Genomic DNA, 229,195 nt, shown 5'->3' on the forward strand with positions numbered 1-229,195 from the left:
ATGACCCACCCGGCAGCGTACCCCAGCACCGTGGAGAGCACCAGGCCGTAGATGACCTTCACCCACTCCGCCCCATTGACGCCGCCCAAGCCCCCGTGCACGGCGAGCGCCGCGCCGGTGAGGCCCGCGATGAGGGCATGGCTCTCCGACGTGGGGATGCCAAAGATCCAGGCGCCCACGCCCCACCCAACGATGCCCACGGTGGCGGCGGCCAATGCAATGAGCGCGGCGTGCGTGTCCCCGCCAAAGTCGACCATGCCGCTCATGGTGTCCGCCACGGCCGTGGAGACGAGCGTCATGCCCACCAGGCCAACGAAGTTGCAGATGACGCTCATGACGATGGCCTGGTTAACGCCAATGGAGCGCGTGCCCACGGGCTCGGCGATGGCATTGGCGGCATCCGTGGAGCCATTCACGAAGATGGATCCCAGAATGAGCGTCATGACGACGAGCAGAAAGGGGTTGGAGACGAGGATCTCCATGAACTGACCGATGGTGACCATGGTGGCCCTTCTCGAGGATGTCCCATGCATGCTAGGGCACGTGCAGTGGGCCCTATTCTACATGAGCGAAGGGCAGGGGAAACCGGGCGCCCGTAAGGCTAGAGCAGGCAGACGAGGTTTCCCACCAGCAGCGTGGAGGCGGCGGAAAGCGCCACGAGCGCGCGACCCGTCCTGCGTCCCCAGGGCGCAGGCGGCACATGATCACGAACGCCAGCGTTCGGAATCGCTGACGGCACCCCTGCCGTGGCTGGCACCTAGAATGGGTATTCGTATGACATGTGCCAGGACATGGTCCGGGCGTCGGATGTGACAAGGAGGAGTCGTGCAGATCCAGCAGTTGCGTTACCTGGTGGCCGCAGCGGAGCATGGCTCCTTCAGGGCGGCGGCCCAGCACCTCTTCGTCTCGCAGTCGAGCCTGTCCGTGGCCATCGGCGACCTCGAGCGCGAGTGCGGGACCACGGCGTTCAGCCGCACGACCAGGGGCATCACGCTCACGAGCGAGGGCGTGGAGCTTGTGAGCTATGCCCGGCAGGTGCTGGAGCAGGTCGACCTCATGGAGCGCCGCTACGCGCGCGACCGCGTACGGGAGACGCGCCTCTGCGTGTCATCGCAGCATTACTACTTTGTGGTGGAGGCATTCGGCGACTTCGTCGATGCGCACGGCGGCGAGGGCGCCTGTGACTTCTCGCTGCGCGAGACCTACACCAACCAGGTCATCAAGGACGTGCAGGACTCCCGCAGCGACCTGGGCGTCATCTACCTGAGCAACTACAACGACCGCGTCATCAGGCGCGTGCTGGAGGCCGGGGACCTGCGCTTCATGTCGCTCTTCGTGGCGCAGCCGCACGTGTTCGTGAGCGCGCACAACCCGCTGGCCGAGCGCGACTCCATCGCGCCGGAGGAGCTCACGGGGCTCTTCCGCTACGTGCAGGAGCAGGGCATCCAGAGCTCGTCGTACTTCGCCGAGGAGCCGCTGGCCACCATACCCAACGCACGACGTATCACCGTGGGCGACAACGGGACGCTGGCGCGGCTGCTCGCGCGCGGGGAAGGCTATACCATCGCCACGGGCGTCTTTCCCGAGAACGAGGGGCTTGTCTCCGTCCCGCTCGAAACCGACGAGGTCATGAACGTGGGCTACATCGCGCATGCCGACAGGGGGCCGAACCCCCTGCAGGACGAGTTCCTGGGGTTCCTGATGCGTCGCATCATGGACTACAGCGGCACCGTGGAGCCGTCCTCCCTCGTCTTTGACCGCCTGCGACAGGCGGATCCGCCGGCGGGCGACGGGCGCTAGTACAGCACGCAGGTGAAGCTCACGACGCCACCCTTCCAGGAGGCCTTGATGGAGCCGTTGCTCTCCTCGCAGATGTGCTGTGCGATGGACAGGCCAATGCCGTAACCCGACTGGTTGCCATGTGAGGTATCGCCCCGATAGAAACGATCGAAGAGGCGGTTGAAGTCGATCGAGGTGCCGTCCGCATAGGTGTTGGACACCACGATGCGCGCGCCCCGGCGCCAGAACCCCAGCACGCGCGAGCGTTTGAGCGGGGAGACCTTCACGAGGATGCTGCCGTTCTCATCGCAGTACTTGCAGGCGTTGTCCACGAGCAGGCGCAGCAGCTGGCTGACCGTCTCCCGCGACGACGCCACGGTGACGCCGGAGCTGGGCGTGCTCGCGAGCGTCAGGCCACGTTGCTGCGTGACGGCCTGATAGGTCTCGACGACCTCGGCGGCAACCTGGGCGACGTCCACCTCTGCCAGCTCCTGGTCAGCCGGCACCTCTTCCGCGCGAGCGAACTCCACGAGGTTCTTCACGAGGCCATCGAGGTAGTCAACCTGTCGGAGCGTCGATTGGCTCCACTCGGACTCCCCCTGCAGGGCCTCTTCGACCTCGGTGTTCGCGCGTATCACCGCCAAGGGCGTCTTGAGCTCGTGGCTGGCGTTGGTGATGAACTCCTGCTGTCGCTTGGCCGCCTCGATCTCGGGCTCGATGGCGCGGCGCGAGAGGAACCACACGAGCACGAACGCCACGGCAAGGCCCGCGCCAAGGAAGACGAGGGTCATGGAGCGAACCCTGCGGCCCTCCCCCAGCTCCACGGTGCCGTTCACGAAGGCGATGGCCTTGCCGCCGTCGGGTGCGTCCACCACCTTGTAGTAGTAGTCGCCGATGGAGCCCGAGCCAAAGAGGGAGCCCCTCACCTGCTGGGCGAGGTCTACGGCCATCGCGCGATCCATATCGGCGTCGGCATCCAAGCCGACGTCCAGCACGTTGCCACGGCTGTCCAGGACAACCATGAAGTACTGGACGTCGTGCCTGGCGGTGATGCTCAGGCTGTCGCGGGCGTTCTCGGGCAGGACGCCGTCATTGGTGATGATCGAATCCAGGATGCCATCCATCCGTGACTGGGCTGCATTGACATAGGCGCCGTTCACGGCCACGGCGATGAGGACCATGATGGCCAAGAACGCCATGAGCATGATGGCGATGATCTTCGTGCGCAGGTGGCGGATGGCCTTCTCTCCCATGCGAACCCCCTCGAATATGGCGGGCTAGCCGTGGCGCGACACGTCCAGCGTCACGCCGCTGTCAGCCCCCTCCGCGATGACAAGCGCCGATCCCACGGCAGCGAGCTTGTCCCTGAGGTACGAGAGGTACAGCACGAGGCCCTCGTCCGTAGCGGTGGAATCGTCCCCCCACACATGCCCCAGGATGAAGGCGCGCGAAAGCGGACGGCCCACATTGCGCATGAGCAGCTGCAGGAGCTCGGCCTCGCGCGACGAGAGGCACACGGAGTTCTCGGCCGAGAGCTCGGACGTACCCATCCTGAGGGTGGTGCCGCCAACCGAGAGTGGGGCATCGTCGGTGGTGGTCTGCCGACACATGGCGCGCACGCGCGCGAGCAGCTCGCGCATGGCAAAGGGCTTGGGCAGGTAGTCGTTGGCACCAGCGTCCAGGCCGGCCACGCGGTCGTCGACCTCCGCCTTGGCCGTCAACAGCAGCACGGGCGTCTTGACGCCACGGTCGCGCATCTTTCGCAGGGCCTCGATGCCGTCCATCCGCGGCATCATGATGTCCAGGATGATGCCGTCAAATGTCTCGGCCATCACGTGGTCGAGCGCCTCCTGGCCATCATACGTGCAGGTGACCTCGTAGCCGCTCTTCTCCAGAATCGCCTGGAGCGCCCGATTGAGGTCGAGGGTGTCCTCTGCGATCAGCAGCCTCATGAGGCCTCGCCACCCCCCATCATGGTCGTGGTGTCGCTTGCGTCACTGGCGCGGATCATGTTCCGGATCGTCTGCATCGAGAGGTCCGTGGAGGCCAGCTCGTCGGCACAGCGCTTGAGCTCCGACGTTATGAGGGCGAGGTTGCCGCCCACGTCGTGCTTGTACTTGATCTGATGCTCGAGGGCCGCCCAGGTGTCCTGTGATATGGTGCGAATCTGGAACTCGGCACAGAGATCCCCCTCCACGCGCACCACCATATGGTAGCTGCGATACCCATTGGGCTTCACGTGGCGGATGTAGTCCTTCTCCTGCACCACCTCGATGCCGGGGAGCGCAGCCACGCGGTCACGCATGAGGTAGACGTCATCGAGGAACGTGCAGACCAGGCGGATGCCCACGATGTCGTAGACGTTCCGGAGCACGACCTCTCCCGTAGGGGGCATGCCCTTGCGCGCGCACTTCTCCCGGATGCTCTGGACGCTCTTGATCCTGCCCAGGCAATGCTCGATGGGATCCTCGCCCTGCTCGCGCTCGAGGTTGGCACGCAGCTGCTCGACGCCTGCCAGGAGACGGTCCCTCAGGGCCATGAGGTCGGCGAGCCTGCCCCCATAGATGGGATCCTCGTTCGCGCCAGCAGTGGCTTCCGTCATGTCGTCGTCTCCTCCAGATGCGCCGGTATCCCTCTAGTCTTGCCCAAAGTGGCGGCACTCTACACCATCCATGCGTGGGAAGACAACAATCGGCATACCCCGACACACAGGAGCTTGCGCCTCATGCCAGGGCGTCAAGGGCAAGCTGGCGCATTCCCACGCCACCCATGGCGTCGTGCGCAAGGATGTTGACGTGCGTGAAGCCGGACGCGATGGCCGCACCGACGGCCACATCAAAGCCCCCGTCCAAAAGCTCGCGCTGGTGCGCGTCCGAGTTGATGAGGATCTCGCCGCCAAAGCCGTGCAGCGCGCGCAGGAGCTCGCGGCGCGGATAGAGCTCCTCCTTGCGGCCGCGGTTGTAGGCACCGCAGTTGATCTCAAACGGAACTCCCTGCCTCACCAGGTGCTCCATGGCCTCCAGGGCCGGCGTCAGGTAGCGTGGGTCCGTCTCGTCAAAGGCGCGCATCTGGTCGTTGAAGCGGGTCACGAGGTCAAAGTGACCCACGAAGCTGCAGTTCGTACGGTCGTGCACCTGTGCCTCGAAGTCGTAGTACGACCGCACGAGCGCATACCAGTCCCCGTCATAGAACTCGCGGCAGAGCGTCTCGAGCATACCGGGCGTGTTGTCCACGCTCATGGGGACCTCGGTCTCGACGGGCAGGAAGTGCGTGGAGCCAATGACGTACTCCGCACCGGGACAGCAGGCGGGGTCGTAGGCATTGTCCAGCTCAACGCCCATGAGGATGTCCAGGCGGTCACCGTAGCGCGCCTTCATGCGGTCCATCTCCGCAACATAGGACGGCCAGTCCATATGGATGTCCGGGTCCATGTGCCCCGAGAAGCCCAGGTGCTCAAAGCCCAGGTCAAGGGCCTGCCGAACCATCTCCTCGGCGGTGTCGGTACCATCACAGAGCACGGTGTGCGTATGGTAGTTGGCTTTGAGCATGGCCTCTCCCGTCACATAGGGGTCGATACCCAGATGGTACCGTCCAAAGCGTACGTACGGTGCGCCTCGCGTGACGTCTGCCCAGTTGGCATTTGCAAAAACGCATCCAACGCACACGTCGAGCGGCGCCCACACCGCACGTGGCGGCGCTCACGACCAACGAGCCTACTGCTTCGGCAGCCTCCCCGACTCCTGGGCGCGCCTGATGGCCATCTCCATGTTGGCAAACATCGGGGCCGTGGAGGCATCGGGCAGCCCCTCGCCCTCGTAGCTGCCGCCAAAGAGGACGCCCAGCATGTCTGGCAGCGGGCTCCTGTAGCCGGAGTCCTCGGGCACATACCCAATGACGTCATAGCCCGATGCCATCAGGGCCATCGAGACCACGGAGAACTCGACGCCGAGCCCCTCCGCAATCTCGGGCAGCGCCCTGTCGGCAGGGAGGTCCTCAAAGCCGAGCTCATCAAGAATGCCCTTCAGGCCGGGGTTCTCCCCCACGAGCTCTCCCACCGGCCGGCTCACGTCCAGCGTCCGTACCTCGTTTGGCATGCCCTCTCCCCTCGTTGCCTACTACTGCCGATAGTACCCCAGAAACTCCTCGAGCTTGTCCATGGCCTCGTGCAGGGTGTGCTTGCGTGGCAGATAGACGATACGGAAGTAGCCCTGGGTCATCCAATTGAACCCCTTGCCGCCCACGACGAGCACGTGCTGGTCCTTGAGCAGGTCAAGGGCAAACTGGTCGTCATCGCTGATATTGAACTTCTTGGGATCGAGTCGGGGGAAGATGTAGAATGCCGCCTTGGGCCTCATCACCGAGACCCCGTCGATGGCCGACAGTCGTTCGTAGACGTAGTTGCGCTGCTCAAAGACGCGCCCGCCCGGCACGAGGAGCCGCTGGGAGGCCTGCGTGCCGCCCAGGCAGGTCTGCACCACGGACTGCGCGGGCACGTTGGAGCACAGGCGCATGTTGGACAGCATGTTGATGCCCTCGATGTAGTCCATGGCCAGGCGCTTGTTGCCCGAGAGGCTCATCCAACCGATGCGGTAGCCCGCGATCATGTGGCTTTTGGAGAGCCCGTTGAACGTCACGCAGAACAGGTCGGGCGCCAGGCTGGCGATGGAGGTGTGCCGCAGGCCATCCATCACCAGGCGGTCGTAGATCTCGTCCGCGAAGATGACCAACTGGTGCTCGCGTGCGATCTGGACGATGCCCTCCAGCAGCTCACGCGGATAGAGCGCGCCCGTGGGGTTGTTGGGGTTGATGACGACGATGCCCTTGGTGCGCGGCGTGACCTTGGCACGGATGTCATCGAGGTCGGGGCACCAATCCTGCTGCTCGTCGCACAGGTAGTGCACCACATGGCCACCGGCGAGCGTGGCGCAGGCCGTCCACAGCGGGTAGTCGGGGCTGGGGATGAGGATCTCGTCGCCATCGTCCAGGAAGGCCGACATGGCGAGGTTGATGAGCTCGGAGGCGCCATTGCCGGTGTAGATGTCCTCGACGTCCACGTTGGGGATGTCCTTGAGCTGGTCGTACTGCATGATGGCCTTGCGTGCGGAGAAGAGGCCGCGGCTGTCAGAGTAGCCCTCGCACTCGGTGAGCTGATCCTGCATGTCCTTCACGACCTCGTCGGGCGTACGGAAGCCAAAGGGGGCGGGGTTGCCGATGTTGAGCTTGAGGACGTGCGTGCCCTGGTCCTCCATGCGCATGGCCTCGTCGAGCACCGGACCACGCACGTCGTAGAGCACATCGTTAAGCTTGGTGGACTTCTTGAACCTTCTGACGGTCATGGGCAGTTCCTCCTGGGGTGACAACGCTGAAATTGAACTTTTTTGAGTGGGCTGTGTGCCATCGAGCTGGCTCACGGGAACGTCGAGAAGCGTGGCTAGCATGGCAAGCATGCCCGCACGGGGCACGGTCTTGCCGCTCAGATACTGGGAGAGCTGACTTTTTCCCAGCTTGCGGCCCTGCTCATGGGCCAGGCGGACAAGGTCGGACTGCTTGAGACCCCGTTCTCTCAGCGCCGAGGCAAGACGTTCCGCGAAGGTGTCCGCTGCCATATGCCCTCCTTCGGAAGTTAAGTTCAAAACCAGAGTTCAATCAATTGGACATGATGATACTAGTTCACTTCCTACAGGCTACAGTGAGTTCAATATTTGGTTCAATTTATGGATAAGCCGTGGTGACACAGCTGTCAGCATCGAGACGACCCCGCAAGGATCTGCGTGCCGTCGATGGTACGGGGCCCCTCCCGGCGTGTGGGTGCCATATGCTCCGTGTGGGTGCCTTCCTCCCGGATGACACAGTCACGACCTGCAGGTTCGTTGGCCTCTCTCGGGAGATTGGCACCCACATGGCGCGAAAGGCACCCACACGAGGCGCATCGGGGGCAACGCCGGGGCACGATGCGACCCAGGGGCGGGCCTAGCCGTGGGTCGCATCTCCCATTACCACATCAACGAGGGCATCAATGTGCAGCTGCAGGACATCGATGGCGGGAATGGGCAGCTCGCAGCGATGCGCCAGCATGGGCAGCTCCGTGCAGCCAAGGATGACGGCCTGTGCACCCTCGCCAGCCCCCTGCTCCACGATGGAGCGGAAGCGTGCCACGCTCTCGTCGCGCACGACGCCATGCTCGAGCTCGTTGGAGATGATGTCCCACAGCCAGGTCCTCTCCTCGGCGTTGGGAGAGACCACGGGCACGTGCGAGAGGATGATGGGCTGCTTGAGGAAGGGCTGCTCCATGGTCGCCCTGGTGCCCAGCAGGAGCACCGCACGATAGCCCCGACGAACGATCTCGTCGCGTATCACGTCCACGATGCTCACGAGCGGAATGGGCGAGCGATCCACAAGTTGCTCGAACACGATGTGTCCCGTTACGCAGCAAAGCGCAGCCACGTCACAGCCCGCCGATGCCAGATGTTCGATGCCGCCCATGAAGTAGTCCGTCAGCTCGTCCAGGCGCCTCTCGGCCGCCAGGGGCATGACATCGTAACAACTCATGCTTTCGATGGTCAGAGGAGGAAAGTAGTCTCTGCCCACACGCCTGCGGACACCCTGGGTGATACCCAGGTAGTAGTCAATCGTGGATTCGGGACCCACGCCTCCGATGAGACCAAGCTTGTGCATATGCCCCTCCTGTCGCCAGCCGTGGGAACGAGGCCCGTTCCCGTTCGGCCTATCATAGTGGAATGCAACCGGTGACACTTTGAGAGGGGCACCCATGGACGCAGGCTCGCGGACCGCGCTGGGGCTCTTGGCCGAGATGAACGTGCGGTACCTGGTGCCGGCGTACCAGCGGCCCTACTCGTGGGACGAGGCCCGTGCCTGCGCTCGCTCGTGGACAACCTGGAACGCCCCGATACGCCGATCCAGGAGACGTCCGCGCGCATCATGGGCAGCCTGGCGCTCTTCGAGCGCCGTGTCTCCACGCTCCAGGACCTTGGGGCGCTCTGACGGGTCCCCCGGCGCCTGGAGGTGATCTCCATCGAGCTCACGTAGGACCGCGACCAGCCACAGCTCATCTTCGAGTCCATGAACTCCACGGGCAAGGGCCTGAGCTGCGCCGACCTCGTGCGCAACTTCGTGCTCATGGACTTCCCCATCACCGAGCAGCGGGAGGTCCACCACAGCTACTGGCGCCAGCTCGAGGTCGTCCTCGCGCGCGTCAAGCAGTATGGCACCGTCAGGGACGACGTGTTCGCAGACTTCACGCACTGCTACCTCACCGAGGTGGAGGCACGGCAGGGCTTTGCTGCCATCGACGCCTGCCAGGCACTCAAGGCCCATGCCTGGCAGACGGGCTACAAGGGGCAGGGGCGCATGCGCTTCTTCTGTCTCGACCTGCGTGACCATGCCAACACCTATGCGTCCGCCCTCCCAGGCGAGCATCACGACGCCGCAACGCACAGCGTGAAGCGCATCTCCCCGGCCACGGGGACTGGGCAACCTGGAGACGCTCGGAGCCTCGGGCAAGGGCGCGGACGACTGGATGCGCTGGCGCCGCGGCGCCGGTGGCCCGCTCCTGGACGCCCTGCGCGAGGAGCTGCTGTAGCGGTGACGCTACCCCTCCCCCAACAGGAGCCCGGCCTCCATGAGCTTGACTGCCTCGACAGAGCTCACCGCACGCACGGGTGACGCCTTGAGCAGACGGGTGTCATTGGTCACCAGATAGCTGGCGCCCGCACGAACGGCAGCACACACGACCAGGGAATCCTCAAAGTCACCAATCACATCCTGATACTTCGCTGCGAGCCAGAGGTCGGACTCATCACAGCCTACCGCCGTTGCCACCGAACGCATTCTGTCCACACAGGACCATGCCAAACGGTAGACGTGGCTCGCCTCGTCTTCGGTGAGCCCCCCATGCTCCCTGAGGCGTTGTTTGGTACTTCGCTCGCACAGGTAGAAGACGTCCTTTACGGCATGGACGGGGTAGAGTAGCTTGCAGTCGTGCTGTCGGGCACGTCGGATAAGCGTTCTTGCGCCCTCTGTTTGCATGCGCCAAGGTAGCAGTGCGTCCAGCCATACATTTGTGTCCACGAGCAACGAGGGTGTGCCCACAGAGCCCTCGAACGCAGGGATGCTCATGCCAGCCCCTGTGCCGCATAGCGCTCGAAGAGGTCATCTGCAACGGCGGCATCGTCATCGACAGGGGTGACGTCTGTGCCGAGCTCGATATGTGGCCTCAACTGCTCAAGACCGTCAGAAATTATCGAGAACATACTGTCGAGCTCGGCATCCACGGACTCTGAGCTCTCCCCGCGCACAGGATCACATAGGATGTGCTGCAACGCAGCCAGGCTCTCTCCCCTCTCTGCAGCGCGACCCCACAGCAAGCGCACGGCCACAGAGGGGCTCAGCCCAATCTGCGAGAGGGCAGCATCCCCACGCTCCTTGAGACTTCGGTCAAGACGCACGTTTATCTGTGCTGTCGCAGTCATGATCGTCTCCTTTGCTTTACTGTAAAGCAATTATAGCGCACAGCATGAGCTGAAGGCTCCCTGCCGTCGACCTGTCGGGAAACGGTTACGGAAGTACGTCGATGTCCCTAGTTGGCATATGGCCAGCCATTGCGCTTTTATGAGCGGTAGCCTACCGGGCCTCTCCATCGAGGAAGCCACCGGTCTGGCGATCCCACAGGCCAGCATACTCGCCACCCGCCTCCACCAGCTCGTGGTGGGTGCCATCCTCAACCACCTGTCCATGGCTCAGCACCACGATGCGGTCGAGCGACGCCACCGTGGAGAGGCGGTGCGCCACCACGATGGACGTGCGCCCGCGCATGAGGTTCTCGAGCGCGCCCTGCACGAGCGCCTCGGACTCGGAGTCGAGCGCGCTGGTGGCCTCGTCCAGCACGAGGATGGGGGCGTCCACGAGGATGGCACGGGCGATGGCCACGCGCTGGCGCTGGCCGCCGGAGAGCCTGACGCCCCGCTCGCCCACCATGGTGTCGAAGCCCCCAGGCAGACGCTCGATGAACTCGAGCGCGTTGGCTTCGGCGGCCGCCGTGCGGATCTCCCCCTCCGTGGCGTCCGGCTTGCCATAGGCTATGTTCTCGCGGATGGTGCGGTGGAAGAGCAGGGCCTCCTGGGGCACGTAGGCCACCTGCTGGCGCAGGGACTGCTGGGTGCAGTGACTCACGTCCTGTCCGTCCACGAGCACCTGGCCCTGCTGGACATCATCCAGACGCAGCAGCAGCTTGGTGAGGGTGGTCTTGCCCGAGCCGGAGCGGCCCACCAGACCCATGCGCTGCCCGGCGGGAATGTGCAGGTTGAGGTCCTGGAAGACGTAGTCGTCCTCCGGCGCGTCCGGATAGCGAAAGCCGATGTGCGAGAAGTCGATGGCACCCTCCGTCACCTTGAGGGGCTTGGCTCCCTCGTCGTCCGCCACGAGCGTGGGCTCGTCGAGTACACGCGTCATCTCGGCGGCGTCACCCAGAGCACGGTTGATGCGCGCCATCATGGAGTTGAAGTAGTTGAAGCGCATCGTGAGGTTATAGGTATAGGTGAACATCATCACGAGCGTACCGGCGCTGATACCGAACCAGGCGTTGCCGCCCGACACGAAGATGGACACGATGAGCATGATCACCGTGATGAGGAACGACGTGATGAAGCCGCGACGCATGGCGGCGCGCATGTTGACGTTGGCCGCACGCATGGCATCCTGGTCGGCCTGGGTGAACGTGTCGCGCTCGAAGTCCTCGCGCCCGTAGGTCTTCACGGCAAGGATGTTGGTGACGGCGTCGGACAGCACGCCCGAGAGGCGGTTCTGCGCGTTGGAGGCGTCTGAGGCCAGCACCAGGATGCGCTTATACATGCGATAGGCCAACAGCACGTAGAGCATCAGCATGAGCATGAGGACGAGCACGAAGCTCGGGGCGGAGGGAGCCAGGGTCGTGATGGTGAGCACCACGGAGGCGAGGGTGGGCCACAGGCTGTAGGTGAGCACGTCCACCAGGCCGGAGTAGCCGCTCACGAAGCGCGAGGTCTGGCTCACGAGGCTGCCGCCAAGGCGACTGTCATGGAAGGTCATGGACTGGTTGGAGAGCGTGTCGAAGCACAGGCGCGAGAGCTGGTAGTCCCCGTTGATCTCGAGCTTGTAGACCGAGTAGTCCTGCAACTTGGAGAGCACCTGTCCCACGGCGTTGACCAGCAGGAGGGCCAGGATGTAGGGGCCGAAGACCTGAAACACCTGATCAGCCGCCACGGGAGATGCCTGCACGCGGTCCACGATGAGGCCCATCACATACGTGTTCGCAAAGGTGAGCAGCGCGATGTAGCCAACCGAGCTGATGATGGAGAGGGCGAAGACCCCAGGCTTCTGCCTGGTGACACCCCAGAAGTAATGGAGCGTGCGCCCGATGGTGGCGCGGTCGTTCGCGTCGGTCGTCTTGCGAAGTGCCATGTGATCCCCCAAGTAGGTGCCGTGTGCAGAAGGTGCAGGCGATATACCCGAGGTTGATACCCATTTGTCGGCCGCTGTTTCGGCCTGGGTCTGACTCCGGTCACACAAGGAGGGGGCCTCCCGAAGGAGGCCCCCTGATCATGCGTGGTGTCGGAGGCGGGACTTGAACCCGCACGACCTTTTAGTCAGTCACTAGCACCTCAAGCTAGCGCGTCTGCCAATTCCGCCACTCCGACATTCATGTGGTGCAGGAAGAACGATAACACAGCCCTTGACTCATGGCAATGGAAAAAGATGGACCCTGCGACCCATGCGACATCCCGGTCACGCAGCAGAAAGCAAGCTGACAGCCTACAGCCTGACAGAGGCCCCCTTGATGGGATGGGGCTCCGCAAAGTGGCATGCGCAGAAGTGTCCCTGCCTGATCTCGCGCAAGGCAGGGACCTCCTCGGAGCAACGCTCCCGTGCGATGGGACAGCGCGTATGAAACGGACAGCCTGAGGGCGGGTCAATGGGCGAAGGCACGTCACCGGCAAGGATGATGCGCTTACGCTTGTGCTGGACGTCAGGATCGGGGACGGGCACCGCAGAGAGCAGCGATTGCGTGTAGGGGTGGCAGGGTTCCACATAGAGGGACTTCCAACCGGAGCACTCCATGAGGTGTCCCAGGTACATGACGGCCACACGATCGGAGCTATGCTGCACCACCGAAAGGTCATGCGCAATGAAGAGGTATGCCGTCTCGTACTCCCTCTGCAGGTCGGAAAGCAGGTTCAGGACCTGGGCTTGGATGGAGACATCGAGCGCCGAGACCGGCTCGTCGCAGATGATGAGCTTCGGATGCACGGCAAAGGCGCGAGCGATGCCCACACGCTGGCGCTGACCACCGGAGAACTCATGGGGATAGCGGTTGATGTGCTCGGGATTCAGGCCAACGATATCCAGAAGATCTCGCACATACTTCGTGCGCTTCGCCCGATCGGGCAGGATCCCATGAATCAGCAGTGGTTCGGAGATGATCTCCCCGATGGTCATGCGTGGGTTCAACGATGCGTAAGGGTCCTGGAAGATATACTGGATGTCACGATGCATCGCTTTGAACTCGGACCTGCTCATCTTGGCAATGTCCTTGCCATCGAAGAGGACCCTCCCGGACGTAGGGGTCGTCAGGCGCATGATGGACCGCCCGGTCGTGGACTTGCCACAGCCGGATTCGCCAACAAGACCGAAGGTCTCACCTGGATAGATGTCAAAGCTCACGTCCTCGACGGCGTGGACCCTCTTCGCATCCCTACGCTTGGAGGCGATCACGCCGGACTCGATGGGAAACTCCTTGGTGAGGTGCTCGACCCGTAGCAGAGGCCTCCGCTCGGTGCGAGCCTCCCTGTGCTCGGTACGTGACATCCTATGCCTCGCCTCCTTCCCCGTTTGAGGCGCCCACAGACGCGGCGCCGTCACCGTCCCTCGACCGCGAGGTGTGCGGCGCATTCCTCGCAACGAACGCGGCATCATGCGAGTAGTGGCAGCGGGAATAGTGGCCTGTCTCGCCTACATAGAGCTCGGGCTCCTTCGCCCTACAGAGATCGGTCGCATAGGGGCAGCGTGGCGCAAACACACAGCCTGCAGGTACGCTCACCAATGAGGGCGGATTGCCCTTGATGGGCGTGAGCGCATGCTTGGCATCCATGATGGGATCAGGGATGGAGCGTGTGAGACCCCAGGTATAGGGGTGCATCGATGCATAGAAGATCTCGTCTGCCGTGCCGAATTCGACGGGCTGCCCCGCGTACATGACCATGATCTTGTCCGCCACGTCAGCGACGACACCGAGGTCGTGCGTGATCATGATGATGGCGTTGCCGTTCTGACTCTGCATCTGTTGCATGAGCTCGATGATCTGCGCCTGGATCGTGACGTCAAGGGCGGTGGTGGGCTCGTCGGCAATGAGGATGTCGGGATCGCAGGCAAGCGCCATGGCAATCATGACGCGCTGACGCATGCCACCAGAAAACTCATGGGGGTAGTCCCTCACGCGCTGCTCGGGATTGGGGATACCCACCATGTCAAGAAGCTCGATGGAACGCTGGAGCGCCTGCCTCTTGCTGTACCCACGATGGAGGATCATGCCCTCGCTGAGCTGGCGCCCTATGGTATAGACCGGATTGAGGGAGGTCATCGGATCCTGGAAGATCATCGCGATGTCGTTGCCACGGATATGCTCCATCTGCTCCTCGCCCATCTTGAGCAGGGACTCACCGTGATAGCGGACATCTCCGCCCTCGATGCGCCCCGGTGGCATGTCAACTAGGCCCATGATGGTAAGGGATGTGACGGACTTGCCCGAGCCAGACTCCCCGACAACTCCCAGCGTCTCCCCCCTGTCAAGCGTATACGAGACACCATTGACGGCCTTTACGACACCATCCTGCGTGTGAAAGTACATCCTGAGATCGTCAACCTCAAGCAGATGCCGTCCGTCAGGAACCGGCTGCTCCTTGAGATCCCTATAGGTGACGTCCTTCTTCCTTCTGAATAGCATCATGCATCCTTCATCTTGACGTCGAGGGCATCGCGCAGACCGTCACCAAGGAGCGTGAACGCAAGGACGGTCAGCAAGATCGCAAGGCCCGGCATGATCATGAGCCATGGTTGTGTCGCAAGGAACTTCTGTCCATCCTCAATGAGGATTCCCCAGGAGGGGTCGGGTGGGACGACGCCCATGCCCAGAAACGAGAGCGCCGCCTCGGTGAGAATGGCGCCACCGATGTTCATCGTGGCATAGACCACAATGGATGCGACGGAGTTGGGGAAGATGTGTCGCACGATGATGCGCGCATCCGATGCGCCCATGGAACGTGCGGCATCCACGTAATCGTTCTCCTTGACCGAGAGAATCGCCGAGCGGAACACGCGAGCGATGGAGGGCCATCCCAGAACGCCGATGGCAATGAACACGTTTTGGATGCCGGATCCCAACACCGCCAGCATCACGATCACGAAGAGCGTATAGGGGAATGCCAGGAAGATGTCGGCAAGGCGCATGATTATGGTGTCCCATATACCACCATGGTAGGCCGCAAGCGCACCCATCACCAGGCCGATGGCCGTGGAAATCGCCGTTGCCAGGATGCCGACGGCCAGGGAGATGCGCGCACCATAGATGACGCGCGAGAGCACGTCACGTCCAACCTGGTCGGTGCCAAAGGGATGCTGGGCGCTCATAGGCAGGCGAGCGTCATAGAGCTGGGCCGTGGGACTACCAAGTGCCTGGGGAACCCAGAGGTCGGCGGTGAGGGCCACGATGACGATGAACACGACCCACACGACAGCGGCAATGGCAAGCCGATTCCTGCGGAGACGTGCGAAGGCGTCACCCCAGAGCGTGCGGGAGGGTGCCGCCGAGACCGCTTGGGTACCCTCGGGAGGTGCGGCACTGCGCTGATCTTCCGGCGTCTCAATGCCCACGGGCTCGCCCTTCCTGATGGTCTGAAAGGTCTTCCTCATGCGTCCCACCTACCCCTGGTCCTTGGACTTGCCATATCTGATACGTGGATCAAGGAAGGCATAGCTGATGTCGACGACGAGGTTGATGACCATAACCACCAGGACAATGACCGTCACGGACCCAAGCACGATGGGCCAGTCGCGCTGCGTGATGGCACGATAGGTCTCGTATCCCACTCCGGGCCAGTTGAAGACCGTCTCGGTAAGGATGGCGCCGGCAAGCATGGTGCCGAAGTCAATGCCGATGTAGGTCACGACGGGAATGAGGGCGTTCTTCAGGGCATGATGAAGAATGACCGCATGACGAGAGAGGCCCTTGGCGCGAGCCGTGCGAATGTAATCCTGGTTCATGATCTCCAGCAACTGGGAACGCATGATACGCGCCGTATACGCCGTCGAGACCGATGCGAGCGTAATGGCTGGAAGGATGTAGTACATGCCACTGCTGAACTCGGCATATGGTCCACCCGCCCCAGAGATGGGCAGATAGGCCGATCCTCCCGTGGCATTCTTGAGCACAATGCCGAAAAGGAGCTGCAGGAGCATGCCCAACCAGAATGCCGGCATGGCCACGAGGATGGACGTCGAGAGAGTCACCAGGACGTCCCAGAACGAGTATCTCTTGATGGCCGAGACCATCCCGGCAAGGATGCCTATCACCGCCTCTATCAGAATGGCCACGATGGCCAAACGGATGGTATAGGGATACTTCTCGGCAAGGATGTCGGCAACGGGTCTGCCCGACTGCTGATAGGAGACGCCCAGATCGCCGTGGAGCAGACCACCGACATACAGCACATAACGCTTCCAGAGAGGGGTCTCGATGGTATGCCCTGTCTCGTCATAGACGATGTTGCCATCTCCGTCGGTCTCGATGAGGTGATAGGTGGCACGCAGGTTGTTCTCGGTCACCTGGTCAAGCTGCTTTTCGCCCGCGATGAGCTTGATGGGGTCGCCGGGAACGACGTTCTGCATCAGGAACAGGATGAGCGTCACACCCAAAAAGACGGGAATGAACTGCAGGATGCGCTTTGCGATGTATCTACCCATGAAGGGGACTCTCCTTGGTTGGGTCTGCCCCATGACAGGGACGAAGGCACATCTTGCCTGGGACGAACCCATATGAACGGGGGCGGGCACCTAACCTGATACCCGCTCCCGACCTCTGCTGTCTTGGGATGGCCTGCGCCGTGAGGCTACGCCTTGAGCGTCGTCGTGGCGAAGTCCACCTTGTTCTGAGGGTCGAGATAGAGGCTCTCGACTCGCTCGCTACCCACCCAGTTGTGAGCGTAGAACATCAGGGGGACGATGGGCATGTCCTCACCGATGAGCTGATTGACCTCGCGGAGCTTGGCCTTGCGCTCCTCCTCGTCAGCAATCTGTCGGGCATCATCGATGCCCTGGTCCACCTCGTCATCCTTATACTTGGAGTAGTTGTTGTCAGCGGTGCTGTAGAAGTTGGGGTAGAGCATGTTGTCGATCGTGGGATAGTCGGCAATCCAGCCGAGACGTCCCATCGTAAAGTCGCCGCCCTTGAGCTTTTGCAGATAGGAGGCCCACTCCTGGGACTCTTGCTGAACCTTCAGCCCCACGGCCTCAAGATCGCTCTGCACCATGGACATGATGTCCTCATGGCCACCACCCGAGTTATAGGAGAGGGTCACCTCGGTACCGGCAAGGCCGTTGTCGTCAATGAGCTTCTGGGCCGCATCCTTGTCGTACCTGCAGTCCGCCCAGGCGTTGCTGCCGTCGGGATCGAGCACCGTGGGGATGACGCTGTCGGCTGGGATGCGTGTGCCCTCGAAGAGCGTGTCGCAGATGCTCTGCCTATCGATGGCCAGCGAGACGGCATGACGCAGGTTCTTGTCAGGCATCTTCTCGATGTTGATGGCGAGGTAGTAGACGGACAGCTCGGCGCCCGTCAGGGTCTGGTGACCCGGCGTCACGGTGTAGCCGTCATCCGACTTGCCGTACTTCTCGATGGTCTCGTTGAAGCGACCGGTGGGGATCTGCGCCATGTCGATATTGCCACCCTCGAACTCGCGGAAGGCCGTGTCGGGATCCTTCTGGATGGAGAAGTTGATACCGTCGAGCTTGGCCTTCTCGCCATAATAGTCATCGAAGCGCACGACGTTGATGTATTGGTCGGCCACCCACTGGCCATCCATCTTGAAGGGGCCATTGCCAATGGGGGCCACCAGGAAGGACTCGGGGTCGTCGAGGGCAGCCTGGGGCACGGGCGCCAATGCGGAATGCGTGCACACCGTAAGGAAGTCGGCCATGGACGAGCTTAGGGTCACCTCGAACGTGGTGTCATCCACGGCCTTGAGGCCCTCCATCTCGGTTGCCGTGCCCTTGAGAAACTCGTCGTATCCCTTGACGGGAGCAAGATGGTAGTTGATCTCAGATGGGGTAGCCATCTTTGGGTTGACGATGCGCTCCCAACCGCGCTTGAAGGAGGCCGCATCGACGGCATCACCGTTGTGGAACGTGGCCCCCTTGACGAGATGGAAGGTGAAGACGGTGTCATCGTCATTGACCTCCCAGGACTCGGCGGCCTTGCCCACGACCTCGTGCTTGCTCCAGTCGTAGCCGACCAGCGCGTCGAAGAGGATGTGCTCGACCTGTGTGCCCTGATCCTCCTGCGTGTTGTAGGGGTCGATGGCAACGGGATTGTTGATGTAGTACTTGAGCGTGCCGCCCTTCTTGCCTTGGCCCGTGCTGCCGTCCCTCTTGCCGCAGGCGGCCAGGGTGGCAAGGGCACTAGCGGCAAGCCCTCCCCCAATGAAGCCGCGACGACTCACCACATGATCGTTTTTCATGCTCTCCTCCTCTGTTGACGGGAACCGCTCCAACCTGACACCGCCACGACACCACATGAATCATACTGGTTATTTTAAGGAACAATGGGCATGGTATTGCCTTGCGGTGCTCGCTTGTTGCGTGGTTGTAACGCATGAGTATACTAGGTTCATCCACAGGCCCATCCGGACACTCGGGTCTTGCTCCCAAACCTACCCGCATGCGCCCCGCCGAGGCCGAGCTGGGATGCTGGAGTCGCTCTACACCATCGAGCCGCCTACGAATCGGGGTACGTCCACCCGCTCGATCGCCTGCAGTTGGCGAGAGCCCAAGGCCGCAGTGGACAAACTGGAGGGGCACAGGGAGGCCGTGCTCGCGGAGGACGCATCCACCCCCTCTCCGCCTTCGGATGCGGGCCGATTGCCACCAACAGCTCGGTGTGACTGACCGCATGGCGAAAGGCGTCCGAAACGGGACAGGACCCCCAAGGCCGCGAGGCGATTGGAAGGGGGCCTCCCGCAGGAGGCCCCCGACGATGCATGGCGCCAGTGGCGGGACTCGCATCCGCTTGACCCTCCAGTCAGCCACTAGCAACTCAGCTAGTGTGTCTGCCGATTCACTCACTCTGACCTTCATGTGCCACAGGTGGAGCGATAACACAACCATCACGCCATCGCGGCGACTCTGTTGACTTACTGTTCCTTCTCCCATCCGACATTCTCGGCAACGATGTCCAACAGCAGGGCCGGGCCCCAGTTGGCAAGCCCCTTCTTGCAGACGATGGTGTCCGCGCCACTATACAGGGGGATGAACGCATAGGATGCAAGAGCCTCCCTCTCTGCCTCGTTGAAGGCCTTCATCTGCTCCCCATGATCCTCGATGCCCGTCACCGCGAGGAACTTGGCATCGAGCTCCGCACTGCCAGCATGGGTGTAGTTCGACTCTGAGGTAGAGCCGAAGAGCTGCCCACCATTGTTATAGGTCGCGCTGCCGGAACTCCAGCCAAAGAGGACAGTGTCCCACTCGCCACCCGTAAGCGTCTTTGAGAACTCAGAGCTGGGCTTGTTCACAATGGTGACGTTCATTCCCGCATCCTTAGCCATCTTCTGGATGGCGGCGGCACGGTTCTTGACGACGTTGGAGTCACCAATGGCCGTAAAGCTAAAGGCGACCTGCTTGCCCTCCTTGACATAATAGCCATCCGAATCCAGTTCGTAGCCGGCATCCTCAAGAGTCTTCTTGGCCGCAGCAGTCTGAGCCTCAGCGGTGGTATTGGCCGATACGTCTTCGGGTAGATTGTCCTCGTAGCCATCCATCCACGGAAGGATGCAAAGGGAACCTAGACGATCCTCCTTCCAGTTCACTCCCTGATATACGATGCCCAAGATGGTCTCGGTGTTGATGCACTGCATGAAGGCTCTCCGCACCTCGATATCTGAGAGGGAGTCGCGCTCGGTGTTGACCTCCAGGCACGCAATGGACTTGCTGTCGGAACGACGGATCTCGACATCGTCCATGCCCTGGAAGTTGGAGAGCATCTCGCCTGTGCCACTCTGTCCAAGTTCGGTTGCGTCGAGTTCACCGTTCTTGAAGGCATTGAACTCTGCCTGGGTCTCCATCTGTTTGAAGGTGACCGACTCAAGCTTGGCAGCGTCGCCCCACCATTCGGAGTTACGCACGAAGGTGATTTGGGTCTCATCCACGGAATCTACGATGAAGGGACCACAACCCCACTCGTTATGGGGGTTCATCTTCCAACCATCGTTAAAGACCTCGGGACTGGCAGCACTGGGATGCAGGAAGCCCACAAGGGCCTCGTACGGATAGTAGGGCTGGGAGAAGGTGATGATGGCCTGCTTGTCATTCTCACCTCTTTTTACGCTCTCGACCTGATTCCAACCATCGGTCGAAGAGGGAGTGTAGTCGGAGTTCGTACCATTCATCACCGTCCAGAGGGCCTCGACGGCACGCCAGTCGATGGGCGTTCCGTCATTAAATGTTGCCTTTTCGGCAATATCAATGGTCACAACCTCCTTGTCACTATCCTCCGTGACGGAAGAGGACTCGATGAAGTTGGGATCGGGTTTGAACTCGCTTGCCGTGGCATTGCAGAGGAAGGGAATTGCTGCCGGATTATAGAAGCGCCAGAACCATTTCATATAGATAGAGTTGCCGTTGACGCTGAAGTAGTTGAAGTCGGGACCCACCTCAGCTACAGGGAACGTCACAGTGCCGCCGTCCTTGAGCTTGTCACGATCCTGGGGGTTGTTGTAGACCTTGCCCTTTTCGGGAAGCGGAAGCTTGTCGAGATCGGTCGTAGCCGGAGATCCCGACTGGGGCTCCGCATCCGACGAGCCGCCGTTACCGTCACTGCCACCACAGCCAGCCAGCCCCAGGCCGGCAACCGTGGCGGTGGCCACACCAGCGGTACCGAGGAACGTCCTACGCGTGAATGAATGTGCCATGGTTATCCTCCCTTTGGATTTCTTGATGCAGAGTTAAGTATACGAATTATCTGATGCACGTACGCACACACAGTGCCTAATCGGTCAATGCAAGAAGCCGTTCGAGCCGCTCGACCGTCTGGGCAAAGGAGGCAAGCGCCTCACTGACGGCAACACCCGAGGCCATGTCCACGCCAGCCCTGGCAAGGAGGTCGATGGGAGGCCTGGAGTTGCCGCTCGAAAGGAATTCGAGGTAACGCTTGCGTGCAGGCTCCCCCTCCCTGAGGATGCGTTCCGAGAGCGCAACCGCCGCGGCAAAGCTCGTCGCATATACGTAGACGTAGTAGTTGTAGTAGAAGTGCGGGATGCGCGACCATTCGAGCGCTATCTCCCCGTCCGAGACATTCGCTGGACCGTAATAGAGGTCGTTGAGCGCACGATAGCGCTCGGAGAGGGCATCGGCACCCGTGCCCTCGCCCTTCGCGGAGGCCCCATTGGCATCGCGCTCGAACTCGGCGAACATCGTCTGGCGATACAGCGTGCTCTTGAACTGGTTGCACAGGTGGTCAAGCAGGAAGGCGCGCATGGCATCGTCCGTGGCGTGATCGAGCAGGTGGTGCATGAGGAGCATCTCGTTGGTCGTGGAGGCCACCTCCGCCACGAACATCTCATATGCGGCATAGCGCGTGGGCTGCGCCCTGTTGGTAAGGAAGGTGTGCATGGAGTGGCCCGTCTCGTGCACCAGGGTGAAGACGTCCTCAAGCGCACCCTGGAAGTTGAGGAGGATGAGGGGCCTCACGCCACGACCGCCCGAGGAGTAGGCGCCACTGGCCTTGCCAGGAGTCTCGTAGACGTCATACCAACGCTCGTCGATGGCCTTACGTACCTGGGCGACATAGTCCTCCCCCAAGGGCGCCAACGCATCGAGCATGAGGTCACACGCCTCCTCAAAGCTGTAGCAACGCTCCGGCGTGTCCACGATGGGCACATAGACGTCCCAATAGCGCGCGGGTGAGAGGCCCAGCGCCCTGGCCCGCAGACTCATGTAGCGATGCATGGTGGGGGCGTTCTGGTGAACGGCATCGATGAGGCCATCGTAGACCGACAGGGGAATCTCGGTAGGGGCAAGGGATGCCTCAAGCGAGGAGCCGTAGTGGCGAGCATCGGCAAAGAACGCCAGCTGCTTCATCTGCGACCCCAAGACGGCAGCGCTCGTGTTCTTGATCTTGTCATAGGTTCCGTACACGCTGTGATAGGCGCTCTCGCGCAGGGTACGATCCTTGTCCTGCAGCAGCACGCCATAGCTGCCATGCGTCACATGGTGCGCCTTGCCCTGGGAGTCGATGGCATCGGGGAAGGTGAGGTCGGCATCGTTGAGCATGGAGAACACCTGGCCGGGACCGGCGGCCATCTCCTGAGCCTTGGCCAGCAGGGCCTCCTCGGCAGGCGGCAGCACGTGGTCACGCAGGGCACGGACCTTGTCGAGGGCGCGACGGTACTGTGCAAGTGCGGGAAGCTCCTGATACCAGCCCTCAAGCGTCGCGTCATCAAGCGCCATCAGGGCGGGCTCGAACCATGCGGCAGCCGCAGAGGTACGCGCGGACAGGGCCACCACCTGGCTCTTGAGATCCTGGAACCTACTTATGGTATGGTCCTCGTCGGCACGACGAAACACATACTCGCCTATGCGATCCAAGGTAAGCTCGGCCTCGTCGTCAAAGCGCAGATACCCCAGGAGTTCCTGGGCGCTATGGAGCGCCTTGGATTCCCAGGCGGCGTAGGCCTCGGGCAAGCCCTGGGCGTCCGTGATGGCCTTGACACAGTCCTCCACGCTAGCAAAGACGGAGGCAATGTCCCACGTGTACCTCTCGGGGATGTCCTCCCGATGCTGATAGGTGGGAAAATCGCTCTTTTTCATGAGCCTTCCTTTCTGATGGTCGACAGAGGCGGATGAAGTGCACGAACAACAACCAGATGGTACCGTTCGAGACAAAAGTGGAGCCCACCTGATGCGGACTCCACAGAGTGACAGCACCTGGACGTTCCATCACTTGCCCGTAGGCAACAGCGACGTTGCCGGCACAAGCTTGCCGTCCTGGTAGACGAGACGCTCGCGCGTGCGCTCGATCTTGGGATCGGGGATGGGAATGGCAGAGAGCAGCGCCTTGGTATAGGGATCCTGCGGGTTGGAGAAGACCTCCTCCGTGTCACCCTGCTCCACAATCTTGCCCAGATGCATGACGGCGACAGAGTCGGAGATGTGGCGGATGACCGCCAGGTCGTGCGCCACGAAGAGATACGACACCTTGAGCTGCACCTGCAGATCCTCGAGAAGGTTGATGATGCCCGCCTGGATGGAGACGTCAAGCGAGGCGATAGGCTCGTCGAGCAGCAGCACCTTGGGGCGCGTCGCCAGGGCACGACCGATGGCGATGCGCTGGCGCTGGCCACCGGAGAACTGCGTGGGGAAGCGATCCACGTAGTCGGGATTGATGCCCACGAGATGCATGAGCTCGCCGATGCGGGAGTTGATGTCCCTCTCGGACCAGCGCTGGGCACGCAGGGGCTCTGCCAGCACGTCGTAGATCGGCATGCGCGGATCAAGCGAACTCATGGGATCTTGGAAGATGATCTGCAGATCGCGGCGAATCGCGTTGCGGTCATGCTTGCCCTTGAGCGCGGAGATGTCCCTGCCCATGACGGAGATGGTACCGCTCTCGGGCCTCATGAGCTCCATGATCTGCATGAGCGTCGTGGACTTGCCAGAGCCAGACTCGCCCACGAGTGCCAGCGTCTCTCCCTCATGAATCTCGAATGACACATGATCCACGGCCATCATGGTGCCCTTGTTGCGCTTGATGAGGCCCTTGGTCTGGATGGGAAACGTCTTCACCAGATCCCTGACCTCAAGCACCACGGGTCGCCGCTCGCGCGGGACCTCTGCCCACTTGGCAGGTAATGGCTCGAGCCCGGGATACACCTCCTGGAACGTGAGGTGCCTCTCCTTGATCTCCGCAAGGCGATGGCAGCTGGAGAGATGTCCCTCGGAGGCATCCGCAGGCCCAAGGGACGGCTCGACCTGGAAGCACCTCTCCTGTGCCATGGGGCAACGCGGCGAGAAGGGGCAGCCGGAAGGGATCGCGGCCATCGAGGGAGGGTTCCCCTTGATGGGGACGAGACGATGGTCAGCGGCCATGTGCGGCTTGGGCACGGCACCGAGCAGGCCCATCGTGTAGGGATGGGAGGGTCTGTCATAGAGCGTGTCGATGCTTGCGCGCTCCACGGCACGACCGGCATACATGACCATGACATCATCGGCCGTGCCGGCGATGACGCCAAGGTCATGCGTGATGAGCACGACGGCGGCACCCGTCTCCCTCTGGGCGACGGCCAGCACGTCGAGGATCTGCGCCTGGGTGGTGACGTCAAGGGCCGTCGTGGGCTCGTCAGCGATGATGACATCGGGATCGTTGGCAATGGCGATGGCGATGACCACCCGCTGGCGCATGCCACCCGAGAACTCGTGCGGATAGGCTTCAAGACGCTCCTCGGGCGTGGTGATGCCCACGGTACGCAGCAATGCGATGCAGCGGTTGCGCACATCCTCGCGACTCATGTCAGGGTTATGGATAAGCAACGCCTCGGCCAGCTGCTCGCCGATCGTGAACATGGGCGTCAGGGCGGACAGGGGATCCTGGAAGACCATGGAGATGGACTTGCCCCGGAAGGCGGCCATCTCCTCGTCGCTCTTACCGATGAGCTCCTCGCCATCGAACCTGACGGAACCCGTGACGTGGGCGTTGTCGTCCAGGAGTCCAATGAGCGAGAGCGCCGTGACGGACTTGCCTGAGCCGGACTCGCCCACGATGCCCAGCGTGCGGCCGCGCCAGAGGTCAAAGTTGACACCGCGGACAGCGTCGACCCTACCCGCCTCGGTATTGAACGAGACCCTGAGGTCGCGCACGCTCATGATGGGCTCGCCCTGGGGCGCGCCCTTGGGTCCATTGCCCTCAAGCAGCTCGTTCTCGAGCGTCTCGTCATGAGGGGGCCACGATGCCCTATCGTCCGTCATGACCTCACCTGTTGCCTTCTCGGCCATAGTCACTCCGTTACTGTGGTAGCCGTACCCGTTCCGTGCAGCCTGGTGCATGTGCCGCGAACATCCCCCGCTGAGAGTCGCCCTATGCCTTGGCCGTTGCCTGTACGTCCACAACAGTCTCGACCGACTTGGTGTCGTCATCGCTCACGCTACCCGTCGCACGCGAATAGGGATCGAGGGCGTCGCGCAGGCCGTCACCGATCATCTGCATGCTCACGCAGAGGACGATCAGCACGACCGACGGAATCAGGATGACCCACGGAGCCGACAGCATGGCCGAGGAGCCCTGGCTCAGCAGATAGCCGAGCGAGGTGTCCGGCGCCTTGATGCCCAGGCCAAGGAAGCTATAGGCCGTCTCGGAGTTGATGCCACCAATGACGCAGAGAACCATGTCGATGATCAGGATGGATCCCAGGTTGGGGATGAGGTGGCGGATGATGGTCGTGATGGGTGAGACGCCCATATACTTGGCGGCACGCACATAGTCGCGCTCACGCAGCGAGAGCGCCACGGTGCGCAGCGTACGGGCGTAGCCAATCCAGCCAAAGGCCGAGAGACCCACGATGAGTATCAGCCAGCCCGTGGTGCCGCTGGAGGCACGCACGATCATGGCGACCAGCAGGAAGCTGGGGATGACGAGCAGCATGTCGAGAAACCACATGCCAATCTTCTCCGGCACGCCTCGGGCGTACGCGATGGCCGTGCCGATGATGGCAGAGAGCACCGTAGTGATGAGGGCATAGGAGATGCCAATGACGAGCGAGCGTCCCAAGCCATGCGTGACGCAGGCAAAGAGGTCAAAGCCACCGCCATCGGTGCCAAACCAGTGCGTTGCATTGGGTGGCACGTTGAGTGCCGAAAAGTCGGGATCCGTGTAGTCGAAGCGGCAGATCAGGGGGCCAAAGACGGCCATCAGGATGAGGACGACCAGGATGGCCAAGCCAATCATGGCGCTGCGCTGACGCACGAAGCGCCTGACGATGAGCTGGAAGTAGCCGATGCGCTTGACCTCGACACCCGAGCCTCCCTGGGCATCTGCCAGCAGTTCGAGCTCGGCATTGGTCATCTGGGTGGAGTCGGCCACAGTGGTGACACCCCTACCCCGCCCATTCCCCTCTGCGTCCCGGGGCATATGATCCCTGTCTGCCATCATCTCTCCTTAGCTCATCTTGATGCGCGGATCGAGCGCGGCCGCAAAGAGATCCGCGAGGAGGGCACCGACGAGCGTGCATGCGCCAGAGAAGGCGGCAACGGCGACGGCGCCATGGATGTTGTTGCCATTGATGCAGTTGATGAAGTACTCGCCCATGCCGTGGATGGCAAAGATCTTCTCGGTCATGACAGCGCCCGTGAAGATGCCGGCGATGGAGAAGGCCACGTCGACAGCCGTGGGGATGAGCGAGGCGCGCAGGGCATGCTTGCGAATGGCCTGGCGGCGCGTAAGCCCCTTGGCACGGGCCGTGCGCACGTAGTCCGTATGCATCTCGTCAAGCAGGTACGTGCGCTGTCTCAGGTGATAGCCAACCGACGTGATGATGGTGAGCACAACGGTGGGCAATAGGATGTGCTGGAGAAAGTCGACGAAGGAGAGGAGAACGTTGTTGCCGGTGTAGCTCGAAAGGCCTGTGACATAGAAGATCCTGGTCCCCGATGCCGTGTTGATTTCGATGGCGAAAAAGACGATCAGGATTGCCAGCACGACCGTGGGGATGACCATGAAGACGGAGGCGATGCCGCTCCAGGCCCGGTCGGCCGTCTGATATTGTCGCTGTGCCGTGTAGACGCCCAAGCCCACGCCAATGACGATGGAGATGATGGTGGAGAGCGTCATCAGCTCGACCGAGGCCATGATGCGTGCGGAGATGTCGCGATTGACGGCATCACCATTGGGCGCCTCCCCCCAGTCGAACCTGGTGACCACACTCGTGAGCCACTTCTGGTAGCGCTCCATAATTGGTGTCTTATCATTGAGGTTTGCCTGGTCGAGCGATCGCTCGATGGACTCCTGGGGAGGGCGCGGCGTTTTGGACTCGTAGTTGGAGCGCGGGCTCATGAACGCGTTGGCCAGGAAGTAGGTGAACGACGTGGCCACGAAGACCATGATGATGTACAGGAAGACCCTCTTGGCGATGTAGGCAAGGAACCGCGCCATAGACACTCCTCACAAACTTGTGCGCCAGGCACACAGACCGCGTAGTGCTTTGGCTGACAGACACAACGGACCCGCCCCGAACAAAGCGGGATGGGTCGGAGCTACGCGGCCGCGATGGTTCCGTTGGGGAAGGTGATCGCCAGGGTGAGCACGCACACCACGAAGACGACCGTGGTGATGATGGTCAGGCGGTTGAGGTTGTGCTCGAGGATGCCCGAGCCCGCGCTCGCGTTGTACAGCGAGGCGGCGATCATGTCGGACACGCCCGTGCCCTTGCCCGAATGCATGAGGATGAGGATGACGGACAGGAATGCCGACACGAACATGACGACAACCAGCATCGTGTTGAGAACGCTCACCGTAGCTCCTTCTTGCCAGCACGTTGGGAATCATCCCAAAGGACGAGAACATAATGGTGTATGAGAGTATCACACCCCGCAGGGCGTCCTCTTGCCGAGCGGGCATATCTCCGTAAGACCATGATTCCCCGTCCCACCCGGGTGCCTAGGACATGGCGCCCATGAGCACCGCATGATGACCCGCACTGCGCATGAGAGAGGCGCAGCGACCGGAGCCGCTGCGCCCCCAGGGAGGCGGGGAGCCCCGCTACATGGCAGCCTTCACCATGGCGGCAAAGCTGTCAGCCTTGAGCGACGCACCGCCCACGAGGGCGCCGTCGACGTCCTCCCTCTCGAGGAAGCCGGCCACGTTGTCGGGCTTGGCGGAGCCACCGTACAGGATGCGGATGCCGTCGGCCGTCTCCTGACCGAACACCTCGGCCAGGGTCCTGCGGATGGCGCCACAGACCTCCTGGGCATCGTCGGCCGTGGCGGTCTTGCCGGTGCCGATGGCCCAGATGGGCTCGTAGGCCACGACGTACTTGGCGGAGTCGTCGATCGTGAGGCCCGCGGTGTCCTTCTTGATCTGGTCGACCACGAACTCGACCTGCCTACCGGCCTCACGCACCTCGAGGGACTCGCCGCAGCAGCTGATGGGGACGATGCCGTGGGCCATCAGGGCCTTGGCCTTCCTGTTGACGTCCTCGTCCGTCTCGCCGAAGTAGCCACGGCGCTCGGAGTGGCCGATGATGCAGTAGGTGGCGCCAACGCTCGTGAGCATGGAGGGAGCGGTCTCGCCGGTGTAGGCGCCCTTCTCCTCCCAGTACACGTTCTGGGCGCCCAGCGCGAAGGGGGCACCCTTCTGATCGATGACCTCGGAGACGCCCTTGAGGTCGACGGCGGGCGGGCACACGACCACGTCCACGCTGCCCGTACCGCCCTCGAGCTCCTTGGCCAGCCCCTCGGCAAGGACGACGCCCTCGGAGAAGGTCTCGTTCATCTTCCAGTTGCCGGCAATCATACGGTTACGCATCGAGAAGCGCCTCCACTCCGGGAAGGGCCTTGCCCTCGACGAGCTCCATGGACGCACCGCCACCGGTGGAGATCCAGCTCATCTTGTTGGCCAGGCCAAACTTGTTGATGGCGGCAACGGAGTCGCCGCCGCCGATGATGGACGTGCAGTCGGAGTCCGCTATCGCGCGGGCGACGGCCTCGGTGCCCTTGGCGAACTGATCCATCTCGAAGACGCCCATGGGACCGTTCCAGAAGACGGTCTTGGCGCCCTTGACGGCCTCACAGTACAGCTCGACGGTCTTGGGGCCGATGTCCATGCCCATGCGGTCATCGGGAATCTGATCGGAGTCCACGACCTCGCCCGTGGCGTCCTCGCCGAAGTGGTCGGCGACCACGTTGTCGATGGGCAGCAGGATCTTGCAGCCCTTGGCCTCCGCCTTCCTGATCATCTCGCCTGCGCGCTCTACCCAGTCCTCCTCCTTGAGGGAGCTGCCCACGCTGTAGCCCTTGGCCAGGAAGAACGTGTAGGCCATGCCGCCACCGATGATCAGCGTGTCCGCGGAGTCGATGAGGTGGTCGAGCACGCCGATCTTGCTGGAGACCTTGGAGCCGCCCACGATGGCGACGAAGGGACGTGCGGGATCGGCGAAGATCGACGTGAGGGTGTCGACCTCCTTCTCGAGCAGGAAGCCGGCGTAGGCGGGCAGGTAGGCGGCGGGGCCAACGACGGAACCCTGGGCGCGGTGCGCGGTGCCGAAGGCATCGAGCACGAAGATGTCACCGTAGGAGGCGAGACGCTGCGCGATCTCGGGGTCGTTCTTCTTCTCGCGCTTGTCGAAGCGGACGTTCTCGAGCACGAGGATGCCACCGGGCTGCAAGGCGGCGACAGCCGCGGCGGCCTTCTCGCCATAGGTGTCATCGACGAACGTGACGTCAAAGCCGGTGAGCTCGGCGAGCTTGTCGGCAGCGGGCCTGAGCGAGAGCTCGGGCTCGGGGCCATCGCCCTTGGGACGGCCGAGATGGCTCATGAGGATGGTCCGGGCGTTGTGCTCCTTGAGGTACGTGATGGTGGGGATGGCCGCACGGATGCGCGTGTCATCGGCGACGGCACCATCCCTCAGCGGCACATTGAAGTCGACGCGGACGAGGACGCGCCTGCCGTCCACGTCGGCATCGCGAACGGTCTTCTTGGTGAATGCCATGATCGCTCCTTCTCTTGTGGCAAGAACAGGGAAAGGGGCGCGGCCGCGGCCAAAGGACCTGCGACCGCACCCCTTCGTTACGCAAAGGAACTGCGCTGCCTAGGCAACGAACCTCTCGAAGTACTTGATGGTACGAACCATCTGGGAGGTGTAGGAGTTCTCATTGTCGTACCACGAGGTGACCTGCACGAGGCTCTGGCCGTCCCCAAGGTCCTGGACCAGGGTCTGGGTGGCGTCGAAGATGGAGCCATGGGTCTCGCCGACGATGTCGCGGGAGACGATCTGATCCTCGTTGTAGCCAAAGGTCTCGGGGATGGTCTGAGCGTATGCCTTCATGGCCGCGTTGACCTCGTCGACGGTGACGGTCTTGGCGACGACGGCATAGAGGTTGGTGAGGGAGCCGGTGGGCGTGGGAACGCGCTGGGCGGCACCGATCAGCTTGCCGTTGAGCTCGGGAAGGACGAGGCCGATGGCCTTGGCGGCACCGGTGGTGTTGGGAACGATGTTCTCGGAGGCGGCACGGGAGCGACGGAAGTTGCCCTTGCGCTGGGGACCATCGAGCACCATCTGGTCGCCGGTGAAGGCGTGGATGGTGGTCATGATGCCGGAGACGATGGGAGCGAAGTCGTTGAGGCCCTTGGCCATGGGAGCGAGGCAGTTGGTGGTGCAGGAGGCCGCGCAGATAATGTTGTCATCGGCGGTCAGCGTCTCGTGGTTGACGTTGTAGACGATGGTGGGAAGATCCTTGCCCGCGGGGGCCGAGATGACGACCTTCTTGGCGCCGGCGTCGATGTGTGCCTGGGACTTGGCCTTGGAGGTGTAGAAGCCGGTGCACTCGAGGACGACGTCCACGCCGAGCTTGCCCCAGGGCAGCTTGCTGGCGTCCGCCTCCTTATAGATGGTGATCCTCTTGCCGTCGACGACGATGTTATCCTCGCCGAACTCGACCTTGTGGTCGCGCGCATAGTTGCCCTGAGTGGAGTCGTACTTCAGAAGGTACGCGAGCATCTCGGGGGAGGTGAGGTCGTTGATGGCAACGATGTCAGTGCCCTCATGCGAGAACATCTGACGGAACGCCAGGCGACCGATGCGGCCGAAGCCATTGATAGCAACCTTGACTGCCATGCTTTCTCCTTTCGCAAAGTCCTCCGGGGCCGATCCTCGGATGAACCACTGTCACAAAACCCACATCCATCATAACGCGTTTCGACCACCCGTGCGGTGCAGACTTTGGCATGTGCCCGAGGCGAGCGCCCATCAGTACCGCCATCCTCTCGCACCGGCAGCGGGGACGGGCGCGTAGGGTCCCGGATGGTGCCAGGCGATGGCGAGGCCCTCATGGGCGCGGAGCGCGCGCCTCGTCCACGAGCGCCTGCAGGCGGAGCACCCGATGATAGAGGGCCTGCTTTGAGACGGGTGGTGAGAAAAGCTCACCCAGGGCGGCAAGGGATATGCCCGGATGCGCCCGCCGCATGCTGCAGAGCTCGCGAAGCGCCGGCGGCAGCGCGCGCATGCCGATCAGTCGCTCCGCCTCGTCGATGAGGGCGAGCTGGTCGGCAGCGGCACCCGTCGAGCGCGCCTGGTTGGCGATCTCGGCATTCACCCGCCGGTTGATGTCGTTCTTGAGCGACTTCATGCGGCGCACGCCCTCCACGGCGGTGGCGGAGCGTTCCGCCCCCATCACACGCAGGAGGCGGACGATCTCGTCGAAGCTCTTGAGATAGAGCACAAGCGAGCCGCGCCGACGGTTGAGGCGGGCGACCATTCCCTGCTCGCCGATGAGCCGCGCGACCCCATGCGCCAGCCCCTCGCCCGAGAGGACGACCTCCAGATGAAAGTCCCCCCGGGGGTCGGCGATGAAGCCACCGGCCATGAAGGCACCGCGCAGGAACGCCGCGCGACAGCAGGGCCTCTCCAGCAGTATGGTGGGGATGCCCGGCGCAAGCCCGCATCCCGGCTCGATGATGCCCAGCCGCACGAGCGCCTCCTCGAGCCGGGCCTGCTCGGGGATCTCGATGAGGTAGTTGCGCGACTTGTGCAGGTTGGACCGACGCACCGTCAGCGGCGTCTCGAGATCGAAGAGCTCGTGGGCGAACTTGATCATGGAACGCGCAACGGCACCCGTCTCGGTGGAGACGCGGATGGAGTAGCGACCGTTACCATGGAACGAGAGCGTGCCGCACACGCGCATGATGGCCGACAGCTCGGCATAGGCACACTGGTCGCATGCGCCGTCGATGCGCGAGAGCTCGTCCTTCACCTGCGCCGTGAACGACACGTTACGCCCGCACCGCAAGGTCGAGGTCACGATGCGTGACCGTCACGTGATAGCCCTGTCCCTTGAGGTAGGCACCCGTCGCATTCGCGATGGCAACGGAGCGATGCTGGCCCCCCGTACATCCCACGGCAATGGAGAGCCGCGACTTCCCCTCGGCGATGTAACCGGGCATCACCACGTCGAGCAGACCCTCCCACTGCTTGAGGAAGGCCTTGGTGACATCGTTGCCCAACACGAAGTCACGCACCTTGGCATCATTGCCGGTGAGCGTGCGCATCTCGGGGTCGTAGAACGGGTTGGGCAGAAAGCGCACGTCAACCATGAGATCGGCCTCCACAGGCATGCCATGCTTGAAGCCAAACGAGAACACGTGCACATCCAGCAGCTGCTGATCGGTGAGCTCGGAATAGGCGCGACGAATGCGGCTGCGCAGTGCGGCCGTGCGCAGGCGGCTGGTGTCGATGACGAGATCCGCATGCCTGCGGACACCATCCAGCTGCCTGCGCTCGCGCTGGATGGCCGAGAGGGTGGTCTCCCCCTCCATGGCGAGGGGGTGGCGCCGACGCGTCTCGTCATAGCGCCGCATGAGCACGTCGTCGGAGGCGTCCAGGAAGACCACCTGATAGGTGAGCTCGTGATCGGAGAGGGCGCGCAGGGCATCCCCCATCTCGTCAAAGAGCCCCTGGCTCCTGAGGTCACACGTGACGGCGAGGTGACGGCCGACCCCCGAGTTGATGCCCACGACCTTGGCAAGGTCCACGATGAGCCGCGGGGGGAGGTTGTCGATGCAGTAGTAGCCCATGTCCTCGAAGACGTGGAGCGCCTGAGTGCGGCCGCTGCCGCTCATGCCCGTGATGATGACCACATCGGGCACACGACCCGATGCGGCAGCCTGTCTCATGCGTACGGTTGACGTGCCCATACGTGCCGTTCAGCTCCCCTCTCATGACGTGTCCGCATCCACGTGAGTGACATTCTACCCAACACGAGGGCCTAGGACGAGAGGCCGAGACGCTCGCTGAGGGCGAGCCAGAGCTTCTGGGATCCCGAACTGGTGGGGTGCACGCCATCCGCATTGAAGTCGCCCGTCCCCGGACTGAGGGCATCAAGCAGCGATATGTGCGCGTATCCCGCCCGTGCGCTCACGCGGTCGAGCACGCGGTCGACCTCCCCCATGCTCATACCCCCATCGAGGACGTTGTCGGGAGGAGAGACCACCACGAGGAGCTTGCAGCGCGTTGCCGTTGCCGAGAGGGCCGCGGTCGCATCGCGCTCGAAGCCATCCGGCGTCTCGTTCGGCAGGGAGGCGTCGTTGGTACCCAGCATCACCACGATGGCGTCCGCACCGTTGCCCAGCCAGGCATCCGGGTCACGCGCAAGGTCCGCCATCGTGAAGCCATTGACGCCCGCATTCACAAAGCTCGTCGCCCCATGGCCAAGGGCCCAGGCGCGAAAGTCATTCGTCCATACGCGCACGTCGGCCCCCGTTTCGGTATAGGTCCCCAGCGAGCCGGAGTACACGACCGTACCCGTGGAGGGCGCTGTGTCATACCCCTCGCAGAGGTAGCCTGCCGTGATGGAATCGCCCACCACCAGTACCGACTTGATCTGCCCCGCATCAAACAGGCGCGCAAGGGAACTCTTGGGGGAGGCGGCATCGGGAGGATCGCCCTGAGTCGGTGCCGAGGCGGGGGCGTCCTCGCCCTCCCCTGGGGTGGGCGGCGCGGACGGCAGGATCTCCTGCGGGGCGAGCCATTGCGACACCACGATCACGACCACGGCAAGGGCGACCAGTGGGAGCACGAAGACCCACGAGCCCCGCCGCGGCCTCTGGCTTGCATGGGTATGGGTATCCTGCCGCATGCCATCACTCCCTCATGTCCGACGCGGACAAGGATACGGCAGTTTGGGCCAAAGGTCAGCTCGGCATGTGGGATGGGCGCTGCGCGGGAAGACCACCTACTGCCCGTGATGCATACGATCCTCAAGCAGCTGCTCGCCTGCCGAGGTCGTCTCGCTGGAGACGGAGACGTTCGCCCCGTCGGGCAGCTTGGGCGAGACGCCATACGCCTGCGAGAACGAGACCGCTCCCAGGTTCTGGTAGGCATCGCCAGAGATCTGGTATCCCAACGTCGCGCCAAGCAGCCCCGCCGTGGTGTGCTCCCCCGCCGTGGTGCGGGCCGAGACGGTCTCGGACATGCGCACGGTGCCGTCACCATCCTCCACGATCCAGGTAACCTGGGGGATGTCGAGGCCCGTCCCCTTGGCCCAGACGGCAAGCGCCTCGGTGCGACGAGCCGTAACGTCCAGCATGGTGGGGGCGGAGTCGAGCGAGACCTGCTCGATCCAGATGCCGTTCTCGTCAAGGTACACGCCCGCGTCATCCATGACAAGCGAAAGGTCCTCTCCCCCGTAGGAGAGGCCTGCCAGCGCCTGGATGACGTCCTCCTTCAAGAGGGAGGCGAACCGCTGGCGCTGGTTGGCACCCGCCGCGACCGCCTCGGCATCGGCCGATCCCGAGGGGCCAGACGGCCCTCCCCCGAACAGCGCCGAGAGGGGGTCTTGACCCTCGAGATAGGCAGGCAGAAACCACATGCTCACACCAATGATCAGGATGCCTGCCACGGTGAGCGCCACGGAGAGGGGCGTCATGCGCCCCGCGCCCCTGGCGAGGGCGGGCTTGCCGGAGGACAGCGCACGTGCCATCGCCGTTACTTCCTTGCCCTCGGCTTCGCGCCCCTGCGAGCGAGAGAGGCAATCGCCCCCGTTATGCAGGCAAGACCCATGGCGACGCCCGCAAAGGGAACCAGCGGTGCCGCAGGGGCGCCCGGTGACAATACTCCCACACCCCTCTGCGAGGCAGACGCAGCCGTCACGACGGTGCTTCGAAGGGCGCCCAAAAGTCCCTGGTCGTGCACCACGGGATCGCTTGCGGGGGAAGCGACATTGGTGGCGGACGTGGCATCGGGCGATGGAGCGGACAGGGAGGGGAACGCAGACGAGGGTACGCTTGGGGCACTCGTGCCAGAAGCGTGCGCCACGGCGCGGGCCCCGGCAGGAGTCGCAGCACCCCACGTGGCAGCCGCTGGCGTGGACGCCGCCTTGGTCGTCGTGATGCCTGTGGAGGCACTGGGAGTCGCGGCGGAGGATGCGGGGGTGGCGTCATCCGATGTGGGCGATGTCGGCGTCACCGTAGGCACGATTGGTTCGGGCACCACCGCGGACACGAGCATGGGTGCCATTGGCCTGCCGGGCCGAGGCGCCCTGGAAGGCAGGCGGTGGGGGGCCGCGGTGGGATGCAGCGGGTCATCGACCACGGCAATCTGGGCGTCTGCGCCCATCCTGAGCATAAAGCTCCTCATGGGATAGAAGTAGAAGTCATAGTCTGCGACCCTGCTGGGAACCATCGCCGCCTCCAACAGGGCAGAGGTGGCATGGCCCTGGCCATGGGCAACCAACATCTGAGTGCCGTCATCGGCATCCGTCGTGAGGGCGAAGGAGGAGTCAGGACTCACGAGCCTCCACGTGAACGAGGCGTCGTCGGGTACGGTCGTTGGCGGGACAAGCGGCACCCCATCATCAGCTCGAAAGCTGTTGGGCAGCGCGATGTCCCCCTGCATCTCATGGGAGGCACGCCTGCCGTCGGCATCCGTGCTCCAATAGCCAACCTGCACGGTATGCATGCTCGTCGTGGCCTGTGCCCCCTCCAGGGAGAACGTGAAGCTGCACTCAGAGCTACCTGCGGTCTCGTACGGCGTGACCTCGGACGTCGCGTCTCTGCCAAGGGTGCCGTTGGCGGCAATGACCGACGCATCGGATGAGGACGCCACCGAGACCGTGAGCCCCTTGGGGGCATCACCAGCAAGGCGCTGCTTGATGGCACCGACCACGCTGGCCCCAGCGTTGTACTGGGGGGCAAAGGACAACAGATTGATGTCATCATAGGAGGTGTCAAACTCCTGTGCCATGCGATCGACCACAGCCTGATTCTGGCCGCCCACGCCAGGGCGAGGTGCGCCGGTGGAGGTATGGGGCGCACTGGCTTGTTCGCTCTTTGGCATCGTGATGGCAATGGGCGACCCATTGACGACGAAGGTCTGCTCGACGTGCGCATAGGTCGGGGCGTCCGCCACAACGGTGACGGTCTCGCCCGGGGTGAGGTCATACGTTCCCGCTGCGTTGGAAGGCCTGTGTTCCACGCCGGCATTGACCGAGACGGCTGCACCTTCGACACTCTTGCCCTGCTCGTTCACGGTACGGACGCCAACGCTCACCGACTGGGCCTGAGAATCCTGCCGTACCGCGCCGGGGGCGGCGGCTTCCGCAGGAGTGGGGACTGCATGCTGATTAGTCTGCGTCGAAACGGGTTGCTTGGCCTGGGCCTGGCCGTCCCGATTGGCCGCAGCGGTCGCGTCGCCACTCGTGGTCTTGGTCTGCGGTACCTGGTTGCCCTTCTCGGTCTCCTCGTTCTTACTGATCTGAGCGGCCCCATTCGTCGCAGGGGGCTGCTGTGGCTGCGGGGAGGGCGTGCCCTTCTGCCCAGACGTAGGGGAGGCCTTCTTCTCCGTGGGGGCGGAAGCCTTCTTCTCTGTTGGGGCGGTGGCCCTGCCCCGCGCGTCCGGGGCACTCGCGGCGTCGGCGGTGCCGGACTGCCGGGAGGAAGGTGCCTCGCTCTGCGCGCTCGGGGCGTCCGTGGGTGTAGCGGCCAAGGCGGGTGTGGGCATGCCCTCGAGCGTGACAACAAGGGAAAGGGCCGTAACAAGACCTGCGCTCATGGCATCATGATGTGTCTGCCTCATCCTTATCATGGACGTCTCCCCTCCTCTCAGGAACGACGCGGCCGCTTGCCATACGGCATAGGGATGCACATATGCATGGTCAATCTTGCTATCAGCCTAGAGTATAGCACCTGAATCGTCACTGTATATACTCACCACATACGTAGGCGCCTATGCCACCGTGCCCTCCTGGGGCCGACGCTGTTTGCGTGAGGCAGCCAAGATGCCCATGCCCACCAGCACAAGCGGCATGGACAGGCACTGCCCCATCGTGAGCCAGTTGGTTCCCAGCAGGTACCCAAGCTGCGCGTCCGGCAGGCGCACGAACTCGATGAGGAACCTGAAGCAGCCATACAGCACGAGGAAGGCACCCATGAACGTACCCTGGGGACGTGGCGGGTACCTGCGCGAGAGCGCATAGAGCACCGCAAAGAGCACCAGGCCCTCGAGGATGGCCTCATAGAGCTGCGACGGATGCCGATACACCGCGCCGCCGCCACTGTCAGAGAACATGACGCCCCACGGCAGGTCCGTCGGCTTTCCCCACAGCTCGCCGTTGATGAAGTTTGCGCAGCGTCCGAAGAAGAGGCCCCACGGCGCGCCAATGACGGCGAGATCGCACATGGTGGGGATGGAGATGCGCAGGGCCCTGCATGCGATGGATCCCCCGACAAGCCCTCCTGCCAGGCCACCGTGGAAGCTCATGCCACCCTCGTTGAAGGCAAGCGCCTTGAGGGGATTGGCAAGGTAGTATCCCGCCCCGTAAAAGAGCACGTAACCGAGGCGTGCGCCGACGATGATGCCGATGGCCACGCCGATGACGGCGCTCATGACGTCATCGGAGGAGAGGTCGAGCTTCCAGCGGCGGGCCGTGCGCCAGATGATGATGCCAGCGACGACGAAGCCCGCCACGTAGGCGATCCCGTACCAGCGGACAGCGAGGGGCCCCAGCTGAAAGGCAACGGGATTGAGCGTGTGATAGAGCTTGTCAAGCCACATGCGGTGCCCTCTCGCCTTGAGCGTACGGATGGCCCAGGACGCCATCCTGGGCCCTTCATGCTACCAGGTATGCCGCACCTATCACAAAGAGTGGACCTACCAGGCCATGGCCGGCTCGACACGCGTGACGCCCGGGACGTGCTCCTGCAGAATACGCTCGATGCCCTCGCTCATGTCGTAGGCAGACATGGGGCAACCGGCACATGCCCCCTGCATCTCGAGCGTGACCACACCCGTGTCCTCGTCAAGCGCCACCAGCTCGACGTCCCCACCGTCCGCCTGGAGGCTCTGGCGAATCACGCCAATGGTCGCCTCCAGCAGCTCGCGGTTGACCTTGGGATGCTCGGCCTGCCGGGCATCCGCGCCCGTCTCGTTCTCTGCCATGGTGACCCTCTCCGCGCGAGGTGGGACGTCGGTTCACTACCCCACCATGTTGGTTGCAATTGCCGTCAGTCTACCCATCCCATACGATTGGATACGTTGGGTTTGCGACAGGATCATGGCGCCTCCAGCGTTGCCCTCATTCGATGGGCTCATGGAGGTGCCCTGACGTGGCACGCGCCAACCGACGTGCAGGCTTCCTGCCAGCCGCCGCAGCGCGCACCGCACGCCCCACGCGCTCCACCTCAAGGGCCGCCTCCCGCTCCGAGAGCAGCGTGCAATCCACCATCAGGCGAGAGACGCCCGCCGCGATGAGCTCTCCGATCTCGGGCGTGGCGTCCAGTGGACGAGCCGCGTAGATGTGGCTCCTGCCCGCGAGGTCCGTGCGCACGGGCAGGAGCGCGCCAGCACGGTCGCGCAGGGAGAGGCGCCTGGAGCGCAGCGCGCAGCTGGCGCAGTCGTGGATGCAGCGACCCGTCGTCTGCAGCACGCAATGCTCGCTGGTCATGGCGCGCAGGCGGCCGCTCACGATGAGGCCACACGGCACGGATGACGCCTTGCCCAGCGCACAGGCCTCCTCCAGCGTCAGCTCGGGAGAGAGCCAGAGGCCCTTGGCCCCCGCCTGCTCCAGAGCGACGAGGGTGCTCTCGTTGTGTGCGGGAATGCACTCGCGCACCTCGGGCAGGGAGCCACGCTCGAGCGCGAGCACAAGTTCGCTCATGTTGCCCACGGCGCAGGGCGCACCTTGCTCCACCAGCGGATCGAGCCGCTGGTGGTCGGGCTCGCGGCACACCTCGTCGAGCCAGGGCACAACCGTGATGCCCTCCGGCCACGCAGCGTCTTGCCGTCGGGCTTCCTCGCACGCATCCGGCGTCGCATAGAGGCGCGTCGCCCCTGCGGTCACGGCCGCTTGAGCCAGGACGGGCGTGGGCACCAGCGCGCACACCTCTGCCGCACGCGAAACACTGGGAGCGGCAAGGCCGGCCTCCCTGCGCACGAAGCGCAGGTGAGTGGCAAGGTCCTCCCCGTCAGGCACGCGGGCGAGGCCCTCCTCGCGCACCGCGGCCGAGCTGGGCGACAGGATCGTCTCCTCGAGCAGGCGGCAGGCCTTGGCACGCACCCCATGCACGGCCGAGAAGCCCATGCCGCAGCCCTCGTCCACCTCGACCTCGAAGGCAACCGGCACAAAGGGGCTCTGGCCCATGCGGCCCACATGCTCCACGAGGTCCTCGCGCGTGACGGCCCTGGTGCGCGCCGCCTCCACCACAAAGCCCTCCGCACGGGCCGTGGCCCCGCCATCCACGCAGGCAAGCTCCACCACGAACGGTTGGCCCAGGCGGGCCTCCACGCGTACGCGCACGGGCCTCTTGTACCGGTCATCCCCTGTGGCAACGCGCGCCGCCTCGTCCATGGCCGCCTGTGAGCGGATGACGCGCACGGGGCAACCTGCGGCCATGGGGCGCACGGTCTTGCAGCAGATGGTCTCACCCACACGGGCGTCCGCCGGGACATGGGTCGTCAGGAACTGCGTGGGGTCGTCCATCGGGCGCACCTCGAGCAGGTCACCCTCCCCCACCGACCTGTCCAGCCTGATGTCCACCTCGGCAAAGGTCTTGAACCTCAACCGCTCGCGTCCGCCGTTGGCACCGCCGCGACGTACGCGGCCACCACCGAGGTCACGCGTGGCCACGACGATCCCCACCAGCTCGCCACGATTGTTGGAGCGCTCGTAGCTCATCATGTCGTCGTCGGACGTCCCGTCCAGGTAGGCGTGCGTGAAGTCGCGGTTGAAGGCGCGACGCAGCCGCTGGTGGCGCTCAGCCTCTTCCACATCGGTGGGAAGGCGGCCTGCCGCCAGGTCATCCAGCTGCGCACGATAGGCGGAGACGACGGAGCACACGTAGTCCGGGGCCTTCATGCGACCCTCCACCTTGAGCGAGCCCAGGCCCGCCTGGGCAAGGCGCGGCAGGTCCTCGATGGTGCAGTAGTCCTTGGGACACAGGGGCAGGCGACGTCCCGGCGCCGAGATGCTCGCGCCGTCCTCGTCCACCAGCTGGTAGGGCAGGCGACAGGGCTGCGCGCACATGCCACGGTTGGCGGAGCGCCCTTTGGCAAGCGAGCTCATCATGCAGATGCCGGAATAGCAGAAGCAGAGTGCGCCATGCCCAAAGCTCTCGAGCTCGACGCCCTCCTGGGCGATGCGCGCCATCTCGGGCACGGAGAGCTCGCGCGAGAGGGTCACGCGCTCCACCCCAAGCTCCCGACACCATGCCGTGGCACGGGCGTCGTGAATGTTGGCCTGCGTGGAGATGTGGCATTCCATTTGGGGAAAGCGGTGGCGTATCTCAAAGAGCAGGCCCCAGTCCTGGATGATGAAGGCGTCCGCACCCAGCAGCCACGCCTTGCGCACCAGGGCGAGCACACGGGGCATCTCGCACGTACGGATGACCACGTTGACCGTCACGTACACGCGCACGTCCGCAAGATGGGCCGCGCGGCAGGCGGCCTCGAAGGTCTCACAGGTGAAGTTGTGCGCGCTGCGACGGGCATTGAAGTCGTTGCCCAGGGCGCAGTAGATGGCATCCGCACCGGCGGCGAGGGCGGCATTGAACGGCTCGGGGCCACCAGCGGGCGCGAGCAGCTCCGGAACGGCATGGGTATCGCGAAAGCGCACGGGGTCAGATCCCTTCGTGCAGGGGGTCAGGCGGGCAGCAGCCCATGATAGCGCAGCGGGACGTCCGGGGGAGGCAGCCGTACACGAAGGGAATGGCCCAGGAGGCTCCCTGGCCAACCCCTGGCATCCGCGCACGAAACGCCACTGCAGGTCACACCGACGATCGCCTAGTAGCCCAAGCCAAGGTAGCGATCCTCGAGCGAGACGATCCTCATGCCATAGCCAGCGTCAGCGGCCCAGCCCACGCCTGCGGGATAGTCTGGGATGCCCAGCCCCTGCACCATGGTCACACTGCCCCGGCGCACATAGCCAAAGCGTGGGTCCAGACGGGCTCTCACCAAGTCCGCCGTGCTGGCATAGGCCTTGAGATGCTGGACCTGCACCCGAAGTCCCGCCCGCACGCCATCCGAGCTGCCATCGCCATCTAGGTCCATGCGCAGGTCGTTGCCCTTGGCGCCACCGCCCACGGCACCGATGCCGGCAAAGTTGCACTGCTCGACGGAGACGTCCCCGCCAAACCTGAGCCAATTGGTCTCCAGCATCACCTGGGCAAAGACGATCTCACCGCTGACGCCCTCGGTGTCCGCCTCCTCGACGAGCACCCGGCAGAACTGGTCTATGGTGGCCGCCCCCTGGGATGCGTACACGGAGGAGGGATAGGAGGACTCCCCCACCGCCTGCCGATAGGCGCGCGCCATCTGCTGCGCCGTGACCGTCGTGGGCCCCATGATGGCCTGCGGCCGCTGGGAGGCCCCCGTCCAGGCGCCCGACGAGGCCAGCTGCCAGTAGGTGGCCCCATCCCACAGCCAGCCGGTTGCCATGGCACCGGACGCGCAAAGGTAGTACCAGGAGTCATCCACGCGCAGCCAGCCGGTGGCCATCGCCCCGGAGTCCCGCAGGTAATACCAGGAGCCACCCAGATACTGCCAGCCCGTGCGCATCGTGCCCGCCGCGTCGAAGTAGTACCAGCTGCCGTCGATGGCATGCCAGCCCGTCACCCGCGTACCGGCCTCGACGTACTGCCACGTCTGGCCCTCGTGCACCCAACCGTCACTCGGCTGGGCGAGGGCAGGCGTCTGTCCCACTGTCAGGACGCATGCGATGCCCGCTGCCACGAGTCCCACAAGTCTCAGGACGCGCCTCATGCGCTCCCCCTCCGTGAACGTGAGCGAGCGTCGGCCACCCAGGGTGAGCCGGCACCATGCCCTACCTGCTGGCACCCGTCCAGGCACCGGACGGGCCAAGCTCCCATTCCCGAGCGCCCTCGCGTTGCCATCCCGTGAGCATGGCGCCCGAGCCGCCGAGGAGGTACCAGGAACCTCCGACTTTCACCCAACCGGTGGCCATGGCGCCAGAATCGTAGAGGTAATACCATGCGCCATCCGTCCATATCCAGCCCGTATGCATGGCACCCGAGGAGGGGTCGAGGTAGTACCACGTGGAGCCAATGCGCTGCCAGCCCGTGATACGGGCACCGGAACCATCGAAGTAGTACCAGGAGCCATCCAGCCGACGCCAGCCGGTCGCCATGGCGCCTGAGGCATCAAACCAGTAGTGAACGCCACCGATGATCTGCCACCCCGTGACCATATAGCCCTGGCCATCCAAGTAGTACCAGGCATTGCCCAGGTACCTCCAGGCACTCCGAACGTACGAGCCACTCTCCCTGACCATCCAATGCTGGCCATCGGATGACCGCTCCCAGGTGGCGGCCAGGCCATAGTAACGCATGATGGCATCCGCATCGGCCCTGCCCATGGCCTCGGCATGGCGATTGAGGTTATAGGCATCGGAGGCGTTGTCGATGAAGCCGTGCTCCACGATGATGCCGGTGAAGCCATATTCGCGGGCATGGCGGATGACGGCGTAGTAGTCGGAGAGCGACCCGTCGGGATAGGTGTCCTCGACGTTCTTGCGCTGGAAGATGCCGCGGCGCGCGATGCCATAGGGCTCGCCGTTGGTGAGCGCATCGAGGATGGCGCTTGCGAGGCCCTGTCCCTGCGTGCCGCATTCGGGAAAGTACGAGATGTCCGTGCGGGGATACCACACCTCGGCACCAGAACTGCCACCGGAGTTGACGTGCAGGCTCACATACACGCTTGCGCCGGCCTTGTAGGCCTTGGTCACACGAGCCTGCAGCTCAAGGGCGGCGTTGGTGCTGAACACGCAGGTGTCGGAATCGCGAATCATACACACGGTGATGCCATGACTCTCGAGCTCCGCCTTAGCGGCCATTGCAATGCGCAGGTTGAGGGCCTTCTCCTGGAGGCCGTTGCCCACGGCGCCGGCGTCGTTGCCGCCATGACCCGCATCGAGCGCAACCACGAACTTACCCGAGCTGCCGAGGCCCGTGGAGCGCATGCGCCTCGTGGTCGTGGTCTGCGGCGGGAGGGCGTCGTTGATCCTCTGCATGTCCTCGTCAGAGATGGGTGCGGTCTCGGCATCATCGGTGGCCTCGGTGGCAGATGCGCGGCCTGGTGTAGTCAGTAGCACCGAGAACATCAGCGCAAAGGCTGTCACGAGGACGATGGGCATGGACTTCTTCTGCCTCACTGCGAGCTCCTCCCCGCCGGATACGGGCCACCAACCCTCTGTCCAGCATACTAAAGGAAGCGCCTGTCCCACCTTTCCTCATACATTCTGCGTGTGGGGAGGGCAAGGGATGGATGGCCGTGCGGTGACGGACCCATGGCGCTCATTGACAAGGATGGCCTCGCCTTTCCTGTTCTCAATACGCCTCATGCGAACCGAGCGCCTCACCACCTGAATGCGATGGTCGCTTCCCCTACGAGCAGGTAGGCATCACCTCTGTGGGGCAAGAAGTCAATTCCAGATGTATCGGCCCCTGCGCTGGGCAGCCAGAGCTGGTAGCCATAGTCAGCCGCTCTCGTAGAAACGAATGATGTAAGCAGTTGCGTCATCCGTCTGCCCAGCGATGGCATCGACGACCTCGTAGCGTGCATCTGCGGCATAGTGCTCGTCGAGGTAGGCCACGAGCTTGTCCGCAGTGGAGGTGTCATATGTCACGAGTCGGACCTTTGGATTGTCAACCAGACCTTTTAGCAGGTTGTCGATGCCATATCGCCTTCTGCGCGCCTTGAGTGCAGGGGACCCCTCAGCCCAGCCGCCCAAGGTGAAATTCCGCGACAGCATGTCGTCGTCCGGGATGATGTCGAGACCATAGGCGCCCTCAAATCCCCAGGCATATCCGGTAGCGTCCCAGGCAAACACCTCATCTGGATGATTGCGCTCATATGAGAGAATGGCGCTCTGTGGCACGTAGCTTCGCTGGTTGAGGTTATGGCCCAGCTTTTGCAACGAGGCATGCGGCAGGAGAAGCGTGCCTCCCCATAGGCATGTCACAAGAATGCAGGTCACGGATAGCGCCGCCATGCCCATCGCGGCGCGGGGAGCCCCATCGTTCCTGCTATGCCTCGCATCCTGGCGAACGTCCCTCTCGCACAGGCCCGAAAGGGTCATGCCAAGCGCGGCACAGAGGAAGAGGGGCGTCACTACCCTGTCGGGAACCCTCCCATCCGAATAGACGTATGCATATTCGGCGCAGCACAGCACCGCAAAGCAGAGCATGGAAAGTAGGATGGCCTTCGTTGCCCTTCCACGCCGTCTCTCATCAAGCACATAGGCAGCGCAGGTGACCAGCATCACCATCAGAAGCTTGCGGCAGCTTTCGATAAGATGGGCACCTGCGTTCAGGATGGTTCTCCCCACACTGGGAGTCTGCACGGCACGTTGAGCGCCTATCACCTGCAGCACATCACGGTCGAACACCTCTGGGTCGGCAAACACCCATGACTGCACCAGCCCATAGTCAGTCTCCGAGATTCCCCATGGCTCCAGCTCATGGCGCACGTCATCATACTGCCGCAGCGTGTAGTCGACAGCACTGCTACGGGCGGAACTATACAGAGACCACTCCCTGTTTTCCGGCTGCTGCCAGATGGCGAGATCAAACGCAGCAAGGGCAAGGCAGCCGATAAGCGCCATGGCAATCGGACGGAGGCGAGAGCCCATGGCATGCGTCTCATGGTCGCTGGAACTCAGCACTCCCCTCGACACGAACACAAGGGCGACGGCGCACGCCGGCACAAGAAGAAGAGCTATCTCCCAGCGTAGGGCGCACCCCATCATCACAAGGATGACTCCAAGAGGATAGGGCGCGACACTCCGAGCAGAGGCGGCATTGCTTATGAGCGTCGCACAACCGGCGATAAAGCAGAGTGCCGCAACATAGGTGAAGTTTGATCCAATCGTTACCCCTGCGAGTGTCAGGAAGATCGTCCCTGAGGCAACGATGGATGGTCCGAGGCGATGGCGCCAAAAAAGCGCCCATGCCAGGAGGCAAGCCATCGAAAGCAGCGACAGGACGAACTCGAGCGCATAGAACCCGTTGACGGACGGGAGGAGGGCATTGATCCCCAAGGAGATGTAGCTCACGACGGCATTTACGAACAGACAGGGAGTAGTTGCCCCAACACGACCGGAAAGCATCAGGGAGATGCTCCAGTCATCATCCACTCCACGTGGGTCATCATGAAAGACTGCCAGAGCAGGCGCCAGGACAAGCGCCGCGAGAGCGAATGACACCACAAGCACGTGCCGTCTGGTTTGCAACCAGCGGTCAATCCGCATGCAGGCATGCGCGACGAGCGGGATGCGCTCCTGCATCGTCATTCGTCTATGCCAGCCGCACGAACTTGCGCTTGCCAACCTGCAGCACCGTTTTGGCAGACAGCAGGGATGGCTCCACGTTGTAGCTCTTGGCAGCCAGCCTCCTGCCATCAATCTTGACAGAGCCCTGGTCAATCATGCGGCGAGCCTCGCCGGCAGACCTCACCAGGCCAGCATCTGCCAGTACCTTTGCCAGGTAGACCCTTCCGTCGTCATTGAGGGTGAGGTCGGCCTTGAACTCCGGCACGTCCTCGGGAATCTCGTGCTTCTTGAAGAGGCCATCAAAGGCCGCCTCGGCCTGGGCCCCTGCGCCAGCGCCATGGTAGAGATCCACGATGTTGGCGGCAAGCTGGCGCTTGAGATGGTAGGGGTCGGCCGTCTTGTTCGCATAGGCAGCATCGATGGCGTCCACCTCATCCACGGGGACGGTGGAGCACAGACGGAAGTACATGGGCACCAGCTCGTCCGTGATGCTCATGACCTTGCCGAACATGTCGGTCGGCTCATCGGTGAGCCCCACGTAGTTGCCGTAGCTCTTGGACATCTTCCTGATGCCATCGGTCCCCACCAAAAGCGGCATCGTAAGGGCCACCTGCGGCTCCATGCCCATGGCACGCATGAGGTCGCGTCCCGCGAGCAGGTTGAATATCTGGTCGTTGCCGCCCATCTCCACATCCGCCTTGATGACCACGGAATCGTAGGCTTGGAGCACGGGATAGATGAACTCATGCAGGGCGATGGACTGCCCATTGGCATAGCGAGTGTGGAAGTCCTCGCGCTCGAGGATGCGGGCCACATTGAACTTGCTCATGAGTTCGAGCATCTTGGCCAGGTCGAGGGGCTTGAGCCAGTCGCCATTGTGGACGATCTTGGTCCTCTGGGGGTCAAGCACCTTCATGGCCTGGGCAACATAGGTCTGCGCATTGGCCTCCACCTGCCCCTCCGTGAGAGGCGGACGGGTGGAGTCACGACCGGAGGGGTCGCCGATGAGCGCGGTGCCATTGCCGATGATGAGGGTCACGTCGTGGCCGATGTCCTGGAACTGGCGCATCTTGCGCAGGGGGACGGCATGGCCCAGGTGCAGGTCAGGCGAGGTGGGATCCACACCCAGCTTGATGTTGAGGGGCGTGCCCTTCTCGAGCTTCCTCCTGAGCTCTCCCATGGGCACGATCTGCATGGTGCCCGATGTAATGATCTTGAGCTGTTCGTCGACAGAGAGCACGGGGCTTCCTCCAAGGGTAGTGATGCCACAGACAAGTAGCATAGCGCAACGGCCCGTTGCCGGCGCCCTTCCATGCGACAGCGTCAGGGCCCGCATCGTTATGCGCGTCACCGGCCACTTCCGTCGAGGGCGTGGCGCGTGCCATTGATCGAGAACGGCGTGCTGTGCACCATGGCACCACTGGCAGAGAGCCAGCACCACGAGTCGTCCCCCCTCCTCGAACCAGCCCGTGTGGCCCCTGCCATGCTCGAGGTGGTGGTACGCGCCGCTGACCAGCTGCCATCCATCCGGGACGGTGGAGCCAGGCTGGATGAGGCCGCCTGCAGTCATGATGTCCCCAGCGTATGGCCGGCCGCCCATCGTCCCGTCCGCGAGCGTCAGGCCTCCCTGCTGGGAGGAGACGTCCTCCGCCGTGGCCAAGGGGCCGTTCTTGTAGGCATGCGCAGATGCCCGCAGGGTTGGGAAGCAGGGCCCGGTTGGGATCAGCGACGAGCCTCGTGCCTATCTGGCCACGAGCGAACGTGGTGGTCATGAGGGGGTGGCCCGAGGCGGTCATGACGTCTGCGGGATGGTAGCGGGGCTCCAGCTGGTTGAGGGTCTCATAGGTATCCTCGGGCAGGCGACAGAACCTCCCCGTCTGAGGCGCGATCTGGGGTGAAAGCGCACGCAGGTAGCCGGGCGTGTTCGATGCGGGCCATCCATGATGGCCCGGCTTGAGAGCGTCAACGTGGATTCGTCAGGAAAGGCCAGCATGCCCACGCGCCACGGCCGCGGTGCCCGCAATGCGGGCGTATCCCATGAATGTTCCCAGCCGCCCCACAGAATCGCATACACTGGTCAGGGTTTGTCAATCCGCTATGCACAGGGAGCCGCCTCGTGAGGGTGCTTGCCATCATACCCGCCTACAACGAGCAGGAATGCATCGAGGACACCGTGGATGAGCTGGTACGCACCTGCCCACAGGTGGACTACCTCGTCGTGAACGACGGCTCGGCAGACGACACGCCACAGATCCTCGACCGGCGGGGCTTCAATCACATCGACCTTCCCGTCAACTGCGGACTCTCCGCCGGCGTGCAGGCGGGCATGAAGCATGCGCTGCGCAACGGCTACGACGCTGCCGTGCAGTATGATGCGGACGGGCAGCACATGCCCATCTACCTCGCGTCGATGGCACAGGCCATCGAACACGGCGCAGACATCGTCATCGCATCGCGTGGGGCCGCCGGGAGTGGGGCCGTTGGTGTGCGCGGCGCCGGCGCCAAGCTCATCACCTGGCTCATTCGCCACACCACACATCAGACCATCCAAGACCCCACCTCGGGCATGCGCATGTACGATCGCGCCATGATGGAGGTCTTCGCCAACGGTTTCGACATCACGCCCGAGCCGGACACCGTGGCCCTGCTCATCCGCAAGGGCGCCCGCGTGGTGGAGGTGCCCGCCCAGATGCGCGAGCGTCAGGGCGGCACCAGCTATCTCCGCTTCATGAGCTCCATCCGCTACATGCTGCGCACGTGCCTGTCGCTGCTGCTCTTCCAATGGTTTAGGTAAGGGGTGCCCCATGAGCCCGGTCCTTCGCGTCCTTCTGATCCTCGTCACCATCATCGCCCTGGGCGTGGTGGTGCGACGCATCCGCAAGCGCAAGATTCGCGTCTCGGAGTCGGTCTATTGGGTGGTGGCCGCCGTCGTACTGCTCGTCCTGGCCGTCTTCCCGCAGATTGCGTTCTTCTTCTCCCGGCTTACCGGCTTCCTCTCGCCCAGCAACTTCGTGTTCGTGGTGCTCATCGCCCTCATGCTGCTCAAGCTGTTTGACCAGGCCTGCGACATCTCGGTGCTCACCCACAAGGTCGAGGTGCTCTCGCAGGAGCTTGCGCTCGACCGGCACGAGCGGGGGCACGACGCCGCCAAGCCCTCAAAACAATAGGATCGCCATGTGCCTCGCGACATGAGGCCTAGTCCGCCTGAGCCGCCTCCTCGTACCAGGAGAGCACCTTGTCAACGTTGTCCGCGGCGTAGCGGTAGTAGACGAACAGCCACTCGCCCACGTTGTCGCCCTCGGACTCCTTCTCGAGCGACCACAGGTACCAGCACCAGCCGGCGAACACCACATAGCTCCAGAAGTGACGGCGCTCTGCCGCCGTGGCGGGCCGACCGAAGTAGTACTCGAGCGCCCGCTCGGCACGCTCGTCGGAGAGCTGGCAGCACACCACGAACGTGCCGTAGTCGCTGGCCACGTCCGACATGCCCGCATACTCCCAGTCGATGAGGCTCATGGCGTCGTTCTCGTCCACCAGGAAGTTGAGCTCGAAGAAGTCGTTGTGTGAGACGCAGATGGGGTACCCATCCGCGTCCGCATGCTCCTTGAGGCGCATGACCTTGTCCTTGAGCTCCTGATAGCCAGGCACCTCGATGGGGCCGCCCTCCAGCAGGAGCCGCTCGTACTCCAGACCCTGCAGCACGAAGTCAAAGCGGCGATCGAGCCTAGCGCCGCTCTCGTGCAGCTTGCGGCCCATCTCCATGGCACGACGCAACTGGTCGTCGTTGCCGGAGTCCAGGTTCTTGGCGTTCGTCACGAAGCGCGAGAGCTTCCAGCCATGCTCCTCGTCCTCGTAGATGAAGGTGCTGTCCAGCCCCAGCTCCTTGGCAAGGCGCAGGCCGGCCGCCTCGCTCGCACGGCTCACGAGCTTCTCCGTGCCCACGCCAGGATGGCGGTAGACGTACTCCTGCTTGTCCGTGCCCTCCCCCACGGAGAAGTGGCAGGAGAGGTTGGTGAGCCCCTGCTTGAGCGGCCAGAACTCGTGAATGTCATCCTTGTCGCAGTGCAGGATGGATACGATGTTGTCAAAGATCCTGGAGTCCACGTTCTCCATGAAGCGTGGGTCGAAGCTGCGCAGCTGATCCAGGGAGTCAAACTCGTTGATCACGCCCGCCGGGTACTCACGCGCCACCATCGAGAGTTCGCGCAGGTGATCGGCATAGATGCCCTCCCAGAGCTTGTCCGCGGTCTCGGGGCGGTTGTAGTCCTGCTCCAGCGCCCTCACGAACCCCTCGGAGAACGCCCGGTCGAAGTAGGCGTGTCCCAGCATGACCAGCGCATTGGTGCCACCCACGCTGATGCCCATGATGCGCCCGGCGGCGCCCGTGGAGACGCACCACTCGTCCGTGTGGCCCTCCACGCGCTCGCAGGCATAGTAGGCGCCGTACACGTAGCGTTCGAAGGGGTTCTGCGTGAAGTAGTCGTCCGACGAGCACACGTAGGTGTTGGCCAGACGGTCGCGCACGAGCCACAGGGTACCGTTGTTGTTACGCGTGGCGTAGGTGGGGTTGACCACGATGGTGACGCCATACTTGCTGCGCAGGTAGAAGAAGTACTCCTTCTTGTAGCCCACGACCACGGTGATGTCGGTGACGCCGGCATCCATGAGCTGGCGGATCTGACGCTCGATGAGCACCTCGCCATGGGCCTTGAGCAGGCCCTTGGGCAGCTCATACGAGATGGGGGCAAAGCGCGACGAGAGGCCCGCCGCCATGATGACGGCATTGTCCACCGCATAGGGCTCGAGCGCCTCCATGCCCGCCTGCGTGATGCGCCCATCCTGCACGTACTCCGCATCCTCGCACACGCGCAGCGACGAGTTGACGGTGCCCAGCGAGAGGCCGCTCTCGGCGGCAAGCTCGCGCTGGCTCACGGGGCCCTCCTGGGCCGCGATGGTCTTGAGCAGATTGAACTCGCTCTTGGAGAGGGTCATGCTAGGCCTCCTGTGACGTGGCGCCAAGCATCGAACGAACGTCCGTCGCCGCGCAGATGGCACCCAGGATGATCACGATGGCGCAGACGACGCCCTTGACGTCGGGGATGGACCCCAGAATGATGAGTGAGATGGGTATGGCCCACGCCGAGTAGGTGATGTTGACCGCCATGGCGCGTGACGCGCCGATGAGGTCGATGGCACGGTAGTAGCAGAGGTAGGACACCGTGCCCGAGGCGCCCGCGAGCGCGACGAAGGGCATGGCATCGCTGCCAAGCACGTCCGTCGCAAAGCCCCAGCCGCCCAACACCGGCAGGATGATGGCGGCATAGGCAAGCGCCGAGGTGGTCTGCCTGATCTGCATGGCCACCTCGTTGTCCACAGCGGTGTTCCTGAGGCCCCAGTCGACGACGACCGCCTCGGTGCCCCAGCCCAACACGCAGGCGAGCGCACCGATGATACCCACGGTCCAGTTGCCGGGAATGCCCTCGGCAGGCGTGTAGCCCAGCACGGCCACCGCGGCAAGGCACGCGATGAGACCCAGCCACTGAAACCAGTGCATGCGCTCCTTGAGCGCGATGGCCGCCAGGAAGGCCCCCCATGCCGGGAAGAAGGCGGAGATGGCGGCGGCATAGGACGCCCCGATGTTATTGACCGAGATGACGTAGCCCGTCATGCCGAGGGGGCCACCGATGAGCGCTGCCCCCATGATCACGAGGCCGGCCCGCGTCTTGAGGATGGCCAGCGTGTCCTTGAGCTTGCGACGCAGCGCCATGTAGACGAACGCCGTCACGGCCGAGCCCGCGTCATGCAGGAACGTGCTCACGAACGCCGCGAGCGCGATGGCCTGCGGCGTGGAGACGAAGACGCCCTTCGCGAGCGCCACCGAGAGGATGACCGTATCGAGCGCCCAGGTGAGCGCCGCCCCAAAGCCCCAGATCATGAGTGAGCCCCTTTCGTCCCGTCCTCATACCAGGCGAGGACCATGTCGATGTAGTCGGCGCAGTAGCTGCGGTAGATGTCCAGCCACGAGCCCACGCCGGCACCCTCCGCCTCCTTCTCGAGCGCCCAGACGTACCAGCACCATCCGCCCAGGACCACACGGGCCCAGAAGTGCCTGCGCTCCTCGAAGGTCGCCGGGCGACCAAAGTAGGCGTCGATGGCGGCATCGCCTCGTGCGCGGTCGGCGTCGCTGCAGATGATGAAGGTGGCCGTGTCGTTGCCGGGGTCGCCCATGCCGGCAAACTCCCAGTCAATGACAAAGAGCTCGTCGTCCTCGCCCACGAGAAGGTTGAGTGGCAGGTAGTCGTTGTGGCTGAAGACCGCCTCGTAGCCGTCCGCCTGGGCATGCCCGTTGACGCGCACCACCTTGTCGCGCAGCTCATGGTAGCCAGGCGCGGTGATGTCGCCATGCTCCTCGAGCAAGGTCTCGTAGCCTACGCCATCGGCAAAGAAGTCGAACGTGGCGGGGATGTGCGCCCCCGACTCGTGGAGGCGTCGCGCGCACTCCATGGCACGACGCACGTCAGCGGGATCCGTGGGGTCGATGGTGCGGGCGTTGCGCACGAAGTGGGAGATCTTCCACCCGCTCGTGGGGTCCTCGTGGACGAAGGTCCCGTCGATGCCCATGCGTACGGCGACCGCCTCGGCGTCCGTCTCTGCTTGGCGGTTGATGAACTTGTCGGTCCCCACGCCAGGATGGCGGTATACGTACTCCCACCTGCGCTCGCCCTCCCCCACGGAAAAGTGGAAGGAGAGGTTGGTGAGGCCCTGCCCCACGGGACGGAAGTCGCCGAGGTCCCTGCGGGAGCAGCGCAACGTGGTCGTGATGTTGTCAAGCACCGCACAGTCCACGGACTCGATGAAGGCAGGATCATAGGCGACAAGCTCGTCGAGGCTGTCGAACTCGCGGATGACCCCCTCGTCGTAGCGACGCATGATCAGGGCGAGCTCGTCCAGGTGGTCGGCGTAGATGGCCTCCCACAGGCGGTCCGCCGTGGTGGGATCCTCGACCTCCGCGCCCAGGAGCCGCACGAACCGCCGGGAGAAGGGGCGGTCGAAGTAGGCGTGGCCCAGCATGACCCAGGCGTCCGCGCCGCCCACCTCGACGTAGACGATGCGCCCGTTGCCGTCCGTCCGCAGGCACCACTCGTCGGTGGGACCAGCCACGTACTCCGCCGCGTAGTAGGCACCACGCACGTAGCGCTCGAAGGGGTTCCGCTCGAAGTAGTCGTCCGACGAGCACACGAAGGTGTTGGCCAGGCGGTCGCGCACGAGCCAGAGCGTGTAGTTGTTGTTGCGCTCCGCATAGCGGTCGTTGACCACGAGGTCCACGCCGAAGGCATCCGCCAGGTAGGCAAAGCGCTCCTTCCGGTAGCCCACCACCACGGTGATGTCGGTGATGCCAGCCTCCCTGAGCTGGCGGATCTGGCGCTCGATGAGTACCTCCCCCCTCACCGTGATGAGGCCCTTGGGCGTCTTGTACGAGATGGGCACGAAGCGCGACGAGAGGCCCGCCGCCATGATGATGGCATTGTCCACCTGGTAGGGTGCGAGCGTCGCCTGGGCCGCGGCGTCCCCTGCGAGCGCACGCTGCTGGAGCCGTTCGAATTCGTCCTGCGCTATCGCCATGAAGGTCTCGTGTTTCTCCCCTGCCCACGGTGGAGGGATGTAATGTTCAACCGCTTTAGTGTACTTGCAAAGAAATGAGCGTTCAATCTATGGAGCAATAATCCATAGATTGAACGCTCCTGTGCTCATTTCCCGTGCCCATGTCCATGGATGGGAGGACTGTCCTAGTCGGACTCGACGATGGGCCAGATGGTGCCCGTCTCCGTCCAGTTTCCAAAGTCGCATGAGTCGCCGTCGATGCGCCACTGGCGGATGTAGGTGCGCCTCCAGGTGCCATTCTCGTTGACGGCGGCCGTCGCGCCATAGTAGCGTGGCCGGGGGACGTCGGGCACCTCCCACGCGGGCATGCCCGTGGGCCATGGCTCCCCACCCGTGGCGGCGAGGATGGTTGCCGGCAGGTCCATGTGGCCTGTGGGCACGTTGGAGGTCCTGCACGGTTGGCTGGAGTCGCCGCCGAGCTCCACGGAGGGTTTCACCAGGAAGATGGGCGACGAGGGTTCGCTGATCTCGTCCGTGAGGTACCAGTGCCCATGGTCGGCCGTGATGATGATGGTCGCATCATCGTACTTGCCCAGCCTCTTGAGCTGCCTCAGGTACTCGCTCACGATCTCCAGCGAGCCGCGCGACTGCTGGACCTGCGTCACCTCGCCCTGGGCGTACTCGCCATGCTCGTCCATGGTGAACGGTGGGTGCGAGCCCAGCAGGTGGATGAGACGATACGACCCCTTGCCGGAGTCCGGCTCCACCGAGAGGCCACGTCTCTGGAGCATGTGGTGGTAGGACACGTCGTCGTAGACGTAGGGCTCGTTGTCGAGGTCGACGCTGGGATCGGATGGGTCGTTGGTCCGCAGCACCGCGTTGTTGAGGTCATCGGTGTTGAACCACATCCCCGGCTTGAGCGCCCATGGCAGGTCGCGGTAGAAGGCCGCCCTTGCCAGGATGGAGATCGTGGACAGGAAGCTGTTCGGCTGGGGTGGGATGGGGTGCAGGTTGGTGACCCTGCCGTTGAGCTGCGACAGTCCGTTGTAGATGTCCCCCGAGTAGATGCTGGTGGAGTAGCCGGAGCGGTTGACGGCATCCACCAGGTTGTCGCCGCCGTACCAGCCGCGCACCAGCGTGTTGGAGAAGGCCGGGTCGTCCTGCCTGAGCGTGCGCCCCGTGGTGAGCGTGGCCAACGCGTAGCGCGTGGGGATCATGTTGCCCACGGTGTTGTGGTAGTTGGTGAAGCCCGTCATCTCGTCCAGCGCGTCGGGATACTGCGCCAGCGTCTGGTCGAGGAAGCTCACGTCAAAGGTGTCCAGCACGAACACGATCACGTTGCCCCTGTCCGAGACGTCCATGAGGCCCTCCATGGTCACCTGCGGCTTCTCGGCACTCACGGGGGTACCGTCGGCCGTGGGGCGCCGCGTGGTGAGGCCCAGCCCGATGCCCTGCGACACGGCGAGGAGCACGGCGAGGAGCACGGCCACGCCCTTGAAGGGCAGGGGCCGCCTGAGGGCGAACGCCACGGCACCCGCGATGACGACAACCCACACGAGCGCCGAGATCACCGTGATCCCCTGGAACGAGTCCCACGGAACCGGGGAGCCATCTGCCGCGGGCAGCCCGACGTTGAGCAGGAGCACCTGCAGGAAGGCCGCAAGCGCCAGAGCGCTCACCAGCGCCAGCAGGACGTTGAACGCCTTGCCCCTGGCAAGGGAGATGACGAGCGCCAGTGCGACGGCGACCGCAAGTCCCACCACGACCACCGGCTTCCAGATGGTGACGATGGTGAAGAAGAGGCTGTCCGTGCTGGCCGCCACCATCTCGAGCGCCGGCTCCACGAAGATCGTGAACACCGCCACCAAGCACACGACGAGCGCGAGGACGAGGCGCACATGCCAGGGCAGGCGTTCCTGAGCCGGGGCGTCCACGACAAGCGATGCGTGATGCGCCTGCTCGCGGGCGCGCTCATGCGCGGCGGCGTCCGAGGGGTCGACCCGATGCACCTCACCCTCCCGCACACGTGCCTCGTGCGCGCCCAGGAGTCTCAGGAGCACGCGACGCAGACGGCGCCATGCCACGCCCAGCACGGCCGAGAGGGCCACGGCCACGCCGGCGAGGGCCTGGATGGTGTAGGTCATCACCGAGGGGTCCACGTACGCGAGGGCTGGGGTGGCCAGGGCGTTGGCCCACACGCAGGCCAGCGCACAGGCAAAGGCGACGTCGCACGCCACGAGGGCACGTCTCGGCATCCTAGTCCTCATCGGTGGCCTCCTCCTCGTCCTGGGAACCCTTGGCAACCTGCTTGGCCAGGACCTCGCCCAGCAGGAACTCGCCCGCCGCCGCACCGCCGTGGCCCAGGTTGGCGATCATGCGCTCGCGCACGGTGCGAATCCGCTCCGCCCAGCGCCCGGAATCGGCCACCATGTCGTCCACGGCAGCGCGCAGGCCGGAGAGGTCCTTGGGGTCCACGGAGACGCCGATCTCGCTGCGGATGGAGATGTCCAGGGGCGTCCAGCCCGTGATCTTGGGCCAGTCGGGGTTGAGCTCCTTCATGGTGGTGTCCACGAAGAGGCAGGGCTTGAGCGTGGTGAGGGAGAACTCCTCGGCGATGGACGACCAGTCGGTGGCCAGCACGTCGGCCTCCAAGATGGAGGAATGGCCCGAGAAGTCGCACTCGAAGGTGAGCTCGTCCTCACCCACCTCGCTGTAGCGCGCCATGAGGGCATCGAGCTTGGCACGGTAGCGCTTGATGTACTCGGGATGCGGGCGTACCGTGATGTGGTAGCCATGGTCCAGGAGCTGCGCCAGCATGCCGTCGATGCAGGAGTCCAGGATGTTGTCATAGTTCCACGTGGGGGCGATGAGCACCTCGGGGCGCTCGTGGCGCACCTTCTCCATGGCCGCGTAGTCCGCAATCTCGCGGTCCAGGAGATCGTAGCCCACCAGTGGCAGCTTCTTGTGGCGCGTGCCGTAGAACTCCTCAACCGCGCGGGCGTCATCCACCTGGTGCTGGCCCACGCACATCACGGCGTCGTAGTTGGCGTACTCGCCGCGCGTGGAGGTGACGGTCATCGAGGTCATGTGGTGGGGCGCGTACACATACTCGGTGTCCTTGTCCACGTAGGAGCGCTTGATGTAGAAGTTGTCCAGGTCGCCGAGGGAGGTCACCACCACGTCGGCGTCCATCTTCATCATGAGGGTGATGAGCCGGCGCTGCCCCAGATAGTAGGGTTGGATGCGCGGCTCGGAGAGGGCCAGCTCGAACACCTGGTCGTTAGGGTCACTCGTGACGTAGTGGATGCGCACGTCGGAGTTTGCGAGCAGCCACTCGATGGCACCCTGGAAGTACTTGTAGAAGCCCGACCCCTCCGAGTAGAACACCAGGTGCTTGCCATCCACCTTGAAGAAGCGCTTGTAGTCGGCCTTCTCGCGGCGGGCGTGTGGGTCGCGCTGCCACCACCTGTGCTCGCTCCTGGTGGCCTCGACCATGGCATCGTAGGAGTCGCGCGTCTCGTTGAGCTCGTCGTAGTCGATGTACCTGGATGGCCTGATGATGAGGTTGCACACCACCTGCACCAGAATGGAGAGCAGGTTGGAGCACACCCAGTAGAAGGCCATGCCACATGCCACGAAGAACGCGAGGAACATGGAGAGCGCGATGGAGAGGCCGTTGGTAGTGTTCTTCTCCGCGCGCGACTGCTCGCGCTGCAGCGGGTTGATGTGGTTGGAGGCGACGCCCATGGCCACGGCGGACAGCGTGGCCAGAAGCACCATCACGAGGGAGGCGCCACCGTCCTGGCTGGGCACCAGGCCCAAAAACTCCGTGCCGGGAGCGCCGCTGTCGGTGATGGCGTGGATGACGTCCACGAGCGCGAACAGGATGATGACCTGGATGGCCAGGGGCACCAGGGAGAGCAGCGGGTGGTAGTGGTGCTCCTTGTAGAGGCGGTTCTGGTTCTCGTCGATGGCCTCGCGGTCGCCAAAGTAGCGCTCCTTGAGGCGGAACAGGTCGGGCATCACCTGCACCATGACGATGGAGTTCTTCTGGCACCACAGTGAGAGTGGCATGAGGACGACCTTGGACACCAGGGTGAACACGAAGATGGCCACCCAGTAGCTCCCCGTGAGGCCATGGGCCCAGTCCACGATGACCAGGAAGAGGTCGGTAAGCGGTTGAAGCATATGCGAGATGTCCCTTTTTGTCCGGAGGGCGCCCCTGTCGTTGTGGCCCCTAGGCAAGCACTCAAGTTGCTATGTTACGTCACTGATATACGGAGGGAACAGATTTATGGAAAAGCCATGAATGCTCACCAATCGATCCCCTTCTTGGTCGTCGGTGACCACGGCTGCAGCTGCCTGTAGGCAAACAGTCTCTCGCACGTCTTCTTTGCCAGAAGCCTATCGACCTCCGCATGGGTGACTATGACTTGCAGATCCACGAGGTCAGGTGCTCGCTTGCCACCCGGCTCGCTCGCACCGTGAGGCTTCTGGGCGACATGAGAGGGACGGATTCGAGACCGGGAAAGCCCATCGGGCGGATTCTAACGGTCGTCGCAACACCATGGATTTCGGAAGGAGTCCTTGGTGGGGTACGGATACGCGGGAGTCGCCCATGGGAGGCAGGGCGAGATGCTGGCCGCCAGGAGGCGTCACTACGCCGAGCTCGTGCTCGCGGGCATGGGCTACACGGCGGCCGCCCGCGCCGTCGTCTCGCTGGGCCCGGCGTTCGGGCGCGCCTCGATGCGCGCGGTGGCGTCGGGTGGCCCCCGCTCGCCCTCGAGGCCGTGATCGCAGGCCCCGGGCCTGCTCGCGAGGCGGTTGGCGCTCTCGCCCTTGCCCTTCGTCCGGGGTGTCGACACCTCGCAGGGCCCCAGCCCGAACCCCGCCTCCCTGGCGAGCCGCCACGCGCGCTCGGACTTGACGTGCCTGCCGCCGACGAAGGTGACGAGCGCCCCCATGTCGTCGGTGATGGCCTCCCCGGGCATGCCGCCGAAGCGCACGAGCGTCGCCAGGAGGCATGCCAGCAGGTCATCTTCCGTACGCGTGCGCGAGCAGATGAGGCGGTGGTCGCGCGAGTGGCCGAGCGCGGCGGAGAACACGCTGAACTCGAAGACCTCGCCGTTGACGTCGACCATCCGCAGGCTCTCCTTCCAGTCGAACTGCATCTGGCGCTCCGGCGGCGTCCCGAACCTCGGGCGCGCTTCCGGCTCGGGCGCGCCAGCGCGCCCTATGCCGTGCGAGCGGCAGCACTTCGTGAACGGCCCGCACTCCGGCAGGCTCGCCTCCGGGTGACGGTCGGGCAGGAACTCGTGGATCGCCCTCTCCGTGATCCCCGGGAGCGCCGCCTCCTGCTCCATCACGCCCCTGAACCCGTCGAACGCACTCTCCTCGCCTCGCCTGCGGTCCTCGGTCCCCTCTCCCCGGCTCCGGCGCCCTGCCACCGTCCGCCCGTGCGGCCCACACTTCCTTCCTATCTGCGCGAGGTGGGGCCTCACGCCGGGCTGCCGGCACGTGCTCGGCTCCCCCATCACGCTCCTCCCCGATCGAGCCCCTCCCGACGGCTGCCCGGTCGGGAGCAGGCATGTTGCCGGTGGTCTGATTGGCGAGAGGGTGGTGGCGCCGGTGTCGAAACTGCAGTGGCGCGATTGGCGTGACACGGTAGCTCGGCTGTCGAAAATTATGGTAGCGGTATCAACAAGCAGCCGCCTGCTTGAGCGCCGCCTCGACCGCCGCGATGGCAGGGGCCTAAAGTCAGCGGCCGATCGGCGTGCCTGGTCCAACCTCTCGTCAGCGGCGTAGAACAGGACGTACTCGGCCCATTTCTACTCACAATTCCACGTTCATAACTGGACAGTCCTGCGCTGGGTATACTACACGTAAGAATTTCTTATTTAAGGAGTCATCATGAGCTCGAATGTTCTTACTGTTTCTTCCAAAGGACAGGTTGTGCTACCCGCAAAGCTGCGCAAGGAGCTCTCGATTCAGAGTGGCGACAAACTTGCCGTATACACCTCTGGTGATGTCATTATGCTCAAGAGGATTCAGATGCCAACCGCCGAGGAATTCCACGCCAGGCTGGACGAGGCGCAGGCATGGGCCAAGTCGGTCGGCTACCAGGAGTCTGACGTAGACGACGTCATCAAGTCCGTCAGAGCAAAGAGGCACGCGTGAGAATAGTGATTGACACCAACGTGGTCATCTCAGGAACCTTCTTTGGCGGTAACCCGAGGAAAGTCCTTGAAGCGGTGGTTGAGGGAAAAATCGCCGCGTTTGCAACTCCTGACATTGTGGATGAGTACCAAGGAATCGTCGACGAGATGATCGCTCGAAAGCAGGGCAAGCTGCGAAGAGACGTTCTGGCACCCTTCGAAGCAGTCCTGCATTTGGTGCAGCCTGAATGCACAGTTAACATCTGCAGGGATCCCGATGACAACAAGTTCCTGGAATGCGCAGTTTCATCTCGTGCGCTCTACATCGTTAGCGGCGATAAGGATCTGCTTGACCTAGAACAATTCGACGACGTGGAAATCATCACTGCCGCAAAGTTTTGTGATCGCTACCTTCCATTCTGGCATTAAGCTCTAGTGACTTGTTAAGTACACCTATTGGACAACGTCCTGTACTCCCCTCACACGCACTCCTTGTCACAACAGGAACTGGCTACAGGCACTCTTTTGTTGAGTGTATCTGAGAATGCGAGCCGCCCAAAGCGGTACCAAAATGACGTGCGTGGTGCGTGCCCGAGTGCATAACCATACCCAAACTCCCGTTGAGTAGAGGGTGCTTGGGTACGGTTATAGCGATGTGACGGCAGCAAGGGGTGCATTTGGGGTTATAGGACAAAACGTGTTGCTGGCTAGTCCCAGTCTCACCTCCACGGACTCGACCTGTGGAGCTCCTCCCAGACGAGGCCGTCGCCCCACCTTTGCGGGCCGATCCTCGCCCTGTCCCCGTATCCGACCATCCTCATCTCCCTGGCGATCTCCTCGTCGGTGGGCATCGCCCTGAGGATCTTCGCCGCGGGCATCGGGCACTCCGCGTGCAGGTGTGTTTAGTCAAGCCTAACTTTCGGCTTGGGCCTGGTACTGAAAGTAAAGGTTGACTAAATACAGCCGGGGAGCTCGTCGGCATGTCCGGCGCATATCTGAGACGGCATCGTGACATCAGAATCAAGAGCGATCCGGACTACCGGAGCCCCGTGCAGCACCAGAGGGACTTGGGCCTGGCAGCATAGGACATATGTGGTCCAAGACCTCCACCGCAGCCCCAAAATCTCCTGCCCAATGAGCATTATTCTCTCTCGTCTGCACGAGGCAAAGTACCTTACAATGGCTAAGAAATACATCAGGTGTGTTTCCGGAGGGGATTCATGTCGAACAGTAGGCCGAACATCAAAATCTTCATTTCCACTCATAAGGACCGTGTCTATTTTCCAGATAATGAGCTTATCAAGCCAATCCAAGTGGGCTGTGCCCTTCATAACACCCATTTCCCCGGAATGCTCCACGATGACGAGGGAGACAATATCTCCTCTAAGAACGCCTCCTATTGTGAGCTGACCGCCCAGTATTGGGTCTGGAAGCACGAGGATGCAGACTACTTCGGCTTTATGCACTATCGTCGTTATTTCTCGTTTTCTGATGAGCATTTTAAGACTAATTACTTCGGCGACGTGTTTGAAGACATCAATGACGAAAAGACGCTCAAGAAAATGCACTTCGATGAGGAGCACATGCGTGCAAAGATTGAACCTTATGATTTCGTGATTTCTGAACCCGGTTCGTTTGTGGACGGACAGACCATGCGTCAACAGTACGATAGCTCTTGGGAGCAGAAGTCTGAAGACCTCGATTGTGTGCTTAATATTATTCGTGAGCGTTATCCCGAATTCGTCGATGTTGCAGAGCGCTATCTCAATCAGACTGAGGGCTACTTCTGCAACATGTTCATTATGAAGCGTGAGATATTCCGCAAGTACAGCGAATGGCTGTTTGACATTCTAGAGGAACATGAGAAGCGCCGTGACATTTCTGACTACGACATCACGTCCTACCGTGTAAGTGGGTATCTGTCGGAACGTCTCTGTGGCATCTATGTTACCTGGCTCAAGGAGCAAGGTTATGCCTACAACACGCTACAGCGCGTGCTCTTCAGACACGTAGAGGCTATCGAGCATCTCTCCCCCATCTTTGAAGGGAAGAATCCTGTAACCGTAGTCTTCTCAGCAAATGACTATTATGTACCTTACCTCGCAGCATTGCTCCAATCCATCAAGGACACCTCTTCGAGGGAGCGCTGCTACGACCTCATTGTACTCACCCAGGATATTTTTCTTGAGAACCAGGCCCAGCTCAAACGCCAAGTAGAAACAGACAATATCAGCTTACGTTTCTTAGGCGTTTTTCGAGCCATGCATGATTACCAGGACAAGCTGTTTACACGCGGCCACTTCAAGGTAGAGACATACTTCCGTCTGCTCCTGCCACAATTACTGCCTGCCTATCACAAAGTGCTCTATTTAGACTCTGACATGGTTGTCTTGCGTGACGTAGCGACGCTCTTTGACGAGCATATTGAGGGCTACCTAGTTGCAGCCTGTAAGGATCCAGATACAGCAGGCCTGTATAATGGCGCGGCTTCTCACAAGAAGGAGTATATGGACAATATCCTTGGCATCAAGGATCCCTACTCTTACTTCCAGGCAGGTACGATCCTGTTCAATCTAGATGCATGGCGCTCAACTTATACGCCAGACGAAATCTTTGCCTTTGCCTCGTCTTATAAGTGGGAGCTTCTTGACCAGGATGTTCTTAATTACCTATGTCAAGGCTACGTAAAGTTTGTTCCCATGGACTGGAATGTCCTGATGAACTGGCGTGGGGTCAGACTCTCGCGCATCATCTCGCGTGCACCGCGCGATATGTACTTTGCCTATGTGGAGGCACACAAGCATCCTGCCATCGCCCATTTTGCTGGGCCAGATAAACCCTGGGATATTCCCTCTGCAGATATGGCCCCTTACTTCTGGCATTTCTCGCGTAAAACCGTGTATTACGAAGAAGCGCTGGCGCGCATGGCACACGAAAACGCCCAGAAGGAGCGCTCGCTTACGCCCAAGGAGTTTATCTACCAGCGCATGATTACTCCCGTAGTACAGAAGGCGTTCCCTGAGAAGACCAAGGGATTTGAGAGGCTCCGCAATGTGTATCGCAAAGTCAATCCAAAAAAGAGTGACATCTTCTAGCGAGTACATATCGCTGCAAAAATTCACCCTAAGACCTCTGATATGAACACAGGAAGCGGATATCCGAACAAGCTAGAACTCTTACGAATCAATGACGTACGGAACCGCGCATTAGGTAGCACCAATGCGCGACAAGAGGCACACGAGACGTAATCCACGCGGTGATAATGCAAAGCGCCTGAACAACCGCTATGGCACCCGCGAGGGTAGCCAAAGCAACAGCGCTGTTAACCTGTGCAAATGTAAGGAAGGTGATATTCCAGGTATTCATGATAGCAAGGACTACCGCGAACATCCAAAAATGCAACATATATGTTGGGAAAGACCATCTAGACAGCATGCCAATGAGTCTTGCGGGCATGCCCTCCATCATATTGAGGACATGGGATCCATCTATAAGTTCGAAGAGAGAGAGCGAGAGACATACATAGAGCGGTGAGTCATACTGAAAGGCTTCCCCTGCACCGCGTACAGAATGCATATAGCTCATAGAAGTAAGTACCCCTATGCTAAGCAATGCAACGCCAGCAAGAACCCAGCGCGGCATACGGCGCAACCTCTCTCGAGAAATCATGTACCCCCCTAAGAGATACACCATCCAAACACTCCCACCCCAGACAGATGTACCGAAAACGTTGAGACTCATCACTGGACTCGCTTGTATTGGTAAGCCTAGAAAACTAAAGGTCTCGCTAATGCCCGGGACAACAACCCCAAAATAGATGAGGAGTGTCAGCAGTATGCGTCCATATGGCCTGCTGTCCTTCTTCTGAACCATACGAACGAGATAAGCAACAATGGGTATGCCCAGGTAGATTCCAAGAATCATCTGCAGGTACCACATAGCTGTATTCGTCTCGCCCATAAACACCATGCTTTGGAGCAACGTTTGAATAGAGATAGGAAGTCCATTGTTCAAAGTGGGGAGCCCCGGAATGCAACCAAGCAGATACCAGAGAACGTTCCAAATCTCATAGGCTACGAAAAGCCCCAAAACATTGCTCTTGAGATATTTTGAGAGATATGATCCATCATAATCTCGCGGGAGCATAAGATAGCCGGTCAGCATAACGAAGAGAGGAACTCCAATTCGACCCAGAGAATAAACCAGGGATGCTGTCAGTGGATGCCCGCTGCCCTCAAATACAAAGCCAGAAAGATGGCAATCAAGGACAGAGAGTATGGCAAGCGACCGAATGACATCAAGCGAGAGCCTTCGTGTGCCCCGGACAATTTTAGAATTTGTAGGTTCCATGTGACGCCCTATTTCCTTCCCCGCACGCTCTCCCTAAGACGGGGATCGATAAAGACAACGTAAACCACCGAGGACAAGATGCCTATAGCTGAAAGCGTGATACCACTTGCAAGATGTGGCGTCTTGTACTCCAAGCGAACTGTATGGCTGCCCTCATTAAGTGGTAGTGCCATGAAACCGATATCTGCCCGTTCGATAGGCACGGAATCGCCATCGACAGTAGCATGCCAACCTTCTCCATATGGCACACGCACCAGAAGTGTTTGGCTACGATTGTGCATGATATCGACACTACCAGTAATCACGTTAGCACTCTCAAAAGATAGGTTCGTTGGACCCTCTTGAACAAAATCCTCCGCCAATTGAGCAGATGTGTCCTCATCTTCTATTACAAGTGCCGCAGACCCAATTTCATATTGACCAGGACTCCCAAGAATCAGCGCTACCCCCTCGCGCTCATATTCTGAAGTACCCAGGTTGAGCACCCAATCATGCTTGTCACCATACCAAGGGGCCAGCTGATTTGCCTGTACGACAGTATCGACATTATCACCACACCGCGCCGACACATTAGAAATGAAGTCATTTTCGCTACCATTATAATGGAGTCCATGAAGAACCAGGTACGCATGCTTTCCTGAAGGAATCTCTGCCATAAAGTTCAGCTGAGCACTAGCAGCTAAGGTGACAAGGTTATGGGCACTTATGAGCGAGATATTCGGGTCTGGTATGGCATTTGATACATCCAAGGTATACTCATTGGATACTCCCAGACCAGAGGTATCAAAATCGACAGAACCATTTTTCACTCCAGACTCAAGCACAACACCAAAGAGCAGCAGGTTTTGTCTCTGAACCATGTTTAAAGAGTCATACAGTTCGCGTGTGAATGTTACTGAATGCAAGCTCCCCAAGGGTACTGGAGAATTTGACCTATACAACATGAAACCGTTCTTCTCAGGTACATCCATAGGACAATAGCCTGTTGGAACATGGGCAGAAGAAGCAACGAGATAGTTAACACCGGAAAGGGTCTCGAGCCCCAGACGCGAGTCAAAGGTGTCGAATGTGAAGTTGCAAAAATGTGATGCCAGACCAAGTGACGTCTGCTGCTCATCAATATAGTTATTGTACAGGCTGTTATAGAACGTATCCCCTGGCAAGCCTGCCGCAATACTTGAGTTGCGATATCTTCCAAAGCCTCGTGAGCCATACCGTTCAACGGTGGCTTGATCTACCTCTTTCAAAATGGATAGTGGCGTATCCTCGTAAAGGACCCCATATGCTCCATTGAGTTTAATTTGGGCTTGGTACTCCCCTGTAATCATCCATCCACCAAAGGAGACAAGACATGAAAGAGCGAGTGCGAACAAGGCTATAGGCTGCATGCCACGCGCGCGGATAGGCATAGCAAACAAGAGGACGAATAGACCTGCTATGAGAAAGATGGTAAATACAGCCGCAGTAGATGGACTACGCACAAGGCAATAGGCACAAGCCACGGCATAAAGGAGCCAAACGACACCTATACGCAGCCGCTCATCCCGAGTTAAGCTCGGCAATAGAGGCACAAAAAGTGCTGTTATATACCCCAAAAAGAGTGAAAGAGCCCATGTCCAACGCAGAGAAGGATACGCCAAACCATTCAGCAAGGAGCCGGCTGCCGGTAGAACGAGCAGAACGCCTAGGACGATGGCCATAACACGTGCACTGGTAATTTTTTTCGCAATATCAGGGTGATTGCGCTTCTTGATGGACACCAAAACCATAAGCGCAATCGAGCTAACTGCAAGACACCCAACAAGAGACCCTTCAACTCCAGGGTACTGAACAGATACCATCCCCTTGATGAGGTTGCGATAAAAACTCATGTCATAGACAAACGAAGGACTCCTCTCGATGCCCAGTCGTGTTTGTCCAACAATGCTCGCTGTCGTAGGCAAGAAGATAGCCATGCCAGCAAGTGCCCCAAATACAAGAGGAATAAATACCCGCACGAAGAGCAGCAAAAATCCTCTGATCGTCTTCTCCTCATACGAGAGGAAAAACCGTACGAGGCAGTAGACGACCAATAGCAAGCAAATCTGGTAGGAGAGACTCACTGAGGATAGAAAACAAAACGCAACTGCAATGATAAAAGTATCGGAATGCTTTCCTCTGATAATTTTTTCGATACCTAACAACACGAGAGGCGCAAGCGCCAGCCACGTCATGAAGAATATCTGCGTATATGCGAAAGCCGTAAAGCCTGAAAACGCATACGTCAACCCGCCAATCATTGCAGCAAAGTTGTTCATGCCACACAGGAGACAGAAGCGGCTCATCACCACACTCGCAAATGCAATTTGCAAGATAATGGCAAGTGAGAGAAGAGCCTCGCCATTTTGCGGGGTCGAGAAAACTGAAATAAGGTAGACTGGATTGCCAAGGTTTGAGGCAAGAGCGGTAATGTAATCAGTTCCATAGCCTAGAAGTGGCGTCCATTGGGGAATCTGAAAAGTATGAGTAATAAAAATATTCGAAAGTAAATCACGTAACCAGATGCCTTCAAGCAGAAAGAAAGGATACTGCTGATCTACACCGTCGATACTATTCAGGAAACTTCGATGCAGAATAACGGCGGGCCCCATAAAGCAAAGCATCATGAGAATGAACATGATGCCATATATCATTACATGTGACCGCTGTGGCCGCCATAAGAGAAGACAACTGAATCTTCCCCGTAGGTTCCTTGCTCGTGTCAAAGTCGTCATGCCCTTGCACCTTTTGTCATAAATGAGCCCTCTCCCTCTAGGAGTTTTCCCCAGTCATCGATGGTACCAAGACGACAGACTCCTTCCTGAGAAGTATATTGACATCTTGTATAGTCTCCTATTTTATGGGCAGGTAGGGACTGAGCTGCCCGAGTGATAGCGCCTGCATAATAAAGAAGCCGCACCGCGACGAGCTGTCGGTAATCTCGTGATCGAACGCCTCGACACCAGACTCACGTACCAAAAGGCCTGAATCGTTCGCGCGAAGGCGCACGAGAGCGTCAAGATCGTCCTGCCCAACGACAAAGCGTATGGCCACGAAACGCCCTGGGTGCGTAGGTGTCAAATCAGGCTCCCTGCCCATGGCCACATCAACGACGGCGCCAACGAAGTCGATGCCACAAGAAAGCTGCACGAGATCAGAGCCGATGCAGTCCCCGCCCATGCGCGAACCAATCTCCACGATGCGGGGATTACCTTGGACATCCACCATGATTTCGGAGTGCGACGCACCGTAGCGCACACCAAGGCCATCAAGCGCATGGGACACGACCGCCTTGATGCGCTCAAGCACATCAGGAGCAACCTGACCAGGTTCGATGTGTCCCGTCTCAACGAAGTGCGGGGCACCCGTCGTGAACTTCTTGGTCAACTGCAGGAAGTGATGTTCTCCCCTCCAGGAGATGAACTCAACGGAGAACTCCTCGCCCTCCAGAAACTCCTCCACCACGGCCTTATGCTCCCATGAGCATTCCCATGCTGCCCCAAGGGCTGCGTGCAGCTGACCTTCATCGGTGATCTTCCGAATGCCGCGTGAGCCCGAGCGATCGGTCGGTTTCACGATGAGCGGGAAGCTCATGTCGGAGATATCAGGCGCCTCCTCTCCTGCTACAGCAAGAATGCTCTTGGGAGAGGGGTCACCATTGATAGCAAACGTCTCGCGCATGAGGTGCTTGTTGGTTGAGCGCAGCACTGCCTCATCGGAGTTGGCCGTCAGTCCTAACCTGTTTGCCACATACGTAGCCGTGATGTTATTGAAGTCCGAGCCGATGGTCACCACACCATCGACGCCAATCTCGCGGCACTTCTCGCAGATCGAATCCTTCTCTGCCGTGGAGATGGGATAGAAGACATCGGCCGTGCGCTCACCAACGTCACCGCACTGCCAGGCAAACACATGTGTCTCGATGCCCTTTTCCTGCGCCTTGAGAATGAGGGGGTTCTGAAAGTCATTTGCGCCAATGATGGCCAGCTTCTGCATATACCACTCCTAGACGTACCTTACTCGATTCGGGAACCGGCAGAATCTTCGAGGTCGGACCAGCGGCCGCTCTCAAGTTCCTGTTTGTAGTCCCTCCCGGCACGCCCTATCTGCACCATTGATACCATTGTCTATCATCCAGCTCAGTCAGTCCCAGACCGTGTCCACGACGTCAACGCAAAGAACAGACAGCATCGGGCAAGAAGAAACACGATGACGATTCTATACCCCAAGCGCATACACGCAGATGCCACCAATGATGAGCGCCAAAGCGAGCATCTTGTGCCTTGAGACATGCTCCTTGAAGAACATGACGCCAAAGATGGTCACGTACACGTAGCTCGTTGCCTCGAGCACGGGCCCCAACGACAGTGGCACCACTTTGTAGGCAAAAAGTGTGCAGAATGTCGCCGCAAAAAAGATGACATAGCCCGTGACAACGAGCGGGTTGAGGTATTCCTTGATGGTGCTCTCATACGTCTTGAGTGCAGACTTCTTAAGAAGTACCTGCGCAACGGCACTGATAAAGGTGCCAAAAAGATACAGGAGAGCATAGGGGATGAGCTCACTCATGAATCTCATCCCCCTCTGTTCCATCAAGCGCATAGAGCACGATGCCCACGATGATGATGATGGCACCAGTCAACATGAGCGCTGTCACGCGCTCACCAAAGAACAGTGCCCCCCAAACGATGCCCCACACCACGGTGATGGCACGGTTGGCATATGCGAAGGTCAAGGGGAGGCGCTTGATTACCTGCTGCCAGGCAAGCGCATAGAATGCCAGAATGAGAAGCACTACACCGTAGAACATACAAAACGGCAGAGAGAGGAACTCCTGCCGCGAGGCAAGCTTGCTAGCCACACCCGAAAGCGAGAGCACCAGCAGCACACCATGCAGCAGGAGAAGCACCTTCGGTACGGCCTTGCGCCCGCCCGGGGCACCCTTTCCCATACCGTGCTCCCTACTAGGCAAAATAACTCCTGATGGCATCGACAACCGTAGCGCGATCCTCCTTGGAAAGGCCATAGTACATGGGGAGACGTGTCAAACGGTTGCTCTCCCTGGTGGTGAACTCATCCATACCCGCAAAGCGCCCATAGTGCTTGCCTGCTGGAGAGCTATGGAGCGGGATGTAGTGAAACGTGGATTGCACGCCATGGTCCCGAAGGTAGGAGATGAACTCCGTACGCTGTTGGAGGTCTTCGAGCTTGACATAGAACATATGGGCGTTGTGCTCACATCCCTCAGGGATGAGGGGTAACTCCAGCTTGCCCCCTTCAGCCAATGGCTTGAGACCGTCCCAATAGCTCCGCCACGTGGCCAGCCGATCCCGATTGATTGCCTCCGCCACCTCAAGCTGGCCCCACAGATACGCGGCATTGATGTCGCTTGGAAGATAGGAGGAGCCGTAATCCACCCATGTGTACTTGTCTACCTGACCGCGCAGAAAGCGCGAACGGTTGGTACCCTTCTCACGGATGATCTCAGCTCGCTCAACACATGACGTGTCATTCACCAGGATGGCACCACCCTCGCCCATGGAGTAATTCTTGGTCTCATGGAACGAGTAGCAACCAAAATCGCCAATGGTCCCTAGGGCCTTGCCCTTGTAGGTGCTCATGACCCCCTGAGCGGCATCCTCGACCACCTTGAGGTCGTAATGATGAGCGATGTCCATGATCGTATCCATCTCGCAAGCCACACCCGCATAGTGCACGACAACGATGGCGCGCGTGCGAGCGGTGATGGCTGCCTCGATCTTGGACTCGTCGATGTTCATGGTATCTGGACGGATGTCCACAAACACGAGCTTGGCCCCTACAAGCACAAAGGCAGTCGCTGTAGAGGAGAAGGTAAAGCTCGGGAGAATGACCTCATCGCCCGGGTTGATGCCACACAGGATGGCCGCCATCTCGAGTGCCGTGGTACCACTCGTCGTGAGAAGAGACTTCCTAGCGTTGAAATGCTCTTCAATCCATGCATCGCAGCGCTGGGTGAAGGGACCATCCCCACAGATCTTATGGTTGTCCTCAACGGCTTCGCGGACATATGTCATCTCGGTGCCGACCAGTGGTGGGACATTGAAATCAATCATGTGCGTCTTCCCTTCTTGGTCCAGACACCATCCTCTACAACATAGATAATATGACTTTATATGAGCTTGCTGTAAACTATTGGACATGTACAAATTACCACTGAATCGGTAGCTAATGACGTTGCATAATGTCTCAGAAACCCACCGGATAGACCATCATGGCCCCCAAGCTCGCGCATAACCCCCTCACTCCCTCCGCTCCCGGAAGCCGTCGTCGAGCAGCCCCAGCAGGCCGTCGCCCGGCCCGGCCTCGCGCAGCAGCTCCTCGACGCGCTCGCGCTGCCTGACCCTCGCCCCCGTGCGCGCCCTCGGGCTCGCGACGCGGGGCTGCGGGCCGAACGAGGCCTCGAGCTCGGCGCGGGGGACGTGCGGGGCGGCCGCGACGTCGGCGGCGAGCGCGGACGCCGGCGCGGGGCCCCTGTGGCAGTACCTCCAGCTGAACTCGTCGCACACGCCCTGCAGCCTCGCCCGCGACAGCCCGTGGAAGGTGCCGAGGGCGTACGCCTTGAAGTCCGATATCACGTGGTGCACGAGCGCGAGCGAGGAGGCCGGGTCCGACGCGTCGAACGGGCGCTGGTCGAGCCTGTGTTTGATAGCCTCGGAGTTGCGGGTTTGAGCATCGAAAGGTTTCGGGTCCGGGCACGAAAGACCTTCGGGTATGAGCATGGGCACGTCGACCACCCGCGGCCGGCCCGACAATGTCGTTGCTTCGGTCTGCGACGTTAGGAGGGCCAGAGGGGAATGATCGGCGTGGACAAGATAGAGGACATGCGCAGAAGGGCGAGAGTCGGGGAATCGATAGCCTCGATTGCGAGGGCAGTCGGCGTCTCGGAGCCGACGGCCAGGAAGTACGCCAGGGCGGAGGACCTGTCGCCCGAGCCGCCGAAGAGGAAGGAGCCGGAGAGCGAGCTGCTCGCGCCGCACAGGGAGGCGATCGACTCCTGGCTCGACGACGACCGCGGGAACTGGCGCAAGCAGCGCCATACGGCCGTGAGGGTGCATGTGAGGCTCAGGGACGAGCGGGGCTACGAGGGCTCGTACTCCACCGTGCAGCGCCACGCGAGGCGGCGCCGGGAGGAGATGGCCCGCGAGCGCGACCGCAGGGACGCCGAGGGCTTCCTGCGGCCGGGCTGGCTGCCCGGAGAGATCCAGGTCGACTTCGGCGAGGCCGATCTCGGGGTCCGCGGGGTGACCACGAGGGGCAAGTACCTGACCATCACCTTCCCGCATTCGAACGTGGGACTGACCCAGGTCTTCTGGGGCGAGACGGCCGAGTGCGTCTGCCAGGGGCTGCGCAGCGTCCTCGAGTCCATGGGCGGCGTGCCCCGCAGGGCCGTCTTCGACAACGCCACCGAGGTCGGCCGGCGCGTCGGGGAGACGGCCAGGGTCTCGGGGCCCTTCCGCCGCTTCGCGGCGCACTACGGGCTCGACCACGCCCTCGCCAACCCCTATTCGGGCAACGAGAGGGGCAACGTGGAGAACAAGGTCGGCTGCCACAGGAGGGACCCCTCCGTGCCCGTCCCGTCCTTCCACGACGTCGCCTCGTCCGATGAGAGGCTGCTCCAGGACTGCCTCGACCTGAGCGGGGGCAAGCGCCACCACGGGCCCGGCACGCCCGAGCCCGGGCTGTTCGGGGAGGACAGGGAGGCGCTCTCGCCGCTGCCGCCGGCCGCGTTCTCGTGCGTCAGGTGGGAGACGAGGAAGTGCAGCAAGCAGGGCACCCTCGCGCTCGGGGGCGTGCACCGCCACTCCGCCGGACCCGCCTACGCACGCTGCGAGGTCGCCGTCGCCCTGGGAGCCTTCGACGTCACGGTCTGCGACGTCTCCACCGGCGAGGCGATCGCCACCCACGGGCGCCAGTGGGGCGGGGCGCCGACCGACAGCTCCGACCCGACGCCGCGGCCGGGGCTGCCGTGCATGAGGCCTGCCGGATGGAGGGACTCGAGCGTCAGGGCGTCGCTCCCCGAAGAGCTCGTCGCCTTCCTCGACGGCGAGCCGGCAGACAGCCTGAAGGCCGACCCCGGGGTGCTGCGCGACGAGAGCGCCGAGAGGGGCTGGGGCGCGGCCGTCGAGGGCATGGCGCGCTCGCTGGCGGCGACAGGCGGCCTCGACCGCGCGACCGTCTCCCCCTCCGCCGCCAGGGCGGCAGCCGGAGACGAGCGCGCCGGGTACGGCGAGGAGGTCGACCTGGGCGCCTGCGACGGGGCGCCGAGGCTGCTCGAGGGGGGTGGCAGGCATGCCGCAGACGAGCCCGGGGCGCGGGGCCTCGCAGGCCGCCTTCCGTGGGGCGGCCAGGGCGCCCTCCGTATCGGGCGACACGATGGATGCCCTCCTCGCCTCCGCGACGCCGGGGCGGGCGGCGGCATGCACGGCGATGCCCGAGTCGGAGATCGCCCGCCGCGACAGGACGAAGGGGGCGAGGCTGCTCCGGCAGGCGAGGTTCCCCGTGCCCAAGGCGCCCGACGTCTTCGACCGGCCGAGCGTGGCCCTCCCCGACGGCTGGGGGCGCGACGGGACGTGCTCGCTGGCATTCGTGCGCGACGCCGAGGACCTCGTCTCCTGCGGCCAGACGGGGCGCGGCAAGACCCACATGGCCACGGCCCTCGGCATCGCGGCGACCTCGGCGGGCTACCCGGCGGGGTTCTGGCAGACCGCGCGGCCGGTGCCCCGGCTGGGGAAGGCCAAGAGGGAGGGCACGCCCGACGGGCCGCTCGCGGACGTCGCGAAGGCCCGGCTGGTGATCCTGGGCGAGTTCGGCTACGTCCCCTTCGACGTGGACGGGGCAAGGCTGCCCTGCCAGGTCATATCCGAGAGCCACGAGGGGAGGGGCGTCACATCCGCCGCCGACGCCGGGTCCGGCCGGTGGGGCACGGTCCTCGCCGACGACAAGCCCGCGGCCGCGATCGTGGACCGCGTCGCGCGCCACGGCAGGCTCGTCGAGTTCGGCGGGCCCAGCCACAGGCCCGGGGAGAGCCTCATGCTGGGGAAGTCTGGGAGGTAGGGACAGCGGCGCGCCCGTGACGAAACCCGAAAAAGTTTCATGCACGGACCCGAAAGAAATCCGCGCTCAAAACCAAAAGTCAGGCTTGACTAAACACACGAGCCCCGGCCAGCCGCGCAGGCCGGCGGTGACGCCCTGCCACATGTCGGCGCGGACGTGCGAGAGCACCCCCACGTGCTCCTCGGCGAAGCGCGAGTACGCCCCGCCCGCCGCGTCGGGGACGACCCTGAGGGCGCACGTCCCGGGGCCGCCCCGGCCGCCGCGCGACACCGCGCAGATCATCGGCTGCCTGGTGGTCCCCCTGCCCACGGTCCCTGCGGCCGCGGCCCCCACGAAGAAGTCGTCCACCTCGGCCTCACCCGAGACCCGGCCGAAGGCGCCCCAATCCGGCGGACATCGCGCCGCGCAGCCTCAGGACCACGTATCGCGCGGTGGTCTCGCTCGTGCCCAGGGCGCGGGCCAGCTCGGCGGCCGAGACGCCCCTCTTCGAGCCGGCGACGAGCCGGAACGCCAGGAACCACTTCGGCAGCGGCAGCCTCGAGCCCTGCATCGGGGTCCCGGAGGTCACCGAGAACTGGAAGCCTGCAGCGGGTGCACTGCCGCTTCCTCGGCCTGCCCGCTACGGGGCTGCACCTGCGGTTGCCGCACCTCGGGCAGACCCAGCCGCCCGGGAAGCGCAGCCGCATCAGCCCCTCCTCGCACGACGCCTCGTCCCCGTGCCTCGCGACCCAGGACAGGAGGTCCCCGTCGCCGCCGTCCGCCGCCGCCACCATCCGCGCGCTCATGCTCGTCATGCCGCCCAGCCCCTCTCGACGCCCTCGCCCTGCGGCACCGATTGTGCGACGGGGGCGCGACACAAATTAGCTGCCCTTATGCGCGAGCTTGGGAGCCATGTAGACCATTTCCAGAAACAGAGACTAGGAAGTGGTCATAGCCCTAGGCCATACATAATTTCACATGCAGTCTTTACGTTTGACACGGCCACCTGCTTACCAACAAGAAGGGGGAAGTTGCAAATTCTCGTCCCGTGCTCCAATGCACCAACATATAAGCACTCATCACTAAAGTAGCCTGCCACACAAGGATACCAATCACTTATTGGTAGGTTTTGTTTCAAGAAAAGGGAGATTAATTCACTTCTTCGATTGGCAGGAACCTGAAAGTTAAAACGCCACGGAACAGCCCCCGATGAAAAAGGGGCCAAGCTTACACTCGAAAAATTCCATCTGTTGAGTTCTTTCTCACAGGCAGCCCATTCGTCCCTACGCTGACTGATTACCCGATCGAGCCCATCAAGAGCGTGTAGGACCTCCTTTTCACCCGATGCATCGAGCATATAGAGAAAGCATCCCTTGAAAATCTCCCCTGCAGCACGGATAGACTGAGATTCAATTGAGCTGATCGTGCCTAGATTCCTTAGCTGGCGATAACACCTCGACAGAAATTCCTCATATCGGTCTACGGAATCATCACGGAAGGGCAATTCACTGAGCCATTCTTGAATCTCAAACTCTCGTCCTACATTACTTACAAGCAGGCCTCCAAATCCCAAAGATATGGTCTTGGAATACCCAAAGCTGTACACGGAGTAATCACCAACGGAACCAACCTGCGAACCATTCGGATAGCATGCCCCCATTGCAGAAGCACAATCCTCGATAGCATATACTCCATGAGTATGTAACATACTCACAATATCTGGCATACACGAGATAGGATTGCCATACATATGTGGAAGGATCGCACAGCATAGTCGGGTGCAGTTTTCCATACGGGATGAAACGGTCTCAAAAGTAACATTTCCCGTTATTTTATCAACATCACAAAAGACAGGCTGTGCCCCCGCATAAAGCACCGGAAAGATGGCCGCAGGGCAAATATTTGCCGGCAGAAGAACCTCTCCACCCTCTGCATCAATAGACTTGAGAATCGCATATATGGCAGTAGCCGCCCTACCAACGACGAGTGGCAAGCGACCATTGAATCTAGTCGGCTGTTCTTCAGAAATCAAAGCGTTACCGGTCCTTGTCCGGGCTTGAAATAGTGATAGTTGTGGTATGTCTTACGCTCCCACTCCTTCTTATAGTCCTGGAGCATCTCATGCAGATCAACATAACGGGGACTCCAGCCGAGCTCCTCGCGTGCCTTATCGATGGAGTAGAGATAGCCGTGGGACAGCCCCCGCTTAGACTCATCTAGAGATACCTCGCTTCGCATCTCCCCTTGAAAAACATCGGCTATGGCACATGCCTCCTCGTACTGTGAATAGGCAACACCACTCGCAATGTTATAGATGCCTTGCGCGCCCTCACTTTGCACTGCAGCCAGCAGCGCATCGACTACATCCTTGATGTATACATGGTCTCGGCGAATTGACTGGTCACCCCAAACCTCGATAGGATCTCCAGCTAGGGCCTTTTCAACAAAAAGCTCAAATGTGCTTTTCTCATAACTCCCATCATCCTTGAGATGCCCGAGCACCTCTCCATAGCCATGAACGCCAGTGAGCCGAAGCACGATAGCTTCAAGGCCAAAATCCTTATTATAATATGTTACAAAGTTCTCTGCCGCAATTTTTGAGATAATGTACGGAGAGTGATCACCCGTAAAGCAAATCGGATCATCTTCTGAGATAACATCCTTGCGTAGATCATTGTAGACTTTATGAGATGAGGTGATAACGACCTTCCCTATTTCGTGCATACGTGCGTATTCTAGTACTCGATATGCACCGATCGTATTAACTGTAAAAAAGTGTTCGACTGGAGTTTCGATCTCTGCCAAACAGGCGGACAAATCAATAATTCCGTCCACTCCACTCTTGGGGAGCGCATCAAAACACAACTCATCATTTAAGTCAAAGTATTGTGTTGGCACATCATGCTGCCCAAGAAAATCAATTACCCTTTTTGAGCGTCCAAGAGCAAGTACGTCCACTCCCTGCTTCTGCATTATTGTACAGAAGTAGCGTCCGATATAACCAGTCGCACCAATTACGAGAATCATTCTTCTCGTCCCCCATTCAGTACGTCACGAACAACATATAGAGGTCTATTCTTGACTTCATCAAAGATATTTCCAATATATAGCCCTACAACACCGATGGCGGCAAGAATTAAGCCACCCATCAGAAATATGGCCCCAATGGTACTACGCCACCCCATCGGAGCCGAAGAAGGTGCAATGAGAGCAGAAATCAAAAGGTATAGGAGATACAGGAAAGAAACGATGGAAATCGTAAAGCCCAAGCTGGTTGCAAGCCTGAGTGGTTTATTTGATTGAGCAGTGATGAGCTCAAAAGCTGTACGAACCTTTCGATGAAAGTTATAGGATGACTCACCCTCAAAACGAGCATCTGCCTCAATGTCAATCTCCGCCTGCTTAAAACCTAGCCAGCGAATAAAAAGCGTGTAAGCTCTGTTGTGTTCCCTCATTTTGCAATAGTTATCTATCACAATACGTCGTGAGATACTGAAGTTACAGATACTGTTATCAAACGTACCGTCAGTGAAATAATCATATACCTTATAAAACACTTTTGAGAAGAACTTAACTAGCTTTGTATCTTTTCGGTTCAAACGTCGCGCAAAAACTACGTCGTATCCCTCCTGGGCCTTCTTATATAGGTCAATAATTCCCTCTGGCCTATCCTGTAAATCACAGTCCATTACAACAATCCACTCGCCGCATGCTCGATCTAGACCCGCGGTAATTGCTTTAATCTGACCAAAATTACGAGAGAGATTAAGACCGATGACACGATGATCCGCTACGCAGACCTCCCGTATCTTCTCCCAAGATCCATATGGATCACAATCGTTAACCAAAATGATCTCGAAATCCTTTTCCATAGATTCAAGAGTATTGACTAGCCTTCTATGAAGTTCTGAAATGGCACCAGGGCAGCCATAGACTGGTACTACAACCGAAACTTCAATTTTATCTGACATATACACACCTCTCTTTGAGGCAAAGACAGTAGTAATTCAAGGCCATTAGCCGCCTTTGCTATTTTAGATCCATAGTTGAGATTAGATGCCCGGCATCCTGAAAGCAGCTTCACAAATGATACAGAGCCACGATAGAAAGCACATCAGAAACGAGTATTCACGGATTCACTATTGGTAGAGCCACCAGAAGCATAAGATTTGAGGTACTGAGAGCTTCTCAGCAAATATCGTCGAGGCGGTATCAGACCCCTCGGTATCAGATTCCTCTGAGCTCTTTTACATCTCTGTCGTTGTCGAAAGCAATCTGAGAACTCCTGAGCTTCCTGCAGTGCCCCTTCTTTTTTAACAGTCTGAAGTATTTTTCAGACTCAATTTAGCACCCAAAATATCTTATTCTCTCTAGTACGAGGAGGTCTTGTATGATGGGCATGCTCTGTACAGGAATGCACGATGTCCTCCTGCAGCATGGCCGTTAGAAAGGCATGTCCTACCTATGTGGTCACTCTTCATGCTTGCACTGCTTGTCACTCTTGCGCTCCTTGTTGTTCCGGGGTTCCTTGCGGCTCGCATACTCCCTGTGGACAGCAAGACCGCCCTTCTTGCCGCACCACCTATCTCACTTGCCATCTATGTGGTCATGGGCCTTGTCTGTACGCATCTACACGTAGACGCCACCCCCTGGAACATGGCCATCTTGCCCAGCGGCATACTCGCGCTTGGGCTCCTTATCAAATCGAGAAGCCACAAAGCCACGTCAGCAAGGAACGGCGATGCAGGGAAAGGCTGGCTGGGCTTCCTGGGCGTTCTTGCCCTGTACCTCATCGTGGGCATCGCAATGGGAGCATTCTTCTTCCTGAGGCTGCTGCCCTCCCCCGATGTCGCGGCCCAGGCGTACGACGTCACGGCACATTATGGCTCCGTACGCTCGATGGTCGAATCGCATGTGCTCGACCCCTTCCACAGCACCCTCTATGTACTGCAAGACCAAGCATTCGACGTCATGCCATCGTCAGGCGGCTTTTATCCCAGCGTATGGCATCTCGCGTGTGCCCTCGTGGTCATGACGACCGATGCCACGGTTGGGTGTGCCATCAATGCCGTCAACTTTACCTTTGCCTTCATGGTCTTTCCCATGGGCATGCTCCTGCTCCTCAAAACCATCGCTCCCGATAACACCAGGGCCATCGTCTTTGGGTCCATCGGTTGCCTGAGCATCTTCTCGTTCCCATGGATTCTGTTCGTCTGGGGCCCCCTATTCCCCAATATGGCAGGCTTCTGTCTGCTGCCCACTGGTGTTGCCCTCCTTGTCACGGCCACAAGAGCCAATCAACAGTTGCGGCAACGCCTGGGCCATAGTACGCTCTTCCTGATGTCCTGTGTGGGCATTGCCACCTTGCATCCCAACATAGTATTCTCTCTCGGTCTCATGGCAGTCCCCTGGCTAGCGCATCGCATGTTGGAGCAGAGGAGCTATCGTAGCTTCGCAGGTACCATTCCAAGCCCCATCTGTACCCTGGCCTTCTTGTTGTTGTGCTGTGCGGCATGGTTCTTGGCATGGAGGCTTCCCCCCTTGCAAAGTACCGTCACCTACGTCTGGCCACCCTATGCCACGCCTAGACAAGAGCTCATCAACATTCTCAAACTCTCCTACACCAAGGGCCATTACTATGTCCTGCCTGCTCATATCGTTCCAGCAGCGCTCGTAGCCATTGGAGCGGTCCATTGCGCCCACACCAGAGAGCATCGCTGGCTCCTAGTGGCATACCTGCTTGCCGCGCTACTCGTAACGGTCACCGCTACGGCCACGGGTACCTTACGTAGCCTGCTGACGGGCTTTTGGTATACGGACGCCTTCCGCGTCTCCGCCATGGCCGCAATCGCCGCCATTCCTCTCCTGTGCCTTGGCGCAGCCAGCACGCTGGCATTCGCTGAAAGGCGCCTCTCGCGGAGGCGCCTCGATGAGAGGTCGTATCTGGTACCTGCCGTGTGCGGCGTGGCGTATCTTGCCCTCAGCTTGTATCCTGGCATATCGCTGCCGGGCAATCGTCTCGTACAATCCCCCCTGGCAGCATTCGCCCCACCTGTGCAGGAGTCGTATCTCCCCAATCCCTATGAGGGCTTCTTGGCCAAGGTCTCGGCAGCCACGGGAAACGACCTCATCATCAACGATCCCTATGATGGCAGCATTGACACTTATGGCCTGTATGGCATGAGGGTGTACTACCGCTATTTCGCTGGCTACGGCACTGAGAAGGAGACGCCTGAGAGCATCCTTATCCGCACTCGTCTTGACCAGATTGCCTATGACCCTGATGTGCGCGCGGCGGTAGATGCCGTTGGTGCAAGATATGTCATGGCACTCGACGAGAACGGCGCATATGGCTCATTCACGCGTTCCGCACGCATTCCAGGTGGATGGGACGGCATCAGGCGCATCACCGACAAGACGCCAGGATTCACCCTTATGCTCATGGATGGACCCTGTCGTCTCTATCGGATAGATGACTGATATGCCTAGGCTCATCCATGGAGCCGTCTCTGGGCGGCGCGCGGTCGGTTGTTAGGTGGCCTGCCCGCCAGGATCCGGCACCTCACGCCAGTTGCCCATGACGCGCATGTCAGTATGCACTGCAAACCATACGCCTGGCAGGAAGGTCGTCCCGTTGTTGGCGCTGATGTCCCAGTCCCATGAAGCCAGGATGTACTGGTCGTGTGCATATTTCTCTGCATTAGAGATGGGCTTACCGGTAAAGGGGTTGGTGGGGTTGGAAATCACACCCCGCGTAGCCATCGTCGGAACGTCTGACTGCGTCATGAAGCCTTCGTCTGTCGTGAACTCCGTGGCATCGAAGTCCTTCTCCATAAGCAGGGGAGCATAGAATTCCGTATCGTAGAGGCTATTGTTTCCCGGCAGAATGCGACTGGCGAGCTGATGCAGCGGACGACCATGATCGGAGCAGATGATAATGCGCGTATTGTCATACACGCCCTGTTCGCGCAGGTAGTCCAGCCAACGGCCAACTTGCATGAGCGCAGCCATGTTTGCCTGATAGTGCATGTACTGATCGCTGTTCTCACAGATGAGCTGCTCCCCATTCACGGTAAAGCGACCATGGTGTTGTGCCTCATATGCAGTGTTGTCCACATGCTGTGTCGGCATGTAGGAGGGTTCCTGCAGAATCATGGGGTCGTGCGTGGCATCGTTCGCCATCATCAGGAACGAGCCGGTAATGGAATCGTCTATGCGTGTCATCGATGTCAGGTGGTTGAGCGCATAGTACGACTGTAGGAACGCATCCGTCCCGCCGTCTGCGGTCAATGCGTCATCGGACACCGTCTGGCCAGATGCTGTCGACACGTTAAGAGGTATGCCCGTCCCCGAAGCGTCACCGTCACCATACGTGTACGTAACGCCAGACGCGTACAAGGGCTGACGACACGGCAGCGGACAGACGCGCGCGACGGCCAGATAGAACAGGTCACAGCTGATGCCCGTTATCTGTTGGCTGTCTGACGCCATGCCCGTAAAGTACCCCATGGTGTTATAGGTGTGGACATTGGGGTAGGGGTCATAGATGGAGAGGTCAGGTTCCCACTGGTAGCCCGCATACGGAGGGTCGCATACCGTCACGTCATAGCCACCCTGGTCAAAGATGGCCGGCATCACCGTAAGTGCCTCGTCGTGCTTGTCCTGAAGCCTCTCGGTGCTACGCTTGTTCATCTCCACAGGCGTGTACTCATAGCCGCCAAAGAGCGCTGGTACGCCAAAATTGGTGAAGCCGCCGAATGACATCGTGTTGGGATAGTACGTAAAGCCAGCAAACTGTTCTTTGAGCTCGGGCTTCTCGTTCATGATATAGGGAATGTACTCGCTCATTCCGCGGTCGAGCATGAGGACCACTACGTTTTGACCCGTCTTGCTCAACGTGAACTGAGGCTGCTCGGTTTTCTGCGCAGCGACTTCGTCTTCCGCGGCTGCCAACTTGTCGGGAAGGGCAGTTGCATGCAGGATTGTTGATCCTGCCATAGCAGTGGCAGCCACAGTAAGGATACCGAGCGTAATCCGCGGGAACCGGCGACTCAGGAACCCTGACACTACACAAGTGGCCAACACCGCAGCAATGTTGGCGACAATGAGCGTGAGATCCATGGCTGGCGTGAAGTCTGAGGCATATAGCATCGAAACGACTTCACCATTGGTACCAAAGAATCGATAGTCAATGATGGCGGCGCAGGCAAGCGCCACCAGCATGACTTCCAAGAGACATCTATGCCGCCTGCCAGGAAGTGCATAAAGGATGATGGGCCACAGCAGGAACGTGCCAAGCGCAAGACACAGGGGGCGTTCGACAAGCGCGAGTATCTGTGATGAGTCTGTGGCACTGCCAACAAACTTGACTGCTCGAGGCATGACCTCGATAAGGCCCACGGGTATGACCACGCCAGTCAACACCACGAGCACAAGACAGCTCGCCAAGAAGATGGCTCGGGATATAGGACGACTTCCGCGATCGTGAGCTGGAGGCGTAGCATCTCTCTTCTTTGCTTGCACCTTCCTGATGGAGTCACCCGAATGCAGTACCCCCATCCTATGGAAGGTTCCCATGACCACCATTACCGCGATGGCCATACCAAGTACGAGGCAAAGGGCGATGGGGCTATGGATCAGTCGATTGAGGAGCGTTACACAGAGCACAAACGCCATTCGCAGTGGCTCAACGATTATGGCAAACGACACGTCAAGCAGACTCATGGAGTGGCAGCCCTTCTACCATCGGGAACACAGTCTCGGTAGCACAATCACGCTTCAGGATAGCACCGTGTGCCATAGGGACATGCCCCACATCGCTGCCCTGAGACGCTCTGCCTTACAGCATTGATGAGCTTATATGCCCTAACGAGCCATCCTCCTCTGAGGTAGCCATGAAAATGGAGGGACATGATTTCCCATCCCAAGTCTCCACCTACAGTTTGGAAGTGTGCAACTAACTGCACACATCTATTGTCTGGTAGAGAGATGCCACCCATGAAGGATGCCAAGCTTGCCAATGACGGGATCACCTCCCTCGTAAAGCCCGAGTGCCTGGAGAGGATCCCGAGCTTCGTCAAGGGTCACGCCATGAAGGCCACCTGCGGGCTCATCTCCAAGCAGTTCCCCGAGATCTATGATGCCTTCAGCCAGGAGACAGAGCCCAGCGCGGAAGCCACGTCCCAGATGAGCCTCATCGTGAACGACATCTTCGAGCAGCGCATGGCCAAGCACAACCTGTAGGACAGGACCGCATGCGAAGGCCCCGGCCAGAGCGGGCAGGGGGCCCTTCGCGTCACGTGCCCTACTGCCTCAGGAAGCCCTGGTCCTCGGCGGGGACGCCCACCTCGTCCGAGACGTGGCGCTTGGCACGCATGTGCAGATCGTGCTTGTCACGCAGCCTGGCAATCGCCTCCATCGCCGGCGAGGCTTGGTGGCGGTCAATGGCCTCCTGGCCGTGCCATCTGCACCCCTGTAGTACAGGCTCATCGTGATGGCCATGCGTCATCCCCTGTCTCATCGCCCGAAGCGTCTGACATTACGCAAACTGGTAGGTCGCGCCACCCAAGTCGTCCTCGAAGGAACGCGTCAGGAAGTTGCGCAGGCGGAAGCGGATGCAGGACTCCCACACCGTCATCTCCCAGCCCAGGGAACCGTACGTGCTGATGTCGGCCGCCCCCGTGGTGTCGTCGTCGACGTTGTCGATGCAGTAGGCGGTCGAGCCGGTGCCCACATAGAGCGGTCCCTCTCCCTCAAGCTGCAGTGTGTCGGGCAACGCATGCGTATGGCCCGAGAGGAAGACCACGTTGTCGTAGGCAGCGATGTACTTGTGCAGGTTATCGTTGTCCTCGTCGGAAAGCGAGTCCGTGTGACCGAAGTCACCGGGCTCCGTGTTGCGTACCGTATCGTGCAGGGGCTCATGCAGAAGCACGAGCGAGACCTTCCCCGCGTCCCTGTCGACATGCACCAGGCTCTCCAGCCAGCGAATCTGACCGCCCGACACGGAGAAGTTGTTCCAACTTCCCTTTGGGTAGCGGTCGGGACCCATCATGATGAGGTGGACGCCGCTGACCGTGCGGTCGTAGTAGGGATCGGGCTGATCCGCGATGCCTACCTGCTCCCTGAAACGATCCGTGAGGTTGGAGACCGCCTCCTCGCTCTCGTTGGAGTCGTATTGGTCATGGTTGCCAATCACCAGCACGAAGTGGTCGGGATACGAGAAGCCCGCGGCCTCGGCCAGCTCGGCGAACTTCTGATACTCCGTGAGCTCGCCGTTGTTGGTGATGTCTCCATTGACGATGATGGAGGCGTTCTCGGGACAGAACTGGGAGATGTCCTCGAACGTGTTTTGCAGACGGTCGACATAGCCCTGTCTGTCGAGGTCGACGTGCGTGTCGCTGATGACCACGAACTTTGCCAGCGCCTCGGAGTCGTCTGGTGGGTTGTCGATCTTCTTGGCCTGGTTGAGGGGGCCGTTGTAGTGGGGGTATCCCCTCCTCTGCCACGGGAGGCCAGGGGACACGTCGCATCCCGCAAGCGCAGCCGCAGCAAGCGAGCCAACCGTGACCCCCGAGACCTTGATGAACTTCCTACGATTCATGTCGTGTCCCATCTCACCCTCCCATTCATGCCTTGGCGCCAGCAAATGTGCAGTTGAGCCCAGGTTTTGGAGATTATAGCGAACGAATGGCCCCCGGGACGCTGGGTTGGACCACTCATAGCCGTTACGTATACTTGTCTCAAAACTCATGAGGAGGGTGGTATACGGTCATGGACATCATGCATCCCAAGATCGTCATTGGCACCAACTCCTGGGGATCGCCCCTGTACGAGCAGGTCGTGCGCGGCTCTGCCGTGGACGAGGGCACCCTCGCCGCAGCCGTCCAGGAGGCGCTCGACCAAGATGTCGCGCTCTTCGACACGGCACGTGCCTACGGCCTAGGCGCATGTGCCAAGATCATGGGCAGGGTGCTGCCCGACGAGGCGCATGTCTCGGCGAAGTTCACGCCCATCGGTCGCCATCGCGCGGGCAGGCTCATCGACTCCTTCGAGCGCGACGCGCGTGACCTCGGCCGCGACTACCTCGACGTCTATTGGCTGCACCTACCCAGCGACATCGAGGGCAACCTGCTCGAGGCCGTGGCGCTCAGGCAGGTGGGCCTGATCGGCCACATCGGCGTCTCGAACTTCAGCCTCGCGGAGTGTCAGCTGGCACAGGAGTTCCTTGCCCGCTTCGACGCTCCCCTCTATGGCGTGCAGAACCACTTCTCGCTCGTCTCGCATGGGCCCGAGGAGCTTCGGACGCTCGCCTGGTGCCAGGAGCAGGACGTCCGGTACTGGGGCTGGGCGACGCTCGAGGAGGGCCTGCTCGCCAAGGCCAGCCTTCGCCTGGCCTCCCTGAGGGACCGCGAGCAGCGGCTCGCACGGCTCTACAGCGTCATGGAGACGGTGGGCAACGACCACGGCATCAACCTGGCGCAGGTGGCCATCGCCTACTGCCGCACGCGGGGAGTCGTGCCGATGGTGGGGTGTCGCAGGCCCGCACACGTGCGCGAGGCTGCGGACGCTGCGCGTGTGGGACTCACACACACGGAGGTCGAACTGCTGGAACAGACGGCCGAACTCTGCGGCGTGGAGGGCATCTCTGGGTCGTGCCAGGTGTTCCGACGGCTTGCGTCGCACGTGCGGACTGGGACCGGCACACAGGACGACCTCGGCAGGAGCGCCTAACCCGACTGGCAGGAGTCCTCGCACGATCAGAGGGGTTCTGGCATGCCGCCCGTGCCAATGTGCTGGGCGGCATAGAGGGGGAGCCGCCTCACCTGCCTTCCATCGGAACTCGTGTCGCTGCCAAAATCGTTCTCAGAGAGCACATAGGCATGGGGCGCGTGGGCCTTGTCCATGAATCGTGCTAGCGTCCGTGCCCTGATGTTGCGCGATGACTTGACCTCGATGGGAATGACTTCCGCACGGTTGGTCTGCAGAAGGAAGTCCAGCTCGCCATGCGTGTGCCATGAGGTGGGAGGCACCCAGTAGTAGGTGCGCGCATCGTGTGACGCAAGCGCCTGCATCACGGAATTCTCGGCCAAGGCACCCCGGAAGTCGGATGAGGCCATGATGGAGCGACGCTCCTCGGCATCGAGCCACAACCTGGGATCGACGGAAAGCTTGTAGAACATGATTCCCGTATCCGCCAGATACACCTTGAAGAAGCTGCCCTCCCCTTCGTCATAGGGCACGAGCGGGGGATGCGTGCACGTGGTGAGGCCATGGATGGAGATGACACCCGCACCCTCCAGCCATTCGAGAGGCTCTATGAGCTTGGCCCTGCGACCGCCTCGCTCCACCTCCGCATACTTGAACTTCTTTGTGGAAGACCTCAGCAGCTGAGTGGAGATGCTCCCCCATATCCTGCGGGCCGCGATACCGCTGATGCCACTCTCGGGATCGCTCATGTCGGCCGTGTATGTCTCATCGATCTCTCGTTGCTGCACGCGCACCTCATCGAGCGAGCGGGTGTCAACGTATGCGGCAACGGCAGCGGGCATCCCACCAATCACCTGGTACAGCCTAAAGTATCTCAGCGCCTCCCGATGGGCAGCGTAGCTCTCGAGGCTCTGTGCGTGGGACCGTATGGCATCGGCCATCTGCCGCTCGTCCAGTGCCCAAAGAAACTCCTCGAAGGTCATAGGGTGTAGGGTAAGCTGCTCGACCCCACTGGGAAAGGGCAGCTTCCTGTGACGCGTCGCGACGCCCAACTGGCTGCCCGTCGCCAGGATGCGCCACCCAGACCCCGAGAAGAACCTCAGGGAATTGAGCGCGCGTTCGCATAGCTGCACCTCGTCAAAGAGGACGATGGCGGACTCCTTGTGAATGGGAACCCGCTTATAATCGGCAACACGCTGCATGATGCCGTCCACGTCATCGGTTGGACCATTGAAAAGCGGTGCGATGATGTCGAGGTCGGTCTGGAAGTCAAGCTTAATGAACTCGTTGCCGGCGATACGGCGGCCCACCGACTCGGCAGCATACGTCTTGCCCACACGACGGGCGCCTCTGATGAGCAGGGGGCGTGCGTTGTGCTCCTGTATCCATTTCTCTATCGTAGACTCGATCTGCCTCTGCATGTGTCGCTCCTTTTCATATTTCATGTACTCAGAGTACATGAAATTAATTATTTCGTGTACTCTGAGTACATGAAATATGTTCATGGAGTGACGTTATGTTGGGGAGCGCGCACGTTTTGCCATAAGCTGCACTGAATGACGCGCGTTTGTGTACAGGAGGACCAGGAGGACGGACCGATGGATGATGGAGGCCAACACATGAATGCGCCTTCTCGTCCCACCACCGCGTCACCGACGCCCGACGGTGCCCGTGAGGTGCTTGCCGAATGCTTTGGCTACCAGAGCTTCCGTCCCGGCCAGGAGGAGGTCATCTCTGTCGTGCTTGCCGGGCGAGACGCCCTCGCCGTCATGCCCACGGGTGCCGGGAAGTCCGCATGCTACCAGGTACCGGCGGCGCTGCTGGGAAGGCAAGGCCTCACGATCGTAGTGAGTCCGCTCATCTCGCTCATGGGGGACCAGGTGCGCGGCCTCAAGGAGGCGGGCATACGTGGCTCGTACCTCAACAGCACGCTCACACAGCGTCAGCAGGGGGTTGTGATGGCGCGCGCCCTCGCCGGCTGGTACGATCTCATGTACGTGGCACCCGAGCGGCTTGCCGAGCCGCACTTCGCGGAGTTTGCCGCCCAGGCGCACGTGCCGCTCGTCGCCGTGGACGAGGCGCACTGCATCTCCCAATGGGGACAGGACTTCCGTCCGGCGTACCGTCGCATCGCATCCTTTGTCGATCACCTGCCCAAGCACCCACCCGTGGTGGCACTGACGGCGACGGCGACCCAGCGCGTGCGCGACGACGTGGTGAGGCTCCTGGGACTGCGCGACCCACAGACGGTGGTCACGGGCTTCGACCGGCCCAACCTCACGCTGGCCTCCTTCGAGCTCACGCCCAGGCGACGCGAGGCCTTCGTCGTGGACTTCTGCCTCTCGCACCCCGACCAGTCGGGCATCGTCTATGCGCTCACGCGCAAGGCGGTGGACCGCCTCGCGGAGGCACTGCGCAGCGAGGGCGTCTCGGTTGTCTCGTACCACGCGGGATATGACGCCACCGACCGCACGGCCGCCCAGCGCGCCTTCGTGAGCGACGACGCGCGCGTGATGGTGGCCACGAATGCCTTTGGCATGGGCATCGACAAGTCTGACGTGCGCTTCGTGCTCAACTGTGGCATGCCGCAGACGCTTGAGGAGTACTACCAGGAGGCCGGCCGTGCCGGACGCGATGGCGAGCCCGCCACCTGCATGCTGCTGTGGTGCAGAAACGACATCCGCACCTGCCATTACTTCATCGACAACGCCGAGTTTGCGCCGGAACTTTCGGAGGAGGAATGCCACACGCTCACGAGGCATCGCGAGAGCCTCCTGGGAGCCATGATCGGCTACGCGACGAGCGACGGCTGCCTGCACCAGCGCGTGCTCACGTACTTTGGGCAAGCGGGACAGGGCGATGTGGGCGCATGCGATGCCTGCAGCGTCTGCCTGGGACAGCGGGCGGCGGACTACGTGGGAGGGCACGCCCTGCGCGGCGCCATCGAGCGGCCGACCAAGCGCGCCAACCCCGGCGCGCTTGCCTCCGACGAGGACGAGGCCCTGTTCCAAAGGCTGCGCCGCCTGCGCAAGGAGCTTGCGGACGAGGCCGGCGTGCCTCCCTACGTGGTCTTCTCGGACGCCACGCTGCGCGGCATGGCCACCGCGCGCCCTCGCACCCGCGACGAGCTCCTGCAGGTATCGGGCGTGGGAAAGACCAAGCTCAGGCGCTATGGCGACGAGTTCCTCTCGGAGATTCGAAGCGCGTAGGGTCCGGCACGGTGCTTTCAGGGGTCGACATGCCACGTTCGGACGGCGTCCTGTTCGCCGTTGCCCTCACCCCCATCGTGTGGGGTGCCTTGTTGATTGTGCGAGGTCTCCTGTAGACCGTGCGACCTTTTTCGGCTGATGTTGTCTCGCATGCGGACTTTAGTCAGCACGCGAGACATTTGGGGCGATAAAACCTAGCACGATATAGGTGAGACCTCGCATAATCGCATGGGCCCTCACACGACCAGGTGCACAACCGGCACACGGTCGCGCGAGCAATCCTCCTACGTGCCTACTTGCGGTAGTCATAGAAGCCCTTGCCCGCATTGACGCCCGTCTCGCCGGCGTCGATCTTCTCCTTGAGCAGGGCAGCGATCCTATGCTCGACGCTGTCGGGATCCTTGGAGGCCGGGCTCATGGCGGCAATGTTATAGGCGGTCGTGAGCCCCACGATGTCCAGGATGCGGAAGGGGCCGGCGGGTGCGCCGGTGCCCAAGGTCCACGCGAGGTCGATGTCCTCGGGCGTGCCCACGCCGTTGGCCCACAGGCCCTCCGCGGCGTTGAGGAAGGGGACGAGCATGGAGTTGAGGAGGTAGCCCGGCTGCTCCTTCAGGACGCGCAGAGGGATCATGCGGATGGCCGCGGCGAACTCGACGACCTGTTCGAAGTAGCGCTTGTCGGTGCCGGCATGACCCATGACCTCGCCGGTGGGGTTCTTCCAGATCTCGTTGGCAAAGTGCAGGGCCAGAAACTTCTCGGGACGACCGGTGGAGGCGGCGAAGCTGCTGGGCAGCAGCGTGGAGGAGTTGGTGACGATGACGGTCCTCTCGGGAATGTGCTTGGCCAGCTCCGTGTAGAAGGCGGTCTTGGCGTCGGGGGCCTCGGCGACAGCCTCGATCACGAGGTCGGCATCGCCAAATGCCTCGTCCCAGTCGGTGGTGAGCCTGAGGCTCCGGTAGGCAGCCTCGACGCGCTCCTTGCAGGCGTCGAGCGCCTCGGGCGTGACGTCCTCCCTGGCGATGAGACCGTAGGCATAGGCCGCAGGATCGGTCTTCATGGCCTCAAGCGTATCGAGATAGATCTGGTGCAGGCGGTCGACCTTTGGCTGGGCGCGGCCGATGGAGGCCTCGGTGCGCAGCCAGATGGCGACGTTGAGGCCACAGTAGGCGGCCTGGAAGGCGATCTGGCTTCCCAGCACGCCACCCCCGGCGACGGTGATGTTCTTGAAGTCCATGGGATGCTCCTTCGTGTTGCACGCTGAATGGATGTGTGGTCTGCCCCCTGATGCTATGCGATAAACGCCAGGAAGTCACTCACCTGTCGCCGAACGCGGGCGCGCTGCCCGTCGTCCAGCTCCACGACGCCGGAGCCCCATGCCGCCGGGGCAAGCGAGAACCCCTCGCCCGTTGCCTCGGCGCCGCCCATGACGTCCGCACCCACAAACGACAGCAGCGAGCTCAGCTGGGCGCGCATCTCGGCCGTCGCGGTGCGACCACCGATGCCGCTCAGGGTGACCTTCTTGTCCTTGATGACCGTGGCGGCACTCCCCTGCCTCACGGGACGGCTCATCCAGTCGACGAAGTCCTTCACATAGCCGGGATAGCTGCAGTTGTACTGGGGCGAGACGATCCAGAGGCCATCGGCGCCCTCGATCACCTTGCGTGCGTCGGCAACCGCCTCGGGGGTCGGCCACTCGAGGTCCTGGCTCATGCGCGGCAGCTTCTGGGCATCGAGGTCAACGATGTCTGCCCTCCCCGCGAGCTCGTCCTTGATTGCCGTCATGAGCTGGGCGTTGAACGAGCCCTGCCTGTTGGAGCCCAAGACGAATGCTATCTGCTTCATATGTCGCTCCTGCTATAGCAATTTTCGGTCACGTCATTCCTACCCGTCGCGTCGTCGGCCATGTGGGGAAGGAAGCTTTTGAGACCGCACCACCACAGATGCACCACGGGACATGGGCGTACGGGTCACCGACCGAGGGCCGATTGCCGGGGATGTCACCACATCCAGGCAGACAGCTTCCCCGCCGCACTGGCGACGGCGATGTCCTTCATCGCGGCTGCGACGGCATCGTCGGCAGTGGCACCGATGTGCCAGCGGGCGACCTGCACCACGACCTTATCGACAGTGGACACGGCCGCGGAGTTGGGCACGGCCCCAAGCATGCCGAGCGTTCTCCTACCACAAGCGGCACATGAACGTCATCTCCGTGGCGAGCGGCGCGCTGCGGACTCGAAGGAGGCCCCACCCGGCACGAGGCCCTCCCAAAGGGTCATTCTGCCGAGGACGGTCTCGGCCATTCCTCGCGCCGCGCAGGGCCAAGCCGCACTGGAGCCGCATGGAGTAGCTCCACGTCACCGGACACATGCGAGGCCACGAGCAGCGTGCGCCCGCCGAGGTGGCGCGTGACGAAGGCAGCCGCGGCCTCATGCGAGACAGCATCGAGTGAGGAGAAGGGCTCGTCCAGCACGACGGCCGCGCCGGGATGCGCGAGCGCCCGTACCAGCTCTACCCGCCTGCGCTGCCCACCGGAAAGCTCCGCAACAGGCCTGCCCAGCGCATCCTCGGAGAGAAGCTCCGCCAGAAGCGCATGCGCCTCGCCCCCAGAGAGCGCCCCCGCCGAGCAGAGCAGCACGTTTTGCTCGGCGGTCATAGCCTCTACCAGCCGGGAATCCTGGAACTGCACGGAGAGCTCGCCCCAGCCCGGCGCCAGAACCCATCCAGAGAGCGGGGCGAGAAGCCCACACGCGGTCCGTATCAGCGTGGTCTTCCCTGCCCCGGACGGGTCGTCGAGCACCGCACGCGACCCAGGGGCCAGCACCAAATCGCAGGTAGCAACAGCGACATCGCCGTAGCCCAAGGTCACACCCTCGAGAGCAATCCCTGATGGCGCTGGCGCCGCGACCCTACGCCGCTCACCCGCAGCTCGCGGCACGCTGGTGCCAAGCGCCCAACAACCCGTAGAGCGAAGCCACGCGAGGAAGGCCCTCTCGCACGCCCACGAGAGCGCCACCACCACGATGGTCCACGCAAAGAGGTCGCCTGTCTCAAGCAGGAGCTTTGCCTGGTAGATGCGCTCACCCATGGAGCCGCGCGGGCTGCCGATGAGCTCGGCGGCAACGCCAGCCTTCCAGGCCATGCCACAAGCGTTCCTGCACGTTGCCACAAGGTATGGGAGGAGCTGCTGCCACGTGTCTGCTAGGAAGCATCGCCAGCCAGGCACGCCCATCACGCGCAGAAGCTCGCCCAGGCCGGGGTCGGCCGCGCTGCGCCCCTCAAGCACGCTGAAATAGATTGCAGGGAACACGGCGAGAAAGACGGCAATGGCCGATACCCTCACCGAACCCACCCACATGAGCAGCAGCACAATCACGCAGACTATGGGCACGCTCTTGAGAAAGCCCACCGCCGGGGCGAGAAGTTCGGCTAGGGTGCGCCAACGGTGTGCGAGAAGGCCGAGCACCAGGCCCAGCACAAACGCCACGGCAAAGCCTGCGGCTATCCTCGCCAGCGAGAAGCCCACGGTGGACCAGAAACCGGCCGTGGGCATGAGCTCCACCAGCCGCACGAGAACTGCCATGGGGCCGGCAAGCAGCAGCTCGGAACCCACGGCCATGCTCGCCAGCTGCCACACCACGAGCCAGAACGCCACGGCACCCGCGCGGCGCAGCACGCCGTGCGGGGTCATGGGTGCATTGCTGCTCTCGCCTGCCACGCCTACGTTGGGCTAGCTCACGTAGTAGAAGTCGTCGCCGGGGAGGGCACCACCCACCGAGGAGGCGTCGGCATCGTAGAGAACCTGCAGGTAGCCGGAGAGTGCGGAGCGCATCTCCTCCCCCGTGGCGCACACGATGTTGCACTTGGGGATGGCCTTCTCGGCGATGGCCTCGCTGGCCACGATGCCGGCCTTCACCACGAGCGGCGCCGCGGCGGCAGGGTCGCCGTTCACGGCAGCGACGGACTCTGCGTGACGCGAGAGGAAATCGGCAACGGCCGCGGGGTGCGCGTCCACAAACTCGGAGCGGGCGATGGTCACGCCCATCACGAACTGGCTGCCTGAGCTGCCAGCGTAGCGGTCCCAGACGTCGGTGAGGCTCACGGGCGCGGAGAGCGAGGAGTCCTTGGCCAACGTGGCCGTGGTGAAGGGCTCGGGCAGGATGGCGACGGCGGTGGGATCGGCCTGGATGGCCGCGGCGCACTCGCTGTGCTCGCTCTTGAACTCGATGGTCACCTGATCCTTGATGCCGGCCTGGCCGAGCAGGTAGTTAAGGGTGTACTCGGGGCTTGCGCCCTGGCCGGAGAGGTAGACGGTGTGGCCGGCGACGTCCTCGAACTGCTCGACCGTGGCATCGCCGGTGACAACGGAAAGCACACCCAGCGTGTTGACGTCGATCACGCGCACGCCGCTCTGGGTCTTGTTGTAGAGGATGGAGGCCACGTTGGAGGGCACGAGGGCAATGTCCGTCTCACCCTGGATTACCAGCGGCAGAACCTGGTCAGCGGCGCCGGAGATGGTGTAGGAGTACGTGATGCCGGTCGAGTCCTCGGCGGGCTCGGTGGGGGTGTCCTCGGTGGGGACGCCGGAGGTGGCGTCCATCATCGAGACCAGGCCGATGGTGGTGGGACCCTTGAGCGACGCCACGCGGACGGTCACGTCCTCGCTGGCGGCGGAGCTCGTGGCGGTGGCGTCGGTGGACTGCGTCTGGCTGGTTCCACAGGCGGCGAGCGCGAGGCCAGCGGTGATGGAGCCAAACGTGGCAAGCGCCTGACGACGGGTGATGTTGCTGTTCCTGAGCATGGCTTTCTCCTCACATGTTGTCGACGCTGCAAGATGCCGGCGCCTCTCGTCTGTGGTGTGGCCGCTGTCGCACGGCCGACTGAGGGCGCCCTCCGTCCGGCCGGCTTTGCGACCTTGCGTTGGGCCACCCATTCTAGCTGACACGGCCGGCCTGCACGCGGACACGCCGACGCGCTCCTTCCCCTTCGGGGCCACAGGCGTCCCCGCAGGCCGCCGCATTTCCCGCAGGCGCCTCCAAGCGATCCTCCGCCGGCATGGCGCAGGGGCGCAACTCATCACAGCACGCCTCTGCGGAGCGCTTCAACTACCCCATAGGCGGCTACAGGGTGGCACGGATGGTCGCCCCGGGCGGGGCGGACGGCGGCGCGCTCATCTGCGGCACCGACGTGGGTATCAGCCTCGCGGCCAACAAGGTGAGGGCATCCGTGCCGTGGTGCGCTCGGGGCCCTACCCCGCCCGCCTCAGCCGCCAGCACAGCGACACTGACGTCGTAGCCCTCGGCGCGCGCGACCGGCATGGAGATCGCAAGGGACATCGTCGACGCCTGGCTGGGCGCCACATACGAGGGCGGGTGCCACCAGGCGCGCATCGAGACGATCTCCGAGATCGAGGAGACCCAGCGTCTCAGGGTGGTCAATGGGGCCTAGAGGCGAATCCACATGTCTGATTCCTACTCCAACATCAGGCGCGTACCCGACCCTTTCAACGCTGCCGCAACCACGCCCTCGGGATCCACGTCCATGACGACGGCATCGAAGTCCACAAGCCCCGCGAAGCGGATGAGGCCGCTCGCGCCCACCTTGCTGGCATCCATGAGGCAGTACCGCCTGTCGGCCGCCCCGAGCATCGCATGCTTCAGCTCCGCCATCGCCTGGTAGTCGGTCATGAGACCACGCCCCGGCACGAAGCTGCTCGGGCACACGAAGACCTTGTCCGCGTGCAGCTCGGCCAGCGCCGCCATGGCGAGGGGGCCGGTGGTGTAGCGGTGCGCCTTGCGCAGCATCCCGCCCAGCATCACCACGTCGCAGCTGGGCATGGCGCGATCGATGTGCTCGGCGATGGTGAGGTCCGCCGTCACCACCGTGAGCCCCTCGCGCAGCGAGAGTGCGCGTACCAGCTCGAGGGTCGTGGTGCCCGAGTCCACCAGGAGCGTGTCCCCGTCCCCCACGAGCCGGGCGGCGCGCGCCGCTATGACCTGCTTTGCCTTGGCGTTCACGTTCACGCGACGGTCCTGCACCGAGACCGTGAGCCTGCGCGAGAGCGACGCGGCGCCGCCATGCGTGCGCCGCAGCTTGCCGTCGCGCGCCAGGGCGTCGAGATCCGCCCGCGCCGTCACGCGCGACACGCCAAACGCCTGCGCAAGCTGGTCGACGCGCACGGCGGACTCACGTTCCAGGAGCTCCAGGATCGCCCTCTGCCGCTCCAGCGCCCCAAGGTGCGTGACTGCCATATCCGTCCTTCCGACGTCCGCCGACCTGTGCCCGATGCCCCGTGCCATTGGAATTGTGTTGCTTTTGTCTTTCTTTCTCGCAAGTATACGGCAATGCAGTTCCTTTCCTTTTGCGTTTCGAGATGATCCTGTCCTCCCCAATTGGAGGTGAGAAAAGCACGTGTAAGGGGAATTCTGTCTCTTCATACCTTATACCTGCCTGTTTTATGCCTTTTCTAAAAGACAAGTCTCTCGCCCCCTGCTTACGCTGGGGCCACGTTACGACCCCAGCAGAAGGGAGCACCACATGTTTGTCACCACCAAGGACATGCTCGAGCGGGCACAGGAGGGCCACTACGCCGTCGGCGCGTTCAACGTGGAGAATCTCGAGTTCGTGATGGCCGTCATCAGGGCCGCCGAGGAGAGGAGGTCGCCGGTCATCATGCAGACCACGCCGGGCACGGTGAGGTACGCGAGCCTCGACTACTTTGTGGCCATGGCCCGCGTTGCGGCCGAGGACGCCTCCGTGCCCGTGGCGCTGCACCTCGACCATGGCGACGGCTTCGACCGCTGCGTCCAGGCCATGCGCGCCGGCTACACCTCCGTCATGATCGACGGCAGCCACGTCCCCTTCGAGGACAACATCGACCTCACCGCCTCCGTCACCAAGGTCGCAGCCCCCATCGGCCTGCCCGTCGAGGCGGAGCTGGGCAAGGTGGGCGGCAAGGAGGATGACGGCCCGGCCGTGGAGGGCGAGAGCCCCTACACCGATCCGGACGAGGCCGTCGAGTTCGTGGCGCGCACGCGGTGCACGTCGCTGGCCGTGGGCGTGGGCACCGCCCACGGCGTCTACACGGGCACCCCTCACATCGAGCAGGGCGTCCTCAAGGAGATCCGCAGGAGGGTTGACGTGCCGCTCGTGCTGCACGGCACCTCGGGCGTCCCGGACGACCAGGTGGCCGAGGCCATCCAGAACGGCATCTGCAAGGTGAACTATGCCACCGAGCTGCGCCAGGCCTTCATGCGCGGCTTCATGGGACACATGGCGGAGAACCCGTCGTGCTTCGACCCCAAGAAGCCGTCGATCCCCGGCATGGACGAGATCCAGGCCGTCGTCGAGAGCCACATGGACAACCTGGGGTCCACGGGCAAGGCGTAGGCCACGAACGACACGCACGGACCAGCGGCGGGCACCACGGTGCCCGCCGCGCCGTGTGGGTGCTTCTCTGTGAGTGCCTTTCCCATCCATGTGGGTGCTAATCGGTTCGTGTGGGTGCTAATCTCCCGGCTTGGCTTCTCGTGACCTGCGATTTTATCGACCCCTTCCGGGAGAATCGCACCCACACGCAGCAAAAGGCACCCACATGGGTGGAGATCGCACCCACACGCGGCTATCGGCGGCCCCGTCCGCTCAGCCGCCCCCCCATCACGGCTGGCGGACCTGACCCAGCGAAGCCTACCGAACGTCCGCCAGCGCCTCGCTCACGTCGATGTTCTCGCCCATGAGCCCCACATGGGCGCCCTGCCGCGCCTTCTTTGTGCTCTCGTGTGTGATCACCCACTTGTTGGCGCCCCAGAGTATCGCACCGTCGCCATAGCGCGGCACATCCGCGGGACGTGGCCCGTTGGTCCCCGCGGGCAGGGCCACCAGCATCCTGAAGCCCCGGTCGGCATGGGCATGACAGGGCGTGTAGTGCAGGGTGTCCGCATACACCTCGATGAGCGTCCCGGCAGGGACCAGGAAGGCCCGTACGCGGGACGTGTCCAGGCAGAAGCCGCCGTCCAGCTCCTCCCTCTTGGCAAGGAGCAGCACCACATCGTCCGTCGGCAGGTTGAACTCGCTCGAGCGATGGTATTCCAGGCTGTTCATCTTGGTGTTGCGCCCGCAGACGCATCCCAGCTCCGTGGGCAGCCCCGCAAAGAAGAGGAGCTCCAGGTCGTGCGCTGCGGGCACCTCATGCAGCGCGGGAACGTCCGCCACATACGAGGTGCCCTCCTCGGCAAGCGGCACGCTCTCCCTGAGCGCCGCGACCATCTGATCGCACACTCCCTGGGGCACGTCATCCCACACCCTGCCATAGCGCGCGAAGCTGGGATCGGTGACTGGAACGATGTTCATGGCAATCTCCCCTCGACGGAGGAGGCGCGCCCGGACAGGGACGCACCCCCTCGCATACCGTGCCTCTCCCTGCCTCGCTGGCTACTCGGGCGCGGCCTCGGTGCCAGCTCCGGAGTCATCCGCGGCAGGCGCGGCAAACGAGCCGGTCACCAGGCGGTCGGGCGTGCAGATGCCCGCCTGCACGTAGTCCTCGGCGTTGCGCCTCTGCATCTCGCGGCGGTACCACATGAAGAGCAGGAGGTACGCTGCGAGGGCAAGCGCGAAGAACAGCAGGAACTGCAGGTTGGTGCAGCCATTGCCCAGCAGGAACGCCAGGAACTTCTCCACCAGCCCCTCCATGGTGGTGTCAGAGATGAGCTGCCCCGCGGCAAGGCCACTGGGGAACGCGCCCACCTGCATGGCCGTCTGCGTCACGAAGGGCGCGACGAGCGTGCCCGCCCACAGGAACACGGGAAGCACGATGGTGCCGATGATGATCATGCGCAGCATCTTGCCGCGCGTGACCACGAGCAGGGCAGGCGTGAGACCCATGGCGATGATGCCGCCCAGGGGCAGCAGGCCGTTGCCCGGCAGCACCAGCGACTCGAGGAGCATGATGGGCGCGAGGACGTTGGCCGCGGCCCAGATCTCCGCTCGGCCCGCGAGGAACGGCCAGTCGAGGCCCACGTTGAGCGTGCGGCCCTTGAGCCGTTCGTTGGCGAAGTTTGAGATGCCCTGGGAGAGCGGCTCGATGGCCTCGATGAACCATGCGCCGATGAGCGAGAACAGCTCCAGGTAGACGGCGGCGGTGAACGCCAGCGTACAGATGCTCTTGATGTCCTCGTGCGCGAGCAGACCCACAAAGATGCCCAGGTAGATGCCGATGGAGAACTTGGATCCCCAGAAGCCCACCTTCTCGTTGAGCTTGGCGGCGTCAAAGTCATACCTGTCGAGGCCCGGCAGGAAGCGATCGAAGAACTTGTTGAAGACCATGATGATGGGGTTCATCATGTAGTTCATGTGTGTGGTGGTCATGGGGTTGCCCGGCGCGTCGATGAGGTCGTTGAACGTGGGGCGCATGACGTCGGAGTTCATGATCTTGAGGACGCCGATGAACACCACGAGCAGCGTGGCCACCCACAGCGGCGCACCGAAGTACATGCACGCCAGGCCCACGAAGGCCAGATGCCAGATGTCGAACACGTCCACATCGATCGTGTTGGTCCTGTCCAGCACGATCATGTCGTGCCAGGTAATGGGGTTGACCAGCTTCACGGGTACGAGGCAGGTGCACGTCGAGTACTCCGTCTCGGTGTGCGGCACGGCGATGTTGGGAAAGCGCGGATCGACAGGGGCCATGCTCAGCCCGGTGGGATAGGTCGCCTCGCGCCTCTTGACATGGGAGAGGTACCCCTCCCTCACGAGCCCGGCGGCCATCAGCCGTTCACCCAGCTGGTCGAACACCTCTTCCTGGCTCTGCGCGTCGATCACGTAGACCGCGTCACGCAGGAAGAGCTCGCCAAATACACTTCCCATGCCCATCACCCCTACCCCCTGCGCCGTGAGCGCTGCCGGATGGCGTCCTCACACCTCGAACGGACGTGCAGGCCCCTCCACAGACGAGCCGCCTGTGTCCACACGACCCATGCTCGTACGACACGGCGCACCCACAGACCTGCACCGAAGCTGTTTGTGGGCTGAACACGTGAGACCAGCGTGCCGTGGCTCGGGAGCGACGCACGCGCTGGTACCAGCCAGTGACGGCACGCGCGGTTCGCACAGCAAACAGGGCGTGCATACAAAGCGCACGGACGGGCGGACCCCGTCGCCGCATGTCCGACGGTCACAGGGGACGTCGGTACCCGAAGGCGTCTTGTCTCACAGGGCGGCGCCACCGGCCCCAAGGCCCGGCGGCGCCGTCCCCCTGCGATGCGTCTACGTGCCTACGTGTCCAGGAAGCGCTCCTGGGCCACCTCGGCGTACCAGCGCGCGGAGTCCTTGGGAATGCGCTCCTGCGTGTCAAAGTCCACGTAGAAGAGGCCATAGCGCTTGTTGTAGCCATTGTTCCAGCTGAAGACGTCCATGAGCGACCACACGAAGTAGCCCCGCAGGTGTGCGCCCTCGGCGATGGCCTTGAGCGCCCAGCGCAGGTGCTCGCGGATGTAGTGGATGCGCTCCTCGTCGTGCACCGCCCCCTCCTCCAGCCGGTCCTTGGAGGCCATGCCGTTCTCGGTGACATAGAGCTCCTTGTAGTGGGGCCACTGGCGACAGATGCGCATCACCAGGTCGTAGAGCCCCTGGGGATAGATCATCCAGTCCCAGTCGGTGCGCGGGATCTCGGGGCGTGCCACATACTCGCCGATGCCCTGGAGCGCATGGCGCTCCGTGCCCTTCTCGCCGGTGGAGTTGTGGTGGCAGTCGTTGGGACCGTCGTATGCCTTGAGGAAGTTGCTCTGGTAGTAGTTGATGCCCAGGCAGTCGTTGTGCGGCGCCGCGGCAGCGAGCTGCTCGAGGTCCTCGGGCAGAAGCTCCAGCCGCCCGCCCGCAAGGGCGGCGAGCCTGTTGGCACAGTCCAGCGTCTCCTCGGAGTACCTTCCGTCAAACGTGGCCTCCAGCAGGAACTGGTTGTTGAGCACGTCGTCGATGCGGGCCGCCTCGACATCGCCCGCCGCGGCGGGGTCATCCGGGTACTTGGTCGAGAGGGCATGGACGACGCCGATGGACCCGGGATGGCCCAGCTCCTCGAAGGCGCACACGGCGCGGGCGTGGGCGACCATCATGTTGTGCATGGCCTGGAAGGCCAGGTCGAGCCGATAGCGCTGGCCACGCGGCCAGGTGCCCTCGATGTACATGTTGGACACGACGGCCCAGATCTCGTTGAACGTGAACCAGTGCGTCACCTCGGGATACTCCGCGAAGCAGAAGCGCGCGTAGCGCTCGAAGGCATCGATGGCATGCCGGTTGAGGAAGTCCCCCTCACGGTAGAGCGCATCCGGCGAGTCAAAGTGGTGGAGCGTCACGTACGGCTCCACGCCCCGGGAGCGACATTCCGCGAAGAGCCGATGGTAGAACGCCACGCCCTCGGAGTTGGGCACGGAATCGTCCCCGTTGGGGAAGATGCGCGACCATGCGATGGAGACGCGGATGCCGTTGATGCCATACTCCTGGCAGAGCCGCAGGTCCTCCGGATAGCGATGGTAGAAGTCACTCGCCGGGTCGGCGAAGAACAGGCCCTTCTCGTCCAGGTAGTCGTCCCAGGCAACCTTGCCCTTGCCGTGCGTGCGCGTCTCGCCCTCGCACTGGTAGGCCGCCGTCGCCGCGCCAAACACGAAGTCCTTGGGAAAGCGTGCGTCCTCCTGCGTCATGTCACTCGCCTCCCTTGAGGGCGTCGGCGACGAAGCGCAGTGACTTCTCGCCATCGCGCGTGAGGTCGATGTACTCCTTGCCCCCACAGGCCGCCGTGGCGACGCCCATGCGCGCGGCGTCCTTCTCGAGGTCAGGCAGGTAGGAGGCAACCTGCGGCGCCAGGATCACGAGGTCGTAGTCACCCATGATGTCCAGGTGCGCGCCATAGGCACCGGCGGCCGCCTCAAGGTCCACGCCATGCTCCTCGGCCGCCTTGGCAAGCGCGTTGGCCAGCAGGCCCGACGTGCCGCCACCGGCGCAGAGCACCAGCACGCGCTTGCCGTCGAGGGATGCGCCCGCAGCCGCGGGAGCGGCAGGTGCGGGAGAAGCGGTGGGCGCGGGGGAAGGCGCGGGGGCGGGAGCCGCCTCCTCGCGTGCGGGAGCGGGCGTGGCGCCCTCGGCTGCCGGCGCCTCCCCACGTGCCGCCTCGAGCGCCGCCTCGTCGGCGTCCTCCTGGTCGAGCAGCTGGCGGTCATACACGCGGAAGAACGGGTAGTACACCACGAAGTCGACGCCAAGGGCCACCGCGACGTAGAGCAGCGAGAGTGGCTGCATGGCGCATCCCAGGAAGATGCCCAGAGGCGCAGGGGTCACCCAGGGAAGCACGTAGGTGAAGCTGTTCATGCCCAGGACGTCCACGAAGACCTTGAAGACCCACACGTTGAAGACGGGCGCCAGCACGAACGGAAGGAAGAACACGGGGTTGAGCACGAACGGCGCGCCAAAGAGTATGGGCTCGTTGACACCAAAGAGCACGGGCACCGCGGAGGCGCGGCCGATGGCCTTGAGCTGCTGGGAACGTGCCATGAAGGCGATCATGAGCGTGATCATGAGCGTGGCGCCCGTGCCGCCCATGGTGACCACGAAGTACTGCGTGCCAGGCGTGATGACGCTGGAGGCATGCTGCCCCGCCTGGACGAGCGTGAGATTGTTGGCCACGTTGTAGAACGCGATGGCGCCGATGGCCGGCTCCACGATGGAGGGGCCGTGCACGCCCACGAACCAGAAGAGGCCGATGGCGCCGTAGATGACCGCCAGGCCGGCATAGGTGTCGGCGGCCGAGAAGAGCGGCTGGAAGGCACGAATGACGCCCTCGGCGAAGCAGAAGCCGAATACCCCACGGAAGAGGTGGTCGAACAGCCAGAACACGATCGTGGTGGCAGCGAACGGGATGATGTCCTTGAACGTCTGGGCGATGTTGGGCGGCACCTGCTCGGGCATCTTGAGCGTCACGTTGTTCTTGATGAGCACCTTGTAGATGCCACCCACCACAAACGCGGTCAAAAAGGCCGTGAGCAGTCCCTTCGAACCCAGATAGGAGGTGTCGAGACCCGTGAGGGACGTGCCGTCCGCCAGCTGCTGCACGATGTCGCCCGACGCCAGGATGGCAAAGCCCACGACGGACGCGAGCATCGTGGAGACCGAGTTGATCTGGTTGGTCTTGGGCATCTCGCGGTTGAGGCCGTCAGTGAAGTGCTTGGCCGTGGTCGCCGCCACGAGCAGGCCCACGATGCCCATGGAGTAGTTGTACGGCTTCATGAGGAAGTCGTTGACCTCCTGGGGCCACTGGTAGCCAAAGATGATGGGAATGTTGGCTATCAGCAGGAAGAGCGACGAGAAGATGATGATTGGCATGACCGAGATGAAGCCGTCGCGAATGGCCTTGAGGTACTTGTTACGTGCGACGGCGTCAAAGAAGGGCTTTCCCCTCTCAATGAGCGCGATCAGGCGTTCCATGACAATCCTTTCCTGTGACGATGGATGCATGGGGCGGACATGCGGCGCATGGTCCGCCCCAGGCCGTGCTAGCGGTCGCGGTAGATGTCCAAAAGCGTGGTGATGATGTCGGCCAGGAGCATCGTGGTCATGAGGTGGTCCTGGGCGTGGATCATGATGAAGCCCAGCTCCGCGCTCTCCCCCTTGGCCTCGCGGCTCAGCAGGTCAAACTGCGACTTGTGCGCATCGTTGAGCAGGCCCTTCGCCTCCTCGACGAGGGCATCCACCTCGTCAAACTTTCCCGCCTTGGCATCCTTGAGCGCCAAGAGCAGCTTGGTCCGTGCGTCACCCGAGTACGCGACGATCTCGAACCCGATGTTGGCAACTTGCTCCTTGTCCATACGAACTCCTCTCTCCTGTGTTCGACTCCTGCTATGTGAGACGGTCATCCCCTCCCGGTAGGGGCTGTCCGCTGATCCCGGCTCAGGTCGCTGGTGTGGCGGTAAGGCACAGGTGACGTGCGGTGGTATGCGACGTTCTGTTTGTTGCAAACATCCTCGCGCGCGGGAGCACAAGCTGGAGCCAGGTGTTGCGCTGATCGAACGAAAGGCCCAAACGCACAGCGTCGCGCCCAAAAACGAGCACGAAGGAAGCCATCTCGTTCGCAGGAGCAACACGTCCGCCACCATCACTCCACGAGCATGCGGGGCGCTCCGCATGCAGGGCCGACCGGGCCGACGGAGGCCCGTGCGCACCGTCCCGTGCCTGCTTGAGACGTGCATGGGACCCGGTGGCCCCGTGCGCTCCCGAGCGTCACGGGCACGGGGGCCTGCCCGTGCGCACGCCGCTCCCGCACCGCCTTCGAGGCCGCCCAAGACAACGATCTGGCCTGTTCGTTTGTGTGCGCGATTCGAACAGGACCCGCGCTGTCGGGAGCAGCCAACTGTTCGCCCGACTGACAGCCGCCCCACGTTCGGGCCACACGCTCCCTCCCAGGCCTTGCGCGCACACGCAACCATCGGTATCGTTCGCGCAGACAGAGGAGGATGCCATGCTCAAGACCGAGAGGCGCGAGGCGATCTGCAAGCTGGTGGACAAGCGCAACACCATCACCACGGTGGAGCTCGCCAGCGCGCTTGCGGTCTCGGAGATGACGGTCCGACGCGACCTCGCCGACCTTGCCCACATGGGACGGATCGTGCGCGTCCATGGAGGGGCACGCAGCGTCCTGGGCGCACGGGGGACGGCGATCCCGCGCGAGTTCACCCACCATGAGAAGATGAGCGCACACGAGCATGAGAAGGCGCAGGTGGCGAGTGCGGCGCTCGCCTACATAGATGAGGGCGGCACCATCTTCCTTGGTACGGGCACGACCGTGGAGCTGCTCGCCCGGCTGCTGCCCCTCATCCGCCTCAGGGTGATCACCAACAGCCTGCCCGTCGTCGATGCGCTCTGCAACCGTGAGGGCATCGACCTCTGCTGCATCGGCGGCACCTACCGGCCCAGCACCGGCGCCTTCGTTGGCGCCATCGCCGAGGACGTGCTCTCTCATCTGGGAATCGACGCCGCCTTCATCGGGCTCAACGGCATCTTCGACCACACCGCCTCCACCTCCAACACCCAGGAGGGCAGGCTGCAGCGCATCGCACTCGACCGCGCCAACCTCCGCTATCTCCTGGCCGACTCCAGCAAGCTGGACCGACGGGACTTCTATGGGTTCTACGACCTCGTCAACGTGGACGCCCTCATGACCGACCGACTCATCACCCCCGAGCAGGAGGCCGACCTCTCCCAGTACACCAAGGTCGTGACGGGATAGCCGCCCTCGCACAACTCCCCACCGCGCATCCCGGACGTGCGCGAACGAGCATCTGACAGCAAAGACAGAGAAGGGAAGGCACGATGAGAGTCGTACTGGCCTCAGACCCCGAGGGCACCGCCCTCAAGGACGACATTGCGGCATACCTGAGGGAACAGGGCCACGAGGTGGCCGACGAAGGCGAGCAGGCGGATTGCGTGGACGCCGCACTGAAGGTTGCCCACGCCGTCCTCGACGACCCCGCGAGCAGGGGCATCGTGGTCGATGGCTATGGTGCGGGAAGCTACATGGCCGCCAGCAAGGTCAAGGGCATGATATGCGCCGAGATCTCCGACGAGCGCTCCGCCTACATGACCCGCCAGCACAACAATGCCAAGGTCATCTGCCTTGGCGCCCAGATCGTGGGACCGGGGCTTGCCAAGAGCATCGCCCGCGAGTTCCTCGCGGCCGACTATGACGGCGGCCGTCACCAGATCCGCGTGGACATGCTCGACAAGATGGCATAGCGCCACGCTCGAAACCATCCCATCACCAGCAGCTGGGGGCATCCCCCAGAGAAGGGAGCACCATGGCTACAAAGATCGTCGCCATCGGTTGTGACCACATCGTCACGGACACCAAGATGCACCTGTCCGACTCACTCAAGGCGCACGGCTATCAGGTCATCGACTGTGGCACGTACGACACCACGCGCACGCACTACCCCATCTATGGCAAGAGGGTGGGCGAGCTCGTCGCCTCCGGGAAGGCGGACGCGGGCATCGTGCTGTGCGGAACGGGCATCGGCATCAGCGAGGCCGTCAACAAGGTGCCCGGCGCGCGCTGCGCCCTCGTGCGCGACATGACCTCCGCGCTCTTCGCTCGCAGGCACCTGGGCGCCAACGTCTGCGGCTTTGGCGGACGCATCACCGGGGAGTTTCTCATCAACGACATCGCCAACGCCTTCCTCGAGGCAGAGTACGAACCCACGCCACAGTCCGATGCGCTCGTCGCCAAGATCGATGCCGTCGAGCACGCCGACCCCAACCAGTCCGACCCCCACTTCTTTGACGAGTTCCTCGAGAAGTGGGACCGCGGCGAGTACCACGACTAGGGCACGACCATGATACTCACCGTTACCCTCAACACCTCCATCGACAAGGCCTACCAGCTCGACGGTGCCCTGGAGGCGGGCACCGTGATGCGCGTCGCCCGCTGTTCGAACAGCGCTGGTGGCAAGGGGCTCAACGCCTCGCGCGCCGTCGCCTCGTGCGGGGCGACCGTACTGGCGACGGGATTCGTCGGCGGCCACAACGGAAACCTGCTCCTGGACCTCCTGGAGCGGGACAGCATCCCCCAGCGCTTCGTGCGCGTGGGAAGCGAGACCCGCTCGTGCATCAACGTGCTCGAGAGCCAGGGGCGCTCGACGGAGTTCCTCGAACCGGGGGCCTCCGTCACCGACGGGGAGTTCGAACGGCTCTCCGCGCTCGTTGGCGAGGAGGCAGGACGTGCCGGCGTGGTCACCATGAGCGGTAGCGTCCCGGCGGGCCTTCCCAAGACCGCCTGGGCCAAGCTCGTGTCCACCGTGCGCGCCGAGGGCGTGCCCGTGGTTCTGGACAGCTCGGGCGCGTCCCTGGAGCACGCCGTGCGCGCAGCCACCAAGCCCACCGTCATCAAGCCCAACGTCGATGAGATCTCCCAGCTGGTCGGCCATCGCGTTGCGTCGACCCCCGAGGTCGTCGATGCGGCACGGCGCCTGCACGGCGAGGGCATCCGTGATGTCATCGTCTCCCTTGGCGGGGATGGGGCCGTCCTCGTCACCGACGAGGGGGCGTTCCGTGGGTCGTCGCCCTCCATCAAGGTGCTGAACCCCGTTGGCTCGGGCGACACGCTCGTCGGCGCCTATGCCGTGGCCATGGAGCGTGGGCTCCCTGCCCCGGAGCGCCTGCGCTATGCCATGAGCAGGGCAACGGCCAACTGCCTCTCCCCCGAGACGGGACGCTTCGATGCCGACACCGCAGACGACCTGCTCGCCCGGACGGTGGTGGAACCCATCCACTAGGGTCATCCTCATGCCCTGCCGCAGGTCCCGTCCCGTTTTGGGCGGGGCCTGCGGCCATCCTGGGGCAACCCAAGCCCCAGAGTCGGTCGTGCAGGCACAGGGGGCCGAAGGCGTGACGGCGGACGCCACCCGATCCGGTCGTGCGAGGTTCCCCTCCCTTCGTGCGAGGTTCCCCTCCCGTCGTGCGAGGTTTTCTCGCCAAAACTGCCTCGCGTGCTGACTTGAGTCCGCATGCGAGACAATATCGGCCAAAAAACCTAGCACAACGGAGCCCGTATGATGACGTGCGCACGATGATGCCCACACACGACGGAGCCCACATGATGACGCTCACACGATGATGCCCACACACGACGATGTGACGACCCAAGGGCCCAACACGCATGGCCCAAGGCGCCCATCACCTTGGTACAATGGCGCGCGAGGTCACAAGGCGGACGCTGCGCGAGGTGGTGCTCGCCAAGCCGCAGCAAGCCACATTGAGGGAGCAAGCGATGCCCCAGCGCACGGACACCACACCAACGGACATCCGCCTCATCTGTGGCCTGGGCAACCCTGGGGCCGACTACGAGCGCACGCGGCACAACGCCGGGTTCCTCACCATCGATGCCATCGCCCGGCGCGAGCGCGTCTCCTACTGGAGGCGCGAGGTGGGCTGTCTCACCTGCCGCCTGCGCCACAAGGGACCGGACGGGACGCTGCGCGAGGTGGTGCTCGCCAAGCCGCAGGGCTACATGAACACGAGCGGTGGTCCCCTCTCCAAGCTCATGCGCGAGCTGGGCCTCGCCCCCACCCAGATCCTCGTCGTCCACGACGAGGTCGACCTCTCGGCGGGCACGGTCTCCGTCAAGCTGGGCGGTGGCCTCAACGCCCACAACGGACTCAGGTCCATCGCCAACAAGCTGGGCACACGCGACTTCGCCCGCGTGCGCGTGGGCACGGGGCGTCCGCCCGGCAGGATGAGCGTGGCGGACTTCGCTCTGCGGCAGCTCAAGGGCAACTTCCTCACGGACTTCGAACTCACCTGCGAGTCCGCGGCGGACGTCTGCATCTCCATCCTCGAGCGGGGCCTCCCCCGACAGGCCTAGCGAGACACTCCGGACGCCGGACACACTTTTGGCCCGTTTGCACGCTGGCATGCCAGTGCTCATGAACTACACTAGTGAGCAGTGTTTGGAGAGGGTGTCCTGCTGTCGCAGGACACGCAGTGTGTTCGGAGAGGAGCACATAGATGTACAAAATCCTCGAGAAGACGCAGTTCTCCGAGAAGGTGTTCAAGTTTCGCATCGAGGCACCGGAGTTGGCCAGGCATGCCCATGCCGGCCAGTTCCTCATGGTGCGCGCCAACGAGACGGGCGAGCGCGTGCCCTTCACGTTCGCGGACTGGAACGCCGAGGAGGGCTGGGTCGAGTTCATCTTCATGGTGATCGGCAAGACCACCACGATGCTTGCGAGCTACGAGGTGGGAGACTCCCTGCAGGACGTCACGGGGCCTCTGGGCCAGCCCACCGAGATGGCGCCCGGCACGTGGGCCGTCATCGGCGGCGGCGTCGGGCTGGCCATCGCCTACCCCGTCGCCCGCCAGTTTGCGGCCTCGGGCAACGAGGTGCACGCCATCATGGGCGCCCGCACCAAGGACCTACTGCTGTTGGAGGACCAGTTCCGCTCCGTGTTCGATGACGACCACGTGCACATCACCACGGACGACGGCTCCTACGGCGAGAAGGGCGTGGTCACCGCACCGCTGGAGCGCCTGCTCCAGGAGGGCAAGGTCGACCACATCTTCTGCGTGGGGCCCGTTCCCATGATGAAGTTCTCGACCCTCACCGCCGAGAAGTACGAGACCCCCATCACCGCCTCGCTCAACCCCATCATGGTCGATGGCACGGGCATGTGCGGCTGCTGTCGCGTGGAGGTGGGCGGCAAGACCAAGTTCGCCTGCGTCGATGGTCCCGACTTTGACGCCACGAAGGTCGACTGGGACGACCTGCGCGCACGTCAGGCTGCATACCTTACCGAGGAGGGCCAGGCCCTCGAGGCCTACGAGGAGGCGATGTGCGCATGCCGGAGGTAAACGGTCGCTGGGTCGCGGACATGAAGGCGCCGCGCACCGCAGACAACGAGGAGCCCGCCGAGGAACGTGCCCACGACTTCCGTCCGGTGGACAAGGGCTTCACCGAGGAGATGGCCATCGCGGAGGCCGCGCGCTGCATGAGATGCAAGAAGCCCCTGTGCGTCGAGGGCTGCCCCGTGAACATCGACATCCCCTCCTTCATCGAGAAGATCTACGAGCGCAAGTTCGGCGAGGGCCTCGACGTCATCCACGAGCAGTCCATGCTGCCCGCCATCTGCGGCCGCGTCTGCCCGCAGGAGAACCAGTGCGAGGGCGTCTGCATCCGTGGCCGCCGGGGCGAGCCCGTGGCCATCGGCCAGCTTGAGCGCTTCCTGGGCGACCAACCCGAGCTCGCCTCCACACCCGAGATGGCGCCTAGGAACGGCAAGAGGGTCGCCGTCATCGGCTCCGGCCCGTCCGGCATCACCTGCGCCGGCGAGCTGGCCCGCAACGGCTTTGACGTCACCGTGTACGAGTCGTTCTTCACCGGCGGCGGCGTGCTGGTCTACGGCATTCCCGAGTTCCGTCTGCCCAAGGCGGTCGTCAAGCACGAGATCGACGGCCTCAGGGAGCTGGGCGTCACATTCGAGTACAACAGCGTCATGGGCAACCTGGCGGACGCCGAGGAGCTCCTGGGCGAGAAGGGCTTCGATGCGCTCTATGTGGCCACCGGGGCCGGCCTCCCCAAGTTCCTCAACATCCCCGGCGAGAACCTGCCCAACGTGTACTTTGCCAACGAGTACCTCACGCGCGTCAACCTCATGAGGGCCAACGAGTTCCCAAAGTTCGACACACCCACCAAACATGGCAGGCAGGTCATCGTCTTTGGTGGCGGCAACGTTGCCATGGATGCCGTACGCACGGCCAAGCGCCTGGGAGCCGACCGCGCCATCATCGCCTATCGCCGCACCGAGGCGGAGATGCCCGCCCGTAAGGCGGAGCTCCACCACGCCAAGGCCGAGGGCGTGGAGGTCATGCCGCTGGTCTCTCCCCTCGAGTTCCTCAAGGGCGAGGATGGCAACGTCTGCGGCGTGCGCGTGCAGCGGATGGAGCTGGGCGAGCCGGACGACTCCGGTCGCCGCCGCCCCGTCCCCATCGAGGGTGCCATCGAGGAGATCTCCTGCGACGTGGCCATCTCGGCCATCGGCACCAACGCCAACCCCTTTGCCCGAAAGATCGGTGGCATGGAGCTCAACAAGTGGGGCTATATCGTCGCCAACGAGGAGACGGGCCGCACGAGCAACCCCAGGATCTGGGCGGGCGGCGACATCGTCACCGGTGCCGCGACCGTCATCCTGGCCATGGGCGCCGGCAAGAAGGCGGCAGCGGACATGACCAAGGTGCTGCTTGGGCAGTAGTCGGCACGCGACACACCATCCGCACAGGTGCGGCCCGGAATCAGGCAGGTTCCGGGCTGCGTTGCTTGCGTGGGGCATGCCTGCATGCCGTCCCGTAGCCAGATGCGTACGATGGTGACACCTCTAGGCGCCTTTGCCCCTTTTTTGTCGCAACGACGCACATCTGGCTACGGGACGGCACGGGAGGGGTGGTACGGGACCATCTGTCCCGCCCGTCCGAGACGCCACGGTACAATGGACGAGGCACCCACCCGCCCATACACACGGAGGAACCCCATGCAGGACTACAGGCGCGCGTTCATCGAGTTCATGGTCACAAGCGATGTGCTCAGGTTTGGCAGCTTCACGCTCAAGAGCGGCCGCCAGTCCCCCTTCTTCATGAACGCCGGCGCCTACGTGACGGGCAGCCAGCTCGGCCGTCTGGGCCGCTTCTATGCCCAGGCCATCCATGAGAGCTTCGGCGATGACTTTGACGTGGTCTTTGGTCCCGCCTACAAGGGCATCCCCCTGGCCGTTGTCACGGCCATCGCCTACCATGAGCTCTACGGCAGGGACGTCCGCTACTGCGCGGATCGCAAGGAGGCCAAGGACCACGGGGCCGACAGGGGCCAGCTCCTGGGCACCGAGCCCCACGACGGCGACCGCGTGGTCATCGTGGAGGACGTGACCACCTCCGGCAAGTCCATCGACGAGACCTACCCCAAGCTCAAGGGCGCGGCAGACGTCGAGGTCGTGGGCCTCATGGTCTCGCTCGACCGCAGGGAGGTGGGCAAGGGCGGAAAGGTCACCGCGCAGCAGGAGATCCAGGAGCGCTACGGCTTCCCCGTCGCCTCCATCGTGAGCATGGACGAGGTCGTGGAGGCGCTCCACAACCATGAGGTCAAGGGGCGGGTGGTGATCGATGACGCGCTCAAGGACGCCATCGATGCCTACTACGCGCGCTATGGCGTCAGGGCCTAGCACGCCTGCCGCCCAAGGCCACCCGCACGTCGCAGGAGCGTCACCGCAAGGCCCAGCGACGCCTATCGGTTGGCCTTGAGCGTGGCAAAGACCCTGGTGCTGTGACGCCTCACGAACGAGATGAGCGTCCCCTCGTGGTAGCAGAGCAGGGGGTTCTGCGCCCTGATGGGCGCCAGCATGAGGTTCATCATCCGCGAGTGCGGACGTGCCACCTGCACGGCGAGGCAGGCGCGCTCGCTGGAGATCATGCGTTTGATCTCGTGCAGCTTCTGCTCGCGCGTGAGCTCGCACTTGGGGTTGCATACGTTCTCGATGCATCCCACCAGACGCTCGATGTAGCGACGCTGCACCATCTCCATGCTCGCCACGTCACCGTCCAGGCCCCAGTGCCGATAGAGGTCAAGCATCCAGCTGTGTTCCTCCTCGCGCTTCTGGTACATGTTCGGTCGCCAGCGCGCCGTCTCGCTCTCGCTGCGCTGGCGGACGAAGTGGTAGTGGCCACGCGAGATGACGCCGACCCGCTCCACGTCGCGTATGTAGTCGAGCACGAAGGGGAAGTCATCCCAGAACGTCGGCCTGAAGCGGATGCCCAGCCGCTCGATGCGCTCGCGCAGGAAGAGCTTGCTCCAAGGCGGATAGAGCTGGTTGGCGTCAAAGAGCCGCCAGGCGGCCGCACGGAACTCCGCCTGCGTGCCGTAGACGGCATCGTCACAGCTCTTGAGCTCGCTGGTATGTTGGTCGGCATCGCCATAGTACGTATCGATGAAGAAGCCTGCCACCACGAGCTCAAGGCGATTGGCGATGGCCAGGGCATGCAGGTCGTCGAGCATGGTGGGCTCAGCCCAGTCATCCGCGTCAAAGAACATCACATACGTGCCACGGGCACGGTCGAGCGCACGGTTGCGCGCCGCGGGGGCACCGGCATTCTCCTGATGGAACACGGTCACACGGATGTCGCGCTCGGCGATGGCGTCAAGCACCTTGCCCGTGCGGTCGGTGGAGCCATCGTCCACGACCAACAGCTCGAAGTCCTCGAACGTCTGATGCTGGATGCTCTCGATGGCGCGACGCACGTACCCATCCACGTTGTAGGCAGGCATGATGATTGTGATCTCGGGATGTTTGGGGCCCATCTCACGTCTCCAAACCCATATGTTCCATATCAAACGCCCATATGCTTGAATTATCACATGAAACCATGCGTGCGGTGTGTACGCCCTATGGTCATGCGGGAACCCCCGATAAAATCACAGAATGGTGGCAGGCATCACCATGGTGCCTGGTCGTGTAGGGCCCGCGGCGGGCCAGGTGGCTCACCTCCAGGGCGTGAGCGGGCCGGACGGATAGTCCACGCCCACAAGCGTGAGGCCCTCTGCCGGTGCCGTGGGGCCGGCGGCCCTGCGGTCGCGCGCGGCCAGGGCATCCGCCAGCCACCGGGCGTCCCGCTGCCCGCGACCCACCTCCACGAGGCTGCCCACGATGATGCGCACCATGTTGTGCAGGAAGGCGTTGCCACGCACGTCCACGACGACCAGCTCCTCGCCCGCCTCGCATACCTGTGCCACCTCGATGGACGTCAGGTTGCGGCAGAGCGAGCGGCCACCGCGGATCAAGAGCTCCGCGGACGTCGCCTTGCAGAACGACGTGAAGTCGTGCTCGCCCACGAGGGCCTGCGCGGCGCACGCCATGGCACCAACGTCCAGACGCTCGATGCCGCGGATCCACCAGGCATGGCCCCATGCCATCACGGGCCGCGCCATCCCACACACCAGACGATAGCGATAGTGGCGCCCCTGGGCGTCAAGGCGCGCCGAGAACCCCCGAGGAGCCTGGTACAGCCCCCGTAGGGCGAGGTCATCCGGCGTCAACGCCACGATTGACGAGCGCAGGCGCCGACCGGGCAACGTGGCCTCCTCAACCGTGATGGGAACGCTCGCATGCTGACCGAGGGCATGCACCCCCGCATCGGTACGTCCGGCCACCTCCATCTCGATGGGGCGCCTGAGCACGGTCGTCAGCGCCTCGCGCAGCTCGCCGGCCACCGTGCGCCGTCCCGGCTGCTCGGCCCAGCCCGAGAAGCCCGCGCCACGATAGCCCAGATGCATCACCATCGTGGCACCCCGGACCTCTCCCCTGCCCATCAGGCGCCCTCCCCCATCCAGAGCCCCGCTGCGGCGAGCTCCGAGGGGGCGAGCGCCGCCGCAGGACGCACCGCGGCAGGGTCTGCATGATGCTCGCCGATCATCTTCTCCATCCACACCATGTCGTACCAACGGCCAAACTTGCAGGCGCACTGGTGGAAGACGCCCACGCGACGGAAGCCCATGCGCTCATGGAAGCGTAGGCTGGCGTTGGTGAGGTACTCGTCCTCCCGCTGCGTGCAGGCGACGCAGGCGTTGAGGCTGAGGATGCCCTGTGCCTGCGACACGCCCTCGAGCGTGTCGTACAGCCTGCGTCCCACGCCCCTGCCGCGCGTGTCCGGACGCAGGTAGATGGTCGTCTCCGCAGACCAGTCGTAGCCCGCGCGCCAGTTGAGGCGCCCCGTGTGCGCATATCCCAGCAGGGTGCCCGTCGCGCCGTCCTGTGCGACCAGGTAGGGATAGTGCCTCAGGATGCGTGCCATGCACTCGGCACACTCGTCCACGGACGGAACGACCGTGTCGTAGCAGACGGCAGTCTTGCGCACGTAGAACGCATAGATGTCCACCAGTTGCCCTGCATCCTCCGGCTGCGCCATACGCACTCTCACGTTACCCATGCGACACCACCTTCCGTTGCGATGAAAGCGTGACGATATGCAGAGAGGGGCCCGCAGAGCGAACCCCTCGCATACCAACAGTGGTTAAGATGGCTACTCGGCGTCCTCTGCGGACTCCTCGACCTTCTCTACTTCTTTGACCTTCTCGACCTTCTTGACGCTGGACGAGCCAGCCTTGCCGGCCTTCCTGACGGACTCGGTCACGAGCTCGATGATGACGACCTCGGCGGCGTCACCTTTGCGGGGGCCGAGCCTCATGATACGCGTATAGCCGCCATTGCGGTCGGCCCACTGGCCCTGTGCGGCACGGTCGAAGACCTCGCGCACGAGCTCCTTGTCGCCCACCAGCCTGATGGCGAGGCGACGAGCGTGCAGGTCGCCCCTCTTGGCCCACATGACCACGCGGTCCACGTCGGAACGAATGGCCTTGGCGCGCGGCTCGAGGGTCTTGATGCGATCGTTGGCAAAGAGGGCCGCAACGAGGCCCCTCTTCATCGCCCTGGTATGGCTGGCATCGGTGCCGAGCTTCATACCCCTCTTCTTGTTGTGTCTCATGGTCTGGTTACTCCTCATTCAAACGAGCGACGAACCCTAGGCCTTGAGACCAAGGCCCATCTCCTCGAGCTTGTCCTTGACTTCCTCGATGGACTTGACGCCAAAGTTGCGGATGTTGAGCAGGTCGTTCTCGGAGAAATCGACCAGCTGGCGCACGGAGTGGATGCCGGCGCGCTTGAGGCAGTTGTAGGAGCGGACGGAGAGATCCAGATCCTCGATCTGCTTGTCAAGCTCGGTGTTGTCCTCCTCCCCGCCCTCGGCGAAGATCGAGACGTCCTCCTGGGGCTCCTCCTCCACGGAGACGCTCATGAAGGCACTCATGTGCTGATTGATGATGTTCGCGGCCTCGACGACGGCATCGCGCGGGCTCAGGGAGCCGTTCGTCTCCACCTCAAGCACGAGACGGTCGTAATCGGTGTGCTGGCCGACGCGACAGGGCTCGACGCTCTTGGCGCACCGATGCACGGGAGAGTAGAGCGAGTCCACATGGATGATGCCGATGGGGTCGCTGTCGCGCTCGTTGTCGGCACCGGAGACGTAGCCGCGGCCGCACCCGATGCGCATCTGCATGGAGAGGTGGGCACCCTCGCCCAGCGTGCAGATCACATGGTCGGCATTGACGAGCTCGAACTCGGCAGGAACCTTGAAGTCCCCACCCGTGACGGTGCAGGGACCATCGATCGAGATGGAGGCGGTCGCCTCGCTACCCGTGCCCACGCTGCGGAACACGAGGCCCTTCACGTTGAGCACGATGTCGGTGACATCCTCGTAGACGCCCTCGACGGTCGTGAACTCGTGCTGAACGCCATCGATCTGGATGGCCTCGACCGCAGCGCCCTCGAGGGAGGACAACAGCACGCGACGCAGGGAATTACCCAACGTATCGCCATAGCCGCGCTCGAGCGGCTCGGCGGAGATGCGCGCCACGTTCTCGCTGACCTCCTCAACGGAAACCTGTGGGCGGATGAATTCTGACATGAAATCCTCCTACCTGTTCGCGTTACTTGGAGTAAAGCTCGACGATGAGCTGGGCATCGATCTCGAGATCGATCTGGTCGCGGACAGGAGTCTGAAGCACGGTGCCCTGGAGCCTTTCGATGTCAACCTCGAGCCATGCGGGAACGGCCATGTGCTCGGAGGAGACGATGGCCTCCTTGATGGGGAGCAGATCCTTGGCCTTGGGGGCCACAGATACGACGTCTGCGGCCTTCACCTGGTAGGAGGGGATGTCGACGCGCTTGCCGTTCACGTTGATGTGACCATGGCGCACGGTCTGACGGGCCTCCTTGCGGGTGCGGGCAAAGCCGAGGCGGAAGACCACGTTGTCGAGACGGCTCTCGAGCAGGCTCATCAGGTTGTCACCGGTGATGCCCTCGGTCTTCATGGCCTTGTCGTAGTAGCCACGGAACTGCTTCTCGAGGACGCCATAGATGAACTTGGCCTTCTGCTTCTCGCGCAGCTGGGCGCCGTACTCACTCTCCTGACGGCGGCGACGGCGGGGCTGACGGTTGGACTTCTTGTTGATGCCCATCGCGATCGGATCGATCCCGAGCTGGCGGCACCTCTTGAGGACAGGGGTCCTATCAACTGCCATGTGTTCTGTCCTTCCTTGCTACACGCGACGACGCTTGCACGGACGGCAACCGTTGTGCGGAATGGGGGTCTTGTCCTGAATGCCCGAGACCTCGAGGCCGGCGGCCTGGAGCGAGCGGATGGCGGTCTCGCGGCCGGAACCGGGGCCCTTCACGAACACGGCGACCTTGTGCAGGCCGTGCTCCATGGCCGCCTTGGCGCACGCCTCGGCTGCGACCTGGGCCGCGAATGGGGTGGACTTGCGGGAGCCCTTGAAGCCCACGGTGCCGCCCGACTGCCATGCGATGACGTTGCCCGCGGGGTCGGTGATGGAGATGATGGTGTTGTTGAACGTGCTCTTGATGTGGGCCTGGCCCACGGCGATGTTCTTGCGCTCGGCGCGGCGGACGCGCGTGTGCTGCTGGTTCTTCTTAGGCATGCTCTGCTCCCTAGCCCCTCTTCCTGGCACCGATCTGACGCTTCTTGCCCTTGCGAGTGCGAGCGTTGGTGTGGGTGCGCTGGCCATGGACGGGGAGGCCCTTGCGGTGACGGAGGCCGCGGTAGCAGCCGATCTCCATCAGGCGGGCGGTGTTCTGACGCACCTCGCGGCGGAGGTCGCCCTCCGTGGTGAAGTGAGTGCCGATGCAGTCACGGATCTTGGTGACCTCATCCTCGGTCAGGTCCTTGACGCGGGTGTCGGGGTTCACGCCGCACTCGGCGCAGATTCGCTTGGCGCTGGTTGCGCCGATGCCATACAGATAGGTAAGACCGACCTCGGTGCGCTTGTCGCGCGGGAGGTCGACACCGTTGATACGTGCCAACTTCGAGCTCCTCTCTTAGCCCTGACGCTGCTTGTGGCGGGGGTTTTCGCAGATCACGTACACCTTGCCATGGCGACGAATGATCTTGCACTTGTCGCACATCTTCTTAACCGAAGGACGTACCTTCATCATGCTTCCTTCCGGTAGTTCTCATACGAACCGTCGTGCTACCGGTAGAGCCAGGTGGAGCTGGCCTACCTTATCTTGTCGCCCAGCCGCAGGCGTGAACGTCGATGCTGCCATCGCTACTTGTAGCGATAGGTGATGCGACCCCTCGTGAGGTCGTAGGGGGAAATCTCGACGACGACCCTGTCGCCGGGAAGGATTCGAATGTAGTTCATGCGAATCTTGCCAGAGATGGTGCACAGGATGGTCTTGCCGTTTTCGAGCTCGACGTTGAACATTGCATTGGGAAGGGGTTCGATAACCTTACCCTCGAGCTCGATGCCGTCTTGCTTTGCCACCTTACCTACTTTCTGTCGCGAGCCACAGCAATTCCGTATCATACAGAAAACCACACATATTCATCCCTCCCCCGCACGGAACTACACATTTCCTGCGAAGAGGGAGGGTGTGTCATCAGCTCTCAGGGGCGTCCGCGGACTCTGGGGGAGCGTCCTGGCCCTCGGGCGCCTCCCCTTCCGACGCGCCCTCCGCCTGGGCATCGTCCGCCCCCTCCGCATCGGAGCCACCCTGCATCGCACACCACGGGCCAAGCTCGTCCGCCGTAAGGATGAGGGGGCCGTCCTCGGTGATGGCAACGGTGTTCTCGAAGTGAGCCGCCGGCATGTCGTCATCCGTGACCACCGTCCACCCATTGGGCAGCGTGTGATTGTCATAGGCGCCAAGCGTGATCATGGGCTCGATGGCAATGACCATCCCCACCTGCAGCTTGACTCCGCGGCCCCGCTTGCCATAGTTGGGGACGTTGGGATCCTCGTGCATGGCATGGCCGACGCCGTGGCCCACGTACTCGCGCACCACGCCATAGCCGTTCTCCTCGGCAAGCGACTGCACCGCATGGCCGATGTCGCCGAGATGGTTGCCAGGAAGCGCCTGCTCGATGCCCGCCTTGAGGCAATCACGCGCGACATCGCACAGCCCTTGCACGGTGGTGGAGACGGCGCCCACATAGAACGTCCAGGCATTGTCACCCACCCAGCCACCATACGTGGCACCCGCGTCGATGGAGATGATGTCGCCCTCCGAAAGCGTGACGGTGGGCGAGGGGATGCCATGCACGATCTGCTCGTTGGTGGAGGTGCAGATGCTTCCCGGAAAGCCATCGTAGCCCTTGAACGTGGGCCTTGCCCCACACTCGCGGATGAAGAGCTCGACCGCCCGATCTATCTCCTTGGTGGAGACACCCGGACGCACGAGGCTGCCCGCCCGGCGCAGAGCCTGCTTGGCGAGCGACCCCGCAGCCCCCATCTGCTCGATCTCGGCCTCTGTCCTGATGTGAATCATAGGCCCAGCAGGGACTTGACGTCCGCGTAGACCTCGTTCACGTCGCGATCGCCGTCGACCTGCTTCAGGATGCCGTGACCGGCGTAGTACTCCACGAGGGGTGCCGTCTTATTCCCGTAGGTCTCCAGGCGCTGGGCGATCGTCTCGGGTTTGTCATCGTCACGCTGGTACATTTCGCCGCCGCAGCGGGGACACGCATCCACGCCCGCTTGGGCGGTGTAGCCACACTCGCGGCAGGTACGACGTGAGCTCAGACGATTGATGATGACCTCGGGCCTGACATCCACGAGCAGCGCGACGTCGAGGTCGATGCCCATGTCCTTGAGCTCGGAGTCGAGCACGACGGCCTGCTGGCTGTTGCGCGGGAAGCCATCAAGGATGAAGCCCCTCTTGGCATCGTCCTCCTGCAGGCGCTCCTTCACGAGGTTGATCACGAGCTTATCGGGCACGAGCCTACCCGCGTCCATGTAGCCCTTGGCCTCCTTGCCCAGCTTGCTCTGCGCCTTGACGGCGGCACGGAGCAGGTCGCCCGTTGAGATGTGCGCAAGACCGTACTCGGCGACGAGCCGCTGTGCCTGCGTACCCTTACCAGCGCCCGGGGCGCCTAGGAGAACGATGTTCATGCTTTCCTCTCTCTCGAGTGGTGTCTTCGTCCCTCTGACCAACGTGTGCATGAGTCAAGTCTACACGCCTCGTCCTCGTTCTGGCACGGGTTTCCGGCAGAGAGGGGTCCTCGGCGCACACAGTTCCCACCCCTGTGCGCCGGGTGGGCCTCCAGGGACCCGGCTCGGGCATCCGTGACGGTATATCAGAGCCACGTTAGAGCCACGCGATGGCGGCATGGGAGCGAAAGGGCCCCAAGTGCGTGCCGACATCGAGGCGCAGGGTGGATTCGTCGGGGAGTCGGGGGCAACCCAGCGCCCTCGCGGACCTCGATCCTGGGCTTTCGTCGCTCGCGGGTGTCGCCAACGCGCCGTGGGCACGCAACCGAGCACGCACTTGGGGCCCTTTCGCTCCCCTATGGGCACATTACCCGCACAGCGGGTGGGGTCCCTGTATGGGAAGGGGCCCGGCCCGAAGGCCCGACCCCTGAGACTTCCGCCGCACGATGCGGAACCTACTTGAAGAATCCCTCGTAATTGTGCATCTTGAGCTGAGACTCCAGCTGGGAGATGGTATCCATCGCCACACCGACCATGATGAGCACCGAGGTGCCACCGAAGGCCTGCAGGAGCTGGTTGCCTGTGAGGGAGAACAGGATCGACGGAATCACGGCAAGGGCTGCCATGAAGAGGGCCCCGGGGAGCGTGATGTGGTCGAGCACACCCTTGATGTAGGACGCGGTGGCGCTGCCGGGACGAACGCCGGGGATGAAGCCGCCGGCCTTGCGGAGCTGGTCGGACGTCTCGTCGGGATTGAACACCATGGAGGTGTAGAAGTACGCGAAGAAGACGATGAACAGCACCGAGAGCACCCAGTTGAGCCAGCCGGAGGCCAGCGCGTTGGCGACCGTCTGCACCCATCCCACGTTGGGGAAGAAGACGGCGAGCTGGGCGGGCAGGTACAGCAGAGCGGAGGCGAAGATGATGGGCACGACGCCGGCCGTGTTTACCTTGACGGGCAGGTAGGTGGACTGCCCGCCCATCATGCGGCGACCGACGACGCGCTTGGCGTACTGTACCGGGATGCGGCGCTGGCCACGCTCGATGCGCACGATGAACGGGATGATCAGCATGATGACGACCAGCGTCACGATGGTGATGAGCGAGCCCATGTCGGAGGTGTTCCACGTCTGCGCGAGCGTGGGGCCAAGGCCGGCCATGATGTTCACGAAGATGATGAGCGACATGCCGTTTCCGATGCCGTACTGGGTGAGCACCTCGCCCAGCCACATGATGATGATGCCACCCGTGAGCAGCACCACCACCACGATGACGTTCTCGAGCATCTCGGGGACGCCCGGCATGGCGGAGAAGTTGATGCCCTGGCTCTTGAACAGGAACAGGTAGCCGATGGCACTGACGAATGCCAGCGCGATCGTGAGATAGCGCGTGTACTGCGTGATCCGGTTCTGGCCGGCCTCGCCCTCCTTGGCAAGCTCGCCGAGGGACGGCACGACCGCCTGCATCATCTGGAGGATGATCTGCGCCGTGATGTAGGGCATGATGCCCAGGCTGAACACGGAGACGCGGGCGAGGCTGCCACCCGAGTACAGGTTGAGCACCGCGAGCGCGCCGCCCTGTGACGTGATGGCCTGGCCCGCCTCGATCCACTGCCTAAAGGGGATGCCCGGTGCGGGAATGTAGGCGCCCAGTCGGTACAGGAGGAGGATCCCCACCGTGATGAGGAGCTTCTTCCTGAGCTCAGGAACCTTGAAGGCGTTAGCGATTCCCCTTAGCACGCCTCTTCGACCTTTCCGCCGGCGGCTTCTATCTTGGCCTTGGCAGAGGCGGAGACCTTGTCGACCTTGACGGTGAGCCTCTTGGAGAGATCGCCGTCGCCCAGGACCTTTACGGGGATGTAGTCATGCTTGATGACGCCCTTGGCCCTGAGAGACTCGGCATCGACGATCTCGCCATCCTCGTAGAGGCCCTCGAGACGGGCGACGTTGACGGGCGCGAACGCCACGCGGTTGCGGTTCTTGAAGCCGGGGAGCTTGGGCAGACGCATGGCGAGCGGCTGCTGGCCACCCTCGAAGCCGGCGCCCTTGCCGCCACCGGTGCGGGAGAGCTGACCCTTGGTGCCCCGCCCGGCCGTGGTGCCGTAGCCGGAGGAGGTGCCACGGCCAATGCGCTTGCGGGCCTTCCGCGCGCCCTCTGCGGGACGAAGATCATTGAGCTGCATGTGGGTGACTCCTAGTTCTCTTCTACCTCAACAAGGTGCTTGACCTTGAAGATCATTCCACGAACGCTCGGGTTGTCGGGCAGCACGGAGACGTCGCCGATCCTGCGAAGTCCCATGGCGCGGCAGGTGCGAGTCTGGTCCTCCTTGACGGAGGCAACGGCGCTGCGCACGAGCCTGACGGTAAGCTTCTTCTCGTCTGCCATGCCTTACGCCTCCTTCCCGTTGAACATCTCGGAGACGGTGAGGCCACGACGGTCGGCGGCCTCCTCGGGACTGGTGAGGGACTTGAGGCCCTCGGCGGCAGCCTTGATGCTGTTGAGGGCGTTGTCCGTGCCGAGGGACTTGGACAGCACGTTGGTGATGCCCGCAAGCTCGAACAGGGGACGGACCGGACCGCCGGCAATGACGCCGGTACCCTCGATGGCGGGCTTGATCAGGACGCGGCCCGCACCGTAGTGGCCCTCGACGGCGTGGGGGATGGACCCACCCTCGGTGAGGGGCACCTTGAACATGCTCTTCTTGGCGTCGTCGGCGGCCTTCTGGATGGCCAGGGGCACCTCGGCGGACTTGCCCATGCCGATGCCAACGTTACCCTTGCCGTCGCCCACGACCACGAGGGCGAGCAGGCTCATGCGGCGGCCACCCTTGACGGTCTTGGACACACGGTGGATGTAGACTACGCGCTCCTGAAGATCGGAGTCATTCTGGCGCTTGCGATCACGTGGCATTCAAATCCTCCTAGAACTTCAGGCCCGCTGCACGGGCACCGTCTGCGAGAGCCTTCACACGGCCGTGGTAGATGCGGCCACCGCGGTCGAAGGTGACCTTGCTCACGCCAGACTTCAGGGCGCGCTCGCCGATGAGCTTGCCGACGAACTCGGCGGCCTCCTTGTTGGAGCCGATCTTGCCCGTGGCACGGAACTCGGGGCTCAGCGTGGAGGCGGAGCAGATGGTCTCGCTGGTCACGTCATTGACGACCTGAGCATAGATATGCGCGTTGGTGCGATGCACGGTGAGGCGGGGGCGCTTGGCGGTGCCAAAGACCTTGGCGCGGACGCGACGCTTGCGACGCTCGAGACCCGCCTTCTTTGCCTGGTACTTGTTCATTCGTTCTCCTTAGCTACGCCATCACCTGACGGGGTGATGGTCTTTCCTCTGGGCTGGTGAGGCTTACTTGGCAGCCTTGCCGAGCTTCCTGCGGATGTGCTCGCCCTCGTAGTGGATGCCCTTGCCCTTGTACGGCTCGGGCGGCCTCTTGGCGCGCACCTCGGCGGCCACCTGACCCACCTGCTCCTTGGAGATGCCCTTCACCGTGATGTGGGTGTTGTCGGGCACCTCGAAGGTGATGTTGTCGGGGCAGGCGTACGCGACGGGGTGCGAGTAGCCCAGCGAGAGGTCGAGGTCCCTGCCCTTGAGCGCGACACGGTAGCCGACGCCCGCGAGCTCGAGCTTCTTCTCGAAGCCCTCGGAGACGCCGAGCACCATGTTGTTGATGAGCGTGCGCGTGAGGCCCTGCTGGGCGTTGGACTCGGTGGTCTCGTCGTTGCGGACCACGCAGATCTCCTCGCCCTCCTGCCTGATGGTCACGAGGTCGGAGAACGTGCGCTCGAGCTCGCCCTTGGAGCCCTTGACGCTCACGTGGCCGCCGTCGATGGTCACGGTCACACCGGCAGGGACCGTGACAGGCTTCTTACCAATACGAGACATTGTCTCCTCCTTACTTCCTGTCAATCCTTACCAGATGTAGCAGACGACCTCGCCGCCGATGCCCAGCTTGCGAGCATCGCGGTCGCACATCATGCCCTTGGAGGTGGAGATGACGGCAGTGCCCAGACCACCCAGCACGCGAGGAAGGCCCTCGGCGGAGGAGTAGATGCGCAGGCCGCACTTGGAGATGCGCTTGATGCCGCGGATGATGCGGGCGTGCTTCCTACCGTACTTGAGGGTGACATGCAGCGTCTTCTGGGGCTTGGTGTCCTCCACCTCATAGGACTCGACATAGCCCTCCTCGCAGATGACGCGGGCGACCTCGACCAGCACCTTGCTCGAGGGCATGGAGACCTCGGGCTTGCCGGCGGAGTTTGCGTTGCGGATGCGCGTCAGCATGTCTGCGATGGGATCAGTGACCTTCATTGATTCTGTCTCCTTCGTTAGTGATGAACCAGCGCGTGCGGTTCACACGGGCCCCTGGCGGGTGTGCCTGCACGCGAGAGCCCCGACCTACCAGCTTGCCTTGCGGACGCCGGGAAGCTCGCCCTTGCTCGCGAGTTCGCGGAAGCACACGCGGCACAGGCCGAACTTGCGATACACGGAGTGGGGACGCCCACAGCGCTGGCAACGGCTCTGCTTGCGCGTAGAGTGCTTCGGCTCACGCGACGCCTTGACGATCATCGATGTCTTAGCCACAAATCCTCCTTCAGGAAGAGGCCCCGGCTCCCCGGGGCAACTTGCACGTTTGGTTAGTCCTGCTTGAACGGGAAGTGGAAGGCCTCAAGCAGCGCCTTGCCCTCCTCGTTGGTGTTGGCGGTGGTGACGATGGTGATGTCCATGCCACGGGTGTGGTCGACCTTGTCGTAGTCGACCTCCGGGAAGATCAGCTGCTCGGTGACGCCCATGGAGAGGTTGCCGCGGCCATCGAACGACTTGGGGCTGATGCCACGAAAGTCGCGGATGCGCGGGATGGCGATGGCGATGAGACGGTCGAGGAACTCCCACATGCGGTCGCCACGGAGCGTGACCTTGGCGCCGATGGGCATGCCCGCACGCAGATGGAAGGTAGCGATGGACTTGCGGGCGCGGGTGACCAGGGGCTGCTGGCCGGTGATGGCGCGCAGGTCGGCAATGGCGCCGTCGATGGCCTTGGAATCGGTGGCCGCCTCGCCGACGCCCATGTTCACGACGATCTTCTCGAACTTGGGAACCTGGTTGACGTTCGTGTACGCGAACTTCTTCTGGAGCTCGTCACGCACGGTGGCGACATAGCGCTCCTTGAGGCGCGGGACGTACTTCTCTTCTGCCATGTGACACTCCTTGACTCTTGGGGTCTTAAGCACGGGGTTGGCCACTGTTCGGTTACCCTCGCACCTCCTGGCCTGGCATGCCAGGAGCCATATGTGCCTGACCTGGTCGAGACAGAATCGTCCCCACCCAGTCATACGGATTGTAATGGTACGCGTTTGGGAAAGCGATTGCCAGCGGGCATGGCCTGCATCCACCCTCCCCGTGGCAAATCCACAATTGCCAGCCCTGTCGGCCCTGATGAGCCCCCATCGCGCCCCGCCCTTCCCATGCCTGCAGCCCCTGGCGACAGGCAGGGATCCGTACTCTGGCGGTGCGGGGAGCGAAATGGCCCCAAGTGCGTGCTGGCCTCGCGTCCCATCCCCGCCAGGAGAGCATCCAGCGAGCCCACATAGGGAAAGGAAATCTTCTTTCGTCGCAAAAACAACGCTTTGGTCCAGCTGAGCGCACCGATCTGCACCTTCTAGGGACCCAACACCCGCTATGCAGCACGCACTTGGGGCCATTTCGCTCCCAATCGCTCACTCTAGGCTATAACTGCGCGTCAATCAATCCGGGAAAGAACCATACACCTCCTGTCAGACACGTGCAGCAATCCACCTTTCTTTAAGGTGCCGCTCAAGGAACCACTGAGCGAGTAGGGCTTTCCCCTCCATGCATCCCCTATGGTCTTTGTACTCTGCCAGATGAGCCGGGGGGTGCCCATGATTGTCGTCTCACATGAGAGTGCGCTTGCCCTGTGGCGCTCGACCGCCGAAGAGCCGCGGGGCATTGACGTACACGCATGTGATGGGATCTTCAGCCCCGTGTTGGGTGCTGGGCAGAGGATCGACCGACGCGCAGGCGGGGCACGGGCCACCTGTGGCTTTTGGCAGCGACATCAGCGAGAGCCTGATCCTCAGTACCAGTTAAGCCCCCGTGCATGGCCCGGGAAGCAAGCGTCCCTCACCGCAGGCGCGTGCCGTTGTGCCCTGGGAGAGCTACACCACCTGCGCCACGCGATCGAGGTCGATGGCATCACACATGTGCTCTGCCCCTCTCGGTCTGGACGCACCGACGTGCCTGACATCAAGGCGCACCTGTGCACGAGGAAGCTTTCCGGCAGGGACCTCTACGTCCTCACGGATGGCGTGCTCGTCTGCAGCCCCGAACTCACCCCCCTTCATCTAGCGCGCGGAGCCACCCAAGCCAAGGTTGCGCTTCTGGCAACAGAACTCTGCGGCCTTTACAGCCTGGATGAGACGACACGGGATACTGGCGCGGGGTTCAAGGGCAGAAAGGCACCCCTCACACAGCCGCGTCTCATCGCGCACATGCTCGATCGTCATCCGGGTGCCCCGGGAAGTCCACTGCTGCGTTGCGTGCTCCCATTTGTCGCACCCTATGCCGCCTCCCCCATGGAGGCCAAGATTACCCTGCTCCTCTGCCTCCCCCGAAGGTGGGGAGGGTACGGTCTGCCGCTCGCCAGCCTGAACGCGTCCATAAGGCTCTCGCCTCAAGGCGAGGTGCTGATGGGGCTCCCCGCCATTGCGGGTGACCTCAGCTGGCCCCAGTCTCATGTGTCCATTGAGTACGACAGCACGGCCGCGCATGGCATCAGCATGCGCGGCACATGGATGACGCACGACGACGTCAAGCGAACCATGCGTGAGGTCGAGCGACGTCGCAAGCGCGACGAGACGAGGCTCTCGGCCCTCAGTGCATCGGGTTGGCAGGTGTATCCCCTGGTCGACACCACGGTGCATGATCGCGAGGCACTTGACGCCGTCGCGCGTGCCGTCGCCCGAAAGCTAAGGAGAAGGCTCAAGCGGGACACGGCGGAGTCTCTGGCGCATCAGATGCGTCTCCGAAAGGGGCTCGGGTTCGAGCGCTCATGATGTGATGTTTAGCCATACGATGGCGGCAGAGGAGCGAAATGGCCCCAAGTGCGTGCTCGGCTGTGTGTTCATGACGCGTCGGCGGTGTCCATGGATGGCAAAAGCCCAGGATTGGGATTCGCTGAGATTCGTGAAGGCGGCAGATGGCTCCCGATTTCCCGATGGGGCCGCCTTACGTCTCGATGTCGGCACGCACTTGGGGCCAGTTCGTTCCCTCAAGAACACAAAAGGGTGCCCCGGTCTCAGCCGGGGCACCCAGAACGTTCGCCTATGGGATCAGGAGCTAGACTTCCTCGCCGGACCTCTTGGCATAGCGAACCTTGGTGCCGTTCTCGTCGAAGCGATAGCCAACGCGGGTGGGCATGTCGGTCTTAGGGTCGATCAGCGCGACGTTGGACACGTCGATGGCGGCCTCCCTCTCGACGATGCCACCCTGCTCGCCCATCTGCGTGGGCTTCTGGGCCTTCTTGACCATGGCGACGCCACGGACGACGACCTTGCCCGCGGTCGGGATGGCGCGCACGACCTCGCCGCGCTTGCCCTTGTCCTTGCCGGAGAGGACCTCCACCTGGTCGCCCTTCTTAATCTTCATCTTAGGCATGCTGCTCACTCCCCTACAGCGTCTCGGGTGCGAGCGAGACGATCTTCATGTACTTGCGATCGCGCAGCTCGCGGGCCACGGGCCCGAAGATGCGCGTGCCCTTGGGCTCGCCGTCCTTGTTGACCAGCACGCAGGCGTTCTGGTCGAAGCGGATGTAGCTGCCATCCTTGCGGCGCTGCTCCTTGACGGTGCGCACGATCACGCAACGGACGATCTCGCCCCTCTTGACGCCACCGCCGGGAGTCGCCTCCTGTACGGCCGCCATGACGACGTCGCCCAGGCCAGCGTAGCGGCGCTTGGAGCCACCAAGGACCTTGATGCACTTCACACGCTTGGCGCCGCTGTTATCAGCGACGTTGAGCATGGTCTCCATCTGAATCATTGCGGTTTCCTTCGAACTCTCTCCCCCAAAGAGGTGCGGCCACGCGAGCGCCGCACGTTATGGGAGGGCATGGATGGGTCGTTACTTGGCGCGCTCCACGATCTCCTCGACGCGCCAACGCTTGGTCTTGGAGAGGGGACGGGTCTCCATGACGCGCACGGTGTCGCCGAGGCCACACTCGTTCCTCTCGTCATGGCAGTGGAGCTTCTTGCGTACGGTCATCATCTTACCGTACTTGGGGTGATGCTTGCGGTACGTGACCTGCACCGTGACGGTCTTGTCGCCGGAAAGTGAGATGACCTCACCGGTGCGGACATGACGTGCGTTCCTGCCTTCGGTTTCTGCCATTTCTCATCTCTCCTGCTACTTCTCAGCAGCGGACTGCTCCGCTGCAATCTGACGAGCACGCATCTCGGTCTGGACGCGGGCGATGTCACGCTTGACGATGGTCACGCGTGCGGTGTTGTCCAGTTGGCTGGTTGCCATCTGGAAACGGAGGTTGAAGAGCTCCGCGCGACCATCCTCGAGCTTCTGGGCGAGCTCCTCGTCGGAGAGCTCCTGGACGTCCCTGTACTTCATCTACTTTGCCTCCACGTCCTGATCGGCGCGGGTAATGATCTTGGTCTTGATGGGAAGCTTGTGCTGCGCCAGGCGCAGGGCCTCCCTGGCAGTCGCCTCGTCGATCTCGCCAATCTCGAACATGACGCGACCGGGCTTGACGACGGCCACCCACTCCTCGGGGTTGCCCTTGCCCTTGCCCATGCGGGTCTCGGCGGGCTTCTTGGAGACGGGCTTGTCCGGGAAGATGGTGATCCATACCTTGCCGCCACGCTTCATCTGGCGGGTCATGGCGACACGGGCGGCCTCGATCTGACGGTTGCTGATCCAATGGGCCTCGAGGGCCTGGATGCCCCACTGGCCAAAGTGCAGCTCGGTGTTGCCCTTGGCCTGGCCCTTCATGGAGCCACGCTGCACCTTACGGTGCAGGACACGCTTGGGAGCTAGCATTAGCGGCCCCTCCTCTCGTTGCGGGAGCGACGGGGACGGCTGGAGCCCTCGAGCTCGGGATGCAGCGCAGGCTGTCCCTTGAGCTGCTCGCCCACATAGATCCACACCTTGACGCCACAGGCACCCATGGTCGTGCGGGCAGTTGCCTCGCCAAAGCCGATCTTGGCGCGCAGGGTGTGCAGGGGCACGCGGCCCTCGCGGTACCACTCGCGACGGCCCATCTCGGCGCCGTTGAGGCGGCCGGAGCACTGGATGCGGATGCCGAGGGCGCCCGCCTTGCGCGCGGACTGGACGGCCTTGCGCATGGCGCGACGGAAGGCCACACGGCCCTCGAGCTGCTCGGCGATCGACCTGGCGACGAGCTGGGCGTCGATCTCGGGGCGCTTGACCTCGATGACGTCCACGTTCACATGGCCCTTCTCCACGCCGGTGAGCTTCTCGAGTTGGGAGCGCAGGACGTCGATCTCGGCGCCCTTCTTGCCGATCACGATGCCCGGACGGGCGGTGTAGATGGTGATCCTGAGCTTGTCGCCGGCGCGGTCGATCTCGACGCGGGAGAGCGCGGCGGAAGCGAGGCGCCTCTCAAGGAACGTGCGAATCTCGAGGTCGGAACCGAGCGTCTTGGCATAGTTCTTCTTATCGGCGTACCAACGGGAACGCCACTGCTCGGTGACACCGAGGCGGAAGCCGGTAGGCTGTACCTTCTGACCCATGCTTTCCCTACGCCTCCTTTCCAGGTGCGACGACGACGGTGATGTGGCTCGTGCGCTTGTTGATGCGCGAGGCGGAACCCTTGGCACGCGGACGGATGCGCTTGAGCGTGGGGCCCTCGTCGACAGAGGCGCGCTTGATGACCAGGTTCCTGCCGCGCAGGCCGTTGTTGTTCTCGGCGTTGGCGACGGCGGAGTTGATGGCCTTGGCCACGGGCTCGGCGGCGGCACGCGTGGAGAACTGTAGCGCCTCGAGCGCCTGCTCGACGCCCTTGCCACGAACCATGTCCACGACCATGCGAACCTTGCGGGGAGCCATGCGCACGTACCTCGCGACGGCCCTCACCTCGTTGGAGGAGGTGTTGTCTGCCATGTCTCAGTGCCCCCTAATCCTGCTTGTGGCCACGGAAGGTGCGGGTCTGGGAGAACTCACCCAGCTTGTGGCCGACCATGGACTCGGTGATGTACACGGGTACGTGCTTGCGACCATCGTGGACGGCAATCGTGTGACCCACCATCTCGGGGAAGATGGTGGAGGCACGCGACCAGGTCTTGATGACCTCCTTCTTGCCGGACTCGTTCATGGCAGTGACGCGCGCAAGGAGGCGAGTCTCCACGAACGGACCCTTCTTGAGACTTCTGCTCATGCTTTCGATCTCCTAAGGCTCGTGTGCTACTTGGAACGACGACGACGGATGATGAGGTGGTTGCTGGCCTTCTTGGGGTCGCGCGTCTTCTTGCCCTTGGTGGGGACGCCCCATGGGGTGACGGACGGACGGCCGGACGTGTGGTTCTTGCCCTCGCCGCCGCCATGCGGGTGATCGACCGGGTTCATGACCGTACCACGGACGGTGGGGCGGACGCCCTTCCAGCGGTTGCGCCCGGCCTTGCCGATCACGATGTTGGAGTGCTCGGCATTGCCGACCTCGCCGATGGTCGCGCGGCAGGTGAGCAGCACGCGACGCAGCTCGGAGGAGGGCATGCGGAGCACGGCGTAGCCGTTGTCCTTGCCCATGAGCTGGATGGAGGTGCCGGCTGCGCGCGCCATGGCGGCACCCTTGCCCGGCTGGAACTCCACGGCGTGGATGAGCGTGCCCACGGGAATCTCGGAGAGGGGCATGGCGTTGCCGGGCTTGATGTCGACGTCGCTGGTGCCCGAGAGCACGGTGTCGCCCACCCTGAGACCCTCGGGTGCCAGGATGTAGGCCTTGGCGCCGTCAACGTAGTGCAGAAGCGCGATGAGGGCGGACCTGTTGGGATCGTACTCGATGGTGGCCACCTTGGCGGGCACGCCGTCCTTGTTGCGCTTGAAGTCGATCCTGCGGTACTTGCGCTTGGTGCCACCGCCCTGGTGGCGGGTGGTGATGTGGCCATTGTTGTTACGGCCGGCCTTCTTGTTCAGCGGCCCGAGAAGCGACTTCTCGGGCGTGCTGGTGGTGACCTCCGCAAAGTCGGAGACCGTCTGCCAACGACGACCAGCGCTCGTGGGCTTGAGGTGCCTTACTGCCATTACTCGCTCCCTTTCTTCCGTTGGCCGTCACGTCCAGGGAGTTGCGTGACGACACCGGATTACCACGGTACCGCGCGTATCCATCATGCGCGGCATGCAAGCCCGCAGGCACGGGGCCTGCGGGCGGATTGCCAGCTAGTCCTTCTGGGACTGGTTGTTGGCGAAGACCTCGATCTGCTCACCGTCGGCGATGGTGACGATGGCCTTCTTCCAGGTTCGGGTCTTGCCGGCGACGTAGCGCACGCGCTTGGTCTTGGGCTTCACCCACATGGTGTTGACCTTCTTCACGTGGACGTCGAAGAGCCTCTCGACGGCATCCGCGATCTCCTCCTTGGGAGCGGTGCGGGCGACCTCGAAGCTGTACTTGTTCAGGGACATCTGGTCGAAGGAACGCTCGGTGACGATCGGGCGGATGATGACCTCGTACGGGGAGTTCATTTAAGCGAGCACCTCCTCAAGCTGCTTGGCGACGGCGGTGGTCATGACGAGCGCACCGTTGTCGAGGAGGACACGGGTGTTGGCCTCGGAGGTGCCATAGACGACGACCTTGGGGAGGTTGCGGAAGGACAGGTAGGTGATGACGTCGTCATCGTCCACGACGAGGGTGACGCGCTTGCCCTCGAGCCCGAGCGCCTCGATGACGGCGGCAGCCTGCTTGGTGGACGGCCTCTCGAAGGAGAGGTCGTCGACGAGCACGAGCTCGGCGTCGGCGACCTTGCCGGAGAGGGCGGACCTCATGGCCAGCTTCTTCATCTTGTTGTTGGCGCGCTTGGTGTGCAGGTGTGGGGTGGGGCCGAAGGCGACGCCGCCGCCCGCCCACTGCGGGGCGCGGATGGTGCCCTGGCGGGCGCGGCCGGTGCCCTTCTGGCGCCAGGGCTTCGCGCCGCCACCAGAGACGGCAGAGCGGTTCTTGGTGGAGTGGGTGCCCTGGCGCAGCGACGCCTCATAGGCGACGACGACCTGGTGCATCACCGGGACGTTCGGCTCGATGCCGAAGACGCTGTCGGAGAGCTCGACCGTGTCGGTCGCCTTCCCCTGCGCGTTCCTTACTTCGATCTTGGACATGCTGTTCTCCTTGGTAACCTAGGGTCTACGTGACGTGGGCCCTTAGGCCATGCGGACCTGGACGAGGGCGTTCTTGCCACCAGGAACGGCACCCTTGATGAGCATGAGGTTCTGCTCGGCGTCGACGCGAACGAGCTTGAGGTTCTTGACGGTGACGCGCTTGTCGCCCATGTGGCCGGCCATGTGCAGGCCCTTGCGGACGCGGGCGGGGTAGGCGCACTGGCCGATGGAGCCAGGCTTGCGCTGGTTGCGGCTACCGTGGGTCATGGGACCGCGAGAGAAGTTCCAACGCTTGATGGTGCCCTGGAAGCCCTTGCCCTTGGAGGTGCCGATGACATCGACGGCCTTGATGTCGACAAAGTCCTCGACCGTGACCTTGTCGCCGCACTCGTACTCCTCACCGGGGGCAACGCGCACCTCGCGGAGGTAGCGCATGGGCTCGACGCCGTGTGCGTCAAAGTGACCTTGGGCGGGCTTGTTGACATGCTTGGGCTTGATGTCTCCGAAGCCGATCTGGACGGCGTCGTAGCCGTCGGTCGCCTTCGTCTTCACCTGCGAGACGGTACAGGGGCCAGCCTGGATGACGGTGACGGGAACGACGTTGTCGTCCTCATCCCACACCTGCGTCATTCCGAGCTTGCGGCCAAGGATGGTGCTGACCATGCTCATTCCTTACCTTCGGTGGTCATGGGACCTGTGGGACAGCTCCTCTGCCCTCCCCAGCGGACCACATCCTGTGTTGCTACGCCGCAGGTAGATGTCCTCGACACAGAACGACCCCCCTGAGTGCAGCTCGTTTAGTGTACATGCTCGCACGCTCGTTCACAATCTCTGCGCACAACTTTTTTGGCGTTCTAGCTGCAGCTTGAGTATCCACGGCGTCGGGCGTCTCCCTGGCCGCACGCGGGGGAGGCGCACGGGAACTGCGTGAGGCGGCCAGGCCTCGTCAGGCGCGCGATGCACGTATCGAGGTGCCGTTGGAGCGTTTTGGGCTGAAGTGCGTGATGGCCTTGGGGCCAAGGGGCCAAAATGGGCGATTCCATCGTCTTGGGATCCCGTCGGAGGCTGTAGCGGCGTCCATGTAGGTACATAACCGCACATGATGGATGCATTTGGATGGGGTCTCGGCGTAACCCATCACGCACTTCAGCCCAAAACGCTCCACTGCGGCACAAGATCGAAGGCCCCGTATGGCAGGAGGGCCCACATCCCTGTGGGCCCTCCCTGCGGCACGTCAGCCCCGCGCTCGTGCCTGTCTGTGCCCGTTACTGCTCGCGCCTGCGCAGGAGAGCCGCAAGGGCGATGCAACCGGTGGCTGCCAGGGCGGCAATGGCCGCGATGGTCATGATGCGGCCGGAGTCATCACTCGTCTGGGGCAGGTTGTCGCTCGGCCGTCCCGACGCGGGGGAAACGGGCGCGTTGGGCGTATGGGCGTTGGTGATCGTGAAGCCCGTCGTCGCATCGCCCGAGACGGTGGCCGTGTAGCCCTCGGGCGTGCCCACTTCCTGGACGGTGTAGGCGATGTCGCTGCCGTCCTCCTTCTGGAGCAGGTCCGTCCAGGTATGGGTCCACTGGTTGTCGGCACCCAACGTGACGGGGTCGCCCACGGGCTGTCCGTTGGCGTACAGCTGGACCAAGACGGAATCCGGACGGATGCCATCCTGGTCGTTCGCGTCATCCCAGGCCTTCGTGACCGTAACGGACGTCCTGATGGGCCTGTCAACGACGGTCTGCACGGCCGCGCCGGTGCCGTCCACCGTGAGCGTATATTCCTGGTCGTTCAGCTCGTAGCCCGCGGGAGCGATCTTCTCCCTGACCGTGTACGTGCCCTGCCTGAGGGCGCCCGAGGTCACCGTGCCATCCGCGCCCGTCGTGAGGTCGAAGGTCGACCCATCGGGAGACGTCACCGTGAACACAGCGCCAGCCAGCGGCGTCGTGCCATCCTCATCCACCTTGGTGATCCTGATGACGCCGGTATGCTCCCCGTCACCCGTACCGCCTGAGGCCGCAAGATGGTGGGATGCGGTGGACGTGTAGGTCCTGGTGCCGCCCGTGAGAGTCATCCTGTTGTGCAGCGTCATCCCCGGCGTATAGGTCGTGCTGTACTGCAGGAAGTAGGCGTCGCTGGTGTCCCCAAGGCTCAACGTGAACGACTTTCCGTCGGGCGCCATCTGCAGCATGCCATCGGCGACGAGCTCATCGGAGGTCCAGCTCTGCAGGGTGTCCGTGACGTCACCGTACTGTGAGTAGTTGACCTTCCTGAGGGAGAAGCTGTCGGCAACGTACGTCTGGTTCTGGTCGTCAAGTGAGTCGGTGATGGTGCCATTCTCCAGAGGGGACTTGCTCAGGTTGATGCGCGCCTGCCACGTTGCCTGGTTGGGGTTGTCCGTGGAGTCGACGCCCCACTTGGCCAGGTGCTCCTCCGTGATCGGCTGGGACCCGGTGACGACGACGCCCGTCTGGGCCGTCGTGGAGTGACCCGAGACCTCCCCATTGACCGTCACCGTAAAGGTGTTGGGGCTGTCCATCTTGACCTTGGTCTCATCAAAGCGGGAGGCCAGGTGCATGGTGCCCTTGACGTTGTACCTGTTCTCCACCGCATCGGAGAAGACGACGTGCACCGTGCCGCCCGTGTCACCCGCACCTGGATCGACCGTGGCATGGGCCACGACGTTGCCCTGCGTGTCCGTGAGGTCGAATTCGCGCGCCGTCGTGTCGGACGGGAACCTCATGTTGTCGGGCAGGGTGACGTCGAAGTAGTCGCCCGCATGGACGTCCGTGCCGTGGCTACTGGCATCCCAGTCCATTGCCAGGTAGAACGTGCTCGTGTGAAAGACCGAATCCACGTCCTGGTGTTCCAGGTTCTGGATCTTGAGACTCGTGATCGTGGTGTCAACCACCTTGCCCGCCGCATGGGCGGGGATAGGCATGAGCACCCCCATGCCCAGCGCAAACACGAGCACCGTCAGGAGGCGCAGTCCCCATCTTACCATTCTTCCTCTTCCTTTCCCGGAAACAGGCCCAACGCACAGTCAATGACAGCGAGCCACCAGCTCCCGCAATGACCCGTCGTGGCGACACGGAGCATAGGATCAGTCCTCCCCACGAACAGACGCGAAATCCGCCGTGCCCAGCTCACACACGCGAACCACCTGCACTTCCCTTCACATCTCCATATAAGGACAAGCGCAGACGTCTAGCAGTCAAGACCCTATCCATAGCTTTGTGTCAGCTTCGATGACACTGTCCTCTTACTGAAATAGAACATAGTGTTCCATCAAACTCCAGGTCAATGGATGTTGCTGGGAAGACATAATTATCACTAAGCAACCATCAACCTCAATTGGCTATCAGCTTTCTGCTTCTCAGTTGTTCATGGGAACCGCACTGATGCCATAGGTGTGGCCGTCGGAGCAAGAAAAGGGTCGAGCAGCTCTGCTCGACCCTCTATCGACCGACCCTGTTGCGATCGTCTGGGACGTTACTGGTGACGCGCCGCGCGCTCCCGACGTCTCCGGGATATACCCAGCACGAGCGCGATGGCACCGACGACGCAGATGCCCAGGCTCAGCTGAATCAACCCCCACATCGCATCATTCGTCTGGGGAAGCCTGAGGCCTAGGATCGTGGGGCCTGCCGGGGGATTGCTCTGCGGCGTCTCCCCGCCCACGAACGAGTGGTCGAAGGCAACGCCATCGAGCTTATCGCCCGAGGACAGGTTCTTGACCGTCACCCAGCCCAGCTTGAGACCACCCGCGTCATCGTTCTCTATGGCGACCTTGATCTCCCACACGGTTCCGTCGACCGTCATGCCGGGCGTCGCGGAGGCGTCGGTCACACAGCGAAGCTGGTAGGTATACACGCCAACGCGCGAAAACGCGAGGTCGCCGGTGGGCGTCGCGGTGCCTGCGGAGAGCGTGATCTCATATGATGCGTCACCATCCATGGTGAACGCATAGGTGTCCCCCTGCGCGCCGCTGGGCAGGGGAGCCGTCGCGTCCATGCGCCTGAGCTCATAGTCAAAGGAGGTGTCCAATCCCGCAGGAATGGCACCAGTCTTCGATAGGCTCTGTGTCACCTCAATGGTGCGTGGTTCAGAGGATGCATCGGTGGCCGCCCATGCACGGGAGGGGGCGCAGTGCAGCGCAAGCATGAACGTGAACGCAAGGGTCCCAAGTATCGCAAGAACCTCGTCCCGCGCGCGTAGCTGTCTCGTTGTCGTGCCCATGACGCCTTACTCCTTCGAATCACTGTCCGTGGCCTTGGCTCGCCTGCGCGAGGGTGCTCCGACAACCCAGGCGATCAGCAAGAATATCAGCAGCCCAATGCCAATCCGTGCCCACAGAGCCAGACCCTTCCTCCCTGTGTCTGACAGCGAACGATCGACTGCCTGCTGAGCATAGGGATTGTCATACGTCTGATCGGTAATGCGACCGACCACGACATGCCGTTGGTTCGTCCCTGAGCCACATGTCGAAAGAACGAGCATGTGGTCACTTGCCTGCAGGCCATCGTCCACCCACTGCGTCGCATGTTCCTTGAGATAGGCAAGGAATTCTCCCGTGGAGGGGGATGAACCCACAGTCGTGCTGTACACCACCTCATCGTGGGCATCCACCAGCAGATACGCGCACACCTCAACGCCATGGCCCATGCCACTGAAGTAGATGTTGCCGTACCGGTGCTGCTGAAAGAAGTCAGCGTCCCCATATTTGTCAAGATCGCCAAACATGAGGGAGTTCTCCATGTGGTGGCCGAAGATGACCGTACTTGCATCCGAGAAGTCCCGCGCGTTGCGCCAGTCCAGGAACAGGGATCCGGAGAGGGCAAACTCACCCTTAGGGTTGGTGTTGAGATACCCCTCGTTATCCTTGCCTTGGACGAGCGGGTAGTCGACCCCCGTGCCATAGAGCGTGAGCCATCCGACCACATCAGGGTTCATGGCCTGAAGCTCCGCAAAGCTCGGATCGTCATCGGATGAGGGTCGATATGAGGCAAAGGTCTCCTCCCCCGCCTGATCCTCCACGCGATTGTTGTCAAGTACCGAATAGGCCGTAAAGAGAACCACGAGCAACAGCACGGAAAGGACTATTCCGTCGACCAGCCAGTTTGTGAGCCGGATGGCCCCCTTGGCCAGCCGACGGAATAGCGCGTGCTGCATTTACCTCTCGAGCTTCCTCTTGGCGGTGCCGTAGAGGACCATGCCCGCGACGGCAACCGCTCCCATCAGGACGAAGGGAAGGTTGTTGACGATGAGGCCGGTGGGGGTGATGTCCTGGTACTTGTTGGTCATCGTGCCGGTGTTGGTCTTCTCGCCGACGAGCACGCCCTGCTGCGTCGTGACGTTGTTGCCGTTGGCGACGGCGGCATAGGACTGCGTGTAGCCGTCGACGGAGGCCTCGGAGATCTCGTACTTGGTGCCAACGAGGAGATTGGCGAAGGTGACGCCCTGGGCATCGGCAGCGGTGAACGTGATGGTGCGGCTCGTGGCGCCAGCGGCGACCGTGCCCGCATCGGTGATGGTGGCACCGCCCTTGACGACGGGGTTGATGGCGTTCAGGACGTCAGCGGCCGTCTTGCCGGCAGGCAGGACAGAGGGAGCCGTGAAGGTGACGGTGAACGCAAACTGCTTGCTCTTGTCGCCCTGGGCACCCGTGACCGTCTTCGTGACCACAAGGTTCGTGTTGGGATGGTTGGGGTTGTCGGGGTTGTCGGGGTTGTCGGGGTTGGGGTTGTCCGGCTGGTCGTTCGTGTTCTCGGTGTACTTGTTCTGGTCGAACGGGATCGTGTCACCGGAAACCTTGTCGTCGTTGGTGGTCGTGGCCACATCGCCCTTGGCAACGACGACGGCACCGAACTGGAAGCCACCACCGTCCTTGGGCACGACGGTCGCGATCAGCGTATAGGTCTGGCCATCAAACTGGAACTCGCCATTGGAGGGGCCATTGGTGACGCTTTGGTTCTCCTTGATGGTCCAGGCGTACACGCCGGCGTGCGTGAAGTTGCTCGCGTCGGTGGCGCCACCAAACTTGATGGCACCCGTGCCCGTGTTGTTGGCCGTACTCGTCGCATCGCTGAGCGTGATGTCCTCAACGGTGGCGGCCGGACCGTCGGTGTAGGTCTGCTCGCTGCCGTTGCCCGTGCTTAGGGCCTTGGGCGTGATGGTGTAGCTGAACGTGGCGGTAACCGTGGACCCCTCGTTCATCTGGAGGGTCTTCCGTACCTGGGGCACCTTGGCGGCATCCGCCGCAAACGCCGGGCTCGCAAACCCAAATGCCGCAGCCGCAAGTGCCATGACAAGCGCCAGCGCGGTCCACCTTCTGCTCTTTCTCATACGTACACGTCCTTTCGCTTGTGCGCGTTCCCGCGCCCTACCTACCATATGTAAGCGGATGTCAGAAGTTCCTTCTTCTCACAACCGTCATTACCTTGCCTTCGGTTCCCGATTCAATGTCCACCGGACCGTACAGCCTGCTGTCCTTCGACCCGGTGCGGTTATCGCCCATGACGAACACCTGGCCCTCGCCTACGGTTATGGGATACGAGATCCCTGCCGTGAAGGGCAGCGTCTCCGCATAGATGCGGTCCTCGCTCTGGTGGTATCCGTTCACCACCAGCCCGTCACTCGTGAAGTCGACCGTGTCCCCCGCAACCGCAATGACCCTCCTCAGCTCCTTCGTGCCCCCATCGTCCACCACGATCACATCACCTGCCGCATACTCCTTCTGCAGCCGGTAGTAGACGATGAGGTCCCCCTCTCGAAGCGCGGGATCCATGCTCCCATCAGGCTGCTGGACCATGCCAAAGAGGAACACGAAGACCATTGCGACGAACCCAAGCACAAACGCGACCTTGAGAACAAGGAGCACGAGCTCCGCGACAAGGGAGGGTTCGTGCGCAGGGGCGTCAGCCTCACCGGTAGCGCCCCTCGCTGGCGAGGCCGCATCCATCACATGCCGAGGCATCACTCCCCTCGCCTGAACTTGAACCGGAACCTTGTACCAGCAACGCTCAGGGCTGCCAGAATGGCACCAGCCCCAATGAGCAAGGGTGCATGGGAGCCGCCCACCGAGCCAACGAGGCCGGTGATTGGCACGTCCTGCTTGCTGTTCGTGAAGCTCACCGTCGTGTCGCCCGCGAGCGAGAAGCTCGACTCAACGCCCGTGCCATCGGTCGCGGTGCCATTGTCAACGGTATAGCTGGCGGAATAGCCATCGGCGTTGGTCTCCTTGATGGTGACGTGGTCGCCAGGCAGCAGTACCTTCCCGTCATCGGGGGCAATGCCCTCCTGCTCGCCATCCGCAAGCGATGCCGTCCTCTCGAGGATGGTCTCACCGCCACGTGTGACCGTCACGTCAAAGTCGAACTTCTTGGTCCTGTCTGACAGATCACCCGTCACGCCCTTCTTGACGGTCAGGGAGGGTATCTCGCGATTCGAGACGATGACCGGCGTGTCAGGATCATCGTGCCGAATCGCGAAGGTGTTGGTGTCCTGCCCATACACGGTGACGGTGGTGCTGTAGTCGCCTGCGCTCGTGCCCGACGGATACCCGGTCTCCGCAACCGTATAGGTGTCCTCGAGACGCAGGTTGGTCATGACCTTGCGCTCTCCGGGCCTCAGGTCATACGTCTGGTCATATCCGTTGCTGCTGGTGACGTGAATGGCATAGGTCTGGCTGGGATCATCACTCGTCACCTCGTTGCCCTGCTTGTCATAGAGCCTCTTCTCCACGACGAGCAGCGTGGGATTGACCTGAGGGATGGGGAACGGGGAATCTTGGCGGTGCCCCGTCGTATCGATATAGCTAAGCCTGGCGTCGCCATTGGTGGCATACATGCCATCGGTGGGACTGGCATCCAATATGCTGTCATCGACCTCGACGCGATAGTGCAGCTCGGCATACTTGACGTCGGGATGACTCGCGTCGATGGGTGTCGTGAGCGTGCCGAGGTCGTCCCAGTGCAGCCTCTTCTCGTTCGCATCGTAGCTTGCCGTACCCTGCGTGGCGGTGATGTCCGCGATGCTGCCGCCCGGGACGCTGAAGCCCGTCCCCAGGGGATCCGTCACCGATGCATCCTGCACCGCATCATTGATCCTACCGGCGATATCCTGATAAATCTGACTCAGGTCGGAAGGGCTTGCGGTGTAGCTGTGATTCGGGGTGGCAATGTCCTGGAGGATCCCCGTCCCCCTGGGGCCGGCCTCCAGGGCGATCGTCCACATGGTGGACCCGTCGTCCTTGGCAAAGCCAGACTCGGCTATCGCGCTGTTGCCATTGTTGTAGCGTGCCTCACGTCCTCTGTACCAGCCATACTGCTGTGTCAAGGTACCACCGTTGCCCACTCTTGACGTGTGGTCGAACTGTCCTTCTGGCACCGCCGTAGAGGTCTCGTAGTGCCCGCCGACGGCAGTCAGGTAGTCGTTTGGGCTAAGGATCCCATAGCTGTACGTCGGCTCGCCGTCGGACAGCAGCACGATGTTCTTGATATGTAGCGTGCCTCACGTCCTCTGTACCAGCCATACTGCTGTGTCAAGGTACCACCGTTGCCCACTCTTGACGTGTGGTCGAACTGTCCTTCTGGCACCGCCGTAGAGGTCTCGTAGTGCCCGCCGACGGCAGTCAGGTAGTCGTTTGGGCTAAGGATCCCATAGCTGTACGTCGGCTCGCCGTCGGACAGCAGCACGATGTTCTTGATATCAGCCGTCGAGCTGGCAAGCAGCTGCCTCGCCCGGTAGATACCCGCCTGGGTAAAGGTGCCGCCGTTGGCGCGGAGGCCATTGATGGCCCTCTTGAGGGCGGCGGCGTCATTCGTCAGCTCCTGGTTGGTCTTGACAACGGAGTCGTAGGAGACCACCGCAATGTGCGTGTTGCTGCCACCACCGTTGGACAGCAGCGTGTCGACGAAGCTGTTGGCCGCCTCCCGTGCCTCCTCGATACGATAGTTGTCCCGCATGCTGCCCGAGGTGTCGATGACGAGGACGATGTCACTCGTCTTCCTCGAGTCCTTGCCCTCCACGCGCAGGGTCACGTCCCATGTGTTGACCATACCCGGAACTGGCGTGGCCGTCTTGAAGAGCATGACCTCGCCCGGGCTCTGGGGATGGTCGGTCCCTATGGTGGGACCTGTTGGCGAGTTGCCTCTCATAAGCTGGGCGTTCAGGCGGTTGCGCAAGCCATTGCCGGTGCCAAAGCCAGGCGCGGTGGGTGCACTGTAGTTGTCCGGAAGCCCTGTGGACGATTCGGGACCCGTGAGGTGGTCGAGGTTCTCCCCCTTCGTGGGATCGGAATCATCGACCGTACCCCGTCCGTCAGCGGTGTCAGTCCCCTTGGCGTCGGCATTGGTCCCATCCGCGGCCACGGCCTTGAAGTTCGCGACATACGCGGCCGTCTTCTTGGGAGGTGTGAAGGTAGCGTCGGTGCTCACCTCCTTGCCATCGCACGTCCAGTCAACGAATGCGTAGCCATCGGAGGGCCTGGCGGTAACCGCAGCCACATCGCTGGCATCTCCAACGGCAAATGTCTGAGTCAGGGCGTCCTGTGGATCCAGCGTGCCGCCCTCGCCAGCCGTAAACGTGATGGTCACTGTTCCCGACGTGGCATCCTCAGCATACGTCCTCACGGTGGCACCACGTGCCATCGCGAAGCATGCCACGAGAACGATCGCGGTCAGAGTTATCCAGACCTTGGCAAACCTCTTTCTCATCACTGCAACCTCTCGTTTGGCTACGTCCTAGCCCGTACGCCCGTGTGAGATGACTTTAGAAACCTTAAAGAGCGTGCCACGAACCAATGTCGAGCATATGCGGTTGGCCATTGCATTCCGCCGCTCAATCACCCAGCTCTAATTACCATAACAGATACCTCAATTATTTCTTTGCGAAACCTTGCGTTTTTTTGCTCACAACCGTTCGCGTTGGCACTCGCTTCGTACATAGCTATCCCCTCCACTCTTCCGCAGCAACAAATCCTGAATAGAGCGCAGGACACCTACTCCAAGCAGCCCGGATGGGCTTTACTTTTTTGTCAAGTTTATAGAATGTTATGCGCGTTGTATTGTGTTGTATGTGCTAATATATGGGGTGGCCTTCGAGAGCGGAGGGGCGGAAGATGTTTCTGAAGAGGACCCCACAGAGGAACGGACGGGTGAAGCTCTCTGTATGTGAGAGCTACCGGGTCGGCAAGAAGACCAAGCAGCGCCAAGTGAGGTCTTTGGGCTATATCGACGAGCTCGAGGAGGAGCATCAAGACCCCATCGAGTGGGGACGGGCCCAGGCCCTTGAGATGACTCGCGAGAAGAAAGAGGGCGAGCAGGCTCTTCCCCTCGAGATCCACCCCCTGGAGAAGATCGACAGGAGGGGGACCAACAGGAAGAACCTGGGGTGCGCGATCGCGCTTGCCGTCTACAGCGCCCTGGGGATCGAGCAAGTGCTGCGCAACTACCTGCGCGGCAGGAGCGTGGCATACGACCTCAACAGCGTAACGAGGCTGCTCGTGACAGAGCGGATCCTAGGGCCAGGGTCCAAGCGCGCAGCCTGGCAGAACAGGGAGAGGTACTTCTTCAAGAGCGACTTCACGGACGATGATCTCTACAGGGCCTTAGACGAGCTCGCGAGGGCCAAGGACAAGGTCGTCTCCTCCATGAACAGGCGGATAGCGGCCGCGGGCATGAGGGACATGTCCTGCGTCTACTACGACGTCACCAACTACTACTTCGAAAGCGACGCCCAGGACGAGCTGAGGAAGCGCGGGGTCTCCAAGGAGAACAGGAGGAGCCCGATCGTGCAGATGGGGCTCCTGCAGGACGAGAGGGGCATCCCCATCTGCTACAGGAAGTTTTCGGGCAACACCCCAGACGCCCAGACCATGATCCCCGTGCTCTCCGACCTCAAGCGCGACTACGGGATGGACAGGCTCATAGCCGTCGCCGACAAGGGCCTCAACTCGTCGGACAACATAGCGGCGGCCGTGGCCAGGGGGGACGGCTTCGTCTTCTCCCAGTCGGCACGCGGCACCAAGTCGGACGCCGCCCTGAAGAGGTGGCTCACGGACGACCAGGGCTACCGCCACATGGGAGACGACTTCAAGATCAAGAGCAAGCAGGGCTTCAAGGCCTGCCACATCAAGGCAGGGGATACGAAGGGCGGAAAGCCCAAGGACATAAGGATTCCCGTGAAGTACGTCGGCTTCTGGTCAAGGAAGTACCAGGAGCGTGCCCGCCACGACAGGGCCAAGGTGATCGAGAGGGCACGCACGCTCATTAAAAGCCCCGCCGCCTTCAGCGCCCATGAGGCCCATGGGGCGGCAAAGTACGTGAGGGGCCTCACCTTCGACAGGGACACGGGCACTATTGCCGATGCCCGCAAGCTCTCCCTGGATGAGGATGCCATCAGGGAGGCAGAGGACTTGGACGGCTACTACCTCGTCGTCACAAGCGAGACAGACTGGCAGGACGAGAAGATACTCGATGCCTACCGGGAGCTCTGGCGGATAGAGGAGTCCTTCAAACTCACCAAGTCAGAGCTCAGGACCAGGCCCGTCTACGTCTGGACGGACGCCCATATAGAGGCCCACTTCCTCACGTGCTTCGTGGCCCTCACGATCCTTCGGATCCTGCAGTGCCAGACGGGTGTCCCCGCGGCCCACATAAGACGTGAGATCAAGGCCATGTCAGCCACGAACTTCGATTCCAACTGGTGGGTGTTCGACCACAGGACGGACGAGTCTGACGCCCTGGCCGCCTCCTGTGGCCTCGAGGAGCTCAAGCTCAAGTTCCTCACAACCAAGCAGGCCAAACAGGTCTTAGCTAAGGCAAATAGGCTAACGCTCCAACACAGAGGATAGTCAGCCACCCATCAACAGAACCGCAGCTAACCAGTACTGTCTTTGCTATCTAGCTGCGGAAAATGGGATACCCCAATTATTTCTTTGCGAAACCTTGCGTTTTTTTGCTCACAACCGTTCGCGTTGGCACTCGCTTCGTACATAGCTATCCCCTCTACCCCATAGGGCGCATGTTGGTGGATAGAATACGGAGGATGCACGAGTCCCCTTCGTATGCCGCGCGGCGGCATGGGAGCGAAATGGCCCCAAGTGCGTGCCCAGGCACGTGCCCATGGCACGTCGACGACGTCCACGGATGACAAAGGCCCAGGATTGGGATTCGCGAAGGCGCCAGATGGCCCCCGGTTTCCCTGTGAGCTTGCCTTGCGCCCTGACGTCGGGACGCACTTGAGGCCATTTCGCTCCCTCGAGAGCATCATGACCATCCGCATAGCGGATGGTCTGCCCTTGGCTGGGGCACGACCCTTCGGGGCCGACGACCCGGACGATCACCGTGCCAGAGGGTGAAGCCTTCTGCCATATGACGGGAGTCCATCGGCCGAATGGGTGGACCTGCATGCCGCGCGAAGGGCGCGCGGCACAGGGCTGGGGGCCCTGTATGAAGGTCGGGCCCCCACCGCACTGCGATGGGGGCCCGACCTGCTGACTCCTTGCGGCGATACCACCTGTAGGGGACTTACTCCTCGCCCTCGCCCTGCTCGACCTGGGAGAGCAGGTCATGCAGCGAGCCCAGGTCCTCGTTGATGACCTGGCCATCGTTCCGCTCAGTGGATCCACCGATGAGGTCGTCGTCATCCGCATGCGTGGTGGGCACCGCAGTGCCCAACATGATGTTACCGCCTGCGTCAGGCGAGAACACCATGTTCAGCAGCTGTGAGAGATCCTCGCTGTCGGCCTCGTCCTCCTCGGGCTCCAGGATATAGAGGAGGTCGCGGGCCTCGAGGCCCTCACGAAGCTCCTCGATCGCCTTTGCACCGATGCCATCGATGTGAAGCAAGTCGTCCTCGGTCTTGCCGATGAGATCCCCCACGGTCTCAATGCCCACCTCGCTGAACTTGTTCGTCCAGCGCTGCGAGACGCCCAGGTCATCAAAGAGATAGAGCTTGGCGTCCTCGCTGGAGAGCGTCCGGCCGTTCTTGGAGTACACCCCACCGTAGCCGTAGTCGTCGCCAATCCAGTCGAGCTGCTTGGGAAGCCTCTCCTCGACGTCCTTGAGCTCGTCGGGTGCCCATTCGGGCAGCGTCTTGGCATTGGGGCTCGTGGGACCCTCGACCTTCTCGCCGTGGTAGGTGAGCTCCACGTTGTCGTACGCTTCCAGACCGGTGCCTGCGGGAATCTTCTTGCCCACGATGACGTTGGACTTGAGGTCGAGGAGGTGATCGACCTCACCCTTGATGGCGCTGTCGGTGAGCACGCCGGCGGTGCGGATGAACGAGGCGCTGGACAGCCAGGAGTCAATGGAGCTGGCCACCTTGAGCGTACCCAAGATGACGGGCTCTGCCTGCGGAGGCGTGCCGCCGGCCATGGCGATGTTGCGCACGGTGTCGCCAAACACGTAACGGTCGACGTACTGGCCGAGCAGGTAGGTGGAGTCACCGGGGTTGATGATCTGCACGCGGCGCAGCATCTGACGGGCGATGACTTCGATGTGCTTGTCGTTGAGGTCGACACCCTGGGACGTGTAGACGTCCTTGACCGACTTCACGAACGTGTGCATCGTGGACTCTATGTCCGTGAGCTTGCGCAGCTTGCGGAAGTTCACGAAGCCACGCGTGATCTGGTCGCCGGCACGCACGGTGACACCCTCGCCCATGGCCTCCTCGAAGCCCGGCATGAAGCGCACCGAGACCGGCACCCGCCACTCCGCGATGATGCGGCTCTCGTCGTCCGCATCCAGGATCTGGAGCAGGTACTCGGTCTGCTCCGTGGTGATCTTGAGGATGCCGCTGTAGGGGGCAAGGTCCGCCTCGCGGCCTAGGATCTTCTCGTTGACGTTGCCCACGACATCGAACATGCGGGCGACCGTGGGGAGGCCCTGCGTGATGTCATCCGCACCCGCGACGCCACCGGAGTGAATGGTGCGCATCGTGAGCTGCGTGCCCGGCTCGCCGATGGACTGCGCGGCGATGATGCCCACGGAGGTGCCGATGTTGACGGGGCGTCTCGTGGAGAGGTCCCAGCCATAGCACTTCTGGCAGACGCCATACTTGGACCTGCAGGTGAGCAGTGCCCTCAGCTCGACCCTCTTGAGGCCATGCGCGCGGAGCATCTCGAGGTCGTCGGTCGACTCGATGTAGGCATCCCTCGCTAGGAGCACCTCGCCGGTCTGGGGATCGGTGATGTCGTTCAGCACGCAGCGTCCGACAAGGTCCGCGTCCACGCCGGACTCGCCCGACTTGACGAGGTCATAGGTCACACCCTCGTCCGTGCCGCAGTCCTCCTCGCGCACGATGACGTCCTGCGCGACGTCCACCAGGCGACGTGTGAGGTAGCCGGAGTCCGAGGTGTGCGAGGCCGTGTCCACGAGGCCCTTGCGGGCGCCATAGGTGGAGATGAAGTACTCCAGGGGCACGAGACCCTCGCGGAAGTTCGCCTTGATGGGAAGGTCGATGGTGTCACCGGACATGTCGGCCATGAGGCCGCGCATGCCGGCGAGCTGGCGCAGCTGCGTCTTGGAGCCACGGGCGCCGGAGTCGGCCATCATGTAGATGGGGTTGTCCTCGGTGAAGCCGTCGAGCATCTCGGTGCCCAGGGTATCGGTGCAGTCGGTCCACACGTTGATGACCTCGGCGTGGCGCTCGCGCTCGGAGAGCAGGCCGTTCTCGTAGTTCTCGTTGATCTGGTCGACCTTGTCCTGGGCCGACTCGAGCAGTTGGGGCTTGTCATCGGGAATGACGGCGTCCCAGACGGAGATGGTGAGACCCGCCCGGGTGGCATAGTGAAAGCCACTGTGCTTGATGGCGTCCAGGATCTCCTCGATCCTGGTGGTGCTGTAGCGGTCGCAGCAGTCATTGACCAGGGCGGAGATGTCGCTCTTGACCATCTTGAAGTTCATGTAGGGATAGTCGGCGGGCAGGCACTGTCGATTGAAGATCACGCGGCCCACCGTGGTCTCGATACGCACGGGATGGTCGGTGACATCGTAGTCCGTGGCCTCGCCACGACCCTCCATCACGCGGAAGTAGCCCCTGCCGTCCTTGAGGACGTTGGCATCGGCCTCCGAGACGCGCACCTCGATCCTCGCCTGGATGTCGAGGTCGTTGCGGCAGTCGTAGGCGTGCAGCGCATCGTCGAAGTCGGCGAACACGCGGCCCTCCCCCTTGGCGTCATCCTTCTCCATGGTGAGGAAGTAGACGCCAAAGACCATATCCTGCGACGGCACGGTGAGCACCTTGCCCGATGCGGGAGAGCGCAAGTTGTTGCTCGAGAGCATGAGCACGCGGGCCTCGGTCTGCGCCTGGGTGGACAGAGGCACGTGCACGGACATCTGGTCGCCATCGAAGTCCGCGTTGAAGGGCGCACAGACGAGCGGGTGCAGGTGGATGGCCTCACCGTTCACCAGCACGGGCTCGAAGGCCTGGATGGACAGGCGGTGCAGGGTCGGTGCGCGGTTGAGCAGCACCAGGCGCCCCTTGATGACCTCGTCGAGCACGTCCCACACGGCGGGCAGCTGACGATCGATGGCGCGCTTGGCGGCCTTGATGTTGTCGACCTTGAAGTTGTCCACCTTGCCCAGCTCGACGAGCCTGCGCATGACGAAGGGCTTGAAGAGCTCCAGCGCCATGGCGGACGGCAGGCCGCACTGGTGCAGCTTGAGCTTGGGGTCGACCACGATGACGGAGCGACCGGAGTAGTCGACGCGCTTGCCCAGCAGGTTCTGGCGGAAGCGGCCCTGCTTGCCCTTGAGCGACTCGGCGAGCGACTTCAGGGGCCTGCCGCCGCGGCCGGTGACGGGGCGGCCGCGGCGGCCGTTGTCGAAGAGCGCGTCCACGGACTCCTGAAGCATGCGCTTCTCGTTGTTGATGATGATCGCCGGGGCGTCGAGGTCGAGCAGGCGCTTGAGGCGGTTGTTGCGGTTGATGACGCGCCGGTAGAGGTCGTTGAGGTCGGACGCGGCAAAGCGACCGCCATCGAGCTGCACCATGGGGCGCAGGTCGGGTGGGATGACCGGGATGACGTCGAGGATCATGTTGGCGGGGTCGTTGCCGCCCTTGAGGAAGGCGTCCACGATCTCCAGGCGCTTGACGGCACGCTCGCGCCTCTGCTTCTGGGAGTCGTCGTTGACGACGATGGCGCGCAGCTCCTCGGCCTCCTTGGGAAGGTCGATGGCCCGAAGCAGGTCGCGCACGGCCTCGGCGCCCATGCCGCCCTTGAAGTAGATGGAGTAGTAGCGCCTCATCTCGGTGAAGAGGCTCTCGTCGGAGATGAGCTCACGCTCCTCAAGCTGCATGAACCTGTTGTAGGCATCCGTGCGCAGCTGCTTCTCCTCGGCGTACTCCTCCTCGAGGTCGACCACGCCGGCGCGCACCTCGTCAGCGGAGAGCGGCTCGATGTCGTCGAACTCGTCGTCCGCTCCCCCGCCCTGCGCCCTGAGGCGCTCGATCTCGTCGTCGCGCTCGGCGTCGAGCTCCTCGAGGTCGGCGGCAAGCTCCTCCTTGAGATCCTCCGCGTCGGCCTCGCGCGCCTCGCCGTCCACGTGCGTGATGACGTAGCTCGCGAAGTATAGGATCTTCTCGAGGTCCTTGCTCTTGACGTCGAGCAGACGGGCCAGCGGGAAGCTGTTGGGGCTCTTGAAGTACCAGATGTGGCTCACCGGGGCAGCCAGCTCGATGTGGCCCATGCGCTCGCGACGCACCTTGGCACTCGTCACCTCGACGCCGCAGCGCTCGCAGACGATGCCCTTGAAACGGATGCCCTTGTACTTGCCGCAGGCGCACTCCCAGTCCTTCGTGGGGCCAAAGATCTTCTCGCAGAAGAGACCGTCCTTCTCGGGCTTGAGGGTGCGGTAGTTGATGGTCTCAGGCTTCTTGACCTCGCCATGCGACCAGCTACGGATCTCGTCAGCGGACGCCAGCGAGACCTTGATTGCGTCGAAGTCTGTGGTATCGAAATCTGCCACGTTCGCTACTCCTTATCGTCGTGTGCGTCTGCGGCCAACTCGTCCGCCGGTGCGGCGGCAGACATGCCGATGAGGTCGTCGAGGGCGGCGTCGGAGGAAAGGACCTCGACGGCATCGGGGGCCTGCCGCTCCTCTGCCTGGCCCCTCTCCTTCCTGTAGGAGATGGGCTTGATGTTGAGCGCCAGCGAGCGGATCTCCTTGACGAGCACCTTGAAGGACTCGGGGATGCCGGCGGCAGGCACGTTCTCGCCCTTGACGATGGACTCGTAGGTCTTGACGCGGCCGTTGGTGTCGTCGGACTTGACGGTGAGGATCTCCTGCAGCACATGGGAGGCACCATAGGCATAGAGCGCCCAGACCTCCATCTCACCGAAGCGCTGGCCGCCGAACTGGGCCTTGCCGCCCAGCGGCTGCTGCGTGACGAGGCTGTAGGGGCCGGTGGAGCGGGCGTGGATCTTGTCATCCACCATGTGGCCGAGCTTGAGGATGTAGCTCACGCCCACCGTGATGGGGTTATGGAACGCCTCTCCCGTGCGGCCGTCGTACAGCGTGGTCTTGCCCATGTCACTCACCTGAGTCACGAAGTGCGGGTCGAGGGCGTCACCATAGAGGCCCTTGGCGCGGTTCATGACGTTGATGTTGGAGCGGCGCAGGGCCTCCCTGACCACCTCGTCGGACGCGCCGTCAAAGACAGGGGTGGCGACGAGCATGTCGCCCTCGACGACCTCGTGGGAGTCAGCGCTCGTGGTATCCCAGCCATGGGCCGCGGCCCAGCCGAAGTGGGTCTCCATGAGCTGGCCCACGTTCATGCGAGAGGGGACGCCCAAGGGATCGAGCAGCACGTCGACGGATGTGCCGTCGGACATGTAGGGCATGTCCTCGACAGGAAGGACGTTGCAGACGACACCCTTGTTGCCATGGCGACCGGAGATCTTGTCGCCCTGCTGGATCTTGCGGCGCTGGGCCACGAAGACACGGACCAGCTCGTTGACACCGGGAGGCAGGTCGTCCCCGGCCTCGCGGCTGAAACGCACCACATCCACGACGCGACCGTAGGCGCCATGCGGCATCTTGAGCGAGGTGTCGCGGACGTCGTGGGCCTTGGCGCCGAAGATGGCGCGCAGCAGGCGCTCCTCGGCGGTGAGCGCCGTCTCCCCCTTGGGAGTGACCTTGCCGACCAGGATGTCGCCAGGGCCCACCTCGGCGCCAATGCGAATGATGCCGTCGTCGTCGAGGTTGGCGAGCATCTCCTCGGACTGGTTGGGAACCTCGCGGGTGATCTCCTCGGGGCCGAGCTTGGTGTCGCGGGCATCGATCTCGTGACGGGAGATGTTGATGGAGGTCAGCAGGTCATCCCGTACGACGCGCTCGGAGACGATGATGCCGTCCTCGTAGTTGTAGCCCTCCCACGGCATGTAGGCCACCGTGAGGTTGGTGCCCAACGCCAGTTCGCCATGGTCGACGGACGTGCTGTCGGTGAGGGCCTGGCCCTGCTCCACCCGCTGTCCCACGGTGACGACGGGCCTGTGGTTGATGCAGGTGCTCTGATTGGAGCGCTCGTACTTGGGGAGGTCATAGCGCTCGGGGCCATCCTCGGTGTCCACGACCACATGAGCGGCGTCGGCCTCGGAGACGGTGCCGGCATGCACGGCACAGATGAGCTCTCCGGAATCGTGCGCGGCGGCGCGCTCGAGGCCGGTGCCCACTATGGGGGCATGCGGACGGATCAGGGGTACGGCCTGGCGCTGCATGTTGGCACCCATGAGGGTGCGCTTGGCGTCATCGTGCTCGAGGAACGGGATGAGGTTGGCCGCCACGGAGAGCAGCTGGCGCGGGGAGACGTCCATGTAGTCGACGCTCATGACGTCTACCTGCGAGGGAGCGCCAAAGCTGCCGTCGAAGTTCTTGGTGCGGGCCACGACGATATCGGCCTTGACGACCTTGCCCTTGGAGTTGATGCGTACGAACTCGCCGGTCTTGGGATCGATGGGGACGTCCGCCGGAGCGATGACGTGGTTCTCCTCCTCGTCGGCGGTCATCCAGTCGACCTGGTCGGTGACCTTGCCGCCCTCGACCCTGCGATAGGGAGCCTCGATGAAGCCGTACTCATTGACGTGCGCGTACAGTGCCAGAGAGCCGATGAGGCCGATGTTGGGGCCTTCGGGCGTCTCGATGGGGCACATGCGGGAGTAGTGCGAGTTGTGGACGTCGCGAACGGCCGTGGGGACATTGGTGCGACGGTTGGAGCCGCTCTTGTGACCCGCGAGGCCGCCGGGCCCCAGGGCGGAGAGACGACGCTTGTGCGTGAGGCCAGCCAGCGGGTTGGACTGGTCCATGAACTGCGAGAGCTGCGAGGAGCCGTAGAACTCCTTGATGGCGGCCACGATGGGACGGATGTTGATGAGCGACTGGGGCGTGATGTCATCCGGATCCTGAGAGGCCATGCGCTCGCGGATGACACGCTCCATACGGGTCATGCCGATGCGGAACTGGTTCTGCACGAGCTCGCCCACCGTGCGCACGCGGCGGTTGCCGAAGTGGTCGATGTCATCGAGGCGCTTGGTGGTGTCACCAGCGTGCAGCGCCAACAGGTAGCGCAGGGCGCCCACGATGTCCTCCTCGGTGAGGACGCGCTGCCTGGCATCGATGGCGAGGCCGAGCTTCTTGTCGATCTTGTAGCGGCCAACGCGGGCAAGGTCATAGCGCTGGTTGTTGAAGTAGAGGCCCTCGAGCAGGGAGCGAGCGTTGTCCACGGTGGGTGGCTCGCCCGGACGCTGGCGACGGTAGATCTCGACGAGGGCATCCTCACGGGTGGTGGCGACGTCACGCTCGAGCGTGGAACGTACGACGTCGGAGTCGCCGAGGAGGTTCATGATGTCGTCGTCGCTCTCGGCGATGCCGAGGGCACGCAGGAAGAGCGTTGCGTTCTGACGGCGCTTGCGATCGATGGAGACCACCAGGTGGCCATGCTTGTCGACCTCGAACTCCAGCCAGGCGCCACGCGCGGGAATGAACTGCACGTGATGGACGTCCGCGCCGTTGTCCACCTCGTGGGAGAAGTAGACGCCCGGCGAGCGCACGAGCTGGGAGACGACGACGCGCTCGGTGCCATTGATGATGAAGGTGCCACGGTCGGTCATGAGGGGGAAGTCGCCCATGAAGACGAGCTGCTCCTTCATCTCGCCGGTCTCCCTGTTGACGAAGCGCACGTCGACGAAGAGCGGGGCCTGGTAGTTGATGTCCTTGGCGCGGCACTCCGCGATGTCTGCGGGGGCGTCGCCAAACTGGTGGTCGCCGAAGGTGACCTCCATGGTCTTGGCGGCGTTCTCAATGGGCGAGAACTCGGCGAACGACTCGGCGAGCCCCTCACCCATGAAGTGCTCGAACGACTCCCTCTGGACGGAGATGAGGTTTGGCAGCTCCATTGCCCGAGGAATCTTGCTAAAGCTCACGCGCTCGCGCTGATTCTGGGCAACCTTGGAAGACTTTGCGTTAGGCACCAGACACTTCCTCCTTAGACGAGTGACCGCGACGATCGTCGCACCCATATGGCGTCAGTCATCGCAAACTAATAAAGTATCGGAATGGAGGGGGTTGGTCAACGATTGGGGCTTGACATCGTCCAGAAAATACATTATGAGGCCAGCGGCCAGATAATCCTGCGGAAACGCCTTCTCGTTTGTGTGCGGGATGTGTGCTCGCGAGCCATGGTTCGTGCTGGTATGTGACTGCGGGGGAGCAGGGCGCAGGGAGGGTGTGCGGCGCCCGGACGCGCCGTTCCGGCATCCCTGTAGGACCGTCCATGCGGGCCCGCCTCGTTCCTGCGCCGCGGCATGGGAAGGGGCCGAGCTGGGCTCGGCCCCCGAGCGCGCAACGATGGCACGCCGAGCTCTGAGAAAACGAGCTACTTGAGGGTGACCTCGGCGCCGGCCTCCTCGAGCTGCCTCTTGGCATCCTCGGCATCGTCTTTCTTGGCACCCTCGATGAGGACCTTGGGAGCGCTCTCGACGGCCTCCTTGGCCTCCTTGAGGCCAAGGCTGGTGAGGGAGCGAACGACCTTGATGACGGCGATCTTGTTGGAGCCGAAGGAGGTCAGCTCGACGTCGAAGTTGGTCTTCTCCTCCTCGGCGGGGGCGGTGCCGTCGGCTGCGGGGGCGGCGGCAACGGCAACGGGAGCGGCGGCGGAGACGCCGAAGACGTCCTCCAGCTCGTGAACGAGCTCGGAAAGCTCGAGGGCGGGCATCTCCTTGAGGGTCTCGATGATCTCATCCTTGGTGACGGCCATGTCAATTCTCCTTTGTCAGGGGCGCCCTTGTGACGCCCATTCCGATTCGGTGCGGTAGTGCGGGGGCCTGACCTAGGCGGCCTCCCTCTGGTCGGCCACGGCGGACAGCGCAGTGACCAGGCCACGCGCAGGGCCGGCGGCAACCTGTGCGATGCCGGAAAGCGGGCTTGCCATGACGAAGACCAGCTCGGCAAGAAGCTCGTCGCGGCTCTTGAGCTCCGCGTAGGCCTTGGCATCCTCGGCAGAGAGAGCCTTGCCATCGGCGATGGCGCCAACCCACTCGATCTTGTGGAGGGCTTCGGACTGCCTCTTGATGACCTTGGCCGCCTCGACGGGATCGTTGTCATAGAAGACATAGGCGCAGGTGCCCACCATGTTCTCGATCTCGGGAAGCTCTGCGCTCCTCAGCGCGATCTTGACGATGTTGTTCTTGTACACTTTCATGTGCGCACCGGCCTTCATGAGGCTGCGGCGGAGCTCCTGGGTCTCCTTCACGGTGAGACCACGGTAGTCGATCACGAACATGCCCTTGGAACTCTCGAGGGACTCGCCGATCTTCTCCAGCATGGAGACGTTGCTCTTGTTTGGCATGAAATACACCTCCCTGTCTGCGCTCGGGCACGAGCCGCCGACGCGGGCGGACCTTCGCACGAAGGACCCCGCCTGGCGCGCAGCCAAAGCGGGGTCCAAGAGACAAGTCTGAGACCACCTCGGCAGGCGGGTTCCCCCTTTGAGCCTTGCGGCACCGGCTGTCTTTGGCAGCGGACGTGCTGTTTGTACATCGCCCTTTCGGACGGGGGACATTGTTGCAGAGTCGCGGGCATACGTCAAGGCTCGCCATCCCCATACCTGGAAGGCTCTGTGGCAGCTCCTCACAGTCCGCAGGCGCGTCACGGGACGCCTGCCACTCCCTCTCCCTCCCCTGGCCACCGCTGACGAGCTTCGGCGGTGGAGCGCCGAGGCACGCGGACTCCGGGGGCTCACGCCCGCATGGCATGAGTCGCGCCGCATCATGAATGGATCCGCCTCGCCCATGGAGACGCGTGTCATGCGAAGGGGAAGGTCTCGGCGAAGGCGCCGACTGACCGATGCCCTTGATGACCCGACCTCGCGGTGGGCACGGGGATCGGTTCTGAGCGCGCTCGTCGACAGGCCCGTAGGCCGTGGCGGCTCCAAGACGCGCGTTGGATTGAGGCTGCCCCACGTTTGCCCAGTTGGGAAATCTCACGCTCAATCCAACGCACACGTACAAAAAGGTGTCCCGGCCTTCAGGCCGGGACACCCTGCTACTCGGCGAGGAAGTCGCGGGTGACGAAGGGGTCAATCCTGACGCCCGGACCCATCGTGGAGGACACGGAGATGGACCTGACGTAGCGGCCCTTGGCGCTGGAGGGCTTCACGCGGAGAATCTCGGTGTAGAGGGCCGCGTAGTTCTCCACGAGCTGCTCGACGGGGAAGGAGGCCTTGCCCAGGGGCACGTGGCAGATGCCATAACGATCGGCGCGATACTCCACGCGGCCGGCCTTGAGCTCGCCGACCATCTTCTCGACATCCATGGTGACGGTACCGAGCTTGGGGTTGGGCATGAGGCCACGGGGGCCAAGGATGCGACCAAGACGACCGACCTTGCCCATGAGATTGGGCGTGGCAATGACGGCATCAAAGTCAATGTTGCCAGCCTGAACCTCGGCAACGAGGTCGTCAGAGCCCACGATGTCCGCGCCGGCGGCCTTGGCCTCGTCGGCCTTGGTGCCCTCGGCGAAGACGGCCACGCGCACGTTCTTGCCGGTTCCGTTGGGCAGGCTGATGGAGCCACGGACGTTCTGGTCGGCCTTGCGGGTGTCGACGCCCAGGCGGATGGAGGCCTCGATGGTCTCGTCAAATGCGGCGGACGCAAGCTCCTTGACGAGCGCAAGTGCCGCCTTGGGGGCAAGGGCGTCCCTCTCGACCTTGGCCGCAGCCGCATTGTACTTCTTTCCATGCCTTGCCATACTACGTACCTCCTCTAGGTAGTTGCGAGGTGAACGGGCTGGCCACCCTCCCTCGATCTCAATGGCACTCCACCAGTTTCCAACGTTTGCCACTGCCGAGCCGTGGGAACCATCGCCAAGTAGCGGCAGCAGAAACCGATGGGTGCATCCCCTTGTCCTCGGCGAAATCCATGAAATGCTTGAGCCGAGGACAAGGGGATGCACCCCCGAAGGGGTGCGTGCGCTACTCGGCGATGGTGACGCCCATGGAGCGGGCGGTGCCGGCAACGATCCTCTTGGCCGCCTCGATGTCGTTGGCATTGAGGTCGGGCATCTTGATCTCGGCGATCTTGGTGAGCTGCTCCTGGGAGAGCTGCCCCACCTTGTCGCGCTGGGGCACGCCGGAACCGCTCTTGAGCTTGAGCTCCTTCTTGATGAGCTGGGCCGCCGGAGGGGTCTTGGTGACGAAGTCGAAGGAGCGATCCTCGTAGACCGTGATCTCCACGGGGATGATGTCGCCGGCCTTGTCCTGCGTGGCCGCATTGAAGGCCTGGCAGAACTGCATGATGTTGACCTGAGCGGCACTGAGGGCGGGGCCCACGGGAGGCGCGGGGTTGGCCTGGCCGGCGGGAATCTGGAGCTTGATGAAGTGGACGACCTGCTTTGCTGGCATCGTGTGTCTCCTTGAAGCGAACGTTTGCGATCTATCGTGTCTGTTCCGAGAAGCAATCCTCACCGATTACGGAACAGGGGGTTGTGGGCTAGGCGATCTGTGTCACCTGGTCGAGCGTGAGCTCCACTGGGGTCTCGCGACCGAAGATCATGAGCATGACCCTGACCTTGCCCGCCTCGGGCATGACCTCGGACACCTGGCCATCAAAGTCGGCCAAGGGGCCACTCACGACCTTGACGGACATACCAGCCTCAAGGTCGGTCGTGGTGGCGCGCTTAGGCTCCCGCACGCCCGATGGGTTGGTGCGGCGCATGATCTTGTTGAACTCGGAGCGGCGCAGGGGGACGGGCTTGCCGTCCACGCCCACGAAGCCCGTGACGCCGGGGGTGTTACGCACGACCACCCAGCTGTTGTCATCCAGCTCCATGCGCACGAGCACGTAGCCGGGGAAGACCTTAACGTCCTTCGTCTCGCGCTTGCCACCATTCTTGATCTCGGTGACCTCCTCGGTGGGAACCTGGATGTCTACGATCTGGTCCTCCATGCCGTAGGTCTCGATGCGATGCTCGAGGTCGTTCTTGACCTTGTTCTCATAGCCTGAGTAGGTGTGAACCACATACCAGCGCTTAGCCATCGTGCCCTTACCCCCTCAGCTTTGTGAATTGGAACATGAGATTGAGGAAGCCCGTATCGACAAGCCATACGACGGCACCCACGACGACAAGCGCCACGATGACGGCCACGGAATAGTTGGTAAGCTCGGATCTTGAGGGCCAGGACACACGACGAAGCTCGCTCCCCACCGCACCAAGGTACGTGCGTATGCGACCCTTCCTCCTAGGCGCCTCCTTGCCGCCTTTGGCGGAGCCAGCCGCGAGGCTCTTGCCCTCGGACGTGGCGACCCTCTTGGAGCCCTTGGACTCATCGGAAGTAGCGGCAGCCTCCTGTGCCTCGCGTGCGACACGCTCCCGTTGGCGCGCTTGACGGGCACTCCTCCTCTGTCGCTCTTTCTTTGCCATCCCTCACCCCTCTTGGATGTCCCTCTTCAGTGAAACCGGCAAGCCCCAAGGGGGATTGCCGGTGGTGTTAGCTGGCACGCCAGGAAGGACTCGAACCCTCAACACTCGGTTTTGGAGACCGATGCTCTACCAATTGAACTACTGGCGTGTACAGACCCCATTCTAGCGGGTCTCCTTGTGGATGGTGTGCTTATGGCACCACGGGCAATACTTCTTCAGTTCCATGCGGTCGGGAGTGTTGCTTTTGTTCTTCTTGGTGGTGTAGTTGCGACGCTTGCACTCGGTGCATGCGAGAGTAACCAGTGTGCGCATGAATCCTCCTGTAGACTATCGCCGCCGTATGACCCCATGGGCGACGCAAGTAGCGAGGGTACCATTGCTCGGCCAGGTATGTCAACTGCCGCAGGTCATGCCACTGCCCCTCAACAAAACCACCAAACCCTGGGCACCCTCACGCACTTCACGAAAGGGGCCCGGCATCCATCGGGATGCCGGGCCCTGCTGCCTTGGGGGAGTGTCGCGCTCCGAAAGGAGGGGGCTACTCCTCTATCGTGGAGACACGGCCGTCACCGACGGTGTGGCCGCCCTCGCGGATGGCGAAGCGGAGACCCTGCTCCATGGCGATAGGATGAATGAGCTCGCAGCTGACGGTCACGTGGTCACCCGGCATGGCCATCTCGACCTTGCCACCATTGGAGTCGGTGAGCGCCTGGATGTCGCCCGTGACGTCGGTGGTGCGGAAGAAGAACTGGGGACGATAGCCGGAGAAGAACGGGGTGTGACGGCCACCCTCCTCCTTGGTGAGGACGTAGATCTCGCCCGTGAACTTCTTATGTGGGGTGACGGAGCCGGGCTTGCAGAGCACCTGGCCACGCTCGACGTCCTCGCGCTTGATGCCGCGCAGCAGGATGCCCACGTTGTCGCCAGCCTCGCAGAAGTCCATGGTCTTGCGGAACATCTCGATGCCCGTGGCCGTAGAGGTCTGGGTGTCCTTGAGGCCCACGATCTCGATGGGCTCATTGAGCTTGAGCTCGCCGCGCTCGACACGGCCGGTGACGACGGTGCCGCGGCCGGAGATGGTCATGACGTCTTCGATGGCCATCAGGAAGGGCTTCTCGTTGTCGCGCTGGGGCGTGGGGATGTAGGAGTCGACGGTGTGCATGAGCTCGATGATGGAGTCGACCCACTTCTGCTCGCCGTTGAGGGCGCCGAGGGCGGAGCCACGGATGATGGGGGTGTCGTCTCCGGGGAAGTCGTACTCGGAGAGGAGGTCGCGCGTCTCCATCTCGACGAGATCGATGAGCTCCTCGTCATCAACCATGTCGCACTTGTTCAGGAAGACGATGATGTAGGGCACGCCGACCTGGCGGGCGAGCAGGATGTGCTCGCGGGTCTGGGCCATGGGGCCGTCGGTGGCGGCGATGACGAGGATGGCGCCATCCATCTGAGCCGCACCGGAGATCATGTTCTTGACGTAGTCGGCGTGGCCGGGGCAGTCGACGTGGGCGTAGTGGCGCTCCCAGGTCTCGTACTCGACGTGGGCGACGGAGATGGTGATGCCGCGCTGGCGCTCCTCGGGAGCCTTGTCGATGTTCTCGAAGGCGGTGTAGTCGGCCTTGCAGCCCTCCTGCTCGGAGAGGACCTTGGTGATGGCGGCCGTCAGGGTCGTCTTACCATGGTCGACATGACCAATCGTACCAATGTTTACGTGCGGCTTACTACGATCGAACTTCTCCTTGGCCATTGCCGTCCTCCTTATGAAACAACCCTTAGGCCATCCTACACGTGCGCATATCTCAAACGGCACCGAAGCGCCGTAAGATTGCTGGTACCGGTGACTGGATTCGAACCAGTGACATCGCGGGTATGAGCCGCGTGCTCTAACCAGCTGAGCTACACCGGCATGGTGCCGAACGACTTGAGATGGAGCCCGCGACCGGATTTGAACCGGTGACCTCTTCGTTACCAACGAAGTGCTCTACCGACTGAGCTACACGGGCATGGTGGGGATGCATGGACTCGAACCATGGAACCCAGAGGGAGCGGATTTACAGTCCGCCGCAGTTGCCGCTGTGCCACATCCCCATGCCGTTTTCAAGCCACCTACAAGTGCGGAATCATCCCGAAAGGCACGCCCCTCCGAATGGGTTCCTCCTTGCAAGCGGGAGAATGATACGACGGGTACACATCGTTGTCAACGGAATCCACGCGGCCGGGCGTCTCTCTCCCACGATTCCTGCACAACTGTGGGGCGACCTGCGCGAGCGGCCCGTCGCAGGGGGCACTAGCCCTGATCTGGCGCCTGCTCCTGCGCCTCCGCCGCCAGGAGGTCGGCATAGCGGGAGAACCGCACGACCAGGTCCCTCCCTCGCTCATCCCTGATGGACACGCGCGCATTGATGTGACGGAGCGTGGCAACGACGGCCGCGGCATCATATGCATGAAAGGTGAGCTTGCCCATGAGCCTACCAGCAGTCACCTCCATGCCCTCCTGGGCCAGCATGTCGACGGCTATGTGGTCGTCAGCGACGTCCCGACGCGCCTGGGGGTCGTCCACGAGCGTGCCCTCCAGCTCCTCGAGCCCCCTGATGCTGGCGATGGTTCCCGCATGTGCGGCAAAGAAGAAGTAGACGTTCGAGCTCTCGCGCATCGGACGCTCCGGCGGTCGGGGCAGCTCGTCCGCCTCATGCCCCCTGCCCAGCTGGAAGTCGAGCAGCCACTGGATGGCGTCGAAGCCGGTCATGGCGATCATCTTGTCATACCCCATGTCCGCCGTGAGGCGGTACCCCAGCTCGAAGAGGTGGAAGACGCCATCGGCCGTGCGGATGGCCTGGACGGAGGCGATGCCGTCCCGGCAGCCGGATGCGGCGAGCACACGACGCACGCCGGGATCCACGTCCCTGAGGTATGTGCAATAGCCCGTCGAGATGGTGGTTCCAAAGTCATAGATGTTGGGGGGATGTCCGGGCTCGTTGTAGGTGGCGCCCAGGCGCAGCATGCGCGCCTGCCCCCCCACCAGCGCGTAGACGATGCTGAACTCGTCGCCCACCAGGCGCTGCTCGACCACGACGCGGGGGTTCTCGGACACCTGGCGCACCAGCTGCCAGGCACGCACAAGCTCCTCGGGCGTGTCACAGAAGCTGACCCCCTGGTTGCCGCTGCAATCGACGGGCTTCACCACCACGGGGAAGCGCACGGCGGCGAGCTCCTCGTCGAGCCTCGCCCGCGTGGCATCCCGGACGCCACCGGTGGCGAGCTCAGTCACAGCCTGATCCATGAGGGCGGGATCGGGGGCGTACTGGTCTGCCGTGGGCACCCCCTCCCGATGGCAGATGTCGAGGAACCTGCCCTTGTTGCGCGCGGTCTCCCAGCCTTCGGGCGCAATGTAGCAGGGGAGTCCCAGACGCCCGCACAGCTCGATGGTGCGGTCGAGGTTGAACTCGCTGACGCCGGCAAAGACGCCGCCCACGCCCTCGGCACGGCAGCGCTCCTCGAGCGCCCCCACGTTTCCCGTGTCGATCGGCCAGCTCTCGTCGGCGACGAGCTTTGCCCGGGACGCCTCCGGGGCAAGCCCGTCGGTCACAATCACATGGCAGCCCATGCCCTGGGCCTTGCGCACGATGTCGACACTCCCCAGTGAGGTGCCCAGCATCAGCAGCTTCTGCACGCGATCCCCTCTCTACCGTCCCTCTCTCGTCCCGGCGACGAGCCTGCTCCTCGGGCGTCCGGATGGGCCTGCGGGGAGTCTGGCGGCAACGCAGCTGCCAGGGGTGGCACCCTGACGGCCAGCTCCACGTCCCATGACCGGCCGCATGCCCGCGAACCTGCCCCCTCTCGCCAGACAAGGTACCTGGCAAGCCCCTTGAGAATCATCGGTACGTCCCTCCTGCCGTCCTGGCGTCCAGCACGAGGTCGCAGATGAAGTCCACGTCCTCGAGCGGCAGGTCGGCGTAGAGTGGTAGGGTGAGCACGCATTCGCTGAGCCTCAGCGCCACGGGCGTCTGCGTCGCGTCGAAGCGATCCCGATAGCACTCGAACGCACTCGTGAGCGGATAGAAGTACTTTCGTGCCTTGACGCCCGCCTGTTCCAGGACCTGGCAGACGCCGTCCCTGCTGGCCCCAAACTCCTGCTCGTCCACGATGATGGGGAAGTAGGCATAGTTGGGCCGCACCTGGGGGTCAACCGGACTGAGCCGAATGCCCCCCACACCCTCCAGCCGCTCCCGATACCGGCTGACCACGCGCCCACGCCTCGCGATCTCATCGTCCACATGGCGCAGGTTGCACAGGCCCATGGCAGCGCAGAACTCGTTCATCTTGGCGTTGGTGCCAACGCCATCCACCCACTCGGGACCTCGGATGCCAAAGTTCTTGAGTCGGTAGAGCTCCAGGCCAAAGTCCATGTCGCGGTAGCAGGCCGCTCCGCCCTCGATGGTATTGAATACCTTGGTCGCATGGAAGCTAAGACATGATACATCACCAAAGCTTGCGATTCCCTGATTGCGATAGCGCATGCCGAAGGCATGGGCGGCATCGTAGATGACCCTCAGGTGATGGCGCTCGGCAATCTCGGCGATGGCGTCCACGTCACATATGTTGCCGTACACGTGCACGGGCATGATGGCGCTCGTGCGCGTGGTGACGAGGCTCTCGACCTTGGAGACGTCCATCGTGAAGTCACGGGCGCTGACGTCACAGAACACCGGCGTGAGGCCGTTGCGGACGATGGCGTGCGTCGTTGACGCGAACGTGAAGGGCGTGGTGATCACCTCGCCCTGGAGCTTCAGCGCCTGGAGCGAGAGCTCCAATGCCATGTGGCCGTTGGTCAGGAGTTCCACGCGCTGGACGTCGAGGTAGCGTCTGAGCCCCTCCTGCAGCTGCTCGTGCTTGGGGCCCATGTTCGTCAGCCACCTGTTGTCCCAGACATCTCCGATCTCTCGCACGTACTCCTCGAATGGGGGCATTGACGGACGGGTGACCAGGATGTTCTTGTGTGCGCTCATGGGTTCTCTCTCACGGGGTCTGTTGGGGCTGGGATGGGGCGGGACGCCTCTCAGGGGCTCGGGCTATACCAGAGAGGTATGCTGCGACGCGACGTCGTCGGAACCGGTGCCCCTGTGTCGAAGCATCACCTTGGCGCCGGAGAGCACGTTCCACTTGAGACGCTGGGCGACCCCGTACTCCTCAAGCACGGGCTTGTAGCGTGGGGAGAACAGTGCCGCGTAGTGGTGAAGGACGAGGTCCTCGAAGAACTCGCGACGTAGGATGGCACGCTGCACATAGGTGGTGTAGCGACCCTCGCTATACTCGTCGAACGCTTGGAGCCCCGCGCGATACCCCTGGTGCACGCGTACGCTGAAGACGGGGTCACGGGAGAGTCGGGACATGAAGCCACCGCTGTCCTCGGTGTAGCAGGACATGGGGCGCGCAATGTACCAGGCGGGTCCCTTGCTGAGGAAGAACAGCTGCATGGGCTGATCCCCCACGAGGTAGAACCTGCTGGGGAAGCCCGTTGGCGCAAGCTTGAGGTATTCGTCCACATAGTCGCGGCGCGTCAGCATGCAGCTGATCTGGAACATCCATCTGCCCTCATAGAGCTCCCGACGGAGCCATTCGTCCGCGCCGAGGATGCCCTCGTCGACAGGCACGGGCGGGAACATGGCGTGCGGATTGCTGTCACCGGGCCTACGAGCCAGCACGTCGTGAACCGAGAAGGCGCACTCGGGGTGCTCGTCGAGCGCATGCACCTGGCGCTCGAGCTTGGAGCTGTCGCACCAGCAGTCGTCCGTCTCCAGCAGCGCCACGTAGCGTCCGCGTGCCTGGGCGGCCATCTCGGTGATGACCGACCTTCCCTTGCCGTACTGGTTCTCGCTCTCGAGGAAGGGGCGTACGATCGCAGGGTAGCGCTCCGCGTACTCCCGAATGACGTCCGCAGAGCCATCCGTGGAGGCATCATCATGAACGAGCAGCTCGAAGGCGAAGCTCGTCTGCTGGCACACCACGCTGTCGAGGGCCCGTCGAAGCGTCTTGGCATGGTTGTAGCAGATTCCCAGTACCGACACCACGATCTCATTCGCTGGCATATTCTGTTCCAACTCTCTCATCGATTGTGACCAGTGGGCCACGCATGGCTCACACCACATGAGGTTTCGTTAAGATAGCGAAAGCCTCCGCTTCAGTATGCCAAAAATCATCTGGAGAATCGGATTCCTGCCTAGGACACCACAGATGGCATAGATGGCCACGGCCACCACCACGTCGAGCACGAGTCCGAGGAACACGTTGTGGACGAGGGTGCCGACCGCCATGACGGCCGCCCACATGACGAGGGCGGAGAGCACGGTGCCGGCCACGAAGCGCACATCGACCCTGGGGCGCACGAGCCTGAGCGAGTGTCGCAGCAGCAGTATATTGACAAAACACTCTGTCAGGACGGAGGCGACGGCCGCCCCGTTGAGCGACCAGAGGGGGATGAGGAACAGATTGAGTGCCACATTGAGGGCCGTGGCGCAAAAGTAGGGCCCCACCAGCTTGCCCTCCTGTCGCGCGCCAATGATGACCTGATAGGAGACGATGTCGCCCAGCCCCTTGAAGATCATGATCGGCGCCAGGAGCTGCATCGTGAACGCCGCGGGGGCGAAGGGCTCACCAAACATGACGATAACCAGATTGTGCGCCACGGCCACCGTTCCCATCACGATGGGGGCGGCAAAGTAGAACACGATCTGCATGCCCAGGGTGACCAGGTCGCTCACCTTCTCGCGATCCGTCTCGAAGAGGTAGCTGATGCGTGGCAGGAATACCTCCGAGATGGCCGTGCAGAGGGTGAAGACCACCATGACCGCCTTCATGGCGTTGCTGTACCAGCCCACCACCTCGGGGGTGTCCATGGCACCCAGCATGAGCACGTCAACGTAGTTGTAGAGCTGGGCGCCGGCAGAACAGGCGACCAGGACGAAGATGGGCCTCAGGTGCTGCCTGAGGTGGAGGCCGTGGAGCGTGAGATGCACGTGGCGCCTGGCGCGCACGATGTTGAAGAGGTAGTTGCCACAGGTCCCCATGACCGTGAGGAAGGCACTCAGGACATAGTCCTGAGGGCCGTGCACGAACAGGAGGATCGCAAGCACCGAGAGCCCCTTGACGATGATGCTCCTTACGGCGATGTAGACGTAGTCCTCCCTCCCCTGATAGAACCAGTCGATGCTGATGTAGTTGAAGAGAATGGGCAGGCCACACACGAGATACAGCGGCAGGTCGCTCGTAAAGAACAGGGCGACCACGATCGCATAGGCCAGCAGTGCCACCGTCGTGGAGCAGAAGTTGATGGCGATGATCTCGCTGAAGCAGGTGTCGGTGTCCCGTTGGCTGTCGCGGCGCTTGGCGATCTCGCGCACGCCATACATGGGTATGCCCAGACAGGCGACGAGCACCAGGTACGAGGCGACGTTCTGCGCGTACGAGACCGCTCCGACGCCCGCCGGCAGAAGGACGCGCGCGAGATAGACGGACGAGATGAGCGGGAAGATGACGTTCAGCACCTTATAGAGCACGTTGAACGCCGCGTTTGCGGCAAACGAATGCCCCTGCGGCGGCTGTGAGGTGACACGTTGGCTAGCCACGAGATTCCCCCTTGTCGTGATGACGCTTCCACCAGTGCCAGTATCCGGCTGCGGCAAGCGCCCCACCGAGCGTGTTGTAGGTAAGATCCGCGACTTGGAACGTACCCACGTGAAGGACGAGCTGACAGGCCTCGATGAGCAGCGAGAGAACGCCCACGGAGACGATGGCGCGCGCCAGCGGATGACGGGAGGCGTGACGGCGCAGGAGCACGTCGAGCAACGCCACGGCAACCGGCATGAGGAGCAGCAGGTTCTCGAACCCCTCCCCCGTGAAGTCGCCGTTGCTGTCGTGCAGGCCCCACCCCTCCCAGAGCACGCACAGCGGGTCAGACCAGTACCCGCGCCCCATCAGCGTGCGACTGGCCACCAGCACGACAAAGGTGACGAGGGCGCCCTCGCCTCTGAGAGCGGCATCCCCCCTGAGGGCGGTGGCCCATGCGCGTGCCCCCGCAAAGAGGGCACCCCTCACATGTGCGGCATGCTGGCACCAGACGAAGGGTGCCAAGGTCACCACCACGGCGACGGCAAGGGCAAGGGGGAGCGGCACGAAGAACGCCTCGAGGATGTCCCCCACAACAGTGGCCAGAGCAACGATCAGCCTCATCATGAGTCCCATGGCCCTCGCTCCCACGAGACGTATAGGTGCCCAGCGCCAGCGGTAGGGCCGGAACGCACCAATGACATCCTTGTCCAGAGGGATGGGCACGACCCCAGGCGCACCCCGAGGCCCTGATGGCTCGACCGCACGGGGGCTGACCGGAGCAGGGACACGGCCGTCATGCGCCCCACCTATTCTCCCCCAGCCACAGCCTGGACGGGAGACGCCTTCCTCCCCTTGGCGTGCGCCCCATAGGTCGGAGGGACGCCATCCTCCTCATCCTGCCGGGAGGCGGCATGGTGGTCCCGTGCCATGGCGACGATGGAGCCGAGCACAAAGCCGATCACAAAGCCCAGGGCCGCGACAAGATCGCGGGAGAGGGAGCTGGGATGATCCGCGAGCTGCGGGGGCGAGGCGACCGTCATGTAGGTCGAGTTGATGACGTCATCCATGTAGCCCGGTGCCTCCTGCACGAGCAGCTGGGCGAGACGGTAGGCGTCCTCTGCCGTATCCGCCGTCACAGTCACCGTCACGAGCGGGGTGGTGGCCTCCACCGTGGCGGTCGCCAGCTTGCCCTGGCGTGCGGCGATGTCATAGGCCGAAAGGCCGGCGGCATCGGCAGCCTGCTCCTGCAACGACCCGCTCGAGAAGGCGAACAGATAGACATTGGCAAGCGACTGTGACGTACTCATGTCGCTGGTGTTGAGGTAGCCGAGCGCCTGCTGGTCGTTCGGATCCAGCGCCGACCGATCCGCAGAGGCGGCGGCCTGGGTCGTGGGACGATTGCTCACGTACACGGTAAACGTGGACTGGTACTGCGTCTTTACGAAGTAGGTGACGTAGGCAAAGCCCAGGGCCGCACCGAGCAGCGCCATCAGGATGCAGGATACCATGTGATGCCCTATCGATCCCAGCAGCCTGGACAACCTGATCGCCGTATGCTCGTCGTACGAGAGGTCGATGTACTGACTGCTCATGAACGTTCCTCCGTGATGAGGTCGAAGCTCGCAAGCATGTCATGGGCCTCCTGCCGTGAGGTGTTCATGATGACGTCGACGATCGAGAGGTTGGGGACGAACTCCTCGACGCGCACCTGTGGGTAGGGAACGGGGTGACACCGCACGAACGCCAGCTTGATGCCGTGGGCCCGGAAGTCCTCGAAGGAATAGAGCGCGGTGCCCCCTATCGGGTTGTAGTAGGTGTCCGCCTGCAGCTGGTCGCAGTAGTCATAGAGACGCTGCTCGCGACGGAGGGACGGGTCCTGCGGAAGGTCGGACGTACGGATGAGCCGCGTGTCGATGCCAAGGTAGTGGCAGGTGAGTTCGATGGAGTCGAAGAGGAAGTCCGCAAGGTTGGTCTTTTTGCAGCGCAGCACCCTCTCCATGAGGTCGAGCCCCGCATCGAAGTTGGGTGCGGAACGATACTCATGGCTCAGCTGGTGAAGCATCGTGTCCGCATCAAAGGGTGCGAGCTCGTGCTCCATGATGAAGCGGTTGCGTGACGCATGGACGATGGGCAGCGTGAGGTAGCGCGGCCCCATGTTGCCCAGCACACGGTTGCGATTGACCCACCCCCGCTTGATGTAGTTGTAGTTGTCGGCGACACCATAGACGTCCACCGCATTGATGAGCTGCCAGTAGCCCAGGTATGGCATGAAGTACGCCTGGTTTGCCCCAAAGATCACGAGAGGTCTCCCTTCAAAAGTGCCCCATAGAACGTCTGCTTCCCATTATGCTCGGCTGGGAACCCCTGCTTCCAGGTGAGTTTGAAAAGGCTGGTGTCGCGGGAGAGTTCGTCCCAGCGCGCCGAGTCAAAGGGCTCACCCAGGCACTTGGAGAGCTCGTCGCAGAGGGGGTTGTTGGGTGTGACCCCCTCGAAGGCCGCGGCGATGTATGGGTCGTGTCGCTGAGCCATCGCGATAAGATAGTCCACAAGCAGATAGTCGACCATGAAGTCGCTCCGACGCCAGTGCTCGAGGAAGAGGTCGCGCACCGTGACGAACACGCGGCGATGGTCCTCGTCACAGGCAAGCGAATACCCCGCAAAGTTGCCTCCGGCAATGGAGGCGTGCAGGTAGTCAGGACGCTTGATGGTGAACATCGGATGACCGAAGACCAGCTCGTCAATGGGGGCGATGCAGAAGAGCGTCGCGTCCAGCCAGAGCCCACCGTGTTCGGCCAGCAAGCTGAGCCTGAGAAGGTCAGAGAGGTTGGTGCGCGTGATGATGCCCGCATGCACCTTGTCCATCACCCAACCAGGAAGGTCCACGTAATCACGATAGTTCGCATCCGTGACAAGCGTAACGGGGTGATTGCCCACGTTACGGCTGATGGATGCCACGCAGGCACGCACGATCACCGGCGCCCGATCGAGCCCCTGCCACCAGCAGAGCCACACGTGATCCGTGAGGGTGGGAGCGGCTGGCGGGGGCGGGGCGGCATAGTCATAGGATGCGGCATAGTCTCCCAGCAGCCCCTCGAGGTACCGAAGAACCACCGCATGCTTGCGCAGGAGTCGGGCACGTACCGCCGGTGGCTCTCGGTAGCCATTGTGACTCATCACCTGGATGTCGACCTTCGCGCGAAGGGTGGCGAGCGCGTCAGACCATGATGTCGCCCCCGCAATGACCCGCGTGGCGTGTAGCTCTTCGCCGATGCGATGGAACATGTGCCTGACGCTCATGTGGCCCGTCATGGCTGACGACCCCTCCCCTTGCGGAACATGCGGTACAGGCGTGCCAGGCTCAGCACCGCGCAGACATTGTCGCGCTCGAGTTCGTGCTCGAACAGCCTTTCGCCCAACGGCATGCCTCGCCGTGACAAGCCTATGCAGTATTCCTGAAACACACGAGACTCGACGAGCCGGCGGATGTCAGACGTCCGCCGGCTGTTGCTCAGGCTGCTCGATTCTATCGCTCTCACATACAGGATGGCATACGTCACAGCCGTATGCCTCGTGCGTTTCAGAGACTCAGCAGCATCGGACTCGTCCCTCGCCAGGGCGGCAAGCTCGTTGACGAACTTCTCATAGTGGCTGATGGTGCCCCAGGCACCGAGGCGCGCACGCCACACGGGGTCATCCGTGCGATAGAAGTAGTCGGTGGAGCAGATGAACGATACGCATCGCGCGTGGGCATACGCCGCGATGCTGAAGAGCGTGTCCTCGGTGACAACATCCTCAAAGGCGAGGGCATGCTCCTCGACGAAGGCGCGGCGATAGATGGACGCACCCACGAAGAGGGCAAGCGGGTGCGCCAACGAGTCCTCCGGAAGCATGCCAAAGAGCTGTCTGCGCACGCCGAGGATGCCTCGCCGCTCCCTCAGCACGATACCGGCGAGCGGGTGGGGCCGCACGCTACAGGTCACATTGTCGCGCACGTCACAGTGCCCGCTCGAGACGATGTCCGCCCCCTCCTTGACGGCAGACCTGAGGAGCTGCCCGTACAGGGAGGGTCCCACCCAGTCATACGCATTGACGAAGGAAAAGGTAGTCTCCCGTGCAGACGCGCATGCCGGCGTTGCGCGCCTCGCCGGGACAGTGCCGCTGCCGATGCACCACACGCACGTTGGCATGATCCTGGCCGAGCCGATCGACCAGGCGGCCACTGCCATCGGACGAGCCGTCGTCCACGAGGATGATCTCCAGGTCATCGATGGTCTGGGCAAACAGGCTGTCCATGCATGTGGCAAGGTACCCCACGGCATCGTGGACGGACACGACCACGCTAAGGATCGGCATGGGTCAGCCCCCCATACAGCCCCCCAGGCCAGCCGAGGCGAGCATCGGACGGGCAACGTGCGTGTGCAGGGGCGCTCAGGCCCTCCTGTCGGTGGCGATGGGAAGCCCCATCGCCACGTGCGGGCCTCCCTCCCCGACCCGGGTCATATGTCTCTGCCCCGCCCGTGCGGCAGTGGAACCCGTCTACCAGGAGCGCCCTCATCGCGTGGGTCCCGGCAACGCAGCGCCCTCGTACACCGCCAGCGTACGATCGACAAGGGCGTCCCACGAGTAGGTGGATCGAACGTGCGCCAAGGCGGCCCTCCCCTGGCGCGCAACCTCCTGCTGCGCCCCCAGCAGACTCGAAAGCTGCTCCGCAAGGGACGAGGCGCTCCCGCGGGCAAAGGTCGTCCCCGTGCCCGCCAAGACGTCCGCGCACTCGGGGATGTCGCTCGTGAGGCAGCAACGTCCATAGGACATGGCCTCGAGCAGGCTCATGGGCATGCCTTCGAGATCCGAGGGCAGCACGTAGAGGTAGGCGTTGCTGTAGAGCTCCTCCAGGACGCGCCCCTGCACGAAGTCCGTGAACAGGATGGAGTCATCGCCTGCGGCGCGCTGTCGCACGTGGTCGAGATAGCCCTGCGAGTCGGAGGCACCCCCCGCTATCACGAGACGCTTGTCCGTATGCACGCGACCCCAGGCACCGATCAGGTGGTCGAGCCCCTTCTCGGGCACGATGCGTCCCAGAAAGAGCACGTAGGAACCGGGTTCCAGCCCCCAGGCGGAACCGATGAGCCTCGCCGTCACGGGCGACTTCACGGAGACGGCATTGGGGATGAGGATGGTCTTACGCCCATAGGCGCACCTGAAGTACTCCTGGGCACCACGGCTGAGCACGATGACCTCATCGGCCTCATGCGCCGCCCTACGCTCCCCGTGCCTGAGGTATGCGGAGGCCGCACGACCCCACTTGGCGCGCTGCCAATCGAGCCCATGGATGGTGACCACACTGCGCACGCCCGCGCGCTTGGCAAGGCCCACCATGGCGGCGGGGCCCTCGGCATGGAAGTGGATGACATCGACGCCGTCCGCAAGGGCCGCCCGTGTCGCAAAGTACGAGGAGCTGGCGGCGGCGAGGCCCTTGGCCTCGATCGTGCGGACGTGGCGCACGCGCACGCCCTCGTACTCCATGACGGAGTGCTGGTCGAACTGTGTGCCAGCCACGTTGTGGCCACGGCGACAGTAGGCGACCACCTCGTTGCCACGCTCGACAAGACGTCGGGAAAGCTCGCTCACCACCACCTCGACGCCACCCTCACGCGACGGCACACGCTTCTGTCCAACCATGGCTATTCTCAAGAGGCTCCCCTAGCAGCCCTGTGCCCGAAGCACGGCAAAGACGGTCTGGAAGATGATTCTCAGGTCCGTGAGGAAGGAGCGGGTGCGCAGGTAGAGCACGTCGAGACGCATCCACTCGTCGAAGCTGATGGTGTCGCGATCGGGCTGCACCTGCCAGTAGCTGGTGATGCCCGGCTTGCAGCTCAGGCGATAGGCCTGATAGTAGTTGTAGCTGCTACACTCACTGGGCAGGCCGGGACGCGGCCCCACCACAGACATCTGACCCATGAGCACATTGAAGAACTGGGGCAGCTCGTCGAGGGAGTGCGCCCGCAGGAACCTACCCACGCGGGTGACCCGCGGGTCATCGTGCATCTTGAAGACGGGGCCATCCTTCTCGTTGTACTGCATGAGTGTGGCAGCCTCCGCCTCGGCGCCCACGCGCATGGAGCGGAACTTCCACATGCGGAAGGTCCTGCCATCCTTGCCCACGCGCAGCTGCTTGAAGAGCACGGGACCAGAGGGGTCATCGATCTTGATGGCGAGCACGATGAGCACGTACAGCCAGCTGCCGAGGACGATGGCCACCGCCGAGAAGACTATGTCAAAGACGCGCTTTGCGAACCGATAGAGTGCCCCGCGGCTCGCGCGACCGGACCTCTCGCCAGAGGGCGGTATGATACCCAGTGCCTGCTCCATGCGTACCCCTCATCCAAGTGCGGACCATTGCGACACGGGTGGGAGGCTGACGTCGCACGATGGGTCGCAGGACGACGATGGGCCAACACCCCCGTGGGTGCCGACCCATCTGCATACGCTATGGAGCTGGCGGCCGGACTCGAACCGGCGACGACTAGTTTACAAGACTAGGGCTCTACCAACTGAGCTACACCAGCATGCCACAGCATCATAGCGTCTGCGGGGCCGACACACCAGAAGTGCTAGAGAGAACCACCCTCCTCCTCATGCCATGACATGAGGCCTCGGGATGGGCGGAGGCCGCCCCGTGCACTCAGACGCGCCAGCAAGCACAAACCAACCCGTGCCACATCGACCGCCTCCTCATGTGCCGGAGAGCTCCTGTCGCCCAAGGGCGATACCCACCGCAGGGCACCGTGTCCTTGTGACGAGCGAGCTCAGAAAGACATGAAACCTCCAATACAGCATTATCGGTAAGCGTGATTCCAGATAGCGACCCATCACGTTCCACATGTGCCGATATGGCAACAGAAGCGTTCCAATATATGCTGTTTTTTTAATCCAGATCCAGAAATGTATATATCTATACAGATTACATTCAGATATAAAAGATTCAGGCTATTTACAGCATTTTATGCAGAACGTCACACTCATGGATAAGAAAATGAGAGTAATCTCACGCAATTTAAGTTTTCTTTATGGTAAGGCGACGGAGGGGGCTAGGAGCGTCCGAGCATCCTGTCGAGCCGGGCGCGCGTCGCCGGGTCGAGGCGGTCCTCGAGTGTGAGGTGCTGGTGCGTGCGCTCCACGCGCTCCCGCTCCATCTCATGGGACAGCTGCTTGACATCCGTCACCAAGACGTCGCTCGACACGCGCGTGACGGGGACGCCACCCACCGTCGCCCGGATGGTGTTGTCCGACGTCACCACCGTCACGGCTCGCGGGACGAGGCGCGCCGACGTCACCAGACGTTCGATGACCGTATCGGCACTCTCACCCGCCTGGGAGAAGATGATGCGCACGCCAGCCCTGGACAGGTTGGGGCGATCGGGGGAGACGTTACCCGCGGCATCAAACACGATGGTCGCCTCATAGCGCCCCTGGGCGTAGGTGGCGACGTCCGCCACAAGCCGCTCGCGCGAGCGCTCGAAGGGGTCGCCCGGGTCGGTCTCGTCCATGAGGACGGTGTAGCGGGGACTCTTGTGGATGACGTTATAGCCATCGACGACCAAGAGCTCGTGCGGTTGCCTAGGCATCTGCGCGCCCCCCTGCGGCCGTGGTGCGACGCAGCCACTCATAGCACATGACCGTGGCCGCCTGGGCCACATTGAGCGACTCCACGCGCCCGCGTTGCGGAAGCCTGCACGTGAAGTCGCAGCTCTCCCGTATCAGACGCGAGATGCCCGTGCCCTCGGACCCCATCACCAGACAGAGGCGGCCCTCGACGGGGGCCTGCCACACGTCATCCTCCGCGTGCTCGGTGGAGCCGCAGACCCAAAAGCCCGCCGCCTTGAGCTCATCGATGGCACGGGAGAGGTTGGGGACCTGGGCGATGGGCACATGGAGCACCGCACCGGCAGAGGTCTTGTAGGAGCCGACGCCCACGCCCGCCGCACGCGCCCCGGCGATGATGACGCCTGCCGCACCGACGACTTCGGCGGAGCGCACGATGGCACCGAAGTTTCCCTCGTCCGTCACGTGATCGAGCAGGATCACGAGGGCATCCCCCGTGCCTGCGGCGACGATGACATCCGCCAGCGAGGCATAGGAGTATGGACGGACCTGCACCATGATGCCCTGATGGGCGCCATGGGAGCTCAGGACATCGAGACGTGCCTTAGGCACGTACGCCATCGGCACGTCCGCAGCCAAAAGGCGCGACACCAGATGCGCCAGCGTGGCATCCGAGCCCTCGGCGCCGCCCTGCACGAGGGCGCGCTCGAGGGGCACGCGCGCCTCGAGCGCCTCGGCGACGGCACGACGCCCCTCGATGAGGTCGCCGGCCGCCTGCTTTCCCACCTGGCCTTGGTGCCCTCGCCGAGGATGCGCACCGGCGCCCCGCACGTCCCGCGCTGGCCGAGCGGCACGCTTCCTGCTGGTGGGCCTACCCCTGCCTCGTGCCATCGTGACCCTATGCCCTCCTCTTGGAGGGGCGCAGGCGTGCGCCAGCCGCCGTATCCTCGACAACGAGTCCCAGGCTCGCGATGCCATCACGGATGGCATCCGCACGCGTCCAGTCCCTTGCCGCACGCGCCTCCTGACGGGCGGCCAGGAGGGCATCGGCCGCCCCCTGCGCATCGTCTCCGGCATAGCCCGCATGCTCGCGGGCAAGGCCCACCAGCTCGAAAGGCAGCTCGTCCTGGCCACCCACCTCGCCGAGGTCGATGCCCAGCACGCCCAACAGCTCCACCAGCAGGTCGGCGGCACGCAGGACGGGAGCGGTCGTCAGGGCGCCGCCCGCATCCGCAAGGTACGTGTTGGCGGCGCCCATCAGCGAAAAGATGGCCGCGAGGGCACCGGAGGTGTTGAAGTCGTCATCCATCTGTCGCGTGAACTCTGCCTGTGCCTCCTTGCAGACGGCCGTGAGGGCGCGGTCGGTGTCGTCAAACGCACCGTCCTGCGGGGCGTTCCTTGCGGCCCAGCGCAGGTTCTTGATGCAGCTGGTCAGACGCTCCACGGTGCCCACCGCACCATCGAGCTGGTCGGTCTGGAAGTCGAGCGCCGAACGGTAGTGGGTCTGCAGCATGAGCAGGCGCACGGCATGGGCGGGACATCTGTCCAGAACGTCCTTGAGCGTGAGGAAGTTGCCCAGGCTCTTGGACATCTTCTCGCCGTTGACGCGCAGCATGCCCGTATGCATCCATAGGTTGGCGAGGGGCGCGTGCCAGGCACACCGGGCCTGGGCACACTCGTTCTCATGGTGCGGGAACACGAGGTCCTGCCCACCGCCGTGGATGTCGATGGGGGCTCCCAGGTAGCGATGGATCATGGCGCAGCACTCCGTATGCCAGCCAGGGCGGCCCTCACCCCAGGGGCTGGGCCAGCTGGGCTCCCCGGGCTTGGCCGCCTTCCAGAGCGCGAAGTCGAACGGGTCGCGCTTCTCGTCGTTGACTTCCACGCGCTCGCCCGCGCGCAGCTGGTTAAGGTCGCGTCCGGACAGCATGCCATAGCTGGCATCGGAACGCACGGAGAAGTACACGTCGCCGTTTGCGGCGACGTAGGCGTTGCCGTTGGCGATGAGCGTGGAGATCATGTCCTGCATGGCCTCGACCTCATGCGTGGCGCGCGGGCGCACATCGGGATCGAGGATGCCAAAGCGGCGCATCTGCTCGATGAAGGCCTTCGCGTACTGTTCGGAGACGTCCGCAGCGGCACGCCCCTCCTCGTTGGCACGGTTGATGATCTTGTCGTCCACGTCCGTGAGGTTCTGCGCAAAGGTCACCTGATAGCCCCTGTAGACGAGATAGCGACGGATGACGTCGAACGCCAGGAACGTGCGGGCGTTGCCGATGTGGATCTGGTCGTACACCGTGGGCCCGCACACGTACATGCGGACCTTGCCCTCCTCCATGGGTCTGAACTCCTCTTTGCGGTGTGTCTGGCTGTTGTAGATGAGCATGTCGCTGATTCCTCGCCTCGAGAGTTGGGAGTGCCACCCCAGAGTGTACTCAATGTCACCCAAGCCGTCGCCCGCGGCGCATGCCCCCTCGCTCCCTGTACTTGTCCAGGATGAAGGGTGCCGCAAGCAGCAGATACACCAGGTAGCCCGACTCCACCGTCAGCGAGCTGTTGTAGACGGAGAGCCACACCGACAGCAGGGCGACGATGCCGCAGCAGTTGGTCATGACCCTGAGGTCAACGTCCCTATAGCGCTTCAGCTTGCTCACCACGAACACGCCCAGGAAGAAGGCCTCGAAGCACACGAGCCCACTCAGGCCCGTCTCGATGTAGACGTGTGCATCGGAGAACCACGTGTAGTGCAGCCAACTGAAGTGGTCATAGAACGAGCTCATCAGCACCTCGAAGCTTGAGGTGCTGCAGTTGCCGAGACCAAAGCCGAACAGGCGCGTGAGGGGGTCGTCCGAGAAGAACATGGACGTGATGCGGCTCAGGGCATCCAGACGGCTCAGGTCGCCCGTACCCGTATAGCCCGCGTCGCCCATGTACTCGATGATCGTGCCATCGGTAAAGAAGCTGATCCCCGAACCGGCGAAGAAGAACTGCATGGCGAACAGACCCGCGGCGATGCCGGCCACCATCACAAGGACAAGTACCACCGAGCGGGAGGTCATGCGCTCGCTCAGCAGGGCCAGTAGCACGATGATGGGAAGCTCGAAGAAGTACACCTTGAGCTCGGCAATCGACACCAGGTAGAAGCACAGGAGCAGCGTCACGACAAGCTTGGGAAGCGACGTCCTTCGCGCAAGGTACTCCAAGACGGAGATGACCGTGGTGACGGCGATCAGGATGTTGAGGTAGCCGTTGCCCCCCTGCAGGACCCCAAAGGAGCCACCGATGTAATCCCCGGAATATCCCATGGCCAGCTCGAGCGAGCAGAGCCCCACGTTGACAAGGAAGAGCGCCTTGAAGAAGGTGGCCATCCTCAGGACGTCACGCACGCCCAGGAGCGCCACGCAGCAGACGAAGAAGGCATAGAACCTGAAGATGTTCCTGAGGCCCCAGAGGTACAGGAGAGGGGATCCCCCTGCACGGAGGCCCCCTATCACCGTCAGGACGAAAAACGCCAGCAGCAGCCCGTAGACGTATCGGTAGTAGACGCCCCGGTTGTCGTACCTTCCCCGAATGAGGATGGCGCCAAAGAGAACCAGGTTTATGGCGTCGAGCAGGTAGGTGATGGTACCGGGGACACCGAACATGTCCCGCAGGAAGCCGAAGGTGGCCAGGAGGCACAGCTCGATCCAGATCAGGGACCCTGCCGTCCTCTCGATGAGGACGCCTCCCCAGAGACCTTGGGCCATGCCTCGCCTCGTGACACCTTGGCGAGGGGAGGCGTGCGCCCCCACGACCGATGCGCCCCTCATGGGCATATCCTGCCGCATGGGCTAACGCCGCCATGGGCGTCTGCGTCCGATACGCCCCCGCGGGCTCCCGTAGAGGAATCCCGTCATCTGGATGTTGGCCAGCCTCAGCCTTCTCTGTATCTCGGCGACGGCCGACTGCTTTGTCCGCTCCGAGGAGATCGAAAGGAAGACCATGCCCAGCATGTCCGCCAGCATCAGGGCACCATCGCTCGAGAGCGGGGAGGGCAGGGCCGCCACGACGCAGTCATAGTCCGCCCTGAGCTCCTCGAGCACCGACGCCATCCGATCGTCCCGCAGCTCCTGTCCGAGGTCGCCACGAGGCTTCCCCGGGGCAATGAAGCAGAGGCCCCCATCCTCCACGCGCTGCGTGACATCGGCAAGGGACGCCTCGCCGGCCAAGAGCCCCGCGAGGCCCATGGACGGGCTAAGGCCCAGCAGCTTGCCACAGGACGCGTGCTGCGTGTCACAGTCGAGCAGGAGCGTGCGCTCTCCCCCCTGGGCACATGACGTCGCGATGGACACCGCGTTTCTCGCAGCGGACCTTTTGCCATCAACGTCCATCACAGCGATGGTCCGCGCGGCATGACGCGGCAGGAGGGGCAGAACGTCCCCGGCATCGATGATGGCAGGCATGCCGAAACGCTCCTCAAGCTCCTCCCGACTCCCAACGCCCCGGTTTCGCCCGTCCCTGACCACCACGACTATCGCCATGGTCATGAAGCCGATGACAAACCCAATGGCGGCATTGAGCCTGTTCGATGGCGAACTCTGGCTCGTGGCCTCCTGTGGGGGCTCCACGACCGACAGGGAGCCCCCGTTCATGATCGTGGACATGTAGTCCGGGGCAATCCTGACGAGCGACTGTGCAAGTTGATAGGCATCCTGTGGCGAGGAAGCCGTGACGGTCACCGTCACCAACGGGGCCTTCTGCTCGACCTGTGTCGAGACGACCTTGCTGGCCAGGGCTGGATCGGCGTACTCCTCGAGATGGGCGTCATGGGCGGCCCTTGCAACCATCTCACCACTCCCGAAGACGAAGGCATAGGTACTGGCCAGGGAATTCGAGGTGTTGGCGTCATCGATGACCGCATAGTCCGTAGCTGTGCCCTCCGCGCCTTCGGTCTGGTTGTTCGGCCTGTTGCTGACATATATGGTAAACGACGACTGATACCGTGGAGGTATGCTCGTCACCGTGTACTCGAAGAAGAGTGCGCCCACGAGCGCCCCTCCCACAAGACACGCCAGCATGTGCCTCCCGACGGCCCTGAACGCGTCAGCGAGCCTGAGCCCCCGCTCCTCGTCGTATGAGACGTCTATGTACCCCTTGTCCATAAGGCTAGCCCCACTCTGTGATGACTCTGCATTTCATAAGCAAACGCCAGGCCCTCTCCCGCGGCGCGTTCGTGGTGGCGCTCGGCCGCAGAGCGCGCATGCGCCGCACGCCACCACCACGCCAAACCCCCGGTCGCTCTCCCCACAGGCATCGAGCGCGCGGGCCCTTCTGCCACCGGCTCCATCATAGTGCCCGTCCATCGGGAAGGCCGTTGGCGGCAATCAGGGCCCCTCCCTCCTCCTCTGTGACTTGCAGTCTATCGCAGTGGCGCCCCCAGCCAAACCCGGCGACGTCGGCACACGTGGGTACGTGAGGACGAAGCAACAGGTGGAACCAGCAAGAGCCATGCTATCAGTGCAGGGGTGCGCACCACAGGGCATCCATCCCCGTGGTGTCCCTCGGCTCCGGACCCCCTGAGGATGGGCTGTCGCGGGGCGCACCCATCGCGTATCCTTAGACGCGACGGGGCACATCGGGTCGGGCAAAGAAGTTGGTTGGACACATGATTTCGACGAGGGAACAGCTCAGGGGCGTGCTCGACCATGAGAGGGCACTGTATGAGGGTGCCACCGCACGGGATCACCTTGAGCGCATCATCACGCATGACATCAGCCTGAGGGTCTATAGGTTCGTCTCCCTGCTCAGGAAGACCGAGTTTCACCACAACCGATCCGGCCTCCTCAGCAAGCTGTGCTACGCGTGGTATCGGCGAAGGAAGAACATGCTGGGCGAGCGGTTGGGCATAGAGATCTGGGACAATACCTTCGACGCGGGCCTTCGCATCTATCATGCGGGAAACATCGTGGTCAATGGAAACTCCAGAATAGGGAAGAACTGCAGGCTTCATGGCAGCAACTGCATAGGCAACGACGGGTATTCCGAGGGAAGTCCCACGATCGGCGACAACGTTCGCTTGGGGGTGGGCGCAAAGGTCATCGGTGACGTCACGATTGCCGATGACGTGACCATCGCGGCAGGCGCGGTCGTCGTCGACTCCTTTGTGGAGCGGGGCGTCACCATTGGTGGCGTGCCCGCGAGAAGAATCAAGTAGCGTGTCATCGTCGGGTGCCACGGTCGTGACGTGCGCCGTCATGGTATCGTGCAGCCAGCGACAACGATAGGAGATTCCCATGAGACGGCGTGGGACAGATGGCCGGCACGGTTAAGGTCAGCGTGATCGTCCCCGTGTACGGAGTGGAGCGGTACCTGGGACGGTGCATCGAGAGCTTGTTGGGGCAGACCCTCAGACAGCTCGAGATCATACTCGTCGACGATGGGTCGCCGGATGCGTGCCCGCAGATCTGCGATAGGTACGCACGGGAGCATGCGAACGTCACGGTGATCCACAAGAGGAACGAGGGGTTGGGGATGGCCAGGAACACTGGCCTCCTCCGCGCGCGAGGCGACTATGTCGCATTCGTCGACTCGGATGACTACATCGCACGGACGGGCCTGGAGAGTCTCTATGACATCGCCTGCAGACATGGTGCCGATACCGTGCTGGGCGCCTATGCCAGGGTCAGAGGTGACGGCTCGTCCCGCCAGGGGCAGAACCCCCTGGGGGGCAGCGTGTTCACGGGCAGCACCGAGATACTCACTACCGTACTGAGGGGAATGCTGGGGAGTCCGGTCGGCTATCCTGATGACATGTACCAGATGATGTCGGTGTGGCTGGGGATCTATTCCCGAAAGATCATCTGTGACAACGACATCCGATTCTGCTCCGAGAGGCAGCTCATCTCCGAGGACCTCATCTTTGACCTCGACTACTACCCGCACGCGCAGCGGGTGGCCATCAGTGACTGTGACTACTATTACTATTGCGAGAACGGGTCGTCCCTCACCACGGCGTACCGAGGCGATCGCTTTGAGATGGATCGAAGGCTGTACCAGGAGCTCGAGAGACGCTGCACCGCCTTGGGGCTGGACGCGCAGGACAGGCTGGACAGGAGCTTTCTGGGACGGGCCCGCCAGTGCCTCTATGCCGAGGTCAGGTGCCAACCATGGCGCGTCGCTCGGGCCAACATGAGGCGGATCTGCTCAGATGGGTTCCTGACGGAGCGAGTGCGTCGCTACCCCATGCGGCGATACCCCCCCAAGCTGCGCCTGCTTGCCTTCCTTATGGAGCATAGGGCTGTCGACCTGCTGTACGTCATATGCGCCGCATTCAAGTGAGTGCGGCGCACGCTGGGTCTAGGTACGCTCGCCCGGCACCAGCCTGTCGTAGATGTCCTGGTAATGAGTGACCTTCGTCCCCCAGGTGTAGTGCTCGGCCCTTCCGCGCGCCCTGCCGCCCCGACGCTCGCGCTCCTCGGGCGAGGCGATGCACTCGATCAGGGCCTCCTGCAGCGAGCGCACGTAGGAGCCCTGGTCCGTCCCCGCATAGAGCCAGCCCACGCCGGCATCCACCATCTCGGCACCGCCGAAGCGACCTATCGTGATGACCGGCAGGCCACGGGCCATGGCCTCCAGCACGACGCTCCCCGAGGTCTCGCGCAGGCTTGGCATGACCAGCACGTCAGCGTTCTGGTACTCCTCCGTCATCCCCTCGAAGGATGCTGCGCCGGTCAGCACGACACGATCCCGCAGCCGTGCGTCCCCTTGGCAGCGGCGCCCGAGGGCCTCCCGACAGGATCCGTCGCCCACGATGCGACATTCGCAGCGCACGTCAGCCGGTAGCCCGGCAAGGGCGTCCAGCAGGAGGTCGTGACCCTTGCGATAGACGAGCCTCCCAGCAACGAGAATCGTGCAGCCATCGTGCCGCCGACGTCGTCGCCGCGCAAGCTCCTGCTCCCCCACGCCAATCTCTGGATACGGCCTGGCATCCTGGCCCCCACAGAGGTCCCCTAGATAGTCCTGCGTCTCCCTGTTGGCAAACAGCACATGGTCAACCCTGCCCAACACGCCCGACGTGGCCAGGTGCCACCGGCTGAGCGCATTGGCGGCCCGACGCACGAGCTCCTGCGCCTCGTGCCCCTGGGCATAGCCCCTGAGCCCCGGCGGTATGTACTCGGCACCTCCCACGGGCCCGCACACGAAGGGCACGTTCCCAATCCTGCCATAGTCGCCGATGGCTCTGAACTCGACGGGGGTGACCTGGTGGATGAGGTCTATCGCCTCAGAGGCGCAGATGCGCGCGGCCGTGGCGTAGGCACGCCTGTTCCAGATACCCAGGCGCCCGGAATAGAGGGACTCCCCAAGGAGCCTCTTGCACACGGACGGGATGTCCACGTAATGGAAGCGGATGTCGCACGCCGGGTGCGCCGCCAGGTACCTCTCTATCGGCTCGCGCTGCTCCTCCTTGGTCAGCACATGGACACGGTTCGAGCGTGCGCTCTCGAACGGGACGCTCCATCCGATCTTGTCCTCGCTGCCTGCGTAGGGATCGCAGGAGTATGCCACGTAGAGGATGTTCACCGCGTGTTCCCCAGCTGCCCCTTGAGGTCGTCGCCCACGATCTCCTCGCCCGTTCGGTGTCTCAGCTGCTCCAGGGAGGCCGCGCTCAGGCCGTTGTCGGCCACGGCCCCATGGTCACAGGTGCTGCACCGATCCAGCCGCTCCTTGGTGAGCTTCCCGTCGCGATAGTCCCGGCACACCTTGTTCTCGTACATGCTGTACTTCTTCTTCCTGCCCGCCCTCAGGAACTTGTGCACGAGGACCCACCTGAGGGGCGTCAGGATGTGCTTGCGCATGGCAGGCGACACGGAGCCGATCATCCAGCAGTTGCGGTCGCAGTGCCTGACCTTCCCCCTCACCACGTCGGCCTGCACGCTGTTCCAGACCTCATCCCACGTCTGCTCGTTGAGGTTGCCCATGACCTCCTTGCTCTTGGTGCCGTTGCAGGGCATCACGTCGCCATAGGGGTCGATGAAGAAGGTGTCGTAGCTCATGTCACAGGGAAGCAGCCTGGGCTGTCCGTAGATGTAGTTGATCAGGCCGTGGTTGAAGTAGGCCCGAAACCACTTCTTGGGCTCGTTGGAGGCAAGGAGCTCGTTGATCAGGTCCTCGAAGTTCTTCGCGACCATTGGGCGGTTGTGGATGATGTTCCTGGCCTCGACGAAGTAGAAGCTGTTGTGCAGCGACGCCGTGGCGAACTCCATGCCCATCTCGTTGGAGATGCGATACAGCGGCACGAGGTCGGGGGCGTTCGCATCCTGGACCGTCATGCCGAAGCCGACGTCGGTCATCCCCATGTCGCGGAGCTTCTTGAGCGTCGAGTAGCCCCGCTGATACCCGTCCTGCAGGCCGCGAATCTCGTTGTTCGTCTGCTCGAGGCCCTCGATGGATATGCGGATGCCGATGTCGGGAAACTCCTTGCAGAGGTCCACGATGCGATCGGTGAAGAAGCCGTTCGTCGAGATGACGATGCGGTCCGACCTCTTGTAGAGCTCCCGGACGACGTCCTTGAGATCCTCCCTGATGAAGGGCTCACCCCCGGTGATGTTGGTAAAGTACATCCTGGGAAGCTTGGCTATCGTCCCCAGGGAGATCTCCTCCTCTGGCCTCGAGGGCGCCTTGTAGCGGCTGCACATCGTGCAGCGGGCGTTGCAACGGTAGGTCACGATGACCGTGCCGTTGAGCTTCTCGTTGCCCCTGGCCACTCTTCTTCCTGCCATCAGCCTTCCTCTATCCCCCGGCCCGCAGCCGCCCGTAGCGGCCCACGAGATCGCTTATGTACGTGGCCTGGTCGCACCTGGTGAGGACGTACTCCCTGCACGCTGCCTGCATGTGACGGTAGTCCGTCACGTCCATGCTCGTCGCCCTCCCGATCGCCTGCGCAAGCGACCCCACATCCCCCGCCTCGCAGGAGCAGCCTGTCCTCCCCCCCATCACCAGCTCGGGAATGCCTCCTATGCGCGTCCCGATGACGGGCGTGCCCTGGGCGAACGCCTCGATGATCGAATAGGGCATGTTCTCACGCCACACGGAGGGGACCACCGCGAAGGATGCCTGCCGTACGAGCCGCCTCAGCTCATCCCCGCTCTTGGAGCCCACAAGCCGCACGTGATCGGCGCCCTGGGCCTCGCCGAGCAGCTCGAGGAGCGCATCGCGACGGGGACCATCGCCGGCGATGACCAACGACCAGTCCCCCGGCAGTGACGGCAGCACGGCCAGGAAGGCCCTGACGAGCAGCTCGACACCCTTCTCATGTGAGAGCCTGCCAAAGAAGAGCAGGTACGGATGTGTGCGATCCGTTGCATCCCCGGCACCCCCGGCACGTTCCATGAGGTCGTCGGGCGCAAAGTTCTGCATGGCGACGACCTTGTGGGCAGGGATGCCGCCCTCGACCAGCTTGTCCCGCATGAACACGGAGGGGGCGATGAAGAGGCCCACCTTCCCATAGCTCCCATGCCTACGCAGGAACTCCGCCTCCGCGACGGCAAGCGCGCTCTTGGCAAGGGAGGACTTCACGCAGCGCTTTCGCGCACAGTGCATGAAGTGCCCGTCAAGGCAGTCGTCACAGACGGCTCCCCCACCATCGAGCATGGTGTAGGCGGGGCACACGAGCACGTAGTCATGAGCCGTATAGACCACGGGGATGCCCTGGGCCGCCGGTGCATCGAGTATCGAGAAGGAGATCTGCCGGTGCACGAGGTTGAGGTGAATGACATCGGGTCTGAACTCCCTGCACAGGGCATCGAACTTCCTCTTGGCCTCACGCGAGTAGATGAGAGACGTCGCGGACCCCAGCCTCTGGGTCAGGGAGGCGGGCTTGTCGTACTCCCTTGGGGAGACGAAGTACCTGGCCTGCTCACAGGGAAGGTTGCGGTCGTCCTGCATGGAGAAGCACGCCACCTCATGGCCCTTGCTCCTCAGGCCCTCCGCAAGTGCGAAGTAGTAGGCCTCGGAGCCACCCCTGCGGTAGTGGAACTTGTTCACCAGCAGTATCCTCATCAGCCGATCCTCCTTTCTGACGAGGCATGAGGGCCCATGCGCCCTCCGCCCCTGTGGGCGGATGGCGCAGGTGCGCGGACACGGGCACCGAGCCGAAAGGCCATGGGATCGTTGGACGGCTGGGCGCGGGCCTCCCACACCACACCGGCACGTTCCCGGAAGGGTGCGGCATCCACGCCGCCGGAGGCCCCTTTGCCCCTGCCCATCAGGCACGCGATACCATATCATATGCCTGCCGGCAGGCTCACGGGCACATCCTCGCGCCCAGACAAAAAGCGCTCGTGCCGGGTGCCCTCCTCACACGCCCCTCCGCGTGCAGACGGTGCCGCAGGCTCATGCGTCCCACGAGGAGGCCATCGCACCCCATGCGGCCGGCAGCAGGGCGGTCCCGTGCCTCGACTGCCATGGTCATGGGCCCTATTCCCGTCCCAGCAGGCACACGGCCCAGGCGGCGATGCCCTCCTCGCGTCCCACGAAGCCCAGGCGCTCGGTGGTGGTCGCCTTCACGCCCATGTGCTCCACGGGAATGCCCAGGGCCTCTGCCATGGCCATGCGCATGGCAGCGCGGTAGGGGGCGAGCCTGGGAACCTGCGCCGCAATGGTGCAGTCCGCATCCACGACCTGCCAGCCCTCCTCGCGCACCAGGTAGGCAACGCGCCGCAGCAGCCTGCGAGAGTCCGCACCCGCATAGACAGGATCCGTATCGGGGAAGAGCTGGCCGATGTCACCCTGGCGCAGGGCACCGAGCAGGGCGTCCATCAGGGCGTGGATGACCACGTCCGCATCGGAGTGACCGGCGAGGCCGCGGTCGTCGGGCACGGAGACGCCCCCCAGCATGAGCGGGCGACCATCCTCCGGCGCCGCGAAGGCGTGCACGTCAAAGCCATGGCCGATGCGCAGCCGCATCACAGGCCCCCTTCCATGGGGCTGATGCCACAGCCCTCGCTCATGAGGCGCGCCTCCATGAAGGCCTGGGCGATGAGGAAGTCGTTGGGATGAGTCACCTTGAGGTTGGTGGTGGACGTCTCGACGCAGGCGATCCGGCCACCGCGTCGCTCCACGAGCGACGCATCATCGGTCCCCCGGTAGTCGTCAAAGCGTGCCGCGCGATGCGCCGCCTTCAGCGTGCGCGTGCGAAACGCCTGCGGGGTCTGCGCCGCCCAGTAGAAGCTGCGATCGGGCGTGGCCACCACCGTCTCGCCCTCCACGAGCTTGAGGGTGTCCGTGGAGCGCGCGGCGCAGATGGCGCCATCAAGCCCCTCGTCCGCACGAAGCCGAGCGACGCACGTCTCGATGGCAGGGGTCTCGATGAGCGGGCGTGCGGCATCGTGCACGGCGACGAGCGCGAGCGTCTCGTCCATGGCCGCAAGGCCCGCGGACACGGAGTCCTGGCGCGTGGCCCCACCCCGGGCGAGCACCACGGGCGCGTCCAGGCTCACACGCGGGAGCACCTCGCTGCGCACGTCCTGCAGGCGCCCCTCGGCAACCACCAGCACGATCTGCGCCACGGACGGAGCCCGGTCGAACGCGATGAGCGACCAGCACACGATGGGCAGGCCGCAGAGCTCGACGTACTGCTTGCCGCACGCATCGCCAAAGCGTTCCCCTACACCCCCGGCCACGATGAGCGCGCACGTGTCCGCCGACCGCTCGGGCGCGGCGAGGCGCTGGGGCAGGACGCAGGGCGTGGGCGTGAGGCCAGGGACACTCATGCGCGCTTGCCCCACATGCGATAGAGGCTGTTGGCCAGGATGCCGGGGTTCTCGACCCCGGCATCATCCAGACGCGAGGGGTTGCGCTCGATGTCATCCATGAGCTGCTGGAGCGAGCCGAACTCGTCCACGATCTTGTCGGCCATGCCCTTGCGGACCACAGAGACGTTGGAGAGCGTGCGCAGGCCCAACGGCTTGAGAATGGCATCCTCGAGGTCCTCGTAACCCAAAAACTCCGCCACGCGCTTGGGAGAGCGCAGGCTCTCGTTGGCCGTCTTGTGCAGTTCGCGCCGCAGACCCGCCGCATGCTCGGTGGAATGGTCATCCTTCGCATAGTCGCGCAGCAGGAGCGTGTAGTCGTCGGAGGTGGTACCCACGAACTCGTCGCGCTGCATCTTGATGGACTTGCCCGCGGTACCCAGGCGCAGGATGTACTCGTCCAGCTCATCGGAGATCGTGGTCAGCATCTCGAAGAGATAGATGGTCTCCGTGATGTCGGACATCGTGACGTAGTTGTCCAGCTCGAGCGTCGTCAGGCGCAGCAGCGAGCGGTCGAGCTGCGCACGCGTGCTCTGCATGGAGACGAGCAGCTGGTTGACGGTGCTCATGAGTTCGGGGACACCCTTGAGCTGGTAACCCTTGCCCCCAATGTAGAGCGTGACCACCTGACGGCGCTCCGAGACCGAGACGACCAGCGCGTCGGTGAGCAGGCTCATGCGCGCGGCGGTGCGGTGGCGCATGCCCGTCTCCGAGGTGGGCAGTGATGGGTCGGGGTTGAGGTGGTAGTTGGCACGCAGGATCTGCGTGAGGTCGCGGTCGATCACGATGGCGCCATCCATCTTGGCCAGCTCGAAGAGGCGGTTCGCCGTGAACGAGATGTCCAGCTTGAAACCATCGCCACCGGCGCTGATGACGCGGTCGGTGTCACCTATGCAGATGAGGGCGCCCAGGTTCCCGCCTATGATCATGTCAAGCGCGTGGCGCAGGGCGGTTCCGGGCGCCGTCTTCTTGATGGCATCGTGCACGCGGTCCTTGGGGCCGCACTCGATGTCCACGGTGTCTCCCATGCAAACCCCCTTGCCGGAGCCGGCGCGATGGGGCGTCGGCATGTCTGTCACATGACCAGTATATGACACGCGCCGAGCGGCGATGGAGCCACTCGGCGCGCCGGCTCGCACCTGTCGCCCTCATCCACAGAAAAGCGCCTCCCGCTCAGGTCACTCCGCAGAGAGCACACCGCCTTCGGTGTCACTGGCAGCGTCGCCCCGATGGGGGGAGGCGGGAGACGACCCCCAATGCTCACGCGCCTTGGGCAGATCCATATGGGTGTGCTCGGTCATCTTGGGAATCTCGCCCTCGCCCTTGGTGAAGGTGAGCCTGCGCTCGTCTCCCTCACCCTCGGCATCCACCTTGATGATGTCTCCGGCCTTCCATGTGCCCTGGAGCAGCTCCTCGGAAAGCGGGTCCTCGATGAGCGTCTGGATGGCGCGGCGAAGCGGGCGGGCACCGTAGATGGGGTCGGTGCCCTCCTTGGCGATGAGGTCACGGGCCCCATCCGTGAGCTCGATGGACATGCCCTGGGCGATCATGCGGTTGCACAGGTCGGCCACCATGAGGTCCACGATGCCGCGCAGCTGCTCACCCGTGAGCGACTTGAAGACCACTATCTCGTCCACGCGGTTGAGGAACTCGGGACGGAAGAGCCGCTTGAGCTCGCTCATCACGCGGGAGTTGATCTCCTTGTCGGAGAGGCCGGACGCGCCCTGGGCCGAGAAGCCCATGGTGGTGGTCTGGGCGATGTCACGCGCACCGATGTTGGACGTCATGATGATGACGGTGTTGGAGAAGTCCACGGTGCGGCCCTGGCCGTCCGTGAGGCGGCCCTCGTCAAGGATCTGCAGCAGCACGTTGAAGACGTCAGGGTGGGCCTTCTCGATCTCGTCGAAGAGCACCACGGAGTAGGGACGCCGGCGGACGGCCTTGGTGAGCTCGCCGCCCTCGTCGTAGCCCACGTACCCCGGAGGGGCACCGACGAGCTTGGAGACGGTGTGGCGCTCCATGAACTCCGACATGTCGAAGCTGATGAGGGCATCCTCGCTGCCGAAGAGGAACGCAGCGAGGGACTTGGCGAGTTCCGTCTTGCCCACGCCCGAGGGACCGAGGAAGATGAAGGAGCCGCCGGGACGACGCGGGTCCTTGAGGGGCGAGCGGCTACGACGGATGGCGCGGGCCACCTTGGTGACGGCCTCGTCCTGCCCGATGACGCGCTGGTGCAGGGCGTCTTCGCAACGCAGGAGCTTGACCGCCTCCGCCTCGGTGAGATTGGAGACGGGCACGCCCGTGATGTCGGAGATGACGTCGGCGATGGCGTCGGCATCCACGACGGTGACGGCGGCATCGGTGCTCTCGCGCCACGCGGTCTCGAGCTCGTCGCGCTGGGCAGCGAGCTCCTTCTCGCGATCGCGCAGGCGAGCCGCCTCCTCGAACTCCTGAGCCTGGGCGGCCTTGGCCTTCTCTTCCTTGATGTGGGCGAGCTGCTCGTCCACCTGGGCCAGCTCGGGCGGCAGGGTCATCTTGTGCACACGGGTGCGGGCGCCGGCCTCGTCGAGGGTATCAATGGCCTTGTCGGGCAGGAAGCGATCCTGCACGTAGCGATTGGACAGCGTGACGGCCGCCGCGAGGGCATCCTCGGTATACTTGACATGGTGGTGCCTCTCATAGGCACCCTGCAGGCCGTGCAGGATCTCCAACGTGTCCTCGGGCGAGGGCTCGCCCACGAAGACGGGCTGGAAGCGGCGCTCGAGGGCGGAGTCCTTCTCGATGTGCTTGCGATACTCCTCCGCCGTCGTGGCGCCGATCACCTGGATCTCGCCGCGCGACAGGGGCGGCTTGAGGATGGACGCCGCGTCCACGGAACCCTCCGCGGAGCCCGCGCCGATGATGGTGTGGATCTCGTCGATGAAGAGGATGATGGACTTATTGTCCATGACCTCCGCGATGACCTTCTTGAGGCGCTCCTCGAACTCGCCGCGGTACTTGGCACCCGCCACGAGGCTCGCCAGGTCGAGCGTCCAGATCTGGCGCCCACGCAGGATGTCGGGAACGTTGCCCGTGGCAATGAGCTGGGCGAGCCCCTCGACGATGGCCGTCTTGCCCACGCCGGGGTCACCCAGGATGAGCGGGTTGTTCTTCTGGCGGCGCGCCAGCACCTGCATGACGCGCTCCACCTCGCGGTCGCGCCCGATGACGGGGTCGAGCTTGCCGTCAGACGCCAGCTGCGTGAGGTTACGGCCATACTGCTCGAGCGTGGAGGAGTCATCCGACTGCTGTCCCTGCGGCCCCTGGCCCATGCCGCTAAAGAACTGCTGGCCAAAGCCCACGCCGGTAGGCTGCTGGTGGCTTTCCTTGGGCTTGTCGGCGTTCTTGTCGATGAGCTCGTTGACGGCGTTACGCACGGCGTCCGCCGAGACGCCCATGCGCGAGAGCGCCGTCATGGCGCGGTCATCAGACTCGGAGATGATGCCCAAAAGCAGGTGCTCCGTGGCTATGTAGGTCTGGTTGCGCGTCATGGTCTCGCGATAGGCATCCTCCAGCACGCGCTTGGCGCGCGGCGTGAAGGGGATGTGCCCCCCGGGAACGGGCTGGTTGTCCTCGGAGCTGATCTCCCTGACGGTGGCGAGGGTCTCCGTGTAGGTGACGTCCAGGCTGCTGAGCGCCTGCGCGGCGATGCCCTCCCCCTCCTTGATGAGGGCGAGGAGCAGGTGCTCCGTGCCCACGTACATCTTGCCGAGACTGCGCGCCTCGTCCTGCGCGAGGCTCATGACCTTGCGCGCCTTGTCTGTGAACTTCTCGAACATGTGGTGTGCGCCCCCTTTTTGGGTCGTAGGTCGGGCAAACGCCAACCGCTATGTATCGGTGGTCGTTATACCCCTCTTCGTACGGCACAAAACCACGGAGCATGGGGGATGCGCGCACCATTCATGGGTCCGCTGCTCGGGGTGCCGCCCCAAAGTGTACGTTTCAACGCATTCCGAAAAGGCCCAACGGGTCAAACGCCGTGCGAGACGACAGGAACGCACATTTGGGGCGATCTCTTGGGTAGACGTCTGAAAATCAGGCCCTCAGCGACCCCACCCGATGACCACCTGCTCCCCGCATCGTATACTGCAGTCATACGCAACACCGGCTCATCGCGGGTCAGGGGGAGTGTCCATGCAGTCACGCGTCGCCGTCATTGGCATCATCGTCGAGGATCCCGCTTCCGTGGAGGCGCTCAACGAGCTGCTCCACGAGTTTGCCGACATCATCATCGGTCGCATGGGCATCCCCTACCACAGGCGCGACATCAGCGTCATCAGCATCGCCGTCGATGCCCCGCAGGACAGGACCTCCGCACTCACGGGTCGCATCGGCGCGCTTGACGGCGTCAGCTGCAGGACCGCCTTCTCCAACCTGTTCTTCGATGCGGAGTAGGCCATCGGTCAGGTCGTGCGCAGCAGCTCCTCAACGTGCTGCCCGAGCGCATCCGGTGCCGTTGCGCACCCCCTGCATCGCGCCTGGCCGTCCCCCGGGCCACCATCGCCGCCATCGAGGCTGCGCACGAGGTCGCGCTCGGTGGCGGCATCGCGCCACGAGGGATGGTCGCCCCGCTTCTCCACCACGCGGTAGCCCACGCGCGCGACGCGCCGCTCCATGCAGCGGCGACACTCGGCCGCCTCGTCACCCGTACAGATCTTCCCGTCGTACAGCAGGTACTTGCTGCGCACGTCCCGCGGTGAGAGGTTGGGCATCACCACGTTGGCCCCGGCGAGCAGCCCCCGCTCGCGCCCCAGGGGGTCGATGGTGCCCAGCGCCGTCGTCGCAGGCAGCAGCACCTCGGGCAGCATCAGGCGGATGACGCCCAACAGGTGCAGCGTGTCCTCGATCGGCCCAGCGGCGTGGTTCCCAAAGGGCGTGTCCCTATGCGGGATGAAGGGGCCGATACCCACCATGTCCGCCCGGAACTCCTGCATCCAGAGCAGGTCCTCGACGACATGACCCCAGGTCTGATAGGGCGAGCCGACCATGATGCCGCAGCCCACCTGATAGCCGATGTCCTTGAGGTCATACAGGCAGCGCTTGCGATTGGCCAGGGAGAGCTCCACGGGATGGAGCTTGCCGTAGTGCCAGGGGTTGGACGTCTCCTGGCGGAGCAGATAGCGTTCGGCTCCCGCCGCGAAGTAGCGCTCGTAGCTCGCGCGCGGTCTCTCGCCTATCGAGAGCGTGACCGCACAGTCGGGATGGGCGGCGCGCATCCTGGAGATCAGGTCGCACAGGGTTTCGTCGGCGTAGGCGGGATCCTCGCCACCCTGCAGCACGAACGTCCGAAAGCCCAGGCAGTGTCCCTCGTCGCAGCATGCCAGGATCTGTTCCTCGGTAAGGCGGTAGCGCTCTGCATGGGCATTGCTGCGGCGCAGCCCGCAGTAGAGGCAGTCGTTCCTGCAGTGGCTCGTGAACTCGATGAGGCCGCGCAGGTACACCTCCTTGCCATAGTGCTCCTCGCGCACCGCGCGCGCGGCGGCATAGAGCTGCCGCTCCTCTGCCGGCGTGATGGTCGCAAGAAGCGCCGCCAGCTCGGCCGCCGCCAGCGTACGCGTCTCGCGCAGCTCGTGTATGCGACGCTCGTTCCCCGTCATCGGACGCTCGCATCCCCCTGAGCCGACACCTCTCGTGCCGCGGCACCCGTCACGAGCGCGGTCACGTTGGCTGGAGCACGGCCGTCGCCGAAGTCATCGGAGACGCCGCGGTCGTGGTCGCGCGGCTCTGCGTCCAGGGTCGCGACCAAGTCGGGAAAGAGGCTCAGGCTGCGCCGCAGGATGCCCTTCATGTGGGCGATGGCGATGCCGTAGTTGGTCATGGGAACGCCCTGCCCGGCGCATTGGGTCGCGCGATGCGCCATCTCGCGGGCGTTGAGCATGCAGCCCCCGCAGTGGATGACCAGCCGATAGGGCGTCACATCATCGGGAAAGCCCCTCCCCGACGTGGTCTCGAGCGCAAGGTCGCATCCCGTGTGCTCGGCCAGCCAGTGCGGGAGCTTGACCGTGCCGATGTCGTCGCACTGCCTGTGGTGCGTGCACCCCTCCGAGACGAGCACGCGATCGCCATCCGCCAGGCCGTCGAGCGCACGCACACCCTCCACCGCACCGGCCAGCAGGCCCTTGTGACGGGCCATGAGTATGGAGAACGACGTCAGCCGCACGTCCTGGGGCACGACGCGCGAGACGGGACCAAAGACCTGGCTGTCCGTGACGACGAGCGTGGGCTTGCGTGGGGCCATCCGCTCGAGCGTCCTGCCCAGGCGCACCTCCTGCACCACGAGGCACTCGGCACCGGCGTCCAGCACGTCGCGCACCGCCATCTGCTCGGGAAGGATGAGCCGGCCCCTGGGGGCCGCCTTGTCGATGGGAACGACCAGCACCACGAGATCATCCGGGCCGACGAGGTCGAGAAGCATCGGCAGCACGTCGTGGCCCGCCGTCCCGATGGCGGCGATGCGCTCCTTGAGGGCGCCGATGCCCTCCCCCGTGAGGCCGCTCACGTACACGTCGTGCGCTCCCGCCTCGGGGAGGGCACCGAGCAGGTCACGCTTGTTGTAGGCCACGACATAGGGCACGTCGTGCGAGCGGAAGAGACCGATGAGCTGCTCGTCGCATGCGCCAAGGCCCTGCGTGGCATCCACCACGAGCACGGCGAGGTCGGTCTGGTCGAGCACACGACGCGTTGCGTGCACCCGCCTCTGTCCGAGCGTCCCCACGTCGTCGAAGCCGGGCGTGTCGATGACCACGACGGGACCCAGCGGCAGGAGCTCCATGGACTTGCGCACCGGGTCGGTCGTGGTGCCCAGCGTATCCGACACGACCGAGAGGCCCTGTCCCGTGATGGCATTGACGACGCAGGACTTGCCTGCGTTCCTGCGGCCGAAGAACCCGATGTGCACCCGCTCAGCCGAGGGCGTGTCGCTCATGCCCATGAGATCTCCCCCTCCTCGAAGCCATCTCGAGATCGACAAGCGTCGCACTTCCTACCAGACGCGATCCTCCCAGCAGCTCCAACGGGTCGAGCCTTGCGACGTCCGGAATCTCGTGCAACCACTGCCGACCTGAGAGCGCGAGGTGCGGAAGGTCGCAGAACCTGGCGCCTTGGGGGCACACCGCCGAGAGGAACGGGTCCCCCACCATCAGCGTCGCCTGCGCCAGGACCTGCCGCAGGCGCTCCTCTCCAGGGGCACAGACGTCCCACAGACTTGGCTCCAGGAGGTCATGCGTGTCCTCGAGCGGGGTGACCAGGCGCGTGGGAACCCGCACGAGCTCGAGGCCCGCGGCGATGGATCCCATGGACACCGGCTCGCCGATGAGGGGGACGCAATCCTCCACCCTGCGCTCCCCGACGGTTGCGCGCCGCACGTCCTGGTAGGCGAGCCTGCTTCTCCCATCCCGCAGCGCGTCGCGAAGTGCGCGCTCAAGGCGGCCGGCAAAGGTCCCCACGGGAAAGCCCACCACGTAGGGAATGCCAAGGCGCCTCTCGAGCACACGAGCGGCACGCATGCCGGTTGCGGAGACCACGAGGTTCGCGTCCGCACGTGCCGCCGCCAGGATGGTGTCAAGCGTGTCTCCCATGGCCCAGCACGACTGCAGCCGAAAGCCGGCCCCCTCGAGCCAACCCACCAGCGACTCCCTCGTTCCCTCGGCGGCAAAGTCGAGCGGCGTCATGCCCAGCACGTTCACGCTGGGACGGACATCGGCATCGGCACCGAGGGGCGCCATCACCTGCCCCGCGACAAGCTGGAGGGCAAGCCCGGCTCCGCGCACGTAGTCGTGCATACCGTTGGTTGGCACGCAACGGGTGGGAACGCCGCTCCTGGCCTCGACGAGGCGTGCGATGGCAGCGAGGTCCGTCCCGATCTGGAAGGGTATGGGGGAACTCACCAGCACGATGAAGCGCGGGTGAGTCTGATCCGCGGCCTCCACCACATCGCGAACCAGCCTCTCGTCGTTTCCCAGGGCCGCGTCGCGCTCGGTGAGGCCGCTGATGAAGATGAGACTGTCCTGGTCGTACCAGCGAATCTCGTCATGCGTGTTGTAGGTTGAGTTGCAGCCCGAGGGGTCGTGAATCACGACCATGCCGCCCAGCTCGAAGAGGGCCGAGCACACGCCCGAAATGTCACCGGTGTATACGGGAAGTGCCTGGTACGCCTGCCTCATGCACACGCACCTCCCGCCGCACGAGACACGCTTGGCACCTGGCAGCAGCAGGGCATGCCAAGTCCCTTGCGCGGGACGAGCCCCCTCGTGTCCTTCCGCTCCGCCCATGCCTCGCGCATAAGGCGCACGAGACCGAGGATGGCCGAGTAGCCCCACATGCCATCCGTCTCTATGACATTCACGAAGTGCGTGGTCCCACAGAACCACGCCGCCTTGGGTCCAACGGCCAGCCAGCTGTCACCGCCATCGCGCGACTCCTGGCGCAGGGTGGGGTGGATGGTGCTCCACAGCTCGAGGTCCGGGGCGCACGCCCGCAGCCATTCCAGGGTGTCACGCTCCTCCCCGCTCACGGTATCAACGTACACGCGGCGCACGTTTATGCCACGACCGAGCAGGAGGCGGGCGAGTTCCAAGGGATGGTTGATGGCAACATAGTCTATGGCGACCGGCGTCCCCGAGAGCTCCTCCGCGAGCGCGCCCAGGGCCACGTCGCAGGAGGTGCGCAGGTCCGCCGTGCCGGGTGCCGGGCAGCCAAGCGCGTCCGCCAGGATGACAAGCCCCTCGTCGATGCTGTCATAGAGAAGCGCGGGCGGAAGATAGAGCCACCGCCTTCCCAAGCGATCGGCCGTCTTCTCGAGCCCCCATGCCCCAAAGAACGAGCGTGTGAGCAAGAGCGCACTTGCACCCAGCGACAGGTACTCGTCGAAGCTGCCAACATCGTGGAGCTGGAGCACGCGCCACCCGGCCCGCCGGACCAGGCGCACGATGTCCGAGTCATCCGGAAGGCGCAGGTCGTCCGAGACGATGCCAAGGAGCCGCTTGTCCATGGGAAGCTCCTGGAGCGCGTCAAGCATGGCCTTGCGCTCCTTCTGCTCGGGCGTGATGCCCGTCTTCTGCATGATCGGATCCATCCAGCAGCGCATGAAGAAGATGTCGGGGAAGCGTCTCTCCAGCTCGCGGTACACATAACGGACGTCGCAGCCCATGGAGTGGTGCAGGCACACCAGGAAGATCATGACCGCGCGCGGGCGGTAGGGCAGACGCCTGATGACGTCCGAGACACCCTCGATGGTCACGGACTCCAGGTTGTCGCACAAGAGGTCCCTCTCCTCCAGGACGACGCCAGAGAAGCGGTCAGACATCCCCATCTCCGCGGCCGTGAGCACGACCCCGCGCAGGCAGTTGTCGGCGCAGACGTATATCTGATGGCACTCGGGCACGAGCATGCCCGTGTGCACGATGTTCCAGTTCTCGTGCACGGGCGCGTTGAACTCCAGGACGTTGGGAATGGGGCGCGGGTACGCCGCATCCGCCGCGCGCACGAAGGCCGCGTACCCATCAGCACGGGCCACCTGCGCGGCCCCCTCGTCCCCCTGGGGCATGACGCGCGTCAGCATGGGCGCACCGCCTCCCCCGCCGCACCGGTGCACATGCCATCGGCGACGTCCATGCCACTCTCGGCGGCAAGCCTGCGGTGGACGACGTCGCCTCTGCCAAAGAGTCCCAGCCGTACCATGTCGACCCCCTCGCCTAGCAGATGCGCGGCAGAAGCTCGTTGCCCGGCTCGGGCAGGATGGTCTGGGTGCCAAGCTCGGTGTCCATGACCACGCGACCGGGAAGCTCGTTGGTGATGTGGCCGATGATGGTCGCACCCTCCGCGTGCGGGCACCCCCGGAGGGCCCGAACCAGGCGCTCGGCCTTGGCGGCGGGGCAGATCATCACGAGCCGACCCTCACAGGCCAGATAGAGCGGATCGAGTCCCAGCATGCCGCAGACGCCCGCCACCCCGGGGGCGACGGGAACCGCCGCATCGTCCAGGCGCACGCCCACCCTGCTCTGGTGGGCGATCTCGTAGAGCACCGTGCCCACGCCGCCGCGGGTGGCATCGCGGATCGTGTGGATGTCGGGCACGGCGTCGAGCGCGGCCTCCACCGCGGCCGCAAGCGGCGCGCAGTCGCTCGTGACATCCGCCTCGATCCCGTACGTGTCGCGGGCCAACAGGATCGCACAGCCATGACGGCCCACGTCGCCCGTCACGACCACGGCATCGCCTGGCTCGGCATGGGAGCCTGAGGGACGCGCTCCCGCGCGCACGAGGCCCACGCCCGTCGTGGTGATGAACACGCCGTCCACCTGGCCCTTGCCGGCGACCTTGGTGTCCCCCGCCACCACGGCGACGCCCGCCTCGCGGGCCACCCTCCCCATGGAGGCCACGATGCGCTCGAGGTCGGCCATGGGGAAGCCCTCCTCGATCTGGAAGGCGCAGGTGAGGTACAGGGGCTTGGCGCCCATGCACGCCACGTCGTTGGCCGTGCCGCACACGCTGAGCTCCCCCACGTCGCCACCCGGGAAGAACGCCGGGGAGACGATGAAGCCGTCCGTCGACAGGGCCAGGCGACCCGCCGGCACCGCAAGCACCGCCGCGTCATCCTCCGTAAGGTCCGGGTTGGCCAGGTGCCGCCTGAAGATGCCATCGATGAGCTCGGAGGTCTGCCTGCCACCGGCGCCCTGCGCCAAGGTCACGATGTCGTTCACGAGTGACGTCCCCCCTCTGTTGGCCCTAAGGTCACGGGCCGTCTTGAAGCCGCGGGTGCCAGGCCCACGTCAAGGTCGGCCCCGTACAGGTAGAAGGCCGAGCAGGCGCCCTCGCTCGAGACCATGCAGGCGCCCACGGGATGTTCGGGCGTGCAGGCCGTGCCGAAGGCCGGGCATGCTCGTGGCGTGCATGCGCCCTGCAGCACCGCGCCGCAACGACAGGCGGGGTTCTCCCGACCATCGATGCGGGGCAGGTCGTACCTCGCGCGTGCGTCATAGCCCGCATAGGGCTCGCGCAGGCGCAGGCCCGAGCCCGCGATCGTACCGATGCCGCGCCACGTGGCGTCGCACGGCTCCATCATGCGCGCCACGAGGCGCCGTGCCGCCGGGGCCCCCTCGGGCCGCACGACGCGGGGGTAGCAGTTGACGAAGAAGGGCGCGCCCTGGGCGAACTTGGTCACGCCCACCGCCAGGGCCGTCACGAGCTCCGTGGCCGTGAAGCCGGCGAGCACGCCGCTCACGCCCTCCGCCACGAGGTCCTCGCAGACCTTGGTGCCCGTGATGGCATGCACGTGACCGGGATAGAGGAACAGGTCGGTCGAGCCCCTCATGGCCTCGTAGGCCCCGGGCATGGTCCTGTTGGCCGTGAGCAGCGAGAAGTTGGTGAGCCCGTCGTCCGTCGCCGCGCGCACCGCAAGGCAGCTCGATGGCGCGGTGGTCTCGAAGCCCACCGAGAGGAACACGACCTGCTCGTCCGGATGGGCGGCCGCATAGGCCTCGGCGTCCTGGGGCGAGTAGACCACCCGCACCGTGGCGCCCTGCGCACGCGCCCCCGCCAGGGACAGCTCGGTCCCCGGCACGCGCACCAGGTCGCCGAAGGTACAGATGGTACAGCCGCGGTCGAGCGCAAGCATGAGGGCCTCGTCGACAAAGCCGACCGGCGTCACGCAGACCGGACAGCCCGGCCCACTGACGAGCTCGACCTGCGGTGGCAGGATGTGGCGGATGCCCTGGCGGAACAGCTCGTGCGTGTGGGTGCCGCAGACCTCCATGATGCGTACGTGGGGCCCATCGTAGCCCTCGAGCGCCTCGCGCGCCGACCGGCGCGCGCCGCATGCCGTGGCATGTCCGCCCATCACAGGTACTCCTCGACGAGGCCGTCCGCCTCGGACGCGTCATCATCCGAGATGCGGGCGATCGCGGCGCCCGCATGCACCATCACGTACTCACCCGGCTCGAGGTCGTCCAGCAGCTGGGCCGAGACCTCGCGCCGCGCCCCCGTGGCCTCCACGAGCGCCGCCCCCTCGTCGCTCACCGCGATCACCCGCGCGGCTACCCCTACGCACATGTCGTCTCTCCCTTCCTGCTCGGGGGCGCTGCGCCCCCGGGGTCGATGCCCGTCAGGGCGACGCCGTCCACGTCACCGTCCGCCACGGCCTGGGCGGCAACGACCGCCTGGCCCAGGGCGAGGCCTCCGTCATTGGGCGGAATGAGGCCGTGCGTGAGCACGGAGAGGCCCGCCCCCATGAGTGCGCGCTTCGTGAGGCCCAGCAGGAGACGGTTCTGGTAGCAGCCGCCCGTCAGCGCCACTGCGGTGACGCCCGCCTCCCGTGCGATCGCCCGGCAGGCGGTGGCCACCATGTGCGCGAGCGCGGCATGGAAGCCGTAGGCAAGGCCCTCCACGGGCCTCCCGGCAAGGCGTCCCCCGACAAGCCACCGCACGAGCCCCTCGGTCCCGAGCACGAGGGAGGGGGCCGCTCCCGCGTGTGGTGGCATGGCCTCGACCAGACCGGTCTCCGCAAGGCCGGGGACGTCGGGCAGCGGCAGCGGGACCCCGTCCCCCGCAGCCTCCCCTGCCGCCAGGAAGGTCGCGCCCCGGCCCTCCGCCCACCGGCGTGCCGCGTACTCAAGCATGCAGGACGCCTCGCCCTCGTAGGTGGAGGAGCGACGGATGCCCAGGATGGCGCTGGCGGCATCGAAGAGCCGCCCCGCGCTCGTGGACGTGACGGCATTGATGCGCCGCTCGACCATCATGACCTGTGCGCGGGCGCTCCTCTCGTCACACAGGCCGAGGCGTGCCGCGAGCTCGAGCGTGCGCCCCACGTCGTGCGTGAGCCCCTGCAGCATCGAGACGGCCACGCGCCATCCCTCCAGCGAGGAGCGGTCGCCACCCACCTGCACGAAGGGACGGATGCTCGCCCTGCGCTCAAAGCCATGGTAGTCGGCGAGCATGATCTCGCCGCCCCAGATGGTGCCGTCGGTGCCCAGGCCCGTGCCATCGAACGCGACGCCCACTGCGGGGCCCGTCCAGTCGTTCTCGGCCAGGCAGGAGGCGATGTGCGCGAAGTGATGCTGCACGCGCACCACGGGGACGCCCGCGGCGGCGGCGAGACGTTCGGCGATCGCCGTGGCGTTGTAGCTGGGATGCAGGTCACAGGCGATGGCCTGGGGATGTGCCTCCAGGAGCGTCTCCATGCGGCGCACGGACTCCTCGAGCGCCCGCACGGTGCGCAGGTCGCTCAGGTCACCCACATGGGCGGAGGGGTAGAAGAGGTCTCCCCTGCCGATGCAGAAGGTGTTCTTGAGCTCGCCTCCCACGGCCAGCACGCAAACGTCCTCCACACCCCGCGCGAGGCGCTGCGAGAGCACCACGGGCAGCGGCGCATAGCCGCGCGAGCGACGGATCATGTAGGGCGCGCCCTCGAAGAGGTCCATGACCGAGTCGTCCGCACGCGTGCGGATCGGGCGGTCGTGCGACAGGATGAGGTCGGCAAGGCCCGCGAGCTCGTCCCGCGCATCCCCCTCGTCCCGGCAGATGGGTGCCCCCGAGACGTTACCGCTGGTCATGACCAGGCAGTCGGGCACCTGGACGTCGTCATCGTAGCGAAAGAGCAGGAGCTGTATCGGCGCATAGGGCAGCATGACGCCCACGCTGGGGTTGCCCGGGGCGACGCTCGGCGCGAGCAGCCCGCCCGCCCGACGTCGCAGCAGGACGATGGGCCGCTGGTGGCCGCGCAGCACCTCCTCCTGCGCCGCCGAGAGAGTGCATTCGCGGTGGACGACCTCCTCGCTGCCCATCATGACGGCAAGGGGCTTCCGCGGACGGCGCTTGCGCCGGCGCAGCAGGCTCACAGCCCTCTCATTGGTGGCGTCACAGCACAGGTGGAAGCCCCCGACGCCCTTGACGGCCACGATGCCGCCGGCGGCGAGCGCGCGCCGCGCCGCGCTGATGGCCGCGTGCCCGCGCTCGTCGCGCCCCAGCAGGTACTCCTCGGGACCACAGTCGTTGCAGCAGACCGGCTGCGCGTCGTAGCGACGCGACGAGGGGTCCAGGTACTCGCGCGCGCAGTCGGGGCACAGAGGGAACGCCGCCATGCTCGTCCGCTCACGATCATAGGGCAGCGCGTCCAGAATCGTGAGACGCGGCCCACAGCACGTGCAGTTGATGAAGGGATGCAGATAGCGGCGGTTGGTGGGGTCAAAGAGCTCGCGCGCACAGTCGTCGCAGATGGCGATGTCGGGCGAGACGAAGATGGCGCCGCGCGCCCGCTCGCTCCCGACGATCGAGAAGGTGTCGTAGCGTCGGGCCGTACCGGCAGGGACGTCCCACTCGTCAACCTTGATGACATAGGCCCGCCGAGGTGGATGGCGCCGGACGAGGTCCGTGAAGCGCGCGACCCGCTCGGGGCTGCCCTGTGCGATGATCTCGACGTAGGGGCCCTTGTTGCAGACCGTGCCACACACCCCCGCCCCGACCGCGTGCCGTGCGACCGTGGGACGAAACCCCACGCCCTGCACGATGCCGAAGCAGCGCACGAGGCGCGTCACGAGCGCCTCGTGCGCTGAGGTGCCCGTCTCATGGGGCGTCGCGGCATGTGTCGTCATCGCAGCCATGTCGTCCTCTACGTCCGCACGAGATGCCCCGAGAGCGCATAGTGCGTCTCGTCAAAGAAGTCACCCGCGAAGTCGCCCACCAGCTTGCGCAGCGTGACGTCGGCGAGGATGGCGGTGGGGCGGGCCGCACGGACCGCCGCCGCGACGTCACCCTCCTCGCGCAGATGCAGGTCGCCATCGCGGCGGGCCTCGTCCGGCTGCATGAAGAAGCTCGCCACGATGACGTCCGAGGCGCCGCGAGCGAGCAGCCGCGTTCGGATGGCATGGGCCGCCACCTGCTGGTGGACCACCAGCACGCGATGGCCCGCCCACGCGATGCGGGGGATGAGGGCATCCGCCAGCGGATAGTCGACGTCATAGGGCGTGCCGAAGCGGCGCTGGAGCCACTGGGCCGCCTTGAGCCCCGCGGGTGACACGACGAGGTTGCGCTCGGCCGCACCGGCCGTGCGCAGCTCGTCGAGGGTGGCGCCCATGCCAAAGACGGTGACGCGCCGCCAGCCATCAAGACGCAGCCGCCGCTCGAGGGCCGCGGCGCCATCGTGATCAGAGACGTCGAGCGGCGTGGCGCCCCAGACGCCGATGCGACCCTCCTCCGTCACGGGTCGCTCGGGGGCTCCTTCGACAAACCTGGTGAGGAGCACCAGGTAGGCAGCCTCTGCACCTCGGTCATAGAGGTCCATGCCATTGGTCTTGAGGGCGATGGCCGGAAGGCCGCAGCGCCGTTCGGCCAGGTGACAGAGCGCGGTGAGGTCCGTTCCTATCACCGCCGGTACCGGCGTGCCCACGAGCGCAACGAAGCGGCCACCCAGCTGCCGGTGCGCCAGCTCGAGCTTCTGCACCAACAGGTCATCGCGACCAAGGATGGCATCCATGTCCCGCAGGCCCGCGCTGAAGATGGCGTCCCTCTGGGCAAACCAACGCGGCTCGTCAAAGCCGCAGATGTTGCCCACACAGCCGCCCGCATCCACCACCACCGTGATGCCGCCCATGCCATAGAGCACGGAGGCCGCCCCAGACTGGTCCGGTGCGAAGGGGGTGAGCATCCGGCGCAGGCCGCGCACGCAGTGCCGCGCGTCGAGGGGCCGCAGCGCAGGGGCGGCATCGGGGGCGGGAACGCGACGACAGGCGGCCCGTCCGCGCCGCTCCCCGGCAAGCGAGATGGCCCCATGCACGCCACGGCCCTCGTCCCCATGGGAGAGTAGGTGATCCAGCGCGCCAAAGAGGCCGCTCACCGCCGTGTAGCCAAAGGGCTGCTCGTCGCCGTCCCATGCGAGGTTTGGGCAGGCGGGGTGGTAGTAGCCAGCATCGCGGCCGATGGTGAGCGTGACGCCGGTGCCTGCAGGGTCATAGCCGATCATCGTGGGTTCGAGGTTGGAGTACACGCGCGTCTGGGGCGAGAGGTCCGCAAGATGGCGCAGGTAGACGTACTGCCCTGGCGTGACGGTGCCAAAGACCTCGCGCACGGAGCAGCCCTGGCGCACCAGGGCCAGCGCCAGCTCGAACGGGTTGGCGTTGGAGCCCTCGCCCACCGCGAAGACCTCGCGCGGATGACGCTCGCGGAAGGAGCGCAGGGCACCGCGCGCCCGCGCCTGCCAAGGCCCCTGGTCAAAGCTCACGCCCAGCGCCGTGGCCAGCGCGTCGTACTGGGCATGGATGCGATCCTCCTCGTAGAGGCGTGTGAGCTCGATCCAGGGGATCCCCAGGCGGCGCTCGAGGTCCTGCGCGGCAGGGGCGGCCTCTGGATCGAGCACGAGGTTGAAGTTGGCCTCGGCCATGCCCTGGAAGCCGGCGAAGTCCGCTGCCGTCGAGACCTCGCGCACGTGGCGCAGGCCAGCCTGGGCGAGCAGCGCCTTGAGGTCGGACCCCTCCTCGATGGGCGCGAAGTGTCCCAGCAGGTTGCAGGCGCGCGCGTCCCTCTCGGCGGGCTCCAGCAGGGAGTAGAGCGACTGGCGCACGCTGACCATGGGCGGCCTTGTGCCCTCGCGCGTGAGGGCGTACATATAGCAGGGACGCACGGGAACGCCCGCCTCGTCCTGCGCCGCATGGCACACGCGCTCCATGTCGGTGCCGAGCAGGGCGTCCACGCAGGTGACGCAGACCATCACGACCGAGGGCACCGTGGGCAGGCTCTCGCACAGCGCCCGTACCGCCTGGGGGATGCGCCTGAGGTGACGGGACGTGATGAGGTCGGTCTCACTCATCTCGAGATAGAAGAAGCGGTTCTCATAGCCCGGTAGCTCGGAGACGGAACTGGTGTTGCGGCCGCAGCACCCCGGCGACACGACGAGCATGACCGAGCCGGGAATGGCGAGGCCCGCGCGCTTGACGCCAAAGCCCTCCGCCCCCGGAGAGTTGAAGGCCAGGGCGGCCGGCGAGCTGTAGATGAGGTGCCTGCCGGAGACGAAGTCGTCGGGGATGTCGTCGCGCCCGCGCGCCCAGAGCTCGGAGACGGTGTAGGAGACGGGGGTGACGCTCATGGCGTGCCCTCCCCTGCGAGGAGGCGTTGGGCAAGGTCGAGGAAGGTGCGGGAGATGGGCAGCGCGGGGTTGCCTTCGATGACCGTCCTGCCCTCGTCCTCACAGCGGTTGATGTCGTCCGATCGTGGGATGTCGCCCACGATCGCCAGGCCATGGGCATCCGCGAAGGCCTTGACCTTCCCGTACTCGTCCGGCACGTTGCGGCGGTTGAGGATGAGGCCCGCCACCCGCGCATAGCCGCGGTCCTCGAAGTTGCGCACGGCCGCGTTGATGTTGCCCGCCGCGTACAGCGCCATCCTCTCGCCACTGGTGACGATGAGGACCTTCTCGGCATAGCCCTCGCGGATGGGCGCGGCAAAGCCGCCGCACACCACGTCGCCCAGCACGTCGTAGAGTACGACGTCAGGCTCACAGGTCTCAAGGAGGCGCAGCTCCTCGAGCAGGTTGAACGTGGCGATGATGCCACGGCCGGCACACCCCAGCCCCGGCGTGGGGCCACCCGTCTCGATGCAGAGGACGTCCCCAAAGCCCCGGCTCGAGACGTCCTCGATGGACGTGGGCTCCTCGTCCTCGTCGCGCAGATGGTCCATCACCGGGCGCAGGGGTTGGCCGCCCAGGAGGTTGATGGTGGAGTCGGCCTTGGGGTCGCAGCCGATCTGCACGACACGCCTGCCCAGGGTCGAAAGCGCGGCCGCCAGGTTGCTCGTTATCGTGGACTTGCCGATGCCGCCCTTGCCGTAGATGGCGACCTTTAGCATGACCCGTCACGCGCCAGGCGCGATGGACGCAGCCTCTCTTCCATAGCCGTCCCCTCCGGTCAGCCACCAGATCCCCATCCGGTGCCCTTCCACTCAGGTCTCGTCTCGAATGCCCATCATTATGCGCCGCCAATGTGGCTGACTCAAGGCGGGCTCCCGCCAACGGCACCAATGCCCTGCGGGACGCGGACGCCTGCAGCGCTGTGTCGTTCAGGCTACGATGGACAGAGCGCAACGACCCACGGAACCGCGCCGGAAAGGTGCCACATGCCCCCACAAGCTGACACGCCCCTCATCCTCATCGCAGAGGACGATGCCGACATCAGCACCATCATGACCCGCTACCTGGACAACCATGGCCTCTCCTGCATGCAGGCGTTCTCGGGTACCGAGGCCGTCATGGACCTCGACCGCAGCGCGTTCGACCTCCTCATCTGTGACCTCATGCTGCCCGGCATGACGGGCGAGCAGGTCATCGCCAACGCGCGCGAGCACATCCCCGACATTCCCGTCATCGTGGTCTCCGCACGCGCGACCGTGGAGGACCGCGTGGGGCTCCTGCGCCTGGGCGCCGATGACTACCTGGTGAAGCCCTTCGACCTCGAGGAGCTCGAGCTGAGGGTGCGGGCGCTGCTCAGACGCAGCCGGAGGCAGGGATCCGCGGGGGGCCGGCCTCAGGAGGGCGACGGCGATGTCCTCCGCGTTGGCGCATGGGCGCTTGACGTCGCCTCGCGCGTGCTGACGGCGGCAGACCAGCACATCGAGCTCACCAGGACCGAGTTCGGCATCTGCGAGCTGCTCGCACGCCATCCGCGACGCGCCTACTCCAAGCGCGAGATCTTCGAGCGCGTGTGGCACGAGGACTTCGCCCCCGACGACAACGCGGTGACGGTGCACGTCTCCAACCTCCGCAAGAAGCTGCGTCCCACCGGGACCGACGGCTACATCAAGACCGTATGGGGCATCGGCTTCAAGCTCGACGCACCCACTCTTTAGGCTTTCCTTAGACCTGCTTTGTGGTTTGCCAAGCCTTGGGGCATATCGTAGGCGGCGTAGGCTGGACACGACGACAGGGGAGGAAGGCATGGACGCACTCGAGACGCGCGCGCTCACCAAGCTGTATGGCTCCACGAGGGCCGTGGATGCGCTCGACATGCACGTACCGCGAGGCAGCATCTACGGCTTTGTGGGCAAGAACGGCTCCGGCAAGTCGACGACCATGAAGCTGGCATCGGGACTCGTGACGCCCACGTCGGGAGAGGTGCTGCTCTTTGGCAGGCGCCGGACGCCCGACATACCCATCGGCACGCTCATCGAGATGCCGGGGATCATCGGTGGCCTCTCGGCCCTGGACAACCTCATGACGAAGGCCACGGCACTCGGCATCGTGCGCGCCAAGGCGCAGTGCCAGGGCCTGCTCGCCCTCGTGGGGCTTACCGAGGTGGCCAAGCGACACGTGAAGGGGTTCTCGCTGGGCATGAAGCAGCGACTCGGCATCGCCCTGGCCCTCATCGGCGCGCCCGACCTCCTGCTTCTCGATGAGCCCCTCAATGGCCTCGACCCCGAGGCGGCACGCTCGACGCGCGAGATGCTGCGAGGGCTCGCGGCCAACCACAGCATGACGATCGTCATCAGCTCGCACGTCATCGACCAGCTCAATCGCGTTGTCGACCGCTTCGGCGTCATCAGCCGGGGCCGCATCGTGAGCGAGTTCACCGATGCGGAGATGCGCGCAGCCTGCGGAGATTCCATTCACCTCCGCACGACCAACCCCCCGAGGACCGTGGCCGTACTCGAACGGGAGCTCCCCAACGTGCACCTCTCGCTTGGGGGCACCGATGCGATCTCGCTCACGGCCACGTCATCCGGTGGGCTGCCTACCACCGAGGAGGTGGCGCGCATCCTGCACGCCAACGGTCTCATCCCCCTTGAGATAGGCATGCACAGCCGCGACATAGAGGACTACTTCGTCGAGCTCATGGAGAAGGGAGAGACTCATGTTTAGCCTCATCGCATCGGACGTGCGTCGGGGTCGCCGGATGTGGTGCTGGATGCTCGTAACCTACGTGGCCCTCGTTGCCATCATTGCCGCAAGCGTGCTCTATCTGGTTGGTAACGCCGCGGGACACGGCACCGACACCGCAGGCACGACCGACACAGACACGGGCATCAAGATCAGCGCGAGCCAGAATGGTGAGGGCGAGAGCGCCGAGGCGGCGAGTCAGGAAGCCCAATCCGCGTTTGCCACCACGTTCATGGAGGCAGATGGCGGACCCGGTCAGTCGTTGGAACTGTCGGCCATCGCAAACCCCTTCAGCGTATTGCTTGTCCTCTCGCTCTTCCTCTCGGTCTTCGTTTCGGAGGACTTCTCGACGGGATTCATACGGGGGCTCCTGCCCGCCGGCATAAGCCGTCGGCGCTACTATGTCGGCAAGGTGATGACGATGCTGGTGCTCACGCTCGTATGGACGCTCCTCTTCCTGGCGCTCTTCTGGGCATCCATGCGTCTAGCGGGCTTTGGGTTCCAGGCCGAGGATCCGGGCAGGCTCATGGCCTGGATCGTCCTCTCCTGGCTGCTGACGTTCCTCTACGTGCTGCTCTGCTGCGTGGCGACCTGGTTCTTCCAGTCAAGGCTCGCAGGGGTCATCACTGCCTGCGTTGTGGCGGGCGGCATTGCCAGCAGCCTGGTCTCCACCCTGGGTGGCCTGCTTCGCTCGGAGGCCTTCGATGCCATCGTACAGTGGCTTCCGCACCAGTCCGCCATGCTGCTCGGCTCGGGCGGTGTCACCCGGCTGTTCCAGAGCTCCCTCGAGGGCGTCACGCTCGCTCCATTGGCCCACGTGAGCGTGACGGTCGCGGTAGGCATCGCGATGCTGCTGGCAGTGACGCTTCTCGTGGTGCCCCATCGCGACATACACTAGCCGTGATGGTCCCGGCAGGGATAGGGGGATCGTGATCCTTGCAGTCGTCATAGGCGTCGCGCTGGGGGCGACGCTCGCCGCCCTGGCATACGAGCGGGAGTTGGGCCACATGGCCCGACTCCTGCGTTCGCGCGACGAACGGAGCAACAACCGGCTGACGGTGCACGGCCCCAGCCCTACGGCACGACGGCTCGCCGAGGACATGAACGACAAGCTCGACGTCCTGCAGCATGAGCGCGTCGAGGCGCAGCGGCGCGAGCATGCCTTCAGACGTGACCTGGCCAGCCTCTCTCATGACATTCGCACGCCGCTTGCCGGCGCAAAGGGATACCTGCAGCTTGCGGGCGACGAGGCGAACGAGGTGTCACGGGGACGTGACGTCGATGCGGCCATGAGGAGCATCGATGGCACGCGCGCCCTGCTCGACCAGCTGTTCTCGTACACCAAGGCGAGCGACCCCGACCTAAGGCTGGAGCTGGAACCCATCGGGTTGGCCCCGATGGCGGCCGAGGTGCTCATGGCGCATTACCCCGAGTTCGAACGGCGCGGCTGGGAGCCGATCGTGCTGCTCGAGGAGGATGGCGCGGGCGTCACGCGCGTGCTCGCGGATGCCACCTCGCTGAGGCGCGTCTTTGACAACCTGACGGCCAACGCGCTGCGACACGGAAGTGGTGCCCCCACCATCACGCAGGACGGACCGACCATCACCTTCTCGAACCCCATCCCCGATGACGCAGACATCGATCCCGCCAGGCTCTTCGGACGCTTCTATCGCGCTGATGGCGCACGGGGTGGCAGGGGGTCGGGACTCGGCCTCTCGATTGCCGCGGCACTCGTCCAGGCCATGGGCGGCAAGATCGATGCGCACCTCGATGACGCAGCGGACGGCAGGAAGGCACTCGCCATACGGGTGCGCCTCACGACGGCCTAGGGTCGCCCCGCCGTCCCCCTACTCTGCCACGTCCTCCCTCGCGTTGTAGTCGCCCACGGGTGCGATGGCCTTCATGGCCTCGAGCACGCTCTCAAGCAGGTCGTTGAGGTCCAGGTCGTTGAGCTCGGCGCCACGGCGGATGACGTCGCGGTCGCACCCTGCGGCAAAGCGCCTGTCCTTGAACTTCTTTTTGAGCGACCTGAGCGGCATGTCACGCACGGAGCCAGACGGCCTCATGCGCGCCGCCGCCTGGATGAGGCCCGAGAGCTCGTCCACGGCAAAGAGGACCCTCTCCATCTTGGCCTCGGGCGCAGGCAGGTCGGGGTTGTTGTCAGAGTTGTGCGTCTGGATGGCATGGGCCAGCGCGGGGCTGGCACCAGCCTCCTCGAGCAGCTCGGCCGCTTTCACGGTGTGCTGCGCCCCGTCTGGCCACCGCTCCCAGTCGAGGTCGTGGAGCAGGCCCACCTGGCTCCAGAACTCCACGTTCTGGGGGTCATACTGCTCGGCGTAGTGGCGCATGAGGCCCTCGAGCGTGAGCCCGTGCTGGATGTGGAACTCGTCCCCGTTGTACCGCTCGAGCAGCTCGAGTGCCGCGTCACGCGTGAGGCCGCTCTCGAGCCTGGTGGTCGCGGGCGCCGCAGCGTCCGCGGAGGCCCCCGTGGCGCAGCTGGCCGCCAGTTCGTCCACGCTGGCAAAGCCGGCACCCAAGGCGCCCCCCACCTGCGCCTCGATGTCGGCCCTGGTGACGGCCTCGGGCTTCATCTGCGGGAAGAGCAGGACGTCGCGGATGGAGGGCTGGTCGCAGAAGAGCATGACCATGCGATCGATGCCATAGCCGATGCCGCCGACGGGAGGCATGCCGTACTCCAGCGCCCGCACGTAGTCGTAGTCGTAGCCCATGGCCTCGTCGTCGCCCAGGCCCTTGGCGGCAACCTGCGCGGCAAAGCGTGCGGCCTGGTCGACGGGGTCGTTCAGCTCGGAGAAGGCGTTCGCGTACTCATGGCCGCAGATCACGAGTTCGAAGCGGTCGGTGAGGCGTGGGTCCTCCTCCTTGCGCTTGGCAAGCGGGCTCACCTCCTCGGGGTAGTCGCACACAAAGGTGGGGTTCACGAGCGTGGGCTCCCCCAGCCCGTCATAGAGCTCGAAGAGGAGCTTGCCGGCGCCCCAACCCTCCTGCCACTCGATGTCGTGCGCCACGCAGAGCTCGCGCAGGTGTTCGACGGGCGTGTCCATGTCCACGCGCTCGTCCACGGCCGCAGAGGCGACCTCCGAGAGCGAGCGCGACGCCCAGGTGCCGCTCATGTCCACCCGCTGGCCCTGGTACTCGATGACCTCGTGATCCTCCGCGCACCCGCAGACCTCGCGCGCGATGGCCTTGAACAGCCCCTCGCTGAGCTTCTTCATGCCCTCGAGGTCGGAGTAGGCGCAGTAGGCCTCCATGCTCGTGAACTCGGGGTTGTGCATGAGGTCCATGCCCTCGTTGCGAAACTGGCGGCCGATCTCGAACACGCGCTCCATGCCGCCCACGATGAGGCGCTTGAGCGGTAGCTCGGTGGCGATGCGCAGGTAGAAGTCACGGTCGAGCGCATTGAAGTGCGTCACGAAGGGCTTGGCGTTGGCGCCGCCCAGGATGGCATGCATCATGGGGGTCTCGACCTCCATGTAGCCGTCAGCCTCCATGTGGCGACGGATGGTCGAGACGATCTGGCTGCGCCTGCGGAAGGTGTCCCGCACCTCGGGGTTCATGATGAGGTCGATGTAGCGCTGCCGGTAGCGCAGCTCGCGGTCGGCCAGGCCATGGAACTTCTCGGGCAGGGGCCGCACGCTCTTTGAGAGCAGGCGCACCCGCCCCGGCGAGACGGACAGCTGGCCACGCCTGGTGCGCAGGATGGTGCCCGTCGCTTCGATGATATCGCCCAGGTCCACCTGGGACAGGAGCTCCCAATCCGCCTGTGGCAGGTCATTCACGCGACAGAAGAGCTGGATCTGCCCCGAGACGTCCTCCAGCACGACGAAGGTCACCTTGCCCTGCTTGCGCAGGGCCCTCACCCGGCCGGCCACGCTGTAGGAGTCCTCAGTGCTCACCCCATCCTCGAGTCCGGCATACCGCTCCTCGAGCTCGGTGGCATGAGCGGTGACCGTGCTCCTGATGGGGTAGGGATTCACGCCCGCGTCGATGAGCGCCTGACGCTTGGCACGGCGTACGGCGCGCTCGTCGTTGATGTTCACCTCGGGGGCACCTACGATCTTGCTCTGGGTCATTGGACTCTCCTCCAGCCGGATCTCCCGGCAAAAGAGCGCCCCACATCCACGAGGACACGGGGCGCATACGTACGATCCTGCGATCGGGCAGCGAACCTAGCGGTTGATCCTCTTGACGGTAAGGCTGCGGGTCTTGCCCGAGGGGGTCTCGAAGGAGACCGTATCGCCTGCCACATGACCGATGAGCGCTGCGCCAAGGGGCGACTCGTTGGAGATCTTGTTCTGCAGCGAGTCGGTGTGGGTGGTGCCCGCCAGCGTATAGGTCTGCGCTGTGCCCTTCTCGTCCACGAGCTCCACGGTGGAGCCGATGGCAATGGACTTGGCACCACGACGGTTCTCGACCACCTTTGCCGTGGCGAGAAGGTGACGAATCTCGTTGATGCGGGCCTCGTTCTGGGACTGGGCCTCCTTGGCCGCATCGTACTCCGCGTTCTCGGAGAGGTCGCCGAAGCCACGTGCCTCCTGGAGCTGGGCAATGATCTCGCTGCGCTTGTCGCCCTCAAGCAGGGCGAGCTCGTCCTCGAGCTGCTTGCGGTCTTCCGGGGTAAGCGTGACTTCCTGTGTATCCATGCTGTGCTTTCTCTATGGTGACGTTACCTACGAACCGTGCGCGCGGAGGCGCTGGCCTCTAGCTCTCGTGGGCGAGCCGGGCGCCGCACTTGCTGCAGAACTCGGCGTCGGCTGCGTTCTTGGCACCGCACTTGGCGCAGAAGACGACCGCATCCGCGGGGGCCTCAGTGGGGGTGGCATCCGTCTCGGTGGCCGCCTCCTCCTCGACGGTGTCCGTCACGTCCTTGGACGTGGGCTCGCCGCCCTCGTTCACGCCGTCCATGCCCTCGCGGATGTTCTTGACGGTCTTACCCAGCGACTTGCCCAGCTTGGGCAGGTTCTTGGGACCAAAGATGATCAAGATTATGACCACGATGATGATGAGCTCGGCGGGCCCCATTCCCAGAATCATTGACATCCTCCATGCATGGCATGTGGGGCATACCCCACCCGTTTGTGCAGTTTCGCAGCAGCCAGTATAGCCGAGGGCCGTTAGCCTCCACAATCTATAATAGGAATTTCGACAGTATCTAGACAATGGGTGCCACACCCAACGGCCCCACACGAGGAACGCATGGCCCAGACTTCGCGCATCATCATCGTCCGGGACTTTAACACTTAGCCACTAGATTCAGAGCTCACATATGCCGGGAATTTCCAGTTCTGCCTGGGGATTCCCGGCTTTCCTATGCTCAGGTTGTGGTACTATATATTGTGGTATCTGGTAGCAGTTGCATGTAGATAGGTGATGGTCATGAAAGTCCAGGTGACGAGGACCAAGACAGCCGAGACCTTCTACATAGCCAAGACCTACCGTGACAGGGAGACGGGCAAGCCCACCTCCAAGATCGCGAGAAGGCTGGGGACCAGGTCCGAGCTCGAGGAGATGCTTCCTCCAGGCACAGATGTGATGAGCTGGGCCAAAGAAGAGGCCAAGAGGATGACCCTCGAGGAGCGCGAGCTCACCCGCAAGGTCACGGTGTCGTATGACCCCACAAGGCAGATAGGGGCAGGCGCGCGGCATACGTTCAACTGCGGCTACCTCTTCCTGCAGGACATCTACTCCGCACTCGGCCTGCCCGAGATCTGCCGAGACATCGCCTCACGCAGCAAGGCGGACTACGACCTCGACTCGGTCCTGTCCAGGCTCGTGTACGGACGCATCCTCGAGCCCTCGTCCAAGCGGGCGACCCATGAGTTCTCCCAGGAGCTGATGGAGGGGCCCGCCTTCGATAGCCACCACATCTACCGGGCGCTCTCCGTACTCGCCGAGAACTCTGGGCTCATACAGAGGAGAGCCTTCGAGCGGAGCAAGGCCCTGGCGAGAAGGCGCTGCCAGACGCTCTTCTACGACTGCACGAACTACTACTTCGAGATCACAGAGGAAGACGGCTTCAGAAGGTACGGCCCCTCCAAGGAGCACCGGCCCAACCCGATCGTGGGCATGGGGCTCATGATGGACAAAGACGGGCTTCCCGTGGCCTTCGACCTCTACCCAGGCAACGAGTCCGAGCAGCCCACCCTCATCCCTCTGGAAGAGAGGCTCGAAGGCGAGTTCGGCCTCTCGAAGCTCGTCGTCTGCACGGACGCCGGTCTCTCGAGCGCCGCCAACCGCGCCCACAACAGCAGGGGCAGCCTCCAGTTCGTCACCACGGTCTCCCTCAGGGGCCAGAGGAAGGAGGTCAGGGACTGGGTGCGCGGCCCCAAGGGCTGGTCGTGCGCAGGCGAGGCGGGCACGTTCGACCTCGACCAGGTCCGGAAGGCGGCAGACGACCCCCTCACGCCCGAGAAGACGCGCCGGGCCCTCTTCGCCAGGACCTTCTACAAGACGATGTGGACGTCCCTGAAGGACCCTGCGACCGGCGAGGAGCTGGGGCAGAACCTGATCGTCACCTTCTCCCTCAGGTACCGCGCCTACCAGAGCTCCATCAGGAAGGCGCAGGTGGAGCGGGCGCGCAGGGCCTGCGAGGACGGGACGGCCAAGAGGCACCGCAAGGGGCCCAAGGACCCCATGCGCTTCGTCTCCTCCACCCCCGTGACCGAGGAGGGCGAGGTCGCCGAGGAGCGCATCCTCTCCGTCGACGACGGGAAGGTCGAGGAGGAAGCCTCCTGGGACGGCCTCTACGGCCTGGCTACCTCGCTCGACGACGAGGATGTCCTGGGCATCGTAAAGGTTGCCGCCGGACGCTGGCAGGTCGAGGAGTGCTTTCGCATCATGAAGGGCGAGTTCAGGGCCCGTCCCGTCTTCCTCTCGCGCAGGGACCGCATCGAGGCCCACTTCCTCACCTGCTTCCTGGCGCTTCTCATCTACCGGATCCTCGAGAAGAGGCTCGGGTGCCTCTGGACCTGTCCTGAGATCGCAGACACCCTGAGGAACATGCGCATGGAAGAGGTCAAGGGCGAGGGATACCGCCCCCTCTACGTGCGCACAGAGATAACCGATGCCCTGCATGAGGCCTTCGGATTCCGCACCGACTTCGAGATCGTGCCGCAGAGCCAGATGAGGAGGATCTTGAAGAAGACCCACCAGAAGGCGTCCATTACCACAAGGAAGAGGGCCGGCAGAGACAGCAGATAGCTATCTCTACCAGCCCTTATGTGCGAGTTATGTAGGGTTAAGTGTCAAAGACGGGAGTATAGCCGAGGGCCGTTAGCCCCCACAATCTATAATAGGAATTTCGACAGTATCTAGACAATGGGTGCCACACCCAACGGCCCCACACGAGGAACGCATGGCCCAGACTTCGCGCATCATCATCGTCATCTGCATCCTGATGGCCCTTGACGCGGCCGCCTACCTCGCCGGCGCGCTCATCCTCCACAGGCGCGGGGTCAAGCTGCGGCGCAGCAGGTTTGGCCTGGCGCTCGTCTTTGACGGCGAGGATGCCGACGGCGACGAGCTGCGCATGCTCAACGTGAACGGCACCTACCAGAGCATCTGCTACACCCAGGAGGGCCGCCACTTCGACCTCGTGTGCCTCTACCACCAGTACTTTGCCGAGGTCATCGCCATCGCACGGGAGACGCTGGGCGCCTGCTACCCGGCGGACGCGCTCGTGCTGGGCGGCGGCGGGTTCTCGTTTCCCACGTGGCTCGTGGCACACCAGCCCCAGGCCACCGTCGATGTCGTGGAGATAGATCCCAGGGTCATCAGGCTGGCACGCCAGTACTTCTATCTCGACGAGCTGGAGGCGCGCACGCATGCCGAGCGCGACGGGCGCCTACGCGTCATCTGCGACGACGGCTGGGAGGTGCTGCGCCGCGGCGCGAGCCGCTGGGACCTCATCGTGAACGACGCGTTCGGGGCCAAGCGGCCGCTGGGGGCGCTCACCGGGGCACAGGGCGCGCGCGTCGTGCGCGACCACCTCTCAGACCAGGGCATCTACCTGGCAAACGTGATGGGTGCACTCGAGGGCGGGAAGGCGCGGGCGCTTCGCGAGACGGTGGACGCCTACACGCGGGCCTTCTCGCACGTCTACCTCCTTCCCGAGAAGCCCGAGGGGCCGCGGCGCCCCGGCGTCAACGCCCTGGTGGCAACCGATCTGGAGCTGCCCATATCCCACCGCTACCGGCTGCGCGCCTCGAGCGACCTCCCCAGGCTCAGCGCGGCAAACAGCTGATTGGCACGATGGGCGTAGAGCCTGCGCGCATGGGCGAGGCGCGCCTGCATGCTGGCCGCATCAAGCAGCTCCGGCGCCTCCGTGACGGCAATCACCGCCGAGACCCCCGCAATCGACACGTTCGGCTCGGCCACGCCCACGAGCGCCACGCAGGGGACCCCTCGGCGCTGGCACGCCGCAGCCACGCCCGAGACCACCTTGCCATGGCTCGTCTGCGCATCCAGCCTGCCCTCGCCCGTTATGCAGAGGCTCGCCCCCCGCAGGCGGCGACCAAACGCCACCAGATCGAGCACGCGGTCTATGCCGCCCTGTGCGCGGGCGCCCAGAAACGTCACACAGGCGAGACCCAGGCCGCCGGCGGCCCCGGACCCCGGGGCACCGGCATCCACGCCCATGCGGAACGTGGAGCGGAGCACCTCGGCATAGCGCGCCATCCCCCGTTCGAGCTCCTCGACCTGCTGCGGCGTCGCCCCCTTCTGCGGGGCGAAGACGCGTGTGGCACCAAGCTCGCCTACCAGGGGGTTATCGACATCGCACATCACGGTGAAGTGGGCGCCCGCGACGTAGCGGCGCAACAGGCCGACATCGATGGCCCGCACATGGGCAAGGTCGGCGCCGCTGCCCATGAGCTCGCTGCCGTGCTCGTCCAAAAAGCGTGCGCCCAGCGCGCGCATGCAGCCCATGCCGCCGTCGTTGGTGGCCGAGCCGCCCACCGCAAGGGAGACGTCCGTGCATCCCTGCATCAGGGCGTCCGAGATGAGCTCGCCCGTCCCGTAGGTCGACGCGCGCAGGGGATTGCGCTCGTCCGGGCCAAGCAGCGTCAGGCCCGATGCCGCGGCCATCTCGATGATGGCACGACCGGATCCCAGAAGGCCGTAGCGCGCCTCCACGGGACGCCCCAGAGGGTCATGCACGCGCACCGAGCGCATCTCGCCGCCCATGGCCGCCACGACGGCGTCCACCGTCCCCTCGCCGCCATCGGCCATGGGCACGCACGCGCACGTGGCGTTGGGGAAGTGGGCATGCGCCGCCGCTTCGAGGAGTCCTTCCGCCTCAGCGGAGGACAGCGTCCCCTTGAAGGAGTCGGAGGCAAGGACAAAGTGGAACTGCGGGGACAGGTCATCCATGGCGCTTCCCTTTCACGCGGCTGCTTCCCTCCCATGATAGGACGGTCGCACGGGCAGGACCGGCCACGGCGCTGCGCCTAGCGGGGCAGCACGATGCAGTCGTAGCGCACGACCTTGCCCGAGAGCGAGTGGCTCGGCGTCCTTCCCGCAAGCGGAGGGCCCTTGAGCGGTCGCTTGACGACCACCTTGCGTGGGTGGGCGGCAAGCGCGGCGTCGAGCAACGCTCCCTCGTCCACGGCAGGGCGCTCCAGCAGCCGGAGCATCTGCAGCTTCTTCCTGGTTGAGGCATCCTTGCGGCGGGCAGGGAACATGGGGTCGAGAAAGACCACGTCGAGCGACGGCCCAGCGGCCATCTCGCGCAGGCCGCGGGCGCCGTCGCCAACGACCAACCGCATGCGCCCCACCACCTCGGCAAGCCCCGGCCGTCTCCGGGCGCGGGCGAGCCCGTCCGCCAGCAGCGCGGCGATCACGGCATCGTGCTCGAAGAGCGTGACCTCAAAGCCCGCGGCGGCAAGGAGCAGCGCGTCCTCCCCCAACCCAGCGGTGGCATCCACGGCGCGCGGTGTGGCTGCGCCCCCGCGCACGCGGGCGGCACGCACCAACAGCTCGCGCGAGAGCCGGTGGGGCTGCAGGCGTGGGAGCATCCGCGAGAAGTCCGCCCGCAGCTCCATGGCTTTGCCCGACAGCGTCAGCCCCTCCGGCCGCTCCACAAGCTTCAACCCCTCTGGCAGTGTGCCGCACATGCCTCACCTCGCGTCTCGCGCATCTCGTTTATGCTGGGTTTTCTCCGCTTCTCCCCTGGTTGTGCTGGGTTTCTTCCTGGCTGTGCTAGGTTTTTCAGCCGTTTTTGTCTCCTGTGCTGACTCTAGTCATCACGGGAGACATTTTGGGCGAGAAAACTCAGCACAGCCGAGGGACAAGGAAGGGACGGGAGCAAGGACGGAGAGGGGGCAGGACGGCTAGTCGCGCTCCTCCACGGCCGGACCAGGCTGGATGGCAGCAATGCCCTCCTCGCCCGTACGGATGCGCACGGCACGATCCACTCGATAGGCGAAGATCTTGCCATCGCCGACCTCTCCGGTACGCGCCGCCTCGCAAATGGCCCGGACGGCCCTGTCTGCCCACTCCTCGTCGCTCACCACGATCTCGAGCTTGACCTTGGGCAGCATGTTCATGCTCACGCTCGTGCCACGCACCCTGCGCTTGTAGCCCATCTGGGTGCCACAGCCCATCACCTGGCTCACCGTGAGGCCACGCACCCCGATTCCCATGAGGGCATCCTTGGCATCTTCCAGGCATTCCTCGCGAACGATCGCCTCTACCTTGACCATCAAGATCACCCCTAGTCGTCAAGCCCGTTGAAGGAAGGATACGCACGCTCTCCCTGCTGCGAAAGGTCCAGGCCAACGCGCTCCTCGCGGGCGCTCACGCGCAAGCCACCGCAGACGAGCCTCGTGAGTCCAACGCAGACGAGCGTGCCCATGATGGCAAGGGCGATGGTGACCAGCATGGCCACGAGCTGTGCGCCAAGCAGGTGCGCGTCACCAAAGACCGAGCCATCAACATGCAGCGCAGGATTGACGTCCCGGCTGGCGAAGAGGCCGGTGGCGATGCCACCCCACATACCACCGACGCCATGGCACCCAAAGGCGTCGAGAGCATCATCATAGCCAAGCGTGGGCTTGATGGCCGAGACGGCAAGGTAGCAGATGGGGCTCGCTAGGCCACCGATGAGAAACGCCGCCCACACCGGAACGAAGCCGCACCCCGGCGTGATGGCCACCAGACCGATCACGAGGCCCGTGCAGGCACCCACGAGCGTGGGCCTGCCGTCCGTTGCCACATCCATGAGCATCCAGGTGAGCTCTGCGGACGCCGCGCTGATGGCCATGGTCGCAAAGGCATGCACCGCCAGGCCGCTCGCGGAGAGCGCGCTGCCCGCATTGAAGCCAAACCAGCCAAAGAGCAGGAGCGCCGCACCGACGGCAACGAGTGGGATATTATGCACGCGGTAGTTGACCTGCTCGTACCCCTGGCGCCTGCCCAAGATGACGCAGAGGACGAGGGCGCTCACGCCCGAACTGATGTGCACCACGTTGCCACCGGCAAAGTCGATCGAGCCCAGCGCGGCAAGGATGCCACCGGCGCCCCACACCATGTGGGCTATGGGGTAGTAGACCACGATGGTCCACAGGACGATGAAGGCGAGCAGCGCCTTGAGCCGCATGCGCCCCGCAATGGCGCCCGTGATGAGGGCGGGCGTGATGATGGCGAACATCATCTGGAAGAGGGCGTACGCCAAGAAGGGAATCGTCGGCGCGTAGCTCGAGGCGTCCACCCCCACCCCCGAGAGGCCCAGAAAGTCAAGGCCTCCGATGACGCCGCTATGGTCTGCCCCAAAGGCAAGCGAGAAGCCAAACAACGCCCACATCACCACCTCCACGCCGATGATGCAGAACGAGGCCATGATATTGTTCGATACGTTCTTGCGTCGACCGAGGCCACCGTAGAAGAGGGCGAGCCCTGGGGTCATGAGGAGCACGAGCGCTGCACAGACCAGCACGAATCCCGTGTCGCTTGCAACCATGATCGCTCCTTTCGCCTGGGCATGCCCTCACGTGACATGCGGGTTGCGCCAGAGAGCGTCGATGCTCGTTGCCACGCGGAGGCCATGCCAGCCGTCAATGGACGAGTATCAGCATGGGACGCGGGCATTGCCTGGGAGTGACCGTTCGGTTGCGCCAACGTGGCACAGGCGTTACCCAAGGGCTTCCGGGTGGTATTGGGAACGCTACGAGAGCGTAACGCGGTCGTTTCGACCGCTGGCGCACAGGCCTAGCGAATGATCCCCGACGTCAGCAGCCTGCGCACCTCGAGGAGGTCGCGACACACGAAGGAGGCGGCCGAGAGCATCTCGTCGTCAGGGGCGACCAGGTCGGGCACGAGCACGGTCACAAAGCCACCGGCAGCCCCTGCGAGCACGCCGTTCTTGCTGTCCTCAAGCACGAGGGACGAAGCGGGAGCCACACCCAACCTACGGGCCGCCTCGAGGAACACGTCGGGCGCAGACTTGCCGCGCACGACCTCCTCGCCCGAGAGCACCACGTCAAAACAGGCATCCATGCCAGCCGCGGCAAGCTGCCGCTCGATCATGGGCCTCGCGCTCGACGAGGCGACGGCGCGAGGCACGCCCCGCTCGCGCAGATGGTCAAGGAGCTCGATGAGGCCCGCCTTCTTGGGGGCGCCGTCCCTGCACACCTCGAGCATGTGGGCGCAGACGCGCTCCCAGAGCGCGGCCTGGTCAATCGTCCTCGCGCCAAAGTGACGGTCGAGCACCTCCTGGCGGGCGGCAGGGCCAGCACCACGCATCTCATCGGGCAGCCCTGGGGGCATGTTGGCCCTGCCAAGGGCACAAAGGGCAGGCTCCCAGCTGCATGTCCACAAGGGCTCCGTGTCCAGCATAAGGCCGTCCATGTCAAAGAGTGCCGCCTGCGGCATGATCCACCCCTCCGTCCTACGGCGTACCCTCATTCTATCCGGTGGCGCACCACATCCGTGGAAGGCCGTCGGGGCACGGTCGGCTATCGATCTATCCCATAGCCAGATAGCTGATTTCCCTAGGGGCGCTGGACTTGACGCCACCGCTGCCTCGCCCATACGCTACAGGGACTACGGACATCATGCTGGCACTGCTATACTCTGCACTTCCACATGACGCACATCGCACAACAGTCAGGAGCACTCCTTGATATCGTTACGGCATATCATCAAAATCTATGAGGGGGGTACGGACGAACACGCCCTGGGCGATGTCTCCCTCGACATACCCGATGGCGACGTCTTTGGCATCATCGGCATCAGCGGAGCCGGCAAGTCCACGCTCGTGCGCTGCATCAACCTGCTCGAGCGGCCCACCAGTGGCAGCGTCATCGTGGACGGCACGGACGTCACGAACCTCTCGGGGGCGGCGCTGCGCAGCTATCGTCGACGCGTCGCCATGATCTTCCAGGGCTTTGGCCTGCTCGCACAGAAGACGGCCCTGGAGAACGTGTGCTTTCCCTTCAGGGCGAGTACGGGCCATGTGACCAAGGAGAACCGCGAGCGTGCGCGAGCGCTGCTCGACGAGGTGGGGCTGGCAGACAAGGCCGGCTCCTATCCCGCCCAGCTCTCCGGTGGCCAGCAGCAGCGCGTGGCCATCGCCCGCGCACTCGCCTGCGAGCCCGAGTACATCCTCTGCGACGAGGCCACGAGCGCGCTCGACCCCGCGAGCACGGCGTCGGTGCTCTCACTGCTCACGAGGATCAATGCCGAGACCGGCGTCACCATCGTGATCATCACGCACTCCATGGACGTGGTGCGCCAGGCGTGCAGGCACGTGGCCGTGCTCTCCCACGGGCGCCTCGAGGAGCAGGGCACGGTGGACGAGGTGTTCGCCCATCCGCAGAGCGAGACGGCAAAGGCGCTGCTCGGGAGGGTGAGCTGGGATGACTGACACGACCGCTTCGTTCCTGTCGCAGTACGGGACGCTCCTGGGGCAGGGCACGCTCGACACGCTCGCCATGCTCCTCCTCTCCACGGCGCTCGCGTACGTGATCGGCCTTGCGCTCGGCGTCGTCCTCTACGTGACGGCGCCCGGTGGCCTGCGCCCCCGACGCATGCTCAACGCCGTGCTGGGGTGGGTCATCAACATGGCACGCTCCATCCCGTTCATCATCCTCATCGTCTCCGTCATCCCAGTGACCAAGGCGATTGCCGGCACCACCGTGGGCGTGCGGGGCGTCATCTTCCCCCTCGTGCTCTCCTCTGCCCCGTTCGTGGCGCGCATGGTGGAGCAGTCCCTGGCCGAGGTCCCACACGACTCCATCGAGGCCGCCGAGGCCTGTGGGGCATCGCTGCCGCGCATCGTGCTCTCGGCGCTGCTGCCCGAGGCCATGCCCTCCATCGTGCGTGGCGTGGCCGTCACGCTCATCTCGGTGCTGGGCTACACCGCCATCGCCGGGGCCGTGGGTGCCGGCGGCCTGGGCGACATCGCCATCCGCTATGGCTACTACCGCTACCAGGACCAGATGATGGTCGTCACCATCGTGCTCCTCATCGTGCTCGTGCAGCTCATCCAGAGCACCTGCAACCTCATCGCCAAGCGAATCGACCATCGCTGACAAGCCACCCGAAGAGAAGGAAAGGAACCGACCATGTCCCAGATCACCAGGAGAGACTTCGTCACCACCGTCGCCGGCAGCGCGGGGGCCCTGCTCTTTGGCAGCGTGCTCACGGGCTGCGGCAGCTCTGGCGGCACCAGTCCCTCGTCCTCCGGCGACACCAAGACCCTCACCGTTGCCGCGTCGCCCACGCCGCACGCCGAGATCCTCAACGGCTTCGCGGCCCCCAAGCTGAAAGATCAGGGCATCGACCTCACGGTCAAGGAGTACACCGACTACATCATCCCCAACCAGGTGACCAGCTCCGGCGAGGTGGACGCCAACTACTTCCAGCACATCAACTATCTCAACAACTACAATGCCGAGAACGGCACCGACCTCGTGGGCGTCGCCGCCATCCACTACGAACCGTTCGGCATCTATGCCGGCACGGCCAGGGACCTTACCGCCATCGCCGACGGTGCCCAGATCGCCGTTCCCAACGATGCCACCAACGAGGGTCGCGCACTGCTGCTGCTCCAGCAAGAGGGCATCATCACGCTGAGTGACCCCGACAGCTACGAGGCCACGGCCAACGACATCGCCGGGAACCCCCACGGCATCAAGCTCGTGGAGGTGGAGGCGGCCGCCGTCCCACGCCAGCTGCAGGATGTTGACTTCGCCGTCATCAACGGCAACTATGCCATCGAGGCGGGCATGCACGTGGCCGACGCCCTCGCCGTGGAGTCCGCGGAGGGCGTGGCCGTGCAGCAGTACGCCAACTACATCGTGACGACACCTGCCAACCAGAACGACGAGCGCGTGAAGGCCCTCGTGGACGTGCTGAGGTCCGACGACTTCAGGCAGTACCTCTCCGACACCTATGGCAAGGACGTCCTCCCCGCCGACTAACAGATCCGATGGGTGAGTCGTTCGCAGTCCTGCCGCTTCCCCTTGCGAGTCGTTCGCACATGCGAGCGACTCGCTTGTTCTTTCTGCGCAGGTAGATGAGTTAATGTCTTCTCAACTTCTGCTGGGGGGCCTGATAATTTGCATATGACTCACATGGAGGCGCCGCGAAATTGCATACGACTCGAACGGAGCGCTCGAGCGGGACGGGCGCGCTGCTAGTGGTGGCGGACGCTCTGGGCGATCTGGTCCGAGACGGATGCGCCGGTTCGTCGGTCCTCGCCCCAGAAGCAGCAGGACACCATGCCTGCCCCCACATGGCAGCCGATGGTGGGCCCAATAGTCGAGATCATGGTGATGGCCGTGTCATCCGACCTGTGGATGATGTCGGCCATACGCTCGGCATCCTTGGGGCAGTCCGCATTGCCGATGGCGACCACCGACGAGAACAGATCGGTGTTGTGGTTCTTCTCATAGAACGAGGCCATCTTCTTGAGGCCCTTCTTGCGTCCACGTGCAATGCCGATCACGCTGAGGGCACCATCCAGGTCGAACGTGAGCAACGGTTTGACGTCGAGCGCACCGCCCACCACGGCCACGCTCTTGGGGACACGCCCGCCACGGTGCAGCGCATCGAGGTCATCCACCATGAAGATGGTCTGCACGAAGTAGCGCGCCTCCTTGGCCCAGGCCACCATCTCCTCGGCCGTCAGCCCCTTGTCGCGCTGGCGCAGGGCCTCTACCACCAGCAGGTACTGGGACGTCGAGCCGATCTTGGTGTCGACGATATGGATGGGAAGGTCGGGCCTGCCCAGCTCCTCCCTCACGCGGGCGAGCGCCGTGCAGGCACCCTCATAGCACCCGGATATCCCACTGGAGAGCGTGAGGTACACGGTGGGCATGTCCAGCTTGGCGCACTCCCGAAACGCGCTCTCGAACTCAAGTTGCGAGGGTTGCGACGTCATGAGCGATGCGCCATGTCGGATGGCCTCGTAGAACTCGTGGGGGGTGCGCGAGACGAAGAGGTCATCCACGCCGCTCATCCCCTCGTCCGCAGCTCCCTCGCGGGCGGCATACGTGAAGTGCAGCATGCCCAGGTCGGCATCGTCCACCATCTGTTGGCTGAAGTCGCAGGGTGAGTCGGTCATGAGGTGAAACTGGGGTGTCTGCATGGGTCTGCTCCTTTCAGGCTGTACCTCCCATTGTACGGGAGGAGCGGCCGTGCACCCGCGATGTCACGACACCCGAGCCACGTTTCGTATAGGGGTGTACGGGCACACCACGTTCCCCAGCCGGCTCCCGAAGGATGGGCGGTGCCTCGTCGACGCGCGCGCCGCCTCCGCCACGTCGACGGAGGGCAGCCGGTAGCTTGACGCAGGGAAAGGCACTCCCCCAGAGCAGGCAGTGCGCCACGTTGAGCGCAAGCACACCCCAGGCGGCCGTAAAGACGCGGGGAACCCCCGGCTTGCTCGTCGTCTCGCTGACCACTGACGCCCTCGCCCCTCTGGCCACCTTCCCGCTCGTGCGAGAGCGACCCTAGCACAGGAGGGGGCTCTCACCCACCTCTACGGGCGCCTCACCGAAAGCTGGGAGGTCCGGACCCATCGGCACATGTCAGAGGTGCATACTGCCAGCAGAGGGTTCGTGCGATGGGAGAGGTCATGGCTGTCCTTACCAGACCGTTCGGTGCCACAGAAAGCGGAAGGGCCGTGTGCCTGCATATGCTTTCCATCGCCTCAGGCATGAGCGTGAGCATCTGCGAGGTCGGCGCGGCCATCCAATCGGTCGTCGTTCCCGATGGCAGGGGCAACTTCGTGGACGTGGCCCTGGGCTACGACGGTGCGCCGGGCTACCTGCACAACGGCGCCTGCATCGGGGCCATCCTGGGCCGCAACGCCAACCGCATCGCGGGGGCACGCTTCGAGCTTGGGGGGACCACCCATCGCCTTGCCGCAAACGATGGCCCCAACAACCTGCACTCGGGACCGCACCCCTGGCACGAGCGCCTCTGGCAGGTGGGGGAGGTCCCCCACGACACGCCGGATGGCGCGAGCGTGACGCTCGAGCTCGTGAGCCGGGCGGGCGACCAGGGCTTCCCCGGCGCGGCGGACGTCCGCGCAACCTACACGCTCCACGACGACCAGCGCCTTGAGCTCACCATCGAGGCCAGCGCCACGGAGGCCACCATCATCAACAGCACGAGCCACGCCTACTGGAACCTCAACGGCCACGCCTCCGGTACCGCCATGGCCCACACCCTCCAGCTGGAGAGCGCGGCCTACACGCCCGTGGACGCCGCCCTCATCCCCACGGGGGAGGTCGCGCCCGTGGCGGGCACGCCCTACGACTTCAGGAGCGGCCATGCGCTGGGGGACATCCTCCAGAGGCTGCCCCAGGGGCTGGACACCAACTTCGTGCTCAGCAACGCGGAATGCGTGGAGCGTGCCGCCACGCTGGTGGGCAACGAGACGGGCGTCCGCATGACGCTCTCCTGCGACGCGCCCGGCCTACAAGTGTACACGGCGGGCGGCCTCGACGCGCGCGGCAAGGCCGGCGCGCACTACGGCAACGGGGCAGGCATCGCCCTCGAGGCGCAGTTCTACCCCGACGCCATCCACCACGCCGCCTTCCCCCAGCCCATCTATGCACCGGGCCACCCCTTCCTCAGGCGCGTGACGTTCGCCTTCGATGCGCCCGGTCGGTAGCCCCTCACCAACGATATCCGGGCGTTTCCAGGGAGCGGTGGTACGCCTCCCGCGCATGGTCGTGCTGGCGCTCGAGGGCCCTCCGCTCATGTACTAGTTCATCGCGCCGTTCGTCGCAACGCAGTGCTGCCTCATGCTGTGCGGCATTCAACTCGTCCAAGACATAGGCAGCCTGACGAACCATGCAAGGCATAGCCTCACGCACCTCATCCACGAGCTGCCCACCCTGGCCCAGGCGGTACAGGAGCTCATCCACCGCCTCCCCAAAGCGACATTCCTGGATACGCAGTGCGTCTTCGCGCTCCTCTATCTCTATACAACGCGAACGATAGGCGCGAGCAGCGGCATCCTCCGCCTCTCGCCCCTCCTACAAGCCCACGTCATTTGCCTGTCATCGCCTCCCCAACGTCATCCTTTGATGAGGCGACACTCTCTCTTGAGTGGACCGTAATACCTTGTACCATGCACCTTAGGCTACCATCAGTGCAGGAGAGGGATATGACCCTGTCCCAGGCCGAGATCCGTTCCAGCATCGAGGCGGCTGACGCCCGGGCAACCGCGCTTGAAGGCTCCGTCGGTTCACTTGGTAGCGTTTCCTTGCAGAGCATCTCGGATGTGAGCGCGGGAATTCCTGGGAGCTCCCTGCACGACAGCGCTGCCACTACCCTGGAGACAGGCCTACGTACCTGGACGGATCTCATCAACTCCGACTATCCCGATGCAGACCAGCAGTACATCGACTGGTTGTGACTCAGGATCATGTCACAGACGGACTACAGTGGTGCTAAGTGGGAGATTACTGCCGATAGAGTATCGGGCATCGGAGATGATGGACAACTCGTCAGTGGCGATGCCTTTGTCACGCAAGTGCTGGGCATCGATCCCGACGAGTGGGCAAGGCTGAAGCTCGCGATTGCCATGCAACACGCCTCTTGTGATGGCAATACTAAAGAGCGAGTCCCCGTTTTGGAACGGTGTCGTTCTGACTGGTAATCAAACTCATTTCGCGCAAGAGGCCCGCCGTGTGGCCACAAACCGGCCCCTAGCGGGCGCATGCACGCCTGGAGGCCAAGGGACAAAGGGCCAGAGCGTCACTCGACCCCCAGCAGCCTGTCGGCCAGCGCGGCACGGGCGTAGGCGCTCGTGCTCATGCCGGCGCTCTTGGCCCTCTGCTCGACCGCGCGCTTCATGCCGACCGGTACCTTGACCGAGATCGTGGCCGTGCCCTCGGACGAGAGCGGTGGGCGGCCGTACACGACCCTCCCGACGCTGCGCTCGCCCTCCGGGAACTCGCCCTTCTCGTAGGCGTCGCACCAGCGGCCAATCATCCCCTCGGTTATCTCCTGACCGTTCGCCGCGACCCACTTCCTCTCGCTCATCGTGACCTCCTCTCAGCGGCCTCAATCTCCCTCGCGAACTTCCCCTGCACTGGCGCCATGGCGTGTATCACGAGCCAACCAGAGACCGTCTCGACCGCTATCAGCTCCACGTCCCTCCCATCATCCAGCCATCCGACCAGAAGCCATCTGGGGGGCTCCTGCGGGCTCTCGCGCATGATGCACTTCGCCACTGACCCCCACGCCTGGAGAACCTCCCCCCGGCTGAGGTGCTTCAGGGCGTTCGGGTGAATCTCCGGCTCCATCGCACCCCTTTCGTCATACCGAAAGTATACCACTTTAGACAGATTAAAATCGGTTTTGGAGCGATGTCATTCTGACTGGTAATCAAACTCGGGACTTTAACACTTAGCCACTAGATTCAGAGCTCACATATGCCGGGAATTTCCAGTTCTGCCTGGGGATTCCCGGCTTTCCTATGCTCAGGTTGTGGTACTATATATTGTGGTATCTGGTAGCAGTTGCATGTAGATAGGTGATGGTCATGAAAGTCCAGGTGACGAGGACCAAGACAGCCGAGACCTTCTACATAGCCAAGACCTACCGTGACAGGGAGACGGGCAAGCCCACCTCCAAGATCGCGAGAAGGCTGGGGACCAGGTCCGAGCTCGAGGAGATGCTTCCTCCAGGCACAGATGTGATGAGCTGGGCCAAAGAAGAGGCCAAGAGGATGACCCTCGAGGAGCGCGAGCTCACCCGCAAGGTCACGGTGTCGTATGACCCCACAAGGCAGATAGGGGCAGGCGCGCGGCATACGTTCAACTGCGGCTACCTCTTCCTGCAGGACATCTACTCCGCACTCGGCCTGCCCGAGATCTGCCGAGACATCGCCTCACGCAGCAAGGCGGACTACGACCTCGACTCGGTCCTGTCCAGGCTCGTGTACGGACGCATCCTCGAGCCCTCGTCCAAGCGGGCGACCCATGAGTTCTCCCAGGAGCTGATGGAGGGGCCCGCCTTCGATAGCCACCACATCTACCGGGCGCTCTCCGTACTCGCCGAGAACTCTGGGCTCATACAGAGGAGAGCCTTCGAGCGGAGCAAGGCCCTGGCGAGAAGGCGCTGCCAGACGCTCTTCTACGACTGCACGAACTACTACTTCGAGATCACAGAGGAAGACGGCTTCAGAAGGTACGGCCCCTCCAAGGAGCACCGGCCCAACCCGATCGTGGGCATGGGGCTCATGATGGACAAAGACGGGCTTCCCGTGGCCTTCGACCTCTACCCAGGCAACGAGTCCGAGCAGCCCACCCTCATCCCTCTGGAAGAGAGGCTCGAAGGCGAGTTCGGCCTCTCGAAGCTCGTCGTCTGCACGGACGCCGGTCTCTCGAGCGCCGCCAACCGCGCCCACAACAGCAGGGGCAGCCTCCAGTTCGTCACCACGGTCTCCCTCAGGGGCCAGAGGAAGGAGGTCAGGGACTGGGTGCGCGGCCCCAAGGGCTGGTCGTGCGCAGGCGAGGCGGGCACGTTCGACCTCGACCAGGTCCGGAAGGCGGCAGACGACCCCCTCACGCCCGAGAAGACGCGCCGGGCCCTCTTCGCCAGGACCTTCTACAAGACGATGTGGACGTCCCTGAAGGACCCTGCGACCGGCGAGGAGCTGGGGCAGAACCTGATCGTCACCTTCTCCCTCAGGTACCGCGCCTACCAGAGCTCCATCAGGAAGGCGCAGGTGGAGCGGGCGCGCAGGGCCTGCGAGGACGGGACGGCCAAGAGGCACCGCAAGGGGCCCAAGGACCCCATGCGCTTCGTCTCCTCCACCCCCGTGACCGAGGAGGGCGAGGTCGCCGAGGAGCGCATCCTCTCCGTCGACGACGGGAAGGTCGAGGAGGAAGCCTCCTGGGACGGCCTCTACGGCCTGGCTACCTCGCTCGACGACGAGGATGTCCTGGGCATCGTAAAGGTTGCCGCCGGACGCTGGCAGGTCGAGGAGTGCTTTCGCATCATGAAGGGCGAGTTCAGGGCCCGTCCCGTCTTCCTCTCGCGCAGGGACCGCATCGAGGCCCACTTCCTCACCTGCTTCCTGGCGCTTCTCATCTACCGGATCCTCGAGAAGAGGCTCGGGTGCCTCTGGACCTGTCCTGAGATCGCAGACACCCTGAGGAACATGCGCATGGAAGAGGTCAAGGGCGAGGGATACCGCCCCCTCTACGTGCGCACAGAGATAACCGATGCCCTGCATGAGGCCTTCGGATTCCGCACCGACTTCGAGATCGTGCCGCAGAGCCAGATGAGGAGGATCTTGAAGAAGACCCACCAGAAGGCGTCCATTACCACAAGGAAGAGGGCCGGCAGAGACAGCAGATAGCTATCTCTACCAGCCCTTATGTGCGAGTTATGTAGGGTTAAGTGTCAAAGACGGGAGTATACCACTTTAGACAGATTAAAATCGGTTTTGGAGCGATGTCATTCTGACTGGTAATCAAACTAAGGGCTATGTTTCAGAAAGTGTGTAATGGGCGATTATCCACTGCCTGTGATTCGTGGGCACGTGGACCTCGCTCCGGGCTATCCCGGCGCCGCATTCCTCGGGCGCTCCGTCATCCCGATCGTTGCCTCCTGGCGCGGCCGTGGACAACCCGTCCGCGTCGTCGGCGGGCATGGCGCGGATGATTTCGGCGGCGGGCAGCAGGTTTTCGGCGTACACGTAGCGCCACCAGAAGATGGCCTTGACGCGGCGCATGAGTGGCAGCCCCCGATGCAGCCGCGGCATGTCACTGAGCCTGGCGTCGACGCCCCCGACGGCGTTGTTGGTGGAGAGCCGTTCGCCGCCGTGCTCTGCTGCATCTCGCCGAACGTGGACGGCCCCCCCGCACACCAGCTTGCTGGGCCCCGCCTCGCCTTGCGCAGGCGCTCGTGTACCCAGGCTTTCTTGCCGTCCCTTACCGTGAGCTCCTTCAGGAGACTATCCCATTCGACGCGCCATGCGTTGCACCCCAAAAGCCGTGTCGCGGCCGGCCCGGCGCCCTTGGCGTCCTTGAGCCTGTCGGCGACGCCGGGAAGCCTGCAACGAAATCGCTGTGGGTACCACCAACCGTGCCGACGAGTTCCTCAGCAACCCTAATGGCTATGACAACATTGTGAACTCCATCTATGAGAACCTCCAGCATGAGGACATTCCGCTGTCATGCACAGACACAGAGGTCGAGATCACTCACGACGACTTCTTTCATGAAGAGCGTATCCTGTTCTTCAAGCACTTGGTACCCAACACACCGAACAGCATCGAGGAAAGGGAGGATACCATTGGCAGGCAGGAGCACCTCCAGGATACGAAGGGGTTCCGTGACGCGTTGAAAGAGCACAGAAATGACCTCTGACACAAAAGGTCCAACTCGCCCGCAAAGGGAGGAGGAAGCACCCTCCACCTCGAGACTCGGCACGTTCCTCCGCCGCCTCCCCTACTGGGCCATGGTGCTCGCGGTGGCCCTCTTCGTCTACGCCACCCTCGGGGTGCGCGCCACGATCGAGCGCGAGACCTCCGTCCGCAACGTGTTCGACGAGATGATCCTCGAGGGGCCCAGGACCCACCGCGGCCTGCCCTTCCCCTGGCTGCCGGGCGGCAAGCGGCTGCCCGCGTACCTCCGCCCCGAGGACAAGCCGGGCACCGAGCCCGACCACGGGGGCAGCGGCTACCGCTGCGACGGCGACATAGGCCGACCCTGGGACGGCTCCGGGGACGTCTCCACCTCCCCGGACAGGGAAGGGAGCTGCGTCACGGCCGGAGTGACCGATGACGGCATGGCAGGCCTCATATGCTACTCCGGCTACGGCGTGACGCCCGACGGCACCGAGTGCTACCTATCCGTTGACTTGTATTACCAGGAGGCCACCGCCACGCTCTCGTGGGAAGAGAACTATCGCCTGCGGGACCCGGGCGCCGAAACATCCCGCCAGGTCACCAGACAGGAATGGCTCGGCGCCACGGGGGTGGACGGCGCGGCCCTCGACGCGTGGGTTGACCGGGCCTTCGGGCTCGCCCTCGGGGGCTGGATCGATACGAACGCCGGCCGGGGCGGACGGTTCTCGCGTACCTCCCTCGGGGAGTTCGGGCTCTCCAAGAAGGACGTCTCCGACGTCGAGGAGGGAAACGGGCGCGCCAGCATGGAGCGCTTCCTGGCGTCGCTCGCAGAGCCGCGCTGACGCGTCGCCCCCATCCTTCGACAGCCATGCTCACCGGACTCGAGGCGAGAAGATCTCCTCGAGCGTGCGCGCGACGCCATCCTCCACGTTCGTCCAGCGGGTCACGTGAGTGGCGGCCCGCCTCACCTCGTCGATGCCGTTGCGCATGGCGTAGCTCTGCCCCACGGCCTCAAGCATGTCAAGGTCGTTGGCGCCGTCCCCAAACGCCAGGGCGTCCTTGGGATCGACGCCGACATGGGAGCACAGCAGCCGCACAGCATCCGACTTGCTCACGTCGCCCCGCATGATCTCGCACAGCTCGGGACGCGAGAGCACGGCGTTGAGTTTTGGAAAGCGCGCATGGACGATGTCCTGCGCCTCGGCGATGTCCGCAGGCTCCCCCATGAGCAGGAACTTGTGCACGCCCCGCTCGTCGAATGCCTCACGCAGGCTGCGGCACTCGCGCGCCTGGGCCAGCACGTAGTACTCCTCCTCGGCAACCCGCGGGTCGCTGCGGTCGTTGACGATCCAGGTGTGGAAGCCATACGTGAACACGCACACCTTGGGCAGCCGCTCGTCGAGATAGTCCTTGATGCGCAGGGCCTCGTCCAGGGCAATGGGCTTGCTCAGCAGCTCGGTACCATCCCCATCCAGCACGTAGGCACCCGAGTAGCTCACCGTGGGGCCCGAGAACCCCAGGGCCTCCTGGATGGGGTACAGCCCCTCCGGAGAGCGGGCGGACACCAGGCAGAAGGGCACGCCCCGCTCGGCGAGCAGCCTGAACGCCGGGGCGCTCGATGCCATGGGGTGGTGGTCGGCGTCCACCAGGGTGCCGTCGACGTCGCTGAAGACGATCTTGGGAAGCCCCCTCTCACGCATCATGCCCATGACCGCCCCTCCTTTGCCTCGACGTGTCCGGCGTGGGGGCCTTGCCTGGCCTCCTGACGGGAGCCGTGATGTCCACGCCGATGGACCTCATCATGGCCCTCACGTTTGCCTTGGCACGCTCCACCACCAGATACAGCATGAGTCCCGTGAGCACCGAGACCACCATGACGATGATGCCCACCACGAGCGACCAGGAGGGTCCGCCCTGGTAGGTGTTCCAGTAGGCCAACAGGGCCCCCACCGCTATGAGGGAGTAGGCGATGCGCTTCCACACCTCCATGCGCATGATGGCGCGCGTCTGCAGGTCCGCCTCGGCGATGAGCTCGCTGCGCTTCGCGGACGTGACCTCCCTGTCCGTCGTGTCCGTCTTGTCTGTCATGCGTTCCTCACCCGTCTCGAACGGAGGGGCGGGACCGGATGGTCCGGCCCCGCCCCAACGGTACCACGCGTCCCTCCCAACCTTGCGAGAGGAACCGCGGCTAGTACTGCAGGCCAGGATTGAAGAAGCCGATCAGCACGCCCACGAAGGCGATGACCACCAGGATGAGCATCACGGGGATGACGCCGATCTTCTTCTTGGTCATAAGCCACCAGCAGAGGTACACGAACAGGAAGTTGAGCAGCTTGGGGTAGATGCCCGAGCCGAACACGTTGAGCGAGACGCCCGCCTCGCCCGCGGCATCGAGCGCCGACTGGGTGACGGTGTTGGAGCTGCTCCACAGCACGCTGTCGAGCGAGCCGAGACCAGGGAGCTGCAGGGCCGTGCTGATGGAGATCCAGGTGGCGGCCACGGCACCGATGACCATGGTGCCCACCTCGACGATGGCGCTACGCAGCGCCTGCGACTCGGGACCGACGAGCGCCTGCACGGCGTTGCCGCCCATCTCGTAGCCGCGGTTGTAGGCGAACTTCATGCCAAAGTACATGAGCAGGTTCCAGGCCACGATATAGAACAGCGGGCCAAGGACCGAGCCGCCCTGGGCGAGGCCGAGGGCGATGCCCAGCAGGATGGGGATGAAGGTGCCCACGACGATGGAGTCGCCCAGACCGGCGAGCGGGCCCATCAGGCCGGCACGGATGCCGTTGATGGTCTCGTCGTCCAGGGGCTCGCCATTGGCGCGCGCCTCCTCCAGGCCGGCGGTGAGGCCCACGACGATGGTGCCGATCTGCGGCTCGGTGTTGAAGAACGTGGTGTAGGTCTCGAGGGCCGTGACCTTGTCCTCCTCCTTCTCGTAGAGGTCGTCCACGATGGGCAGCATGGCGGCAAGATAGCCGAACGTCTGCATGTGGGCCTCGGAGAAGCAGGTGAGGTTGCCATACGACCAGTTGCGGAACGACTTGTTGCGCGCCTGGGCGGAAAGTTTCTTAGGCTCAGCCATGATTAGATGTCCTCCTCTTCCTCGTCGTCACCGGCACTTGCCCCAGCGATGGCGGGACGGGCCGCCTTGGCCTCCTCGATCTGGTACTTGATGAGGGCGAAGAACGCCGCGATGATGGCGCAGGCGATCAGGTTGAGGTGCAGGCACGCCGCGAGCGTGAAGCCAAAGGCAAAGGTCAGCCAATCGATGGGCTTGGTGATGACCTGCTTGCACAGGATGGCGACACCGACGGCGGGCAGCAGCGAGCCCACGGTGAAGAGCGTCTTCATGGCGATGCCGTCCATGGGCATGTAGTCCTTCATGAGGCTCACCATGCCCTCACCTGCCAGGCAGATGGCGACGGTGGGAACGAAGGAGAACAGGATGTGGGAGATCCAGGGGAGCACGAAGTCGACGAGCGGAATGGTACGCCTGATCCTGTGCCAGTCGCGCGTCTCCATGGCGCTCCAGCCGACGGACTGCCACACGAGGTTGAGCGTGGCGGTGCCGTAGAAGAGCACGGTGCCGAGGGTGCCCACGGCCGCACCGAGGGCGGCGGCGAGCGACGAGGCCTCGGCCGATGCCGGGTCAAGGTTTTGACCGTGGATGGCCAGGATGGAGAGCGGGATGCCGATGTAGGTGACGGCACGTACGTCAGCCGAGACGGTCCCGCCCGGGGTCACGAGGGCGATGTAGACCACCTGGATGGCCGCGCCGACGACGATGCCCGTTTGGACGTCGCCCATGATGAGGCCGACGACCAGGCCACCGACGAGCGGACGACCGAGCGTGTAGTTACCAATGGTCGTGCCGCCCATGCCCGGAAGCGATGCCAGGCAGGCGAACAGGCCGAGCAGCACAGCTTGGAAGATACTGATGCCCATACCTACGA

The 229,195-nt window shown here is 63.6% G+C and carries 215 protein-coding genes, 6 tRNA genes and 2 pseudogenes (1 of these 223 running past the window's edge); 44 read left to right on the forward strand and 179 right to left on the reverse strand.

The genetic code is table 11. The annotated features are described in order from the left end of the window. Positions 1–503, reverse strand: the 5' portion of a protein-coding gene (locus tag J2S71_RS01270; protein WP_307388281.1) for an inorganic phosphate transporter. 547 nt of this gene lie to the left of the window's left edge; 503 of the gene's 1,050 nt are visible here — the first part of the coding sequence; it begins with the start codon at positions 501–503; its stop codon lies beyond the left edge, outside the window. Between the two features lie 322 nt (positions 504–825). Here J2S71_RS01270 and J2S71_RS01275 point away from each other — a divergent pair, with 322 nt between their 5' ends. Further along, a complete protein-coding gene (locus J2S71_RS01275) occupies positions 826–1,800 on the forward strand; it encodes a LysR family transcriptional regulator (protein WP_021726925.1) in 975 nt (324 codons plus the stop codon). Here the strand turns inward: J2S71_RS01275 and J2S71_RS01280 are convergent. From J2S71_RS01280 to J2S71_RS01310, 7 genes are all read right to left on the reverse strand, one after another. After that, the gene (locus tag J2S71_RS01280; RefSeq protein ID WP_021726842.1) at positions 1,797–3,032 is read right to left on the reverse strand and encodes a sensor histidine kinase; all 1,236 of its coding nucleotides are present in this window, start codon (positions 3,030–3,032) and stop codon (positions 1,797–1,799) included. The genes J2S71_RS01275 and J2S71_RS01280 overlap by 4 nt on opposite strands. Positions 3,033–3,056: 24 nt before the next feature. After that, positions 3,057–3,731 (reverse strand): response regulator transcription factor, encoded by a 675-nt coding sequence (locus tag J2S71_RS01285; RefSeq protein WP_021726808.1) that lies wholly within the window; start codon positions 3,729–3,731, stop codon positions 3,057–3,059. Continuing rightward, positions 3,728–4,381, reverse strand: a complete 654-nt coding sequence (locus J2S71_RS01290) for a GTP pyrophosphokinase (RefSeq protein WP_307388285.1) — start codon at positions 4,379–4,381, stop codon at positions 3,728–3,730. The genes J2S71_RS01285 and J2S71_RS01290 overlap by 4 nt, the downstream gene beginning before the upstream one ends. Positions 4,382–4,502: 121 nt before the next feature. Continuing rightward, a complete protein-coding gene (locus J2S71_RS01295; protein WP_307388287.1) occupies positions 4,503–5,327 on the reverse strand; it encodes a histidinol-phosphatase HisJ family protein in 825 nt (274 codons plus the stop codon). Positions 5,328–5,492: 165 nt separating this feature from the next. Next, entirely contained in the window at positions 5,493–5,873 is a 381-nt protein-coding gene (locus J2S71_RS01300; RefSeq protein ID WP_021726788.1) for a hypothetical protein, read from the reverse strand. 21 nt (positions 5,874–5,894) lie between these two features. Continuing rightward, complete coding sequence (locus tag J2S71_RS01305) at positions 5,895–7,385, reverse strand: aminotransferase class I/II-fold pyridoxal phosphate-dependent enzyme (RefSeq protein WP_021726771.1); 1,491 nt, start codon at positions 7,383–7,385, stop codon at positions 5,895–5,897. 364 nt (positions 7,386–7,749) lie between these two features. Beyond that, complete coding sequence (locus J2S71_RS01310; protein ID WP_307388289.1) at positions 7,750–8,454, reverse strand: aspartate/glutamate racemase family protein; 705 nt, start codon at positions 8,452–8,454, stop codon at positions 7,750–7,752. A 405-nt stretch (positions 8,455–8,859) separates the two neighbouring features. Here J2S71_RS01310 and J2S71_RS01315 point away from each other — a divergent pair, with 405 nt between their 5' ends. Then, positions 8,860–9,462 (forward strand): hypothetical protein, encoded by a 603-nt coding sequence (locus J2S71_RS01315; RefSeq protein ID WP_307388291.1) that lies wholly within the window; start codon positions 8,860–8,862, stop codon positions 9,460–9,462. Here the strand turns inward: J2S71_RS01315 and J2S71_RS01320 are convergent. From J2S71_RS01320 to tyrS, 30 genes are all read right to left on the reverse strand, one after another. After that, positions 9,388–9,915: a type II toxin-antitoxin system VapC family toxin gene (locus J2S71_RS01320; protein ID WP_307388293.1), complete on the reverse strand. Its 528-nt coding sequence runs from the start codon at positions 9,913–9,915 to the stop codon at positions 9,388–9,390. The genes J2S71_RS01315 and J2S71_RS01320 overlap by 75 nt on opposite strands. After that, entirely contained in the window at positions 9,912–10,268 is a 357-nt protein-coding gene (locus tag J2S71_RS01325) for a type II toxin-antitoxin system RelB/DinJ family antitoxin (RefSeq protein ID WP_307388295.1), read from the reverse strand. The genes J2S71_RS01320 and J2S71_RS01325 overlap by 4 nt, the downstream gene beginning before the upstream one ends. 151 nt (positions 10,269–10,419) lie before the next feature. Then, the gene (locus tag J2S71_RS01330; RefSeq protein ID WP_021726913.1) at positions 10,420–12,234 is read right to left on the reverse strand and encodes an ABC transporter ATP-binding protein; all 1,815 of its coding nucleotides are present in this window, start codon (positions 12,232–12,234) and stop codon (positions 10,420–10,422) included. A 145-nt stretch (positions 12,235–12,379) separates the two neighbouring features. Next, a tRNA-Leu gene (locus tag J2S71_RS01335) sits at positions 12,380–12,470 on the reverse strand. A gap of 115 nt (positions 12,471–12,585) precedes the next feature. Beyond that, complete coding sequence (locus J2S71_RS01340) at positions 12,586–13,638, reverse strand: ABC transporter ATP-binding protein (protein ID WP_021726844.1); 1,053 nt, start codon at positions 13,636–13,638, stop codon at positions 12,586–12,588. 1 nt (position 13,639) lies between these two features. Next, complete coding sequence (locus tag J2S71_RS01345) at positions 13,640–14,773, reverse strand: ABC transporter ATP-binding protein (RefSeq protein WP_307388296.1); 1,134 nt, start codon at positions 14,771–14,773, stop codon at positions 13,640–13,642. After that, on the reverse strand, positions 14,773–15,738 hold the full coding sequence (locus tag J2S71_RS01350; protein WP_040652218.1) for an ABC transporter permease: 966 nt from the start codon (positions 15,736–15,738) through the stop codon (positions 14,773–14,775). Before J2S71_RS01350 ends, J2S71_RS01345 begins: the two co-directional genes overlap by 1 nt. 9 nt (positions 15,739–15,747) lie before the next feature. Continuing rightward, a complete protein-coding gene (locus tag J2S71_RS01355; RefSeq protein WP_021726879.1) occupies positions 15,748–16,788 on the reverse strand; it encodes an ABC transporter permease in 1,041 nt (346 codons plus the stop codon). Between the two features lie 146 nt (positions 16,789–16,934). Further along, positions 16,935–18,560, reverse strand: a complete 1,626-nt coding sequence (locus tag J2S71_RS01360) for a peptide ABC transporter substrate-binding protein (RefSeq protein WP_021726795.1) — start codon at positions 18,558–18,560, stop codon at positions 16,935–16,937. Positions 18,561–19,232: 672 nt separating this feature from the next. Further along, positions 19,233–21,005: an ABC transporter family substrate-binding protein gene (locus tag J2S71_RS01365; protein WP_307388300.1), complete on the reverse strand. Its 1,773-nt coding sequence runs from the start codon at positions 21,003–21,005 to the stop codon at positions 19,233–19,235. 76 nt (positions 21,006–21,081) lie between these two features. Continuing rightward, entirely contained in the window at positions 21,082–22,902 is a 1,821-nt protein-coding gene (gene pepF, locus J2S71_RS01370; RefSeq protein ID WP_307388302.1) for an oligoendopeptidase F, read from the reverse strand. A 129-nt stretch (positions 22,903–23,031) separates the two neighbouring features. Continuing rightward, a complete protein-coding gene (locus tag J2S71_RS01375) occupies positions 23,032–25,083 on the reverse strand; it encodes a dipeptide ABC transporter ATP-binding protein (RefSeq protein WP_307388304.1) in 2,052 nt (683 codons plus the stop codon). 82 nt (positions 25,084–25,165) lie between these two features. Then, positions 25,166–26,233, reverse strand: coding sequence for an ABC transporter permease (locus tag J2S71_RS01380; RefSeq protein WP_084620949.1), 1,068 nt, complete (start codon positions 26,231–26,233; stop codon positions 25,166–25,168). 9 nt (positions 26,234–26,242) lie between these two features. Continuing rightward, positions 26,243–27,235, reverse strand: a complete 993-nt coding sequence (locus J2S71_RS01385; protein ID WP_021726810.1) for an ABC transporter permease — start codon at positions 27,233–27,235, stop codon at positions 26,243–26,245. 101 nt (positions 27,236–27,336) lie between these two features. After that, positions 27,337–27,594 (reverse strand): preprotein translocase subunit SecG, encoded by a 258-nt coding sequence (gene secG, locus J2S71_RS01390; RefSeq protein ID WP_021726907.1) that lies wholly within the window; start codon positions 27,592–27,594, stop codon positions 27,337–27,339. Between the two features lie 247 nt (positions 27,595–27,841). Beyond that, positions 27,842–28,606, reverse strand: coding sequence for a triose-phosphate isomerase (tpiA, locus tag J2S71_RS01395; protein WP_021726915.1), 765 nt, complete (start codon positions 28,604–28,606; stop codon positions 27,842–27,844). Next, positions 28,599–29,789 (reverse strand): phosphoglycerate kinase, encoded by a 1,191-nt coding sequence (locus J2S71_RS01400; RefSeq protein WP_021726824.1) that lies wholly within the window; start codon positions 29,787–29,789, stop codon positions 28,599–28,601. Before J2S71_RS01400 ends, tpiA begins: the two co-directional genes overlap by 8 nt. A gap of 99 nt (positions 29,790–29,888) precedes the next feature. Next, complete coding sequence (gene gap, locus J2S71_RS01405) at positions 29,889–30,914, reverse strand: type I glyceraldehyde-3-phosphate dehydrogenase (protein ID WP_307388306.1); 1,026 nt, start codon at positions 30,912–30,914, stop codon at positions 29,889–29,891. 211 nt (positions 30,915–31,125) lie between these two features. Beyond that, positions 31,126–32,067, reverse strand: a complete 942-nt coding sequence (gene whiA, locus J2S71_RS01410; RefSeq protein ID WP_307392369.1) for a DNA-binding protein WhiA — start codon at positions 32,065–32,067, stop codon at positions 31,126–31,128. Position 32,068: 1 nt separating this feature from the next. Next, positions 32,069–32,989: an RNase adapter RapZ gene (gene rapZ / locus J2S71_RS01415; RefSeq protein WP_021726823.1), complete on the reverse strand. Its 921-nt coding sequence runs from the start codon at positions 32,987–32,989 to the stop codon at positions 32,069–32,071. A gap of 71 nt (positions 32,990–33,060) precedes the next feature. Continuing rightward, a complete protein-coding gene (locus J2S71_RS01420; protein ID WP_307388309.1) occupies positions 33,061–33,930 on the reverse strand; it encodes an SGNH/GDSL hydrolase family protein in 870 nt (289 codons plus the stop codon). Between the two features lie 96 nt (positions 33,931–34,026). Next, on the reverse strand, positions 34,027–34,773 hold the full coding sequence (locus J2S71_RS01425) for a hypothetical protein (protein WP_307388311.1): 747 nt from the start codon (positions 34,771–34,773) through the stop codon (positions 34,027–34,029). Between the two features lie 5 nt (positions 34,774–34,778). Beyond that, positions 34,779–36,875 (reverse strand): hypothetical protein, encoded by a 2,097-nt coding sequence (locus J2S71_RS01430; RefSeq protein WP_307388313.1) that lies wholly within the window; start codon positions 36,873–36,875, stop codon positions 34,779–34,781. 141 nt (positions 36,876–37,016) lie between these two features. Further along, positions 37,017–37,844, reverse strand: a complete 828-nt coding sequence (gene lgt / locus J2S71_RS01435; RefSeq protein WP_040652233.1) for a prolipoprotein diacylglyceryl transferase — start codon at positions 37,842–37,844, stop codon at positions 37,017–37,019. A gap of 96 nt (positions 37,845–37,940) precedes the next feature. After that, positions 37,941–38,228 (reverse strand): NifU family protein, encoded by a 288-nt coding sequence (locus tag J2S71_RS01440; RefSeq protein ID WP_021726919.1) that lies wholly within the window; start codon positions 38,226–38,228, stop codon positions 37,941–37,943. 136 nt (positions 38,229–38,364) lie between these two features. After that, positions 38,365–40,899: a U32 family peptidase gene (locus tag J2S71_RS01445; protein ID WP_307388315.1), complete on the reverse strand. Its 2,535-nt coding sequence runs from the start codon at positions 40,897–40,899 to the stop codon at positions 38,365–38,367. Between the two features lie 167 nt (positions 40,900–41,066). Next, positions 41,067–42,044, reverse strand: a complete 978-nt coding sequence (locus J2S71_RS01450; protein ID WP_051332994.1) for a glucosaminidase domain-containing protein — start codon at positions 42,042–42,044, stop codon at positions 41,067–41,069. Positions 42,045–42,105: 61 nt separating this feature from the next. After that, positions 42,106–43,452 (reverse strand): N-acetylmuramoyl-L-alanine amidase family protein, encoded by a 1,347-nt coding sequence (locus tag J2S71_RS01455; RefSeq protein ID WP_307388317.1) that lies wholly within the window; start codon positions 43,450–43,452, stop codon positions 42,106–42,108. A 324-nt stretch (positions 43,453–43,776) separates the two neighbouring features. Further along, positions 43,777–45,354 carry a hypothetical protein gene (locus J2S71_RS01460; RefSeq protein WP_307388318.1) on the reverse strand — a complete coding sequence of 526 codons (1,578 nt, stop codon included), beginning with the start codon at positions 45,352–45,354 and terminating at the stop codon, positions 43,777–43,779. A 241-nt stretch (positions 45,355–45,595) separates the two neighbouring features. Further along, positions 45,596–46,810 (reverse strand): tyrosine--tRNA ligase, encoded by a 1,215-nt coding sequence (gene tyrS / locus J2S71_RS01465; RefSeq protein WP_307388319.1) that lies wholly within the window; start codon positions 46,808–46,810, stop codon positions 45,596–45,598. A gap of 876 nt (positions 46,811–47,686) precedes the next feature. Here tyrS and J2S71_RS01470 point away from each other — a divergent pair. Together J2S71_RS01470 and J2S71_RS01475 are read left to right on the forward strand one after the other, a co-directional pair. Next, positions 47,687–48,364: a glycosyltransferase family 2 protein gene (locus J2S71_RS01470; protein ID WP_307388321.1), complete on the forward strand. Its 678-nt coding sequence runs from the start codon at positions 47,687–47,689 to the stop codon at positions 48,362–48,364. 10 nt (positions 48,365–48,374) lie between these two features. Then, a complete protein-coding gene (locus J2S71_RS01475; RefSeq protein ID WP_021726839.1) occupies positions 48,375–48,737 on the forward strand; it encodes a DUF2304 domain-containing protein in 363 nt (120 codons plus the stop codon). A 28-nt stretch (positions 48,738–48,765) separates the two neighbouring features. Here J2S71_RS01475 and J2S71_RS01480 read toward each other — a convergent pair whose 3' ends face one another. The 6 genes from J2S71_RS01480 to J2S71_RS01505 form a co-directional block, all read right to left on the reverse strand. Next, positions 48,766–50,562, reverse strand: coding sequence for a phosphotransferase (locus J2S71_RS01480; RefSeq protein WP_307388324.1), 1,797 nt, complete (start codon positions 50,560–50,562; stop codon positions 48,766–48,768). 1 nt (position 50,563) lies between these two features. Continuing rightward, positions 50,564–51,505: a DMT family transporter gene (locus J2S71_RS01485; protein ID WP_307388326.1), complete on the reverse strand. Its 942-nt coding sequence runs from the start codon at positions 51,503–51,505 to the stop codon at positions 50,564–50,566. Further along, positions 51,502–53,193: an NTP transferase domain-containing protein gene (locus tag J2S71_RS01490; protein WP_307388328.1), complete on the reverse strand. Its 1,692-nt coding sequence runs from the start codon at positions 53,191–53,193 to the stop codon at positions 51,502–51,504. Before J2S71_RS01490 ends, J2S71_RS01485 begins: the two co-directional genes overlap by 4 nt. Before the next feature lie 164 nt (positions 53,194–53,357). Beyond that, positions 53,358–55,439, reverse strand: coding sequence for a sulfatase-like hydrolase/transferase (locus J2S71_RS01495; protein ID WP_307388330.1), 2,082 nt, complete (start codon positions 55,437–55,439; stop codon positions 53,358–53,360). Beyond that, on the reverse strand, positions 55,429–57,360 hold the full coding sequence (yidC, locus tag J2S71_RS01500; protein WP_307388331.1) for a membrane protein insertase YidC: 1,932 nt from the start codon (positions 57,358–57,360) through the stop codon (positions 55,429–55,431). The genes J2S71_RS01495 and yidC overlap by 11 nt, the downstream gene beginning before the upstream one ends. Before the next feature lie 500 nt (positions 57,361–57,860). Beyond that, complete coding sequence (locus tag J2S71_RS01505; RefSeq protein WP_307388333.1) at positions 57,861–58,706, reverse strand: hypothetical protein; 846 nt, start codon at positions 58,704–58,706, stop codon at positions 57,861–57,863. A gap of 376 nt (positions 58,707–59,082) precedes the next feature. On the opposite strand from J2S71_RS01505, the gene J2S71_RS01510 reads away from it, so the two are divergent. After that, positions 59,083–59,349, forward strand: a complete 267-nt coding sequence (locus J2S71_RS01510) for an AbrB/MazE/SpoVT family DNA-binding domain-containing protein (RefSeq protein WP_307388335.1) — start codon at positions 59,083–59,085, stop codon at positions 59,347–59,349. After that, a complete protein-coding gene (locus J2S71_RS01515) occupies positions 59,346–59,756 on the forward strand; it encodes a putative toxin-antitoxin system toxin component, PIN family (protein ID WP_307388336.1) in 411 nt (136 codons plus the stop codon). The genes J2S71_RS01510 and J2S71_RS01515 overlap by 4 nt, the downstream gene beginning before the upstream one ends. 290 nt (positions 59,757–60,046) lie before the next feature. Here J2S71_RS01515 and J2S71_RS01520 read toward each other — a convergent pair whose 3' ends face one another. Next, entirely contained in the window at positions 60,047–60,205 is a 159-nt protein-coding gene (locus J2S71_RS01520; RefSeq protein ID WP_307388338.1) for a hypothetical protein, read from the reverse strand. A 342-nt stretch (positions 60,206–60,547) separates the two neighbouring features. Between J2S71_RS01520 and J2S71_RS01525 the strand changes: the two genes are divergently transcribed. Next, positions 60,548–62,422, forward strand: coding sequence for a DUF4422 domain-containing protein (locus J2S71_RS01525; RefSeq protein ID WP_307388340.1), 1,875 nt, complete (start codon positions 60,548–60,550; stop codon positions 62,420–62,422). Between the two features lie 88 nt (positions 62,423–62,510). On the opposite strand, the gene J2S71_RS01530 is transcribed toward J2S71_RS01525, so the two are convergent. The 7 genes from J2S71_RS01530 to J2S71_RS01560 form a co-directional block, all read right to left on the reverse strand. Next, positions 62,511–63,677, reverse strand: a complete 1,167-nt coding sequence (locus J2S71_RS01530; RefSeq protein ID WP_307388342.1) for an acyltransferase — start codon at positions 63,675–63,677, stop codon at positions 62,511–62,513. Between the two features lie 8 nt (positions 63,678–63,685). After that, positions 63,686–66,334, reverse strand: a complete 2,649-nt coding sequence (locus J2S71_RS01535) for a YfhO family protein (protein WP_307388344.1) — start codon at positions 66,332–66,334, stop codon at positions 63,686–63,688. A gap of 214 nt (positions 66,335–66,548) precedes the next feature. Further along, the gene (locus J2S71_RS01540; RefSeq protein ID WP_307388346.1) at positions 66,549–67,691 is read right to left on the reverse strand and encodes an ATP-grasp domain-containing protein; all 1,143 of its coding nucleotides are present in this window, start codon (positions 67,689–67,691) and stop codon (positions 66,549–66,551) included. A 222-nt stretch (positions 67,692–67,913) separates the two neighbouring features. Then, the gene (locus J2S71_RS01545) at positions 67,914–68,264 is read right to left on the reverse strand and encodes an EamA family transporter (RefSeq protein ID WP_307388348.1); all 351 of its coding nucleotides are present in this window, start codon (positions 68,262–68,264) and stop codon (positions 67,914–67,916) included. Further along, complete coding sequence (locus J2S71_RS01550; protein ID WP_021726483.1) at positions 68,257–68,646, reverse strand: EamA-like transporter family protein; 390 nt, start codon at positions 68,644–68,646, stop codon at positions 68,257–68,259. The genes J2S71_RS01545 and J2S71_RS01550 overlap by 8 nt, the downstream gene beginning before the upstream one ends. Positions 68,647–68,659: 13 nt before the next feature. Then, the gene (gene rffA / locus J2S71_RS01555) at positions 68,660–69,790 is read right to left on the reverse strand and encodes a dTDP-4-amino-4,6-dideoxygalactose transaminase (protein WP_307388351.1); all 1,131 of its coding nucleotides are present in this window, start codon (positions 69,788–69,790) and stop codon (positions 68,660–68,662) included. Positions 69,791–69,976: 186 nt separating this feature from the next. Continuing rightward, positions 69,977–70,456 carry a hypothetical protein gene (locus J2S71_RS01560; RefSeq protein WP_307388353.1) on the reverse strand — a complete coding sequence of 160 codons (480 nt, stop codon included), beginning with the start codon at positions 70,454–70,456 and terminating at the stop codon, positions 69,977–69,979. Positions 70,457–70,558: 102 nt separating this feature from the next. Between J2S71_RS01560 and istA the strand changes: the two are divergent. Continuing rightward, positions 70,559–71,398: pseudogene (istA, locus tag J2S71_RS12215) on the forward strand (IS21 family transposase); the annotation flags it as partial. Positions 71,399–71,553: 155 nt separating this feature from the next. Here istA and J2S71_RS01575 read toward each other — a convergent pair. Beyond that, positions 71,554–71,868, reverse strand: coding sequence for a hypothetical protein (locus J2S71_RS01575; protein ID WP_307387988.1), 315 nt, complete (start codon positions 71,866–71,868; stop codon positions 71,554–71,556). Between the two features lie 158 nt (positions 71,869–72,026). Here J2S71_RS01575 and J2S71_RS01580 point away from each other — a divergent pair, with 158 nt between their 5' ends. Next, entirely contained in the window at positions 72,027–72,791 is a 765-nt protein-coding gene (locus J2S71_RS01580) for an ATP-binding protein (RefSeq protein ID WP_307388355.1), read from the forward strand. Between the two features lie 66 nt (positions 72,792–72,857). Here J2S71_RS01580 and J2S71_RS01585 read toward each other — a convergent pair whose 3' ends face one another. The 6 genes and pseudogenes from J2S71_RS01585 to J2S71_RS01605 form a co-directional block, all read right to left on the reverse strand. Beyond that, positions 72,858–73,139: a hypothetical protein gene (locus tag J2S71_RS01585; RefSeq protein WP_307388357.1), complete on the reverse strand. Its 282-nt coding sequence runs from the start codon at positions 73,137–73,139 to the stop codon at positions 72,858–72,860. A gap of 7 nt (positions 73,140–73,146) precedes the next feature. After that, the gene (locus J2S71_RS01590) at positions 73,147–73,341 is read right to left on the reverse strand and encodes a hypothetical protein (RefSeq protein WP_307388359.1); all 195 of its coding nucleotides are present in this window, start codon (positions 73,339–73,341) and stop codon (positions 73,147–73,149) included. A gap of 43 nt (positions 73,342–73,384) precedes the next feature. Next, positions 73,385–73,585 (reverse strand): annotated as a pseudogene (locus J2S71_RS12220) (transposase family protein); the annotation flags it as partial. A gap of 134 nt (positions 73,586–73,719) precedes the next feature. Next, the gene (locus J2S71_RS01595) at positions 73,720–74,802 is read right to left on the reverse strand and encodes a DegT/DnrJ/EryC1/StrS family aminotransferase (protein ID WP_307388360.1); all 1,083 of its coding nucleotides are present in this window, start codon (positions 74,800–74,802) and stop codon (positions 73,720–73,722) included. Then, positions 74,799–75,797, reverse strand: coding sequence for an NAD-dependent epimerase/dehydratase family protein (locus tag J2S71_RS01600; protein WP_307388361.1), 999 nt, complete (start codon positions 75,795–75,797; stop codon positions 74,799–74,801). The genes J2S71_RS01595 and J2S71_RS01600 overlap by 4 nt, the downstream gene beginning before the upstream one ends. Further along, positions 75,794–76,741, reverse strand: a complete 948-nt coding sequence (locus tag J2S71_RS01605) for a glycosyltransferase family 2 protein (protein WP_307388362.1) — start codon at positions 76,739–76,741, stop codon at positions 75,794–75,796. Before J2S71_RS01605 ends, J2S71_RS01600 begins: the two co-directional genes overlap by 4 nt. A 508-nt stretch (positions 76,742–77,249) precedes the next feature. Here J2S71_RS01605 and J2S71_RS01610 point away from each other — a divergent pair. Beyond that, a complete protein-coding gene (locus J2S71_RS01610; protein WP_307388364.1) occupies positions 77,250–79,250 on the forward strand; it encodes a DUF6541 family protein in 2,001 nt (666 codons plus the stop codon). Positions 79,251–79,301: 51 nt separating this feature from the next. Here the strand turns inward: J2S71_RS01610 and J2S71_RS01615 are convergent, their stop codons facing one another. Next, on the reverse strand, positions 79,302–80,993 hold the full coding sequence (locus J2S71_RS01615) for a sulfatase-like hydrolase/transferase (RefSeq protein ID WP_307392372.1): 1,692 nt from the start codon (positions 80,991–80,993) through the stop codon (positions 79,302–79,304). Between the two features lie 774 nt (positions 80,994–81,767). Between J2S71_RS01615 and J2S71_RS01620 the strand changes: the two genes are divergently transcribed. Continuing rightward, positions 81,768–82,013: a hypothetical protein gene (locus J2S71_RS01620; protein ID WP_307388366.1), complete on the forward strand. Its 246-nt coding sequence runs from the start codon at positions 81,768–81,770 to the stop codon at positions 82,011–82,013. Positions 82,014–82,308: 295 nt separating this feature from the next. Here J2S71_RS01620 and J2S71_RS01625 read toward each other — a convergent pair whose 3' ends face one another. Further along, positions 82,309–83,370 carry a metallophosphoesterase family protein gene (locus J2S71_RS01625; RefSeq protein WP_307388368.1) on the reverse strand — a complete coding sequence of 354 codons (1,062 nt, stop codon included), beginning with the start codon at positions 83,368–83,370 and terminating at the stop codon, positions 82,309–82,311. A gap of 170 nt (positions 83,371–83,540) precedes the next feature. Here J2S71_RS01625 and J2S71_RS01630 point away from each other — a divergent pair, with 170 nt between their 5' ends. Next, positions 83,541–84,500: an aldo/keto reductase gene (locus J2S71_RS01630; RefSeq protein ID WP_307388369.1), complete on the forward strand. Its 960-nt coding sequence runs from the start codon at positions 83,541–83,543 to the stop codon at positions 84,498–84,500. 26 nt (positions 84,501–84,526) lie between these two features. Here J2S71_RS01630 and J2S71_RS01635 read toward each other — a convergent pair whose 3' ends face one another. After that, positions 84,527–85,897: an ATP-binding protein gene (locus J2S71_RS01635; protein WP_307388371.1), complete on the reverse strand. Its 1,371-nt coding sequence runs from the start codon at positions 85,895–85,897 to the stop codon at positions 84,527–84,529. A gap of 198 nt (positions 85,898–86,095) precedes the next feature. Here J2S71_RS01635 and J2S71_RS01640 point away from each other — a divergent pair, with 198 nt between their 5' ends. Continuing rightward, positions 86,096–87,685 (forward strand): RecQ family ATP-dependent DNA helicase, encoded by a 1,590-nt coding sequence (locus J2S71_RS01640; RefSeq protein WP_307388373.1) that lies wholly within the window; start codon positions 86,096–86,098, stop codon positions 87,683–87,685. Between the two features lie 292 nt (positions 87,686–87,977). Here the strand turns inward: J2S71_RS01640 and J2S71_RS01645 are convergent, their stop codons facing one another. The 5 genes from J2S71_RS01645 to J2S71_RS01665 form a co-directional block, all read right to left on the reverse strand. Then, a complete protein-coding gene (locus J2S71_RS01645) occupies positions 87,978–88,919 on the reverse strand; it encodes a 3-hydroxyacyl-CoA dehydrogenase (protein ID WP_307388375.1) in 942 nt (313 codons plus the stop codon). Positions 88,920–88,972: 53 nt separating this feature from the next. Then, complete coding sequence (locus J2S71_RS01650; RefSeq protein ID WP_307388377.1) at positions 88,973–89,527, reverse strand: NADPH-dependent FMN reductase; 555 nt, start codon at positions 89,525–89,527, stop codon at positions 88,973–88,975. A 155-nt stretch (positions 89,528–89,682) separates the two neighbouring features. Beyond that, positions 89,683–89,850: a hypothetical protein gene (locus tag J2S71_RS01655; RefSeq protein WP_307388379.1), complete on the reverse strand. Its 168-nt coding sequence runs from the start codon at positions 89,848–89,850 to the stop codon at positions 89,683–89,685. Between the two features lie 107 nt (positions 89,851–89,957). Then, positions 89,958–91,373 carry an ATP-binding cassette domain-containing protein gene (locus tag J2S71_RS01660; protein ID WP_307388381.1) on the reverse strand — a complete coding sequence of 472 codons (1,416 nt, stop codon included), beginning with the start codon at positions 91,371–91,373 and terminating at the stop codon, positions 89,958–89,960. Positions 91,374–91,412: 39 nt separating this feature from the next. Continuing rightward, a complete protein-coding gene (locus J2S71_RS01665; protein ID WP_307388382.1) occupies positions 91,413–92,483 on the reverse strand; it encodes an ABC transporter substrate-binding protein in 1,071 nt (356 codons plus the stop codon). Between the two features lie 254 nt (positions 92,484–92,737). On the opposite strand from J2S71_RS01665, the gene J2S71_RS01670 reads away from it, so the two are divergent. Together J2S71_RS01670 and J2S71_RS01675 are read left to right on the forward strand one after the other, a co-directional pair. Further along, positions 92,738–92,977 carry an RpiB/LacA/LacB family sugar-phosphate isomerase gene (locus J2S71_RS01670; RefSeq protein WP_307388383.1) on the forward strand — a complete coding sequence of 80 codons (240 nt, stop codon included), beginning with the start codon at positions 92,738–92,740 and terminating at the stop codon, positions 92,975–92,977. Positions 92,978–92,998: 21 nt separating this feature from the next. Continuing rightward, a complete protein-coding gene (locus J2S71_RS01675; RefSeq protein ID WP_021726490.1) occupies positions 92,999–93,130 on the forward strand; it encodes a ribose-5-phosphate isomerase B family protein in 132 nt (43 codons plus the stop codon). 23 nt (positions 93,131–93,153) lie between these two features. Here the strand turns inward: J2S71_RS01675 and J2S71_RS01680 are convergent, their stop codons facing one another. Further along, a complete protein-coding gene (locus J2S71_RS01680) occupies positions 93,154–93,933 on the reverse strand; it encodes a DeoR/GlpR family DNA-binding transcription regulator (RefSeq protein ID WP_307388385.1) in 780 nt (259 codons plus the stop codon). Between the two features lie 286 nt (positions 93,934–94,219). Here J2S71_RS01680 and J2S71_RS01685 point away from each other — a divergent pair, with 286 nt between their 5' ends. After that, a complete protein-coding gene (locus J2S71_RS01685) occupies positions 94,220–95,071 on the forward strand; it encodes a class II fructose-bisphosphate aldolase (protein WP_021726491.1) in 852 nt (283 codons plus the stop codon). A gap of 297 nt (positions 95,072–95,368) precedes the next feature. Here the strand turns inward: J2S71_RS01685 and J2S71_RS01690 are convergent, their stop codons facing one another. From J2S71_RS01690 to J2S71_RS01710, 5 genes are all read right to left on the reverse strand, one after another. Further along, on the reverse strand, positions 95,369–96,031 hold the full coding sequence (locus tag J2S71_RS01690; RefSeq protein WP_307388388.1) for a DUF4867 family protein: 663 nt from the start codon (positions 96,029–96,031) through the stop codon (positions 95,369–95,371). 81 nt (positions 96,032–96,112) lie between these two features. Then, positions 96,113–97,546 carry a PTS transporter subunit IIC gene (locus J2S71_RS01695; protein ID WP_307388390.1) on the reverse strand — a complete coding sequence of 478 codons (1,434 nt, stop codon included), beginning with the start codon at positions 97,544–97,546 and terminating at the stop codon, positions 96,113–96,115. A gap of 407 nt (positions 97,547–97,953) precedes the next feature. Continuing rightward, the gene (gene lacG / locus J2S71_RS01700; RefSeq protein ID WP_307388392.1) at positions 97,954–99,375 is read right to left on the reverse strand and encodes a 6-phospho-beta-galactosidase; all 1,422 of its coding nucleotides are present in this window, start codon (positions 99,373–99,375) and stop codon (positions 97,954–97,956) included. Between the two features lies 1 nt (position 99,376). Continuing rightward, positions 99,377–101,152 carry a lactose/cellobiose PTS transporter subunit IIB gene (locus J2S71_RS01705; RefSeq protein WP_036576363.1) on the reverse strand — a complete coding sequence of 592 codons (1,776 nt, stop codon included), beginning with the start codon at positions 101,150–101,152 and terminating at the stop codon, positions 99,377–99,379. A gap of 68 nt (positions 101,153–101,220) precedes the next feature. Further along, on the reverse strand, positions 101,221–101,532 hold the full coding sequence (locus J2S71_RS01710) for a PTS sugar transporter subunit IIA (RefSeq protein ID WP_307388395.1): 312 nt from the start codon (positions 101,530–101,532) through the stop codon (positions 101,221–101,223). Positions 101,533–102,182: 650 nt separating this feature from the next. On the opposite strand from J2S71_RS01710, the gene J2S71_RS01715 reads away from it, so the two are divergent. From J2S71_RS01715 to pyrE, 8 genes are all read left to right on the forward strand, one after another. Further along, entirely contained in the window at positions 102,183–102,950 is a 768-nt protein-coding gene (locus J2S71_RS01715) for a DeoR/GlpR family DNA-binding transcription regulator (RefSeq protein ID WP_307388396.1), read from the forward strand. Positions 102,951–103,033: 83 nt separating this feature from the next. Beyond that, entirely contained in the window at positions 103,034–103,456 is a 423-nt protein-coding gene (lacA, locus tag J2S71_RS01720) for a galactose-6-phosphate isomerase subunit LacA (protein WP_278592053.1), read from the forward strand. Positions 103,457–103,518: 62 nt separating this feature from the next. After that, a complete protein-coding gene (gene lacB, locus J2S71_RS01725; protein WP_036576355.1) occupies positions 103,519–104,043 on the forward strand; it encodes a galactose-6-phosphate isomerase subunit LacB in 525 nt (174 codons plus the stop codon). A 9-nt stretch (positions 104,044–104,052) separates the two neighbouring features. Continuing rightward, positions 104,053–104,991, forward strand: a complete 939-nt coding sequence (locus tag J2S71_RS01730; RefSeq protein WP_307388398.1) for a 1-phosphofructokinase family hexose kinase — start codon at positions 104,053–104,055, stop codon at positions 104,989–104,991. 383 nt (positions 104,992–105,374) lie between these two features. After that, positions 105,375–106,079 carry an aminoacyl-tRNA hydrolase gene (gene pth, locus J2S71_RS01735; RefSeq protein WP_307388399.1) on the forward strand — a complete coding sequence of 235 codons (705 nt, stop codon included), beginning with the start codon at positions 105,375–105,377 and terminating at the stop codon, positions 106,077–106,079. A gap of 143 nt (positions 106,080–106,222) precedes the next feature. Further along, positions 106,223–107,065, forward strand: a complete 843-nt coding sequence (locus J2S71_RS01740) for a sulfide/dihydroorotate dehydrogenase-like FAD/NAD-binding protein (RefSeq protein WP_021727156.1) — start codon at positions 106,223–106,225, stop codon at positions 107,063–107,065. Beyond that, positions 107,053–108,462: an NADPH-dependent glutamate synthase gene (gltA, locus tag J2S71_RS01745; RefSeq protein ID WP_040652391.1), complete on the forward strand. Its 1,410-nt coding sequence runs from the start codon at positions 107,053–107,055 to the stop codon at positions 108,460–108,462. Before J2S71_RS01740 ends, gltA begins: the two co-directional genes overlap by 13 nt. Positions 108,463–108,738: 276 nt before the next feature. After that, entirely contained in the window at positions 108,739–109,422 is a 684-nt protein-coding gene (gene pyrE, locus J2S71_RS01750; RefSeq protein ID WP_021727089.1) for an orotate phosphoribosyltransferase, read from the forward strand. Between the two features lie 62 nt (positions 109,423–109,484). Here the strand turns inward: pyrE and J2S71_RS01755 are convergent, their stop codons facing one another. The 21 genes from J2S71_RS01755 to rplE all read right to left on the reverse strand — a co-directional run bounded on the left by J2S71_RS01755 (position 109,485) and on the right by rplE (position 122,459). After that, complete coding sequence (locus J2S71_RS01755) at positions 109,485–110,555, reverse strand: glycosyltransferase family 2 protein (protein ID WP_307388402.1); 1,071 nt, start codon at positions 110,553–110,555, stop codon at positions 109,485–109,487. Between the two features lie 180 nt (positions 110,556–110,735). Then, positions 110,736–111,563 (reverse strand): tRNA pseudouridine(38-40) synthase TruA, encoded by an 828-nt coding sequence (gene truA, locus J2S71_RS01760; RefSeq protein WP_307388404.1) that lies wholly within the window; start codon positions 111,561–111,563, stop codon positions 110,736–110,738. Further along, positions 111,563–112,180, reverse strand: coding sequence for a GNAT family N-acetyltransferase (locus tag J2S71_RS01765; RefSeq protein WP_307388406.1), 618 nt, complete (start codon positions 112,178–112,180; stop codon positions 111,563–111,565). The genes truA and J2S71_RS01765 overlap by 1 nt, the downstream gene beginning before the upstream one ends. A gap of 93 nt (positions 112,181–112,273) precedes the next feature. Further along, on the reverse strand, positions 112,274–112,735 hold the full coding sequence (rplQ, locus tag J2S71_RS01770) for a 50S ribosomal protein L17 (protein WP_307388408.1): 462 nt from the start codon (positions 112,733–112,735) through the stop codon (positions 112,274–112,276). Positions 112,736–112,771: 36 nt separating this feature from the next. Then, positions 112,772–113,713, reverse strand: coding sequence for a DNA-directed RNA polymerase subunit alpha (locus J2S71_RS01775; protein ID WP_021727058.1), 942 nt, complete (start codon positions 113,711–113,713; stop codon positions 112,772–112,774). A 22-nt stretch (positions 113,714–113,735) separates the two neighbouring features. Then, the gene (rpsD, locus tag J2S71_RS01780) at positions 113,736–114,329 is read right to left on the reverse strand and encodes a 30S ribosomal protein S4 (RefSeq protein ID WP_021727049.1); all 594 of its coding nucleotides are present in this window, start codon (positions 114,327–114,329) and stop codon (positions 113,736–113,738) included. A gap of 18 nt (positions 114,330–114,347) precedes the next feature. Next, positions 114,348–114,746 carry a 30S ribosomal protein S11 gene (gene rpsK, locus J2S71_RS01785; protein WP_021727048.1) on the reverse strand — a complete coding sequence of 133 codons (399 nt, stop codon included), beginning with the start codon at positions 114,744–114,746 and terminating at the stop codon, positions 114,348–114,350. A 10-nt stretch (positions 114,747–114,756) separates the two neighbouring features. Then, positions 114,757–115,128: a 30S ribosomal protein S13 gene (gene rpsM, locus J2S71_RS01790; RefSeq protein WP_307388411.1), complete on the reverse strand. Its 372-nt coding sequence runs from the start codon at positions 115,126–115,128 to the stop codon at positions 114,757–114,759. A 15-nt stretch (positions 115,129–115,143) separates the two neighbouring features. Then, the gene (gene rpmJ / locus J2S71_RS01795; protein WP_013252436.1) at positions 115,144–115,257 is read right to left on the reverse strand and encodes a 50S ribosomal protein L36; all 114 of its coding nucleotides are present in this window, start codon (positions 115,255–115,257) and stop codon (positions 115,144–115,146) included. A 116-nt stretch (positions 115,258–115,373) separates the two neighbouring features. Beyond that, a complete protein-coding gene (gene infA, locus J2S71_RS01800) occupies positions 115,374–115,592 on the reverse strand; it encodes a translation initiation factor IF-1 (RefSeq protein WP_040652360.1) in 219 nt (72 codons plus the stop codon). Between the two features lie 115 nt (positions 115,593–115,707). Beyond that, positions 115,708–116,595 carry a type I methionyl aminopeptidase gene (gene map / locus J2S71_RS01805; RefSeq protein ID WP_021727117.1) on the reverse strand — a complete coding sequence of 296 codons (888 nt, stop codon included), beginning with the start codon at positions 116,593–116,595 and terminating at the stop codon, positions 115,708–115,710. Next, positions 116,592–117,218, reverse strand: a complete 627-nt coding sequence (locus J2S71_RS01810; RefSeq protein ID WP_021727129.1) for an adenylate kinase — start codon at positions 117,216–117,218, stop codon at positions 116,592–116,594. The genes map and J2S71_RS01810 overlap by 4 nt, the downstream gene beginning before the upstream one ends. A gap of 494 nt (positions 117,219–117,712) precedes the next feature. Further along, positions 117,713–118,996: a preprotein translocase subunit SecY gene (secY, locus tag J2S71_RS01815; protein WP_307388414.1), complete on the reverse strand. Its 1,284-nt coding sequence runs from the start codon at positions 118,994–118,996 to the stop codon at positions 117,713–117,715. Beyond that, entirely contained in the window at positions 118,990–119,439 is a 450-nt protein-coding gene (rplO, locus tag J2S71_RS01820; RefSeq protein ID WP_307388416.1) for a 50S ribosomal protein L15, read from the reverse strand. Before rplO ends, secY begins: the two co-directional genes overlap by 7 nt. An 11-nt stretch (positions 119,440–119,450) precedes the next feature. Then, a complete protein-coding gene (rpmD, locus tag J2S71_RS01825) occupies positions 119,451–119,642 on the reverse strand; it encodes a 50S ribosomal protein L30 (protein ID WP_307388417.1) in 192 nt (63 codons plus the stop codon). 3 nt (positions 119,643–119,645) lie between these two features. Next, entirely contained in the window at positions 119,646–120,167 is a 522-nt protein-coding gene (gene rpsE, locus J2S71_RS01830; RefSeq protein WP_307388419.1) for a 30S ribosomal protein S5, read from the reverse strand. A 10-nt stretch (positions 120,168–120,177) separates the two neighbouring features. Further along, positions 120,178–120,546: a 50S ribosomal protein L18 gene (gene rplR, locus J2S71_RS01835; protein ID WP_021727053.1), complete on the reverse strand. Its 369-nt coding sequence runs from the start codon at positions 120,544–120,546 to the stop codon at positions 120,178–120,180. Between the two features lie 63 nt (positions 120,547–120,609). Next, entirely contained in the window at positions 120,610–121,146 is a 537-nt protein-coding gene (gene rplF, locus J2S71_RS01840; protein ID WP_307388421.1) for a 50S ribosomal protein L6, read from the reverse strand. A gap of 27 nt (positions 121,147–121,173) precedes the next feature. After that, positions 121,174–121,572: a 30S ribosomal protein S8 gene (rpsH, locus tag J2S71_RS01845; RefSeq protein ID WP_021727072.1), complete on the reverse strand. Its 399-nt coding sequence runs from the start codon at positions 121,570–121,572 to the stop codon at positions 121,174–121,176. Between the two features lie 87 nt (positions 121,573–121,659). Further along, positions 121,660–121,845, reverse strand: coding sequence for a type Z 30S ribosomal protein S14 (locus J2S71_RS01850; RefSeq protein ID WP_307388423.1), 186 nt, complete (start codon positions 121,843–121,845; stop codon positions 121,660–121,662). A gap of 53 nt (positions 121,846–121,898) precedes the next feature. Then, positions 121,899–122,459, reverse strand: coding sequence for a 50S ribosomal protein L5 (rplE, locus tag J2S71_RS01855; RefSeq protein WP_021727139.1), 561 nt, complete (start codon positions 122,457–122,459; stop codon positions 121,899–121,901). A 1,056-nt stretch (positions 122,460–123,515) separates the two neighbouring features. On the opposite strand from rplE, the gene J2S71_RS01860 reads away from it, so the two are divergent. After that, positions 123,516–124,334, forward strand: coding sequence for a hypothetical protein (locus J2S71_RS01860; RefSeq protein WP_307388424.1), 819 nt, complete (start codon positions 123,516–123,518; stop codon positions 124,332–124,334). 283 nt (positions 124,335–124,617) lie between these two features. Here J2S71_RS01860 and rplX read toward each other — a convergent pair whose 3' ends face one another. The 19 genes from rplX to J2S71_RS01955 form a co-directional block, all read right to left on the reverse strand. Next, the gene (rplX, locus tag J2S71_RS01865) at positions 124,618–124,935 is read right to left on the reverse strand and encodes a 50S ribosomal protein L24 (protein ID WP_021727076.1); all 318 of its coding nucleotides are present in this window, start codon (positions 124,933–124,935) and stop codon (positions 124,618–124,620) included. A gap of 13 nt (positions 124,936–124,948) precedes the next feature. Beyond that, the gene (gene rplN, locus J2S71_RS01870; protein ID WP_021727158.1) at positions 124,949–125,317 is read right to left on the reverse strand and encodes a 50S ribosomal protein L14; all 369 of its coding nucleotides are present in this window, start codon (positions 125,315–125,317) and stop codon (positions 124,949–124,951) included. Between the two features lie 81 nt (positions 125,318–125,398). Continuing rightward, complete coding sequence (gene rpsQ, locus J2S71_RS01875; protein WP_021727119.1) at positions 125,399–125,665, reverse strand: 30S ribosomal protein S17; 267 nt, start codon at positions 125,663–125,665, stop codon at positions 125,399–125,401. Positions 125,666–125,680: 15 nt separating this feature from the next. Then, positions 125,681–125,896 carry a 50S ribosomal protein L29 gene (rpmC, locus tag J2S71_RS01880; RefSeq protein WP_021727132.1) on the reverse strand — a complete coding sequence of 72 codons (216 nt, stop codon included), beginning with the start codon at positions 125,894–125,896 and terminating at the stop codon, positions 125,681–125,683. Then, positions 125,897–126,325, reverse strand: coding sequence for a 50S ribosomal protein L16 (gene rplP, locus J2S71_RS01885; RefSeq protein ID WP_021727150.1), 429 nt, complete (start codon positions 126,323–126,325; stop codon positions 125,897–125,899). Further along, a complete protein-coding gene (gene rpsC, locus J2S71_RS01890) occupies positions 126,325–127,038 on the reverse strand; it encodes a 30S ribosomal protein S3 (RefSeq protein ID WP_021727105.1) in 714 nt (237 codons plus the stop codon). Before rpsC ends, rplP begins: the two co-directional genes overlap by 1 nt. A gap of 7 nt (positions 127,039–127,045) precedes the next feature. After that, positions 127,046–127,408: a 50S ribosomal protein L22 gene (gene rplV / locus J2S71_RS01895; RefSeq protein WP_307388429.1), complete on the reverse strand. Its 363-nt coding sequence runs from the start codon at positions 127,406–127,408 to the stop codon at positions 127,046–127,048. A gap of 13 nt (positions 127,409–127,421) precedes the next feature. Next, on the reverse strand, positions 127,422–127,682 hold the full coding sequence (gene rpsS / locus J2S71_RS01900; RefSeq protein WP_021727052.1) for a 30S ribosomal protein S19: 261 nt from the start codon (positions 127,680–127,682) through the stop codon (positions 127,422–127,424). 26 nt (positions 127,683–127,708) lie between these two features. Further along, on the reverse strand, positions 127,709–128,545 hold the full coding sequence (gene rplB / locus J2S71_RS01905; protein ID WP_021727124.1) for a 50S ribosomal protein L2: 837 nt from the start codon (positions 128,543–128,545) through the stop codon (positions 127,709–127,711). Between the two features lie 135 nt (positions 128,546–128,680). Continuing rightward, positions 128,681–128,983, reverse strand: a complete 303-nt coding sequence (gene rplW / locus J2S71_RS01910; RefSeq protein ID WP_307388433.1) for a 50S ribosomal protein L23 — start codon at positions 128,981–128,983, stop codon at positions 128,681–128,683. Next, the gene (rplD, locus tag J2S71_RS01915) at positions 128,984–129,610 is read right to left on the reverse strand and encodes a 50S ribosomal protein L4 (protein ID WP_307388435.1); all 627 of its coding nucleotides are present in this window, start codon (positions 129,608–129,610) and stop codon (positions 128,984–128,986) included. Positions 129,611–129,652: 42 nt separating this feature from the next. Continuing rightward, the gene (gene rplC, locus J2S71_RS01920) at positions 129,653–130,273 is read right to left on the reverse strand and encodes a 50S ribosomal protein L3 (RefSeq protein WP_307388437.1); all 621 of its coding nucleotides are present in this window, start codon (positions 130,271–130,273) and stop codon (positions 129,653–129,655) included. A 602-nt stretch (positions 130,274–130,875) separates the two neighbouring features. Further along, the gene (locus tag J2S71_RS01925) at positions 130,876–132,603 is read right to left on the reverse strand and encodes an Ig-like domain-containing protein (protein ID WP_307388439.1); all 1,728 of its coding nucleotides are present in this window, start codon (positions 132,601–132,603) and stop codon (positions 130,876–130,878) included. 488 nt (positions 132,604–133,091) lie between these two features. Next, entirely contained in the window at positions 133,092–133,838 is a 747-nt protein-coding gene (locus J2S71_RS01930; protein ID WP_307388441.1) for a Spy0128 family protein, read from the reverse strand. 6 nt (positions 133,839–133,844) lie between these two features. Further along, positions 133,845–134,771: a class B sortase gene (gene srtB / locus J2S71_RS01935; RefSeq protein ID WP_021727164.1), complete on the reverse strand. Its 927-nt coding sequence runs from the start codon at positions 134,769–134,771 to the stop codon at positions 133,845–133,847. Next, positions 134,772–135,944, reverse strand: a complete 1,173-nt coding sequence (locus J2S71_RS01940) for a DUF7601 domain-containing protein (RefSeq protein ID WP_021727091.1) — start codon at positions 135,942–135,944, stop codon at positions 134,772–134,774. Positions 135,945–136,005: 61 nt separating this feature from the next. Next, entirely contained in the window at positions 136,006–136,575 is a 570-nt protein-coding gene (lepB, locus tag J2S71_RS01945) for a signal peptidase I (RefSeq protein ID WP_307388444.1), read from the reverse strand. Continuing rightward, a complete protein-coding gene (locus J2S71_RS01950) occupies positions 136,575–138,086 on the reverse strand; it encodes a DUF5979 domain-containing protein (protein ID WP_307388446.1) in 1,512 nt (503 codons plus the stop codon). Before J2S71_RS01950 ends, lepB begins: the two co-directional genes overlap by 1 nt. Then, positions 138,023–139,315, reverse strand: coding sequence for a VWA domain-containing protein (locus J2S71_RS01955; protein WP_307388448.1), 1,293 nt, complete (start codon positions 139,313–139,315; stop codon positions 138,023–138,025). Before J2S71_RS01955 ends, J2S71_RS01950 begins: the two co-directional genes overlap by 64 nt. Positions 139,316–139,719: 404 nt before the next feature. On the opposite strand from J2S71_RS01955, the gene J2S71_RS01960 reads away from it, so the two are divergent. Then, a complete protein-coding gene (locus J2S71_RS01960) occupies positions 139,720–141,453 on the forward strand; it encodes an IS1634 family transposase (RefSeq protein ID WP_307387966.1) in 1,734 nt (577 codons plus the stop codon). A 676-nt stretch (positions 141,454–142,129) separates the two neighbouring features. On the opposite strand, the gene J2S71_RS01965 is transcribed toward J2S71_RS01960, so the two are convergent. The 32 genes from J2S71_RS01965 to J2S71_RS02120 all read right to left on the reverse strand — a co-directional run bounded on the left by J2S71_RS01965 (position 142,130) and on the right by J2S71_RS02120 (position 174,864). Then, on the reverse strand, positions 142,130–146,572 hold the full coding sequence (locus tag J2S71_RS01965; RefSeq protein ID WP_307388450.1) for a DNA-directed RNA polymerase subunit beta': 4,443 nt from the start codon (positions 146,570–146,572) through the stop codon (positions 142,130–142,132). Positions 146,573–146,577: 5 nt separating this feature from the next. Continuing rightward, positions 146,578–150,072: a DNA-directed RNA polymerase subunit beta gene (gene rpoB / locus J2S71_RS01970; RefSeq protein ID WP_307388451.1), complete on the reverse strand. Its 3,495-nt coding sequence runs from the start codon at positions 150,070–150,072 to the stop codon at positions 146,578–146,580. A gap of 404 nt (positions 150,073–150,476) precedes the next feature. After that, positions 150,477–150,857 (reverse strand): 50S ribosomal protein L7/L12, encoded by a 381-nt coding sequence (gene rplL / locus J2S71_RS01975; RefSeq protein WP_021727108.1) that lies wholly within the window; start codon positions 150,855–150,857, stop codon positions 150,477–150,479. A 72-nt stretch (positions 150,858–150,929) separates the two neighbouring features. After that, a complete protein-coding gene (gene rplJ, locus J2S71_RS01980) occupies positions 150,930–151,448 on the reverse strand; it encodes a 50S ribosomal protein L10 (protein WP_021727077.1) in 519 nt (172 codons plus the stop codon). A gap of 695 nt (positions 151,449–152,143) precedes the next feature. Further along, positions 152,144–152,848 (reverse strand): 50S ribosomal protein L1, encoded by a 705-nt coding sequence (rplA, locus tag J2S71_RS01985; RefSeq protein ID WP_021727101.1) that lies wholly within the window; start codon positions 152,846–152,848, stop codon positions 152,144–152,146. Positions 152,849–153,071: 223 nt separating this feature from the next. Beyond that, positions 153,072–153,500 (reverse strand): 50S ribosomal protein L11, encoded by a 429-nt coding sequence (rplK, locus tag J2S71_RS01990; protein WP_021727110.1) that lies wholly within the window; start codon positions 153,498–153,500, stop codon positions 153,072–153,074. Positions 153,501–153,588: 88 nt separating this feature from the next. Beyond that, on the reverse strand, positions 153,589–154,134 hold the full coding sequence (gene nusG, locus J2S71_RS01995) for a transcription termination/antitermination protein NusG (RefSeq protein ID WP_021727149.1): 546 nt from the start codon (positions 154,132–154,134) through the stop codon (positions 153,589–153,591). Positions 154,135–154,141: 7 nt separating this feature from the next. Beyond that, entirely contained in the window at positions 154,142–154,519 is a 378-nt protein-coding gene (secE, locus tag J2S71_RS02000) for a preprotein translocase subunit SecE (RefSeq protein WP_021727113.1), read from the reverse strand. A 72-nt stretch (positions 154,520–154,591) separates the two neighbouring features. Continuing rightward, positions 154,592–154,667, reverse strand: a tRNA-Trp gene (locus tag J2S71_RS02005). A gap of 14 nt (positions 154,668–154,681) precedes the next feature. After that, positions 154,682–154,831: a 50S ribosomal protein L33 gene (rpmG, locus tag J2S71_RS02010; protein ID WP_021727064.1), complete on the reverse strand. Its 150-nt coding sequence runs from the start codon at positions 154,829–154,831 to the stop codon at positions 154,682–154,684. Between the two features lie 226 nt (positions 154,832–155,057). Next, positions 155,058–156,263, reverse strand: coding sequence for an elongation factor Tu (tuf, locus tag J2S71_RS02015; protein WP_021727125.1), 1,206 nt, complete (start codon positions 156,261–156,263; stop codon positions 155,058–155,060). Positions 156,264–156,345: 82 nt separating this feature from the next. After that, positions 156,346–156,422, reverse strand: a tRNA-Met gene (locus J2S71_RS02020). A gap of 21 nt (positions 156,423–156,443) precedes the next feature. After that, positions 156,444–156,519 (reverse strand) — tRNA-Thr (locus J2S71_RS02025). 1 nt (position 156,520) lies between these two features. Next, a tRNA-Tyr gene (locus J2S71_RS02030) sits at positions 156,521–156,604 on the reverse strand. 199 nt (positions 156,605–156,803) lie between these two features. Then, positions 156,804–158,186 carry an ATP-grasp domain-containing protein gene (locus J2S71_RS02035; protein WP_021727082.1) on the reverse strand — a complete coding sequence of 461 codons (1,383 nt, stop codon included), beginning with the start codon at positions 158,184–158,186 and terminating at the stop codon, positions 156,804–156,806. A gap of 202 nt (positions 158,187–158,388) precedes the next feature. Continuing rightward, positions 158,389–159,522: a DegT/DnrJ/EryC1/StrS family aminotransferase gene (locus J2S71_RS02040; protein WP_307388456.1), complete on the reverse strand. Its 1,134-nt coding sequence runs from the start codon at positions 159,520–159,522 to the stop codon at positions 158,389–158,391. 63 nt (positions 159,523–159,585) lie between these two features. Beyond that, positions 159,586–160,602: a glycosyltransferase family 2 protein gene (locus tag J2S71_RS02045; RefSeq protein ID WP_307388458.1), complete on the reverse strand. Its 1,017-nt coding sequence runs from the start codon at positions 160,600–160,602 to the stop codon at positions 159,586–159,588. Positions 160,603–160,671: 69 nt separating this feature from the next. After that, positions 160,672–162,138: a flippase gene (locus J2S71_RS02050; protein ID WP_307388460.1), complete on the reverse strand. Its 1,467-nt coding sequence runs from the start codon at positions 162,136–162,138 to the stop codon at positions 160,672–160,674. After that, positions 162,131–162,754, reverse strand: coding sequence for a VanZ family protein (locus J2S71_RS02055; protein WP_198009667.1), 624 nt, complete (start codon positions 162,752–162,754; stop codon positions 162,131–162,133). The genes J2S71_RS02050 and J2S71_RS02055 overlap by 8 nt, the downstream gene beginning before the upstream one ends. Before the next feature lie 173 nt (positions 162,755–162,927). Further along, on the reverse strand, positions 162,928–163,713 hold the full coding sequence (locus J2S71_RS02060) for a Wzz/FepE/Etk N-terminal domain-containing protein (RefSeq protein WP_307388462.1): 786 nt from the start codon (positions 163,711–163,713) through the stop codon (positions 162,928–162,930). Beyond that, complete coding sequence (locus J2S71_RS02065) at positions 163,710–164,420, reverse strand: WbqC family protein (RefSeq protein ID WP_021727115.1); 711 nt, start codon at positions 164,418–164,420, stop codon at positions 163,710–163,712. Before J2S71_RS02065 ends, J2S71_RS02060 begins: the two co-directional genes overlap by 4 nt. Next, positions 164,417–165,418: a capsular polysaccharide synthesis protein gene (locus tag J2S71_RS02070; RefSeq protein ID WP_307388464.1), complete on the reverse strand. Its 1,002-nt coding sequence runs from the start codon at positions 165,416–165,418 to the stop codon at positions 164,417–164,419. Before J2S71_RS02070 ends, J2S71_RS02065 begins: the two co-directional genes overlap by 4 nt. Positions 165,419–165,426: 8 nt before the next feature. Beyond that, positions 165,427–166,194, reverse strand: coding sequence for a hypothetical protein (locus J2S71_RS02075; protein ID WP_307388466.1), 768 nt, complete (start codon positions 166,192–166,194; stop codon positions 165,427–165,429). 4 nt (positions 166,195–166,198) lie between these two features. Beyond that, a complete protein-coding gene (locus tag J2S71_RS02080) occupies positions 166,199–166,474 on the reverse strand; it encodes a glycosyltransferase (RefSeq protein ID WP_307388467.1) in 276 nt (91 codons plus the stop codon). A 198-nt stretch (positions 166,475–166,672) separates the two neighbouring features. After that, the gene (locus J2S71_RS02085; RefSeq protein ID WP_307388469.1) at positions 166,673–167,800 is read right to left on the reverse strand and encodes a glycosyltransferase family 4 protein; all 1,128 of its coding nucleotides are present in this window, start codon (positions 167,798–167,800) and stop codon (positions 166,673–166,675) included. Positions 167,801–167,821: 21 nt separating this feature from the next. Next, positions 167,822–168,490 carry a sugar transferase gene (locus J2S71_RS02090; protein ID WP_307388471.1) on the reverse strand — a complete coding sequence of 223 codons (669 nt, stop codon included), beginning with the start codon at positions 168,488–168,490 and terminating at the stop codon, positions 167,822–167,824. A gap of 121 nt (positions 168,491–168,611) precedes the next feature. After that, positions 168,612–168,687 (reverse strand) — tRNA-Thr (locus tag J2S71_RS02095). 522 nt (positions 168,688–169,209) lie between these two features. Next, entirely contained in the window at positions 169,210–169,746 is a 537-nt protein-coding gene (locus J2S71_RS02100; RefSeq protein WP_307388473.1) for an NYN domain-containing protein, read from the reverse strand. Further along, the gene (gene rlmB / locus J2S71_RS02105) at positions 169,739–170,509 is read right to left on the reverse strand and encodes a 23S rRNA (guanosine(2251)-2'-O)-methyltransferase RlmB (RefSeq protein WP_370873199.1); all 771 of its coding nucleotides are present in this window, start codon (positions 170,507–170,509) and stop codon (positions 169,739–169,741) included. Before rlmB ends, J2S71_RS02100 begins: the two co-directional genes overlap by 8 nt. Positions 170,510–170,621: 112 nt before the next feature. Further along, positions 170,622–172,109 (reverse strand): cysteine--tRNA ligase, encoded by a 1,488-nt coding sequence (gene cysS, locus J2S71_RS02110; protein ID WP_307388478.1) that lies wholly within the window; start codon positions 172,107–172,109, stop codon positions 170,622–170,624. A gap of 55 nt (positions 172,110–172,164) precedes the next feature. Continuing rightward, complete coding sequence (locus J2S71_RS02115) at positions 172,165–173,469, reverse strand: hypothetical protein (RefSeq protein ID WP_307388480.1); 1,305 nt, start codon at positions 173,467–173,469, stop codon at positions 172,165–172,167. Between the two features lie 84 nt (positions 173,470–173,553). Continuing rightward, the gene (locus J2S71_RS02120) at positions 173,554–174,864 is read right to left on the reverse strand and encodes a tyrosine-protein kinase domain-containing protein (protein WP_307388481.1); all 1,311 of its coding nucleotides are present in this window, start codon (positions 174,862–174,864) and stop codon (positions 173,554–173,556) included. A 503-nt stretch (positions 174,865–175,367) separates the two neighbouring features. Here J2S71_RS02120 and J2S71_RS02125 point away from each other — a divergent pair. Both J2S71_RS02125 and J2S71_RS02130 read left to right on the forward strand, forming a co-directional pair. Next, a complete protein-coding gene (locus J2S71_RS02125) occupies positions 175,368–175,916 on the forward strand; it encodes an LbetaH domain-containing protein (RefSeq protein WP_307388483.1) in 549 nt (182 codons plus the stop codon). Between the two features lie 98 nt (positions 175,917–176,014). Further along, the gene (locus tag J2S71_RS02130; RefSeq protein ID WP_307392401.1) at positions 176,015–177,040 is read left to right on the forward strand and encodes a glycosyltransferase; all 1,026 of its coding nucleotides are present in this window, start codon (positions 176,015–176,017) and stop codon (positions 177,038–177,040) included. An 18-nt stretch (positions 177,041–177,058) separates the two neighbouring features. Here the strand turns inward: J2S71_RS02130 and J2S71_RS02135 are convergent, their stop codons facing one another. From J2S71_RS02135 to J2S71_RS02165, 7 genes are all read right to left on the reverse strand, one after another. After that, positions 177,059–178,282 (reverse strand): glycosyltransferase family 4 protein, encoded by a 1,224-nt coding sequence (locus J2S71_RS02135; RefSeq protein ID WP_307388485.1) that lies wholly within the window; start codon positions 178,280–178,282, stop codon positions 177,059–177,061. Next, complete coding sequence (locus J2S71_RS02140) at positions 178,279–179,481, reverse strand: radical SAM protein (protein ID WP_307388487.1); 1,203 nt, start codon at positions 179,479–179,481, stop codon at positions 178,279–178,281. The genes J2S71_RS02135 and J2S71_RS02140 overlap by 4 nt, the downstream gene beginning before the upstream one ends. Positions 179,482–179,491: 10 nt before the next feature. Continuing rightward, complete coding sequence (locus tag J2S71_RS02145; protein ID WP_307388489.1) at positions 179,492–180,760, reverse strand: glycosyltransferase; 1,269 nt, start codon at positions 180,758–180,760, stop codon at positions 179,492–179,494. Between the two features lie 417 nt (positions 180,761–181,177). Next, positions 181,178–181,666: a 2-C-methyl-D-erythritol 2,4-cyclodiphosphate synthase gene (gene ispF / locus J2S71_RS02150; RefSeq protein ID WP_021727073.1), complete on the reverse strand. Its 489-nt coding sequence runs from the start codon at positions 181,664–181,666 to the stop codon at positions 181,178–181,180. Beyond that, complete coding sequence (gene ispD, locus J2S71_RS02155; protein WP_021727102.1) at positions 181,666–182,472, reverse strand: 2-C-methyl-D-erythritol 4-phosphate cytidylyltransferase; 807 nt, start codon at positions 182,470–182,472, stop codon at positions 181,666–181,668. The genes ispF and ispD overlap by 1 nt, the downstream gene beginning before the upstream one ends. Continuing rightward, the gene (gene disA, locus J2S71_RS02160; RefSeq protein WP_021727106.1) at positions 182,469–183,539 is read right to left on the reverse strand and encodes a DNA integrity scanning diadenylate cyclase DisA; all 1,071 of its coding nucleotides are present in this window, start codon (positions 183,537–183,539) and stop codon (positions 182,469–182,471) included. The genes ispD and disA overlap by 4 nt, the downstream gene beginning before the upstream one ends. A 150-nt stretch (positions 183,540–183,689) precedes the next feature. Beyond that, positions 183,690–186,329, reverse strand: coding sequence for an ATP-dependent Clp protease ATP-binding subunit (locus J2S71_RS02165; protein ID WP_021727123.1), 2,640 nt, complete (start codon positions 186,327–186,329; stop codon positions 183,690–183,692). Between the two features lie 355 nt (positions 186,330–186,684). On the opposite strand from J2S71_RS02165, the gene J2S71_RS02170 reads away from it, so the two are divergent. Continuing rightward, positions 186,685–186,945, forward strand: a complete 261-nt coding sequence (locus J2S71_RS02170) for a TM1266 family iron-only hydrogenase system putative regulator (protein ID WP_021727062.1) — start codon at positions 186,685–186,687, stop codon at positions 186,943–186,945. A gap of 8 nt (positions 186,946–186,953) precedes the next feature. Here the strand turns inward: J2S71_RS02170 and hydE are convergent, their stop codons facing one another. The 11 genes from hydE to J2S71_RS02225 are packed head-to-tail and all read right to left on the reverse strand — an operon-like array spanning position 186,954 to position 200,376. After that, the gene (gene hydE, locus J2S71_RS02175) at positions 186,954–188,147 is read right to left on the reverse strand and encodes a [FeFe] hydrogenase H-cluster radical SAM maturase HydE (RefSeq protein ID WP_307388493.1); all 1,194 of its coding nucleotides are present in this window, start codon (positions 188,145–188,147) and stop codon (positions 186,954–186,956) included. Continuing rightward, positions 188,144–189,481: a [FeFe] hydrogenase H-cluster maturation GTPase HydF gene (gene hydF / locus J2S71_RS02180; protein WP_307388495.1), complete on the reverse strand. Its 1,338-nt coding sequence runs from the start codon at positions 189,479–189,481 to the stop codon at positions 188,144–188,146. Before hydF ends, hydE begins: the two co-directional genes overlap by 4 nt. Further along, entirely contained in the window at positions 189,453–190,712 is a 1,260-nt protein-coding gene (locus tag J2S71_RS02185; RefSeq protein ID WP_307388497.1) for a nitrogenase component 1, read from the reverse strand. Before J2S71_RS02185 ends, hydF begins: the two co-directional genes overlap by 29 nt. Beyond that, entirely contained in the window at positions 190,709–192,109 is a 1,401-nt protein-coding gene (locus J2S71_RS02190; protein WP_307388499.1) for a hypothetical protein, read from the reverse strand. The genes J2S71_RS02185 and J2S71_RS02190 overlap by 4 nt, the downstream gene beginning before the upstream one ends. Then, the gene (locus tag J2S71_RS02195; RefSeq protein WP_307388501.1) at positions 192,103–192,228 is read right to left on the reverse strand and encodes a hypothetical protein; all 126 of its coding nucleotides are present in this window, start codon (positions 192,226–192,228) and stop codon (positions 192,103–192,105) included. Before J2S71_RS02195 ends, J2S71_RS02190 begins: the two co-directional genes overlap by 7 nt. Positions 192,229–192,242: 14 nt before the next feature. Beyond that, positions 192,243–193,247: a hydrogenase expression/formation protein HypE gene (gene hypE, locus J2S71_RS02200; RefSeq protein ID WP_021727126.1), complete on the reverse strand. Its 1,005-nt coding sequence runs from the start codon at positions 193,245–193,247 to the stop codon at positions 192,243–192,245. Then, the gene (gene hypD, locus J2S71_RS02205) at positions 193,244–194,383 is read right to left on the reverse strand and encodes a hydrogenase formation protein HypD (RefSeq protein WP_084620964.1); all 1,140 of its coding nucleotides are present in this window, start codon (positions 194,381–194,383) and stop codon (positions 193,244–193,246) included. The genes hypE and hypD overlap by 4 nt, the downstream gene beginning before the upstream one ends. Beyond that, positions 194,383–194,595, reverse strand: a complete 213-nt coding sequence (locus tag J2S71_RS02210; RefSeq protein WP_021727111.1) for a HypC/HybG/HupF family hydrogenase formation chaperone — start codon at positions 194,593–194,595, stop codon at positions 194,383–194,385. Before J2S71_RS02210 ends, hypD begins: the two co-directional genes overlap by 1 nt. Next, positions 194,586–197,132 carry a carbamoyltransferase HypF gene (gene hypF / locus J2S71_RS02215; RefSeq protein ID WP_307388504.1) on the reverse strand — a complete coding sequence of 849 codons (2,547 nt, stop codon included), beginning with the start codon at positions 197,130–197,132 and terminating at the stop codon, positions 194,586–194,588. Before hypF ends, J2S71_RS02210 begins: the two co-directional genes overlap by 10 nt. A 17-nt stretch (positions 197,133–197,149) precedes the next feature. Then, positions 197,150–199,618, reverse strand: a complete 2,469-nt coding sequence (locus J2S71_RS02220) for a nitrogenase component 1 (RefSeq protein ID WP_307388507.1) — start codon at positions 199,616–199,618, stop codon at positions 197,150–197,152. Beyond that, positions 199,615–200,376 carry a nucleotide-binding protein gene (locus J2S71_RS02225; protein WP_021727094.1) on the reverse strand — a complete coding sequence of 254 codons (762 nt, stop codon included), beginning with the start codon at positions 200,374–200,376 and terminating at the stop codon, positions 199,615–199,617. Before J2S71_RS02225 ends, J2S71_RS02220 begins: the two co-directional genes overlap by 4 nt. Positions 200,377–200,643: 267 nt before the next feature. Between J2S71_RS02225 and J2S71_RS02230 the strand changes: the two genes are divergently transcribed. The 4 genes from J2S71_RS02230 (at position 200,644) to J2S71_RS02245 (ending at position 204,228) form a co-directional block, all read left to right on the forward strand. Then, positions 200,644–201,372, forward strand: coding sequence for a response regulator transcription factor (locus J2S71_RS02230; protein WP_021727120.1), 729 nt, complete (start codon positions 200,644–200,646; stop codon positions 201,370–201,372). 88 nt (positions 201,373–201,460) lie between these two features. After that, complete coding sequence (locus tag J2S71_RS02235) at positions 201,461–202,381, forward strand: ATP-binding cassette domain-containing protein (protein WP_021727104.1); 921 nt, start codon at positions 201,461–201,463, stop codon at positions 202,379–202,381. Next, entirely contained in the window at positions 202,374–203,297 is a 924-nt protein-coding gene (locus J2S71_RS02240; RefSeq protein WP_021727079.1) for an ABC transporter permease, read from the forward strand. Before J2S71_RS02235 ends, J2S71_RS02240 begins: the two co-directional genes overlap by 8 nt. 31 nt (positions 203,298–203,328) lie before the next feature. Continuing rightward, a complete protein-coding gene (locus tag J2S71_RS02245; RefSeq protein ID WP_021727118.1) occupies positions 203,329–204,228 on the forward strand; it encodes a sensor histidine kinase in 900 nt (299 codons plus the stop codon). 18 nt (positions 204,229–204,246) lie between these two features. On the opposite strand, the gene lysS is transcribed toward J2S71_RS02245, so the two are convergent. The 3 genes from lysS to tatA all read right to left on the reverse strand — a co-directional run bounded on the left by lysS (position 204,247) and on the right by tatA (position 207,451). After that, entirely contained in the window at positions 204,247–206,490 is a 2,244-nt protein-coding gene (gene lysS, locus J2S71_RS02250) for a lysine--tRNA ligase (RefSeq protein ID WP_307388510.1), read from the reverse strand. Between the two features lie 96 nt (positions 206,491–206,586). Beyond that, a complete protein-coding gene (greA, locus tag J2S71_RS02255) occupies positions 206,587–207,060 on the reverse strand; it encodes a transcription elongation factor GreA (RefSeq protein WP_021727084.1) in 474 nt (157 codons plus the stop codon). 58 nt (positions 207,061–207,118) lie between these two features. Next, positions 207,119–207,451, reverse strand: a complete 333-nt coding sequence (tatA, locus tag J2S71_RS02260) for a twin-arginine translocase TatA/TatE family subunit (RefSeq protein WP_021727144.1) — start codon at positions 207,449–207,451, stop codon at positions 207,119–207,121. A gap of 342 nt (positions 207,452–207,793) precedes the next feature. On the opposite strand from tatA, the gene J2S71_RS02265 reads away from it, so the two are divergent. Together J2S71_RS02265 and J2S71_RS02270 are read left to right on the forward strand one after the other, a co-directional pair. Further along, entirely contained in the window at positions 207,794–209,617 is a 1,824-nt protein-coding gene (locus tag J2S71_RS02265) for an IS1634 family transposase (protein WP_307388512.1), read from the forward strand. A 154-nt stretch (positions 209,618–209,771) separates the two neighbouring features. Next, complete coding sequence (locus J2S71_RS02270; protein WP_307388514.1) at positions 209,772–210,659, forward strand: spermidine synthase; 888 nt, start codon at positions 209,772–209,774, stop codon at positions 210,657–210,659. Here the strand turns inward: J2S71_RS02270 and J2S71_RS02275 are convergent. The 5 genes from J2S71_RS02275 to J2S71_RS02295 form a co-directional block, all read right to left on the reverse strand. Further along, the gene (locus J2S71_RS02275; protein WP_307388516.1) at positions 210,605–211,786 is read right to left on the reverse strand and encodes a glycerate kinase family protein; all 1,182 of its coding nucleotides are present in this window, start codon (positions 211,784–211,786) and stop codon (positions 210,605–210,607) included. The two genes, J2S71_RS02270 and J2S71_RS02275, sit on opposite strands and share 55 nt — an antisense overlap. A 77-nt stretch (positions 211,787–211,863) precedes the next feature. After that, positions 211,864–212,529 carry a class I SAM-dependent methyltransferase gene (locus J2S71_RS02280; protein WP_307388518.1) on the reverse strand — a complete coding sequence of 222 codons (666 nt, stop codon included), beginning with the start codon at positions 212,527–212,529 and terminating at the stop codon, positions 211,864–211,866. 216 nt (positions 212,530–212,745) lie between these two features. Beyond that, on the reverse strand, positions 212,746–213,117 hold the full coding sequence (locus J2S71_RS02285; protein ID WP_021727051.1) for a P-II family nitrogen regulator: 372 nt from the start codon (positions 213,115–213,117) through the stop codon (positions 212,746–212,748). Positions 213,118–213,128: 11 nt separating this feature from the next. Next, the gene (locus tag J2S71_RS02290) at positions 213,129–214,373 is read right to left on the reverse strand and encodes an ammonium transporter (protein WP_021727160.1); all 1,245 of its coding nucleotides are present in this window, start codon (positions 214,371–214,373) and stop codon (positions 213,129–213,131) included. Between the two features lie 248 nt (positions 214,374–214,621). Further along, a complete protein-coding gene (locus J2S71_RS02295) occupies positions 214,622–215,284 on the reverse strand; it encodes an HAD family hydrolase (RefSeq protein ID WP_307388520.1) in 663 nt (220 codons plus the stop codon). 247 nt (positions 215,285–215,531) lie between these two features. Between J2S71_RS02295 and J2S71_RS02300 the strand changes: the two genes are divergently transcribed. From J2S71_RS02300 to J2S71_RS02310, 3 genes are read left to right on the forward strand one after another with little or no spacing between them, the layout of a single operon-like run. Then, a complete protein-coding gene (locus J2S71_RS02300) occupies positions 215,532–216,278 on the forward strand; it encodes a methionine ABC transporter ATP-binding protein (protein ID WP_021727103.1) in 747 nt (248 codons plus the stop codon). After that, positions 216,271–216,945, forward strand: a complete 675-nt coding sequence (locus J2S71_RS02305; RefSeq protein WP_307388523.1) for a methionine ABC transporter permease — start codon at positions 216,271–216,273, stop codon at positions 216,943–216,945. Before J2S71_RS02300 ends, J2S71_RS02305 begins: the two co-directional genes overlap by 8 nt. A 33-nt stretch (positions 216,946–216,978) precedes the next feature. Next, the gene (locus tag J2S71_RS02310) at positions 216,979–217,836 is read left to right on the forward strand and encodes a MetQ/NlpA family ABC transporter substrate-binding protein (RefSeq protein ID WP_021727121.1); all 858 of its coding nucleotides are present in this window, start codon (positions 216,979–216,981) and stop codon (positions 217,834–217,836) included. Positions 217,837–218,051: 215 nt separating this feature from the next. Here the strand turns inward: J2S71_RS02310 and J2S71_RS02315 are convergent, their stop codons facing one another. Further along, entirely contained in the window at positions 218,052–219,005 is a 954-nt protein-coding gene (locus tag J2S71_RS02315) for a DegV family protein (RefSeq protein ID WP_021727056.1), read from the reverse strand. A 489-nt stretch (positions 219,006–219,494) separates the two neighbouring features. On the opposite strand from J2S71_RS02315, the gene J2S71_RS02320 reads away from it, so the two are divergent. The 3 genes from J2S71_RS02320 (at position 219,495) to J2S71_RS02330 (ending at position 221,531) form a co-directional block, all read left to right on the forward strand. After that, positions 219,495–220,538, forward strand: a complete 1,044-nt coding sequence (locus J2S71_RS02320; protein WP_040652430.1) for an aldose epimerase family protein — start codon at positions 219,495–219,497, stop codon at positions 220,536–220,538. A 498-nt stretch (positions 220,539–221,036) separates the two neighbouring features. Beyond that, complete coding sequence (locus J2S71_RS02325; RefSeq protein WP_040652384.1) at positions 221,037–221,288, forward strand: hypothetical protein; 252 nt, start codon at positions 221,037–221,039, stop codon at positions 221,286–221,288. A gap of 9 nt (positions 221,289–221,297) precedes the next feature. Next, on the forward strand, positions 221,298–221,531 hold the full coding sequence (locus J2S71_RS02330) for a hypothetical protein (protein WP_198009669.1): 234 nt from the start codon (positions 221,298–221,300) through the stop codon (positions 221,529–221,531). 98 nt (positions 221,532–221,629) lie between these two features. Here the strand turns inward: J2S71_RS02330 and J2S71_RS02335 are convergent, their stop codons facing one another. Continuing rightward, entirely contained in the window at positions 221,630–221,917 is a 288-nt protein-coding gene (locus J2S71_RS02335; protein WP_021727143.1) for a ribbon-helix-helix protein, CopG family, read from the reverse strand. Beyond that, positions 221,914–222,180: a hypothetical protein gene (locus J2S71_RS02340; RefSeq protein WP_021727154.1), complete on the reverse strand. Its 267-nt coding sequence runs from the start codon at positions 222,178–222,180 to the stop codon at positions 221,914–221,916. Before J2S71_RS02340 ends, J2S71_RS02335 begins: the two co-directional genes overlap by 4 nt. Before the next feature lie 239 nt (positions 222,181–222,419). Here J2S71_RS02340 and J2S71_RS02345 point away from each other — a divergent pair, with 239 nt between their 5' ends. Then, positions 222,420–224,243 carry an IS1634 family transposase gene (locus J2S71_RS02345; protein ID WP_307388512.1) on the forward strand — a complete coding sequence of 608 codons (1,824 nt, stop codon included), beginning with the start codon at positions 222,420–222,422 and terminating at the stop codon, positions 224,241–224,243. A gap of 126 nt (positions 224,244–224,369) precedes the next feature. Here J2S71_RS02345 and J2S71_RS02350 read toward each other — a convergent pair whose 3' ends face one another. Continuing rightward, on the reverse strand, positions 224,370–224,618 hold the full coding sequence (locus J2S71_RS02350) for a hypothetical protein (RefSeq protein WP_156901067.1): 249 nt from the start codon (positions 224,616–224,618) through the stop codon (positions 224,370–224,372). A 337-nt stretch (positions 224,619–224,955) separates the two neighbouring features. On the opposite strand from J2S71_RS02350, the gene J2S71_RS02355 reads away from it, so the two are divergent. Further along, complete coding sequence (locus tag J2S71_RS02355) at positions 224,956–225,255, forward strand: hypothetical protein (RefSeq protein WP_307388529.1); 300 nt, start codon at positions 224,956–224,958, stop codon at positions 225,253–225,255. 103 nt (positions 225,256–225,358) lie between these two features. Further along, complete coding sequence (locus J2S71_RS02360; RefSeq protein WP_307388532.1) at positions 225,359–226,078, forward strand: hypothetical protein; 720 nt, start codon at positions 225,359–225,361, stop codon at positions 226,076–226,078. Positions 226,079–226,108: 30 nt separating this feature from the next. Here the strand turns inward: J2S71_RS02360 and J2S71_RS02365 are convergent, their stop codons facing one another. The 4 genes from J2S71_RS02365 to J2S71_RS02380 all read right to left on the reverse strand — a co-directional run bounded on the left by J2S71_RS02365 (position 226,109) and on the right by J2S71_RS02380 (position 229,187). Beyond that, positions 226,109–226,945 carry a Cof-type HAD-IIB family hydrolase gene (locus J2S71_RS02365; protein WP_021725731.1) on the reverse strand — a complete coding sequence of 279 codons (837 nt, stop codon included), beginning with the start codon at positions 226,943–226,945 and terminating at the stop codon, positions 226,109–226,111. Then, complete coding sequence (locus J2S71_RS02370; protein ID WP_021725715.1) at positions 226,929–227,324, reverse strand: DUF202 domain-containing protein; 396 nt, start codon at positions 227,322–227,324, stop codon at positions 226,929–226,931. Before J2S71_RS02370 ends, J2S71_RS02365 begins: the two co-directional genes overlap by 17 nt. Positions 227,325–227,424: 100 nt before the next feature. Further along, positions 227,425–228,324, reverse strand: a complete 900-nt coding sequence (locus J2S71_RS02375; RefSeq protein WP_021725711.1) for a PTS system mannose/fructose/sorbose family transporter subunit IID — start codon at positions 228,322–228,324, stop codon at positions 227,425–227,427. A gap of 2 nt (positions 228,325–228,326) precedes the next feature. Further along, positions 228,327–229,187 (reverse strand): PTS mannose/fructose/sorbose/N-acetylgalactosamine transporter subunit IIC, encoded by an 861-nt coding sequence (locus J2S71_RS02380; RefSeq protein ID WP_021725719.1) that lies wholly within the window; start codon positions 229,185–229,187, stop codon positions 228,327–228,329. Positions 229,188–229,195 lie beyond the last annotated feature (8 nt).

The organism is Olsenella profusa DSM 13989, assembly GCF_030811115.1.
GTDB lineage: Bacteria > Actinomycetota > Coriobacteriia > Coriobacteriales > Atopobiaceae > Olsenella_F > Olsenella_F profusa.

Coding starts and splice junctions, on each gene's coding strand:
- J2S71_RS01280 (WP_021726842.1), bottom strand. CDS start 3,032: ATGGGAGAGAAGGCCATCCGCCACCTGCGCACGAAGATCATCGCCATC.
- J2S71_RS01285 (WP_021726808.1), bottom strand. CDS start 3,731: ATGAGGCTGCTGATCGCAGAGGACACCCTCGACCTCAATCGGGCGCTC.
- J2S71_RS01290 (WP_307388285.1), bottom strand. CDS start 4,381: ATGACGGAAGCCACTGCTGGCGCGAACGAGGATCCCATCTATGGGGGC.
- J2S71_RS01295 (WP_307388287.1), bottom strand. CDS start 5,327: ATGCTCAAAGCCAACTACCATACGCACACCGTGCTCTGTGATGGTACC.
- J2S71_RS01300 (WP_021726788.1), bottom strand. CDS start 5,873: ATGCCAAACGAGGTACGGACGCTGGACGTGAGCCGGCCGGTGGGAGAG.
- J2S71_RS01305 (WP_021726771.1), bottom strand. CDS start 7,385: ATGGCAGCGGACACCTTCGCGGAACGTCTTGCCTCGGCGCTGAGAGAA.
- J2S71_RS01310 (WP_307388289.1), bottom strand. CDS start 8,454: ATGCACAAGCTTGGTCTCATCGGAGGCGTGGGTCCCGAATCCACGATT.
- J2S71_RS01315 (WP_307388291.1), top strand. CDS start 8,860: ATGAACTCCACGGGCAAGGGCCTGAGCTGCGCCGACCTCGTGCGCAAC.
- J2S71_RS01320 (WP_307388293.1), bottom strand. CDS start 9,915: ATGAGCATCCCTGCGTTCGAGGGCTCTGTGGGCACACCCTCGTTGCTC.
- J2S71_RS01325 (WP_307388295.1), bottom strand. CDS start 10,268: ATGACTGCGACAGCACAGATAAACGTGCGTCTTGACCGAAGTCTCAAG.
- J2S71_RS01330 (WP_021726913.1), bottom strand. CDS start 12,234: ATGGCACTTCGCAAGACGACCGACGCGAACGACCGCGCCACCATCGGG.
- J2S71_RS01340 (WP_021726844.1), bottom strand. CDS start 13,638: ATGTCACGTACCGAGCACAGGGAGGCTCGCACCGAGCGGAGGCCTCTG.
- J2S71_RS01345 (WP_307388296.1), bottom strand. CDS start 14,773: ATGCTATTCAGAAGGAAGAAGGACGTCACCTATAGGGATCTCAAGGAG.
- J2S71_RS01350 (WP_040652218.1), bottom strand. CDS start 15,738: ATGAGGAAGACCTTTCAGACCATCAGGAAGGGCGAGCCCGTGGGCATT.
- J2S71_RS01355 (WP_021726879.1), bottom strand. CDS start 16,788: ATGGGTAGATACATCGCAAAGCGCATCCTGCAGTTCATTCCCGTCTTT.
- J2S71_RS01360 (WP_021726795.1), bottom strand. CDS start 18,560: ATGAAAAACGATCATGTGGTGAGTCGTCGCGGCTTCATTGGGGGAGGG.
- J2S71_RS01365 (WP_307388300.1), bottom strand. CDS start 21,005: ATGGCACATTCATTCACGCGTAGGACGTTCCTCGGTACCGCTGGTGTG.
- pepF (WP_307388302.1), bottom strand. CDS start 22,902: ATGAAAAAGAGCGATTTTCCCACCTATCAGCATCGGGAGGACATCCCC.
- J2S71_RS01375 (WP_307388304.1), bottom strand. CDS start 25,083: ATGGCCGAGAAGGCAACAGGTGAGGTCATGACGGACGATAGGGCATCG.
- J2S71_RS01380 (WP_084620949.1), bottom strand. CDS start 26,233: ATGGCAGACAGGGATCATATGCCCCGGGACGCAGAGGGGAATGGGCGG.
- J2S71_RS01385 (WP_021726810.1), bottom strand. CDS start 27,235: ATGGCGCGGTTCCTTGCCTACATCGCCAAGAGGGTCTTCCTGTACATC.
- tpiA (WP_021726915.1), bottom strand. CDS start 28,606: ATGCGTAACCGTATGATTGCCGGCAACTGGAAGATGAACGAGACCTTC.
- J2S71_RS01400 (WP_021726824.1), bottom strand. CDS start 29,789: ATGGCATTCACCAAGAAGACCGTTCGCGATGCCGACGTGGACGGCAGG.
- gap (WP_307388306.1), bottom strand. CDS start 30,914: ATGGCAGTCAAGGTTGCTATCAATGGCTTCGGCCGCATCGGTCGCCTG.
- rapZ (WP_021726823.1), bottom strand. CDS start 32,989: ATGGGCACGTCAACCGTACGCATGAGACAGGCTGCCGCATCGGGTCGT.
- J2S71_RS01420 (WP_307388309.1), bottom strand. CDS start 33,930: ATGCGGCAGGATACCCATACCCATGCAAGCCAGAGGCCGCGGCGGGGC.
- J2S71_RS01425 (WP_307388311.1), bottom strand. CDS start 34,773: ATGGCACGTGCGCTGTCCTCCGGCAAGCCCGCCCTCGCCAGGGGCGCG.
- J2S71_RS01430 (WP_307388313.1), bottom strand. CDS start 36,875: ATGATAAGGATGAGGCAGACACATCATGATGCCATGAGCGCAGGTCTT.
- lgt (WP_040652233.1), bottom strand. CDS start 37,844: ATGTGGCTTGACAAGCTCTATCACACGCTCAATCCCGTTGCCTTTCAG.
- J2S71_RS01440 (WP_021726919.1), bottom strand. CDS start 38,228: ATGGCAGAGAACGAGACGGGCGCGGATGCCCGGCAGGCCGAGCATCCC.
- J2S71_RS01450 (WP_051332994.1), bottom strand. CDS start 42,044: ATGAGGCGCGTCCTGAGACTTGTGGGACTCGTGGCAGCGGGCATCGCA.
- J2S71_RS01475 (WP_021726839.1), top strand. CDS start 48,375: ATGAGCCCGGTCCTTCGCGTCCTTCTGATCCTCGTCACCATCATCGCC.
- J2S71_RS01480 (WP_307388324.1), bottom strand. CDS start 50,562: ATGACCCTCTCCAAGAGCGAGTTCAATCTGCTCAAGACCATCGCGGCC.
- J2S71_RS01485 (WP_307388326.1), bottom strand. CDS start 51,505: ATGATCTGGGGCTTTGGGGCGGCGCTCACCTGGGCGCTCGATACGGTC.
- J2S71_RS01490 (WP_307388328.1), bottom strand. CDS start 53,193: ATGGCGATAGCGCAGGACGAATTCGAACGGCTCCAGCAGCGTGCGCTC.
- J2S71_RS01495 (WP_307388330.1), bottom strand. CDS start 55,439: ATGAGGACTAGGATGCCGAGACGTGCCCTCGTGGCGTGCGACGTCGCC.
- yidC (WP_307388331.1), bottom strand. CDS start 57,360: ATGCTTCAACCGCTTACCGACCTCTTCCTGGTCATCGTGGACTGGGCC.
- J2S71_RS01505 (WP_307388333.1), bottom strand. CDS start 58,706: ATGGGGGAGCCGAGCACGTGCCGGCAGCCCGGCGTGAGGCCCCACCTC.
- J2S71_RS01510 (WP_307388335.1), top strand. CDS start 59,083: ATGAGCTCGAATGTTCTTACTGTTTCTTCCAAAGGACAGGTTGTGCTA.
- J2S71_RS01520 (WP_307388338.1), bottom strand. CDS start 60,205: ATGCCCGCGGCGAAGATCCTCAGGGCGATGCCCACCGACGAGGAGATC.
- J2S71_RS01525 (WP_307388340.1), top strand. CDS start 60,548: ATGTCGAACAGTAGGCCGAACATCAAAATCTTCATTTCCACTCATAAG.
- J2S71_RS01530 (WP_307388342.1), bottom strand. CDS start 63,677: ATGGAACCTACAAATTCTAAAATTGTCCGGGGCACACGAAGGCTCTCG.
- J2S71_RS01535 (WP_307388344.1), bottom strand. CDS start 66,334: ATGTTCATTCTCATGATGCTTTGCTTTATGGGGCCCGCCGTTATTCTG.
- J2S71_RS01540 (WP_307388346.1), bottom strand. CDS start 67,691: ATGCAGAAGCTGGCCATCATTGGCGCAAATGACTTTCAGAACCCCCTC.
- J2S71_RS01545 (WP_307388348.1), bottom strand. CDS start 68,264: ATGAGTGAGCTCATCCCCTATGCTCTCCTGTATCTTTTTGGCACCTTT.
- J2S71_RS01550 (WP_021726483.1), bottom strand. CDS start 68,646: ATGGGAAAGGGTGCCCCGGGCGGGCGCAAGGCCGTACCGAAGGTGCTT.
- rffA (WP_307388351.1), bottom strand. CDS start 69,790: ATGATTGATTTCAATGTCCCACCACTGGTCGGCACCGAGATGACATAT.
- J2S71_RS01560 (WP_307388353.1), bottom strand. CDS start 70,456: ATGCTCATACCCGAAGGTCTTTCGTGCCCGGACCCGAAACCTTTCGAT.
- J2S71_RS01575 (WP_307387988.1), bottom strand. CDS start 71,868: ATGCCCTCGACGGCCGCGCCCCAGCCCCTCTCGGCGCTCTCGTCGCGC.
- J2S71_RS01580 (WP_307388355.1), top strand. CDS start 72,027: ATGCCGCAGACGAGCCCGGGGCGCGGGGCCTCGCAGGCCGCCTTCCGT.
- J2S71_RS01590 (WP_307388359.1), bottom strand. CDS start 73,341: ATGCAGGGCTCGAGGCTGCCGCTGCCGAAGTGGTTCCTGGCGTTCCGG.
- J2S71_RS01600 (WP_307388361.1), bottom strand. CDS start 75,797: ATGATTCTCGTAATTGGTGCGACTGGTTATATCGGACGCTACTTCTGT.
- J2S71_RS01605 (WP_307388362.1), bottom strand. CDS start 76,741: ATGTCAGATAAAATTGAAGTTTCGGTTGTAGTACCAGTCTATGGCTGC.
- J2S71_RS01610 (WP_307388364.1), top strand. CDS start 77,250: ATGCTTGCACTGCTTGTCACTCTTGCGCTCCTTGTTGTTCCGGGGTTC.
- J2S71_RS01615 (WP_307392372.1), bottom strand. CDS start 80,993: ATGCTGGTGGCGCTTGCCTGCGCCGCCATCATTGACTATCGATTCTTT.
- J2S71_RS01620 (WP_307388366.1), top strand. CDS start 81,768: ATGAAGGATGCCAAGCTTGCCAATGACGGGATCACCTCCCTCGTAAAG.
- J2S71_RS01625 (WP_307388368.1), bottom strand. CDS start 83,370: ATGAATCGTAGGAAGTTCATCAAGGTCTCGGGGGTCACGGTTGGCTCG.
- J2S71_RS01630 (WP_307388369.1), top strand. CDS start 83,541: ATGGACATCATGCATCCCAAGATCGTCATTGGCACCAACTCCTGGGGA.
- J2S71_RS01635 (WP_307388371.1), bottom strand. CDS start 85,897: ATGCAGAGGCAGATCGAGTCTACGATAGAGAAATGGATACAGGAGCAC.
- J2S71_RS01640 (WP_307388373.1), top strand. CDS start 86,096: ATGAATGCGCCTTCTCGTCCCACCACCGCGTCACCGACGCCCGACGGT.
- J2S71_RS01645 (WP_307388375.1), bottom strand. CDS start 88,919: ATGGACTTCAAGAACATCACCGTCGCCGGGGGTGGCGTGCTGGGAAGC.
- J2S71_RS01650 (WP_307388377.1), bottom strand. CDS start 89,527: ATGAAGCAGATAGCATTCGTCTTGGGCTCCAACAGGCAGGGCTCGTTC.
- J2S71_RS01655 (WP_307388379.1), bottom strand. CDS start 89,850: ATGCTTGGGGCCGTGCCCAACTCCGCGGCCGTGTCCACTGTCGATAAG.
- J2S71_RS01660 (WP_307388381.1), bottom strand. CDS start 91,373: ATGACCCCGCACGGCGTGCTGCGCCGCGCGGGTGCCGTGGCGTTCTGG.
- J2S71_RS01665 (WP_307388382.1), bottom strand. CDS start 92,483: ATGCTCAGGAACAGCAACATCACCCGTCGTCAGGCGCTTGCCACGTTT.
- J2S71_RS01670 (WP_307388383.1), top strand. CDS start 92,738: ATGGCGCAGGGGCGCAACTCATCACAGCACGCCTCTGCGGAGCGCTTC.
- J2S71_RS01675 (WP_021726490.1), top strand. CDS start 92,999: ATGGAGATCGCAAGGGACATCGTCGACGCCTGGCTGGGCGCCACATAC.
- J2S71_RS01680 (WP_307388385.1), bottom strand. CDS start 93,933: ATGGCAGTCACGCACCTTGGGGCGCTGGAGCGGCAGAGGGCGATCCTG.
- J2S71_RS01685 (WP_021726491.1), top strand. CDS start 94,220: ATGTTTGTCACCACCAAGGACATGCTCGAGCGGGCACAGGAGGGCCAC.
- J2S71_RS01690 (WP_307388388.1), bottom strand. CDS start 96,031: ATGAACATCGTTCCAGTCACCGATCCCAGCTTCGCGCGCTATGGCAGG.
- J2S71_RS01695 (WP_307388390.1), bottom strand. CDS start 97,546: ATGGGAAGTGTATTTGGCGAGCTCTTCCTGCGTGACGCGGTCTACGTG.
- lacG (WP_307388392.1), bottom strand. CDS start 99,375: ATGACGCAGGAGGACGCACGCTTTCCCAAGGACTTCGTGTTTGGCGCG.
- J2S71_RS01705 (WP_036576363.1), bottom strand. CDS start 101,152: ATGGAACGCCTGATCGCGCTCATTGAGAGGGGAAAGCCCTTCTTTGAC.
- J2S71_RS01710 (WP_307388395.1), bottom strand. CDS start 101,532: ATGGACAAGGAGCAAGTTGCCAACATCGGGTTCGAGATCGTCGCGTAC.
- J2S71_RS01715 (WP_307388396.1), top strand. CDS start 102,183: ATGCTCAAGACCGAGAGGCGCGAGGCGATCTGCAAGCTGGTGGACAAG.
- lacA (WP_278592053.1), top strand. CDS start 103,034: ATGAGAGTCGTACTGGCCTCAGACCCCGAGGGCACCGCCCTCAAGGAC.
- lacB (WP_036576355.1), top strand. CDS start 103,519: ATGGCTACAAAGATCGTCGCCATCGGTTGTGACCACATCGTCACGGAC.
- J2S71_RS01730 (WP_307388398.1), top strand. CDS start 104,053: ATGATACTCACCGTTACCCTCAACACCTCCATCGACAAGGCCTACCAG.
- pth (WP_307388399.1), top strand. CDS start 105,375: ATGGCCCAAGGCGCCCATCACCTTGGTACAATGGCGCGCGAGGTCACA.
- J2S71_RS01740 (WP_021727156.1), top strand. CDS start 106,223: ATGTACAAAATCCTCGAGAAGACGCAGTTCTCCGAGAAGGTGTTCAAG.
- gltA (WP_040652391.1), top strand. CDS start 107,053: ATGCCGGAGGTAAACGGTCGCTGGGTCGCGGACATGAAGGCGCCGCGC.
- pyrE (WP_021727089.1), top strand. CDS start 108,739: ATGCAGGACTACAGGCGCGCGTTCATCGAGTTCATGGTCACAAGCGAT.
- J2S71_RS01755 (WP_307388402.1), bottom strand. CDS start 110,555: ATGGGCCCCAAACATCCCGAGATCACAATCATCATGCCTGCCTACAAC.
- truA (WP_307388404.1), bottom strand. CDS start 111,563: ATGGGCAGGGGAGAGGTCCGGGGTGCCACGATGGTGATGCATCTGGGC.
- J2S71_RS01765 (WP_307388406.1), bottom strand. CDS start 112,180: ATGGGTAACGTGAGAGTGCGTATGGCGCAGCCGGAGGATGCAGGGCAA.
- rplQ (WP_307388408.1), bottom strand. CDS start 112,735: ATGAGACACAACAAGAAGAGGGGTATGAAGCTCGGCACCGATGCCAGC.
- J2S71_RS01775 (WP_021727058.1), bottom strand. CDS start 113,713: ATGTCAGAATTCATCCGCCCACAGGTTTCCGTTGAGGAGGTCAGCGAG.
- rpsD (WP_021727049.1), bottom strand. CDS start 114,329: ATGGCAGTTGATAGGACCCCTGTCCTCAAGAGGTGCCGCCAGCTCGGG.
- rpsK (WP_021727048.1), bottom strand. CDS start 114,746: ATGCCTAAGAAGAACCAGCAGCACACGCGCGTCCGCCGCGCCGAGCGC.
- rpmJ (WP_013252436.1), bottom strand. CDS start 115,257: ATGAAGGTACGTCCTTCGGTTAAGAAGATGTGCGACAAGTGCAAGATC.
- map (WP_021727117.1), bottom strand. CDS start 116,595: ATGATTCACATCAGGACAGAGGCCGAGATCGAGCAGATGGGGGCTGCG.
- J2S71_RS01810 (WP_021727129.1), bottom strand. CDS start 117,218: ATGAACATCGTTCTCCTAGGCGCCCCGGGCGCTGGTAAGGGTACGCAG.
- rplO (WP_307388416.1), bottom strand. CDS start 119,439: ATGCAGCTCAATGATCTTCGTCCCGCAGAGGGCGCGCGGAAGGCCCGC.
- rpmD (WP_307388417.1), bottom strand. CDS start 119,642: ATGGCAGACGAGAAGAAGCTTACCGTCAGGCTCGTGCGCAGCGCCGTT.
- rpsE (WP_307388419.1), bottom strand. CDS start 120,167: ATGCCACGTGATCGCAAGCGCCAGAATGACTCCGATCTTCAGGAGCGC.
- rplR (WP_021727053.1), bottom strand. CDS start 120,546: ATGAACAAGTACCAGGCAAAGAAGGCGGGTCTCGAGCGTCGCAAGCGT.
- rplF (WP_307388421.1), bottom strand. CDS start 121,146: ATGTCTCGTATTGGTAAGAAGCCTGTCACGGTCCCTGCCGGTGTGACC.
- rpsH (WP_021727072.1), bottom strand. CDS start 121,572: ATGAAGGTCACTGATCCCATCGCAGACATGCTGACGCGCATCCGCAAC.
- rplE (WP_021727139.1), bottom strand. CDS start 122,459: ATGGCAGAAGAGAAGTACGTCCCGCGCCTCAAGGAGCGCTATGTCGCC.
- rplX (WP_021727076.1), bottom strand. CDS start 124,935: ATGCCTAAGATGAAGATTAAGAAGGGCGACCAGGTGGAGGTCCTCTCC.
- rplN (WP_021727158.1), bottom strand. CDS start 125,317: ATGATTCAGATGGAGACCATGCTCAACGTCGCTGATAACAGCGGCGCC.
- rpsQ (WP_021727119.1), bottom strand. CDS start 125,665: ATGGCAGAAACCGAAGGCAGGAACGCACGTCATGTCCGCACCGGTGAG.
- rpmC (WP_021727132.1), bottom strand. CDS start 125,896: ATGAAGTACAGGGACGTCCAGGAGCTCTCCGACGAGGAGCTCGCCCAG.
- rplP (WP_021727150.1), bottom strand. CDS start 126,325: ATGCTAGCTCCCAAGCGTGTCCTGCACCGTAAGGTGCAGCGTGGCTCC.
- rpsC (WP_021727105.1), bottom strand. CDS start 127,038: ATGGGTCAGAAGGTACAGCCTACCGGCTTCCGCCTCGGTGTCACCGAG.
- rplV (WP_307388429.1), bottom strand. CDS start 127,408: ATGGCAGACAACACCTCCTCCAACGAGGTGAGGGCCGTCGCGAGGTAC.
- rpsS (WP_021727052.1), bottom strand. CDS start 127,682: ATGAGCAGAAGTCTCAAGAAGGGTCCGTTCGTGGAGACTCGCCTCCTT.
- rplB (WP_021727124.1), bottom strand. CDS start 128,545: ATGGCAGTAAGGCACCTCAAGCCCACGAGCGCTGGTCGTCGTTGGCAG.
- rplW (WP_307388433.1), bottom strand. CDS start 128,983: ATGAACTCCCCGTACGAGGTCATCATCCGCCCGATCGTCACCGAGCGT.
- rplD (WP_307388435.1), bottom strand. CDS start 129,610: ATGTCCAAGATCGAAGTAAGGAACGCGCAGGGGAAGGCGACCGACACG.
- rplC (WP_307388437.1), bottom strand. CDS start 130,273: ATGGTCAGCACCATCCTTGGCCGCAAGCTCGGAATGACGCAGGTGTGG.
- J2S71_RS01925 (WP_307388439.1), bottom strand. CDS start 132,603: ATGGTAAGATGGGGACTGCGCCTCCTGACGGTGCTCGTGTTTGCGCTG.
- J2S71_RS01930 (WP_307388441.1), bottom strand. CDS start 133,838: ATGGGCACGACAACGAGACAGCTACGCGCGCGGGACGAGGTTCTTGCG.
- srtB (WP_021727164.1), bottom strand. CDS start 134,771: ATGCAGCACGCGCTATTCCGTCGGCTGGCCAAGGGGGCCATCCGGCTC.
- J2S71_RS01940 (WP_021727091.1), bottom strand. CDS start 135,944: ATGAGAAAGAGCAGAAGGTGGACCGCGCTGGCGCTTGTCATGGCACTT.
- lepB (WP_307388444.1), bottom strand. CDS start 136,575: ATGCCTCGGCATGTGATGGATGCGGCCTCGCCAGCGAGGGGCGCTACC.
- J2S71_RS01955 (WP_307388448.1), bottom strand. CDS start 139,315: ATGAGAAAGAGGTTTGCCAAGGTCTGGATAACTCTGACCGCGATCGTT.
- J2S71_RS01960 (WP_307387966.1), top strand. CDS start 139,720: ATGTTTCTGAAGAGGACCCCACAGAGGAACGGACGGGTGAAGCTCTCT.
- rplL (WP_021727108.1), bottom strand. CDS start 150,857: ATGGCCGTCACCAAGGATGAGATCATCGAGACCCTCAAGGAGATGCCC.
- rplJ (WP_021727077.1), bottom strand. CDS start 151,448: ATGCCAAACAAGAGCAACGTCTCCATGCTGGAGAAGATCGGCGAGTCC.
- rplA (WP_021727101.1), bottom strand. CDS start 152,848: ATGGCAAGGCATGGAAAGAAGTACAATGCGGCTGCGGCCAAGGTCGAG.
- rplK (WP_021727110.1), bottom strand. CDS start 153,500: ATGCCAGCAAAGCAGGTCGTCCACTTCATCAAGCTCCAGATTCCCGCC.
- nusG (WP_021727149.1), bottom strand. CDS start 154,134: ATGGCTAAGCGCTGGTATGTGGTTCACACCTACTCAGGCTATGAGAAC.
- secE (WP_021727113.1), bottom strand. CDS start 154,519: ATGGCAAAGAAAGAGCGACAGAGGAGGAGTGCCCGTCAAGCGCGCCAA.
- rpmG (WP_021727064.1), bottom strand. CDS start 154,831: ATGCGCACACTGGTTACTCTCGCATGCACCGAGTGCAAGCGTCGCAAC.
- tuf (WP_021727125.1), bottom strand. CDS start 156,263: ATGGCCAAGGAGAAGTTCGATCGTAGTAAGCCGCACGTAAACATTGGT.
- J2S71_RS02040 (WP_307388456.1), bottom strand. CDS start 159,522: ATGAGCGCACACAAGAACATCCTGGTCACCCGTCCGTCAATGCCCCCA.
- J2S71_RS02045 (WP_307388458.1), bottom strand. CDS start 160,602: ATGCCAGCGAATGAGATCGTGGTGTCGGTACTGGGAATCTGCTACAAC.
- J2S71_RS02055 (WP_198009667.1), bottom strand. CDS start 162,754: ATGGGACTCATGATGAGGCTGATCGTTGCTCTGGCCACTGTTGTGGGG.
- J2S71_RS02060 (WP_307388462.1), bottom strand. CDS start 163,713: ATGAGCAGTCAGTACATCGACCTCTCGTACGACGAGCATACGGCGATC.
- J2S71_RS02070 (WP_307388464.1), bottom strand. CDS start 165,418: ATGAGCGTCAGGCACATGTTCCATCGCATCGGCGAAGAGCTACACGCC.
- J2S71_RS02080 (WP_307388467.1), bottom strand. CDS start 166,474: ATGCCGATCCTTAGCGTGGTCGTGTCCGTCCACGATGCCGTGGGGTAC.
- J2S71_RS02085 (WP_307388469.1), bottom strand. CDS start 167,800: ATGGTTGGACAGAAGCGTGTGCCGTCGCGTGAGGGTGGCGTCGAGGTG.
- J2S71_RS02090 (WP_307388471.1), bottom strand. CDS start 168,490: ATGGAGCAGGCACTGGGTATCATACCGCCCTCTGGCGAGAGGTCCGGT.
- J2S71_RS02100 (WP_307388473.1), bottom strand. CDS start 169,746: ATGCCTAGGCAACCGCACGAGCTCTTGGTCGTCGATGGCTATAACGTC.
- cysS (WP_307388478.1), bottom strand. CDS start 172,109: ATGCTCATCTACAACAGCCAGACACACCGCAAAGAGGAGTTCAGACCC.
- J2S71_RS02115 (WP_307388480.1), bottom strand. CDS start 173,469: ATGGCCCAAGGTCTCTGGGGAGGCGTCCTCATCGAGAGGACGGCAGGG.
- J2S71_RS02120 (WP_307388481.1), bottom strand. CDS start 174,864: ATGGACAAGGGGTACATAGACGTCTCATACGACGAGGAGCGGGGGCTC.
- J2S71_RS02125 (WP_307388483.1), top strand. CDS start 175,368: ATGATTTCGACGAGGGAACAGCTCAGGGGCGTGCTCGACCATGAGAGG.
- J2S71_RS02130 (WP_307392401.1), top strand. CDS start 176,015: ATGGCCGGCACGGTTAAGGTCAGCGTGATCGTCCCCGTGTACGGAGTG.
- J2S71_RS02140 (WP_307388487.1), bottom strand. CDS start 179,481: ATGGCAGGAAGAAGAGTGGCCAGGGGCAACGAGAAGCTCAACGGCACG.
- J2S71_RS02145 (WP_307388489.1), bottom strand. CDS start 180,760: ATGAGGATACTGCTGGTGAACAAGTTCCACTACCGCAGGGGTGGCTCC.
- ispF (WP_021727073.1), bottom strand. CDS start 181,666: ATGCGGCTGCGCATCGGCCATGGCTTTGACGTGCACGCCTTCGCGGCG.
- ispD (WP_021727102.1), bottom strand. CDS start 182,472: ATGAGTGTCCCTGGCCTCACGCCCACGCCCTGCGTCCTGCCCCAGCGC.
- disA (WP_021727106.1), bottom strand. CDS start 183,539: ATGGGAGACACCGTGGACATCGAGTGCGGCCCCAAGGACCGCGTGCAC.
- J2S71_RS02165 (WP_021727123.1), bottom strand. CDS start 186,329: ATGTTCGAGAAGTTCACAGACAAGGCGCGCAAGGTCATGAGCCTCGCG.
- J2S71_RS02170 (WP_021727062.1), top strand. CDS start 186,685: ATGCAGTCACGCGTCGCCGTCATTGGCATCATCGTCGAGGATCCCGCT.
- hydE (WP_307388493.1), bottom strand. CDS start 188,147: ATGACGGGGAACGAGCGTCGCATACACGAGCTGCGCGAGACGCGTACG.
- hydF (WP_307388495.1), bottom strand. CDS start 189,481: ATGGGCATGAGCGACACGCCCTCGGCTGAGCGGGTGCACATCGGGTTC.
- J2S71_RS02185 (WP_307388497.1), bottom strand. CDS start 190,712: ATGAGGCAGGCGTACCAGGCACTTCCCGTATACACCGGTGACATTTCG.
- J2S71_RS02190 (WP_307388499.1), bottom strand. CDS start 192,109: ATGCTGACGCGCGTCATGCCCCAGGGGGACGAGGGGGCCGCGCAGGTG.
- J2S71_RS02195 (WP_307388501.1), bottom strand. CDS start 192,228: ATGGTACGGCTGGGACTCTTTGGCAGAGGCGACGTCGTCCACCGCAGG.
- hypD (WP_084620964.1), bottom strand. CDS start 194,383: ATGGGCGGACATGCCACGGCATGCGGCGCGCGCCGGTCGGCGCGCGAG.
- J2S71_RS02210 (WP_021727111.1), bottom strand. CDS start 194,595: ATGTGCGTAGGGGTAGCCGCGCGGGTGATCGCGGTGAGCGACGAGGGG.
- hypF (WP_307388504.1), bottom strand. CDS start 197,132: ATGACGACACATGCCGCGACGCCCCATGAGACGGGCACCTCAGCGCAC.
- J2S71_RS02220 (WP_307388507.1), bottom strand. CDS start 199,618: ATGAGCGTCACCCCCGTCTCCTACACCGTCTCCGAGCTCTGGGCGCGC.
- J2S71_RS02225 (WP_021727094.1), bottom strand. CDS start 200,376: ATGCTAAAGGTCGCCATCTACGGCAAGGGCGGCATCGGCAAGTCCACG.
- J2S71_RS02230 (WP_021727120.1), top strand. CDS start 200,644: ATGCCCCCACAAGCTGACACGCCCCTCATCCTCATCGCAGAGGACGAT.
- J2S71_RS02235 (WP_021727104.1), top strand. CDS start 201,461: ATGGACGCACTCGAGACGCGCGCGCTCACCAAGCTGTATGGCTCCACG.
- J2S71_RS02240 (WP_021727079.1), top strand. CDS start 202,374: ATGTTTAGCCTCATCGCATCGGACGTGCGTCGGGGTCGCCGGATGTGG.
- lysS (WP_307388510.1), bottom strand. CDS start 206,490: ATGACCCAGAGCAAGATCGTAGGTGCCCCCGAGGTGAACATCAACGAC.
- greA (WP_021727084.1), bottom strand. CDS start 207,060: ATGGATACACAGGAAGTCACGCTTACCCCGGAAGACCGCAAGCAGCTC.
- tatA (WP_021727144.1), bottom strand. CDS start 207,451: ATGATTCTGGGAATGGGGCCCGCCGAGCTCATCATCATCGTGGTCATA.
- J2S71_RS02265 (WP_307388512.1), top strand. CDS start 207,794: ATGAAAGTCCAGGTGACGAGGACCAAGACAGCCGAGACCTTCTACATA.
- J2S71_RS02270 (WP_307388514.1), top strand. CDS start 209,772: ATGGCCCAGACTTCGCGCATCATCATCGTCATCTGCATCCTGATGGCC.
- J2S71_RS02275 (WP_307388516.1), bottom strand. CDS start 211,786: ATGGATGACCTGTCCCCGCAGTTCCACTTTGTCCTTGCCTCCGACTCC.
- J2S71_RS02280 (WP_307388518.1), bottom strand. CDS start 212,529: ATGTGCGGCACACTGCCAGAGGGGTTGAAGCTTGTGGAGCGGCCGGAG.
- J2S71_RS02285 (WP_021727051.1), bottom strand. CDS start 213,117: ATGGTCAAGGTAGAGGCGATCGTTCGCGAGGAATGCCTGGAAGATGCC.
- J2S71_RS02290 (WP_021727160.1), bottom strand. CDS start 214,373: ATGGTTGCAAGCGACACGGGATTCGTGCTGGTCTGTGCAGCGCTCGTG.
- J2S71_RS02295 (WP_307388520.1), bottom strand. CDS start 215,284: ATGCCGCAGGCGGCACTCTTTGACATGGACGGCCTTATGCTGGACACG.
- J2S71_RS02305 (WP_307388523.1), top strand. CDS start 216,271: ATGACTGACACGACCGCTTCGTTCCTGTCGCAGTACGGGACGCTCCTG.
- J2S71_RS02310 (WP_021727121.1), top strand. CDS start 216,979: ATGTCCCAGATCACCAGGAGAGACTTCGTCACCACCGTCGCCGGCAGC.
- J2S71_RS02315 (WP_021727056.1), bottom strand. CDS start 219,005: ATGCAGACACCCCAGTTTCACCTCATGACCGACTCACCCTGCGACTTC.
- J2S71_RS02320 (WP_040652430.1), top strand. CDS start 219,495: ATGGCTGTCCTTACCAGACCGTTCGGTGCCACAGAAAGCGGAAGGGCC.
- J2S71_RS02325 (WP_040652384.1), top strand. CDS start 221,037: ATGACCCTGTCCCAGGCCGAGATCCGTTCCAGCATCGAGGCGGCTGAC.
- J2S71_RS02330 (WP_198009669.1), top strand. CDS start 221,298: ATGTCACAGACGGACTACAGTGGTGCTAAGTGGGAGATTACTGCCGAT.
- J2S71_RS02335 (WP_021727143.1), bottom strand. CDS start 221,917: ATGAGCGAGAGGAAGTGGGTCGCGGCGAACGGTCAGGAGATAACCGAG.
- J2S71_RS02340 (WP_021727154.1), bottom strand. CDS start 222,180: ATGGAGCCGGAGATTCACCCGAACGCCCTGAAGCACCTCAGCCGGGGG.
- J2S71_RS02345 (WP_307388512.1), top strand. CDS start 222,420: ATGAAAGTCCAGGTGACGAGGACCAAGACAGCCGAGACCTTCTACATA.
- J2S71_RS02350 (WP_156901067.1), bottom strand. CDS start 224,618: ATGCGCCGCGTCAAGGCCATCTTCTGGTGGCGCTACGTGTACGCCGAA.
- J2S71_RS02365 (WP_021725731.1), bottom strand. CDS start 226,945: ATGGGCATGATGCGTGAGAGGGGGCTTCCCAAGATCGTCTTCAGCGAC.
- J2S71_RS02370 (WP_021725715.1), bottom strand. CDS start 227,324: ATGACAGACAAGACGGACACGACGGACAGGGAGGTCACGTCCGCGAAG.
- J2S71_RS02375 (WP_021725711.1), bottom strand. CDS start 228,324: ATGGCTGAGCCTAAGAAACTTTCCGCCCAGGCGCGCAACAAGTCGTTC.
- J2S71_RS02380 (WP_021725719.1), bottom strand. CDS start 229,187: ATGGGCATCAGTATCTTCCAAGCTGTGCTGCTCGGCCTGTTCGCCTGC.